This is a genomic window from Burkholderia pyrrocinia (assembly GCF_003330765.1).
Taxonomy (GTDB): domain Bacteria; phylum Pseudomonadota; class Gammaproteobacteria; order Burkholderiales; family Burkholderiaceae; genus Burkholderia; species Burkholderia pyrrocinia_B.
The window spans coordinates 285,621-516,306 of sequence record NZ_CP024903.1 but is presented as its reverse complement, the minus strand read 5'-3'; the positions used below and the strand labels follow the sequence as shown (position 1 = coordinate 516,306).

Genomic DNA, 230,686 nt, shown 5'->3' with positions numbered 1-230,686 from the left:
GGGCCGGTTCAACAGCGTGATCGTTCCCGCCGGATCACCGGTGCACAAGGCCAGCTCGCGTTCCCGCATCCCGGACAGATCGCCCTGCGTGCAGGAAAGCCGGATCGCCAGTTTGCGCTGCCCGGGATCGGCAGGCCGGCCGTCGCGGTCGATCAGTTCCAGTTCAACGCCGTGAAGCAGGTCTGCGGTCTCGTCCGGGGCCGGCACCTGTCCGGCCGGCGTATCGACGGGTGTCTTCGGTGCCCGTCGGGCGTCATCGCGCAACACCGTCCAGTACAGCCCCGGAAGGGTGCCCATGCCATGCTGCAGCGACCGGAACGGCGTCAGGATCGACGCCCCCGCGCCGGAAGTCTGACGAACGGTGTCGATCGACCAGATGCTCACCTGCGTCGCGTTCTTCTGCGCAAGCGGCTTCACCGGGTAAGACGAGCGACCGGCTTGCGTCTCGATCGGCTCGGCGTCGTCCGGGAAAAGGTTGATCGCGGGCGTACAAAACAACCGTACATGTTCGGCTGTCGCGGCGGCCAGACGTTGGGCACGATGAGAGTCCGGATGCACCCCCGCAATCGCCAGGTGCAGCGCGACGCGACGACTGCCGCCGGCGCACCGCTTGAGGAGCCGCATGTCGAGGTCGACAAAGTCGAAGCGTTCCGGAACGGCGCAGTACGCCATCAGCAGGTGAAACGGCACAAGGGCCTCGTTCGGCGGCATATCGAGCAGCGCGTCGCCCGGCTCGAGGCCGACGGCCGAGAATGCCATGTCCGGAAGACGCTTCCAGCGTCCGGAATCGTCTACCTCGGCGAAACCGCGTACGGCAAGAACCAATAGGGCGTCCGTAAGTGCCGCGACGATCTCGCGCGCGCCGGTGAAGTGCAGACGCAGCCTGTCCGGCACGATCGCGAACGTGGCTTCCGGCGCGGTCAGGTCAAACGTGACGGTCAGCAGCCCGGTCGTTTCGGCGGGTAACACCGCGTCGCGCGGTGCGATCGCCGACGTCGCGTAACGCACCGCCGAGACGGTCAGCGGCACAATCGTGACTTCATCCGTCATCCGAAATACTTCCCGACCGGCCGGTGCGATCAGTTGCTCGCCGCTGGCGATGACACGAGGCCCGGTCGGTTTGCCGGTCCGGTCGCCATGAAATTGCGCAATCGCGCAGGAAGGAAACGGGCGCAGGAACGCGCCGTGCAGCGTCTCGAGAAAGCTGTGCGTAAAAGCGGGCACATCATCCTCGAGGCGGATGTCGTGAGACGACGACATCAATGCGAACGACTGCAACAAACGTTCGACGTGCGGGTCTTCCGAATGCTCGCCGGTGATCGCCAGGCGAGCGGCGATTTTAGGAAAACGCTGCGCAAACGTCTGCATCGAACGGCGCAGCAGCGCCAGCTCGCGTTCGAAGTGCGGAAGCAGATCCTTGGGTTCGATGGCCATACACGTTCCGGTCGGCGCCGCGCTAGCCAAATGCCGACGCGACGTTCAAAAAAACTGACGGAACGATTTTACTCAGGCAAATGAAAGCCCCATCTCGAATTAATTGAGCGGCTTCCAATCGCAAATGACCGCTTCAGCCGATGATCCGTCCCGCACGCGGTGAACATGACGATCCGCTGCTTGTGTTGGGCAGACACCCAGTGTGTCTACGTGACGATGATGGCAAACGAGTGACAACCGAGCGCACCGAAACATTTCCGTATCCATATTTTCCGAGCGGACTGGCGGGCTTGCTTGTCGGCAAGTGACCACGCGCAACCGCTGCCGTGAATACGCGATTTACGTCTTCGCCCCTGCCCATCGCCCCTGAGTCCCTTCACCTCGGCGAAACCACAATCGCCGCCCGCCGATTCTGCGCACGTCCTGCCGGCGTCCGGTTATCCCCCACCGGATCGAGCTTCCCTCTCCCCTCGATCGCAATCCGCTTCGCATCCAGCCCTACGTCGACAAGCTCGATCGCCACGACCTCGGCCCGCCGCCTCGACAACTCGACGTCATAGTCATCCACCCCCTCATTATCCGAGTACCCATAGACCCGCACCCCATTAATCCCCGCCGACCTGAGCGTGCGACCAATCCGCTCGACGATCCGCCGCACATCCGGCTTGAGGTTATAGCGATCGAAGTCGAACAGGATCGGTCCGGCCGAGCCGAACTCGAAACCCTGCTGGGTCTCCTGGAACCCAGCCGACTTGAGCGCCGTGACCTGCGTCTGCGTCAGGCCTCGGTGAAGCGGCGGCGTCTTGCAGCCCCCCAGCAGCATGCACAGAAGCAGCGCGCCCCAGACGCACATCCTCCCAATGCTCACAGGAAACGAGTTTTCCATGATCGACCCCTTCGGTTGCGCCCGCGTTGCGCGCGCTTTTTTCAATCCGCTGCTGCGACCTCGCCCACTGCACGAAACGACAAACCTCAAGCCGACCCGACAACCCCTTCAGCCAACTGCCACGAGCCCGGCCGCGCGCGCTTGGCGCGATACATCGCGACATCCGCCGCGCGCAGCAAGCCGCGCGCGTTCGACGCGTGATCGGGATACAGCGCAACGCCGGCACTCATCATGGTGGCCACCATGAGGCCGTTGGACAGCTCGATCGACGGCGCCATGCCGGACAGTATCTCGTCGGCGATACGGCCAACGCTGTCCGCTTCGCGTACGCCCGCCAGCATCACCGCGAATTCGTCGCCGCCCAGGCGAGCGACCAGATCGCCTTCGCGCACTTGCGTGCGCAACCGTGTCGCGATGTCGATCAGCACCGCGTCTCCGGCGTCGTGGCCAAGGCAATCGTTGATCTCCTTGAAGCGGTCGCAGTCGAGATACAGGATCGCAACCCGCTGGCCCGTCACGTCGGCGTCGCAGAGAGCGAGCGCGAGGCGGGACTCGAACTGCACGCGGTTGGGCAGGCCCGTGAGCGCATCGTGCGTCGCCTTGTATTCGAGCGACGCGTTTTCGTCGCGCAGCGTGTTCTGCCAGTCTTCGAATTCGTCGAGCAACGCGTTGAAGTCGTCGCCGAGCTCGTTCAGTTCGGCAATCGCCACGGGCGCGACCCGCCGCGCGAACGCACGCTCGCGCCGCACGGCATGAGCAACGCCGGCCAGCGCGCGCAACGGCGAAACGATGTTGCGCAGCAGACGCTTCGAGCTGACATACGCACCGAACACGCTGACGGCCAGGCAGCCGAGAATGCCGCCGACGCCGCCAAGCAGGAAGCCGAAGAACTCGTGCCCGCGGCCGCGCACGACGACCTGACCGACGACGATGCCGTCATGCACGACGGGGACGGTCACGGGCCCGGGCAACGCAAGATCGGCGACGGCGCGCTCGAGCCGGGCGATGCCGTTCCCGGCAGGCAACTGCCACGTCGCGAATGGCTGGTCCTTGCTGTCCGTGACCACCACCTGCGCCACGTCCTCGTCGCTGGCGATCAGCGCGATCGCCTCGTTCGCAGCGACGCGGTCGCCGAACACGAGCGCCGCCTCGACCGTATAACCGAGCGAGCGGGCCAGCAGGTTCAGGTTGTTGCCGGCATACGCACGCAACGCGATCACGGCGACGACGATCAACGACACGGCGGCCATCGTGACGGCGACGAACGCCAGGCGCAGGTGCGCGCGGCGCAGCACGCTTTGCAGCGTCGGGCGCGGTATGCGCGGACGGGAAACGGGGAGCAAGGGCCGTGTCATGGCGCCCCCGGCCGTCGCGCGAGATTGAGCACATTCGGGTGCACGCGCACGCCGCTGCGCGCCACGGCGTCGAGATTGATGTCGAACGACACGCGTTCGCCGTCGACATTGAGACAGAACATACCGCCTGCGGTGCAGGACGGATCGTGTTCCGAGATCGTCAGGACCGAATGGCCGGCCACTGCGGCTCTCACCCGCGCTCTCTCATCCTCGCTCAGGGTGCCGAGATAGACGATGTCGCAGGCCATGCCGAGCGCGGGATCGTCGAAGCGGACGCGCTGCACGTCGAGCAGCGTCGAGCCGGCCTGCAGCGTGTCGGTCAGGCCGCGTGCGTAGTCGGGCCGGCCCGTCACGCACAGATGCAGGCGAACGGGCGTCGTCGGCCAGCGCGTGAAGCTGATGATGCCCAGCACGACCTGACGCACCGCCGAGTCGTGTGACGAAATGGCGGGATCGGCGGGGGGCGTGGCGGCGACGATGCGCACGGTGTCGGGTGGATCGTCGGCATCGGCGGGCGCCCCGGCGAGTATGGCGGGTGCGGCGCTCAGAACGCAAACGATTGCGAAAAACGCGTGGCGAAGCGAAGCGGTTCGGCCAAGGCGGCCGGACGCCGTCCGCGCGGCCATTGCCGCCGCGCCCGCTGGCGCCGCTGCAGTCGCAAGACTGGCAGCGGACACGCACACTTTCGCATCCATGATGGGAACATCCGCTGGCGTCGGTCCCGACGCTGCCTACTGCCTCCCTCCATGCGCGTGCAGGCACCGAATTACGCGCATGATTCCTTCATCTTAGGTAGAAAGTCGCGTGGGCAACCAGTGGGATACACCCGGGAGAAATGGCGGAAAGTATGGGGAATGGGTGCTGTTTGTGATGATTTGGGTGAGCGCGGTATCCGTCGTCGGTTCAGTACCGATGCCTCCGGATTGATCAGCGGATTGGATGCGCGGCTGTCTCAAACTTCATATGGTCTTACGTGGCGAGCAGATTGTTTTCCAGCTCATCGGGGCCGCCATGCGGATCAACTGTCGCAGAAAAGAGAGTCAAGCTTCGGGACTGAATAGATAAATTCCCACCGCGACGACCACGAAGATCAGAAAAATGACGAGAAATAGATTTCGCCACCCCTTGCGTGTACTTGGAAGATCACTTGCACTCGCGCCCGCTCCTCCGCTGAGAACTTCGAGAGCGATAACCGCTAGTAGCGCAAAAACCATCGTCGCTTTCGCAAGCGCACCGAAGAACAGTTCACTGAAGCGATAAGGCCACGCTGAACGACGAGGCCCGACCGTCGGACGGCGAAATTCTGGATTCTTTTTAGAAAACATATACTTTTACCCAGGTCCACTTGCATTTTTGTCCGCTGGCTCTTGAGCAACTAGCGTTGTCGACGCGCTAGACTCATGCACCCCGTCCATCCTTACATCCATGATGTACATTTGATCTTCGATCTGCTTCGCCGCATTTCCGCCATGCTGATCCGCCACGCAGCTTGCAAGCGTATTTTTTCCGGATGCAATGCAGGTTGAGTCGATCAGTTATCCGATGTCACAGTCGACGGATTGCTAATCGCCGCACGGCCTTTCCATATGGAGATTGCACCGGCTATGGAAAGACTTGCCACCAACACAGGATGCGGGCCAGGTTGCGCTGCTAGCGACAAGGCTGCGATACCTGCGTTGGCCAGGAATACAGCCAATGCGATTCGCCAAACCAGCGTGCTGCAGCGAGTCAGACAGCGAGCAAGCAGAACATATCCAATCACGAAGAACAGAATGTTGACGACTGCATTCGCGGTTACTGAAATTCGTTGTGCTGACGAGGCCTGTGGTGCCAAGCCCAGAGGTATAGCACCGCTCACAGCCATCAGCACGGCAACCACCTGGAGTATTGCGAAAATGTAAAGTGCAACCTGAGCAACCGCAAAATTATCCTTGGGCTCACTATTGTTCGACCATGCTTTGCTCACTTTTTCCTCCTTCATCATCGCTGCCCGATTCGTAGCTCTGACGCGCCTTCTTGTAGCTGTTGTCGAACGGTTTGATCTTCAACATATGCGCCCTACTTGCATATCCACCAACGGCCACGACCCCAAACCCGAACAGCAGTAGAAAACCTCCAAACGGCGCAGGTGGAACGTACTTGTACGCGACAAACATAATTAGAACGCCACCAGCAAGCAAGCAAGCAAGCAAGCAAGCCAGTCCGCATCCATTGTGAAAAGTTTCCATCCTCGATAAATCTTATTTTCATTTCTTACCAACCCGAAAATCAACTAAGCCAACCCATCGTTTATTCAGGGAAGTCCGCACCGTCTGACCTGCATTACGCTACCAAATATGTTCGCGGTCTCGCGTGTCGCCAGCGCCACCTCTAAAGCACGACCTGACAGATTTCCTGCAATCACACCGACAACACCAGATACAGCATACTTACCTACATCCGGCTAAACGATTTTTGCCAGGTGTCAGCTACGGATTGAGCAAACCGAATTCGTTCGCTATCGCTGCTTTCTCCTGAACCACGAAATTCCGACTATAGCTATTGCCGACAACGCCCCTTTATAAAGACACTTTCCACATCCACCGCACCAATAATAATATGAACATTTACTCGATCAAGGCACTCTGGAGTAAATACACAATATAGATACAAACCGAGTACCCAAATTGCGAAAAGTCCAGTAACGCAAATTAACCATACCCCGACGAATGCAATTATCCACTTCATAATCTCTCTTCATAGAGCCTCACCCACCACCATCGCTCTTCGCCCGCAATTCTTCACCATTGCGAAATGGTCAATTAAATCACCCCGCATTAAAATCAGACTGTCATTATTTTATTACTACCGGATTCGGGGCCACACGACCAACGTAAACGCGACAGCCAAAGAAATTCCCCTCACAAGAAGTCCTTTTACGCTCACAGTTTCAAAGACGCCAACCACACCAAGCTTGGCGTAACAGCCGTCTACAAAAGCACAACTCAGATATGCACCGACGAAGTAGATAACACCCATTCCCGGAATACAAATGAGAAGAAATAAACTCAGCGCACGCAATCCTTGACCGATCATGGCCTGCATCTTCCTCGTCATCTTGTCACTCTCGCGTAACTTCTCGTTAAAGCATCACACCCCGGATTCGATCACTACCATTGACTAATGGTCCGCCACGACACACCTTTCAACCTTAAAACGCCAGCGCTCCCCAAATGATGCAATTTCCATCTCCCGCGGACCTATCTCTACTACTTCCGCATATTTATCCAAGCAAGCGCAACGAATACCAAGGAAATAATCGCAGAAGCCCTAGCCACCTCCTTTACGTCATACCATCCCGGAAAATAATCAATCTCATTAAAAAATGAATACATATACGCCCCACCAACCCAGGCAACCGCACATGTAACCGACCATATAAATAACATACGAATTGCAAGCAAGGCTAATCGCCGGATCACTTCCCGCCCCTCCGATCCAACATATGATTGAACATATTTTGCACACCCTCCTGCATCGTTCCGCCCGAGAATGTTGCACCAATTGCGGCAGCATTATTGGGCACAAAGATGTTGTAGCCACTACCAGACCACACACCGCTACCAGCCCAGTTTGTCGAATTACTGATCGTAGGCTTCATTGCGGAATTGATGGCATCACCGGAGATCTTTCCTGCCCCATAGCCGAGTGAACTAAACAATCCACTGGTTATACCCGCACCGACTACACTGTCATTCTTCCCCTGCAAGATATTGTTAAGCGCCGTCGTCGTCGCCCCACCAATCGTATTCACGAATACGTTCCAACCCAACTTACCATACGAGCCAGCTACGCCCGTCGCAAATGCGCCGGCTACATCAACTGGGTTGACCTCGCCATCCTTGCGGTACTGCGCTCCCGCATTGATCCCCGCACTAATCGCTCCCGTCCCAACCGGCGAAGCCAACGATCCCGAACCCAGCAATCCGCCCGTACTAAAAATCGGCGTACCCGACAGCGCCGCGATCGGAGCACCTACCGCGATTCCCACCGCGCCCGCTGCTGCACCCAGCGTGAGCTTCTCGTATGTGCCTTGGATTCCCTTGTCCCGCCCCGCCGAGTTCGCGATCGCCTGACCATTCGGAATATTCATCCCCACGCCATTCGGGTAGTACTTCGCATACATCTCCACGTTCGCCCTCTGCTCCGGCGTCGTATAGAACATATAGCCTGTACCGCTACCTCCATCTGCCAGCAACAGGCCGCGATCTTCACGCAAAAACTTCGCGGCACGTTCGTTCCATTGTCCCGGCGAACCGTTCTGGACCATCATGTTTGCTTGCATCAACAACTCTTGTTCAGCTTGAGCAACGGTCAACCCGTTTTGCTTTGCATAGCTTTCTTTCCTTCGTTCAATCGATGCCCTTTCATCCGGATGCAGTTGGCGATTAAACCGATCCACGCTCGCCCCGGCCAATGCCCCCGTCCCACCCCCAACCACCGCCCCCGCACCACCAGCCAACACATTCGACGCCAGATTCCCCAACAGTTCGTCGACGTTCTTGTTACCAGTCGGCCCAGCATCCTTGATCGATTGAGCGATTTCATTCAATTGCGGCGCGAGCTTCGCCGACAGACCTGCACCCGCTGCCCCGCCAACCGCACCCAAGCCCCCCCCCGGTCAAGCCACCAGTCAATGCGCCACCAGCCATATGCAGTGCCGCCCGATTGTCGCCGCCCTCGGCCCAGTCCTTCGCTTCCTGCTGATACTGAGCCTTAAGCACCGGATCACTCGTGCTATCCGCATTCTTCTGCGCTTCACCGCGCTTCTTATCCGCATAGCTACCGATCTGCTTCGCAATCGTCTCCGCCGCCGCCTGCGTGGCATTGATCAGATCCGACTGATTGCTCAGCACCTGTTGCAGATCCGGCGTCTTGCTGACCGTGCCATTCAGATTCGACGTATCACGCTCCAGCGTCGCAACATCCTGCTTCTGGTTCGCCTGATCCGTGATCGTGATGCCGCCTGCACTGATCGCGCTCTTCGTGGTCGCATCGCTGCTATCGCTCTCGCTCACATAGAGCGGCAAAGCGCCACCCGTGTTCTTCCCGCTCGTCGGCCCATGCGTCGCGTAGTTGTTACCGCCATTACCAACACCACCACCCGCGCTGACTCCGAAACTGCTCGCGTCGTATTCCGAGTGATTCTGAATATCCGAAAACGACAGCGTCCCGGTCGTGAGCTGGTTCTTGTCCAGCGCAGCCGTACTCGCGATATACGCCCCCTTCAGGTCCGTATTGCCCTTGACCGTGACATCAAAGCCACCGTCTCCCGCCTGAATACCCGACTGCTCGTTCACGCCCGCATAGTTGCCGCTCGCGTGGCCGTTCTGCATGCTGACGCTGGCACTCGCGCCGCCCATGCTCGCACTGAACCCGCCACCCGAACTGCTTTGATGAGCAGCGCTCTTGCTCGTATCCTGCACCGACGCAAGATTCAGATTTCCACCAACATCCGCGACAACCTTGTTCGCATTGACGTTCGCCCCGACGATATTGGTGTCCCCGCCGCTGACGATCGTCGCGGTATTGCTCGCGTTGATATGCGTATTGTTCTGCGTCGCCGCATCCGAGTTCGCATCGCCATGCGCCCGCGACATCGACGCCGACACCCCAAACCCGCCCGTGCCATACGAAACACCCACGCTCGAACTCTTCGACTCGTTCGTGCTGCGCGTGCTGTCCGTATCCGTACTGTTGACCAGATTGACCTTGTTCGTCGCCTGCAGCAGCACGTCCTTCGCGGATACGTCCGATCCCTGAATCGTCACGTTGCCCTGTCCGGCGTTCTTGTCACCGGTCGCCACGAACGCGGCCGTGCCACCCGCCCTCACGGTGCTGCCGTTGTTCTGCGTGCTGTCCTCGGTAAACGTCGACTTGCTGTACGACGAACCGAAGCTTAGTTCCACCTTCGCATCGACCTTGCCATTCGGATCGTTCAGCGCCTTCGTCATGTTGCCTGTCGCGTCGACCAGATCGGCCATGCCGCCCGCCGCCGCGATCGCATGCAGCGCCGACGCACGTCCGTCCTTGCTGCCTCCCGCACCCTGCGCCTGCTGATTCACGTTCTGGATCGCATCGATCACCGGCGACTTCACCGCCAGCGTGAAGCCCGAGCTCTTCACTTCGTGGGTTTCTTCGTGATGACGATTCGTCTGCGACGCATCGATCGTCACTTCCTTCGCGATACCCGTCACATTCTTTGCCGCGACGATGTCCGAGCCCGTGACATGAAGCTTGTTGCCGGCCAGCATCGAAACATTGCCGTCTGTGCTGCCGATCAAACTCCCCTGCGAACCCTTGACCGTATCGCGACTGCTATCGATCGTCTGGTTCGTGCCATACGAGATCCCGGCGCCCGCGCTGCCGAGGCCGGACTTCTTCACATCCTTGTAGTGATATTCGTTCGAGACCGTGTCCGCGGTCGTGATCGTCAGATCACGGCCAGCCACGAGGCTCACGTCGTTGGTTCCCGCAATCGTCGCAGCCTTCGCCGTCAGGTCGTTTCCGGCCTGTACGGCGACGGTGTTGCCCGACAACGTCGTACCGATCGCATTGGTATAGCTGCTCGAATCGATCGTGTGCGTCGACTTCGACGACAGGAAGCCGCTCTCCTTCCGATAATGTTCTTCGTTCGCACTCGCGCTCTGTTCACCGGCTTTCAGGTTGACATCGCGCCCGGCACTCACGCCGAGCGCCCCGTGCGCGTTCGCGTAAGCAGCCGTCGCATTCACGTCGCGGCCGGCCACGATCGCCAGGTTACCGCCCGATGCAATCTGCGTACCCGTGTCGATCGACGCCGAGTGTTCCGCATGGTTGCGGTCATCCCACTTCACCGCATCCTGGCTGCTCTGGCGAACCGCATTCAGATTGACATCGTTGTTCGCTGCCAGCACCGCGCCTCCGGTCGTCGCAATCGCGGCCGCGTTGGCATTCAGATCGCGGCCGGCAACAGCCTGCAAGGCGCCCGCATTGATCACCGACACGCGATCGATGCCGGTTGCGCTGCCGCTCTTCGCCGTCGCCGAACTGGTGGTGCTCGTCAGATTGAGGTCGCGCCCGGCCGACAGCGCGACGGCATTGCCTTGAATCAACCCGCCAAGGTTGTTCAGATCCTGGTTCGCACTCGCGAGCACGGTTCCACCCGAAACCGTGCCACTGTTGTCGATCGAATCGGCGCGGATGACGGTCACGTTGCGGCTCGCGATTGTGCCCGAGTTCTTGTATGCACCAGCCGCATCGACCGTGACGTTCTTCCCGGAAACGATCGTGCCTTCGCCAGTCACATCCGCCGCGTTCGCATGCAGATACACCTGCGGCACCAGCACCGTCTGCTGGCTGCCATCCGGCAGCGTCACGGTCTGATTCACGAGCCAGACGATGTCGCTCGTCAGCACGGCCATTTGCGCACCGGTCAGCGCCGTGCCGACGTTCAGCCCGAACTGCTGCGACGCCTTCACCCCGTTCGCCATCAGCGCCTGGTACTGGCTCTGGTTGTCGGTGTAGTCGCCGACGAAACGCTGCCCGGTCGTCTGGATGATTTGTTGCTGAATCAGCTGCTGCTCGTAGAAGCCGTCGCCGATGCGCTTGAGAACAGTACTTGGATCGACCTTGAGCGCATTCAGCATCGTGTCGCTCGACAGCCATTTCCGGTAATCGGTAAAGCGCGGGTCCGTCTCGATCAGGAACTGGCTGCCCGGGTCGGTCGTCACCTGATACAACGCGTTGTTCGGCAAGCGCGTGTTCGGTGTCACCGTACGCACGACGACACCGCCAACATTGGCCTTCACTGCCGAGACGGCCTCGCCGCCGACGCCCGCAATGCCCGCGCCGGTCGACACCTGTGCGCCAACGTCCTTGCCTGCCACCGGCGTCACACCGGTGCCGCTCGCACCCTGCGCAGCCGACGTCTCGGCCGCCACGCTCTTGACCGGATTGGACGGCTTGTTCGGATCGGTGAGCACCACCGGAAGATCGATCGTTTGCGACGGGATGGCCGGCGAGTAATCAGTCGTCGACGATGCGCGTTCGTCACCGTGGAACGCGCCGCCCGACTGCACCCACGTATGAATCGCCTTGCCCGAGCCCGTGAACGTCTCGGTGCCGGTCGCGCCGATGTTCGGCACGTTGTTCGGATGGTTGCCGTCGCCGGCCACGATCTGGCTCTTGTCGTTGACACCGGAACGCGTGTTGATCGTGATATGGCGGCCTGCGGTGATCGTGCCGGGTTGAGACTCGGTGACAACGTCCCTGGTCGATTTGACGTCGACGGTATAGACGGTATAGGTCTGAACGAGCCGGCCCGACACGTCGCCGTTATACGCGGTGACCGCCTGATTGAGGTTCTGGTAGGCGACTACGGTGGCTTTGTACCACTGCTGGAACGGTGCACACGCGGCGTGGGTCGAGGTCAGGCATGATGGGCTCGGCGGCCCGAAGACTGGCGGCTTCTGACCGGTCACATCGGCTTCCGTGGGCGGCTTGATGGCGAACCAATCGCTGCCGACCCCGCGTCTGCCGGCAACCAGTCCAGCACCTGCAGTCATGGCGAATGGCCCCGACGTCATCCATGTCGGATTCGCGTCCGGCGGCGGCGCAACGCCGAGCGTCGCCCAAATGTCAGCCGGGACGGTCCGATACGCACCGGTTTGTGCGGCTGCGCCGTCCACACCAAAGTTGATTGCGGCATACGCCGTGTTATCGATCTTGCCCGCCACACCATTCATCGTGTACTTGGCATACTCGGCGAACGGATACTTGGTCGACGGCAACAGAATGAATTTCTGGTCGTCGTCCAGTGCCCACTGATAGTCGGTGCCCGGATGAATTTCCTGGCTGTTCTTTTGATACAGGTAGACGGTCGACGGATCGATCCTTTCGGTCGAGCCGGGCACCTGGTACCACAACTGGTTGCCGCTGTCGGTGGTGACCGTCGAGGTCTGGAAGTTCGAGTTCAGGTTCTCGAACCGGTTTGCACCGATCGTGATGTCGCGCCCCGCGTCGATCTGCGCACCGTTGTTCGTCACGGTCTGCGCGGCGCCGGTCACCTGACGGTTCACATCCAGTGCACCGCCGATACGAATGTCGTTGCCCGCGTAGAGCAACGCATTGTTCAGGTTCTTGAGCGTTTGCGCGCCGATGTCGAGATCGCCGCGCGACGCGATCACGCCACCCACGCCCTGATCGTTCTGGTCGTTGACGACCGTGTTCGCCCCCACCGCAACGGTGTCGCCGTAGATGCGGCCACCCTCATTCGTGATGGTGTCGCCGGCCGTCACCGTCGTTGCGCCGCCATCGATCAGACCTTCGTTCGTGATCGACTGGTTCGCGTGAACGTTGGTGGCGTGGCCACCGAAAATCTCGCCAGTCGCGCGGTTCCGGATGGAATGGGCAGTCACGTTGGCAACATTGCCCGCCGACAGCGTGCCGCTGTTGTCGAGCACACCGCCGGCCGCGGCCGTCAGATCGTGGCCCGCAACAATCTGGCCGCTGTTGGTCAGGTCGCCTTGCGTCGTCACGTCGACATCGCCGGCCGATTGGAGCTTGCCATCGTTGTCGAGCGTGCGTGTCGAGACCGTCAGCCGCTGACCGCCGTTGATGTCGCCCTGACTATTGACCAGCGTATTCGCCGCGACCAACGTGGCCGTGCCCTTCGACTGGATGCTGCCCGACGTGTTGTCGATGGTCGGTCCGGTCAGTGTCGCATCCTTGTCGGCACGAATCGAGCCGGCGGTATTGTCGATCGCCTGACGTGCATCAAGGACAACACTCGCGCCTTCCATCCCCGCAACCAGACCCGGCACCCCTGCCGTCATCGGCAACGTCGAATGGGCGGTCTGCGCATTGCGAATCGTATCGCCCGTCACCGACAGCGCGCCACTCACGTGCATCGCCCCGCGCGTGTTGTCGATCGTCGTACCGGACACGGTTACATCGCTGTTGCCGCCGATCTGGCCCGCCACGTTCGACACCGTGCCGGCGCTCCGCACCGTCAATGCGCCATCCGCCACGAGCGAGCCCGCATCATTGGTCACGGATGCCGCGTCGAGGGTCGCTGCGCCGCTCGACGAAATCGCGCCGCCCGCATTGCTCAGTGCCCCCGTGGTCAGCGTCACGCCGTGGCCGAGGACCTGGCCGCCGACGGATTGCCCCGCCAGTACGCTGTTGTCGAACGTCTGGCCGTGTGTGTCGATGTCGACCGCGCCCGTAGCCTGCACCAACCCGGACCGGTTATCGAATGCGCCCGAACGACTCGTCAGCGACTGGCTTGCCGCCACGTTGCCGAGCGTGTTGTCGATTGCGCCTTGTCCCGATGCAAGCGTGACGTTCGCGCCCGTGATCGTGCCACCCGAGTTCAGCAACCCGGTGTTGGTCAGCGTGGTATCGCCCGACGCCAGCAGCTTGCCGGCTGCGTTGTCCGTCGTACCGGATGTCGTGACGGACAACGCGCCCGAGACGGAGCCGACGGTGCCGCTGCGGTTCGAGACGGTCTGCGCGGTCGCGGTCATGTCGCGTGTCGTCGCAATCGTCCCGCTCGTATTCATCAACGCGCCCGCTACAGCGAGCTTCGCGGCATCTGCCGAAACCGTGCCTTGTGTGTTGTCGAAGGTACCGGCCTGCGTGTTCAGCGCGCCAGCAGCGACAATCTTGCCCTGCGTATTGTCGAGCGCCTGCGAGACAGTCAACGTCACGTTGCCGGCGGACGTGCCGATCTGGCCGGCATGGTTACTCAGCGTGGCCGCTGTTGCCGACAGACCAGTTGCCCCCACCAGCTTGCCGCCGGCGTTCGACGCCCGGCGGGTCGCGTTCAACGACAACGTATCCGACGACGAACCGATCTGGCCGCCCGCATTGACGAGATCCCCCGTCTGGATTAGCGCGCCGCGCACGGCCGTGATGCTGCCGTCCGAGTTGTCGAGGGTGTCGCTCGCAACGGTGAGCGCATTGGCCGAACTCACCGTCCCGCCGGTGTTCGTCACAGCTTGCGTCGCACGCAGCGTCGTGTCGCCGGCAGCCGATCCGATCGTGCCCGATGTGTTGTCGATACGGTTTGCTGTCAGCGACAAGCCATTGCCGCCGACAACAGCGCCGGACCGATTCGAGACGGCACCCGTCGTCTCGACGGTCAACATATCGGTCGTGCCGATCCGGCCGCCCGAATTCACGACATCGGTTGCGTTGATTCGCGCTGCGTGCGCGCCGATCGATCCGGCCGAGTTGTCGAGATGGGCGGTCTGGATAGACAGATCGTTACCGGACGCAAGCTTGCCGTTTTTGTTGTTCAGCGATTGCGTGACGTCGAGCGACGTATCACCCGCCACGGAACCGATCTGCCCTTGCGCGTTGGAAACCGTGTTCGCAGTCAGCGTGAAGCCGTTGCCACCCGCGATCTTCCCGTCGTCGTTCGACACGCCGCCGGTTGCCGTCAGCGCCAACATGCCCGTCGAGGTGCCGATCTCACCAGCCACGTTCGTGAGGTCGGTTGCAGCAATCAGGGCGGTGCGCGCAAACATCTGCCCCTGGGTGTTGTCGACTGCGCCCGCCGAGTTCAACGACAGTGCGTCCGCCACCAACGTGCCCGATCGGTTCGAAACCGATTGGGCGGTCACGTTCGCGAGATTGCGCGAGTTGATCGTGCCTGCGTCGTTGACCAGCTTGCCTGCGTTCAGCGTCAGGTTCTGGCCGCTCATCGTGCCGGCGACGTTCGACAGCGTGCCATTCGTCGTGACATTGATTGCGCTGGACGCATTCACCGTTCCGTGGTCCAGCGTGACATCGTTCGCGAACAGGTTCACGTTGTTGCCAGCCGCGAGCGTGCCGCTGCTCGTCACGGCCGCCGCGCGCGCGGTAACGGAGCCGCCGCCGACCAGATTGCCCTCGGCATTGGCACCGGCATAAATCCGGCCGCTGTTACCCAGCGAAGTCGCGGCTGTCAGATTCGCGTTGCCGCCCGATGAAATCGTTGCGGCGTTCGACAGTGCCCGGGACGCGTTCAGATCCGTGCCCTGCTTGCTGACAATCGTGCCTTGCTGAACGACGTCGGCGCCATCGATCCGGATGTTCGCCGCCGATTGCAGACGTGCGGTCGGCGCGATCGTCACGTCGCCGTTGTTCGAGACGTGAATATCGCCGGTCAGCGACGTGATGGAACCCGCGTCCCGCACCCCCACGCCGCCCTCGGTCCCGATCATGCGCACGCTATTGGCGAACATGCTGCCCAGCGCCTGCACGTCGATCGCGACGCCCGGCACTGCGCCGGTACCCGCTTGAGCCTGCGCGACGTTGTTCGCATAGTCGACCCGGTTCGCACCGGCCACCGCATTGATCGAATCCGCCCACACCCGACCGTTGATGGTCATCGCACGTGCAATCAGGTCGATCGGGCTGCCGTGGGCATCCAGCCCGGCGCCCGCGATGCCGATCTGCCCCTGCGTGACATTGAAGCCGGCCAACGTGCCGTCCGGATTGAAGGTCGGCACGCCGGTCGTCAGTGTCACGCGCGGAACATTCAGAAAACCGCAACCCGCGCACGTGATACCTGCCGGGTTGGCAATCACGAGATTCGCGCGACGACCCGCGATCTCGGTCGGGCCGAGGAGTTGGCTGGGATTGCCCGACGTGACCTGGTTGACGATCACACGTGCGGCGTTGTTGCCGAGGAACGGGTTGCCCTGCACCCAGCCGGCGAGCTGCGTCTGTGAATTCTGGCCGCTGTTGACCAGCACCGCCCCCTTCGTCCCGACGTTGTATTGCGTGAAGTTGTTCAGCGAGACGCCATTTTTCGGCGCGGTGATATTGACCAGCGGCACACCCGACGCCGAGACGCCGACGACCGGATGCGTCGGCCCGCTGCGGTCGGGCGTGATCGGCAGCGTGGCCCGGGCTTCGGCTACCAGCGGTTGCATGCCGAACGCGCAGAGCGCAGCAAAGGCAGTCGCACGTGCGGCAAACCAGATCGAGATTCCGGATGCCTCCGATGCGGGACGAGCCGGTCGTCGCACGCGAGCGCGTTCGCCGCCCCCGTGCGCCGATGCATGTTCGTCGACGGTCACCAGCATGCCGCGCACGGCATTGAACACCAAGCGAAAGATTCCGGAATTCATGATCGATTTCTTCTTGAAAATACGTCAGGCCGGCGACATCGTTGTTCCGTTGATGCCGCCGGCGGTGCTCACGCGTTACTTGCAGCTCAGCATCGCCAGGCCGTTGACACCACCCACCGTCGGTGCAGGAACGCCATACGACACGACGAGATATGGCGTCGACGCATTCGGTCCGGTGAACTGGGTGAACAGTGACGATCGCTTCGCCTTCGACGTCGACATCGAACCGACCTGCGTGTCACCGCTGAACGTCTGGTTCTTGTCCGCGCCGATCGAGTACTGCAGCGTCAAGGCCGCATGCGCGCCGATGTTGCCGAGAACGTCCTTCTGGCTGGTCACGACAGCGGTCGCACCGCCGAGCGAACCCGGTGCGGTATTGCCGTCCATCGACGTCGGACGCGTTGCGGCCACCAGCGAGCAGTTCAACTGCGTCTGATCGGTCACGCTGACCGTCACCGGGGCACCGACTGCCCAGGCTTGGCCCTGGTTGACGGTGTACGAGCGGCCGGCGGAATCGCTACCCGCTGTCCAGCGGCCGATCGCAAAATCGCCATTGCCGGCGATGTCGGTCACGGTGCCGGTCGACAGGCTGAGGACATCCTTGGTGCGGGGCAGCGTCGTATACGCGCCCGGAGCCTGCGACTTCAGTTGCGAAGCGTCCACGCCGCTCGCCGACAACGTGAGCGACCCGCTCGGGAACGAGCCATCCGCATTCCACGACACCGGCGGCGTAAACACGCTCACCGTCGTCAAGCTGCTCGACAGCGCTTGCGACTGACCTTCCACACGAATGGACGACGAAGACGGTCCGCCCGACGAATTACCGCCGGCCGATGCATCGGTCGATGTAGCGGTGCTTCCGCCATCACCGTCGTCACCACCACACGCGCTCAATCCAAGCCCTGCCATCAACGCAAACATTGCCGTCGCGGCGTGCAAAACGCGCCGCTTCTCATATACCTGCTGCATAGTTCTTTCCTCTTCAACTTGACGATCAACGAAACGCCGAATCGAGATCCGCGACCTCGTCCGGCCCACCCCAACTACGCTTAGAACAACGTACTGACCTGGAACAACAGCGTCGGCGAACTCGTGTTGAAACTTTGTGGCTTCGACAACGGAAAGCCGAGCGAGACGTCGTAGTTCAGCGCCGCACCGAGAACATTTTTCGGTGCGAGATTGCCGCGCACACCGACGACGGCACCCACGAGCGTCTCGCCAATCAGGTATTGCGCAGCCGGCCCGCGCACGCGCCCGGCATCGACGCCGGCATACAGCGCCTGCGTGCCGACAGGCGTCGGCACATACCAGTCGAGTTCGTTGGAAATGGCCCAGCCGCTTTCCGCGGCCAGCGTCAGTTGTTGATCGAATCCACGCACGGCATAACGCGTGCCGATCGTGAAATAGTCCGAAGGCGTCAGCGGCGTGCGTGCGTTCTGCATGTTCCAGCCGAACTGGTACGAGAACGCCTGGCCGCCGATTTTGAAGGGCACTTGTGCACTGAGGCTCGCCAGCTCGACCTGCGTCTTGCCGTCGAAGTCCGACGCACCCAACACCGTGCCGGCATTGCTCGACAAGCCCGGCAACGACGCGCGCCAGGCGAACGAACCGTCGAGCACGACGTTGCCGATGGTGTGCCGATGCGCGAGACCCATTTCGTAGCCGATGATGTCGCGATGCTGCACCGGAAGATCCATGCCATCGATCGCATTGCGGCTGATCTTGTGGAACAGGTTGCCGTGGATCTCCGTACGCGCGTGTGCATTTCGATGGATCACGCCGGACAGTCCGGCCTGTAGCTGGGACTGAACACCGCTGTATTCGATCGGCTCGCCAAACCCTGCGACGGTCTGCTTGTAGCGGGAGCGGCTCGCGTTCAGCGTCAGCATCGCGTAGCCGAGCGGCACGCTGTAGTTGGCGGACACCGACTGGTTGCCCTTGTCGGATGCGCCGAAGTTCGCGTTCGTCGTGCCGGCGATTTGCAGCTGGTCGTAGAGATGAAACGGCGAATCGAACGTGAACGAGCCGGACAATTCGTACTTGCCCGTCGAGTCGAGGCCGGCGTTGTCCGTACCGATGACGGCATGCCAGCGCTTGCCGGCGCCGGGATGCAGGACGAGTTCGGAGTCCCCCGGGTTGAGCCCGGGCGCGATGTCGAACGTGGTATCGGACTGGGATTGAAGACGGCGCAGGTTCTCCAGCCCTTGATCGATGTCGCGCTGGTTCAACAGCGCGCCGCCGGAAGTCGGCAGCGCCGCGCGCAGCCAGCCGATGGTGGACTTGTCCGCTCGCACGTCGCTGATGCGACCCGGGACGACACGCAACGTCAACGTTCCCGATTGCAACGATTGAGTCGGCACAAGAACGCGAGACGTCACGTAGCCGCGCTCGATCAGCGCGTTATTGGCCGCGTCCTGAATCTGCTTGAGTGCGGTCTTGCCGACGCATTGCCCCGCGATCGGCCGAAGAAAACGGGCGAGCCAGCCGAACGTATTGCCTTCCAGCGCGATTTCCTTGATCGGGAAACACGGGGTGTCGAGTGGCAAGCTCGCGAGGCCGGCATTCGACGATGCTTCCCCGGTCGGCGTCAGTACGTTCGGGCGCGGATTCAGCTCCTTGGCGGCTTCAAGTTGCTGCTGTTGCAAACGCTGGATTTGCGGGCCGGACGTAATTTCAGACGGCGGAACGCCTTGCGCTAACGCGGAAACACTCGCCAACGCCGAAATTAACGCTGCCGAAGTTTCTCGATTCTTCACTTGTTAGCGGCGTAATGATTGGTCTCCGCCGCATCGTAATTCAAAGAAAGATTTGTATGTGTTTTGTCATAATTACAAAGAGCCGCGTCCGCTGCTTATCCCGATTTAATCCCCTGCTTTGCCCTATGTTTTCGCGGTATCCATTTGTTCAATTTCCGTCGTCCAGCCTCTGGATTTGACGATTCGAAAACTTTTCGGAATGAATACATCTATTCCGTCCGTACTCTGCCCCAATGAAATACCAGTCTGTTCCGCACACGTCAACAATCGGACACGACAATTCAGATCCTAATCCTTCTGACAATTCTTTGCTAACAATCCCACGAGCAGATTTAGATTTAGGATAAGTTCGAATAGTCACAAACCGGCTTTTTACGCAAATCTCGATAAAGAACGGTCAACAATTAAATTTTATTTTATTGACATGTAAAAAATAGATTTATCCGATGTCTCGATGTGTCGAGCACGATCGGTCCGCATTTTGTCATGTCGCTCATTTACAACGGATATCCGGAGCAGCACATCCGGTACCGACTCGCCGATATCGCTCGCGGTCGGCTCAACGAACTGCACAGTCGATTGACGAATCACGGCATCACAATCTGATGTTCGACTGCCGATAATCGTTGCCACACGACCTGCTCACGCACCGGACGCGAATGCCTTCTCGCGTCCGGTCGCGCGAACAACCGCGATGCCTCCGCGCTACCCCACCGCCGACAAATCGAACGACGTCTCCCTCAACCGCTTCCCCGTCAACCTGAACACCGCATTCGCGATCGTCGGCGTCACCGCCGGGCTCGCCCCGCGATTTCGACGACAATGACCGCTTGATCGCGGCGCGTCGTTCCGTGCCGTCGCATCGGACACGGAGCGCCCAGCGTCATGAAAGTCGAAAACTCGGAACTCGAAGCGTTCGTCGCCGTCGCGGAGCTCGGCACGTTCCATCGCGCCGCGGAGAAGCTGCACTTGACTCAGCCGGGGCTGTCGCGCCGCATCCAGAAGCTTGAACAGGCGCTCGGCGTCGAATTGTTCCATCGCACCACGCGCAGCGTGACGCTGACGGGCGTCGGCCGCCAGTTCCTGCCGATGGCGCGCGAGCAGATCGCGCAGCTCGGGATGATGCTGTCGTCGATCCAGGAGATCGCCGAGAAGCGCTACGGCAAGGTGCGGCTCGCGTGCATCCCCACCGTCGTCGCGCGGGCGCTGCCCGACGTGCTGCGCCAGTACGCGGCCAGGTATCCGCATGTCGCCGTGCAGATCCTCGACGGCAATCACGATTTCGTGCTGTCGCAGGTGCGCGCGGGCATCGCCGAATTCGGCGTGAGCCTGCACCCGGGCGACGACGGCGATCTCGCGTTCGAGCCGCTCTTCACCGACCGCTACGTGCTCGCGGCCCACGAGGACGACCCGCTCGCGCGCGCCGACGCCGTCACGCTCGGCGAATTGCGGCACGCGAAGCTGATCATCGGCGGGCGCGACAGCGGCAACCGCCTGCTGCTCGAAATGCTGATGGGCCAGGAAGCCGTGCGGACCCGCTGGTTCTACGAGGTCGAGCACATCTCGTGCGTCGCGGCGCTCGTGGCGGCCGGCGTCGGCTGCGCGATCCTGCCAGAGAGCGCGCTGCGCGCGTACGGTTCACCCGCCGTGCGCGCGGTGCCGATCGCGAGCCCGACGATCGAGCGCACGGTCGGCATCGTGCGGCACCGCACCATCTCGATGTCCAGCTTCGCGAGCGACCTCCAGGCCCTGGTGAAGGCGTCGCTCGCCTGACGCCCGCGAACCGCCCGCGGGCGCGGCGCCACCCGCATTGATGCCGGTTTCGCATGAATCGTGAGCCGAACGGCATTGGACGCCCGAAAAATGGCCGGGGACGATGGTGGCCGATACGAACGACGGAAACGGGCGACGCTCCGGGTCCGGACGGATTCTGGAGGAGCCACCATGCATTTCGATGTGATCCTGCGGCGCGGCGAGCTGATCGACGGCACGGGCGCCGCGCGCTTCGACGCCGATCTCGGCGTGACCGGCACGCGCATCGCCGCGATCGGCGACCTGAGCGGCGCGACGGCCGCGCACACGCTCGACGCGAGCGGCCTGGTCGTCGCGCCGGGCTTCATCGACAGCCACACGCACGACGACGCGTTCGTGCTGACCGATCCCGACGTCGAACCCAAGGTCGCGCAAGGCGTCACCACGGTGATCGCGGGCAACTGCGGGATCAGCCTCGCACCGCTGCTCGCCGAACGCGACGTGCCGCAGCCGCTCGACCTGCTCGGCGCATGGCAGGCGTTCCGCTTCCCGTCCTTTCGCGCGTATCTCGACGCGCTCGATGCCACGCCCGCCGCCGTCAACACGGCGGCCCTCGTCGGCCATTCGACGCTGCGCGTACGACACATGGCCGATCTCGAACGCGCGGCCGACGCAGCGGAAATCGCGGAGATGGCGGCCGACGTGCGCGAAGCGATGGCGGCCGGCGCGTTCGGCGTATCGTCGGGCACCTTCTATCCGCCCGCCGCCGCCGCGACCACCGACGAGCTGATCGACGTGTGCGCGCCGCTGCGCGACACGGGCGGCGTGTTCGCGACGCACCTGCGCGACGAGACCGACGCGATCATCGCGTCGCTCGACGAGGCATTCTCGATCGGCCGCGCGCTCGACGTGCGCGTCGTGCTGTCGCATCACAAGGTGGCCGGCAAGGCCAACCACGGCCGCTCGATCGAGACGCTCGCGCACATCGACGCGCAGCGGGCGCGGCAAGCGCTGTGCGTCGACTGCCATCCGTATCCGGCCACGTCGACGATGCTGCGCGCGGACCGCATCCGCCAGTCGTCGCGTGTGATCCTCGCGTGGTCGAAGCCGCATCCCGAGCTCGCGGGCCGCGACTTCCACGACCTGCTGCCGCTGTTCGGCGATTCCGTCGACGCGGCGATCGACGCGCTGCGCCCGGCCGGCGCGATCTACTTCGTGATGGACGAAGCGGATGTCGAACGCATCATGGGCCACGAACTGACGATGGTCGGCTCAGACGGCCTGCCGAACGACACGCGCCCGCATCCGCGGCTGTGGGGCACCTTCCCGCGCGTGCTCGGCGAATTCTCGCGCGAGCGCGGCCTGTTCCCGCTGGAGACGGCCGTGCGCAAGATGACGGGCCTCACCGCCGAGCAGTTCGGGATCGCGGAGCGCGGCCGGCTCGCGGTCGGCAACTACGCCGATCTCGTCGTGTTCGATCCCGCACGCGTGATCGACCGCGCGACCTTCGCGAGCCCGACGCTGCGCCCCGACGGCATCGAGCACGTATTCGTCAACGGGCAGGCCGTACTCGCGAACGGGCGCCACACCGGCGCGCGTCCCGGGCGCGCGCTGCGCCGCCCCCTCTCCAGCCGGGAATCGTCATGACCCATTCGAACGGCGCGGCCTCGCCGCGCGGCATGCCGTCCGCCGCCGATGCGCGCGCGGGCGCCGCTACACCCGATGTCGATGCGCTGTATGCGCGGTTGAGCCGGCGCATCATTCCGCTGATCCTCGTGTGCTACTTCTTCGGCTATCTCGACCGCGTGAACGTCGGTTTCGCGAAGCTGCAGATGGTGACGGACCTCCACCTGTCGGAAGCGGCGTACGGCGTCGGCGCGGGACTGTTCTTCGTCGGCTACCTGCTGCTGCAGGTGCCGGCCGGCTGGCTCGTGCAGCGCGTCGGCGTGAAGCGCTGCCTCGCCGGGTCGATGCTGACCTGGGGCGTGGTGTCGATCGCCACGCTCGCCACCCGCGACACGGTCAGCTTCTACGCGCTGCGCTTCCTGCTCGGCGTGACCGAAGCCAGCTTCTTCCCGGCCGTGATCGCGTATTTCAGCGTGTGGTTTCCGTCGCATCGGCTGTCGAAGGTGATGGCGCTGCTGTTTCTCGCAATGCCGCTCGGCGTGATCGTCGGCGGCCCGCTGTCCGGCTGGATCATGGACGCGACGCACGGCGGGCTCGGGCTGCGCGGCTGGCAATGGATGTTCCTGCTCGAAGGGCTGCCGGCCGTCGCGCTCGGGCTGGTCCTGCTCGTGCGCGTGACCGAACGGATCGACGACGCGACATGGCTGACCGACGCCGAGAAGCGGACGGTCCACGCGGAAATGGCGCAGGAGGCGGCCGGCAAGCGCACGCAACTCGGCGCCGCGCTGCGCGAGCCGACGCTGTGGATCCTGTTCGCGACGTCGTTTCTCTATAACGTCGGCAACTACGGGCTCGTGTTCTGGATGCCGACGATGATCAAGTCACTCGGCGATCTCAGCAATCTCGCGGTCGGCCTCGTCAGCGCGATCCCGTATCTCGCCGCCTCGGTCGCGATGGTCGCGAACGCGCAGCATTCGGTGCGCACCGGCGAGCGGCGCTGGCATACGGCGCTGCCGGTCGCGATCGGCGGCGTCGCGCTGCTCGCGAGTCTCGGGATGCACACGCACCCCGTGCTCGCGGTCGCGTGCCTGACCGTCGGCGTGGCCGGCATCATGAGCACGCTCGCGATGTTCTGGAGTTTGCCGTCGCGGATCCTCGCCGGCGAGGCGGCCGCCGGCGGCGCGGGGCTCGTCAACATCGGCGCGGCCGTCGCCGGATTCGTCGGCCCGACGCTGATGGGCTATGCGAAGGGTTTGACGGGCAGCACGGAATTCGGTGTCGCGCTGCTCGCGTTCACGCTGTTCGCAGCGGCGGCGCTGATCTTGTCGATTCCGCGCCGGTTGATGGGGCGGTCATGAGGCGGCGTGCATGAGCACGGCGCCGTCGATGCGCAGCGCGCTCGCGCTGGCAGCCGAGGTTCGCGCGGGGCGTATCGGCGCTGAGTCGCTCGTGCAGGCCGCGCTCGCCGACATCGCCGCGCGCGACGGCGCGATCCACGCGTGCGCGCAGACGTTCGACGAACGGGCGCTGCGCGACGCGCGGCGAATCGACCGGTGCGTACGGGACGGGCTCGACCCGGGCCCGCTCGCCGGCGTGCCGTTTCTCGTGAAGTGGAACTTCGACGTGGCCGGCTACACGACGGTCGCGGGATCGCCCGCGCGCGCCGCGTTGCCGGCCGCCGCTGCCGATGCGGCGATGGTCGCCCGGCTGTGCGCGGCCGGCGCGGTGCCGGTCGGCGCGACCCACATGGACGAACTCGCGTGCGGCGCCACCGGTGTGAATCCGCACTACGGTTCCGTGCGCCTGCCTGCGGACCCGACGCGCATGACCGGTGGCTCGTCGAGCGGCTCGGCCGCCGCGGTCGCGGCCGGTTATGTGCCGCTCGCGCTCGGCAGCGACACCAACGGCTCGATCCGCGCGCCGGCCGCGCTGTGCGGCGTATGGGGCTTTCGGCCGAGCGACGGGCGGCTGTCGCGGGACGGTTGCCTGCCTTATGCCGATTCGCTCGATACCGTCGGCGGGTTCGCGAACGATATCGACGATCTTGCGGCGTTGTACGACGCGATGCTCAGCGATGCGGTGACGTTGCATGCGCAACGAATTGGCGCACCGGGCGCGCCGCTGCGCGTCGCCGTGCTGGCCGGCGATTTCGAACGGCATGCCGATGCGGACGCGCAACGCGCCGTGCGGCGCGCGGCGGCTTGCCTGCGCGCCAGCGATTCGATACCGGTCGGCCGTGACGAAGTCGCGCGGGTGCGCGACGCGGCGGTCGTGATCTCGAACGTGGAACTGGCTCGCGCCCATCGCGGGTTGCTCGACGCGCCGGCCCCGCTCGTCTCCGAGCGCCTGCGGTCGCGCATTGCGGCTGGCCTCGCGACGCCCGAGACCATCCATCTGGAAGCGATCGCCTGTCGAGCCGCCTGGCGCGCGCGCCTCGAAGCGCTGTTCGCACACCACGACGTGCTGATCGCGGCCGCGACGCCCTATGCCGCGCCGCGCTTCGCCGACGCGACCGTCGACGTCAACGGCGAAGCGCTCGAACCCGCGAAGACGCTCGGCCTGCTCACGCAGCCGATCTCGTTCGCGGGTTTGCCGGTCGTCAGTGCGCCGTGCTTCCTGCCGGGTGAGTTGCCGGTCGGCGTGCAGTTGATCGGCGCGCCGGGGAGCGAGGCCGTTTGCTTCGACGCCGCGCGGAAGTTCTCGGCCGCGTGGCGGAACATGCGTCGTTAGCGACGCGCACCCCTTGGTGCCCCGCGCCGCCGCGAGTATGCTTGCAGTTCGAACGCCCCCCAACCTGGGCGCGCACACCGCATCGCGGGCAAGCGCACCGCCAACCGTCTTTCATCACCCATGGATTTCGACGTCATCGTTCTCGGCGCAGGCATCGTCGGCGTCTCCGCCGCGCTGCACCTGCAGGACCGCGGCCGCAAGGTCGCCCTCGTCGATCGCGGCGCGCCCGGCGAAGGCACGAGCTTCGGCAACGCGGGGCTGATCGAGCGCTCGTCGGTCGAACCGTATCCGTTCCCGCGCAGCCCGTTCACGCTGATGCGCTATGCGCTGAACCGCTCGACCGATCTCTACTGGCACAGCGCGTCGCTGCCCGCGTTCGCGCCGTGGCTCGCGCGTTTCTGGTGGGAATCGGCGCCGCTGCGTCACGCGGCGGCGTCGCGCGACATGCTGCCGCTGATCGAGCGCTGCCTCGTCGAGCACGACGCGCTGATCGCGCGGGCCGGCGCCGGCGAACTCGTCCGCGCAAGCGGCTGGCTCGAAGCGTTCCGCACGCCGGCCGCCTTCGAACGCGGCGTGGCCGAGGCCGGGCTCACCGCGCGCCGCCACGGGCTCGGCATCACGCCGCTCGATGCCGCAGCGCTGCTCGCGCACGAACCGAGCCTCGCGCCGGGCTTCTGCGGCGCGCTGCACTGGCTCGATCCGAAAAGCGTCGTCGATCCGTCCGCGCTCGTCAAAGCGTACGCACAACTCTTCGTGCAGGGCGGCGGCACGCTGCTGACCGGCGACGCCGCGAGCCTCACCGCGCTGTCGCCCGGCTGGCAGGTCACAACGCAGGACGGCCCGGCCGCCGCGCCGGCCGTCGTCGTCGCGCTCGGCCCGTGGTCCGACACGGTGTTCGGCAAGTTCGGCTACAAGATTCCGCTGCGCGAGAAGCGCGGCTATCACATGCACTACGCGCCGTCCGCGCGCGGCGTGCCGTCGGCGCCGATCGTCGATCGCGAATACGGTTACGTGATCGCGCCGATGCGGCGCGGGCTGCGGCTCACCACCGGCGTCGAGATCGCGCGGCGCCGCGTACCGCCGACCGGCGTGCAGCTAGAACGCGCGGAACGCGTCGCGCGGCCCGTGTTCGGTTTCGGCGAGCGGCTCGACCCGCAGCCGTGGCTCGGTTTCCGGCCGTGCACGCCCGACATGCGCCCGGTGATCGGCCCCGCGCCCGCGCATCGCGGCCTGTGGTTCGCGTTCGGGCACAACCATCACGGGCTGACGCTCGGCCCCGTCACCGGCCGCCTGCTGGCCGAGATGATGACGGGCGAGGCGCCCTTCACCGATCCGGCGCCCTATCGCGCCGACCGCTTCTGAACGCGTAGGGAAGCAACGCGCGCGCTCAGTCGAGCGCGCGACCGAAGATGCGGATCACTTCGTCGAGATGCTCGGCCATCGCGCGACGCGCGGCGTCCGGGTCGCGCGCGCGAATCGCATCGAGGATCGCGCGGTGCTCCAGTTCCGACCGGTGCGGCATGTCGTTCGGCATGTACAGCGACTGCAGCCGCTGGAACATCAGGTCGTACTTGTGCGCGAGCAACTGCTTGATCATCAGCGCATACGCGGGGTTGTCGCTCGCTTCGGCAATGCGGATATGGAACAGCCGGTCGCCCGGGTGCGTGAGCGAGCCGCTGCGGTTGTCTTCCTCGTTGCGCAGGAATGCGGCGTGAATCCCGTCGATCTGCGCGTCCGAGCCGTGCTTCGCGGCCAGCGCGGCGGCTTCCGGCTCGATCAGCCGGCGCGCCTGCAACAGCGCGAACGGCGGGATTTCGGTGTCGAGGTCGAGTGCGATGCCGAGCTCGGGATCGATCTCGACAATCGTGAAAGGCGCGCCTTTCGCATCGGGTTCGGGCTCGGGTGCGGCGGCCGTTTCGGGATGGCGCACCTTCACGCCGTCACCGACGCGCACGCTGACGAGCCCGCTCACTTCGAGCGCGATCAGCGCTTCGCGCACCGACGTGCGCGACACGCCGAACTGTTCGGCCAGCTCACGCTCCGGCGGCAAATAGCTGCCCGGCGGAAAATCGCCGGACTCGATCATCGCACTGAGCTTGTCGGCGATCTGCTGGTAGAGGCGGCGGTTCTGAATCGGCTGGATGGACATACGTTGATGCTGGTAATCGGTTTCGTTCCGGACGGTCTGACGAATCGAGCAGGCCGTTCGCGCCTATTTTATATGCCGGGCCCCGTATCGCCCGGCACCGCGTAACAACGCGCGGCGGTGCCGCCCCACAGTGCGTTGCACTCGGCCGCCGACAGCCGCGCTTCGGCCCAGCGCTCGACCAGCAACGCCACTTCGTCATACGACGCGGCGAGCAGGCACACGGGCCAGTCCGACCCGAACATCAGCCGCTGCGGGCCGAACGCGTCGAGCGCCGCATCGAGGCACTGCTCGATATACCGGATGTCCTGCGCGCGCAGGCCGTGCCGCCAGTCGGCCTCGGTCACGAGCCCCGACAGCTTGCACGCGACATGCGGCAGCGCGCCCAGCTCGCGCAACGCGGCGCGCCAGCGTGCGAACGCCGTTTCGTCGCGATCGAACTCGGCCAGCGCGGGCTTGCCGAGATGGTCGAGCACGAGCCAGTGCGCATCGTGCCGGGCGCAGAATGCGTGCACGTCCGGCAACTGACGCTCGAATACGAGCACGTCGTACACGTAGCCGTGCGCCTGCAACCAGGCAATGCCGCGATTGAAACCGGGATCGGCAACGAACGCGCGGGCATCGGCTTCGTCCTGCACCTGATGACGAAAGCCGCGCAGCTTCGGGCTGCGCCATTCGGCGACGCGCTCCGCGAGTTGCGGCGCGCCGAGATCCTCCCAGCCGACCACCGCCGCGATGCGCGCGTCGTCGCGGGCGAGCTCGAGCAGGAACGCCGTCTCGTCGCGCCCGGCGCGCGCCTGCACCGCGATCGACGCGCCGAACGCCTGCGCATGCATCAGCGGCCACAGCGCGTCGGGCAAGTAGTCGTGCGCGAGCACGTCCATCCCGGGGCCGATCCACGGATAGTCGGCCGCGCGATAACGCCAGAAGTGCTGATGGGAATCGATACGCACTGCGCCCATGATGCCCTCGTGTTCGGTCGTTGCGGCGGCGCGCGCCGCCGCAACGCAACGTTCAGTCGTACAACACCGCCGCAATCTTCGGGTCGTCGATATTGGTCTTGTCGTACCAGTAGAAACCGGTATCGATGACCTTCGGCAGCTTCTCGCCCTTGATCGCCTTCACGGCCGCTTCGACCGTCTTGTAGCCGATCCCGATCGGGTTCTGCGTGATCGCGCCGGCCATCAGCCCGCTGCGGATCGCGTCCCTCTGCTGCTTGCCTGAATCGTAGCCGACGATCACGACCTTGCGCTTCATCTCGCGCACGCCGTTGACCACGCCGATCGCCGAGCCTTCGTTGGTACCGAACAGCCCCTTGAGCTTCGGATACGCCTGCAGGATCGACTTCGTCACCTCGGTCGACTTCAGCTGGTCGCCTTCGCCGTACTGCACGGTCACGACCTGCACCTTCGGGTGCGCCGACTTCATCCGGTCGAGAAAGCCATCGCGGCGGTCGATGCCCGTGCGGCTCGTCTGGTCGTGCGCGACCACCGCCACCTGGCCTTCGTCGCCGATCAGCGCGGCGAGCTTGTCGGCGGCGAGCGACGCGGCCGCCTTGTTGTTGGTCGCGGCCGTCGTCACCGGGATGTCGCTGTCGACGCCCGAGTCGAACGCGATCACCGGGATCTTCTCGGCCTGCGCCTTCTTCAGCAGCGGCAGCGCGGCCTTGCTGTCTAGCGCCGCGAAGCCGAGCGCGGCCGGCTTCTTCGCGATCGCGGCCGACAGCATGTCGATCTGCTTGTCGACCATCGCCTCGGTCTCGGGCCCTTCGAACGTCACCTTCACCTTGTAGTCCTTCGCGGCCTGCATCGCGCCCGATTTCACGGCCTGCCAGAACTGATGCTGGAAGCCCTTCGAGATCAGCGGGATGTAGGTTTCCTGCGCCTGTGCGCCGGCCGTGACGCCGACGGCGAACGTCAGCCCGACGATCGCGTTCAACACCTTGCTCCTGATCACTTCGCGTCTCCTTTTTTCGTATCGAATGGAACGCCGGCCGAAACCGGCGGTGAAGCGCACGCCTGCCCGCGTCAACGGCGCCGCCGGCGCAGGATGTCGACGTAGACGGCGAGGATGATGATCACGCCCGTCACGACGGTTTGCCATTCCTGCGCGACCGACATGATGCGCAGGCCGTTGGTCAGCACGCTCATGATGAACGCGCCGATGATGGTGCCGACGATGCTGCCCGCGCCGCCCGACAGCGACGTGCCGCCGATCACGACGGCCGCGATCGCATCGAGCTCGTAGCCCTGCCCGAGCGCGGGCTGCGCGGAATTCAGCCGCGACGCGATCAGCAGCCCGGCGATCCCGCACACCGCGCCGCTGAACGTGTAGACGGCGATCTTCCACGCGTCGACGTTCACGCCCGACAGCCGCAGCGCCTCCTCGTTGCTGCCGAGCGCGAACGTGTAGCGGCCGAAGATCGTCCGGTTCAGCACGATCGACGCGCCGATCGCGACGAGGAACAGGATCAGCACCGCGTTCGGAATCGGCAGCGCGGGAATCAGGTTGCCGATCAGCGAATCCTGCGCGATCGCGGTGAAGCCCGGCGTGTCGTTGAAGTAGATCGGCCGCGTGCCCGAGATCACGAGCGACAGCCCCTTGAGCAGCATCATCATGCCGAGCGTCGCGATGAACGGCGGCACCTTCATCTTCGCGATCACGAAGCCCGACACGCTGCCCGACAGCGCGCCGAAGAGCAGCGCGGCCAGGATCCCGAGCGGCAGCGGCATCCCCCATTTCGTGAGCACGACGCCGGCCATCACCGCGCAAAACGTCATCAGCGTGCCGACCGACAGGTCGATGCCCGACGTGATGATCACGTAGGTACACGCGACGGCCAGCACGCCGTTCACGGCGGTGGCCTGCAGGATCGTGACGAGGTTGTCGACTTCGAGGAAGTTCGGCGACGCGATGCTGAAGAACGCGATCAGCAGCACGAGGCTCGCGAACGCGAGCAGCTTCTGGCGCGCGGCCGGGTTGAAGAAGCGGGCGCGGAAGCCGGATGCGCCGGCCGGCGTGTCGCCGGAAGCGAGGGGCGGGACAGGATGCGTATCGTTGGACATGATCGGATCGGCTTGTGAATCAGGACAATACGGTCGACTCGCGCTGCGTCGCGAGCTGCATGATCTTTTCCTGCGTGGCGTCGGCCGCGCTGAGTTCGCCCGTGACGCGGCCTTCGCACATCACGAGAATGCGGTGGCTCATGCGCAGCACCTCGGGCAGTTCCGACGAGATCATCACGATCGCCTTGCCGTCGGCGGCGAGCGCGTCGAGCAGCTTGTAGACCTCGCTTTTCGCGCCGACGTCGATGCCGCGCGTCGGCTCGTCGAAGAACAGGATGTCGCAGTCGCGCAGCAGCCACTTCGCGATCACGATCTTCTGCTGGTTGCCGCCCGACAGCAGCCGCGCGGGCTGCGCGACCGACGGCGTGCGGATCGCGAGCTGCCGCACGTATGCCTGCGCGGTGTCGCGCATCGCGCGCGCGTCGAGAAACACGCCGCGGCGCACGAAGCGGCGCATGCTCGACAGCGCGATGTTGTTCTGCACGTCCATCCCGACCGCGAGCCCGAAATGCTTGCGATCCTCGGACAGGTAGCCGATCCCGTGCGCGACCGCGTCGGCCGGCGTGCGGATCGTCACGGTCTTGCCGTGCACGCGAATCTCGCCCGCGTCGACCTGGTCCGCGCCGAACACCGCGCGCGCGACCTCGGTGCGGCCCGCGCCCATCAGCCCCGCGAAGCCGAGGATCTCGCCGCGCCGCAGCGTGAAGCCGACGTCGCGGATCGCGCGGCCGCGCGACAGCCCCCGCACTTCGAGCGCGACGTCGTTCGCGGATGTATCGGGCGGCGTGCGCGATTCCGCTTCGAGCTGGCGGCCGACCATCATCGCGATGATCGCGTCCATCGAGGTGTCCGCCATCGGCACGGTCGCGACGTACTTGCCGTCGCGCATCACGGTCACGCGATCGGCGATCTGGCGCAGCTCGTCCATCTTGTGCGAGATGTAGACGATGCCGACGCCGTGCGCGCGCAGGTCGCCGATGATGCGAAACAACTCGGCGATCTCCGCGTTGTTGAGCGCGGCGGTCGGCTCGTCCATGATCAGCACGCGCGAGTCGAACGACAGCGCCTTCGCGATCTCGACCATCTGCTGCTTCGCGACCGTCAGCCGGCCGACCAGCGTGCGCGGATCGAGATCGAGCCGCATCCGCGCAAAGATCGCGGCCGCGTCGCGGTTGAGCCGGTCTTCGTCGACGAACACGCCGAAGCGGCCGCGCGGCTCGCGGCCGATGAAGATGTTCTGCGCGACGCTCAGGTGGTTCATCAGGTTCAGTTCCTGATGGATGATGCCGATCCCGAGCGCCTGCGCGGCGCGCGGATCGGCGATCTCCACCGCGCGGCCGTCCATCCGGATCTCGCCGTCGTCGCGCTGGTAGACGCCCGCGAGGATCTTCATCAGCGTCGACTTGCCGGCGCCGTTCTCGCCCATCAACGCATGCACTTCGCCGGCACGCAGGTCGAAACGGCAGTCGTCGAGCGCCAGCACGCCCGGAAAGCGCTTGCTGATGCCGCTCAAGGCAATCAGCGGCGGCGCGGCGCTCAGGTTCGGGTCGGTTGGCATGGGGTCGGGGTTCCGCTGCATTCAGCCGATCGCACGATCGAGATGCGTATAGCCGCCGTCGACGAACAGCCACTGGCCCGTCGTGTGCGATGCGCGTGCCGACAGCAGGAACACGGCCGTGTCGGCAATTTCCTCGGCCGTCGTGAAGCGCTTGCCGAGCGGCACCTTGCCCGCGATGCCGGCGAGCTTCGCATCGGGGTCGTCGAAGCCGGCGAGCCAGTTCCGGTAGAGCGGCGTCATCACCTCGGCCGGGATCACCGCGTTCACGCGCACGCCGTCGTCGCGCAACGCGACCGCCCATTCGCGCGTCAACGCGAGCTGCGCGCCCTTCGACGCGCAATAGCCGCTCGTATTGCCCTGCCCGGTCACGGCCGTCTTCGACGAGATGTTGACGATCGCGCCGCGCGTCGCTTTCAGGTGCGGCACGCAATAGTGGGCCATCACGTAGTAGTGGATCAGGTTGCGCTCGAGCGAGGCGACGAACGCGTCGCGCCCGGCATCGAGCCCGATGCTGTCGTTGATGCCCGCGTTGTTGACGAGGCCGTCGATCCGGCCGAATTGCGCGACGGTCTGCGCGACCGCGTCGCGGCACTGCGCGTCGTCCTGCAGCTCGACGGACACGCACGCGGCGCGCTGCTGCTGCTGCGCGAGTTCGCGCCAGAACGCGTCGTCGGGCGCGTGGCGCGCGAACACCACCGGAATCGCGCCTTCGCCGGCGAGCCGCATCGAGATCGCGGCGCCGATGCCCGACGCGCCGCCGGTCACGATCACGACCTTGTCTTGCAGGTTCAAATCCACTTCGCGTCTCCGTCGTTCATGTTGTCGCCGTGCGTCAGCCGCGGAACCGATATTGCTCCAGCGATTCGGGCTTCATCTCGATCGAGAAGCCGGGCGCCGTCGGCGGCATGTACGCCGCGCCGCGCACCACGCACGGTTCGACGAAATGCTCGTGCAGGTGATCGACGTATTCGGTCACGCGCCCTTCCTTCGTGCCGGAAATGCATATGTAGTCGATCATCGACAGGTGCTGCACGTATTCGCACAGCCCGACGCCGCCCGCGTGCGGGCACACGGGCAGCCCGTACTTCGCGGCCATCAGCATCACCGCGAGAATCTCGTTCACGCCGCCGAGCCGGCACGCGTCGATCTGCACGACGTCGATCGCGCCGCGCGCGATGAACTGCTTGAACAACACGCGGTTCTGGCACATCTCGCCGGTCGCGACCTGCACGGGTGCGATCGCCTCGCGGATCTTGCGATGCCCTTCGACGTCGTCGGGGCTCGTCGGCTCCTCGATGAACCACGGCCGCGCAAAAGCCAGCTCGCGGACCCAGTCGATCGCCTCGTCGACTTCCCACACCTGGTTCGCGTCGATCATCAGCTTGCGCTCGGGGCCGATCACCTCGCGCGCGATCGTCACGCGGCGGATATCGTCCTCGAGGTTCGCGCCGACCTTCAGCTTCACGTAGTCGAAGCCGGCCTTGACCGCCTCGCCGCACAGCCGGCGCAGCTTGTCGTCGCTGTAGCCGAGCCAGCCCGCCGACGTCGTGTAGCACGGGTAGCCGTCGCGCTCCAGCGTCGCGATCCGCGCGACCTTGCCGGGCGCCTGCCGGCGCAGCAGGTCGAGCGCTTCCTCCGGCGTCAGGCAATCGGTCAGGTAGCGGAAGTCGATTGCGCGCACCAGTTCCTCGGGGCTCAGGTCGGCAACGAGCCGCCACAGCGGCTTGCCCACGGCTTTCGCCCACAGATCCCACACCGCGTTGACGACGGCGCCGGTCGCGAGGTGGATCGCGCCCTTGTCGGGGCCGATCCAGCGCAACTGGCTGTCCGACGTGACGTGCCGCCAGAAGCGGCCCATGTCCTCGCGGATCCAGTCGAGGTCGAGGCCGACGACGAGGTGACGCATCGCGTCGATCGCCGCGCAGCAGATTTCGTTGCCGCGCCCGATGGTGAACGTGAGCCCGTGACCTTCGAGCCCGTCGCGGTCGGTTTCGAGCACGACGTAGGCGGCCGAATAATCGGGGTCCGGATTCATCGCATCGGAGCCGTCGAGCTGGCGAGAAGTCGGGAAGCGCACGTCGAGGACGCGCATCGATCGAATGATAGGCATGACGAACCGTCCGGGAAAGGGAATCAGGCCTGCACGGTGCGCTGACGCTGCTCGCCGAGCCCGTCGATGCCGAGCGTGATTACCTGCCCGGCGCGCAGATAGACGGGTGGCTTCTGCCCGAGACCGACGCCCGGCGGCGTGCCGGTCGAGATCACGTCGCCCGGCTGCAGGCTCATGAAACGGCTCAGGTAGCTGATCAGGTGCGGCACGCGGAACACCATCGTCGCGGTCGTGCCGTTCTGGTAGCGATGGCCGTCGACGTCGAGCCACAGCCGCAGCGCATGCGGATCGGGCACTTCGTCGGCCGTCACGAGCCACGGGCCGAGCGGGCCGAACGTGTCGTTGCCCTTGCCCTTGTCCCACGTGCCGCCGCGTTCGAGCTGGTATTCGCGCTCCGACACGTCGTTCACGACGCAGTAGCCCGCGACGTGCGACAGCGCGTCGGCTTCCGCGATATAGCGGCCGCCCTGGCCGATCACCACGCCGAGTTCGACTTCCCAGTCGGTCTTCTCCGAGCCGCGCGGAATCTCGACGTCGTCGTTCGGCCCCGAGATCGCGCTCGTCCACTTGCCGAACACGACCGGCTCCTTCGGCACTTCCATTCCCGATTCGGCCGCGTGATCGGAATAGTTGAGCCCGATGCAGATGAACTTGCCGACGCGGCCGACGCACGCGCCGAGCCGCGGCGTGCCTTCGACGAGCGGCAGCGACGACGGCGGAATATCGCGCAGCCGCGCGAGCGCGGCGGGCGTCAGCGCGTCGCCGGCGATGTCGTCGATCACGCCGGACAGGTCGCGAATGTGGCCCTGCGCATCGAGCAGGCCCGGTTTTTCATGGTGTTTGTCGCCGAATCTCAGCAGTTTCATGGGGTCGTCCGAACGGAAACGGAAAGTGAATGGGAACGCACGGTCAGTTCGACCAGCCGCCGTCGATCAGGTGGATCGCACCGGTCGTAAACGACGCTTCGTCGGAGGCCAGGTACAGCGCGAGCGCGGCCACTTCGTCCGCGCTGCCGATGCGCCCCATCGGCTGGCGCGCGACGAATGCCTGACGCACGGTATCGGTCGATACCTGGCGCGTGCGCGCCTGCTCGGCGATCCGGTCTTCCAGCGACGGCGATTCGATCGTGCCCGGGCAGATCGCGTTGCAGCGGATGCGCTGCTCGACGAAATCGGCGGCCACCGCCTTGGTCAGGCCGATCACGGCCGCCTTGGTCGTGCCGTACACGAAGCGGTTCGGCACGCCCTTCACGCTCGACGCGGCCGATGCCATGTTGATGATCGACGCGCCGCCGGCTTCGAGCATCGCCGGCAGCAGCGCGCGGATCAGCCGGTACATCGACGTGACGTTCAGGTTCAGCGAGAACATCCACGCGTCATCGTCGCAGTCGAGAATCGAGCCGTGATGCACATAGCCCGCGCAGTTGAACAGCACGTCGAACGCGCGTTCGTTCGCGGCGAGCGCCGCGACCTCGTGTGCGTCGGTGACGTCGAGCCGCCGCGTGGTGAGCCGGCCGCCCGCGCGTTCTGCGTCGGCCGCGAGCCGCGCGAGCGCGGCTTCGTTGATGTCGGTCGCCAGCACGTCCGCGCCCTCGCTTGCGAACCGCAGCGCGGTCGCGCGGCCAATGCCCTGCCCGGCCGCCGTGACCAGCGCACGCTTGCCCTGCAATCTCATGAGCACCTCTTCCGTAAAAGCCGGCCGCCAGCCGGTCGATTGGCACAAAGGACTAAAGGTCCAACCAATCATAGGAAGTGATCGCGCGTTTGTCACGAAATCGCGATTCAGTATTTACCCGGGCAGGTGAATCCGGCAGGCGGATAGAAATCCGGCAGTCCACCAGCCCCGGCGGCACCCCCGCGCATTCGCGCAAACCCAGTGCCGGCGGGCCTTTCGGCGATTTTTCCGCGCGCGCTCGGCGCGACGGCCGCGCCAAACTGACAAAAAAGTCATGTTCGCGTCAGGGTCTCAACGGGATGCGCGCGCCATCATGGCGTTGCCGGACCGCGCTTCCGGTACATCGCCTCCCCGCCCGCGTTCGATCCCTGCGGGCACCTCCGTCCCCCGGCGATGTACCCCGTGACTGGGCGAGCAGACACGGCCGCGCGGGCCGATTTCCGCCCCGGACTTCGCGTCCGGGGCGCTTTTGTCTGTGGTTTCCAAGAAAATAAGCGTGGATTGTTTCTAAATCGGCAAAAGGTAATTTGAGCCAGACAGGATGTTTTTTCCGGTCACAGACGCTTACATTTAGCGCACCACTCATGGAAACCGCTACGGATTCGCCATCGGGTAGTGACATCCACTGCCACGGACGAAACCGCACGAGCTTTAGGAAACGGCAAAATGAAGGCCTCCAAATCCCTGCCTGCGCTCGATCCCGCCGACGTCCACGTCGAAATTCTCGAACGTTCCGATACGCTGCTCGTCGTCCGCTGGGTTGAACCCGGCCGCTGTCACTACGGCGAACAGCGCTGGCGCCGCCGCTTCGCGCAGCGCACCGGCACCTGCGCGCTGTCGCGCCAGGTCATCCATCGCGGCGACGAAGTCTTTCGCCCGGCCGAACGCCCGGCGCCCGCGAACGCGGCCGCAATGATCTCCGCCGCCGAAGTGCTGGCGCTGGCCGGGGGCAGGTAACGCCTGCCGACCGCGCGCCGGGGCGCGCGGCGCCACGCAACGCGCCAGCCCTAGAATCGCCGGTCTAATTCCCCCGCTTGTCTGCCACGCCCGCACGCACTATCGTTACGCCACTCAATGTAACGATTACGTGCCGCGGCCGATCGGCCGCGCCGATGGAGGCAGACATGCATGCATGGAGCGCGCGCCACGTCCCGGCGCAGGGCGGCAAGGTCGCGGTCGTGACCGGCGCCAACAGCGGCCTCGGCTGGCAGCTCGCGGAAACGCTGGCCGCGAAAGGCGCGACGGTCGTGATGGGCTGCCGCGACGCCGCGCGCGCCACGCAGGCGGCCGATGCGATCCGCCGGCTTCATCCCGATGCACGCGTCGAAGTCGATGCGCTCGACCTCGCCGATCTCGCGTCGATCGAACGCTTCGCGGCCGATGTAGCTGAACGCCATGGCCGCGTCGACATCCTCTGCAACAACGCCGGCGTGATGTTCCTGCCGTTGCGGCACACGCACGACGGCTTCGAGATGCAGTTCGGCACCAACCACCTCGGCCATTTCGCGCTGACCGGCCATCTGCTGCCCGCATTGCGCGCCGCCCGTCGGGCGCGCGTCGTGACGATGTCGAGCGGCCTGAACCGCGGCGGCCGGATTCGCGTCGACGACCTGCGCGCCGAGCATCGCTACAACCGTTATCTGGCCTATTGCGACAGCAAGCTCGCGAACCTCGTGTTCGCGATCGAGCTGCAGCGCCGCTTCGAGCGTGCGGCGTTCGCCGGGATCAGCGTGGCCGCGCATCCTGGCTATGCGGCGACCAACCTGCAGTTCGCCGGCCCCGCGATGGACAGTTCGCCCGCCCGCGCTGCGCTGATGCGCGCCGCGAACCGTTATCTCGCGCAGCCGGCCGACCAGGGCGCGCTGCCCGCGATTCATGCGGCGACGTCGCCCGATATCGCGGGCGGCGCGTATATCGGGCCGTCCGGCTGGTTCGAATCGCGCGGGCTGCCGGCGCCCGCGCGCGTTCCGCGTGCAGCACGCGACGTGGCCTCGGCGGCGCTACTGTGGGAAGCGTCGGAAGCCGCGACGGGCGTGCGATTCCTCAGTTCGGGCGCGCCGGCCGGGCGCTCGCCGGGCCGGCCGTTCGACACGGCGGCCGAGGCGCGCTGAACCGCGCGCCGCCATCCGACATATTCTTCATACTTATTACATCAACCTAAAAGAAAGCCGGTTGAAAGACTGATTCGGCTCACCACTGTTACCGCACAGGAAACAATCTATCGTCAAAACCAGCGTTTACCCTGAACCTTCCGATGACTAAGATTTGATCAATCGCTTAAGACATGGTGTCGAGAGCGAACTCAATAAAACACCGGAGGTCATCATGAAATCGCTCGTTTCCGCAGTCGTTGCCGCTGTCGCCCTGTCCGCTTCGTTTGGCGCATTCGCCCAAAGCACCGTGACCCGCGCACAAGTGAAGAACGAACTGGTCCAGCTCGAACAAGCCGGCTACAAGCCGGGCGTGTCGAGCCCGTACTACCCGAACGACATCCAGAGCGCCGAAGCGCGTGTACATGGTGCCGACACCAGCGGCTACGGCGCGCAACCGGCTCCGGCCGTCCACTCGGGCGCCCCGGTTGCCGCAGCGTCGTCGAACGCACGCGACTCGGTCTTCTTCGGCCAGTAAGCCGATGCGCCCTCGGCGGGCGCCGCGCGTCGCGCGATGAAGCAAAGTCCGGACGAGCCCCTGTGCGGGGCTCGTCTTTTTTTATGAAACGCATACCTCCGCCGCCCGGCAGCGGGTGGCTTCGCCCGGGCGCTTTGCGTCCGGGCGCTTTTTCGTCTGCGAGGTGTGCGTGCGGGCGCGATGCAGCCGGGCGCGCCGCTCAGCGCGGCACGGTCGCGACGGGCGCCGAACGCGACAGCACACGCCACCGCGACAGTACTTCGTCACGATCGACGTAGCAGCCCTGCAGGTGCCGACGGCCGGTCGACGGATCGAACTCGGTGCGCGCATGCAGCACGCGCCGGTTGTCGAACGCCCACATGTCGCCCGCCCGCAGCCGTCGCTGCACGCGAAAGCGCGGCTCGCGCGCGAGCGCAAGAAACCGCCGATACGCGCGATAGACCGCCGCGACCGATCCGGCCGGCGCATCGAGCGGGCCGCGCAGGAAGTTCGCGACGCGCACCTCGGTCACGTTGCCGCGCGCATCGAGCCCGATCACCGGCGCCGAACAGCGATAGTCGCTGTTCGCACTCTTGTTCCAGAACTCGAACGGCGTCGACGCAAGGTGCTCGAAATCGCCCGGATGCTCGCGCCGCAGCGCATCCGCGAGCGCGAAGCCGTCGAGGAACACGCTGTCGCCGCCCGTCGCATCGTTCGCGAGGCAATGCAGGAACTGCACGCCGGGCTGCAACTCGCGGGTCGGCAAATCGGTATGCGGCGGCAGGTTGAGCGACGTATACGCATTGCTGTCCGGACGCGGCTTCGATTCGACGTCGAACAGCACGCCGAAATTGCTTTCGCGGATCAGGCCGATGCGGCGCGCGATCTCGTCGACGCGGCCGCGCTCGGCCGGCACGCCCTCGACGAGCGTCAGCCCCGTGCGCTGCAACGCACCGAGCCAGGCGAGCAACGCGCCGTCGTCCTGCATCAGGTCGCGCCACGCGAACACGCCGATCGCCGTCGCATCGTCGCCGGCCCATACGTGCCGCGCGTGCGCGGCCTCGCGCTCCGCGCGCGACGCGTCGTCATACGCATGCGCGCGTAACCAGCCCGGCGACCACGCGCTGCGATGCCCGTCGTTCCACTCGACATGCAGTGCGCCGTCGGCTTCGACATGCACCGTGCGTGCGGCAAGATCCTCTCGTGCATCGGTAATCTCGAACACCTGTTCGCGCGTGATCGCATGCACGCACGCGGAACACGCGCAGTTGTCGCGCAGCCAGTCGAAATGAAACGGCGATCGTCGCGTGTCGCTCCACTCGACGTCCACCGCTCCGTCGCCGATCGCTACCGCTGCAATGGCCGTGTCGGCCGAAAACGTTCGCCAGTCCTCGATACGGTGTTGCGCTGCCTGCATCGTTGCCTCCCGGAAACGCTCGCTACGCGTGTGGTGCGAGCAAAAACCCGCCGATCATCCGGTGCATCCGTGCCGCCTGCGGACTCGTTCCGAGCGCGCGCCAGCAGCCGTGCACCAGCCCCTTTCCCATCCAGTAGTGCGCAACACCGCCAGCCGCGCGAATCCGTTCGACGTACGCGCGCGCATCGTCGCGCAGCGGATCGTGTTCCGCGCCGATCGCGAGCACGGGCGGCAAACCGTCGAAACGCGACGCCGCGAGCGGCACCGACGCGCGCAACAGCGGGTTGCCATCCCGCAGCACATCGGACAAGTCGCCTTCCCAGTACAGCGCGCGATAGCGATGGACATCGTCGAGCGTCAGCATCGGCGCGTGCGCTTCCGTTTCGCGCGCGGGCGATTGCGGTTCGAACCCGAGCATCGGATAGACGAGCGCGATGCCGTCGATGCCGCCTTCGCCCGCATCGCGCAGCGCGGTGGCGACGGCCGCCGCGAGCATGCCGCCTGCGCTGTCGCCCGCAAGCGTCAGCGGATGCGCGCACGGCCCGAACGGCCCGCGCGCATCGCGCGCCGCGCGCGTAACGGCCAGGCAATCTTCAAGCGCGGCCGGCGCGCGGTGCTCGGGCGCCAGCCGATAGTCGACCGCGATCACGTCGAGCCCCGTATCGGCCGCCAGTTGCGCGGTAATGAGCGCATGACTGTCGAGCGAGCCGACGACGAACCCGCCGCCATGAAAAAACAGCACCGTTCCGCGCGGTACGCCGTGCGCGGCCGCGTAGCGCCGCAGTGCGATCGCTCGTCCGTCGGGCGCGTGCCACACGGCGTCCTGCTGCACGATGCCGGCCGGCAGCGCGGCCGGGGTCCATTCGGCCGCGAAGCGGTCGTAGAGACGGCGCTGCTCGCCGGGCGAGCGCGCCGCCGCATCGGCCGGATACCACGCGTCGACGGCCGCAACGAACGCCGCGATTTCCGGTTCGAGCATCGTGTGCGCTCCGCGGTTGAAGGTTGCCGCTAGCGGCGCGGCGGCAGGCCGATCACGCGGCCCGCATACGCGGGCGCCGCGCAATCGCGCTGCAAGGCATGCAGCCCGGCCACCCGCACGGCAACGTCTTCGTCGAACGGCGCCGATTTCGCACCGTCGCGCGTATCGACGTGCAGCAGCATCTGCTCGCTCGCCGATACCGCGTCGTCATGCCCATCCGCGAACAGTTCGAGATACAGGTGCAGCCGCTTCGCGTCGTGCGCGAGCACACGCGCATCGACGCGCACGTGCGTGCCCTCCTTGATCTCGTGCAGGTAGTTCACGTGCGCTTCGAGCGTATAGACCGAGCGGCCCCGCTCGCGACGCGCGGCGTCGTCGAGGCCGATGCGATCCAGCAACGCATCGGTCGCGAAGCTGAAGATCAGCAGGTAGAACGCGTCGCGCAGGTGGCCGTTGTAATCGACCCATTCGGGCCGCACCACGTCGCGGTATATCGTCAGCGGGGTATCGCCCGTCATCGTGCAGTCCTCTAGTCTTCGAATCGCATGCCGTGTCGCGCCTTCACCGCGGCGATCGACTTCAGCACCTCGGTGATGCACTCGTCGCGATAGCGTTCGAGTTCCTTGATGCTGCGCGTGCCCTGCTGTTCGGTCGTGCCTTCGACGACGCTGTCGATCAGCGCGTCGGTCAGCGTCGGCGCGACCAGCTTCGTCCACGGCAGTTCGAGCGCGGGGCCGAACTGCTGCATGAAGTGTCGCATGCCCGCGTCGCCGCCGGCCAGCGTGTAGGTCAGGAACGTACCCATGAACGACCAGCGGATGCCCGCGCCGAAGCGGATCGCGTCGTCGATCTCGCCGGTCGTCGCGACGCCTTCGTTCACCAGATGCAGCGCCTCGCGCCACAACGCTTCGAGCAAGCGATCCGCGATGAAGCCCGGCACTTCCTTGCGCACGTGCAGCGGCCGCATGCCGAGCTTGCGATAGATCGCCATCGCCGCTTCGACCGCTTCCGGCGACGTGCGCGCGCCGCCGAGCACTTCGACGAGCGGCAGCAGGTAGACCGGATTGAACGGATGGCCGACCACGCAGCGCTCCGGATGCGTCGCCCGCGCGTAGAAATCCGTCGGCAGCAGCCCCGACGTCGACGACGCGATGATCGCGTCGGGTTTCGCCGCGCGGCTGATCTGCTCGTGCAGTTCGAGCTTCAGCGCCTCGCGCTCGGGCGCGCTTTCCTGGATGAAATCCGCATCGGCGACGCACGCTTCGATCGTCGACACGAAACGCAGCCGCGCGGGATCGGCGCCCGGCGCGAGGCCGACGCGTTCGAGCGCGGGCCACGCATTCGCGACGTTCGCGCGCAGCCGCTCTTCCGCGCCCGGCGCGGGGTCCCATACGACCACGTCGAGACCGTGCGCGAGCGCGCGGGCGATCCACCCGCTGCCGATCACGCCGGTGCCGATGGCGGCGAACGTCTTGATGTCGGTCTTCACTGCCATGTCAACGCATCCTTCAAATCAGGGGAAATCGGTGGGCGGCCACGCCCGTGCGTGCCGCCGTGTCTGTCGGTAAAAAACTCAGGCGAACTCGGCGATCGCGCGGCGTTCGAGTGCGCGCTCGCCACGCGCCGGCAGGCCGAGCTTGCGACGGCCTTCGGCCGGCGTCAGCACGCGGCCACCGAGCCGTTCGACGATCTCGCGGGCGCGCTCGACGAGCGTGCCGTTGGTCGCATGCACGCCGCGGTCGAGCCAGATGTTGTCTTCGAGGCCAACCCGCACGTGGCCGCCGAGCAGCATCGCCTGCGCGACCATCGGCATCTGCATGCGGCCGATCCCGAAGCCGGCCCAGTGCGCGCCCGGCGGCATGTTGTCGACCATCGCCTTCATCGTGCCCGTATCGGCCGGCGCGCCCCACGGGATGCCGAGGCAGAGCTGGAACAACGGCGGATCGTCGAGCAGCCCTTCCTTCAGCATCTGCTTCGCGAACCACAGATGGCCCGTGTCGAAGATTTCCAGTTCCGGCTTCACGCCGAGCTCCTGGATACGCTTCGCGCCGGCGCGCAACTGCGCGGGCGTCGACACGTAGATGTAGTCGCCGTCGCCGAAATTCAGCGTGCCGCAGTCGAGCGTGCAGATCTCGGGCAACAGTTCCTCGACGTGCGCGAGGCGCGTGAGGCCGCCGACCAGATCGGTGCCCTTGCCGAAGCGCATCGGGTCTTCGCCGGCGCCGATCTCGAGATCGCCGCCCATGCCGGCCGTCAGGTTGATGATCACGTCGACGTCGGCCGAGCGGATGCGGTCGACCACTTCACGGTACAGGTTCGGGTCGCGGCTGCCGCGCCCCGTCTGCGGATCTCGCACGTGGCAGTGCGCAACCGTCGCGCCGGCCTTCGCGGCCTCGATCGCGGCGGCCGCGATCTCCTTCGGCGTAACCGGAATCGCCGGGTGCTTGCCGACCGTATCGCCCGCGCCGGTGACGGCGCAGGTGATGATGACTTCATGGTTCATGCTGATTGCCTCGCTTGAATCGGGTTGTGTCGCACTGCAGATGTTTCGTCGGTGCGCGCGTGGTGCGGCGCGCGGGCCGTCACAGACCGAGATAGGCCTTCACGGCAGGCAGGCCGTCCTTGCCGTCGAACGTCTTGACGCCCGCCAGCCACGGATCGAGCACCTGCGGGTTCTTCTTCAGGTAGGCCTTCGCGGCGTCGGCCGGCTTCGTCTTGTTCATCACCGACTGCATCAGCTGGTTCTCGAGCTGCGTCGAGAAGCGCAGGTTCGCGACGAGCTTGCCCGCGTTCGGGCAGCGCGCGATGAAGTCGGGCGCCGTCAGCGTGTACACGCGTGCTTCGCCGTAGTTCGGCCCGAACGATGCGTCGCCGCCGGCCAGGTAGTTCATGGGAATCTGGATATTCATCGGGTGCGGTTCCCAGCCCAGGAATACGACCCACTTCTTCTCGCGGATCGCGCGCTCGACCGTCACCAGCATCCCGGCCTCGCTCGATTCGACGAGCTTGAAGCCGCCGAGCCCGTACTGGTTCGTGTCGATCATCTTCTGGATCGTCGCGTTCGCGCTGCTGCCCGGCTCGATCCCGTAGATCTTGCCGTCGAGTTCCGCGCGGTGTTTCGCGATGTCCTCAAAGGTCTTCAGGCCGGCCTGGTATTCGTAGCTCGGCACCGCGAGCGTCGCCTTCGCGCCCGACAGGTTCGGCGGTTCGACGACGTTGATCGACTTGCTGTCGATGAACGGCTGCAGCTGTTTCTGCTGCACGGGCCACCAGTAGCCGAGCGACACGTCGAGCTGCTTGCTCTTCAGGCCGGCGAACGAGATCGGCACCGACGCGATCGTCGTGGTCGGCTTGTAGCCGAGCGCTTCGAACACGGTCGACGCGAGCGCGGTGGTCGACGTGATGTCGGTCCAGCCGATATCCGCGAAACGCACGGTGCGGCAGGTCGCGGCATCCGTTTCGGCAAGCGCGGCGTTCGTGAACGCGCCGGTTGCCAGCACGGCCGCGACAAGCGCGGCGATCTTCGTCGACTTCATGGTTCGATTCCTCCCGGTGGGACGCGTGGCAGCCGGTGCGCGGGGTGTGCGCCGGCCTGCATCGTGGGAGTAAAAGTAACGAGCCATATTCGCCGCGAGAAGACCGGCGGCGACCTGTTCTTGACTATTTGCGACTATGAGTGGAAACCACTAGAGTTGTTGAGAGGCTTGTTGGACGGGGTTTTGGCGCGTGTTTTGGGTGGCAATGGTTTGTCTACATGCGGCGCGAGGCTTTCGATTCTGTCGGGACGGGACGGGATGCCGATGCGGCTCCGGGCTCGGCGCGCCGGAGCCGCACGGATGAATTGACCCGGTCAGCCGGGTGGCTTCCACAGCGCGTTTGATCGCGCGTTGGAACGTCGTGGGTTCGTCGAAACCGGCGTCTACACAATCATCCCGCCAGCAATCGTTGCTCGAGCCATCCGCGCTTGTCCTGCCTCCAGCAGCCGAAAGAACATTTCACATTGCGGAATTCGCCGCAAATTCCCGCGGCATCCCTTTTTCGCCGCTTGAAAACTTGTTTTGCATCGCAAAAACCGCTGCGTATCCCCTTGAAAAACAAGAGAAATTTATGTCTTATGTCTTATATAAGACATCGACAAAAGCGCATCAGACGGCGTTACTATTCAGTCATGCAGTTCGCTTCGGCAACCGTGGCGGCACGCTCAGCCCTTTACCTCAAACGCGCTTTGCTCCCAGGAGATTGACATGGCCCAGTATCAAGACGACATCAAGGCAGTTGCCGGTTTGAAAGAAAACCACGGCAGCGCGTGGAATGCGATCAGCCCCGAATACGCCGCCCGCATGCGCGCCCAGAACAAGTTCAAGACGGGCCTGGACATCGCCAAGTACACCGCGAAGATCATGCGCGCCGACATGGCCGCCTACGATGCCGACCCGGCCAAGTACACGCAGTCGCTGGGCTGCTGGCACGGCTTCATCGGCCAGCAGAAGATGATCTCGATCAAGAAGCACTTCAACAGTACCGAGCGCCGCTACCTTTACCTGTCCGGCTGGATGGTGGCTGCGCTGCGCTCCGAGTTCGGCCCGCTGCCCGACCAGTCGATGCACGAAAAAACCTCCGTCAGCGCGCTGATCCGCGAGCTGTACACCTTCCTGCGCCAGGCCGACGCCCGTGAACTGGGCGGCCTGTTCCGCCAGCTGGATGCCGCCGAAGGCGCTGCGAAGGCCGCCATCCAGGAAAAAATCGACAACCACGTCACCCACGTCGTGCCGATCATCGCCGACATCGACGCAGGTTTCGGCAACGCCGAAGCAACCTACCTGCTGGCCAAGCAGTTCATCGAAGCGGGCGCATGCTGCATCCAGATCGAAAACCAGGTGTCCGACGAGAAGCAGTGCGGCCACCAGGATGGCAAGGTCACCGTGCCGCACGAGGACTTCCTGGCCAAGATCCGCGCCATCCGCTACGCGTTCCTGGAACTGGGCGTGGACGACGGCATCATCGTGGCCCGTACCGACTCGCTGGGCGCCGGCCTGACCAAGCAGATCGCCGTGACCAGCACGCCGGGCGACCTGGGCGACCAATACAACGCGTTCCTCGATTGCGAAGAATTGTCGGCCGACGCACTGGGCAACGGTGACGTCATCATCAAGCGCGACGGCAAGCTGCTGCGTCCGAAGCGCCTGCCCAGCAACCTGTTCCAGTTCCGCGCCGGCACGGGCGAAGCACGCTGCGTACTGGATTGCGTCACCGCACTGCAAAACGGCGCCGACCTGCTGTGGATCGAAACCGAAAAACCGCATATCGCGCAGATCGGCGGCATGGTCAGCGAGATTCGCAAGGTCATCCCGAACGCCAAGCTGGTGTACAACAACAGCCCGTCGTTCAACTGGACCCTGAATTTCCGCCAGCAGGTGTATGACGCGATGAAGGCCGCGGGCAAGGATGTGTCGGCATACGACCGCGCGCAGTTGATGAGCGTGGAATACGACGAGACCGAACTGGCCGCGCTCGCCGACGAAAAAATCCGCACCTTCCAGGCCGACGCGTCGCGCGAAGCAGGTATCTTCCATCACCTGATTACGCTGCCGACGTACCACACCGCCGCGCTGTCGACCGACAACCTGGCCAAGGAATACTTCGGCGACCAGGGCATGCTGGGTTATGTGGCGGGCGTGCAGCGCAAGGAAATCCGTCAGGGCATCGCCTGCGTCAAGCACCAGAACATGTCCGGCTCGGACATCGGCGACGACCACAAGGAGTATTTCAGCGGCGAAGCCGCGCTGAAAGCGGCGGGGAAAGACAACACGATGAACCAGTTCTGATACCGGTCTTATGCTGTGCAAAACGCCAACCCATTTGGGTTGGCGTTTTTTTTTGGCTCAGCGAGGGTTTCCGGAGAGCGCGATGCCGTTTGTCGGCCTCCGGCCATATCCGGTCATTGAGCTAATCGGACGCTCGGCCACTCCGATGTCTCCTTCGCTTCGACATCGGTCTGCCGTTCCTCCTGACCCTTGATCCGAGAGCATTTAAGTCACCGAAAAGCCTGAACGGTACGAACGTGCGACCGGCCGCGACGGCGATCACTCCGGCGTCTTCTATCAAAAGTCTTGATGCACCCCATCACCCGAATTCGTTTGAGCGCGCAAATTCGCCCGCGTACATTAAGTCATCCCTGTCACATCTCCGGAGGAGATTCAAATGAAGGTTGGCTTTATTGGCTTGGGCACGATGGGCGGGCCGGCAGCTCGCAATATCCAACGGCGTGGATTCCCGCTGGTGGTTCACGACATCCGAAGTGATGCAGGAAAGCCGTTCGTCGAAAACGGCGCTGAATGGGCGGACACTCCGCGCGAGCTGATGGAGAAGGTCGATGTGGTCGTGACGATGGTGTTCGGGCCGGTGCAAATCGAGGCAGTGACCCAAGGCGAACAGGGATTGTTTGCTGCTGACTGCTCGGGCAAATACTGGATCGATCTGACTACCAGCAACCCGACCCTGATGCGCGAACTGGGGCAGGCATTCGCGAATCGTGGCGGCCATGCCGTCGATGCGCCAGTGACCGGGTCTGTCGATGCTGCGATTCGAGGCGACATGATTATGTTCGTCGGTGGAGAGGAGCAAGACATTCAGGCCGTTCGCCCTGTAATCGAGGCGATGGGCGAAATCCGTCGGGTGGGACAGCACGGCAACGGGTACGTGGCGAAGCTCGTTAACAACCTTCTGTGGAAAATCCATGCCGCGGCGATCGGCGAGGCGATGGTCGCCGCGAAGAAAGCGGGACTCGAACCCGATGTCTGGTGGGAGGCCATGAAAGGAGGCGCGGCCGACAGTTTCGTGCTCACTCACGACGTACCTTCAATCTTCGCAGGACACTACGACCCGTCGTTCCCGCTGGCGCTCTGTCTCAAGGACCTCGGGCTCATCGATAATCTGCTTCGCGAAACGGGCGTGCGAGCCGAACTTGCGCAGGCAACGTATGACAGGTTCCGCGAGGCGGAGCGTAGGTACGGCGCGAGTGCTGGCGAAATGACTGTCTGTCGCGTTATCGAAGATGATGCAGGTGTCGAACTGCGCGTGAAGGGAGACTGGACACCTCCTTGGGAAGTCAAGCACACCGAAGACGCATAGTGCGCCAGATGTTGAAACGCGTGCGTCTGCCGTAAAAAAGCGTCTCCGCGGCAACGTAATAAGCGCTCGCTGATGCGCGATCAACGAGCGCAACAGTCCATTTTCGCGCCGGTCAACCTTGATTGAGGGGGCTCCAAATGTCAAAAATCATGTCTCGATGGCTCGTCGCCTGGACGATGGCTGCAACTGGCACGTTCGCACACGCAGCCGCTCCTGAGCGGCCCATACAACTTACGTATTTCGCAGAGCCCGATTCGGAGGTCGTAATCAAAATTGCACGCGCCGTTCTTGAACAGCGGCTCGGCTACAAGGTCAATCTGGTCTCCGCGTCGCTGGGCCTTCAGTATGAAGCTCTTGCAGAAAGCAAGAACGACGCGATGATGATGGCCTGGTTGCCTGGCACTCAGGCGGCTTACTGGCAAAAATACAGCACCAAACTGGACGATCTAGGCACTATCTATAGCGGCAAGATCGGGTGGGTCGTCCCCGATTACGTCCCGGCGAGCGAGGTTCGGAGCATCAGTGACCTCAACAAGCCTAGCGTCAAGGACAAGTTCAATGGGACCATACAAGGGATCGATCCAGGTGCAGGGCTCATGCGCGCATCGACCAAAGCGATCCAGGATTACTCATTGAATGGATACAACCTTCGCCCAGCCAGTGCTGTCGCAATGGTTGCTGCCTTGTCTCGGGCCGAAAACCAGAAGAGCTGGATCGTCGTGACGGGCTGGAGCCCGCACACCATGTTTGCTAAATGGAAACTACGATATCTGGAGGACCCCAAAGGAGTGATGGGCGGTTCCGAAGGCGTCCATGTGCTCACCAGAAAAGGCTTCAGCCAGGAGTTTCCCCGTGCAGCCGCTTTCTTCCGACATTATAAAATTTCCAGCGAGGACCTCGAGAAGGCGATGGCGAAGGCCGAAGCGTCGAAGGATTATGATGGTGCTGTCGCGGACTACGTCGCGAGTCATTCTGCCGAGATCGGTGATTGGGTTAAAGACGCGCAGGCTCAACCCCTGCAAGCTCAATAGCAAAGGCCCTTTCCGAAAGCTTGCGACATTTTTGGCGATAAGCTGTTAAAGAGGTTGTCGTCCAGATCCAGCGGGAGCGGTCAAAAATGTCTGAGCACTTGGAAATCGCATTGCTTCACGCGTTCGTGACGGTCGCGGATAATCGCAGTTTTACGAGTGCCGGACATTTTCTTTTCCGCACCCAATCAGCTGTCAGTATGCAGATCAAGCGCCTGGAGGCGCTTGTCGGGAAGCGCCTGCTCGACCGAACCGGGCGCGACATCCGACTGACGGAAGAAGGTGAGGTCTTACTTTCCTTCGCGCGAGAAATGCTGAGACTGAATCGAGCGGCTCTCGCTTCGCTTGCAGCACTCCCTATCGAAGGTACCGTTCGTGTCGGAATGCCCGACGACTATGCGCAAGCTTACTTGCCGGGCGTGCTGAGCCAGTTTGCATCCTTGTACCCGGGCATCACGCTCGAGATTGTGGGCGAATTGAGCGGCGCGCTGCTGGAGATGACGGAGCGCGGTGAGCTCGACCTTGCGTTGATGACAAGGCAACCTCATCAAGATTCCGGAGACGTGGTGGCTTCGATTCCATTGGTCTGGGTCTGTGTGAGGGACCGATTTGCCTACCTGCAGGACCCGTTACCGCTTGCGCTCTTCCCGGTTGGTTGCGTCTTTCGCGAACTCGCGCTCCGCGCACTCTCGGGCATCGGCAAACAGTGGCGCGTGGCCTATTGCGGACCCAGCTATGCGGGTGGAGAAATCGCAGTATCGTCCGGTCTCGCGGTCACGGTCGTAGCCGAGAATATGGTTCCTCCTGGTTGGAGAATTCTCAAGGAGGAAGAGGGATTTCCACGCTTGCCCAAGACGGACCTCGTCCTTCTGAAGGGTCGTACCGAGTTCCCTGCCGCAGCGGACGCCCTCTATAACTACCTCAAGGCGTCCGTTTGCGACTCAAGCAGCGTGCCAAACGACTGAGACGACGAGTATGTGTCGTCGTTGAGATCGCCTGAGCAGTGCAACTGACGGTCTGCGTGCTGCGCTCTCCTCTAAGCATATAAGTCTGTGGCACTTCGAAAGCGGCCGTTGATATCGCACCAGCGCGAGTGGCTGATGCGGGTTGCGGATTCAACCCGTCGACTTCGCGCGGAAGCGCATCGTTCGACGCCCGTCATGGACGGGACCGCACCGATAGACGCAAGAGTAGAATTCCGGTCTCGGTCGAAACAGCGGCCGTCTAATCGTGGAGTAGTATTCCCCCATGTCCAGGTTATTGCTCGGCCTCTATGGCGCACTGCCAACCCGTTCATGACGAGGGCGGCAAGCTCGTTAAAGGGTTTGGAAGCTGCTTCAACGATACGTGTGGTGGCGTCGGCCGTGACGACGGCATGGATGGAAATGCATCATGTCAACCGAGTGGAAGCACCGCGTCAGACTGTTTATCCAGCGCTTCTGGCAGCCGACCAGCGCTTGCATGACCTGCATGCCGGGGAGCTGGGGCAATATCCTGAGCCTTGCCCATTGGAGTATTGCATTTCATACAGGTCTGCTTACCGGACTCCTGGCTGTACTTTTGACTTTCACACCTGCGGCGAAACTCTACGCGCATCGATACGGCAATGCGCTGGTCGTTGGCGTCCTGACAACGCTGGGCGACGCCTACTCGCACACGAGTCACTACCGTATCCCCTATGTCGAGCACATCGTGACGGGTGCAATTTCAGGTCTCTTGACGCCGGCGGCCTCATATCTCTTCGAAGATCGCGCGCGACGCCTTCGGGCAGTATGGGCTCGGGTTTTCGGATAGCTTATCCGTTGAGTTTCCGAATCCGCCGGGCCAAACGGAAAGAGGCTCCCCGGTGTGGCTACGCTTCATGATCGGGAGGCTGCGCATATGGACAACGGGAGCTCGCGACCGTTACATGCCCCGGCGTCAGGGCGCGGCCATCAGACGCCATGCGCCTGCGCGGGAAGTCGGACATCTGAGCGACCGCATCATCCGAAATCCCGCCCTTTGCGCAAGAGGATAAATTCAGGAACCGGTCGAATTGAGCCTTTGAGCAGTTTCGCAGCGATACCGCCAATCGGGGTATTGAAAGCAAACAACTTGCCTCTCAAAACTAAATGAAAACGTTCATATCGGCCGTTCTGTTGTGCCTCTCTGCGGCACTTGCACACGCCGCGGGAATAAAGTTTGCGCAGATTCCGGCTGATGCCGGCGGTCCGGCGTTAAAAGCGATAGTCTGGACACCGTGTGCAGAGCCTGCCCAAGAGGTGCCGATCGGGCCATTTGTCCTGAAGGGGCGGCGCGACTGTCCGACCGCTGGCGAAAAGCTTCCCCTCGTTGTCATTTCACACGGCTACGGCGGATCGTACCTTGCCCACCGAGACCTTGCGGAGACGCTTGCCGATGCGGGCTTTGTCGTGGCGGCAATCAATCATCCAGGCGATACATTCTTTGACATGACTCGCGCCGACGATATGTCGGTGTTCGTCGAGCGACCGACCGACATCAAGCGTCTTATCGATTACATGTTGAGCACCGCCCCCGACACAGCCAAAATCGACCCGCAACGGATAGGCTTTTTTGGCTTTTCGCGGGGCGGCTACACGGGCCTGGTATTGGCCGGCGGTAATCCGGATTTCCCGCACGCCGATATTACGTGCCCGGACCCGAGAGCCCCGATTTGCAAACAGGTCCGAAGTGGAGAGGTATCCACCGATCACCTGACTCATGACGCGCGGATCAAAACCTTTGTGCTGGCGGATCCGTTCAATGCATTCCCAACGGCGGAGAGCCTGAAGAACGTGCAAGCGCCTGTTCAGCTTTGGGCTTCCCAGTTCGGTGGCGACGGGGTGCTGCCGCACAACGCTGACGCACTCGCCAGGACGCTTCCTCACAGGCCTGAATATCACATTGTTTCCAACGCGGCGCATTTTGCCTTTCTTGCGCCATGTCCTGCGGCAATGAAGAACAGTGAACCCGGGCTCTGCGTCGATGCGAACGGCTTCGATCGGACAGTCTTTCACAAGCAGTTTAACGAAATGGCGCTTACGTTTTTTCAAGCGACTGTTCGGTAGATCCGAGCGTGGTCGGCCAGACCGCGCGTGCCCGACGAGTCGGCTCAGCGAGCGGCCATCGCACCTTGAACGCTACCGTTCGTGCGTCCTTGGGTCGAGGGTCCGCTCAGGGTCGCTAGCCGGCAGATATCCCCGGAAGTCTACGAAGATCTTTTTCCCGGCAGACATTCCTCCCCGGCCCCCCTTCACCACCCGCACGAACGCGTCCGCCGGCACCGTCGATCCCGAGACTGGCCATCCGCGCCGGCGACGCACACCCGCTCCGCTACGCCTATGCGTAGTTCATCATCACCGACTTGCTTTCCGTGTACTGGTCGATCACCGCGCGGCCCAGTTCCCTGCCGAAGCCCGATTGCTTCATCCCGCCGAACGGCATCGCATTGTCGAGCAGCGAATGGCAATTGACCCACACGGTGCCGGCTGCAATACGCGGAATCAGCTTGTGAATCGCCGAAAGGTCGTTCGACCAGATGCTCGCGCCGAGACCATAAGGCGTATCGTTCGCGAGTTGCACGGCCGTATCGATATCGTCGAACGGCATCGCGACGAGCACCGGCCCGAAGATCTCCTCGCGTACGACGCGCATCGCCTGCGTCGTATCGACCAGCACGGTCGGTTCGACGAAGAAGCCGGGGCCGTCGATCGCGCGGCCGCCTGCGGCAGCGCGCGCGCCCTCTTCGAGCCCCGAGCCGATATAGCCGCACACGCGCTCGCGCTGCTTCGCCGAGACGAGCGGGCCGATCTGCGTCGACGGGTCCATCCCCGGCCCGATCTTCAGGCTCGCGGCGATCTTCGCGACGCGCTCGATCACGCCGTCGAATACCTTCGCATGGATGTACGCGCGCGAACCGGCCGTGCACACCTGCCCCTGGTTGAAGAAGATCGCATTCGCGACACCCAGGGCGGCCTTGTCGAGATCGACATCGGGCAACACGATCACCGGCGACTTGCCGCCGAGCTCCAGCGACATCCGCGTCATGTTGTCGAGCGCCGCCTGGCCGATCGTCTTGCCCGTCTGCGTCGAACCCGTAAACGCGATCTTGTCGATGCGCGGATCGCGCGACAGCGCGGCGCCGGCCGTGTGGCCATAGCCGGTGACGATATTGACGACGCCGTCAGGGAAGCCGGCGGCCTGAATCAGCTCGCCAAGTCGCAATGCGCTCAGCGGTGTATCTTCCGCGGGCTTCAGCACGACCGTGCAACCGGTCGCGAGCGCCGGGGCAATCTTCCATGCCGCCATCAGCAGCGGGAAATTCCACGGAATGATCGCGCCGACCACGCCAACGGGTTCCTTGCGCGTATAGGTAAAGATCTCGCTGTCCGGCAGGTACGGCATGCCGGCATCGATCACGCTGCCTTCGATCTTGGTCGCCCAGCCGGCCATGTAGCGGAAGCACTGCGCGGCCATCGCGACATCGAGCCCCTGCGCAACCATCACCGGCTTGCCGTTGTCGATCGACTCGATTTCAGCCAGCTCGCGTGCATTGGCTTCGATCAGGTCGGCCAGCACGAGCAGCAGGCGCTCGCGGTCGGTGGTCTTCGCGGTGCGCCACGACCCGGCGTCGAATGCGTGTCGCGCGGCGGCGACGGCCTGCTGCACGTCGCGTTCGTCCGCTTCGGGCACGCGCGCGATCACGGTGCCGTCGGCCGGGTTCACGACATCGATCTGGCGCCCCGACGCGGCGTCGCTCCACTCGGCGCCGATCAGCATCTTCTTCGGCTTCGCGAGAAACGCGCGCGCTGCGTCGAGCAACGGGAATGTGTCGTTCGTCTCCATCTTCGTTCTTCCTTGATTGCTTGAATGAGTCGGTCAGTAGCGATCCGTGACGCCGTCGATCCCGCGCGCTTGCAACGCGCGGACGAGGCCGGCGCGCACGGTCGCGACATCGGAAAAGGCAGGACGGCGGTGCGCGGCGACTTCGGCGGCCGTATAGGGTTTGAAATCGCGCGGCAGCGCATCGCGGTTCATCGTCGTGAGCACCCAGTTGAGTACGTCGGCCAGATCCTGATCGGACAGCGCCGAGTTCGACGCGCCGGGCACGCGCATCACGTACTCGCGCCCGGCCGGCAGATGCGTGAAATAGCCGAGCGAATTCGCCAGCGGCGGCACCTTGCCGGGAATGCCGCCGCCCGTCGCCGTATGGCAGCCCATGCAGTTGAGCACCCAGTGCTGCCGCGAGAGCGCCGCGTCGGCCGCACCGTCCGCATGCGCGGGCGCAGCGGCCAGCGATGCGACCGCCCCGGCAAGCAGCAGCGACGACGCGCGACACGACAAACCGCCGATCCACGACGTCACCGCGCACCGGGCACCTTGCGCGGACTCGCACATGCGGGACGCGCGGGCGGCGTTCACAGGCCAAGCCCCTTGATCACCCCGTCGCGTTGCGCATGAACGGCCGTGCCGTCCATCTGCTTCGCCCGCGCCGCGCGGATATCGGCCGCCGTGAACGGCTTCGCGTCGCCATGCTGCGCGTTGAGATCGAACACGACGTAGTTGAGCACGTGCGCGATATCGTCATCGCTCGCGCTCGCAAACGACGGCATCTTGAAGTTGTAGGACTTGTCGTGCACCTTGATCTCGCCGAACATCCCGTGCAGCAGCGTCGCGACCAGTTGCGCACGCCCCGGCTCGGCCGTCGCGTACTTGCCCGGATACTCGGTCAGCGGCGGCGCGAGGCCGTCCTGCCCCTTGCCGCCCGCCTGGTGACACACCGCGCACTGCGCGTCGAACAGGCTCTTGCCGGCCGGGTAATGCGCGGTTTCCTGCGCGCCGGCAGCGCCCGGCAACGCGAAGGCCGCGACGGCCGTCATGCATGCGACGGCGATCTTTCCAGCTTGCTTCCCTTTCATTGCTTCGCCGCTCCCAGCAGAACCGAAACCGAACAGTGGTAATTCGAATTACCGTTCGCCATGCACCAGTTGATGTCGTTGTTCAATGACAGCTTGTACAGCGGTTTCTCGCGCTCGTTGCGGTTGCAGAAGCACTTGCCGCACGACGTCTTGCCGCAGCAATCGTTGTACGACACGATGTAGTCCGAACCGTCGTGCGGATTACGGCAGGTGCCGATCCACGTGATCGGCGAAGGCGTCGTGCCCGGCGGGCAACTGCTCGACGTGCCGCCGCAGCAGCTGCAAAGCCAGCCGTCGATCGCGCAGTATTTCCAGTAGTCGCAGCTCATCGGGTCGTCGCTCGCCCCCGATGCGGCGGCGCCGCCGGAAGCCGCCGATGCGCCCGACGCCGCATCGGCCGCATACGCGGTGCGATCGACGGGCAGCAGCGGCAGCATCGCCGATCCCACCAGCACCTTGCCGAGCTTCGCCATCGCGCTGCGCCGCGAACTGTGCTGCGCGACGCCGCGCGCCGACCGCTCGAACCATGAATCAAACAGCCCCATGTCGTTGTTCTCCAATGACGTTGAAAGAGGTTCGGCCGATCATGCGTGCTGCGCGTGGGCGTCGTGGCTGTGATCGCCGTGCACGAACTGCTGCAGCGATGCGACGCCGCGCTCCTTCGCCTCGAACAGGCTCTCGAGATGCTCGCGCGTGTTGACGAGCCCCTTCGCGCGCACGGTGCCGGTTTCGTCGAGCAGCACCGCGTACGGCAGCTTGCCGATCTGGTACGCCAGGCCCAGTTCCTGCGACAGCACGTACGGGAAGCGCCCGAGGTCGTGCTTCCGCGCGAAGCGCGCGTGTTCGTCGAGATCGCCGTCGCTCGCGAGCACGATGTTCACCGGCGTCGATTCGCTCGCCTGCAGCGACGGCAGCAGCGGCAACAGCTTCTTGCACACGGGGCACGTCGGCGACAGGAAGAACAGCAGCGTCGCCTTGCCCGCCGCGTCGATGCCGCCGACCTTCACCTGCGAGCCGCGAATGTCGGTCAGTTCGAACGTCGGCGCGATCGCACCGACCGCCGGCCCCTTGTCGATCATCAGCGCGCCGGCCGGCATGATGCGTTCGTACAGGATGCCGATCTGGCGCACCAGCGCGAGACAGATCGCGCCGAGCGCGAGGACGGCCACCCACAGCAGGGCGGTGGAAACGGTGAGAGCGGTTTGCATCATGAATTCCTCAGGTGGGAAAGGCGCGGTACGTTGGCGAGCAGCACGTCGACGGTGAGCAGCGCGCAGACGATCAGCAGCACGGAGAAGAACAGCGTCAGGTAGTCGAACCACACGACCGCGCGCGCGCCCGGCTCGACGAGCGCGGTCGCGGCCAGCGCGACGAGCAGCAGCACGCGTCCGACGTGCAGCCAGCCGATGCCGCGCGGGGCGTCCGCGCGCGACGCCGCAAAGCCGGCACAACCGCAGTCGATGTCGGTGTGGCCGCGCAGGAGGTTGATCGCCATCCCGGCGGCAAAGGCCAGCAGCAACGCGATCAGGCCGATCGCGCCGGCCGTGCGCGTATCGGGAAACAGCAGCGCCGCGGCGCCGACGACTTCCGCGAGCGGAATTGCGAATGCGGCGGGCGCGGTCAATGCGTCGGGCAACAGCCGGTAGCCGGCGAGCGCCTGGCGAAACGCGGCGGGCCGGCGCATCTTCGCGAAAGCGCCGAGCAGCACGACGACGGCCGCGCCGGCCTGCGCGCCGGTGGCGAGTACGGGATCGAGGGTCATCGCGGCCTCACGGGTTGACGAGCAGCGACGACGTATTGCCGATCTGCTTCTCGACGTGCTGCAGCTTGCCGGTGCGCGCGTCCATCACGACCAGGTCGGACGTCGCCGTCAGCCCGTAGAACAGCGGCTTGTCGTCCTCGCCGACCTGGATCGACACGAGCGGATCGACCTTCTGCTGCGCGAGATCCCAGCGCGCGACGCGCTGCTTCGACTTCAGGTCGACTACCCACACCTGCGTGCCAGGGTCCTTGTGCGAGCCGTCGCCGCCCTTGTGCATCAGCACGTAGTAGCGGTTCTGCTTCGCCTGCACGGCCGTCTGCTGCATGCCGCCCGGGCGCCAGCCTTCGGCGCGCTCGGCGTCGGTCAGCAGCGACCACGGCTTGCCGAACGCCGGCTTGTCGCCGCTGAAATCCGCGCTGCGCACGTTGCCGCCGTATGTCGTGAACAGATAGCTTCCCTTGTACGGCGACGCGTTCACGAACGCCGGATCCTTGTCGACGTCGATGAACGCATCCGACATCGTGCGCTTCGTTTCCTTGCCGTTCGCGTCGAGCGTGACGGTCAGCGCCTTGCCGCTTTCGCACAGCGCGGTGAAGCGGTCATGCCCCGACGGATACGCGAGCACGCACGCGGCCGTGTCGATCTCCGACAGCACCTTCTTCGATACGGCGTCGATCACCGTCACCGATGCGGCCGGCGTGATGTTCGCCACGTACAGCCGCTTGCCGTCGCTGCTGAACGCGGTGTTGTACGGCGACGGCACATGCTGCCCATGCTTTGGCGGAATCACGATTTCGCCTGCGTGATCGAGCGTGGTGTTGTCCGTCATCTCGACGACATCGGTGCGTGTGCCGTGCGAGCCGCGCGAGAAGTAGGTCGTCGCGACGAAGCTCGTCTTGTGGTCGGGCGAAATCGCGAAGCCGGGGGCGAAACCGCCGTCGATCTGGCCGAGCAGCTTCTTCGCGTCGGCGTCGTACACATAGATGCGCCCGTCGGTCATCGCCGGCATCGAGATGTCGACGATATAAACCTCGTGCGGATGCCACGGCGGCATCTTCTGCACGACCAGCTCCTCGGGCTTTTCCGTCGCGTACGCGCTGCCGATCCATGTCACCGCGAACGCCAGCGTCGCCGCGAGCGCCGCGGTTCGTCGCCTTGTCCTCATGTCGCCTCCAGTTGGGGAATCACGTAATGTGGGGCGACTGTAGTTCGACAATAAATCCAGTCAGCACCAGGACCGGCACCGCGTGCGTGCCGATTCGGGATATTGGAAATCCGCCTGAAAGGCGGATGGGCAGGCGGCTTCCGACCCTCTGAAGAATGCGCGCGGAATAGCGCTCCCCCTTATTGCGCCGACCGCCCGGTCGGTTTAATCTTGCGCGGTCCTGCTCGCCCCCTTGGAGACGCTGTGTTCGTGATTCACGAGAAGTTCGACGACACGGACCGGCATGCCGAGGCGCTGCGCGGCTGGAACCAGCGCTACGACCAGATCGGTCCGGGCTCGTATCGCAGTGCGGTAAAGCACGCCGTGCTCGACGGCATGCAACTGTTTCAGGAAGCCGCGAACGTTCGCATCATCCAGCGCGGCAGGCTGCCGCCCGGCCATACGGTATTCGGCATGCCGCTCACCGGCTCGGGCGCGTTCGCATTCGGGGGCGCACGCATCGAACGCGGCACGATGGTGATGGCGCGCGGCGGTGCGCCGTTCGAACTGCATTCGCCCGACGACATGTCGCTGATCGGCGTCGTCGTCGATGCCGAACTGATGCAGCAGGTCGAGGATGCGGCCGATGTGCGGCTCGACGAAGCCGCGCTGCGGCGCGGCGTCGTCGACATGCCGAGCGCCGTGCTGATGCGCGCGAGCCTGCAGGTCGCGACGCAGCTCGAACGCGTGCTGTCCGCGCCCGACACGTACGGCGACGCACGCGCGCAACGCGAACTGCGCGGCGATATCGGCAACGTGCTCGTCGATCTCCTCACGTACCGGATGCCCGAGCCGCCGAACCGGCTCACGCACGCGTGCCGTGCCGACATCGTGCGCCGCGTGCACGATTACGTGATCGACCATCCCGAAGCGCCCGTCGACGTGCTGAGCCTGTGCGCACAGTTGCGCGTGAGCCGGCGCACGATGCAGAACAGCTTCCAGTCGGTCGTGCAGACCAGCCCGCTGAACTACGTGCGCTCGCTGCGCCTGTCGCAGGTGCGGCGGATGCTGCTCGACACGCGACAGGCCGACCTGCCGATCAGCGATGCGGCCGCACGCTGGGGCTTCATCCATCTCGGGCATTTCGCGAACGCGTACAAGGCCCAGTTCGGCGAACTGCCGTCGACCACCGCGCGCCGATCCGTGCGCGGCGCAAAAACGCGCTGAAGCCCGTAAAACCCGCGATAATCTCCCGCTGACGTTCGGCGCCTGCGAGCCGGCCGCGGCGGGTGCCCGTCCGATCGCAGCCCCGTGCGATACGCGACGACCACCGGATTCCATCCCCTGCCCCGATGCCCGAGGATTTCCACTTCCTGTTGCTGCCCGGCTTCTCCGCGCTCGGCTTCATGTCCGCGGTCGAACCGCTGCGCGTCGCGAACCGCTTCCGCACCGAGCTCTACCGCTGGCACGTGATCAGCGCCGACGGCGCGCCGGTTGCCGCGAGCAACGGCATTCCGGTCGCCGCCGAAGCCGCGTGTGCGGACGTCGCGCAGGTCGATACGGTGTTCGTCGTCGCGGGCTTCGATCCGCTCGTGTGCTACACGCGTGCGCTCGGCGACTGGCTGCGCCGCCAGCACCGGCACGGCGCGACGCTCGGCGGCATCGATACGGGCAGCTTCGTGCTCGCGGAAGCCGGGCTGTTCGACGCGTCGCAGCCGCTCACGCTGCATTGGGAAGCGCTTGCCGCGTTCCGCGAACGCTATCCCGGCCTGAACGCGACGCAGGAGCTGTTCGAGATCGACGACCGGCGCATCACGTGCGCGGGCGGCACCGCGTCGATCGACATGATGCTCGACCTGATCGGGCGCCGGCACGGCGCCGATCTCGCGGCGGCGATCTCCGAGCAGTTCGTCGTCAGTCGCATCCGGCAGCGCTCGGACAGCCAGCGGCTCGAGATCGCCGCGCGCTATGGCGTGCACAACCGCAAGCTGATCCAGGTGATCGGCACGATGCAGCGGCACATGGAAAATCCGCTTGGCTCCGATGCGCTCGCGCAGGATGTGTCGATCACGCGGCGCCAGCTCGAACGGCTGTTCAGCGCGACGCTGAACGACACGCCGACGCATTTCTACCTGAACCTGCGCCTCGATCGCGCGCGCGAACTGCTGCAGCAAACCGACATGAGCATCACGTCGGTGTGTGTCGCATGCGGATTCGAATCGCCGTCGCATTTCTCGCGCACGTATCGCGCGCGGTTCGGCATGAGCCCGCGCAGCGACCGGCGCGCCACGCGCTGATCGTCGCGGGTTTTATCCACAATCCGGCGCGGTATTGCGCGCTCCGGCAGCGTTTCCTGCCGCTCGCTGAACAATGCCGGCGATTGATAGACGGACCGAAGCGGCCATCTAAAATAAATTGCAATGCCGCTGAAAATGTTCTGTAACATACCCCGAAATTAGATAGGCAGCCTAACGAGACGATCGCGTGGGTTCGACGCACGTCGAACCACGCAGGCTGCCAACCGATATCAATGCCGATCCGAGGGGTATGACATGACGATGCTCGATTCGCCGTCGCCGCACCTGCCTGCCGTTCGCTTCTCTGCCTGCTTCTCCCCCTCTTCGTCCGCCTGTTTCTTTTCGATCTGACATTTAGGTTTCCTTAGTCAGTCGATATTCCCAACACCGCTTCGCCGCACCGGTTCCATCAAGCCGGCGCGCGGGCCGTGTCGTGCCTGCGTGCCACAAGCGCGCGGGCGTGTCCCACCGTTGAGATGAGGATCACGTATGCAGACATCACGCAAAGCATTGCCGCTCGCCCTGGGTCTTGCGCTCGGTTTCGGCATCGTCGGCGGCGCCGCGGCCGATACCAAGGTTTCGAATCCGCAGGCGACGAGCCTGCGCGAAAGCCTGACGCGCGGCGTCGCGCCGCCGGCCGCGAAATCGGATACGGCCGCCGGGCAGTTCCGTGCCAACGGCGTCGCCGTCACGCTGTACAACCCCACGTATCACACGAAGAAGGCCGCCGCGACGCCCGCCGCCACCGCGCGCGACTTCGTCGCGTCGCAAGCGACGCAGCTCGGGCTCGACCCGGCCGCGCTCGCGAGCCTTTCCGTCACGTCGGAACGCAACGACGCCGACTTCACCGTCGTGCGCCTGCAGCAGCAGGCGGCCGGGCTGCCCGTGTACGGCAGCGACATCGCGGTCACGGTCGCGAAGGACGGCCGCATCCTGTACGTCGCGAGCAATACGATCAACGGCGTGATCGCGACGTCGCGCAAGTCGCAGGCCGTCGACCAGCAGCAGGCGCTCGACCGTGCGCGCGCGTATCTCGGCGTGAGCGGCTTCACGAATCCGGATGCTCAGCTCGTCGCCTTCGTCGACAAGGTCGGCACGCACACCGCGTGGAAGGTGCGCGGCCGCCCGCAGGACGGCCCGAAAGGCGACTGGGAACTGCTGATCGACTCGGGCAGCGGCGAAGTGCTGCGCGCCGAGGACAAGGCGTTCTACGCGACCGACGGCACGGGCTTCGTGTTCCGGCCCGACCCGCTGTCGCCGACGAAGAGCAGCTACGGCAGCGCGGGCTACAAGGACAACAACGACGCCGATTCGGCGCAGCTTACCGCCGCGCGCGTGCGCGTGACGTTGAAGGATCTCGCGCAGTCGGGCTCGCGCTACGCGCTGTCGGGCCCGTACGCCGCGTGCGTCGATTTCGATGCGCCGCGCGACAACGCGTGCCCCGTGCAGTCGACGCCCGCGTTCGAGTTCACGCGCGGCAACCTGTATTTCGAGGCCGTGAACGCGTACTTCCACATCGACACGTTCCTGCGCTACGTGAACCAGACGCTCGGCATCAAGGCTCTGCCGTACCAGTACACGGGCGGCGTGCAGTACGACCCGCACGGCGAATCGGGCGACGACAACTCGTCGTACTCGTCGAGCAGCGGCCGGCTGACCTTCGGGCAAGGTGGCGTCGACGACGCGGAAGATGCGGACGTCGTGATCCACGAGCTCGGCCACGGCATCCACGACTGGGTGACCAACGGCGGCCTGTCGCAGCAAGAGGGTTTGTCGGAAGGCACCGGCGACTATCTCGCCGCCGCGTACAGCCGCGACTTCAACCAGTGGAGCCCGTCGGACGCGCAGTACCACTGGGTCTACAACTGGGACGGCCACAACGAGTACTGGGACGGCCGCGTGACCAACTGGAACGTCGGGCGCACCTATGCGCAGGCACGCGGCGCGGAGATCCACACGGCCGGCCAGTACTGGGCCTCGTGCAACCTCGTCGCGCGCGACGCGATCGGCGCACAGGCGATGGACAAGGCGTTTCTGAAGGGGCTGTCGATGACGAACAGCTCGACCAACCAGAAGGCCGCCGCGCAGGCCGTGCTGACCGCTGCCTCCGCGCTCGGCTACAGCAACGCGCAGCTCACCGCGATCGGCAACGCGTACAACCAGAGTTGCACGTACGGCGTGACCGTGCCGCAGAAGTCGTAATTCCGCAGCAGGCGGGGGCGCGTCACACGACCTGCGGCGCGCCCTCTTCCTCGACATCGCTACCCTCACGAGATCGAACATGCCTACTCTGAAATTGACCCGCCTGAGCGCCGCTTTGGGCGGCATGCTGCTGACCGCCGCCGCGCACGCGACGCCCGTGTGGATCACGCTCGGCGACCCGGCGTTCCGCCAGCTCCAGCGCATCGATGCCAGCGCGACCGCGCAATACAGCACGACCGTCGACGCCGGCAAGACGGCCGACGGCGCCGCGCGCCGCGAAACCGTTCACGTCGTCGAGATCGACGATTCACGGCTCGGCGATCTTGCGCATGCCGTCCACCATGCGCGCGGCCACGGGCCCGGCTACGTCGTGCACGACTCGTTCGACGAAGCGCGCCAGGCGCTGCAGCCCTTGTCGCCGTCACTCGCGAAGCAGGCGGCAGCACCCGCGTACAAGGTGTCGAACGCGCCGCAGATCAACACCTGGATCCAGCAACTCCAGGCCAGCAACATCGTCAGTACGATCACGTCGCTGTCCGGCTTCACGAACCGCTACTACGCGACGACGCACGGCGTGGCCGCGTCGGACTGGCTCGCGCTGCAGTGGAAGCAACTGGCGGGCTCGCGCGCCGACATCGCCGTCGAGCAGTTCGCGCACACGGGTTTTCCGCAGAAATCCGTGATCCTGACGATCCGCGGCAGCGATCCGGCCGCGGGCACCCTCGTGCTGGGCGGTCACCTCGATTCGACCGTCGGCCGCACGACGGAGAACACGCGCTCGCCCGGCGCGGACGACGATGCGTCGGGCATCGCGAGCCTCACCGAAGCGCTGCGCGTGCTGCTGGCGAACAACTACCGGCCGAAGCGGACGATCAAGTTTGTCGGATATGCGGCCGAGGAAGCCGGCCTGCTCGGCTCGAAGGCGATCGCGAAGCAGTTCCGCACGCAGAACGCGAACGTGGTCGGCGTGCTGCAGCTCGACATGACGAACTACAAGGGCGATCCGAAGGATATCTACCTGATCACCGACTACACGAACGCCGCGCAGAACACCTATCTGACGAATCTGGCGAAGACCTACCTGCCGGAACTCGCGATCGGCACGTCGCAGTGCGGATATGCGTGCTCGGATCACGCGTCGTGGAATGCGCAAGGCTATCCGGCGTCGTTCCCGTTCGAGGCCGACCAGAACGATAGTCCATATATCCATACCGTGAACGACACGCTGGAGAACTCCGATCGCCAGGCGAATCATGCGCTGAAGTTCGGGAAGCTGGCGCTGGCCTATGCGGTCGATCTGGGCGGCGATGGCGGTGCGGCTGTGAAACCCTGATGGTGCGCGGTCGGGTCGTTCGTCGATCCGACCGGAAATGACGGAAGCGTGGGCTCATCCGGATAGAATCGTCATTCGACCACTCCGCTACACGCTTCCCGCCATGATCGACACCACCCGCTCCCTCGACGATCTGTCGCCCGCTCGCGTCACGACCACCTTCGACCTGCCCGGCCACACCACCGTCCGCTCGCTCGGCGTCGCACAGGGCATCGTCGTGCGTTCGCGCTCGATCGTCGGCTCGTTCGGTGCGTCGCTGCAGACGATCTTCGGCGGCAACATCACGCTCTATACGTCGCTGTGCGAGAAGGCGCGCCAGCACGCCTTCGACAAGATGCTCGCCGATGCGCGCAAGCTCGGCGCGAACGCGATCGTCGCGATGCGCTACGACTCGACCGAGATCGGCTCGGGCGTGACCGAAGTGATCTGTTACGGCACGGCCGTGAAGGTGACGCAGGACGCCTGACCGCGCCGACGCGCCATCGCGCACTTCCGCCGGCGGGCAACCTGCGTCAATGGTCGCGCTCGAGCGATTTCATGTTCGTGAGCTGCGGAAACAGCCGCATCCATGTGAGCGCGACCGCGATCGTTGCAGCGCCGCCGACGACGATCGCCGTCGGCGCACCCCACCACGCAGCCGTCACGCCTGATTCAAATTCGCCGAGCTGGTTCGACGTGCCGATGAACAGCGAATTGACCGCGCTCACCCGCCCGAGCATGTCGTCGGGCGTGCGAAGCTGCACGAGCGACAGACGCACGACGACGCTGACCACGTCCGACGCGCCGAGCGCCGCCAGCGCAACGAGGGACAGCGTGAAGTGCCGCGACAACCCGAACACGATCGTCGCGATGCCGAACGCGATCACGCCGCCGAACATCGCGCGACCCGGCCGGCCTTTCAACGGGAAACGCGTGAGCCACAGCGTGCCCGCGAGTGCGCCGACCGCAGGCGCCGCGCGCGATGCTCCGAGCCCCCACGGCCCGACCTGCAGGATATCGCGCGCATAGATCGGCAGCAGCGCGGTCGCGCCGCCGAACAGCACCGCGAACAGGTCGAGCGACAGCGCGCCGAGGATGGCCGGTTCGCGCCGGATGAATGCGATCCCCGAAAACACCGAGCGCAGCGTGACCGGCTCGCGTGCAGGCGGCGCGCTGCGCAGCGGAATCGTGCCGCTCAGCGCCGCCGCGATCGCGAATGCCACGACGCTCGTGCCGAACGCGACGGGCGCACCGACACCGTAGAGCAGACCGCCGAACGCGGGCCCAAGGATCTGCGCGGCCTGGTTCGCGGACGTCGACAGCGCGGTGGCTCGCGGCAGGTCGGTGCGCGGCACGACGGCCGGCAGCAGCGACGACACCGACGGCGATTCGAACGCGCGGGCCGTGCCGACGATCGCCGCGAGCGCATACACGGCCGGCGCGGTCAGCCACCCTTGCGCGGCGCCGAGCAGGAACACGCCGGCGGCCAGCGCCTCGACGCCCTGGCAGATCGTCGCGATGCGCCGGCGGTCATAGCGGTCGGCCACCTGCCCGACGACGAGCGTCAACGCGAACATCGGCACGAACTGTGCAAGACCGACGAGACCGAGCGCGAAGGCGCTGTGCGTGAGTGAGTAGACGTACCAGCCGATCGCGACCGACAGGATCTGGAAGGCCAGCGACGACATCACGCGCGTGCCCCAGAAGCGCTGGAACGGTGCGTGGCGGAACAGGTTCGCGGGTAACGGGGATGGAGGGATGGATTCGGGCAAGGGGGCGGTCATCGGGGTCTCGGCGGTCGGCGGTGCGTGACGCAACCGCTCAACGAGCGGCTACCTGCGCATGTGCGTGCTTGCGCAACGACTTGCCCACGCGACCCGATATCGGTCCCCGGTCGTGGAGACGGTCGGCTGGACAGCGCAGACGCGGCCAAATCGCGATGATATGTCAACCACGACAAACCGGCCGTTCGATCGGCCGAGGCAGGAGCGCACTACACCGGCGCATCCGCACCGCACCGCAAAAAAAGTTCGTCGTGGTTTTCCGGGGAACGCGGGGCAGACTGTCGGAGATCGGCCAATTTCTGCCGTTCGTCGAAACTGTGCAGAGGTCACCCGAACGGCTGGTCCACTCAAAAAACCGCCAGATGTGCGACGCGCGCTAATCGGCCTTTGCGGACATTCAGACGTTGCTGCTTGTACGACTGCTTCAGACCGATCTTCAGCCATTTGTGTCGCCGTGCTGACGAGGTCGGATCTCGCCGCTGTCGGGCGAGTACGCTTACGTGCTGTTGAACAGTTCGCCGCAGTTACCGCACTTGTTGCGGTCGCCGCTCAGCATCACGCCTAGCCGCACCTTGCGCGCTTCTTCCATCATGAGCATGACTGTCCTCCTACCCACCGATCGACGTCACCCAAAAAGAAAAAAGTCCGCTCCTCTCGCGAGGAAATCGGACTGGTTACTGCAGCAGACACACGACATCTACTCTGCGCAAAGAGTGAGCAATTTGTCCCAAGCACACCGCTGCCCATTCGAACGTACGACCCGTATCCTTACGAGCGGACGTCCGCAGTCGCATCGGCTATGCTTGACTCAACGCACTGACGCCCGCCGTGGTACGAGCGTATTCGTAGATCTCAGCGACGATCGCTGCCAAGTGATGGCTCGTATCGTACGCAATCCAGTTCGTGGAACTGCCACGCACTTTTTGCTCACTGCATTGTTTGATCATCGCATCACCCCAGCTGAAACCCTCTTTCAGATAGTGCGGAGACTTGACGATGTAGTCCGCAAGACTCCACATCTGCGCTCCCTGCGGAGGCAGCCGCATCGACTGGCCACGAACGATGAGGAATTCGTTCGCGACCGTGTAGCGGATCTTCCCATTTGTATCAGGAGACATCGCGTCGCTCGACCGCGGGCTGCGAACCCCGTAGTCGCCAAATACCACTCTCAGTCCCGGGGTTGATGGAAGCAGCGTCTTCCACATAATCATTTCGCCGCGCTGCAGGAAACCCGCCGAGTTGTGTTTTTTCACAGCCTCGTTGATGGTGGACGGCATCGAAGATCCGGCAATCACCACTTGACGGAAACCGCGCGTCCGGAGGAATTCGAGCGAAGCAGATACGGTTGGCAAAAGGTCGGCGATCGGTTGCGTCCGTATGTCGCCGAGATCGATAAGCACAGGCAAGTTCTTTGCGATCAGGCCGCATTCGCCCAGGATGTCGCCGAGATTATCGTCGAACATCTCAGGATCAGCCATATCTTCAAGATCTTCCGGCTCCAGCCGCAAAAGCGCCTTGCCTCCGTTCATTGCCAGAACGTGGCCGATGGCAGTCCGGTACGCGGCATTCGGCCAACGGTCTGCACCGATGACAGCATGGAAGTCCATCGCATGAGAATGCAGTTCACCACAGAAGTACGTGTACGTGTGTTCGCCATTCTCAACCGTGTCCGCAGGGCCGAAGGCAAACATGTCGATGAAGAACGGGCGATCCCCATGTGCATCTGCCAGTTTCGTCGCCACGTCGCTGAGGTAATCCTGCAAAAGCTTCGGAGGCTTCGGCGGCTTCGGTGCGGCGCCGGGCTTCGGCTTCACGGGTTTGGCCGATGGCTGCTTCTGGACCTCAAGCAAAGGCATTACGGCGCGACTGACGTGGGCGTCCATATGACGCAAAGCATCGAACTCTCCGTCCTTAGCTCGAAGAATAGGTACATAAGTAAGCATTCTTATACTCCCTGACCCAAACGATTCGCGAATAACCTTTTAACTTGGTCGTATCCAACCACGTCATTGAAAAGCTGAAAGTTGTTCAGCTCTCGGCGCAGCCGGCCCGCGATTACCGCCGGACTGATCTTTAATTCACGAGCAAGAGATTCGATATTTTCTTTGCTCGGTGCTATGAACGCATCACTTCTTTTCCAACTCACGCGCGGAATGAAAGCTTCGCGAGCGAGCCTGTTCGCTTCGACTTCCCGACGATCCTCGCTCGAAGCGTCAAGATCATCGAGGAACGTTTCGTCTTGACCTACGTGTTTCCATAGATGCGCGACTTCGTGAAGCAGCGTGAACCAGAAATTGTCCAGACGATCCTGCCGCAACGTTAAGGCGATGATAGGAGTGCCATCATTGTCTTTCAGCGCCGCACCGTCCAGAGATGTACCTTTGAGTTGGGTTTCAAATACAACGACAATTCCGTGCTTCTCAAGGAACTCGACCGCCAGCAGCGGGCCGTGCTCAAACCAGCTTAGCTGCGCGATCTCACGAAGGAACTCAGCCGACAGCACCTCAGGCGTGAACGCGCGCGCCGGATCCTTCGCAATACGCGCCTTCTGGATGACACGCGCGAGCCAAGCATGCAGCGCATATTTTGTCGTCGGCGAGTAAGCATGGCCGCCGATAGTTCGGCGAAAAGCCGTCGCCCCAAACTGCAATCCAACATCCGCGATGAAGTCTTTGACCAACTGGTCCGCGCCGCGAGCCGCTTTCGACGAGAGCTTGGTCAGCCATCCACGCGCAACCATTTCCTTCACAGGGAATTTGGACCAGTCGACCGATTCTGCCGGCTTCTCCTCTTCGACCGTGCTAAGTCCGATCAACGTTTCCGCCGATATACCAAGACCCACCGAGATTGCGCGAATCATCGGTACGGTAAGCGGACGCTTTCTTCCCAAAATTTCGGAGACCCGACTGCGCGTGCCGAAATACGGAATGAGATCGGACTGCTTCAGGCCGCGCTCTTCCATGCGGAACAAAATGGCATTAACGGGATCAGGCGCCTCAACAGGATAGCGGTTCGACTCGTACGCATCGATAAGGACAGACAGCAGTTCCAGCCGCTCGCCGCCTTCACTCCCGGGGGCAGGATGAAGTTGGATCAGGGCGTGCACCTGTTCCAGATAGTCTCGATACTGCTCGTCCGATTTAATTACCTTAAGGTCGATCATGATGCCGCTCGTTCTATGCCTACAATCAACGCAATCCCCTGAGGGAAGTGCACAACGAGCTCAATGACCCACACGGCCCCTCCTACTCGAAAAATGAAAGTATCTGGGCCCGCAACAGTAGCTCGCGGGAATTGCGTGAGCAGATCCGCCGCGCCCTTCCAGTGCGCAGCGCTCAACTCTGAAATCCAGCTGCACAGCCAAAGCCGCGCGTCATTGTCCAGAGGGATCTGGAGCTTGTCTTTGCCGAGTAGCCGCATGTTTGTTCCCAATTTGGGATCAATATACCGGATTCATCTGGGCTTGTAAAGTTCCCAATTTGGGAATTTTACATTTCGTTGGTTGCCGCGACTCATAGACCTAGCCTCGGGCAACACGGAGATTCCGCAACCAAGCCACCGGAATAGCGATTGAAAGCGTAAAGTAATATTTCTCGGCCGGTGCCTAGCTCCACGAGCCAGCGGCACGGCCCGTGTCCAATGTCCGGTGAGCGTCGTCGCTCGCACCTCACCACGGCTCCAGTACAATTCGTCCGACCTCGTAGGGAACTGAATGTCAAATCACAAACTGGACCTGCTCGACAATGCGATGGACAGCCTTGCCGAAGCGCTGACCAAGTTCGAGGAAGGCGACAACGGAAATCCGAAGGCTTACAAGTTTTGTGTGCTTCACATGGCTCATTTCATTGAGCTGATTTTCAAGCACTACATCACCGAAAAGCACCCGCTGTTGATCTACATGAATCCGTTCGAATCGAACCTCAAGCCTGAGAAGGCGCGCACAATCGGACTGTGGGAAGCGGTCAACTTCATCAACAATGAAGAAAAAGACACGGTTTCCGGCGACTTCCGCAAAGATCTAGAGTGGCTAAAGAAACTGCGAAACGACATCGAACACCACAAGTTCGAGATGGACGTGGCGACGGCGCGCACGACTATCGGTCGATTATTTCGCGCGGTTTTGGAGTTTCTTCACTACAACAGCGACGTTGACATCGAGCAGGCGATTCCTCAGAACGCAATGGATACGTTCAAGGTGCTGTCCGACGAGTATCAATTCAAACTGAAGGATGCGATCAGAGCGGCGGATACTGTCGAAAAGGAGAATCCGCAAGGCCCTTTCGATCCTGATGGTCCGCCGGCACGGATCGATTGTGACGGTTGTGGCAACTTTACGATGGTACTAAACGAAGCTTCAAAGACCGGCTATCGGTGCACGTTCTGCGACAACGAAGATGGCGATAACGTCCCTGCAAACTGCGACATCTGCGGTGTAGCCTGCGAGACCGGTGATCTTGACTTTTGGGAAAACGAAGCTGGTCAACGCGAGGGCCGCTGTTATTACTGTTCTGGCCGCTACGCCGCCGACCGCGACTCAGACTGACGCTGATCGCGGCCGCGCGTAAAGCGCTTCGCAAAGGCCTTCCGATCCAAAGGTTGTTCCAGGACGATAAGCGCCTGTTGCTCAAGTCCGTTCAGGATCTCAGCGAGATCGTGCGAATGGGCGCAGTTCGGCTAGGAGCGGCCTCACGAACGACAATGCTTGAATGTCTGCTTAGGCCGATAGCTTGCCGGAGAGTTCGCCCGCGAATGGACGCTGTACTCCGAAATGCGCCGTACGGGTCGCAGCATGCCGACCGGCGGCTTAGGGTCGGACAGCGACATCCCCTGAAATCCGCGAAGAAACAAAAAAAAAGCGCGAACCGCAGTTCGCGCCAAAGAGAGACCTCGCTGAAGACGTCAACTTCCACACCACCCCACTCAGAACGAATGCCGCATCCCGATCCGCACGTCGGCCTGCGTCTGCGTCGTCGACGGCGTGAAGCTGTAGCCGACCACCGCATCCACGCCTTGCGACGCGCGCAGGTAATCGCCGGAGATATACACGTCGGTGCGCTTCGACAGCAGGTAGTGCAGGCCCGCCGTGCCCTGGTTCCAGTGATGGCCTTCGAAGCGCGTGTGCTGGTAGCCCGCGATCAGGCTCAGCGCCGGCGTGAACTGGTACAGGCCGCCGCCTTCAAACACCTGCATGTGCGACGACTGGCCGAAACCCTTGATCGTCGTGTACGAGAAATTGGCGTCGAGCGTCAGCTTGCCGATCGTGTAGCTCGAACCGATGCCGAACGTGCCCTGGCTGTCGACGTCCATCGGCGTGTTCGCGAACAGGTCGGTGCGTGCGCCGGTCGCCGGATCGACGGTGACGGTCTGCTGGCCGAGGAACGTGTGCGTGCCGATCATCGCGTACGGGTCGAACGCGTAGATGCCGTTCGGGTTGTTCAGGCGCGTGTACGCGGCGCCGATCGAGAAGTCGCCCTTCGTGAAGCTCGCGCCCGCGCTCCATGCGCTGTTGCGATGGAAGTTGCCCGCGACGTTGCCGAACGAGTACATCGCGCCGAACTTGAAGCCGCTGAGGTCGTTCGACAGGAACTTCACCGAATTCGGCAGGCGGTCGCCGTTGAAGCGGTCGAAGTCGCCCTGGTGGATCGCATAGCCGCTGCCCCACGCCGAGATGTTGTAGATCGATACGAGCTCGTTCGTGATGTCGAGCTGGTTGCCGAACGACAGCGTGCCCCAGTCGTTCTGCAGGCCGACATACGCCTGCCGGCCGAACTCGGCGCCGCCGAAGCCGAGCTGCCCGTTGCCGAGGTGGAAGCCGCTCTCGAGCGTGAACACCGCCTTCAGGCCGCCGCCGAGATCTTCCGTGCCCTTGAGGCCGAAGCGGTTCCCGTACGCGACGCCGTCGTCGAACTTGACCACATGCGAGCCGCCCGTGTTGTTCACATACGTGATGCCCGCGTCGAGAATCCCGTACAGCGTCACGCTGCTCTGCGCATGCCCGATGGCGGGAATACAGGCCGCGCATGCAAGCGCGGCGGCTACGGCAACTTTCGTTTGCTTCATTATCGACCACCCTCCCTGAACCGTTCGATGGAAAGAACCTCTTCCCGGCGCGCGCCGCGATGCGCCGGTGGATTCGAATTCAGTACGTCCGATGGCTTCGGCATTTCGTTTTGCGCAATAGCGCAGCCATTGGCGAAAAATACAAACCCATATTTCCTGTCACCCGTCTGAAGGCGACACTAAATGGTCGCGATGCGACCCGGTCGGGAAAACACGTAGACAGGCGGCACGGCAAAACCGGCCGCCCGGAGGGTGGGTCAATGGCCGTCGAGGGCCGCGCGCACGGCCGGCAGGCCCGGTGCGCCGGCCGCCGTCGTCACGCCGTCCAGCCAGCCGGCAACCAGCGCCGGGTCGGCCTTCAATGCATGCTGGGCCGCGAGCGCGGGCGACGTCTTGTGGTCGAGCATGTCGGCGATCATCCGGTTCTCGACGTCGACGGAGAACGTCATCTGCCGGAACAGCCGAGCAAGGTTCGCGCACTGGCCCGCGAACCCCGAACGCGTGACCGTGTTGACCGTCGCGCCGCCATAGTTCGGGCCGAAATACGCATCGCCGCCCGACAGGTAGGTCAGGTGGAACTTCGTGTTCATCAGGTGCGGCTCCCACGCGAGAAACACGATCCAGCGCTTGTCGCGCACCGCGCGCTCGACCTGCGTGAGCATGCCCGTCTCGCTCGATTCGACGAGCGCCCAGTTCGCCGGGCCGAGCGCATGGTCGGACAGCATCCGCTTGATGTTCTGGTTCGCGGGCGCGCCGGGCTCGATCCCGTAGATCTTGCCGCCGAAGCGGTCCGCATAGCGCGCGAGGTCGGCGAACGTATGCACGCCGGCGGCCGCCACATAGTCGGGCACGGCGAGCGTGAACTTCGCGCCGCTCAGGTTCGCGTGCAGCACGTCGATCGATTTCTCGTCGACGAACGGCTTCACGAGCGGCGCCTGCGCGGGCATCCAGTTGCCGAGGAACACGTCGACCTGCCCTTTCTTGAGCCCCTGGTACGTGATCGGCACCGACAGGTTCGCCACGTCCTGCCGGTAGCCGAGCGCCTTCAGCACGACGCCCGCCATCGCGTTCGTCGCGTCGATGTCGGTCCAGCCGGGCGCCGCCATCTTCACGTCGCTGCACGTCTGCGGATCGGCCGCGTGCACGGCCTGCGTCGTCATCAAGCATGCGGCCGCGGCAAGCGCCGCGCCGATCCGGGTTGCTGCATTGCATTGCCGTTCCATCGCCAGCCTCCTCCGTCGTTCGTCAATGATCGCGATGCGGGACGCTCAGCGCCCGACGCGCGGAAAGCGCGCCATCGCCTCGAGCGTGTCGAGTTCGATGTGATTGCGCATGTAACGCTGGCTCGCGTCGGTGAACGGCTGCCAGTCCCACGCCTGGATGCGGCCCTGCGTCGTCGCCGCGTAATGGAAGCGCCGGCGCCGCTGGCTCGCGCGCACCTGCCGGTCCAGCTCGGGCAGGTTCCAGCGCTGCGCGGCTTGCGTTCGGAACGCCGCGAGCACGTCGGCGGCTTCCGGCGAGCCGGCCAGGTTCGTCAGCTCGCGCGGGTCGTCGGCGAGGTTGTAGAGCTGGTCGGGATCGGCCGGGCAATGCACGTACTTCCAGTCGCCGCGGCGGATCATCACGACCGGCGCGACCGCACCTTCCGCGAGGTATTCGCCGAGCGCGACGTCGTGCGCGGGCATGCCGTGCAGATGCGGCACGAGGCTCGCGCCATCGACCGGGTCCGGCCAGCCGCCGGCCGGTGCGGCACCGGCCAGGTCGACGAGCGTCGGCAGCAGGTCGACGTGCGACACGGGCCCGCGCACGCGTGCGGCGCCGAAGCGGCCCGGCGCATGGACGATCAGCGGCACGCGGCAGCCGCCTTCGAAGAACGTCATCTTGTACCAGAGCCCGCGCTCGCCGAGCATGTCGCCATGGTCGGACGTGACGATCACGATCGTGTCGTCGGCGAATCCGCATTGCTCGAGCGCGGCCAGCACGCTGCCGAACTGCGTATCGACGTAGGACGTCGCGCCGTAGTACGCGCGGCGCGCGGCGCGGACCTGCGCGTCGGTGGGCGGCGTGCGGTCGCTCTCGCAGACGAAGCGCAGCCGCTGCGAATGCGGGTCTCTGTCCGCTGCATCGACGCGCACGGCCGGCATGTCGATCTCTTCGTCGCGGTACAGGTCCCAGTATTCGCGCGTGATCGCGTACGGATCGTGCGGATGAGTCAACGACACGACCATGCAGAACGGCCGCGCATCGTGCCCGGCCGCGCGCTCGCGCGCGACGTCGTACAGCTTCTGTTTCGCGGCGAACGTGACTTCGTCGTCGAAATCGAGCTGGTTGGTGCGCACGCACGGGCCCGCCTCGAGCACCGAACTCATGTTGTGATACCAGCTCGGCCGCTCCGTCGGGCTGTCCCAGTCGGGCACCCAGCCGAAATCGGCCGGATAGATGTCGGTCGTGAGCCGCTCCTCGAAGCCGTGCAACTGGTCGGGCCCGCAGAAGTGCATCTTGCCGGACAGCATGGTCCGGTAGCCGCCCGCGCGCAGGTAGTGCGCGAACGTCAGTGTTTGCGCCGGCAATTCGGCGGCGTTATCGTAGGCGCCGATCCCCGACGGCAGCTTGCCGGTCAGCAGCGAGAAACGCGACGGCGCGCACAGCGGGCTCGCGCAGTACGCGGCGTCGAACACCACGCCTTGCGCGGCGAGCCGGTCGAGCGTCGGCGTGCGCGCGACGCGGTTGCCGTACGCCGGCAGCGCGAACGGCGTGAGCTGGTCGGCCATCAGGATCAGAATGTTGGGTGTCGGGTTCGTCATCGGCGGTCGTGAGGAAAGCGGTGTTCGAATGGAACGGCGCGCCGCTCGGGCAGCGAGACGTCCGGCATGACGGATGCGGCCCGAAGAAAGTGCCGCGCGTGCCTGCCGCGACTGACTAGAATCGTGGAAGGCCTTGCGCAGCGGCCGTGAAGCTTGCGTGCCATGCCGTCCGATGCACTATCGCCCGCCCGAATTCAGGCGGGAAGGCGTCCGGCCCTTATGGGGCCATTAGAGGGGCTTATGTCGAAACCCGAACCGTTACCGTCAATGCAGGCGCTGCGCGCGTTCGAATCGGCCGCCCGGCTCGCGAGCTTCACGGCCGCCGCGCGCGAGCTCGGCTCGACACAGCCGGCCGTGAGCCAGCAGGTGTTCCAGCTCGAGGCCGAACTCGGCGTGCCGCTGTTCGAGCGCAGCCCGCGCGGCGTCACGCTGACGAGCGACGGCCAGTGCCTGTACGAAGCCGTGCGCGTGAGCCTCGACACGCTGCGCGGCGCCACCGCGACGCTGCGCGCGCGCCGCGAGCACGGCGCGCTCACGATCGTCACCGACTTCGGCTTCGCGACCTACTGGCTGATGCCGCGCCTGGCCGGCCTGAAACGCGTGATGCCGGATGTCGACGTGCGCGTCGTCACGTCACAGGATTACGACGCCCAACGCGACCACGGCGACATCGCGATCCTGTTCGGCGACGGCCACTGGCCGTCGTGCACGGCCGCGCGGCTCTTTCCGGAATCCGTCACACCCGTGTGTTCGCCCGCGTTCCGCGATGCGCACCCGCACGTCGCGCGGGCCGACGATCTGCACGCACTGCCGCTGCTGCACGTGCAGCCGACGCGCCCCGAGCGCTGGCTGTCGTGGTCCGGCTGGTTCGACGCGCACGGCCTCGACGCGCCGGCTGCCGCGCGCGGCGTGACCTTCAACAGCTACGCGCTCGTGATCCACGCGGCGCTGCTCGGCGAAGGCGTCGCGCTCGGCTGGTCGCCGCTCGTCGACGAACTCGTCGCGTCCGGCCAGCTCGTGAAGCTCGTCGACGCGCCTGTCGTTACGTCGCGCGGCTACTTCCTGGTGCGGCCGCCGCAGCGGCCCGAGCCGGACGCGACCCACGTGTTCCGGCGCTGGCTGCTCGACGCGTGCGCGCAAGCGTGACCCACCGGCCCCGCCCATGCGCGCTGGCGTGCCGATACCAGCCACACGGCGCGTTGGTTCTATCCTCCCCGAAATCGTCCTGATTTACTTGAGCCTCCCGCTACCCGAGCGGCGCAGCGCTTTCGTGCGCCGCCGCACGGCCGTGCGCCCCATGCCAACCGAGGAGTCTCATGTCCGCCGAGCACCGCCCCGATCAATTCGTCCTGACACTGTCGTGCCCGAGCGCGGCCGGCCAGGTCGCCGCCGTCGTCGGCTTCCTCGATCGCCATCGCTGCTATGTCGATGCGCTGAACGTGTTCGACGACGATCTCAGCAACCGCTTCTTCGTTCGCTGCGTCTTTCATCCGACGGATGAGACGCTGCAGATCGACGCGCTGCGCCAGGAATTCGCGCCGATCGCGGCCGGCCTGGGCGGTGGCGACATGCAATGGGCGATCCACGACGTGAACGCGCGGCCGAAAGTGCTGATCATGGTGTCGAAGCTCGAGCACTGCCTCGCGGACCTGCTGTTCCGCTGGCGGATGGGCGAACTGAAGATGGATATCGTCGGCATCGTGTCGAACCACCCCGACTTCGAGCCGCTCGCCGCGCAGCACGGGTTGCCGTTCCGGCACTTCCCGATCACGGCCGACACCAAGGCGCAGCAGGAAGCGCAGTGGCTCGACTTCTTCGAGTCGAGCGGCGCCGAGCTTGTGATCCTCGCGCGCTACATGCAGGTGCTGTCGCAGGAGACGAGCGCGAAGCTCGCGCACCGCGCGATTAACATCCATCATTCGTTCCTGCCCGGCTTCAAGGGTGCGAAGCCGTATCACCAGGCGCACACGCGCGGCGTGAAACTGATCGGCGCGACCGCACACTTCGTCACCGACGATCTCGACGAAGGCCCGATCATCGAGCAGGTCGTCGAACGCGTCGATCATGCGCTGCGTCCCGAGCAACTGCTCGCGGTGGGACGTGACGTCGAATCGATCACGCTTGCGCGCGCCGTGAAGGCGTTCATCGAGCGGCGCGTGTTTCTGAACGGGGATCGGACGGTGGTGTTTTCGTAAGCACGCAGCGCGTTCGTTCAAACGCGAAGGCAACGAAAAAGGCCCGACCGGCAGGTAGATGCCGGTCGGGCCTTTTTCGTGTGACCGCGTTGCACATGCCGCTTCGTGCGACGGCCCCGTGTGCGGTTTCCGGGGCCGTCGCGTGCGGCAACGCAGGCGTTACATCGTCACTTCACCCACGCAAGGTAATACGACAACCAGATCGTCAGCCCTGCGCCGATCAGCGCCGCGTAAGGCATCAGACTCAGCCACATGGCGCGCTTCGGCACTTCGAGTTCCATGTCGCGCTGCATCTGCGCCGGGAAACGGCCGCGATCCTGCCAGTAGTGGCGGAACAGGAAGACCGGCACGATCAGCAGCATCGCGATCAGCCCGTTGCGCAGCGTGCCCTCGCCCTGCAGGTTCGCGCCGGCGCCGACATAGACGAGGTTCGCGTAGCCGCAGATCGAGCCGCCGACGAGCAGCCACGTCGGGCAGCGGAACGGCCGATCCCAGTTGCCGCGATCCATCCGGTGGATCCAGCCCGACTGAAGATTCAGGAATACGAACAGCATGTAGCAGACGTTCGAGATCGACAGCACCGTCATGTAGTCCGACATCATCAGCAACACGAGGTTGAAGCCGAGATCGGTCCACATCGCGCGCGTGGGCGAGCCGTGCTCGTTCACGTGCGACAGGTACTTCGGCAGCCAGCCGTCGACCGATGCCTGGTACAGCGTGCGCGACGAGCCCATCATCGACGTCATCACGATCAGCAGGATCGACAGCATCAGCATCACGACGACTGCATTCGCGACCCACGCGCCGCCGCCGACGATCTTCGCCATCGCAGCCGCCACACCGGTGCCGTCACCGATCGACGGATCGAGCATCGCCTGCGTGCCGAGCGCGCCCTGGAACGCGAGCGGCACCAGCGTCATTACGACGAGGCACAGCGCGCCCGACCAGAAAATCGCCTTCGCGGTGTCGCGCCGCGGATCGCGGAATTCGCGCGTGTAGCAGACGGCCGTCTCGAAGCCGTACGACGCCCAGCCGGCCATGAACATCGCGCCGAGCGCCATCGTGACGCCCTGCCCGTTCCACGAGCCGAAAGTCGCGGCCGTGAGGTTGCCGTGCGCGTCGCGACCGAGCGGCAGCAGCGGGAGCAGGTTCGACATCGGCACGTCGCCGGTGACGAACGGCACAATGCCGACGATCAGCAGCGGCGTGAGCGATGCGATGCCGAGAATGCGCTGCGTGCGCGCAGCCTTCGATGCACCGCTGTGCTGAAGTTTGAACGTGATGAGAAGCAGGATCGCCGCAATGATGAACGTCGCGTTGATCCGCAGGGACAGACCCGGCTTGATGAACCCGAGATCCGCAACCTTGAGCTGCCAGTGCAGCACCGCCGCGTTGGCGGGAAAGAGACTCGTGAGCGCGTAGCTCGCCGCGAGGCCGCAGCCGAGCGCAAGCATCGGCGACCACGCGAGCCAGTTGCACCACACGGAAACCGGGGCAATCAGCTTGCTGTAACGGACCCAGCCGATCGCGCCATATACCGACGCGCCGCCCGATTTATGGGGAAATAGCCCGGAGATTTCCGCATAAGTCGCGCTTTGAACCAGCCCCATCGTGATCGCGGCGATCCAGATCGCCCACGCGGGCTGGCCGATCGTCGCGCATACGCCGCCGATCGTGAACAGCACGCCTGCCGGCACGCCGCTCGTTACCCAAAATGCGTCTTTCCAAGTCAGGCCACGATGCAGCGTGTGGCCCGTCGAATCATGTGAGATGGTTGCCTCAACATCACTGGTGCGGTTCGCACGCAGTCCTGCCTGACTCATCCAATTCCTCCTGTCGATCAGTGTTAGCGCTTTATCGCTTACTCTGGTCCCATGCAAAGCTGTGACGCCTCCGCATAAGGGCCGTAGTGTAACAACTTACGCGATTTTTTGCAGAATCAGCAAAAGAATGCCGGGATATGGCCGCATTTCATCACGATTATTTCGGATTACTGCATGCCATTCCCGGCGCGTTTTTTATGATGCTTCGCAAGACGTATCGTTGGGTGCTTACTGTGCGCCTTCCGTCCACGAATTCACGCGGTCGGCATGCGCGGCGATCCACGCGTCGGCGGCCGCTTCCGGCTTCGAGCCGTTCTGGATCGCCAGCATCACGCTGTCGATTTCACCCGGCTTCCACTGGAATTTCTTCAGGAACGCGACGACCGGCTTGGCCTTCGTTTCGAGCGACGGATTCACGACGCTGTCGACATGCTCGGCGCCGCCGAACACCTTCTTCGGATCCTCGAGGAAGCGCAGCTTCCATTTCGCGAACATCCAGTGCGGCGCCCAGCCGGTCACGATGACCGGCTTGTTCGCATTGACCGAACGCGACAGCTCGGCCGTCATCGCACTGCCCGAGCTCGGCATCAGCGTGTAGCTCAGCCCGTAGCTCTTGATCGCTTCGTCGGTCTTGCGCATCACGCCGGCGCCCGCGTCGATACCGACGATCCGGCCGCCGAAACTGCTCTTCTCCGCGTTCAGGTCGTCGATGCTCTTTGCCTTCACGTACTCCGGCACGATCAGGCCGATCTTCGCATCCGGGAAATTCGCGCCGACATCGACGACCTTGGTCTTGTACTCATCCCAGTACGAGCCGTGCGTCACCGGCAGCCAGGCGGACAGCGTCGCGTCGAGATCGCCGCGCGCCACGCCTTGCCACATGATCCCGGCGGCGACCGGCACGAGCTTGACCTGGTAGCCGAGCTTCTTCTCGATGACGCGGGCCGCGACGTTCGACGTCGCGACGCTGTCGTCCCAGCCTTCGACGTAGCCGATCTTCAGCGTCGGCTTCGTATCGGCGAGCGCCGACGCGCTCAGTACCATCGCCGACAGTGCGCCGGCCCACAACAGTTTTCCGAAAAGTTTCATGGTCGATCTCCTTGATATGCGCCTGCGCGCGTGGTCTCTCTAGGTTCTTCAACCACAAATCCGCGGTATCGTTGTTTTCCGACGGATGCTTGTCCGGAGGCGACGCCCCCGGACAGCCGATGGCGTGTTCAGACTACTTGTCGATCACGAGATCGGACAGCGGCTTGCTGCAGCACAGCAATACCATCCCCTGGTCGATCTCGCGCTGGCGGATGCCGCCGTTGTGTTTCATGTCGACCTGCCCCGACACGAGCTTCACCTTGCAGGTGCCGCACATGCCCTGCGTGCACGACGCTGGCAGCCGCACGCCTGACTGGCGCGCCGCGTCGAGCACGTGCTGCGCCGAGCCGCACGCGATCTCGCGGTTGCTCTTCGCGAAGCTGACCGTGTATTGCTTCGTCGTTGCGTCGCCGCCTTCGGCCGGCGGCGCGAGATCGGCGAGCAATTCGTCGCTCGCGGTCTGCGCGAGCGTCTCGAACGAGAAGCTCTCCTCGTGATACTGCTTGCGGTCGAAACCGCCTTCGTCGAGCAGGTCGCGCACGGCCTTCATGTACGGCGCGGGGCCGCACGTGAAGATCTCGCGTTCCATGAAATCCGGCGCGATCAGCTTCAGCAGCGGCAGCGTCAGGAAGCCCGTGACGCCCGGCCAGTTCGTGCGTGCGCCCACGCGCTCGACGACGAACGACGTGCGGAAATTCGTATGATTCGACGCGATCAGGTCGAGCTCGCGCGCGAAGATGATGTCGTCGGGTGTGCGCGCGCTGTGCACGAACAGGATGTCGCGATCCTCGGCGAGATCATGGTGCGCGCGGCTCATCGACATCAGCGGCGTGACGCCCGAACCGGCCGACAGGAACAGGTACTTGCGCGCCGGATGCCGCGCGCACGTGAATTCGCCGGCCGGGCCGAGCACGCGCACCGGCGCGCCCGGTTGCAGGTTGTCGTGCAGCCAGTTCGACACCTTGCCGCCCGGCACGCGCTTGACCGTGATCGACACCGTATGCGGCCGTGCGGGCGACGACGAGATCGTGTAGCAACGGTTGATCGTCTCGCCGTCGATGTCGAGCTCGAGCGTAAGGAACTGCCCGGGCTCGAACGAGAACGCGCGGCCCTGCGGCGAACGAAAGAAGAAGCTCTTCACGTCGTGCGTTTCCTGCCGCACCTGGCAGCACACCAGCGTTTCCTCGACGTCGCTCGTCCAGCGCTCGGGAAGGGCGTTCCAGAACGCCGGGCGCGTCACCCGGCTGTCCGTCGGCTCGAAATTGGCCGCATCTCGCATCATGTCTTGCTCCGCTAATTCGCTGCTGGATACTATTCGCCGGTTTTTTCGGCGAGCCGGCCGATGTACCAGGACGAGAATTTTTCAACCAGACCTTCCGTGAACGGCGAATACGGGCCCGGCTCGTACGCGCTGCTGGTCGCACCGCGCTGCGAGAATTCGACGAGCGCGCGATCCTGGTCGTTGGTTGCGTTCCATACGGCCGTGAGGTTCTTCACGTCGTAGTCGATGCCTTCCTTCGCGTCCTTGTGCACGAGCCACTTCGTGCGCACGAGCGTCTTGCCGGCCGACAGCGGGATCACCGAGAACGTCACGATGTGATCGCTCATGAAGTGGTGCCACGAGTTCGGCTGCGTCCAGAACGACAGCCCGCCGAGGTCGGCCTGGTTGAACCCGCCGAGCAGCTTCTTCGATGCGACCTTCGCGTCGAGCGTCTGCGATTCGCCGCTGCGGTCGAGCGGCAGGCGCTGCGTGCGGAAACCGGTCACGTCGAGCAACTTCTCGATCTCGGCGGACGGCAGGCCCATCTCGGCCCACTCCTTCCCGCGCTTGACGCACGTCTCCGCAAACGCGTCCATGCCTTCGGCATTCGCATCGGAACGCTGGTAGCCGAAGCCGTATTCGTACAGCGAGATCGTCAGCTCCGGATGGTTCGCGACGCAGTGATAGCACTCGCGGTTGTTCTCCATCGTGAGCTTCCAGTTGCCTTCCTCGATGATGTCGATCTGTGCGGCGATCTTCGTGCTCGGCAGGTCGTGCGGCAACAGGTACGGCTCCATCTCGGCGCGCATCTTCGCGAAGTCGACCGGCGGCTCGTCGGCAAGGCAGACGAAGATCAGGCCCGCGAGATTCTCGACGTGCACCGACTTCAGGCTGTGCTTGCAGCGGTCGAACTTCTCGCCCATGTGCTCGGCGAACATCAGCTGGCCCGTCAGGTTGTACGTCCAGCTGTGGTACGGACACACGATGTTGCCGACCGAGCCTTTGTCCTCGTTGCACAGGCGCGCGCCGCGGTGACGACACACGTTGTGGAACGCGCGGATCGCCATGTCGTCGTCGCGCACGATCAGGATCGAATCGTTCCCCAGTTCCACGGTCACGTAGTCGCCCGGCTCCGGAATGTCCGGCTCGATCGCCACCTGGATCCAGTGCTGGCGGAAAATTGCCTCCATGTCGAGCGCGAAGATGTCCTCGCTCGTATAGAACGGCGCGTCGAGGCTGTGCCCTTCCTTGCGTCGTTCGATCAATGCGCGAATGTCTGCCGATACTTTCATCGTTTGCTCCGGATTCCTTGCATCCATGGGTTCTTGCCGACAGGCATCAAAGTCAGTAGTCGATGAGCTGATGCTCGCGCAAATACGCGAGGATCACTTGTGCTTTTTCGACTGAACTCCCTTCATTTACGACGTTGCCGCCACGGCTTTCGGTCGTCGTCGCGGACAGCATCCGGGCATGCCCGGAACGCTTCTCCGCGGCGACCAGCTTTACGGGTTTACGCTCGACCGGGCCGACCTGCCACGCGGCCGCGTCGGCATCCGCGCCGGCCGCCGCGAGTGACGGCCGGATCGCACCGGCACGCAGCCGCGCATACGCGTAGCGCGGCTCCACATTCGCGAGCGGATGGACGGCAACGACGGCCGGCAGCGCCGCGTCGACGCGCCGCCGCAAGCCTTTCGGCAAAAATTGCCTGACCGCCGCGCGGCCGCCGTCGATCGTCACGTCGACGGCCGAGCCGACGAGCGGATAGCCGAGCGTAGCGGCGACGCGATACGGCAGCATCCCGGTGTCGTACGCGCCCTCGGCGCGCGTGCCGGTCAGCACGAGGTCGTAGCCTTCGACGCGCGCGGCGAGCGCGCGCACGGCATCGTCGCCGTCGCGGCAGGCCAGCACCTCGACCTCCCGCGCGCCGAGCGCGAGATAGTCGGCAAGCGCCGCATTCGCGGGGTCGCCTGCATGGATCACGTCGAGCTGCGCGCGATGCCGTTCCGCGAGCTGACGGCCGGTTTCGAGCGCGGCAGCGTCGTTGCGGCTATAGCGCGCGACGCCGCTGACGGGGTGCCTGCCGACGGACACGAGCACCGCGATGCGTTGCAACTGGCGGGGGGCGTTCATGCGGCGACTCCTTCCGGTTCACGGTTGCCGACCGCGGTCGGCGATTCTCCGCGCGCGACACGCGCGGCCTGCACCTGTTCGATCAGCGCGGCGATCGTCGCCTGTGCGTCGCCCACCACCGTCAGGTTCGCGCGCTTCGCGATCGGCGCACTGCCGTCGAGGTTCACCGCGATCACATGGCGGCAGTCCTTGATCCCCTGCAGATGCTGCACCGCGCCCGAGATGCCGAACGCGATGTACACGCTCGCCTCGACCGTCTTGCCGGTTGCACCGACCTGCTTGTCGCGCGTGAAGTGGCCGTTGTCGACCGCGACGCGGCTCGCGCCGATCGCCGCGCCGAAGGCGCCGGCCAGCCGCTCGAACGCGCCGATGTCGGCCACGCCGTTGCCGGCCGACACGATGAAGTCGGCTTCCTCGAGTGCGACCTGGGCCGCATCGATTTCGTCGAGGCCGAGATCGCGGTACGGTTGCGCGGCTTCGCCAGCCGGGCGGATGAAGTCGGCGGCCAGGCGTTCGCCCGCGCCGACGAACGGCAGCTTCGCGTCGACCGCGTTCTGCGCGAGCAGGATCACGTCGGGCAGCCCGCGCGTCGCGAACGCGCGCCCGGCCTGCGCATACGCGCCGACATGCTTCGCGTCGATCTCGACCACGTTCGTCGCGACGCTCGCGCCGGCCGCCGCCGCGTAGCGCCGGCCGAGATCGCCGTCGCCCGTCGCGTTGTCGGGCACGAACACTCGCTTCGGCGCGAGTGCCGCGACACACGCCTGCAATACTTGCAGTTCGCTTTCGGGATCGAATGCGCGGCGATCGAAACCGGCGAGTTCAATCAGCTTGTCGACGCCGAGTTCGGCCACGTCGTCCTTCAGTTCGCCGAACGCGAGCAGCGCGACTTCGGTTTGGTCGTCGGCGAGCAGCGCGGCGGCGGCGATCGCCTGCCGCGCATGGTCGTCGAGCGCGCCGCGTTCGCCGTGCGCGACCACCAGCATCACGTGCTTCGGATCCTGCAGCGCGCGGCGCGGCTTCGCGGCCGCGGCCGCATGACCGTGCGCGGCCCCGTGCACGGCGCTCGCATCGGCGCTGCCTTCCTCGCCGAGCGTGATGCGCTTCAGGCCCGCGGCCGTGATGATGAACGGCCGGCGCGGATCGATTCGTTTGATCGTATTCATCGATTCACTCCAGCGAGGCGGCGACGAGTTCGGCCACGTCGAGCACGTCGGGGCGCGGGCCCACGACGCCTTCGAGCATTGCCGTGCAGTTCGGGCACGCAACCGCGACCACGTCCGCGCCGATCGTGCGTGCATCGGCGATGCGGATGTCGGGAATGCGCTGCTTGCCCGGGATGTCCGTCAGCGGCGCACCGCCGCCACCGCCGCAGCAGCGGCCGCGCATCCCGTTGCGTTCCATCTCGACCACCTGGATGCCAATCGCCTTCAGCAGCTTGCGCGGCGCTTCCGTCTCGCCGTTGTAGCGGCCGAGGTAGCACGGGTCGTGATACGTGGTGCGCTTCTCGCGCAGCGCGTCCACGGCCTTCGGCGCGATCTTGCCGCTCTCGGCCAGTTCGGCCAGATAGGTCGTATGGTGCTTGACCGTCACACGCAGCCCGAGCGCACGGTATTCGTTGCGCAGGCTGTGCATCACGTGCGGGTCAGCCGTCACGATCTGCTGGTACGACAGCGAGCCGAGCGTGCCGATCAGGCGTTTCGCCATCTGCTGAAAGGTCGCCTCGTCGCCGAGCCGGCGCGCGACGTCGCCCGTGTCGGTCTCGGTCGAGCCGAGCACCGCATAGTCGACGCCGGCCTTGTTCAGCACCTGGACGAACGCGCGCAGCGTACGCTGGTAGCGCATGTCGAACGCGCCTTCGCCCGCGACGAACAGCACGTCGACCGGCTTGCCCGGCTGCGCGACGGGCGCGCTCAGGTCGACCGACCAGTCGTAGCGCGCGGCCGTGTCGTAGCCGCCCATCGTGCCCGTCTCACGCAGGTTCGCGAGCACTTCCTGGCCTTTGCCGGGCACCGTGCCATGCACGAGGGTCTGGTTGCGGCGCATGTCGACGATCGCGTCCACATGCTCGATCAGCATCGGGCATTCCTGCACGCACGCGCGGCAGGTCGTGCACGACCACAGTGTCTGCGCTTCGATCAGGCCCGACACGATCGGGCCGTTCGGCTCGCCGCGATGCTGGCCGACCGCGATGCCCGGCGACGGGCTGCCCGCGTATGCCGCATCGGTGCCGCCGGCCATCCCGACGACGAGATCCTGGATCAGCTTCTTCGGGTTCAGCGGCTGGCCCGACGCGAACGCGGGGCACGCGGCTTCGCACTTGCCGCACTGCACGCATGCGTCGAAGCTCAGCAGCTGGTTCCAGCGGAATTCGACCGGCTTCGCGACGCCGTATTCCTGCTGCTCGATGTCCGGCAGCTTCAGCGCGGTCGGCGGCGTGGCCGTGCCGTTGCCGGTGAACGATTCGCGCGTGGCCGCGAAGCGCTCCTGGCGCGGGTGGAACGCGAGGTGCAGCAGGCCGGCGATCGCATGCTTCATCGGGCCGCCCTTCGCGGCGCCAACCGTCATCGTGAACGCGCCGACGCCGATCAGCAGCGCGCAGAGCACCGCGAACGCACCCGACATCGCGCCGGCAGGCACCAGCATGAACAGCACGAGGCCGAGCGCGAACGAACCGAGCAGCCAGGGCAGCGTGTTCCACGGGCCGCGCGACAGGCGGGCGGGCACGTCCTTCGCCGCGCGCCGGCGCCACACGAACACCACACCGACCAGCATCGCGAGCGCCGCGAGGAAAATCAGCTTGTCGAGCCACGGCGAGTAGATCGCGAGGCCGTAGTTGACGAACACCAGCGCGAGCGCGCCGATCGCGCCGCCGGCGGTCGCGACGTGCGTCTTCGCGATGTACGGATCGCGGGCGACCACGTGGTGCAGGTCGACGAAGTAACGCTTCGGAATCGCGAACAGGTTCGCGACGCCGAACGAGCCGGGCGCCGTGGCCCGGCCGAGACGCCAGTAGGACGAGCGCTTCGCGACCGCGAACGCGAGCCCCGCCACCGACAGCCACAGCAGCGCGGTAATGAGGAAGGACGGATTCATCTTTAGAAATCCTTCACGAGACGCAGCGAGTCGTAGATCGCGCCGTGGACGTTGTGCATCGAGATGCAGTCGCCGACACGGAACAGCAGGAAGCGGCCGTTGCCGAGCTCCTCCGACAGGCACGGCTGCGGCTCGGCCGCAAACAGCGTGTGCGGATCGATCTGGCCGCGGTTCAGCGATTCCGGCTTGAGCTTCCAGTACAGCTCGTCGTTCGGCGACGAACCGTTCTCGATCACCACCTGGTCGACCGCGCGCTCCTCCAGTTCTTCCGTGTACTCGTTGCGCAGCACGGCGATCGTCTTGCCGTCTTCTTCATAGACGCGGTCGAGCATGGTGTTCGGCGTCGGGATCACGCCAAACGCGTACAGGCGGCGATAGAAGATCGGGAACGTCGTGCCGCCGCAATCGTCGGCCACCTTCACGTCGGGCGTCACGACCTCGACCTTCGAGCCGCGGCTCGCCATGAAGTCGGCCACGCCCGCGCCCGCATGGGTGCTCACGCCGTCGAACAGCAGCACGTTCTGCTTCGGCTCGACCTTGCCGGTCAGGATGTCCCACGAGCTGACGGCCAGCCCATCGGCCACGCCCCAGCCCGGCACCTGCCACGTGAAGCTCGAGCCGCCCGTCGCGAGCACGACGATGTCCGGCTTCTCGGCCATGATCATCTTCTCGTCGGCGGCCACGCCGAGGCGGCGGTCGACGCCCAGGCGCTTGGTTTCCATGTCGAACCAGCGGATGATCCCCGACATCTGTTCGCGCTGCGGCGCCTTCGCGGCGATCATCACCTGCCCGCCCACTTCCGCGTTCTTCTCGAACAGCACCACGTCGTGGCCGCGCAGCTTCGCCACGCGTGCCGCCTCGAGGCCTGCCGGGCCGGCGCCCACCACCACCACCTTGCGCTTCGGGCCGCGCGACTTCTCGACGATGTGCGGCATGGTCGATTCGCGCGAGGTGGCCGCGTTCTGGATGCACAGCACATCGAGACCGTTGTACTGGCGGTCGATGCAGTAGTTCGCGCCGACGCACTGCTTGATTTCGTCCTCGCGGCCGTCGCGGATCTTGATCACCATGTGCGGATCGGCGATCTGCGCGCGCGTCATGCCGACCAGGTCAATCATGCCGGTGGCGAGCAAGCGCTCGGCCTGGCCCGCATCGCGGATGCTCTGCGCGTGCATCACGGGAATCTTCACCACCGACTTGATGCCGGCCGCGAGGTGCACGAACGGCTCCGGCGGCAACGCCATCGGCGGCATGCAGTTGGCGATCGTGTTGTGCGTATCGCCGCCCGACCCGACCACGCTCAGGTAGTCGATCAGGCCCGTCTCCGACATCGCCTGCGCGATTTCCTTCAGCGCTTCGTGATCGAGGCCGTCCTCGTGGAATTCGTCGCCGCACATGCGCAGGCCGACGCAGAAATCCTTGCCGACCGCCTCGCGCACCGCCGTCAGCACTTCGATGCCGAAGCGCAGGCGGTTCTCGAGACTGCCGCCCCATTCGTCGGTGCGATGGTTCGAACGCTGGCTCCAGAACTGATCGATCAGGTGCTGGTGGGCCGCCGAGATTTCGATGCCGTCCATGCCGGCGGCCTTCACGCGCTTCGCGGCCGCCGCGAAATCGCCGATGATGCGGCGGATTTCCTCGATCTCGATGATCTTCGCGTTGCCGCGGTGCACCGGTTCGCGCACGCCCGACGGCGACATCAGGTGCGGCCAGTGTTCGCCGTGGAACGACGAACGGCGGCCCATGTGCGTCGCCTGGATCATGATCTTGGCGCCGTGCTTGTGCATCGTGTCGGCCAGCCGCGTGAGCGGATCGATGATCTTGTCGGTCGACAGGTTCACCGATTTCCACCAGCCCTGCGGGCTGTCGATCGACACCGGGCTCGATCCGCCGCAAATGGCCAGGCCGACGCCACCCTTCGCCTTCTCTTCGTAGTAGCGGATATAGCGGTCGCCCGGCAGGCCGCCCGGCTCGGCATACACCTCGGCGTGCGCGGTGCTGACGATCCGGTTGCGCAGCGTCAGCTGGTTCAGCTGCATGGGTTTGAACAGGTGGGGATAACGCATCGCTGGCGACCTCTGGCGTTCGAATGTCTCGTGTTGCGGGTGTTGTTCTGTGTCAGTGCATCAGTGCGCGATCGGCGACACTTCGAAAACACAGTGATCGTGGTGCTCGGCCGCGCACTGCACTTCCTTCGATTGCGCGCGCGGCGCGCCCTTGCCTTCCGGCGTCGTGTCGTTGACCCAGTCCATCGCGCCGGCGAACCAGCCGGCAAACATGTAGCAGAGCTTGCCTTCCTTGCCGGGCTGCTGGAGCACGAACGACGAGTGGCGCAGCTCGATCTTTGCGCGCGCGCTGGCCGGATCGGCCTCGATGATCGAGAACAGGCCCCAGCCGCGCTGCGACAGGCGCTTCAGGTAGTGCTCGAACACGGCCATGCCGGTCAGGCCGTGCAGCTTCGCTTCCTTGTCGCACCAGTGGTAGGCGGACTTGTAGCCGGCCTTGTAGAGAATCTCGGCATACGCTTCGACGCCGAGCGCTTCCTCGACGGCGACGTGGTTGTTCGTGAAGAAGTGGCGCGGCACGTACAGCATCGGCAGTGCATCGGTGGTCCAGACGCCGGTATCGGGATCGACGTTGATCGGCAGTTGCGGTTGCATCGTGGTGACTCCGTGAGGAAAAGTGGCTGCGCGACTCGGGCGCAGGCACGACATCGTCCGCGCGCCCGCGCAGCTTGCGCGGGCACGTCCCGATTTTTTCTAGTGTTGAATCGTTAGGGTTCGGTGTGCCGCGACGCTTACGCGCCCCACACGTCCTTGAACACCCGCACCCAGTTCTCGCCCATGATCTTGCGGATACGCGAGTCCTTCCAGCCGGCGCGTTCCATCGCCGCGGTCAGGTTCGGGAATTCGCCGATCGTGCGGATGCCGTCCGGGTTGATCACCTTGCCGAAGTTCGTGAGCTGGCGATAGCGGCCCTTGTCATGCGTCAGCATGTCGAAGAATTCCTTCGCGAAATCCTGCGTGAAATCCGTGCCGATGCCGACCGCGTCTTCGCCGATCAGGTTCACGACGTAGTCGATCGCCTCGATGTAGTCGTCGATCGTCGCTTCGATCCCGCGCTTGAGGAACGGCGCGAACATCGTCACGCCGACGAAGCCGCCCGCATCGGCGATCTCCTTCAGCTGCGCGTCGCTCTTGTTGCGCGGATGCTCCTTCAGGCCCGACGGCAGGCAGTGCGAATAGCACACCGGCTTCTTCGAGAAGGCGATCGCTTCCGACGACGTGTTGCCGCCCACATGCGACAGGTCGACCATGATGCCGACGCGGTTCATCTCGGTGATCACTTCGCGGCCGAAATCCGACAGGCCGCCGTCGCGCTCGTAGCAGCCGGTGCCGACCAGGTTCTGCGTGTTGTAGCAAAGCTGCACGACGCGCACGCCCATGTCGGCGAACGCTTCGATGTAGCCGAGGTTGTCCTCGAACGCGTGCGCGTTCTGGAAGCCCAGGATGACCCCGGTCTTGCCTTCCTTCTTCGCGCGGAAGATGTCGTCGGTCGTGCGCACCAGCGTCAGCAACTCGCCGTTGTCGCGGATCTTCTTCTTCATCACGCCGATGTTGTCGACGGTCTTGGCGAAGTTCTCCCACACCGACACCGTGCAGTTCGCGGCCGTGATACCGCCCTTGCGCATGTCTTCGAACACCGGCTTCTCGAACTTCGAGATGTTCAGTCCGTCGATGATGATGCTGTCCTGATGCAGCGTGCTCATGAGTTGCTCCAGTCTTGTCGGGTCGGTCGGATCAGTAGATCGGGAAACGTTCGCAGAGCGCGAAGATCTCGCGGCGCACGCGCTGTTCGGTCGCGTGGTCGCCTTCCGGGTTTGCGCGCAGCGCGTCGAACACTTCGAGGATCAGGCGGCCGACTTCGCGGAATTCCTCGACGCCGAAACCGCGCGTCGTGCCGGCCGGCGTGCCGAGACGGATGCCCGACGTGACGGTCGGCTTCTCGGTGTCGAACGGAATGCCGTTCTTGTTGCAGGTGATGCCCGCGCGCTCCAGCGCCTGCTCGACCGGCGCGCCCTTCAGGCCCTTCGGGCGCAGGTCGACCAGCAGCAGGTGGTTGTCGGTGCCGCCCGTGACGAGATCGACGCCGCCGGCCTTCAGCACTTCGCCGAGCGCCTGCGCGTTCGCGAGCACGTTGTCGATATAGGTCTTGAAGTCCGCGTGCAGCACTTCGCCGAACGCGACGGCCTTGCCAGCGATCACGTGCATCAGCGGGCCGCCCTGCAGGCCGGGGAACACGGCCGAGTTGATCTTCTTGGCGATGTCCTCGTCGTTGGTCAGCACGAAGCCGCCGCGCGGGCCGCGCAGCGTCTTGTGGGTGGTCGACGTGACGACGTGCGCGTGCTCGACTGGGTTCGCATGGCGGCCCGCGGCGATCACGCCAGCGATGTGCGCCATGTCGACCATCAGCTTCGCGCCAACGCTGTCGGCGATTGCGCGGAAACGCGCGAAGTCGAGCGCGCGCGGGTAGGCCGAGAAGCCGGCGATGATCAGGTTCGGCTTGTGCTCGTGTGCGAGTGCCTCGACCTGGTCGTAATCGATCAGCATCGTGTCGCGGTTCACGCCGTACTGAACGGCGTTGAACCACTTGCCCGACAGCGCCGGCTTCGCGCCGTGCGTCAGGTGGCCGCCCGCATCCAGCGACATGCCGAGCACCGTGTCGCCCGGCTTGGCCAGCGCGAGCATCACCGAGCCGTTCGCCTGCGCGCCCGAGTGCGGCTGCACGTTGGCATAGCCGGCGTTGAAGATCTGCTTCACGCGTTCGATCGCCAGCGCCTCGACTTCGTCCGCGAATTCGCAGCCGCCGTAGTAGCGCTTGCCGGGATAGCCTTCCGCGTACTTGTTGGTCAGCACCGAGCCCTGCGCCTCGAGCACGGCGCGCGACACGATGTTTTCCGACGCGATCAGCTCGACCTGCGACTGCTGACGCTCGAGTTCCTTCAGGATGGAGCTGCGCACCGGCGCGTCGCGCTCGGCAAGGGGCTGCGAGAAGAAAGGCTGGGTGTTCGACATAGTGCGTCCGTGACGAAGAATAAAGGGCTGCAACCGAAGCTCAGGGCCCGCCCTGCCTGGGTTTCCTGCTGCTCCCGTGCGAGGCTGCCAACGGCTCTATTCTTGTCGTTCGGATTTTCGGCGGATTGATGAATTTAGACGCGTTCTTTGCCTTTTCCGCCATGCGCGTCCGTTTTATACAAGTGTCCGGTCGTGCTTTTTGGGATGACCGACAAAAACGGCGCAGGCTATTCACCTATGGACACGCACTTCGGCGGTGCCTTTGTCGCCCGTTCGAAGTGCGGCGCGTCCCGGATACGGTGCAGTGCAGCATCGGCCTTACACCCAGACAACGTATGGAGCTAGGGTTTAGCCGTATGGCACGCTTGTTGCGCTCGCTCACACAATACCGTAGCCCGACCCGTGCCCCCCGGGCGAAAAGCTATTAGAGATTCAAGGAACGCTCCCCATGTCGCCCGACCGCACAGCGTCGCTGTCCCACTTCGCGTTCATGCCATTACCGAATTTCACGATGATCGCATTCACCAATGCGATCGAGGTGCTTCGGATGGCGAACTACCTGAGCGGCCAGCCGCTCTACCGCTGGTCGGTGATCAGCCCGGACGGCGGCCCGGTCACGGCGAGCAACGGCCTCACGGTCGACACGGGCCCGGCCGAATGCGTGGGGCAACCCGACATCGTGTTCGTGTGCGGCGGCGTCGACGTGCAGCGCGCGACCACGCCGGCCCATCTGTCGGCGCTGCGCCGCTTCGCACGCATGGGGCTCCCGCTCGGCAGCCTGTGCACGGGCACCTATGCGCTCGCGAAGTCGGGGCTGCTCGCGGGCTACGCGTGCGCGATCCACTGGGAGAACATGTCGGCGCTGAAGGAAGAGTTTCCGGACACGCGCTTCCTGAAGGAACTGTTCGTGATCGACCGCGACCGCATCACGTGCACGGGCGGCGTCGCGCCGCTCGACATGATGCTGAACCTGATCGCCGCGCGCGTGGGCACCGCGCGCGTCACGCAGATCGCCGAGCAATTCATCGTCGAACACGTGCGCGACACCAGCGCGCAGCAACGCATGCCGCTCGTCGCTCGGCTCGGCTCGGCGAACAAGTCGCTGTTCGAAGTGATCTCGCTGATGGAGAACAACATCGAGGAGCCGCTGTCGCGCGAGGAGCTCGCGCGGCTTGCGAACATGTCGCAGCGGCAACTGCAGCGCCTGTTCCGCGAGCATCTCGGGATGACGCCGACGCACTACTACCTGACGCTGCGACTGCGCCGCGCGCGCGAACTGCTGCTGCAGACCGACATGTCGATCATGCACATCACGATGGCATGCGGCTTCCAGTCGGCATGCCACTTCAGCAAGAGCTATCGCGACGCGTTCGGCGTCGCGCCCACACGCGAGCGCCGCAAGCAGGTCGCGCCGTTGGCGCAGGGCGCGGCCAGCGCCGGTCCGGCCTTTCCGGCGCATGTGCTGCATGCGTGAACCCCGCAGCGATTGACCCATAAAAAAGCGGCCTTGAAGGCCGCTTTTTTTTTGCGCTTACGAACCCCACACCTGTATTTCGTCGAGCGCGTAGCCCCACGGGGTCGCGCGCTTCGTGCCGAGCATCCGCACGTAGCGGCCGTGCCCGTTCAGGTTCGGCAGCGTGACATGCCCGTACGACACGCCGTTGCTCGTCGAATAGATCGTCGTCCAGTTCGCATTGTCGTTCGACGTCTGGATCTGGTAGACGAGCGCGCCCGCGTCCCAGTAGAGATCGATGCTGCTGATGGTCTTCGTCGCACCGAGATCCACGGAGATCCATTGCGGGTCGACGCCGGCGCCCTCCGGCGAATCCCAGCGCGTGCTCGTGGTGTTGCCGTCGAACGCCTTGTCGGGCGTGAGCGATGCGTTGTAGCTCGCCGACGCGGCGGCCGGACGCCCTTGCGACAGCAGCGTCGGCTGCGCGACGGACGGGCCGCCGTAGTAGCTCGACCCGAGCTTGGCCTTCGTCGTGTCGGCATTCACGCCGAACTGCGACAGGCTCCAGCGCTGGCCGGTCGTCACGTCGCCCACGTAGAGCTGATAGCCGCCCGCCGTCGTCGACGAGAAGAACAGGTAGTTCGTGCCGCTCACCGGCGCCGGGTCCGAGTTGTTGCTCACGCAATCGTTGATCGGCAACGCGTTCGGCGTCGAAGCCGGGTCCGCGGTCTTCGCATAGATCTGGTCGGCCGCGCCGCTGTCTTTCCAGCGCGCATAGAACACCATGCCGTCCCCGCGCACGATCGGGTAGTACGTCTGCAGCCCGGCCGGATGATCGAACACGGCGGTCGCGCCGGTCGCGATCGTGCGCTTCATCAGCCCCATGTTCGAGCCGGTGCCGGTCGCGTAGTACACGGCGCTCGCGTCCGGCGCGAGAAACGGCATCGAGTATTCGGCGCCGGCCGGCGCGTTCGTCAGGCTCACGACCGACGTGAACACCGGGCCCGCGCTCGTGTACGACAGCGTCGCCTGCTTGACGTCGCCGTTCTGCTTGAACACGAGGGTCTTGCCGTCCTTGCTGAATTTCGGGTCCTCGTTGCGCGTGGCGCCCGTGCTGTTCGTCATGTTGACGGGCGGCGTGCCGGCGCCGAGCTGCAGCATGAACACGTTCCATGCGCCGTTGCTGATGCCCATGAACGCGAGCCACTTGCCGTCGGGGCTGAACACGCCGTTCATCGGATCGGTGATGCCCCACGAACTCTTGCTCAGCTGCGTCAGCGTATGGGCCGAGAAGTCGTAGAGGAACAGCTGGCTCGTGCCGTCGCCGTACTTGACGTAGCTGTGATAGACGAGCTTGCCGGTCAGTGCGGCGGGAAACGACGCGTTCGACTGGGCTGCGGGATTGCTGATACAGGCGGCTTGTGCGGCGCCGCCGAACAGGTTGAGGGCGATGCCGGCCACCAGGCCCGCGACGAGGGTCTTCAATTTCACGCTGAATGCTTCCGGATAAGGTAAGGACGCCGTAGACAAGGCCACGCGCGGGATGCGCGGGAGCCACGGATCCTCCGCCGGACAGCGTGATTTCCGTATCGATCGGACATCGGGAACAAAACTTGCGGGAGGATGCCCGCTTGTCAGACGAAAGAAAAGGATCAGAGCGCGTAAAAAACATACGGATCAGGCGGGATTGCGCGCGACGGATGCCGTGCTACTCTTTTTTCAGCGAGGCCCCGATCGGCCGGAGGGCAGGCATGAAGCGACATGCGGCGCTGGCACAGACCATCGCCGATGCAATCCGGCGCGGCGACCTGGCAGCCGGTACGCGCATCCCCACCGTGCGCGCCGCCTGCCGCGCGTATGGCGTGAGCCCGTCCACCGTGTTTCGCGCGTACTACGCGCTCGAAAGCGAGGGTCTGATCATCGCGCGTGCGCGGTCCGGTTATTTTGTTGCGAACCTCGAAGACAAACGCGTGCGGTTCGGCCACGAACCGCCGCGCAAGCCGGCCGCCGCGCAAACCGGTGGCGGCGACGACGTGCTGTCCCGCCTGCTCGACTCGCTCAAGTGCGAGGACATCGTCCCGCTCGGCTCCGCATTCGCCAGCTATTCGCTGTTCCCGATGAGCAGCCTGTGGCGCTACGTCGCGTCGGCGGCCCGCAACATGGACCGCACGAAACTGCTGTCCGGCTTGCCGCCCGGCCACGACGCGCTGCGCCGGCAGATCGCGTTGCGCTACCTGAACGCGGGCACGGTGTTGCCGCTGGACGAGATCGTCATCACGACCGGCGCGCTCGAAGCGCTGACGCTCTGCCTGCAGGCGCTGACGCGCCCGGGCGACATCGTCGCGATCGAACGACCGGCATTCCACGCGGTGCTGCAGGCCGTGCAGCGCCTGCACCTGAAGGCCGTCGAGATTCCGGTCGACCCGCGCACGGGCCTCGACCTCGATGCGCTCGTCGAGGCACTCGACACGCATCCGGTGCGCGCCTGCTGGTTCATGACGTCCTTCCACAACCCGACCGGCGCGACGATGACCGACGAGCGCAAGCGCGCGCTGATCGACCTGCTCGCGTCGCGCGGCGTGCCGCTGATCGAGGACGACGTGTATGGCGAACTGCATTTCGGGACGACGCCCACGCGCCCCGCCAAACTGTATGACGACAGCGGGCTCGTCCTGCATTGCGGTTCGTTTTCGAAATGTCTCGCGCCGGGGTTCCGGATCGGCTGGGTCGCGGCCGGACGCTACGTGCGGCAGATCCGGCAGGCGAAGAGCGCGAGCGCGCCGTCGGCCGACGTGCCCGCGCAAATGGCGATTGCGAACTACCTGCGCGACGGCGCATACGACCGCTTCCTGCGGAAACTGCGACGCAATCTCGCCGCGCACCAGGCGCAGATGCTGGCGGCCGTGCGCGCGTATTTTCCGGCCGACACCGAAGTGTTCGCGCCGCTCGGCGGGTATTTCCTGTGGATCGAACTGCCGCCGCGCGTCGATGCGATGCACCTGTTCGGCGAAGCGATGGAAAACGGCGTCAGCATCGCGCCGGGGCCGATCTTTTCCGCGACCGGCGGATTCCGTCGTTACGTGCGGCTCAACTACGGCCGGCCGTGGACGCCCGCCGTCGAACACGCGATGCAGACCATCGGCGCGCTGGTGGCGCGGCAACGGCACACGCACTAGTACGGAAGATGCCGTCCGCACGCGCGCCGATCATACGCGGCATGCGCGTTGCGACTTGCGTTCTGACCGGCGCGCGACAAAGAATATAGATCGAAAGGCAGGCGTGGCGATGTGAAGCGGGCGGCGGAAAAAGCCGCACACCGGATAACGAGCAAAAAAAAACCGACCGGCACGAACGTGGTGCCGGATGGCGGTTTCAACGGAGGAATCACATGAGCACCGAGCGCGAACTCCAGGCGACCATCGAGGCCCTCGTACAGGACGGCAAAGGCTTGCTGGCTGCCGACGAAAGCGGACCGACCATCGCGAAACGCTTCAAGACGATTGCGGTCGAATCGACGGAAGAGAACCGCCGCGCATGGCGCAGCCTGTTGCTGTCGACGCCGGGCCTCGGCGAATTCATCAGCGGCGTGATCCTGTATGAAGAGACGCTCGGGCAATGTGCAGACGACGGCACGCCGTTGCCCGAACTCGCGGCGCGCCAGCAGATCGTGCCCGGCATCAAGGTCGACGCCGGCAAGATTGCGCTCGCCCTCGCGCCCGGCGACGAAATCACGCAAGGGCTGGACGGGCTCGCGGCGCGTCTCGACGGCTACAAGCGGCAAGGCGCGCGTTTCGCGAAATGGCGCGCGGTGTACAACGTCTCCGCCACGCTGCCGGGCCGCGCCGCAATCGAAGCGAATGCCGAAGCGCTGGCGCGCTACGCGGCGATCTGCCAGGAGGCCGGCGTCGTGCCGATCGTCGAACCGGAAGTGCTGATCGATGGCGACCACTCGATCGGGCGTTGCGCGGCAGTAACCGACGCGGTGCTGCATGCGGTGTTCGACGCGCTGCATCGGCATCGGGTCGTGCTGGCGCACATGCTGCTCAAGCCCAGCATGGTCGTTCCCGGCAACACGCACGCGGCGCAGCCGACGCCCGCTGTGGTCGCCGATGCGACGGTGCGCCTGTTGCGCAGCGTCGTGCCGGCCGAAGTGCCCGGCATCTTCTTCCTGTCCGGCGGACAGACGCCCGAGGAAGCGACCGTCAATCTCGACGCGATGAATCGCCTCTCCGGGCGGCCGTGGCTGTTGAGCTTTTCGTACGGACGCGCACTGCAGGAGCCGCCGCTTGCCGCGTGGAAGGGACAGGCGGCCAACGTACGCGCCGCGCAGGACACCTTGCTGCTGCGCGCGCGCCTGAACGGTGCGGCCTGCCGCGGTCGGTACGAGGCCGCGATGGAACGCGCCGCCTGAACGGAGGCGGGCGAAGTTCGCCCGATCAATCGATCACGACTGTCCTCATCGAACGATGCGCATCCTGCTCAACCGGAAAATCGTCGCACGCGACACGTTGACGGGCGTCCTGAACGCCCATGCGAGGTCGCGGCATACGGCCTGCTGCCGCTGCACGCAGTGCGGATTCGTCGCGTTCCGCGCGCTCGAGCACTGCCCTGCTTGCGGCCGGTGGAACTGGCCGTTCGAGCCGATCCGCCGCGCGCCGGACGACACGCGCGCCACGCATACGGTGCAGTCCTTCTTTACGTGGTCGTCACGCGTCGCGCGGACGCTTCGCAATGCGGCGTTCCGGCGGCCGCGCGCATCGAGCGCGCCGATCATGAGCATCCTGACGCTCGTGCTGCTGGTCGGCGGCTACGTGACGGTCGACCGCACGTGCAAGGCCGATCCCGTTTGTCGCGGTTCCAATACATCCGGCGCGGCAGCGATCGAATCCGTCGTGCATGCATCGAACGATCCGGTGCTGCCGGTCTTGCCGGCGCCCGTCTATCCGTTTCATTCGACTGACGGAACGCAACTGGCGGCCAATCAGCAACACGGCGGCCCGAGCGCCATTGAACCCGCCAGCCCGATGCCGGTTGCGCGGGCCGCGCCGTCGATGCGCGCGCGTGACCGGCTTCACTCTGGCGCGGTTCGCCAGGTCGACTGGCGTGGCAGCCGCGCACCCGCACATCGCACGCATGCGATCCGCCGCGTGAGCCTGCACACCGGCCATGTGCGACGCACCGCACCCAGCCACGCCGAAGTCGCGAAGCTCTATCGCGGCCGCTGAGTGCGTGGTCCGGCCGTTCGCGCCCGCCTCGTTGCCCCCGCAACCCGCAACGAAAACGGGCGGCCCGTTTCCGGAGCCGCCCGTTTCGCGTTGCGCGTGTCGAAAGCTAGCGCATCAGGCCGCCAGCAACCCGTGCGGGTCGATGACGAATTTGCGCGGCGCGCCGCCGTCGAACTTCTTATAGCCTTCCGGCGCCTGGTCGAGCGAAATCACTTCGACGTTGACGATCTTCGCGATCGGCAGCCGGTCGAACAGGATCGCCTGCATCAGGTTGCGGTTGTACTTCAGCACCGGCGTCTGGCCCGTGAAGAACGAATGCGACTTCGCCCAGCCGAGGCCGAGGCGGATGCTCAGGCTGCCGTGCTGCGCGGCCTTGTCCTTCGCGCCCGGATCGTCCGTCACGTACAGGCCCGGGATGCCGATCGCGCCGGCCGGCCGCGTGATTTCCATCAGCGAGTTCAGCACCGTCGCGGGCGCTTCCTCCGAGTGACCCGACGAACCGTGGCCGTGCGCCTCGAAGCCGACGCAGTCGACCGCGCAGTCGATCTCGGGCACGCCGAGAATCTGCTCGATCTGCTCGCCGAGCGATGCGTCCTTCGACAGGTCGACCGTCTCGAAGCCCATCGCCCTCGCGTGCGCGAGGCGCTCCGCGTTCATGTCGCCGACGATCGTCACGGCCGCGCCGAGCAGGCGCGCCGATGCGGCCGCCGCCATCCCGACCGGGCCCGCACCCGCGATATAGACCGTCGAGCCCGGCTTCACGCCCGCGCTCACCGCGCCGTGATAACCGGTCGGCAGAATGTCGGACAGGCAGGTGAGATCGCGGATCTTCGCCATCGCCTGGTCGCGGTCGGGGAATTTCAGCAGGTTGAAATCCGCGTACGGCACGAGCACGTACTCGGCCTGGCCGCCGATCCAGCCGCCCATGTCGACGTAGCCGTATGCGCCGCCGGCACGCGACGGGTTCACGTTCAGGCATACGCCCGTATGCGTGTCCTTGCACATCGCGCAGCGACCGCACGCGACGTTGAACGGCACCGACACGAGATCGCCGAGCTTCAGCGTCTCGACGTCGCGGCCCACTTCGACCACCTCGCCGGTGATCTCGTGACCGAGCACGAGGCCGACCGGTGCGGTCGTACGGCCGCGCACCATGTGCTGGTCGGAGCCGCAGATGTTCGTGCTGACCACCTTGAGAATCACGCCGTGCCCGATCGCACGGCCGCTCGGATCGACCATCTTCGGATAATCGATGTTCTGGACTTCGACCTGGCCCGGTCCAAGATAGACGACACCTCGATTGCTGCTCATCGTATTGTCTCCATGTCTCGTTGGATGGCGCGGCGGCGCGCCGGCCTATGCGGCGCACACGCAACGTGCTGTTCGAGAGTAGTCCCGGAGGCAGGGGCGCCGATGTCTCAAACGCGACACGTGTTTGAACGGCGCCGACATCGATGGCGGAAACGCGAAAGTCCGGCCGGGAAACGACGGGAAGGCGGGGAGCGCAGCGGGCCGGCCGATCCTGGCGGCCGGCCCGGCCCTTTTTTCAGCAGGCGTTACCCGCCCTGATTCTCGCGGACGATCGCGGCGGCCGCCGCTTCCGCGTCGCTCGCGACGCCGTCGTGCACGCGCGTGCTGACGGCCGGCGTCGGCGGCTCGCTGTCCAGCGCATGGCCGTTGCGGTCGCGCGTGTCGACCGTCGCGCGCATCGACAGCCCGACACGCAGCGGATGCGCGGCCAGGTCGCGCGGATCGATCGCGATCACGACCGGCACGCGCTGCACGACCTTGATCCAGTTGCCGGCCGCATTCTGCGACGGCAGCATCGAGAACGCACTGCCCGTGCCCGCCGAGAAGCCCTGCACGCGGCCGCGATAGGCGATGCGCGAGCCGTAGAGATCCGACACGATCTCGACCGGCTGCCCGACACGCATGTGGCGGATCTGCCCTTCCTTGAAATTCGCGTCGATCCACAGCCGGTTCAACTGCACGATCGACATCAGCGGCACGCCGGGCCCGACCTGCTGGCCGACCTGCACCGAGCGTTGCCCGATCGTGCCGTCGACGGGCGCGACGATCGTCGTGCGCTTCAGGTTCCGGTACGCGAGCTTGAACTGCGCGGCCGCCTGCACGACGGCCGGGCTCTCGTCGACCGGCAGCTTGCTGCCGAGCGCACGCGCCGCGTCGAGCTGCGCCTGCGCGGCCGCGAGATTCGCCTGCGCGCCGGCCACCGCCGCACGCGCACGCGCCAGCTCCTCGGGCGCGACGATCTCGACCGATGCGCCCGAGCGCGCCACGAACGCACGCTGCGCGAGCGACAGGTCGGCGCGCCGCGCATTCACGGCTTCGACGTACATCGTGTTCGAGATCTTCGCGTTCGCGACCTGCCGCACGGCCTGCGCGAGCTGCGCCTTCGCCTGCGCGAACGCGACGGACGCCTCGGTGTCGTCGAGCCGCACGAGCGTCTGCCCGGCGCGCACGGCCTGCGTATCGGCGACGACCACGTCGGTCACGGCGCCCGGGATCTGCGCGGCGACCTGCACGATGCTGCCCGCGACATACGCATCGTCGGTGTCTTCGTAATAACGGTCGCTCAACAGCCAGAACGCGATCCACGCGAGCGCGGCCAGCAGCACGACCGCGAAGAACACGGTGAAGCGCTTGCGGCGCGTCGCGCGACGCGCGTCGAGTGCCGGATCGTTCAGTGCGGCCGGCTGCGCGGCGGTATGAAGGTTGTCGTGGTGCATCAGTCGCTTTGCGTAACGATCAGACGATCGTGCTGGAAGACGGGTAGCGCCGGCATGACCGACGGGGCCGGCGCCGGCGCTTGGCTCGCCGATGCAGTGCGCGCGAGAACAGGGGTGCCGCGAGGCGTCGCGCCGGGATTCGTCGTACTAACAGTCGACGTACGCATCGCCTCGTCGCGCCGCGCGGGCCCGACACTCGACGTGCCGGCGGCCGGCGGCACGACGCCGCGCCCCTGACGCGCATCGGCCGCCGGTCCCGCCGCGGCCCGACTCGCGGCCGCAGCGGTCGCCGCACCGCGCCTCGCCGCCCCGCTGCGCGCCTGATGCACGGCCGGCGCCGACGCCACCGCCGCGCCCGCATCGAACCCGCCGCCCAGCGCGCCGATCAACCCGACGCGCAACGTCCGCTGCCGGCCGAACAACGCGATCATCTGCGCGCGCTCGTCGATCAGCGTGAGATCCGCGACATCGACATCCTTCTGCATCAGCACGCCGCGCCGGTGGCGGTCGGCCGCGATCTGCACGATCTTCTGCGCGGCCGCCACCGCGTCCTGCTGCTGCGTGACGAGCGTCTGCGCGGTCTGCAGCGACGTGACGATCTGCGCGACCTGCCCGAGCGCGTCGTCGACGGTCTTGTTGTACAGCCCGATCGCAACGTCGGCCTGCGCGACATCCGCGCCGAGCTTCGCCTTCAGCCGGCCACGGTCGAAGATCGGCAGCGAGATCGCGGGGCCGACCGATCCGGCAAGCGAGTCGCGCGAAAACAGCGACGCCGGTGTGAGCGCGAACACGCCGCCGAGCGCGACGAGGTTCACGTCCGGATAGAACTGCGCGCGCGTCGAATCGGCATTCGCAAACGCGGCTTCGACGCGCAGCCGCGCGGCGACGATGTCGGGCCGGCGGCCGAGCAGGTCGGCCGGCAGCCGCGCCGGCAGCGCGCCGCCGGCGAACGCGCCGACGCGCGGCCGCTGCAGCGCGAGCCCCCGCTCGGGGCCGCGGCCCGACAGCACGCCGAGCTGCAGTTGCGCGAGCTTGATCTGCTCGTCGTTCAGCGCGATCTGTTCGAGCAGGCGGCTGCGCTTGATCGACGCGTCGCTCGCGTCGTACGCGTTGTCGAGGCCGCGCGCGGTGCGCTCGCGCAGCACGGCCGTCACGCGCTGGCTGATCTTCAGCTTCTGCTGCAGCAGGTCGCGCGTCGCATACGCCTGGTCGAACTGACAATACACGGTGACGACGGCGACGGCCAGCGTGAGCCGCACCTGCTCGGCCTCGACACCGGCCGCGTCGCGCAGCGACATCAGGCTCTTCGTCGCGGCGCGGTTCTTCCCCCACAGGTCGAGCTGGTAATTCAGCCCGACGAACACCGACGACGGCGACACGACCGGATCGCCGAAGATCTCGACCGGCACGCGATAACCACCGGCCGTCACGTCGGCGATGTCGCCGGGCTTCGGCATCCGCGCACGGCTGACCGTCGCGCCGGCCGTGCCGGTCAGCCCCGTCAGCGAATCGAACTGCTGGAGTTGCGCCTGCGCGATCCGCAGCCGCGCCTGCGCGACCTGCAGATCGGGGTTGTTCTGCGCTGCCTCGGCAACCAGTTCGTCGAGCTGCGGATCCTGCAGCTGCTTCACCCAGTCGGGCGCCGGCCACGCGCCGTTCGCGCCGGGGCCGGCCGTGCGCGCGAGCGCATCGTCGGCCGGCGCGCGCAGCGACAGCGAAGGCAGGAAACCCGACGGCACGCATCCGCTCAACGCCAGCAGCATGGCCGCCGCCGCGATCGTCGCACCGCCCTTCACACCCCGCGCCGCATCGGCCGCTGTCGTCATACGCCGCATCGCGCCCCTCATCCTTGCTGCGCGCGCGCGGCCAGGCGCGGCCGCGTGCGTTCGAGCGGACCGAGCCGGCCGAACAGGCCGTCCGCGACGCCGAACAGGATGCCGGCGAGCTTCGCGCGCTTGTCGCGTTCGACCAGCGCGATCTGCACGACCTGCCACACGGTCAGCAGGTTCGGCACGATCGCCACCGGAAAGCGCAGCCCGTACTGCATCCCGAGCTGCACCGCGTTGCGCGCGCTGTAGTAGCGCCGTTGCCACGAATGATTCATCGACGTCATTTCAAAAGGGCCGACCGCGTGGCGCTGCTTCGCGCCGATCCGGTGCGGCAGCACCAGCGACGGCACGACATAGAGCGGCACGTTGCGCGACAGCGCGCGAAAACTGTATTCGGTGTCGACGTGATCGATGAACAGCGCCTCGTCGAACCGGCCGAGCACGTCGAACGCGTCGCGCGACACGATGCAGCCCGACGAGATCAGGAATGCGCAGCGCTGCATCGGCGCGCCCGGCTCGAGGCGCAGGCGGCGCAGCCCGATCCCGTTGGTCGCGAGTTCGGGCAGGAAGCTGCGCGCGTTCTCGTCGAAGATGCGCGGTCCGGCCAGGAACGCGCGCCCCGCGAGCCCCGCGCAGACATCGCGCATCGCCGGGAAATACGCGGCCGGCACCGACGAATCCTGGTCGAACAGCGCGACCGCATCGATGCGGTCGCGAAACAGCGCCGCGAGCCCCGCGTTATACGCCCCGGCGATCCCGCCGCGATTGCCGTGATGCAGCAGTGCGATGCCTTCGCGCGCGCACAGGTCGCGCGCCCGCGCATCGGGCTGCGGCGTGTTGTCGACGACGATCAACGCGTCGCACGCGTGCCGCCACGCACCGAGCGCGTCGAGCTGCGCGTCGCTCGGGTGATACAGGATCACGAGTGCCCCGAGTGTCGTCATGTTCCTCTCCTCAATGCCCGAAGGACGCCGCCGCGCCGCGCTTCGGCCGCGTCAGCCACATCATGGCCGCGAGCACGAGACACGTCATGCTCGCCATCCAGAACATGTCGTTCGTCGCCATCATGTACGCCTGTTGCATCACAACCTGGTGCAGCGTCGTCAGCTCGCGCACGCCGTCCACGCCCATCCCGTTCAGCGCGTGCACGAAGCGCTGCGTGTTCGCCGACGCATGCGTGACGGATTGCGATACGACGTCGTAGTGATAGGTCGCGCGGTTGTCCCACAGCGTCACGCTCATCGCGGTGCCGAACGCGGCCGACAGCGTGCGCAGGAAGTTCGACAGGCTCGACGCGGCCGCGAGCCGGTCGTCCGGAATGCGCGACAGCGTCGCGGCGGTCAGCGGAATGAAGAAGCACGGCAGCCCGATCCCCTGGATCAGCCCCGGCGCGGCGATCTGCGCGAACGTCATCTTCAGCGTGAAATGCGCGTCCCACGCCAGCACGGCCGCGAACACGAGGAAGCCGAAGGTCGCGAGCACGCGCGCGTCGAAGCGGTGCGCGTGCAGGCCGACGAGGATCGAAAACACGAGCGCGAGCACGCCGAGCGACGCCGTCGCGAGCCCCGCGTGAAACGCGTTGTAGCCCATCACGGCCTGCATCCACAGCGGGAACACGACGCCGACCACCGAGAAGCTCATCATCCCGAGCGAGATGATCAGCACGCAAAACGAGAACGTGCGGTCGCGAAACAGGCCGAGATCGACGACCGGGTGCGCCTCGCCCGCTTCCCAGATCAGCAGCGACACGATCGCGAGCCCCGCGACCACCGCGAGCGTGACGATCAGCGGCGAATCGAACCAGCCGCGGTCGTGGCCGAGATCGAGCATCGCCTGCAGCGAGCCGACGCCGATCACGAGCAGCACGATGCCCGGCACGTCGATCGGGCCGGCCGCGCCGCGCTGCGCGTCGGGGCGCAGCATCGCGGTGCAGACCGCGAACGCGAACAGCCCGATCGGCAGGTTGATCAGGAAGATCCACGGCCACGAGAAGTTGTCGACGATCCAGCCGCCGACCACCGGCCCGAAGATCGGCGCGAGCAGCACCGTCATCGCCCACAGCGCGAGCGCGATCGTGCGCTTGTCGGGCGGGAACGTGCGCAGCAGGATCGTCTGCGACAGCGGCACCATCGGCCCCGAGCACAGCCCCTGCAGCGCGCGGCAGATCACCAGCACATGCAGGTCGCGCGCGAGCCCGCACAGCAGCGACGTCAGCGTGAACAGCAGCACCGCGCCGACGAACAGCCGCAACTCGCCGACGCGGCGCGCGAGCCAGCCCGTCAGCGGCACCGCGATCGCGGCCGCGACCGAATACGAGCTGATCACCCACGTGCCCTGGCTGTTCGACACGCCGAGACTGCCGGAGATCGCCGGCACCGCGACGTTCGTCACGGTCGAGTCGAGCACCTCGATGAAGGTCGCGAGCGACAGCGCGAACGTCAGCAGCGCGAGCCGGATGCCACGCACCGGCTGCGCGGCCGGCATGGGGGCCGGCACGTCGAACGCGGACGGCGCGACGGGCGCATCGTGAAGCGGCGACGCCGTGCTCATGCGCCGGCCACCGCGACATCGGCCCGCGCGGTCGCCCGCCTGCGCTTCGGCGCGAACCGCTCGATGAAATCGGCGGCCGCGTGACAGCCGTCCGGCGCGGCCGCGAGCAGCGCGCGCGTGCGCGCCGCGTGCACCGCGAACGCGGGTTCGTCGAGCACGTGCGCGAGCGCCGCGCCGAGACGCGCGCCGTCGACGGGGCCGTCGACGCGCACGCCGCAGCCGTTTGCCACGACGCGTTGCGCGTTGTCGAACTGGTCGTGCGCGAACGGCGTCACGACCTGCACGATCCCGGCCTCGCACGCGAGCGCCGCGGTGCCGATCCCGCCGTGATGCACGAGCGCGCGGCAACCCGGCAACAGCGCGCGCATCGGCACGAAGCGGCGCACGAGCAGCCGGTTGCCGTCCGGTGCCGCATCGTGCGGCGTCAGCAGGATCCCGCGCGCGCCGGTCGCGCGCAACGCGTTTGCCACCGCGCGCGCATACGCCGCGTGATCGACCCGCGTCGAGCCGGCCGTGAACACGACCGGCGGCTCGCCGGCCGCGAGAAACGCGTCGAGTTCCGCATCGTCGTCAGGCGCCTCGATATCGTTGAACAGCGGAAAACCGCTTTGCAGATGATTCGACGGCCAGTCGGGCTGCGGCGGCGCGAACCAGCCGGGAAACAGGCACAGCACGCCGTCGGTCGAATGCAGCCAGCGGCCAAGCACGCGCCGCGCGGGCGCGAGCCCGAGGTCGCTGCGAACCGCGTTGAGCGCCGGGCCGCACACGCGGTCGAGCACCTGACGCTCGATCAGCGTCATCAACGCCGACTTCACGGGCAGCGGCCAGCGCGCGGGAATCGTCAGGCGCGGGTGCGTCGGCGGCGCATGCGCGGACAGCAGCGTCGACGGCGACACCTGCACCGACACGTACGGCGTGCCGTGCAGCTCCTGCATGAAGCGCGCGGAGAACGCCCACAGCGTGCCGACGAGGACCGTATCGTCGTCGGTCAGCGCACGCAGCGCGTCGTAATGCGGGCGCAGCATCGGCGCGATCACCTGCCACAGCGTGCGGAACGACGTGCGCGGATCCCACAGCGCGGGATTCGCCATCGCGGCCTCGTATTCGGCCGCGGTGCCGACCGGCACGAATGCGAAGCCGCACCGGCGCACGGCCGCCTCGAACGGCGCGTGCGTGCAGAACACGACGTCGTGACCGCGCGCCGCGAGCGTGCGCGCGACGCCGAGCAGCGGATGCACGTCGCCCGCCGAGCCGATCGCGGTCACGATCATCTTCGCCATCGCGCGCCTCGCAGGGTCAGTAGAAGCCGGGAATCAGCGCCGCGACCTCGCGGCGGTACTGCGCGTACGCCGGCCCGAAATACCCGGTCAGCCAGTTCTCCTCGACGCGCACCTTGTATGCGAGCGACGCGAACACCAGCAGCACGCCGAGCGCGCCGCGCCATTCGCCGCCGACCAGCGCGGCGCCGACGAGCGCGATCAGGCAGCCCGTGTAGATCGGATGACGCACGAGCGCGTACGGCCCCGTGCGGACGAGTTCGTGGTCTTCCTTCAGCGTGACCGACACGCTCCAGTTCGTGCCGAGGTGCAGCCGCGCCCACACCGAGAACAGCAGGCCGGCGACCAGCACCGCGAGCCCGCACTGCGCCTGCAGGCCGAAGCGCTGCCAGTCGGGCACGAACGCCTGCCACGACGGATCGGGCAGGATGATCAGCGCGCCGCCGACGATCAGCGGAATCGACTGCAGCGTGCGCGAGCGCGACGCTTCCTTGCGCACGGTCGTCTTCGCGCCCTGCGACGTGGCGATCCAGTAGGCGAGCCATGCGGCCCACGGTACGACGATGGCGATGGTCTGAACGATATTCACGGCTGGCCTGCCTCGTTGGGATGGGAATTCGGATGCGCCGGATCGGCCCGATGCACGATGCGCGGCGTCACGACGACAGCGCGTGCATCGGCGCGGACACGCACGCATGCGCGGCGCCGAGCGCGATGCCGGCCGCGACCGGCGACGCGCCGCAGAAGAAGTCGAGCAGCGCCGCACGGGTGGTTTCGCGCTGCGCGCGGCCTTCGATGTCGAGGAAATGGCCGGCGTCCGGCACCGTCGCGAACCGCGCGCGCGGCACGTGCGCGCCGAGCTGGCGCACATCGGCCGGCGTCGTGTATTCGTCGCGCTCGCCGTTCAGGAACAGCAGCTCGCAGCCGATGTTCGAGAACTCGCTGAAGTAGCGCTCGGGTTGCAGCGACAGGATCTGGTCGACGTGAAACGCGACCTGGTCCTGCTCGTCGCGCGGCAGGCGCGTGAGATACCGGTAGTTGTACAGCTTCATGATGCGCGGCAGGTAGCGGCCGACCGTGTCGTTCAGCAACTGCGCGGCCTTCAGGTTCTCGCCGGCCGCGATGTGGTCGCGGGCGCGCGTCACGTAGTCGACCATCGCGTCGTTCAGGAACGGCGAGAACGAGCAGATCGCCGCACGCCGCACGCTCGGGCAGCCGCGCGCGAGCGCGAACAGCGACGCGACGCCGCCCCACGACACCGACACGAGGTACGCGGGCGCGAAGCGCTCGACCAGATGCTGGAGGATCGCGGCTTCGTCGTCCTTCGTCAGGATGAAGCAGCCCGGGTTGTGCTGGCGCGACTGCCCCGCATACGGCAGGTCGAAGCAGATCGAGTTCATCCGCTCGCCGAGATACTGGACGGTCTGCCCGAACGATGCGGTCGTCGCGAGCGCGCCGTTGACGAGCATCGCCGTATCGAACGCCGGGTCGAACACGTTCCGTTCGACGTAGACCTTCAGACCATTCGGCAGCGGGACCAGGTGTTTTTCGGTCGGCATCGTCGTTCTCCGGTGGATGCGGCGTCTCGACGTCGCGGCATGCTGCAGGTGCGCAATGGCTGGCGCCGGCCCCGCGCGCGACCTGCGCCGCGCCCATTGCCGACGCGCCGCGGCAAATGCCGGCGGCGCCCATTCATTCTTCTTGGTGCGGCGCCATACTAATACGGGCAATATTACTTACTCAAGTCATTCCAACGATTCCCTCTACTCCACCGGGAAATACACCGGATTCAAATTTTTCCTGCATTTTTTATGGTAAGCGGAACCGATTGAAAGGCAATCGCAATCGTTTGCGAGCAGGTGACCAGATCTTGAACCAAAGATGCAAATTCTTTTATATTCAAACGTTTATGCCGTTTTATTCGCTCGATTAAAACGCTTTTTCATGAATGAACCATGGCAGCATTCCGAACGCAGACTTCTGCGATTCATCCAATATCACACCCCTCAACATTCTTTCGATATGTAATAGATTCGAGGCGCGTAACGATTAACCAGATTGATCGTTCGCATTGAAATCCGTTTTAAACAAACTCCAGTTTATTTAATCATCTTTCAATTATTTTTCCGCACCTGCACAACGCCCGGCTGCACACCGCGCGCCGCCGTCGAATAGCGCTGTCATCGTCAGACCCCGGTTTTTTATTGATTGAACGATCAATAAAAAACCGCTAAGCTCTCGACTTCCATGAACGGCCCGTCCGGGCGAAGGGAGTCGCGATGCCGAAAGTCGGAATGCGGGAGATTCGCCGCGCGCAGTTGATCGACGCCACGCTGCGTTCGATCGACGAAGCGGGCCTGCCCGGCACGACGCTCGCATCGGTCGCGCAACGCGCGAACATCTCGACGGGCATCGTCAGCCACTACTTCGGCGACAAGGACGGCCTGCTCGAAGCGACGATGCGGCACGTGCTGCGCGATCTGTGGGCTGCCACCACGGCCCGCCGCGTCGGCGCGCGCAAGGACCCGCGCGCCCGGCTGCGTGCGGTCGTCGCCGCAAACTTCGACGACACGCAGGTCAGCGCGCCGGTGATGAAGACGTGGCTCGCATTCTGGTCGCAGAGCATGCACGACCCGATGCTCAAGCGCCTGCAGCACGTCAACACGCGGCGCCTCCATTCGAACCTGTGCGCCGAATTTGCAAAGGCATTGCCGCGCACGAAAGCGCGGGAAGCCGCCAGCGGCCTCGCCGCGCTGATCGACGGCCTGTGGCTGCGCGGCGCGCTCGCCGGCGGCCCGATCGACACCCGGGCGGCACTGAAGCTCGCCCACGATTACATCGACCTGCTGCTCGCGTCCGACTGACGCGTCACGCAGTCGCCCTCAAGGAGATCCTCATGTCCGTATTCGGTTTGCAGCGCCTCTACATCGGCGGCGGTTACGTCGACGCCACGAGCGGCAAGACTTTCGACACCTTCGATCCCGCCACCGGCGAATTGCTCGCGCAGGTGCAGCAGGCCAGCGCGGCCGACGTCGACCGCGCGGTCGCCTCCGCGCAGGAAGGCCAGCGCGAATGGGCCGCGATGACCGCGATGCAGCGCTCGCGCATCCTGCGCCGCGCGGTCGACCTGCTGCGCGAGCGCAACGACGAACTCGCGGCGCTGGAAACGCGCGATACCGGCAAGCCGATCGGCGAGACGCTTGCAGTCGACATCGTCACCGGCGCGGACGTGATCGAGTACTACGCGGGCCTCGCGACCGCGATCGAAGGGCTGCAGGTGCCGCTGCGCGCCGATTCGTTCGTCTACACGCGCCGCGAACCGCTCGGCGTGTGCGCGGGCATCGGCGCATGGAACTACCCGATCCAGATCGCATGCTGGAAGACGGCGCCCGCGCTCGCGGCCGGCAACGCGATGGTGTTCAAGCCGAGCGAAGTCACGCCGCTGACGGCGCTGAAGCTCGCGGAAATCTATACGGAAGCCGGCGTGCCGGCCGGCGTGTTCAACGTCGTGCAGGGCGACGGTTCCGTCGGCGCACTGCTCACAGGCCACCCGGACATCGCGAAGGTGTCGTTCACCGGCGGCGTCGAGACGGGCAAGAAGGTGATGTCGCTGGCCGGCGCATCGTCGCTGAAGGAAGTGACGATGGAACTCGGCGGCAAGTCGCCGCTGATCGTGTTCGACGATGCCGACCTCGACCGCGCGGCCGACATCGCGGTGACCGCCAACTTCTTCAGCTCGGGCCAGGTCTGCACGAACGGTACGCGCGTGTTCGTGCACCGCTCGATCAAGGACGCGTTCACGCAGCGTGTGCTCGAACGCGTGAAGCGCATTCGCGTCGGCAAGCCGACCGATGCCGACACCAACTTCGGCCCGCTCGTGTCGGCCGCGCAACTCGACAAGGTGCTCGGCTTCATCGAGAGCGGCAAGAGCGAAGGTGCGAAGCTGCTCGCGGGCGGCACGCGCCTGACCGACGGCCACTTCGGCAGCGGCCAGTACGTCGCGCCGACCGTGTTCGGCGATTGCCGCGACGACATGAAGATCGTCCGCGAGGAAATCTTCGGGCCGGTGATGAGCATCCTCGATTTCGAATCGGAGGACGAAGTAATCGCCCGCGCGAACGACACGCACTACGGCCTCGCGGCCGGCGTCGTGACCGAGAACCTGTCGCGCGCGCACCGCACGATCCATCGCCTCGAAGCCGGCATCTGCTGGATCAACACGTGGGGCGAATCGCCGGCCGAAATGCCGGTTGGCGGATACAAGCAATCCGGTGTCGGACGCGAGAACGGCATCACGACGCTCGAGCACTACACTCGGATCAAGTCGGTGCAGGTCGAACTCGGCCGCTACAACCCGGTGTTTTAAGAAAGGAGTTGCCGTCATGACGACACGCGAATACGACTACATCATCTGCGGCGCAGGTTCCGCGGGCAACGTGCTCGCAACGCGCCTGACGGAAGATCCGGACGTGAAGGTGCTGCTGCTCGAAGCCGGCGGCCCCGACTACCGCTTCGACTTCCGCACGCAGATGCCGGCGGCCCTCGCCTATCCGCTGCAAGGCCGCCGCTACAACTGGGCATACGAGACCGACCCCGAGCCGCACATGGACAACCGCCGGATGGAATGCGGGCGCGGCAAGGGGCTCGGCGGCTCGTCGCTGATCAACGGGATGTGCTACATCCGCGGCAACGCGCTCGACTACGACAACTGGTCGACGCACAAGGGCCTCGAGAACTGGACGTATCTCGACTGCCTGCCGTACTTCAAGAAAGCCGAGACGCGCGACGTCGGCCCGAACGATTACCACGGCGGCAACGGCCCCGTGTCGGTCACGACCAGCAAGCCGGGCGTGAACCCGCTGTTCGAGGCGATGGTCGACGCCGGCGTGCAGGCCGGCTATCCGCGCACCGACGACCTGAACGGCTATCAGCAGGAAGGCTTCGGCCCGATGGACCGCACCGTCACGCCGCGCGGCCGCCGCGCGAGCACCGCGCGCGGCTACCTCGACCAAGCGAAGGTGCGGCCGAACCTCGAGATCGTCACGCACGCGCTCGCCGACCGCATCCTGTTCGACGGCAAGCGCGCATCGGGCGTCACGTACCTGCGCGGCAGCGAACGCGCGACCGCGCATGCGCGCCGCGAAGTGCTCGTGTGCAGCGGCGCGATCGCGTCGCCGCAACTGCTGCAGCGCTCGGGCGTCGGCCCCGGCGCGTGGCTGAAGGAACTCGACATTCCCGTGGTGCTCGACCTGCCCGGTGTCGGCCAGAACCTGCAGGATCACCTGGAGATGTACATCCAGTACGAGTGCAAGGAGCCCGTATCGCTGTACCCGGCGCTCAAGTGGTGGAACCAGCCGAAGATCGGCCTCGAATGGATGCTGAACGGCACCGGCCTCGGCGCGAGCAACCACTTCGAGGCGGGCGGTTTCATCCGCACGCGCGACGACGACCTGTGGCCGAACATCCAGTATCACTTCCTGCCGGTGGCGATCAACTACAACGGCTCGAATGCGATCGAGATGCACGGCTTCCAGGCGCACGTCGGCTCGATGCGTTCGCCGAGCCGCGGCCGCGTGAAGCTGAACTCGCGCGACCCGAACCAGCATCCGAGCATCCTGTTCAACTACATGGCCGAAGCGCTCGACTGGCGCGAGTTCCGCGATGCGATCCGCGCGACGCGCGAGATCATGCGGCAGCCCGCGCTCGACCGCTATCGCGGCCAGGAACTGAATCCGGGTGCCGATTGCAAGTCCGACAAGGAACTCGACGCGTTCGTGCGGGCCCGCGCGGAGACCGCGTTCCATCCGTCGTGCTCGTGCAAGATGGGTTACGACGACATGGCCGTGGTCGACGAAGAGGGTCGCGTGCACGGGCTGGAAGGCCTGCGCGTCGTCGATGCGTCGATCATGCCGATCATCACGACCGGCAACCTGAACGCGCCGACGATCATGATCGCCGAGAAGATCGCGGACAAGATTCGCGGCAGGCAGCCGCTCGCGCGTGTGGACGTGCCGTACTTCGTCGCGAACGGCGCGCCGGCGCGCAACGCGAAGGCCATGCGGGCGCCCGAGACGGTCTGACGACGGCGGGGACGCCCAAGAAAAACGCCGCTGACGGTTACCGTCAGCGGCGTTTTTCTCTACGATCATTTGCGTGGAGGTGGATTCCGGCCTTGTAGGCGCGCAATCGCATCGACCGGATGCACCTGCGGCCTTACGCGTTTCGAACTGATCCGCCACGGCGAGCCCTGCCGCCGATACCATTTCCAGCCGTTCGCCGATGTGATCTGCATGCCGCGGTCGGGACATACGCCATCGGCTATATCCTCGTAGTAGAGTCGCGCCGCGACGTGATGCTGCCATTCATTGAAGACATCCGAAACAATCCAGCCGAACGTCGCACCCCACATCACAAGTGCCCACTGCAGCGGAATGGGACTATTGAGGTCCAGCGCGGCATACCAGCCGACGACACTCGTGTAGACCGCGCACGCCACTGCACCACCCCAGATGTAGACGAGTGGCAAATAGAGCGAAAGCATGCGACGACGTCGAGCGCGTTCGTCGGGTGCGCTGCCGGAGCCGCTCCGGTGCCGACGATGTCCGCTCATACTTGCTCCGGCGAACGCCTTAGCTTCCGGTGGAAGTCTTCTTCCACCTCGCGACAAGTCAGCATCGCGCCACCGATCTGGAGCGGGAACAACAGCACGAACGCAGCAAGGCAGCCCCAGAACCATCCGGCAGACGCACTCGCCATATCGAGCAAAAACACGAAGAAGACGATGCAGCATGTCACGCCGATGGTAGTGGACAGACGGAGCATGCGAGCGTGTCCCGAACCGACATGAGGAACGGGCGTCACTTGCGTCCCGAGCAGATTCAACATCACGCGTTGGCTGTCCGGCGAAGCGATCAGTTGCACGCCCTGCCCGTGCTCCACCATTTGCGCCGCCAGCGCCTGAAGCAACAATCCGTTCACCGGCCCCGGCTTGCCGATCGCGCCGTCGACGTCGTGCTCGGCAAGATTGAGGCGGGCATCCTTGATTGCACCACTGGTTGCGTGACGGCCCTGTCGAGACAAACCGCTCGACCACATATGCCGAATGCGTCCACGCGTCGTTTGTTCGGCCGCCAATAGCACATCGACTGCGTCCGTGACGGAATCGGGCGGCACCGAAATCGGTCGGAACAGACGAGCCTGGGGTTTGAGCTTGCGCTCGAATGTGTCGAGGACCGCAGGCGAGGCGAGCAGAATCGCAACAGCCGCCTCCGAACAAACCGGCTCCTTGCCCTCCCGATGCAGCTGACAACCCAGCACCAAACGGAAACCGGAATGCAGGTCAGCGTCGAACCACTGCTCTATCCTCGCCGTCTTTGCGTCGAGCGGCGCCCATCGGAGCTTCGCAAGATCGGACAGGGCGAGTTTCCGCCAGACCGCCTGGAGCTCGTTGATGTCGCTCTCGTCTTCGGAATGCAGCATCACTTCGAAGGTATGGACAGGCGCAAGACGCATGACGCGCGCTGCGAATGGCGCGATCAGTCGTTCGATAACCTGACCGATCCGCGATACACCCGCCGAAGCTTCCGTTTCCGGCAACGCCATGATCTTGCCCGGATTCATTGGCGCTCGGCCTTCAAGACCGACCAGACGTTCCGCCAACTCCGGCTCCGGGGTCAATGCAACGCTGCCCAGAATCGCCACGTGGGACCGCGCCCATCTTTTCCATCTCGCGCACTTGCACCGACAGAGGTAATTCCACCTGTCGACCCGCGCGATCCATTCCTCGTAATTGGTATAAATCACAGCGGTAACCGCTCCCCATATGAACAGCGGCAACAACAATGCGCGCACGAAGAAGGTGCCGGAAATTACGGACTTCCCTTGCTCCCAGGTGAGGATCGTGATGACGATGCCGGCAATCTGGACGACAACGAAGGCGATCACGCACCACCAGATCGACGGTGGCTTGCCGTATTCGCATTCGGCGATGTCGGGTTCGGTCCATGTCACGCTCATAGGATTTTCATTCCGGTGCTGCTGGCGATGACTTCGCTGCCGCACGCCGTTCGGCAGCGGTGAACGACCCAGTTTCGATTTCCTTCGCGATAGCCTTCGCCGGATTCAATGATGCGGTTGTCGCCGTGCTCAGGGCAGGACACGATGTCGTGGTGCAAAGCCACCTTTCGGCCGTCGAGGGTGAATGTGGACGATGCGGTTTTGACGATGCCGCCGTGCGTGGTGGTATCGCCGAGGCATACGGGGATTTTCATGATTGGCGAATCCGAAGAAGAACTGCATGCGTGCGTTCGGCCGCAGATCTTCCGCGGCACGAAATTAATGTTCAATAGCAGTGCGCTACGATCTTTCTTGCAGCGTTCACGGATAGACTCCAAGTGGAATTGCACAACCGGTCATGAACACCAAGACACTCACCGAAGACAATATCTGCAGTACTTTTCGCATCGCTTCTTGCTCTCTATAAATTAAAAATAAGCTTGAACCTTACGGTACTAATGGGGCATCCGGATTCGTCGGCTTGATCGACGGATCGCATACGACCCTATCCTGCCCGGATGGCGTCGAAACTCCTTGAAGATATTTCGGTCGTTTCGATGCAGCAAAACTGGATCCTCTCACCCCTGGCGGATAGGGCTTTCCAAGATCGATCCCTTTTATCAATGGATACTCTCTCACATAAGCGTCGGCCCCTTCAACGGCATAGTCCGCCTTCGCAACAAAAAGCTTGTCCCCGACGACTGCAAACGTATATCTTTTTGAATCTCTAAATGGATCGAAACTGTGTTTCGCATAGATCGTAGCGCGAAACGTCTGCCCCCCGTCGGTCGAGTACCAAAATGGCATTACGCAACCTTTCTCACCGTTTCCGCAAATAAGATTCGGTGGATATGCCAACGGAAGAACAATGTTCATACCGGTCGGATCGGCATTAATCACACGCCCTTGGAAATTCTCGAAAAGACCTCGCCCCAAATGCTTTCGGATACCTGCATGCGTATCGTTGTAGTAAGTTTCCCCATGATTGCAGTCCCGATAACGCTCCAGCGTGACAAACCGGTGATCGTCAATCCGGTAGATGATCTGCGACGGCGAATCGTACGGCAATTCCTTCAGTTTCGAACTCATGAATTCGCCAAGCCCGAAGACCGGACGCTGCGGAGGCTGCGCCGTGCATCCCTGCATCAAAGCGAGCAGCACAAGCACAATCGCGGGATGTCTCATGACGACCCTCCGTACTGCTGTTGAGCAAGGCGCTTGCCTTCCGCCCTGCTTTGCTCCTCATCCACCGTGTTCCAATCGATGATTGATGGCTTGGTGACAATGTCCAACTTACCGGTCGAAAAGTACGCGTCGCCACCCAACGTCCAGTCAGCCTGCTTCATCAACGACGTCCACAGCGACTTCCTCTCGTAAGCATCGCAAAAGCCAATCGGGAGATCGTAAGCCACTACACGGCGCATGAATTCCCGATTCTTAGGTAAAGTACTGTGGTTGGTCGGCTCGGCATTGTAGGTATCAAGCCGTTCAAGCATTTCGTCTTGGTTTTCGCGTCGAATCGTACGCCCAGACGTGTATATGTTCTCCGTGACGATATCGCGCGTCGGTTGATAAACCGAACGCATGAAGCGATAGTCCTCATCTGCATAACTCCCCGTGTCCGGATCGTTCGGATCGGGAACCCACTTACCCATCGCATCGGCACCTTTGCGTGAATTTTCGAAAGCCTCCATCTCTTCCGCAGTGATTGGCATCGGTACCTGTTCGGCGTTGACACTGACCGTTTTATCAGGATGAGGAACGGCCCAAAGTGTCAAAATCGGGGTAAAGATATTCCGGTTGCCATTCCAGAAATCCGTCGGCTTGGCACCGAAAACGAGCTTACTTCCAGGTATCGGGGGCAGTGTCCCGAATTTCTTCATGCCCGGCTCATCGCCGACTGGTGTGCCGCGCGCCAGCATGCGCTGCTTGACCGTATCGCCTAACTCGGCAAGCAGTTTGTCGTCTATCCCCTGCCAGCCGATGCTTTTCAGCGGTGTAGCGCCCATCACCCGGTCATGCGGCGTAAAGTACACGTATAGCCGCCCGTGATTGTCACGCTCGTGTACGCCAGATCGGCTTTTGTTGTCCGGCCGCCAGAAATCCATATCCTCGGACGCACCGCACTGAAGCTGTCGTATCTGTGTCTCGTTCATGACACGTTTGTCCCGCTTGATCCGCAGCGCAAGATTCCGGAATGTGTTGACGCGAGCCTCCGCAGTCTGACGATCGGCGCCGCAGGCCAGTGCATCGGTTATCTTGTCGTCAAGCGCGTACGGCGAATTCATCACGAACAGCGCGTCGGGTGCGCGCGTCGTACATAGCGCGGTAGCCGCCATCGCAATCATGGTGCCCTGGCTGTGCGACATGACTGTCACCGTGTCTCGCGGGCACTTTTCGCGAATCGTGTCGATCAGTTTCGCCAACCTTTGGGCCGCGTGCGCATAGTAGGTACGCGGCGGCGAATCCTGAAGCTGACGATCCGCCTCGGTATTCAATCTCTCCATATCGAAACCGCGGATATGCCGCTCGAAGCCAACCTTGCTCCACAATTGCAGAAGGTTATTGGTGCCGTTCTGGAACGGGCCACCACCCCAGAACCAAGGTCCAGCCGGAACATCATTGCTTAACCACGGACCGTTGTCATTGGCGCAGTGGGAGGCCCAGAAATCGGAATCGTCCCGATTACGCAATGGAATGCGCCAACTGCGTTCGGTGCCAGGAACCGCGCTGTAGCCCCAGAAAAAGCGGATGACCGGTGAATGCCCAGGCTGAGTTGAATCAATCTGGCGAGGAACTCCACGACCTGTAGCAGGATCTGAAGATATGTATACGTTAGCTTTCAGCTTGCTACTTTCTGATCGACGTAGGCGCTCGTTCAAACCTTCACACAGCGCCTCTTCCGCCTCGTCATACCACTCCCCCGTCGAATTGACGCCGTGCACGAAAATGATGACGCCCGGCATATGCGGCGGAATACGGCATTCAGCACGTACCTCGAAGCTGGTCGGGGTGTGATACGACTCCCAATAAGGCTGCCCCAGGTGATCACGCTGCATCGGCACGATCCGCGTCGCGGTGGGAAGCCGATAAGGCGTCGGCGCACCCGTGTCGTCGGTCATGTCCTCCTCGGACGATGAATTGATCTGGTCGTCCATGTATCAGGCCTCCTTGTGTTTCTGGAGTAGCAGCTTCATGCCCCGCGCAACATCCTGCCGGCTTAGCGAAGTCTCGCCCTGCTCGTTGGTCACCCCGTCCACCGTCTGCCCGTCGGCAAGCTGGATTCGATACGGTCGGTTCGAAATCGGGCGACCCGTGATGCTGTCAGTCAGAATGAAGTGCTCGTCGTTCGGGACTTCCACCTGACCGAATTTCGGCAACGGCAGCGACAGCGCCCCCGGCCCCTCCTTCTGAATCTCGATGATCTTCAGGATCAAGCCACCTGCGCCGCCAATCTCTACGTTGTCGCCTTGCACCTTGACGTAGGCCGACCCGCCGCCGCTCAGAACGACGCCGTTGGCTGCATTGAGCGTCGCGGTACCGTCAGCGCTGGTGATTCGTACGTCCTTCTGCGCAACGATCTCCATCGCATCCGACTGCGCCTGAATCTGAACCTTGCCACGTGCCGCGTACAGCTTGATGCCGAGCTTGTGCGCAAACAGCGACAACACTTCACCCGCCGCAATCGCGACATTCTTCACCGCATTCACGTTGAATCTGGCCGACGTAGCAATGCTTACGTCCTTGCCGGCCGACACCATCACCCGGTCTGGCGTGGCCATGCCGATGCCGTTCGGTGCCGACAGCGCGATGACCGCCTTCTTCAGCCCAGACAGTTCATCCTTCAACCACGCGCTCTCCGCTCGCAGATCCGCGATCTCCGCCTTCGCCACCGCAGCAGCGTCCGCCAGCCCCCTGGCTTGCGCCTGCGTGATCTGCAGCTGATTCGTTGCTGGCCGCATGTCGCCCTGTTCCCCGCGCGCCTTCTCCTGCATGTCCGCCGACACCAGCACGCCCCCGCCCGCACGCACGTGGCCCTGCCTGTCCGTACGGAGTTCGAACCCTTCGCCGCGCTTCTTGCTGTCGCGATCAACGGCATAGCCGAGGTTGAGCTGCGTCTTGCCGCGCTCGGTCGAGACCTTGATATGCTCCTTGCCCTCCCGGTCGTCCATTTGCAGCGTATTGTTCGATCGAGTCCGGATCGTATTGCGCGTCCCCCACGGTTGGCCCGCAACGATCGGGTCGGCGTCTTCAGCCGTGTGCAGCACCTGGCTGATGTACGGCAAATCGGGATTGCCCCACAGAAACCCCACCGTCACGACCGTCCCCTCGACCAGCCCGAAGTGAAACCCGGCCTGCCCCGCGCCCGCGAACGGCTTCGCCAACCGCATCGGACAGCTTTCGAGCCCCGCCGTGCGTTTGTCCTTGTCGGCATGGATATGGACGACGTAGCGGCCTTCAGCATCCAGATATGGATCTCGCCAGCCTCCGGACGAGGCCACCGTCCCAGTGATGACACCCTCGACTCGCGGCCACGTCTCTTCCTTGAGTGCGAGCCGGTAGAGACGATCGGACGGAATCGCGTCAAAATCGACCTGATACCCGTTCTTGCGCGATGCCCGGCACGTCACCCGCACGGCCAGCAACCCATGCTTCGCGTCCGGCAGCGCGCGATTGGTCAGCTTCAGCACCGTGCCCGGAGCGAGATCAAGCAGGTCGCATGTGCCGCGATACGCGACCTGCTCCGCCAGCGCGGCTTCGTGCCGCAGCAGCGCCTCCCGCTTTGCGTCGTCTTCGGTCAGGTATGACGTACCCCACACGTAGTCTTCGCCATAGGCAGTCCGGTCTTCGTGGATGTCGTTCGACGCCTCCACCGGCCCGGCCGGTCGCCGCTCCGTGTGATAGCTGCGCACGGTGTGGCGCTTCGGCACGGTTGCCGCGCGCATCTCCAGCGAATGGACCGATTCGCGGCCATCGGCCAGCAGCCCGCTGTGCTCGCGATATGGAACCGTCAGTGCCGCGTCATGACGGTAATGCGTGAAGTCGTCGGCGAACCGCAGGTGTTCGAATTTCTCGCCGGCGTCGCATACGAACCAGATCCCCGTCCGACGACAAAGCCGGGTGACGAACGCAAGATCGTCCTCACCCCATTGCATCACGAACGCATGCTTGCGGTACGCGCGATACAGCGTGAACTCGAAGCTCGCGAAGATCCGGTTGAACTCGTGTTCCTTCAGGATCTGCCGAATGATCTCCGGCTCGCTCATGTCCAGGAAGAACCGGCAGCGACGCGTACCGCGCAGCAGCGCAAGACGCGACTCCAGCACGACTTCATAGGTGGACTGGTCGCAGTTGCTACCCGACTGTGAAAACCGCGTCACGATGCCATGGACCCGCCGCGGCGATTCCGGCGCGCTCCAGCGATCGCGAGGCGGCGGCTGGATGACGAACGTGCACGGCCTGTTCAGGTACTCGCTGCGCGACAGATCGTGTACGGGATGGGTGAACCGAATCGTGTACTTCGTCGGTTCGCCCATCCCGCGCGAACCCTCGAAGGCAAAGATATCCGCTAGCGCGGCGCTCTTCGCCTGAGGCATGTCAAGGCGGTAGAACTGATGGATGTCGATACCCGCACGTGCGGATGCATCGACAAGGACGCTGCTCGGGGCCAAGGATCTCCTCCCTGTCAAACGTTTGCGAAATAGTCCCGAAGCGACCTTAATCTGCAAGTCTTAAGAATGAAATAGAACGAGTTCGAAAATGCGAATGGAATGAAAAAAGTGTGTCAGCCCGTGAGTCGCCGATCACGACCGTCAACGAGGTCCGCAGCCACATGCGGCTCGCACACAAGCACGCACCGTACTTCGTCGCGAACGGCGCGCCGGCGCACAACGCGAAGGCCATGCGGGCGCCCGAGACGGTCTGACGACGGCGGACGCCCCGCCCGATCCTCGACGCCCGGACGAAACGCCGCCGACAACGATTGTCGGCGGCGTTTTGCATTTCCGGCTCAGCCGTTGTTGACCGCTTGCCTCAAACGCTCGACGTCAACGTGCTTCAGGTAATTCGTGATGTTCTGCCAGATCGGATGGAACCCGTAGCCGCCGTGCTGCAACTCGTCGAGCGCCTGCTCGCGCGTCCAGCCCTGGTACACCATCCGGTACAGCGCGGAGACCAGGCCGGTGCGATCGGCGCCGTGCTGGCAGTGGATCAGCACCGGGCCGTCCTGGTCGGCGGTCCGCAGCGCCTTCAGCGCGGTGACCATGTCTTCGTCGCGGATGTACCAGGTGTTGATCCGGATGCGCTGCATCGTGATCTGCGTGCCGGCCAGGATGCTGTCGTCCGCGTGAAACGCGCGAAAGCTGATGACCTTGCGGATGCCGAGCTTCTGCAATTCCGGCAGGTCTTCGCGCGAGAGCTGCGCACTGCGGTACAACGTCGGCGTGATGCGATGCAGGTTGTTCACGCGCGCATCGGCAATGCTTTGCGCCCATTGGATCGGGCGGGCGGAAACACCGGCGACCGGGTCCGCATGGGCCGGCTGCACGAGCCCGGCGAGCGTGACGGCGATCGCGGCAATGAAGGCGATTTTCATGTCGGTCAGTGGAATGCGCGCTTGCGCTCGCGGGACAGGATGAACAGGACGATCGCGGCGGCGCTCATGGTCCAGTAGTCGGTCGGGGCAACGCCCAGCCAGTGGATATGCCACGGTACATTGGCCGGGTTGAAGCGGGCAAGACCATAGGCCGGATTCAACACGAACCACAGAAAATCCTCGGTCAGCCAGAACAGCATGATGCACGCGATGATGCGCGCTTCGATGCGCCACGACCACCGCCCGTTGAAAACGGGCGGCAGGTGGAAGAACAACGCGACGAACGGGAACACCCACGCGTGGTATCCGGTCATCGGGCGCCCGCCCCAGAAGATATCGAGCAGCCAGTGATGCTCGATGCGCCAGGTCGGCAGGTTGGCGGCCCAGCCCGCGCTGCCTTCGATCTGGATCTCGACGTTCGCGAAAAAGAACGCGAGCAACACGACCCACGCGACGACGAACAGCGTATGGCGCGTCGGCACAAAACGCGCGACGCTCATGCGGCAGGCTCCATACCCAGCACGCGGTCCAGCACGAAGCGTCCGGCCAGCGGCCGCCCGAGCGGAGCCAGGCGGCGGCGCATGTCGGCCAGGCGCTCCGGCGTCTGCAGCAACGCGCGGATCCGGTAGACGAGCGCATCGTCGTCGATGGCCTTCAGCGCCACGCCCTGTTCGAGCAGGAAATCCGCATTGCGCTCTTCCTGGCCCGGAATCGGCGAGTTGACGATCATCGGCAACTGCATCGCGAGACATTCGGAAGTCGTCAGGCCGCCCGGCTTCGTGATGACGAGGTCGGCGCAGGCCATCAGGCGTTCGACCTGTTGCGTGAAGCCCTGCGGAAAGAGCCGGCCGGGATGCCGCGCGGCAAGCGCCTGCAACGACGCCAGCATCGCCTGGTTCTTGCCGGCCAGCGCGATCAGCTGGAAATCGGCATCCATCTCCAGCAGACGCGTCGCCAGCACATCGAGCCCGCCGAGGCCGGCGCCGCCGGACATCATCAGGAACGTCGGTCGCGCGGGATCGAGGCCGAATTCGGCCGCGCAGGCCACGCGATCGAGGGGCTGGCCGAACGCCGGCATGATCGGGATGCCGCTGACGTGCACCGTTTCGGGCGCCATGCCGCGCGCGTGCATGCGCCACGCGATCTCGTCGTTGGCCGCGAAGTAGCCGCGCATGTTGGGCACGACCCACATGCTGTGCAGGTCGAAATCGGTGACCTGCACCCACACCGGCGTGTCGACGCGCCCCTTGCGAATCTCGCGTGACAGCAGTTCGGCGGGCAGGAAGTGCGTGCAGATGATCGCGTCGGGGCGCTGCCGTTCGATTTCCGCGAGCAACTGCCGGCAATTGAGCCGCTCGATCGCGCGCCGGATCTTCTGCGACGGCGCGCCGGGATCGACCTCGTCGGTCTTCTGGTACAGGTAGCCCCAAAGCGCCGGCTGGCTGCTGACGAGCTTGATGTAGAAATCGGTGTACAGCTTGCGGAAGCCGGTGGAAACGAAATCCATCACGTCCAGGTGCGTGGCTTCGATGCCGGCCGGATGGCTGTCTGCGAATGCGCGGATCGCTTCGGCCGCGCGGGTATGACCGGCGCCTGCGCTGACGCTAAGAAGAAGGATTTTCTTGCTTTGCTTTGACATCTGACTGACCGTTTCGATGGAGGTGATCCGGACGCGGGTTCGGCAGCGGCGATCTGCGCGATGGCCTTTGGCGTCCGGCTTTCAACTGGCTTGGCAGATCTTCGGCGGCGCCGGCGGGCGGTCGGTTACACCGAATCGATCGCCGGCATCGTCTGCGGAATCATACTGCGTCAGGTCGATGCGGCTCGAATCTGTTGCTGCCGCTCGCGGCGCCAGTTTGGCATGGCGCGAGACGGCGGTGGATGCCGACGACATGACGCCCCGCTCGCGTGTGCGAATGGGGCGCAGTATTTCGACGCGAACAGGGTGCTCGCGCGCGTGTCGTTTCCTATCGTTTCGGCAAAAGGCCGTGGGTCAGCCGGCCTTCTCCTCGCTATCGCCGAACCGGGCCGTCGCCACGGCTTGCGTGCGCATCCGCTTGGCGCGGACGATCGGGTTCCATCGCGACGTCAGGCTCATCGCGTCGCGCAGGCGTTCGAACGCGACATCCTCTTTCGGCCCGAAACGGCTGACTGCCGGCCACGCGAGCATTTCATCGAGCCACGCCTGCCATGTGTCGCCGTGAAAGCGGTGGCCGATTTCCCGCACTGCTTCGGGCGCCGCGATCACAATGCCTGCCAACAGGTAGTACGCCCAGAAGCTGCCCGCGCCGACGAGCCGGTCGAGCCGGCACACGGACAGCGCAGCAAGCAGCCCGTCCATCGACGCGAGATCGGCGCGATGCGTGCGAATCGCCCGCGCAACGAGGTTGTGCTGCCCGCCATACGCGGCAGCGGAAACCCCGTTGCCGGCGGCGAGTGCTGCCGAGAACATCGCGAGCGCAGCCATCTCGTCGATGCGCGATGCGTCGTCGCGCGGGCCGCACATGCGCAGCACGATTGCGTCGATGACGGCGCCGGGCCGCGCCGACGTTTCCGCACTCGCCACCACGACGACGGCCAGCCTTTCTCTCAGGTTCTTTGCAGGCGACGTCTCGCCCTGCCTGTCTTTTTCATGTGCGGCGCGTTCGCCGGCATCATCGCCACTGCATTCGACACCGCCGGCAATCCGCTCGAGCGCGGCCCAGCCGACATCGGGATCGTCGAATGCGCACGCATCGATCACGCCGTGTGCGGCTTCGAACACGGCGCGCGAGCCAGGGCAGCAGCGTTCGGCTTCGGCGAGCTGCTGCGCGGAAGGCACATGCGAGCATGCGCCGCGCGGGACGGTCGAGTCGCATGCGCAGCCGCCGCCGTGCGCCGCGATCCACGGTGCAAGCCCGTGAAGCACGGCCGCTGCGTCTCGAGACAGGCTCGCGCCTGCCCGCATGCGTATCGCGTGTGACGCGGCGACTGTCGTGTCGCCGGCGTCGCCCGCCGCCGTCGCGCAGGCGGCAGCGTCGAGATGTTCGATCAGGTACTGCAGCCACGCGGCCGTGCGCAGCCGGTCAGGCGTCGCGCCGCGGGCATCGCCATACTTCGCTGGGTCGGTGAGCATGGGTCGTCCGGGAGTGTTCTGGCCAATCGGAATGTTGTTGTTTCAGCCGAATCGGGTCGCGCGGTACGCCGCGCCAGCCCTGTATGGCCACCCGCATCGGATCGCGACACGGGCGGCCAGCCGGCCGTCGCGCCGATACGCGCGACGACACGAATGCCACGGAGGAAGCAGAAGCCCGCCGTGCATGCTGCACGGCCCTCCCGCGCGGCGGACGCCCCCGCTTCGATCCGCGATCGCTTACTGCACGTGGAACTTCGGCGACGTCACGACCGTGCCGGCCACCGTGCAGTCAGGCGTCAGCACCGTATTGTTAAACGTCAGCGACGAGTTCGGGTCGCTCCACGCCGTCACGACCTTGCTCGGCCCGCAGGTGCCGAGCAGCGTGACATTCACCTTCACGTTGTTGATCGACAGCTGCGTCGTGCTGTCGGCCTGCCCGGTCCACGGCGACGCGCTGCTCGCACTGCCGCTGATCAGGCCGCACGTTGCGCCGCCCGTGAACGTCGTCGACGTGATGTTGACGATACCCGTCGCGGAGATCGTGCCGTTGAACGTCGCGTTGCAGCTCGCGTTGATCGCCCCCTTGGCCAGGACCGTGAGCCCCGTCGCGGAGAACGGCTCCCCGTTCGGATTCATGGCTTGCCCGTCGGCACGCGATACGGTAACGGCAAACGCGGGCGCGGCCGAAACCGCGGTGAAAGCCACTGCAGCAACAAGCGATACGATTTTGCGAATGCTCATCTGAACTGCCCCCTCTCTTCACAAATGGCGGCACGCCGCCAGGAACGCGACCTTCCGGCCGGAATGGCCCGGTCGGCCGGTCGCAGGAAGCCGCCGGCGCGCGTCATGCGCGCCGAACGGCTCAAAACTTGTAGGAAATCCCGACGAACGTGATCAGCGGATCGGCCTTCAGCCGCGTGCGCGTGGTCGCGAGCGTCGAACCGTCGGCCGCCTTGATCACCAGCGACGAGTAGGTCTTCAGCGGCATGTATGTCAGCGTCGCCGTCAGCCCCCAGTGCTTGTCGATCGCGTAGCTCGCGCCGACGTTGTAGACCGGCGTGAACGACGACGACGCCTTGCCCTCCACCGACGTCGGCCCCGGCTTGCCGGCGCCGGCCGCGAGCACGCTGCCGAGGTTCTCGTTGATGTCCTTCGCGAAGTTGCCGTTCAGCTCGATGTTGCTGAACCAGCTATAGGCCACGCCGATCCCGACGAACGGGCGGAACTTCGCCGTCGGTGCATTGAAGTAGTACTGCAGGATGATCGTGGGGCTCCACTGCCGCGCGTTCTTCACGGCCGGCTGGTTCGACGACTTGTCCATGTCGACGGTGCCGAGCGCGCCGGCCGGGCCCGGCGGCCGGATCACGCCGTGCCCGGTCAGCGTGAACTCGGGCGGCACGCCGAGCACCGACGTCACCGCGATGTGGTCCGTGAAGAAGTGCGTGAGCGTGAGGCCGACCGTATCGGCGTTGTTGACCGTCAGGCTCGTGCCCGGCGACGTGAACGACCCGGGCAGGCGCAGCGGCCCGTTGATCGGCATGCTCGCGAGATTCGTCGTCAGCCCGTTGGTCGAATCCTGCGGCATGATGTGCAGCCACCCGAGCGTCGCGACGTTGTCGCCCGCCTGCTGGGCCGATGCGAGCGTCGACATGCCTGCGACGACACCCGCGACAATCAGCTTCTTCATGAAGTCTCCCCCTCATTCTGTCCGGGCGCCGCGCATCCACGCGCGACGCCGCCGTGTCTCCGTCCGGATGTGGTCACTGCACGAACGCGCCGACCGTGAAGTACGGATTGCTCGTATCGTTCATGTCGAGGAACCCGAACACGCCGCCGCTGAACACGAACTTGCCGGTCGCCGGCCCCGACGCCGCATCCGCGTGCACGGTCGTCACGACGCCCGGCACCTTCTGCGTGTAGTCGAGGTTCAGGGCACGCGTAAGCGCGGCCTGCGACGCATTGAACGGATCGAGCAGCGTGGCCTGCGCGCCGACGAGCGCGGTCGCGCGATAGTTGAACGCGCTGTCGACCCCTGTGTACTCGCCGTTCTGTGAGCCTTGCGCGATCGCCGTCTGCGGGCTCAGGAACGAGATGCCCGATTCGTCGTCCGCGCTCGGCGGGCCTTGCGTGAGGTCCGCGTTCGCCGCGCCGGTGCGGATGAAGATCGGCACGAGCTGGTTGCGCAGCTTGCCGACGATCAGCATCCCCTTGCCGGCCTTCGCCGGATCGAGCGCGGCGAGCGTGGGCGGAATCTGCGGCTGGTAGTTGAGCGACTGGAACGCCGGCGCATCGGGGCGCAGCGTGAACGGCTGGTTCACGGTCGCGCTCGACGCGAGCGGCTGGCCGCCGTTCTTCTTGCCGAAGTTGTCGGTCTCGACGTAGCTTCCATCCGCGTTGATCGTCACCTTCTGGTCGAGCGCCACCGGCTGGAAGCTCTGCGACGGCACCTGGTGATAGCCGAGCTGGTTGTACGTGCCGGCGATCTTCGTCAGGTCGGTTTCCAGCGACGAGAAGCTGATGAACGGGTAGTACGGGAACGTCGTCTTCGGGATCTTGCCGACGCCGATCACGCCGTCGAACTGGATCGTCGCGCCGGGAATCGCGCCGCCCAGCACGCCTTCGCCGAGGAACAGCCGCGCGGGCCGGCTCGGGTCGAGACTCGCGTTCTGCATCCGGAACGTGCACTGGTTCAGCTTCACCGTCGGCAGGCCCGTTTCATCGGCCAGCGTACCGTCGACCACATTGGCGGGCGCCGTGTCGCGCGTCGGCTGCACAGTGCCCGTGGTGGTCGGCACCGGCGACGCGAGGTAGGTCATCCGGTACGTCATCTTCGTCGTGTCGAGCTGCACTTTCACGAGCTCGCCCGACCCCGACCCGCCGATGAACACCGTGTTGTAGTCGATCGTCTGCGGGCACAGCCGGACCACCGGTGCGGGCGGCGGGTCGCCGTCGCCGCCGCACGCGGCCAGCACGGGCACGAGCGAGGCCGCGGCCATCCATTGCTTCACATTCATAGGAATCCTCTCGAAATTCGTTTCGCCGGCGGCGACGCATGCGCCGCCGGTATTACGTGTTCAGTACGCCGTTACTGGACGAACGCGCCGACCGTGAAGAACGGGTTGACCTTGCTGTTGTTGACGACCATCGCGTAGACATTGCCGGCCGTCGCGATCCAGCCCGTATCGCCCTTGCTGAAGATCGCCACATTGCCGTTCGCCCCCTTCGCGTTGAAATCTTGCGTGGCCGTGACCTTGATCTTGCCGGGCGTGGCCTGCGTGTAGTCGAGCGCGAACTGCGAGGTCACCGACGACGTCTGCGGATCGATGAACGCTGCAGTGCCGCCCTGGAACAGCGTCGACGTGTAGTTCGCGGCGATCGTCGATACCGCGGTGCCGTCGTTGCAACTGCCCGCCTGCGCCAGGAAGAAGGTGCCGTCGAAGCTGCCGGGCAGATCCGGATGCGGCACGTTGTTGTTGAAGCTCGGGCCCGAAGTCGCGATCGCGAACGTTGCGGTGCTGGGTGCCACGACACCGCACGCGGATGCGCTCGTTGCGCCGATGAAGCCGCCTTTCAGCGAATTTGCCGCGATGGCGGTGGTCCGCGAAAGCATCGAGATCCCCACTTCGGCATCGGCGACCGACGCGAGAAGGTTGCTCGCATCGATATGCGTATAGCCCACGCGAATCACGATCGGTACCAGCACGCCGTTCAGCTTGCCGACAATCATGATGCCCTTCGCCTGGCTGGGCGCCGCAATCACGATCGCCGAGCCCTGCCCCGCGAACGGATACACGACCGTGCCGAACTGATTCGCCACCGCGTTGCTCACGAACACGTTGTCGGCCGATCCATCCGCGTTCTTGCGCAACGTCCACGGCGCCCCGGTGGTCTGGCACGAGTAGTCGCTGCCTGCCGTGATGGTGCACGAGCCGTCGGCGTTGAACGTCTGGTTCCAGTTGACGACATCGGGTTGCCAGCCAACCGGCCCCGTGCTGCTCTGTGCGTTGCCGCCGACGGGCGACAGGTGGATGCCGAGTTCGTTGTAGTTGCCCGCGACCTTCGTGAAGTCGGTTTCCGTGTCGGTGAAGCCGATGAACGGATAGAAATCGAAGGTACGCGACGGCACCACGCCGAGCACGACGCCCGGGAACGGCTCGAGGCCGGCGAACGCGATCGTCGCCCCCGGAATCCCGCCACCCACCACACCGTTGCCGACGAACAGCATCGGCGGATCGGTACGCTTGATGGTCACCGAATACGCGCCGTCGCTCGTCGCGCCGCTGTCGAGCACGAACGCGCAGCGATTCTGCTCGGCGGTCGGAAGATTGGTCGGATGGTGGAATGCGCCGCTGATCGTCAGGCCCGCGCGCGTATTGTTGACCTGCCCTGCCGACGTCGGCACCGACGAATCGATGAACTGCATCTGGTAGGTCAGCCTGGTGGTGTCGAACTTCACCTTCACATATTCGCCGCTGCCGGCGCCGCCCGTGTAGGTCGTCGTGTAATCGAGCGCGTCCGGGCACAGCTTCGTCACCACCGGCGGCGTCGTGATCGCGCCGCTCGGCCCGCATGCGCTGCCCGAACACTGCGGCACGTTGATCGGCCCCGGATCATCACCGCCGCCGCAACCGGCAACGAACGGCAGCGCCAGCACCGCGCATGACAGGATCGCTTTCCGCCATTCAGGAATGCAAATCATCAACCCCTCCTTTTCAGGTACGACAAGTCTCGTCCGGACGGGCTGCATGGCCCGCCGGTTGGTATCGCGCCGTCGCAAAAGTGCGCGGCGCATGACAGTGCGCGCTCATGCGGCCGCCATGCAGCAAATCAGATGCGGCACACGCCGCGGCGGCAGACAAGCGCTATCCCGCGGCGCCGTCATGCGGCACGGCGCCGTCGGAACGATCGAAACGGAAAGTGGTTCGCCGCTACACGGCGATGCGACAACGCAGGCAGGCGACCTGCGTCGCGCCTGCATTCAGCGAAAAACTGGGAAACGGCAGTCCGGTTGGCCCCGCGGATTGGCGTCGCATGAATTGGTCTCCGTACGTACGCTTGATTCGTTATCGTGATGCGTCGTTTGTCGAGACTATGATCGGACGATACGCACAAGTAAATGGATGCAGAGTTCCAAACGGCCGGAACCGCGCAATCCTAGTGCGTGCCGGGGATTTGACAGATTTTCAAACAGCCTTCAATTTCTTTGCTCAGACAAATAGATGACCCACATGGCGGCCCGGTGCGGCAGGCCGTCTCCCGCGCCGGGCGGGCGAGCCGGCTCGCAGGCAGCCTCGCCAACGCGGCCGCGCACCTTACACGTCGATGATGGCGAGCGTGCCGTGGCTGCCGGGCAGCACCGCGTGGCGCTTGCCGGCGAGCGCGAGATACATCTGCCCGGCCTCGACCACGACCGTTTCCGTTTCGACTTCGAGCATCAGCTTGCCGTCGAGCACCAGCAGCCCCTCGTTGTAGTCGTGCACTTCCGCTTCGTACGGCTGCGCATCCATGCGCAACACCTTGATCCTGGCCGGCCCGACTTCGCCGACGATCGTGGATTTCCATGCAACGGCCTGCGCGGCCGCAACGGATTTGAAATCGATCAAAGACATTCGCGCCGCCCCTTGAACCATGAAAGGAACGCATTATCGCGAGCGCGGCGCATGCCGTCCCGGTACGGCGCGACGGCGTTCGGGCAGCACAGTCGGCGCGGCCGGCGGCCCTGCTGCCGCGCCAAAACGCGAGCGGCACCCGATTCGTCGAAAATCGCGCAGATTGTTCGCACAATTCAAATAAAGGGCCGCTCTATCAAACGACATGCATGAATTTCACGCAAATTCGGCACCGGCAACGCACGGCCATTCCATCAGAATGCATTTCCATCTACCGATTGCTAATATGGCGGTCCAGCGATCCCGCACCACAACGCCGTTCGACATGACGCCCGTTCGCCATGCCGTCCCCGATCCCGGCCGCTTCGCAGCGGCGACGACGCCGGGCACGCGCGGCGCACGCCGTCGCACCGGCCGGCCGTACCATCCGTGAGCATGCAACCGATCCTCTCCGTCTCCGACCTCTCCAAAACTTACGCGTCCGGCTTCCAGGCGCTGAAGCACGTAAACCTCGACATCCGCCCCGGCGAGATCTTCGCGCTGCTCGGGCCGAACGGCGCCGGCAAGACCACGCTGATCGGCTCGATCTGCGGCATCGTCACGCCGACCGAAGGCCGCGTGACGGTCGGCGGCCACGACATTCGCGACGCGTATCGCGCGGCCCGCGAAATGATCGGCCTCGTGCCGCAGGAGCTGACGACCGACGCGTTCGAAACCGTCTGGGCGACCGTGTCGTTCAGCCGCGGCCTGTTCGGCAAGGCGCCCGATCCCGCGCATATCGAGAAGACGCTGAAGGCGCTGTCGCTGTGGGACAAGCGCGACAACAAGCTGATGACGCTGTCGGGCGGGATGAAGCGCCGTGTGATGATCGCGAAGGCGCTGTCGCACGAGCCGCGCATCCTGTTCCTCGACGAACCGACGGCCGGCGTCGACGTCGAGCTGCGCCGCGACATGTGGAAACTGGTCGATTCGCTGCGCGAAAGCGGCGTGACGATCCTGCTGACCACGCACTATATCGAGGAAGCCGAAGAGATGGCCGACCGGATCGGCATCATCCTCGGCGGCGAACTCGTGCTCGTCGAGGAAAAGCGCGAGCTGATGCGCAAGCTCGGCAAGAAGCAGCTGACCGTGCAGCTCGAGCACCCGCTCGCGGACATGCCGCCCGCGCTCGCGCCGTTCGGGCTCGAACGCGCGGACGACGGCGCCGCGCTGGTCTACACGTACGACTCGCAGCGCGACGACGCGAGCATCGCGAAACTGATCAACGCGCTCGGCTCGGCCGGCATCGGGTTTCGCGACCTGCACACGACGCAGAGCTCGCTCGAGGATATTTTCGTCAGCCTGATCGACAACCGCCGCAACGGCGCACAAGGAGCCTGACGCGCATGAATCTGCAAGGAATCCGCGCGATCTACCGCGCAGAAATGGCCCGCACGCGCCGCACGCTGATGCAGAGCATCATCGCGCCGGTGATCTCGACGTCGCTGTATTTCGTCGTGTTCGGCTCCGCGATCGGCTCGCGCATCAGCGACGTGAACGGCATCGGCTACGGGTCGTTCATCGTGCCGGGCCTCGTGATGCTGTCGCTGCTGTCGCAAAGCATCTCGAACGCGTCGTTCGGCATCTACTTCCCGCGCTTCACGGGCACGATCTACGAGATCCTGTCCGCGCCCGTGTCGTACTGGGAGATCGTGATCGCGTATGTCGGCGCGGCCGCGTCGAAATCGTTGCTGCTCGGCCTGATCATCCTCGCCACGGCCGGCCTGTTCGTGCCGCTGCATATCCTGCATCCGTTCTGGATGGTGCTGTTCCTCGTGCTGACGTCGATCACGTTCAGCCTGTTCGGCTTCGTGATCGGCATCTGGGCCGACAGCTTCGAGAAGCTGCAGCTCGTGCCGCTCCTGATCATCACGCCGCTCACGTTCCTCGGCGGCAGCTTCTACTCGGTCGACATGCTGCCGCCCGCGTGGCGCATCATCACGCTGTTCAACCCGATCGTCTACCTGATCAGCGGCTTTCGCTGGTCGTTCTACGGGATCGCCGACGTGCACGTGTGGATCAGCCTCGCCGCGACCGGGCTGTTCCTCGTGATCCTGCTCGCGATCGTCGCGTGGATGTTCCGCACCGGATACAAGCTGAAGAACTGACGCATCGCGCGCCGCCCGCCGATGACGCATTTGGGCAAGCAGGCGGCGCTTTTCCTCTGATGCGGCATTTTGTGGTCGCGTCTACTGAAGCATCGGGGCCTTGAAGCAAGCGCGCTTCGAGGCCCCGTTTCATTTCAGAGGACGCCATGCCCGCCGCCACCACTCCCGCTTCCGCTGCCGCCCGGCTCGAACGCCTGCCGTTCTCCGGCTATCACAAGCGGATCTTCTTCATCATCGCGATCGCGTTCTTCTTCGACTCGGTCGACCTCGGCACGATGACGTTCGTGCTCGGCTCGATCCGCAAGGAGTTCGGGTTGTCGACCGCGGCCGCCGGCCTCGTCGCGAGCGCGAGCTTCTTCGGGATGGTGCTCGGCGCGGCCGTCGCCGGCCTGCTCGCCGACCGCTTCGGCCGCCGGCCCGTGTTCCAGTGGAGCATGGTGCTGTGGGGCGCCGCGTCGTACCTGTGCTCGACCGCGCAGAGCGTCGATGCGCTGATCGTCTACCGCGTGCTGCTCGGCATCGGGATGGGGATGGAATTCCCGGTCGCGCAGACGCTGCTGTCCGAATTCGTGCCGGCCGAGAAGCGCGGCCGCCTGATCGCGCTGATGGACGGCTTCTGGCCGCTCGGCTTCATCACGGCCGGCGTCGTCGCGTACTTCGTGCTGCCGCAGTTCGGCTGGCGCACGGTGTTCGCGCTGCTCGCGATTCCCGCCGTGTTCGTGCTCGTCGTGCGCCGCATCGTGCCCGAATCGCCGCGCTGGCTCGAACATGCGGGCCGGCACGCGGAAGCCGACACGGTGATGCACACGATCGAGGCGAAGGTAATGCGCTCGGCCGGCGTCACGACGCTGCCGCCGCCGTCGCGGCTCGCCGAGCCGGTGGCCGCGCGCAGCCAAGGCGCGCTGCGCGAGATCTGGAGCGGCGTGTACCGCCGCCGCACGGTGATGGTGTGGCTGCTGTGGTTCTTCGCGCTGCTCGGCTTCTACGGCCTCACGTCGTGGCTCGGCGCGCTGCTGCAGCAGGCCGGCTTCGAAGTCACGAAATCGGTGTTCTACACGGTGCTGATCTCGCTCGGCGGCGTGCCGGGCTTCCTGTGCGCCGCGTGGCTCGTCGAACGCTGGGGGCGCAAGCCGACCTGCATCGCGTCGCTGATCGGCGGCGGCGCGATGGCCTACGCGTACGGCCAGAGCGCGCTGTACGGCGGCAGCATGACGCTGCTGATCGGCACGGGCCTCGCGATGCAGTTCTTCCTGTTCGGGATGTGGGCCGCGCTGTACACGTACACGCCCGAGCTGTACGGCACCGGCGCGCGCGCGACGGGGTCGGGCTTCGCGTCGGCGATCGGGCGCGTCGGGTCGCTGATCGGGCCTTACGCGGTCGGCGTCGTGCTGCCCGTGTTCGGCCAGGGCGGCGTGTTCACGCTCGGCGCGCTGTCGTTCATCGCGGCCGCGGTCGCCGTGTGGACGCTCGGGATCGAGACGAAGGGCCTCGCGCTGGAACAACTGGCGGCGGGCGACGAAGCCGGTGGCAGCGGCCGGTATCCGGCGGCGGCAGCGGACAAGGCGTCCTGATACCCGAATCGGATGGCGGGTTTCCTTGAGGCCGGGACGGTGTTCAGCGCCGTTTCCGATCGCTGCGTGAACTGACAGGCTTCATGCTCGAATCGACGCTGCTAGACTGCATCGAGGCACCGGTTCGCGCAGCCAGGCGTGCGTCGCGACGCGCGCGACAATGCCGTGCCGCCCCCACTGCCCGCGCGAGGATCGCATCGATGGACAACGCTCGTATCGAAGAAATCCGCAGCGGCCTGTTCCGCGCGACGACCTACATCGACAAGCTGAAGCTCGGCTTCAGCCAGTTCTTCGTCCGTTCGCCGGACGGCGACGTCGTCTGCATCGAAACGGGTACGCGTTCCAATTTTCCGCAACTGAGCGCGAGCCTCGCGACCGTCGGCATCACGCCGTCGATGGTGAGCAGCGTGATCGTCCCGCATTTCGAGGTCGACGAGATGGGTGCGCTGCCCGACTTTCTCGCGGCCAATCCAGCGCTCGTCGCGTACGGCCATCCGATGTGCACGCACGGGCTGGCCGACATCTTCGGTGTGCGCGCAAAGCCGCTGAAGGACGGCGAGCCGACGACGCTCTCCGGCGTCGACATCGTGCCGATCTTCACGAAGCATGTACATCAATGGGATGCGCTGGTGGTCTATCTGCCCGCCTACAAGACGCTGCTGTCGTCGGACATCCTCATGCGCTTCGGCGACGAGGAAACGGACGACCCGCTGCCGGCCATCGTCGAGTCGATCCGGCGCTCGGACTACCTGCCGTCGCTCGCGCACATGGCGAGTGCGCTGCGCCGCATCGAGGCGCTCGATCTCGACCTCATCCTGCCGATGCACGGGCCGGCCATCACACACGACATTCCGCGCGTTTTGGCCGGCGCGATCGCGCATTGCGAGGCCGCCGCCGCGTAGCAAGCGAAAGCGGCCGCGCGGGCCGGTTCGCCCGCGCGGCATGCATGCGATTTCGACAGGAAAGGTTGTTTGCGCGGCCGGCTGCGGCTACGCGCCGGCGACGACGAATTCTTCCGCCGCCTTGCGCTGGACCGCGGCCATCAGCGCCAGCTCGCGCTTGCTGCGCGGCTCGTCGGACACGACGCCCGTCGCGTGCTTCGCCTTCGCGCCCAGCGGAAAGAACACGAATGACGCGTCGACCGGGGCATTCGGCTCGGCGCGCAGGCGCTTGTTCAGAATCTTCAGGTACTTTTTCTTCGAGACTTCCTTGGCGACCATGGCACCCTCCCGCATGAATGTGGTGCTGATCAGGATACCAGTTTTGGCGGCGCGCTCCGGGCGACCGCTCGCCTGCGCGCCGACAATAGATGATCCGCCATCGCTGAACCGGCGCATCGCCTGTCCGCCTTGGTCGGTCGCGGCGCCGGACGCAGCAGCGTTGGCACGCCGGATCGCCAGCCTCGATTCCACGTCGATCGCCCAAACGACACTTTATCCAGGCACGGTGTCGATTTCCGGCCTCCTCGCCCGTCGTACCATCGCAAGCACCTGTCAGCCGCTCATCCGGTCGACAGACCACTCGAATTTTCCCTTCAAGGAGAAACAACTATGCGCGTCATGGTGATCGTCAAGGCAACCGCCCTTTCCGAATCGGGCACGATGCCCGATACCGAACTGCTGGCCGCGATGGGCCAGTACAACGAAGAACTCGTGAAGGCCGGCGTGATGCTCGCCGGCGAAGGGCTGCATCCGAGTTCGCGCGGCAAGCGCGTGCACTTCGCCGGCAAGGACCGGACGGTGATCGACGGCCCGTTCGCCGAAACCAAGGAACTCATCGCCGGGTATTGGCTGTGGGAAGTGAAATCGATGGACGAAGCCGTCGAATGGGTGAAGCGCTGCCCGAACCCCATGCCTGTCGATTCGGACATCGAGATCCGGCAGATATTTTCGCCCGAGGACTTCGGCGCCGAATTCACACCCGAGCTGCAGGAGCAGGAAGCGCGGCTGCGCGCGGACATCGAAGGCCGGAAAAACGCATAAGGCGTGCGCAACCGGCGTCGCGCTGTCATCGGCGCGCCGGTCGACCGAATCCTTAGAACAACCGGATTGACGCAGCCCCATCGAGTAACGTATCGTCTTGATACGTTACTCGATGGGGCCCGTTCGTCATGCATTCCCGTTTCGACCGTTTCCGCACCACCGCGCTCGGCGCCCAACTCGAAGCGCTGATCGCGCAACCCGAGCGTTATCCGGAATTCGCGGCGCTGTCGCGGGTGGGCGTCGCCGCGATCGGCGCGATCCAGGACGAGATCGCGCGCACCTTCCCCGAACTCGAAGCCGACACGACGGCCCGCCAGTTCTGCGGCGCGATGGTCGCGGACGTGATGCGCCAGCGTGGCCACGACGTCGTGCAGGCACGCGGGCGGCTCGGCGGCGTGCTGTTCAGCTATGGCGCGGTGTTCAGCCCGTATCCGCAACGGCTGCCGTTCGCCGACGTCGTCGCCGCGCTGGCCCGCCTGCCCGACCGGCTCGCCGCATATGCCGCGCACGTGCCGGCCGCGCTGTGGACGCGCCGCCCGGCCGGCACGGGCTTCTCGTTCGTCGAACATGCGTGCCACCTGCGCGACCTCGACGCGGTGTTCGCCGAGCGCATCGACGCCGTGCGCACGGTCGAACTGCCGGTGATCGCGTCGGTCGACGGCACCGTGCTCGCCGCGCAACGCGACTATCTCGCCCAGCCGCTCGACCGTGCAGTCGCGGCATTCCGCACCGGCCGTGCGGCGCTGTGCGCAACCGTCGCCGCGCTGGAACCCCCGCAGCTCGCGCGTTGCGGGCTGCGCGACGGCATCCGCCGCATGTCGCTCGACGAACTCGTGCGCGAACTGCTCGATCACGACCGCACCCACGTACTCGAACTCGACGAACTGCTCGCCGAACTCGAATTGCCGCCCCTCCCTTCATCGCCCGCCGAATGACCCAGCCCGCCCCCGTCGTCTTCATTCATGGTTTCATCGGCACGTTCGACGTGCGCGGATGGGACGGCCCGCACCTCGCCCCCGACCTGCTCGGCTACGGTGCGCATCGCGCGGCGCCGTCCGACGCGATCACGCTCGCCGCGCAGGTCGAGCATGTCCGGCAAGCCGTCGACGCGCACTTCGGCCCGCAGCCGGTCGATGTCGTCGGCCACTCGGTCGGCGGCGCGATCGCGATGCTGTTCGCGCATGCACACCCCGAGCGCGTGCGGCGGATCGTCAACGTCGAAGGCAACTTCACGCTCGACGATGCGTTCTGGTCGGCGTCGGTCGGCCGCATGACGCCTGCGCAAGCCGACGCGATGCTCGACGGCCTGCGCGCCGATCCGCTCGCCTGGCTGCGCGGCGCGATCGACGAACCGTCGCCGCGCATGGTCGACGACGCACGCCGCTGGCTCGCGCATCAGCCGGCGTCGACGCTGCGCGCGATGGGCCGCTCGGTGGTCGAGACGACCGGCGAACCCGGCTACCCGCTGGCGCTCGCGCAGGTGTTCGAGCGCCATCCGGTCTGGCTGGTCGAGGGCGAACGCTCGCGCGCGGGCTGGCATGTGCCGGACTGGGCGCTCGCGCGCTGTGCCGGCTTCGACACGATCGAACGCTGCGGGCACCTGATGCCGGCCGAGCGGCCCGACGCGTTTCGCGAGGCAGTCGAGCGCATCGTGTGCGCGCCGCTCGCCTGACAACAGGTAGGGTTCGCCGAAATATGGTTGAAAGGCGCGGTTGCTAGAGTCGCTCGAACAGGGTTTTCCCGGCGCCCGCCGCCGGACGGGATCGACACATGCGAGGATCGATGAACCTGGCACGCGCCTTCTGGCTGCTTCTGCTGCTCGCCGTCTCGGGCCCGGCTCTCGCGTTTCATGCGCGGGTCGTCGCGATTCCCAGCGCCGCGATGAGCGAGACGCTCAGGGCAACCGTCGTGCTGCCTGACGATTACGCACGCGGCAACCGCGGCGTCGAACGCTATCCGGTCGTCTATCTGCTGCACGGCTCGGGCGGCGACCATACCGACTGGACGTCGAACACGCACATCGCCGCGCTGGCCGACCTCTATCACGTGATCCTCGTGATGCCCGACGGCGGACACGAAAGCTGGTACATCGACAGCCCGTTCGATTCGGGCAGCCGCTACGAAACCTTCATCGGCGACGAAGTCGTGTCGTATGTCGACTTGCACTTCCGCACGATCGCGACGCAGCGCGCCCGCGCGATCACCGGGCTCAGCATGGGCGGCTTCGGCGCGCTGCGCATCGCGCTCGACCGGCCCGACACGTTCGGCGCGGTCGGCAGCATCAGCGGCGCGGTCGATCCGCGCTGCTGCGAGGACGAACCGGGCATCGACCACGTGTTCGGCGACCCCGGCCGCCATCCGTCATTCTGGAACCGCAACGTGATCGTCGAAAGCGCGCGCGCGTTCGTGCGCGCGCATCTCGACCTGACGATCGATTGCGGCCGCGACGATGCGTTCGTCGGCTCGAACCGCACGCTGCACGAACGGCTCGTCGCGCTTGGCGTACCGCACGACTACGCGGAGCGGCCGGGCGGCCACACCTGGGATTACTGGGCGAATGCGATCCGCTACCAGATGCGGTTCTTCGCGACATCGTTCCAGCGTGGCGGCTACGCGTCCCATCCCGCGCCCCATGCGCCGGGCATGACGCGCGCGGGGTGACGCGCGCGCCGCGCCGCCACGCGGCCCGGCGAACCCGGTGGTACGATGCGCTGGCACCGACCACCCGACACCCTCCATGCCGCGCGACAACTTTGCGGATCTGCTCGCTTTCATCGCCGTCGCGCGCGAGCGCAGTTTCACGCGTGCGGCCGCCCAGCTCGGCGTCTCGCAATCCGCGCTCAGCCATACGATCCGTTCACTCGAAACGCGCCTCGGCGTGCGGCTGCTCACGCGCACGACGCGCAGCGTCGCACCGACCGAAGCCGGCGATCGCCTGCTGCGCAACCTCGCACCGCGCTTCGACGAAATCGAGGCCGAGCTGTCGGCGCTCGCGGAACTGCGCGACAAGCCGGCCGGCACCGTGCGCATCAACGCGACCGACTACGTGATCCGCACGCTGCTGTGGCCGAAGCTCGCGCCGATGCTGCGCGACTATCGCGACCTGAAGGTCGAGTTCGTGACCGACTACGGGCTGTCCGACATCGTCGCGGAGCGCTTCGATATCGGCGTCCGGCTCGGCGACCAGGTCGCGAAGGACATGATCGCCGTGCGCATCTCGCCCGACCTGAAAATGGCGATCGTCGGCGCGCCCGCGTATTTCGCGGAACGCGCGCGTCCCGCGTCGCCGCAGGATCTCGTCGCGCACGACTGCATCAACCTGCGCCTGCCGACGCACGGTGCGCTGTACGCGTGGGAGCTCGCGCGCGGCGACGACACGCTGCAGGTGCGCGTCGACGGGCAGGTCACGTTCAACGGCACATACGAAATGCTCGACGCGGCGCTCGCGGGCTACGGGCTCGCATACGTGCCCGCCGAACTCGCCGCGCCGCATGTCGCCGCCGGTCGCCTCGACAGCGTGCTCGACGACTGGTGCCCGACGTTCCCCGGCCATCACCTGTACTACGCGAGCCGGCGGCAGTCGTCACGCGCGCTCGCCGTGATCGTCGACGCGCTGCGCTACCGCGCATGAGCCGCGATTCATGAATCAACTCGATAAGTGCATGCGAATGATTGGGGATTATCGATAAGCGCATCGGTGGCTACCATCGTCGGTGTCCCCCAATTCCCCCGGAGCCATCGATGTCCGAACCGACTTCCGCCGCGCGCACAGCGTTCGGCGCCATCGCACCCGCCCTCGCCGACTACACCGACAACGTGCTGTTCGGCGACGTCTGGCAGCGCGCCGGCCTGTCGCCGCGCGATCGCAGCCTGGTCACGGTCGCGAGCCTCGTGTCGCTGTATCGCGTCAACGAACTGCCGTTCCACCTGAAGAAAGCGCTCGACAACGGCCTCACGCGCGACGAGCTGATCGAAGCGATCACGCACCTCGCGTTCTACTCGGGCTGGCCGACTGCGAGTTCGGCGCTGCCGATCGCGCAACGCGTGTTCGACGAAGCCGGCGTCTAAGCGCCGCACCCCTTTCATTCAACCGGCGGGCCCGCGCCCGCATGGAGCCTCCTGATGGATTACCGCTATCTCGGGCGCAGCGCGCTCAAGGTGTCGCCGCTGTGTCTCGGCGCAATGATGTTCGGCGGCGAGACCGACGAAGCGACGTCGGCACGCATCGTCGACAAGGCGTTCGACCAGGGCGTCAATTTCATCGACACAGCCGACGTCTATCACGCCGGACGCTCGGAAGAAATCGTCGGCCGCGCGATCGCGCCGCGTCGCGACAGCTGGGTCGTCGCGACGAAGTTCGGCTATCCGGCCGGACCGGACGCCGGGCCGAACCGGCAGGGCCAGTCGCGCAAATGGATCTTCGAATCGGTCGACGCGAGCCTCAAGCGGCTCGGCACCGATTACATCGACATCCTCTATTTCCATCGTGCGCTGACCGACGCGCCGCTCGACGAAGCCATGCGCGCGGTGGCCGACCTGATCCGGCAAGGCAAGGTGCGCTACTTCGGGCTGTCGAACTTCAAAGGCTGGCGCATCGCCGAGATCGTGCGGCTCGCCGACCAGCTCGGCATCGATCGTCCGGTCGCGAGCGAACCGCTGTACAACCTCGTCGATCGTACGGCCGAGGTCGAACAGCTTCCGGCCGCCGCGCATTACGGGATCGGTGTCGTGCCGTACAGCCCGCTCGCGCGCGGCGTGCTGACCGGCAAATACGCGGTGGATGCGCAGCCGCCCGCCGATTCGCGCGCGGGCCGCGGCGACCGGCGCATCCAGCAGACGGAATGGCGACCCGAATCGCTGCACATCGCGCAACAGGTGGCCGCGCATGCAGCCGCGCGCGGCACGACCTCGGTTGCATTCGCGCTCGCGTGGGTCATGAAGAACCGCATCGTCAGCTCGACGATCGCAGGGCCGCGCACCGAAGCGCACTGGGACAGCTACATCGATGCGCTGACGCTCGAACTCGGCCCCGACGACGAGCGGTTCGTCGATTCGCTCGTGCCGCCCGGGCATGCGTCGACGCACGGCTATACCGATCCCGGCTATCCGGTCGAAGGCCGCAAGGTCTGAAGTCTGGGCGGGGTGAACGAATGACAGGCCGGGCGGCATGCCCGGCAAGAAGATGAACGCGCGTCGCCCGACGCGCGAAACAGCGGAAGCGGCGGAATCAGTTGCCGCGCGCCGCGTCGGCGCTTACCACGCGGTCGAAGAATTCCTGTGCACGCGCCAGCTCGTCGAGCGCGCGATCGAGGCGCGACATCGCGCGTGCGTATTCGGCCGACGAACCATCGTCGTCGCTTTCGCCGCGCACGGCGCGAAAGGCTTGATCGACGTTGCGCGTCGCTTCGACGAAGCGTTGCGCGGCCCGGGCTTCCCGCGAACAGATGTGGGTCGACATCGACACTTCTCCCTCAGGGTTAGGGCCTGTTCCCGCTAATAACGGGCTTGCGCCAGCCCCACAAACGATTTTTTCCAATCAGGGGAACGCGCCTTGCCGGCCGTATTGCGGCGTCGATCGTCGCTTGTCCCCCAAGGGGACTTCCTTCGGGGCGTTTGGCTCGGCCAAACGGCGCTCCTCACTCCTTGCACTACGACCGGCAAGGCACGTTCGCAAGCCCGTTATTAGCGGGAACAGGCCCTAGTGTGAAGCAAGCCGACGCTCAGTGTGCGTGGTGCGCATGTCGGCGGCGTGAACCACGACCCATCGATTGTCGACACATCGGCCGCCGCGCAGCGCGCTTCGTGCCGATTGTCCCTCTGCGCTCGCCGATCCGCTATGGCGAGATTGCAACAAATTCTTGCGCGACCTTTTCCCACGTTTTCATCACGCGCCGCGCATCCGCCGCGCGAATGTCATACGTCACGCTCGCCCGACACGCGGATGCGCCAGACCGCCGAACGCGGTCGCCTCGCCCGGCGACAGGTCGAACAGATCGCCCGTAACGTCACGCGGATGCTCGACCGCCGGCCGGCTGCGCAATCGCGCCCCATGCGCGGGCGCGACATACGCGGCCGCGGTTTCGATCGGCGGCACGTCGAACAGATCGCGCGTGACGCCGCGCACGGCATCCGTCGGCGAACGCCCGCGCAAGCGCGCGACGAGTTCGACGAAGCGATCGAAATCGCCCGCGCGCGTGGCCTTGTTCACTTCGGCGAGATCGCGCGCCTTCAGCACGCACGGCTGCGCGAGCCGCACGAAATACGGTGCTTCGAGCTCGACCGACAGCGCGAGCGGATAGCTCTTGCCCGTCTGCTCCCTCGCGCGCCCGACGCAATCGACCACGGCCGCGCCCTGTGCAGCGCCAAGCGGCTTGCCCGTACTCACGCTGCGCAGGTGATCGGGAAACACGCGCAACTGCGTGCCGACCGTCAGCGCGGTGGATGACACGCACACGAGCGCGTAGTGCTGTTCGCGACGCTGGCCCGACGGCAGCGTCGAACGGCTCGCGATGAACGTGTGCGGCGGAAGCGGCCGCACCTGCCCGCTCGCATCGACCCACGCATTCCACAGCAGCGCGTCCTTGCGCTCGCCCGCGCGCGGGCGCGACGCGACCGGCGAAAACAGCGCGAGCAGCGAACCCGTGCGATGCGCAGCGACTTGCGCGCTGCTGCCGAGCGGCTGATTGATGCCCCACAGAAAACGCCCGCCCCCGAGCCGGCGCTCCCATTCCTTGCGGAGCACGACGGTCGGCAGTTCCTCGCCGGACTCGCTACCGATCTTGGTCCAGCAGAACGTGGGTGGAAGGTGTTTCAGTGTCATCAACTTTCTCGGGATACAGCCTCGCTGGTGACAGCAAGCCCATTCAACAGCCCTAACTGTATAGGTATAATGCATCGCATGGAAGCCCCGGACCAAGATTTTCCCGTTCAAGACCTGTTGCGCCGCTTGATGGCAGATACACGCTCGTCCAGCGAAATCGCGCGACTTTCCGGGGTCAGCCAGCCAACCGTTTCGCGCCTTCGGCTGTCGAACGGGCATCGGCTACGCCGCAGCGTTCCATTCAATAAGCTATGCAGTTTCTATGGTGTCGATACGGAGCCATCGCGCCGCCGGTATAACGACCTGCTGCGCGACGCGATCGTCGACGCGTGGGACGGCTCCGACGAGCACGGGCGCGCGCTGCTGGTCGTGATTCAGGGGTTGAAGGGTTTGCAGGCGAAGGCCGACGACGGGTGATGGCCGCACGCGGCGCGTTGCCTGCGCGCCGACACGACTGGAATCGGGTCGGAGAGGAAGAAAGAAAGGTCCTTCGCGGATTTCCGTGGATGGCGCTTACCGATCCAAAGCGGTAGTTCGCGATGAGCCGATCAAATGACGGCTTTCGTGTGAGAAGCGGACACATTCGCCAGGGACGACCTCGATCGGACGCTCGCTACGCACGATTTCAACGCCCGTTCGGCCCCGAAGTTGGCATGGCTCCTGGATTCGGTGCGCCGTTACCCGCCGACCTGATGCACGCCGAAGCCGCGCCGCTGCCTGCCAGCGGGCCGCAAACCGCCAGCCTGTTCCAGGGCTGGCGTGACTCATCCCAACGGATCAGGGTTGGCGTTTGCCACGGCCACCAGCGGGTTTGCCGGCCGGCTTACGTGAACCCGCAGCTGGCTTGCTGGCGGGTTTGCTGCGTGGCTTTGGCACGCTGAATGGGTTACCGCTGGACAAGCTTGTGCCTTTACCCGCGGCCACAGCGCGCGGCGCCGCAGGCTTGCGTTTGTTTTCGCCACTTTGCGGGCGCGGCTTTTTGCCGGGCACCTGCATGGCGCCCGACGCAGCTTGCGGCGCCTTGGGCTTCTTGGGCTTTTTGGGTTTCTTGATGATCTGGCCCGTCGCGCTGGTTTCCGGCACGCGGTGTTCGGCTTCAAAACCCGGCTCTTCTTCACGGCGCAGCGTTTGCCGGATCTGCGCTTCAATCGCGGCCAGTTGCGGCGCTTCATCGGCACACACAAGGGACACCGCCACGCCGCTGGCGCCCGCGCGGCCGGTGCGGCCAATACGGTGCACATAGTCTTGCGCCACGATCGGCAGATCAACGTTGATCACCAGCGGCAGGTCGTCGATATCCAGCCCGCGCGCAGCCACATCGGTGGCGACCAGCATCTGTACTTCGCGCGTCTTGAAGCGCTCCAGCGCACGCAGGCGCGCGGGTTGCGGTTTGTCGCCGTGGATGGTATCGACCGCATAGCCCGCTTCATCCAGCATGGCCGCCAGGTAATCCACGCCATTGCGGGTTTTGACGAACACCAGCGCGTGCTCCCAGCGGTTCTCGGCCACAAGGTGCATGAAGAGGTCAGGCTTGTTCCTTTTATCCACCGGCACCACCCACTGCTTGATCTTGCTGGCCGTGGCATTGGGCGGGCTGACGCTGATATTGACCGGGCCGCGCAGAATGCCCGCCGCCATGGCGCGGATATCGTCGGTAAACGTGGCGGAGAACAGCAGGGTCTGGCGCTGAACGGGCAACGCAGCAAAGACGGCGTCGAGTTCGCGCGCAAAGCCCAGATCCAGCATGCGGTCGGCTTCATCCAGCACCAGCGTTTGTACTTGATCAAACTGCACTGCGTTCTGGCGATTGAGATCCAGCAAACGGCCCGGCGTGGCAACGAGCACATCCACGCCTTTGCGCAACTTCATCATCTGCGGGTTGATACTCACACCGCCGTAGGCGGCCAGAAATCGTAAGTCGAGGCCCTTGCCGTATTCGATAAAGCTTTGCAGCACTTGTTCGGCCAGCTCACGCGTGGGCACCAGCACCAGAACACGCGCGCGGTTGCTGGACACCGCCGGGCCGTGTTGCACCAGCCGTTGCAACAGCGGCAGCGCAAAACCCGCCGTTTTGCCCGTGCCGGTCTGTGCAGCAGCCATGACGTCCTTGCCACTGAGCACAGCAGGAATCGCCTTGGCCTGCACCGGCGTAGGTGTCTGGTAATTGAGGTCCTGCACATTACGCAGCAAGGGATCGATCAGGCCAAGCGAGGCAAAAGACATTGGCGTATTCCGGGCTAAAGCCGCAATTCTAGCGGTTACCGCCTGGTTGCGCCGCGCAGATCAATGGTCAAGAAGATCGACGTCGATCGCCACTGAAAAACGTAGCGGTGCGGGGTGCCGCGCCGGCCAGCTGTACTACGAGACACCGATGCGCGGCACTGCCGCCGGCGCCTGCCCCGATTGCATCAACTGCAAACGCGCCAGTGGCCGCGCAACCAGCCCAGCACGCACCTGCATCGCCACCCACTGCCCGAAACAAGGCCGGAGTCCTGCCAGGTCATCCACGATCGGATCGGTCGCGGCAACGAAAATCAGGAAAAATCGAGACGGCACGAATAGGAATGCTTATTTCGAAAGATCGTAGAACTGCCAGGCGGCTGAACCATGCCGACTACCTCAATCTGCCATTTCGCTATCATGTGCATGAGTTCGACACCGCCTGCCCGGCAGTTCAGTGTCGAACCTCGGTGGTTGAGACGTGTGTCCCCTCGAATTTCCGGTGCCTGCCCCGCTACTGAGGTTGCAACCTTCCGACTGGCGCATGCGGATCCACACAGAGGCTGAACAGGCGCTGCTAGCTACGCAGTGCCTGGTTGCGCTCTTTCCCCCGCGACGCAAAAAAACATGAGAGCCGCGCTAACGCCTTGTTCGCGCGGTCCAATACGCATGATCACCACAACAACCCGGCTCGAAAACCAGGCGAACGCGATGTCGATTTTCCGCGAGACGCAAATGTCACGGAAGGCGCAAGTGCGTGTAGATTAGGATCTTGTTGCGACCCGCCCCTGTGTCTTCGAATCGGTCGCCATCCGAGTCATTCCTGAAGTTGCACAGGAGCCGGCATGAACACGAAGCACAGCAAGAAAAGCCATCTCGAAGCCGCAGCGTCACACCACGAGCAGGCCGCGCGACATCACCGCGAGGCGTCGCGGCATTTCGAGGACGGTCAAGACTTTGCCCACGCCGCACATCAGGCGATGATGGCCCATGGCCACACGTTGCATGCGATCGATCAGGCACACGACTCTGGTGCGCACAGCGCCAATACGCCAGCGATAACGCCTCCATCGGCCGGCTCGAGCGCAAGTGCCGCGGACGTGGCAAAACATCATGCGGCGGCCGTGGAGCTTCACACGCAGGCAGCGCAGCATATGCGCCATGCCGTCAAGCTCTTCGATCAGGATCGCAGCGCAGCCTCCCACGACGCACAGCTGGCGCTCTCCCTTGCACTGCGCGCTTTGTCCCATGGCAACGAAGCAGCCAGACTATTTGTCAAGCTCGCTGCCAGTGGTGCTGCGTGAGTCAAGGCTGGTTGAATTCAAGCCAGTCGCATCTTGTTTGGTAGGGTATTCGGACTGGTGCGGCACTCGTTTATAGCGCGTATCGAACGCGCCGTATCGCACCAGGTTGTCGCGCGGATCTACGGCCGTGTGCCTGCCGTACCGATCCGCGCATTGCCAGGTATTGCACAATCCAGCGTGCCACTCGCGACTAGGCCGTTCGTTCCAGCAGGTCTGTTGCGAAAGACTTCGCATGCGCTACGGCCTCTTGCGCATCGAGGAATACACCGAGTTGCTCCCAGTGCTCTTCGGCCGCGTACGTTCCTTTCACACCGAGTGCCCTCTGAACGCGCAGTTGCGCTGCGTATCTGCCGTCCTCCAATGGTCGAGCAGTCGCGATTACCTTGTGCGGAAGATCGGATCTTTTTGGCTGAACCAACTCGACAGGGCCGCCAGGTACGCCGATATCTTTCAACTCATTCCTGACTTTGCAGTCCGGGCAGTAGAAACACCACCCCTCGTCCTCGTGACTGGATCTGACCTGCCCACGAGCCAGCACGGCACGACATTCAACGTTTTCGCAGATGAACGGCATTGCAGTCTCCGGAGTTGTTTGAGAGAAATCCTAGCATGTCCGCCGACGGCCAACCATCGGCATCGTTGCCGCTCCTGAGGCTAACGAAACCCTCAAGCGCGAGCCGGCATGGTTGCGTTGCGCGGCCGCAGCGTCGCCATGATCAGGTATAGACCGCCGCCGGTCGCCACAGTGGGTGATCCGGGACGAGCCAAAACGGTCATCAGTGCCCAGAACGGGCCCCGCTCGCCGTCTGACGCCGGCCACCCTGGTTTTGTCGAGCACCTGCTCGTCGGAATGCCGTGGTTGAACGAGCAGCCGTCGGACCGGCTGATCGACCCTGGGCGGCCTGACAGCCTTGCGCTTGCACGACGGCGGCTTCCAGGTTGGTGGGGGCGTTCGAGCGTCCCTTTCAATGTGATGACGAACGTCCGTGCTCTTACGCCAACCGAACGGCTGGCCATGCGGCGACACGTGTCGCACGGGCGGGAAGATGGTAACGGGGCGGGATCGCAAGCCTGCTCTGAACGACGTGAAACCTGGCTAACCGAGCAGTATGAAAAGGGGTATCGTGAAGAAGTCGTCGAACGCCAGGCTCATCCGCACCGCGCTGCACTGCACTGCGCCTGGGCGTGTAACGTCTCCCTAGTCAGGCGGTCCTACCATGATCCAGTATCACACCGAGCCCGATTCCCCTGTCATCGAAATATCCGTCGAAGGCAAGATCACCGACCACGATCTGCGCGAAGCCATCGAGCGCATGCGTGGCGATCTCGAACTGAACGGCAAGACCCGCGTGCTCGAACGCATCGAGCATTTCACCGGCATCGAGCCGAAGGCGCTGTGGACCGATGTCACGCTTGGCGTTTCCGTGGCCCGCAAGATCACGCGCGCCGCCGTCGTGGCCGATGAGGGCTGGATCCGTGCCTCGACGCATCTCGCGCGGTTCTTTACGAAGGCCGAAGTCAAGGCGTTCCACGTCAACGAACTGGAGCAGGCGCGCGTCTGGGTCAAATCCTGAGCGCCGCCTTGCGAATTTCGAAGCAGTCCGGCTGCACGTCGGCGCGCGATTGATCGCGCGATCAGGATGCCATTGGCATTCGCGCGCTTGCTTGACTACTGCTCCAGCCCCACCGCCAGCGGTCGCTGATCACTGCGCCCGTGATCGTCGACCACCCGCACCGTATAGCTGCCGGCCGTCCGCGGCTGCCAGAACAGCGCGTCGCCCGGCGCGCTGCGGCCGGCATACGCATCGTTGACGAACCAGTACAGCGCATGCGCACTCGCGTCGGCCGTCGCGTTGAACGCGATGCGCGTATCGTCCGCGCTCTTTACGCGCATCGCATACGTGCTGCCGCGCAGCGGCGACGTGATGCGCGGCGGGTCGCCTTCGACCTGCCCCGCGTCGCGGCACTCCGCGTTCTGCGGCGGCCGCCGGCGCGGAATGCCGGCCTGCGCGAACACCTGCTGCAGATCCGACGGCCAGAACTCGAAGATCTCCGTATGCGTGCGCTTGCCGTCGTACGGCGGGCACGCAGCCTTCCCCGTCGCGTCGTCGATTACGACGGGCCGGTGCACGGTGCTCACGCGGATCGGCGACGTGCCCGGCATGAACCACGTCCAGCCCTGCTGCGGGCACCACTCGTTCGGCAGGTCGCCGCTCGCGAGGCAGATCCGCACGCGCTTCAGGTGCGGCGGCACCGCGCGCGGCGGCTCGACGAGCGTGCGTTCGGCGTTCAGTGCATCGACGACCTGGAAGAACAGCGGCGCCGCCGCGTCGACGCCGACGAAAGCCGTGTTGGTCGAATTGTCGAAGTTGCCGACCCACACGACCAGCACATAGGGGCCGAACACGCCAGCCGTCCACGCATCGCGGAACGACCATGACGTACCGGTCTTCCAGTAGACGGGCACGCTCGACGGCTGCGCGCCGCTCGTTTCGTCGGGGCGCAGGTGCTGGCGCAGCATGTCCATCGTCATGTAGCTCGCCTCCGCGCTCAGCAGGCGCCGGCCGGGCGCGGCCGGCTCGTCCGCGCGCAGCCGCAGCGGCCGGAACTCGCCGCGATTCGCGAGCATCGCGTAGAGCGCCGCGAGATCCTGCATCGTCACTTCGCCGCCGCCGAGCACGAGCGCGAGCCCGTAGTGCTGCGCGCTCGCGAGCCGGCGCACGCCGGCTTCCTGCAGGAACCGGTAGAGGTCGGGCGACTTGAGCTGCGACGCAACCCACACGGCCGGCACGTTGCGGCTGCGGTTCAGCGCGTCGGTCGCGGTAATCGGCCCGAGGAAATGGCCATCGAAATTCTCCGGCGCATACGGGCCGAACGCGGTCGGCACGTCGCGCAGCACGGTCTGCGGATGCAGCACGCCCTGGTCGAAGCCGAGCGCATAGATGAACGGCTTGAGCGTCGAGCCCGGCGAGCGCCGCGCGAGCGTGCCGTTCACCTGCCCGTCGATCGAGCGGTCGAAGAAGTTCGCGGAGCCGACGAGCGCCTTCACGCCCATGTCGCGCGTATCGACGAGCAGCGCGGCCGCGTTGCGCACGCCGCGCGTATCGTTGCGCGCGACATAGCGCGCGATCTGCCGTTCGAGCGTGCGCTGCAGGTCGAGATCGAGTGTCGTCACGAGCCGCGCGCCGGCGTCGCTCGCGTCATCGGCTTCGCCCGATGTGGTGTGCCATGCGCTGCGCGCGGCGAGCGCCTGGTCGACCGCATGCGGCGCGTCGAACGGCAGCGCGGACAGCGGCCGCATCGAGAGCGGCAACGCGAACAACGGCTTGAACGACGCATCGCCCGGATGGTGCGTCAGCCAGCGCGCGTACAACCGGTTGCGCGACGCGGCCAGCGCGCGGTTGATCTCGTCCTGACCGCCGCGCACGCGTCGCGCCGGGTCCTGCGGAATCACCGCGAGCGCGAGCGCCTCGGGCAGCGTCAACGCATCGGGCATCCGGTCGAAATAGACGACGCTCGCGGTGCCCGCGCCTTCGACGTTGCGGCCGTATGGCGCGTCGTTCAGATAGGCTTCGAGAATCTGCCGCTTCGAGTAGAAGAGTTCGAGCTGCACCGCACGTGCGACCTGCTCGAGCTTGCCGGCCGGCGTGCGCGTATTCAGCCGCCACAGCGAACGCGCAAGCTGCATCGTCAGCGTCGAACCGCCCTGCGGATTGCCGCCGCGCACATACGTGATCCACGCGCCGCGCGCGAGCCCGTACGGGTTGAAGCCCGGATGCCACCAGAACCAGCGGTCCTCGTGCAGCATCACGGCTTCGACGAGTTGCGGCGACATCCGGTCGAGCGGCACCCACAGCCGGTAGCGATCGTCCTTCGCGAGCGTGAGCCGCAGCAGCCGGCCCTGCGCGTCGACCACCGCGACCGACGACGGCTTCCAGTCGCGCAGCGGCGGATGCGGCCACTGCCGGCACGCGGCCAGCGCGCCGAACACGAGCAGCGCGCCGGCGATCCAGTTCTGCCAGCGATGCAGCCAGCGGCCGGCGCCATGCAGCGCGCGCCGGAGCACGGATGCGTCAGCCACGCGCGCGAGCCCCGGTTGCGCGGCGCGGCCTGTACGGCAAAGTCGGCCGCACCGTCATCGCACCCGCTCCACCGTCAGCGTCGTGCCACCGGGCGCCTGCGCCTGCACGCGTCGGTCGTACATCGACTCGCCATACGCGGGCGGCGCGACGAAGCGGCCCGCGTTGCTCGCCTTGATCCGGTAGACGAACTCGCGCACATCGGTCGTCGCGGTGCCGTAGATCACCACGCGATCCTCGCGCACGTCCGCGAACTGCGGTTGCCACGTCGATCCCGTCACGCCGATCGGCGAACGCCACGGCGCATCGGCCGCCGGCGCCGACGCGCCGCCGTCGCCACTGCCGCCGTTGCTGTCGCCGTTGCTGTCGCCGTCCTGCGCGTCAGTCGCGGGCGGCGGCGCGATCACCGGGTCGAAGCCGCCGGGCAGCAGGTCGACGATCGCGATGTTGCCGACGCTCGCCGAGCCCGTCGCGCGGATCTTCAGGTGCACGTCGATCTCCTGGCCGAGCGTGATCTTGTCGAACGGCTTGCCGTTGGTGTCGGTGTAGTCGCGCACGATCTCCAGCCCGTTTTTGATCGCCTTCGTCGACGTGCCGCGGTCGTAGCCCGACTGGCTCGCGACCCACCACGCGGGCAGCGCGCTGCCGTTCACGAAGTCGACGCGCGACGCGCCGGCCGCCCACGTACCCGAGCGCACGAGGTTCGCCTGGATCGCCGACACGTCCTTCGGCGCGACGCCCGCGCGCACCTCGTCGATCGCGAGCTGGTCGAGCTGGCCCGCGTTCGACGCCGCATACGCATCGAGCGCGAGGATCGTCATCGCCGACGACAACGTGTTGTAGCGATTGTCGACGAGCGGCGCGGCGAGGTTGTCCATCGCGCGCGGCGACAGCTTGCGCACGCGCTCGGGGAAGTGCTTCGCGAGCAGGTACAGCACGCTCGCGTCGCGCGTCAGCGGATCGATGTAGTAGCCCGTCGTGTAATCGTCGTCGGACGCGCGCTTGCGTTCGAGCAGCGCCTGCGGGCCCGCGATCAGCGCGGCCGCCTCCTTGTCCTGCTTCAGCAGCTGGTACGACGCGGCGAGCCACGCGGCCGCGAGATCGTTCTTCCAGTCGTTCGGATAGGCCTCCTGCAGCCGCTTCTGCACGGCCGCGAGGCTGTTGGTCGTCACGTTGCCCTGGCGCGTCAGCAGATACACCGCGTATGCGCGCTGCCGCAGCAGGTCGAGCGAGCCGAGCGAATCGTTGGCCGCGAGCTTCTGCAGATACGCGTTGCCCGCATCGAACATGTCCTTCGGCACGGCGATGCCGCGCTCGCGCGCGTCGAGCAGCACGTGCATCGCGTACGCGGACACGAACGGATCGGCGTCGGGCGTCGCGCTCCACAGGCCGAAGCCGCCCTGCGCGTTCTGCCGGCTGCGCAGCACGCCGAGGAACTGCGCGATCGCGCTCGCGTTCGCCGCATCGGCGCCGGCTTCGGGCGCATGCATCGCGCTCGTCAGCGCGCGCACCGACAGCCACTTCGACGCGAACACGCGCGGCACGGACGCGCTCACCATCTGCTCGCTGCAGTAGTGGTCGAAGTTGACCAGATACGACGACAGCCCTTCGGACAGCACGAGCGGCGCGGTCGAGATGCTCGCGTCGCGCGACGCATACGCGTCGTACATCGGCCGCAGGTTCGGCACGCTCGCCTTCTTGCCCGGATCGAGCCGCGCGATGTCGAGCTGCGTGCGGAACGCGGCTGCCGGCCGCACCGACACGTCGACGCGCTGCTGCGCGCCCTTCGCGCCGTAGCGCGCGCCGAACGACAGCATGCCCGAGCCCAGCGTGTCGGTCGCCTTCACGCGAAACAGCGCGACGCCCTCGTGTTGCGGCGCGAGCGCGACGTTCTGCGTCGCCGGCCCGATCACCTGCAACTGCGGGCCGGTCTTCAGCGTGACTGCAACTGGCACCGGCTGGTTGCCGACGCCCGTCAGGTTGTTCGCGACGCCCACGCTGACGTCGGCTTCGTCGCCGGGCGCAAGTGTCGTCGGCACGTTCGGCGACAGCACGAAGTCGCCGCGCACCGTCGTCGCGCCTTCGAACGTGCCGACCAGGTCCGGCGACACCGACACGGCCATCACGCGCAGCTTCCCGTTGAAATAGTCGGGCACGGTGTAGCTCAGGCGCGTGTCGCCGTTCACGTCGACGATCCCCGACCAGTAGACGACCGGCTTGTCGCGCTTGCGCTTGAACGGGTTCAACTGGCGGCCGATCGCGTCGTCGGCGTCGCCGCCGGGCGCGGCCATCGCCATCAGCTTCTCGAAGTCCGGCAGGATCAGGTCGAGAATCTGCGACGTGCCGACTTCCAGCATCCGCTTGCGGAAGAAGAACTTCAGCGGATCGCCGAGCTTGTAGCGCGCGACCTGCAGGATGCCCTCGTCGACCGCGAACACGACGACCTTCGCGGGCTTCGCCGAATGCACGGTGAAGGTGGCGGTGTCGCCCGGCTTCACGAGCGCGGGCGCATCGACTGTCAGCGCGTTGCGGCGCGCGTCGAGGTTCACCGAGAACGGCACGACGCCGTAGCTCAGCGGGCTCATGAAGATTTCGTCCGACGACGGATCGCGGATGTATTGCACGTTGATGTAGCCGTTGCCTTCGAAACCGGCCGGCACCGTGATGTGCTGGATCGAGCTGGTCGTGTCCGCATGGAACCATGCGTGCGCATACACCTTGTCGCGCTCGATCGTGATCAGGCCGCTGCCCGCGTAAGGCGCGCGGATCGCGATCTCGACCTGCTCGCCCGGCTTGTAGTCGTGCTTCGCGAGGCTCACCTGCAGCTCGGCGTTGCGGTCGAGCGAGCGCGTGACGTTCGCGTCGCCCGCGACCGAATACTCGATCCGGTTCACCGCGGTGCCGTCCGCGCGGCGGATCACGAGCGCATAGCTGCCCGGCTTGTCGGTGCGCAGCGTGAAGTCGAGCCCGGCCGCCGGAATCGTCAGCGGCTTCTCGTCGACGGGCACTTCCTTCAGCCGCGAATCGTATTTGTATGCGCCGGAATCCTGCTTGGTCAGCACCGACACGTAGCGTTCCTCGACGAGCTGTGCGCGCAGGTCCTTCACGTCGATCGCCTTCGCGCCCGGATCGATCGCGACGAGCCGCACCGTGCGCGGGCTGCCGCGCTTCACATAGCCGAGATCGTCGACCGACTTGTAGCCGACGAGCCAGTCGTTGTTCGACACGAGCGTCTGCGCGTTCGCGGCGACGTTGCGCCCGCCTTCCGCTTCATACGCCTTCGCCTGGAAGTAGAGCTGGTAGGTCGCGTCCGCGTACTTGTCGAGATCGAGGTCGAACTCGGCGTGCCCCTTGTCGTCGGTCGTGCCGTCCTGCAGCGTCGTCGTATAACCTTCCTTCGCGCGCCGTGCGTCGAAGAAGCGATAGCCCTGCCAGCTGCGGAACGACGGCCATACGGGGCGCAGCGTCAGCGTTGCCGCCACGCGGCGCTTCTCGGCCGGTGTGCCGAACAGGTTCTGCGCATCGACGATGCCCTTCAGCCCCTTCGGCTTCACCCACCCTTCGACGACCTGCTGCGACAGCTTCGCGTCGACCTTCATCCGGTCGGGCAGGAACTCCTTCACCTGCACCGTCGTGCTGCCGATCGGCTCGGCGCCGGGCTGGCCGTCCTTGACGATGTAGAGGTTGACCGTCCACGTGCCGGTCGGCGCCGTTTCGGCCGTCGTATAGCCGAGCTCGGTGAAGCCCGTCGCGTCGACGGTCACCGGCTTGCGCTCGACGGTGATCCCGCGCGGGTCGACGATCTCCGCCTGTAGCGGCACGCCGGCCGGGCTGCGCGCCCAGCTCGCCGCGCGCACGATCAGGCCGATGTGGAACGGGTCGCCCGGCCGGTACAGGCCGCGATCCGAGAACAGGTACGCGGACAGCTGCCCCTGGCCCGTCGCATTGCGTTCGCCGTCGACGTCGAAGCGCGAGAAGTCGAGTTGACGATCGCGGCCGGCCACCGGCAGGAACGACAGGTCGGTGTCCTTCTTCACGACATACAGCTGCGGACGCTTCTCGCGGTCGAGCCCCTTGAACGCGGGGAAATGCACGATGCCGTCGGCGCTGGTCGTCTGCGTGAACAGCGCCTGGCCGTTCACCGCGAGCACCGACACGGTTGCGCCCGCAACCGGGCGGCCGGTGCGGATCGACTGGATGAATACGTCCTGGCTGCCGTCCAGCGCGCGCTTGACCAGCATCCCGAGATCGGTCACGACGATCAGGCGCGTGTCGCCGAGCGCATTGTCGCTGTCGTCGCCGTTGCCGTTGTTGTCGCCCGAATCGGCGTTGTCGGACTGATCCTGGCTGCCGCCGTCGGACGATGCATCGCCGTCCTTCGCGTCGTCGGCTTTCTTCTTCTCGGCGGCAGGATCGTACTTCGACAGGTGCAGCAGGAACACGCCGCGCTTGCCGTCCTTCAGATACTGGCCGAGATCGATGCCTTCATAGTGCGCCTTGCCGGGGTCGCCGGCCGGGAACGCGCGCGTCTGCACAAAGCGCTCGACGATGTGATCCTCGCTGAACGAATACGACAGCTCGGGGCGCGCGTACGTGCCGTTGTTGAAGCTGACGAGATGCTGGAGCTGGTCGGGCCGCACGCGGCCGATCTCGACCTTCATCCCCGGCAGGTTGCGCGACACGACCGACAGCCGCTTGCTGCCGCTCATCGACAGCAGCGAGCCGTCGGCCATGAAGCGCAGCAGCTTCGGATAATCGGGCACCGTGAACGCGGTCGTGACGGCCTTGCCGAGCAAGTACCCGCCGACCGATTTCAGCCCGTCGTCGAAACGCACGACAACGCGCTCGCCCGGCGTCGCGTGATACTTGAAGCTCTGCAGCGTCGCGAAATCGTCCTCGGTCGGGATCGCTTGGAGCGGCAGCGGCTTCGACTGCTTCAGCACCGCATCGCTGATGTCGGCCACGTTCCATTCGTACGGCGGATCGTCGTCCGACTGATCGACGCCCGGCTTGCGCTTCGGCAGCACCCACGCCTTCGCGCGCGCGGCGAGATCGGCGCTGCGTACGCCGTCGGACGTTTCCGCGACGAGCACCTGCTCGGGCTCGTAGCGCGCGTTGTCGACGAGCGTCGGCGCGACGTTGTCGATCGACAGGCTGTACAGGCCCGGCACGGCGACCGACGCGTGCAGCACGTCCTTCGTGCCGTCGCCGCCGCGCGAACTGCGCACGCCCTTGTCGACGTCGAGCCGCACCGACAGCGGATCCTTCGGAATCTCGAGCGGCTGCGAGTAGACCCACGCGCTCAGTTTCGTCTTGTCGTAGTTGACCGTGTAGCGCAGCGGCGACACGGTCTTGCCGTCGCGGCCGACCAGCACGAGGCCGATGCGCTTCTCGAACTCGGCCGGATCGACCGGATAGTTGAAGCGGAGCTGCAGCAGCGCCTGCTTCTCCGCCGGATTGTCGGGGTTCTGATAGAACTCGTTGCTGCCCGACTGCGCGGTGAACGCCGGCACGTCGAACGCGAGATGATCGTCGGCCATCACCACCTGCGGCGCGAACGCCTGGTGCACGGCGAAGTGCACCTCGACGTGCGCGCCGACCGGCCAGTCGGCCGCCGGCGTGAAGCGCAGCGTCTTGTCGTCGGCCCACTGCCACGCGCCCTTCAGCGCGGGCGTCATCTCGATGCCCTTCTCGGCGGGCTTGCCGACGAGTTCGATCGGCGCGGCCGAGCGCGAGAACGCCAGTTCGAGCGGATGCACGGTGATCTTCGGCTTGCCGCTGTCGTCGACCTCGTAGGTCGTGACGGCGGGCGCCTTCACGGTGAAGCTGACGGTCTCGGGCTCCGGCGGCTTCGGCCGGTGCTTGTACCAGTGCCAGCCGTACCCGAGCGCGGCCGCGAGCAGCACGATGCCGCCGGCATGCCACGGGCGGCGGCGCACCGCCGCTGTGGTGACGCCCGCCCACGCGGGCGCCGTCCACGACACGTCGCCGACCAGCGGCCGCAGCACGCGGCCGAGCAGGCGCCAGACGAAGCCCGCCGCGCGAATCGGCAGGAGCAGCAGGAAGCGCAGCAAATCCATTTGTTATTTCCTTGTCAAGGACATGCTGCCCGATGCGGCAACGCTCCCCGAATTGTTATGGGTCTGTGACGGCGCGGCCCGGTTGCGCCGTGAATGCTTGGTATGTTCGACCGGATGCTGGGCGCCATTATCAGCCAGAGCCGAAACGATGGAAATATCGGTGTGCGGGCGCGCAACGCTGGCCGATGACCGGCCGGTCGGGCGGCGTTCCGCCCGCCGCCCGACCTCCGCACGCGGTCCCGCCGGAATCGCTAGAATGCGCGGCTCGACGTGGTTCGTATCGAATTGAAAGGAAATCGCTTGAAACTCCCGTTCGAATGGCAGATCGGGCTGCGCTACGCGCGCGGCGGCCGGCGCTCGGCCGGCGACGGCTTCGTGTCGTTCATTGCCGGCGCCGCGATGGCCGGCATCGCGCTCGGCGTCGCCGCGCTGATCGTCGTGCTGTCGGTGATGAACGGTTTTCGCACCGAGGTGCGCGACCGGATGCTGTCGGTGCTCGCGCATGTGGAAATCTTCTCGCCGTCCGGCGCGATGCCCGACTGGCGGCTCACCGCGCACGAATCGCTGCAGAACCCGGCGGTGCGCGCCGTCGCGCCCTATGTCGATGCGCAGGCGCTGCTGACGAACGCGGGCAGCGTGACGGGCGTCGCGCTGCGCGGCATCGATCCCGTGCTCGAGCCGCGCGTGTCCGAGATCGCGCGCAAGCTGAAGACCGGGCGCCTCGACGCGCTAGTGCCGGGCGAGATGGGCATCGTGCTCGGCGCCGCGCTGGCCGACGCGCTGCACGTGAAGATCGGCGACCGCATCACGTTCTTCGCGCCCGGCAACACCGCGCGCATCGGCAGCGCGCTGCCGCAATTCCGTCAGTTCAACGTGGTCGGCACGTTCGAGTCGGGCCACTATCAGTACGACAGCGCGCTCGCGTACATCCACATCCGCGACGCGCAGAAGCTGTTCAACGTGCCCGCGCCGACCGGCATCCGGCTGCGCCTCGACGATCTGCAGCGCGCGCCGGAAATCGCGCTGGCGCTGTCCCGCTCGCTGTCGGGCAACCTCTATATCCGCGACTGGACGCGGCAGAACCGCACCTGGTTCGAAGCCGAGCGGCTGCAAAAACGCATGCTGTCGCTGATCCTGATGCTGATCGTCGCGGTCGCCGCGTTCAATCTGGTGTCGTCGCTCGTGATGACCGTCACGCAGAAGCAAGGCGACATCGCGATCCTGCGCACGCTCGGCGCGCCGCCCGGGTCGATCACGAAGATCTTCGCGATCCAGGGGATGACGATCGGCCTCGCCGGCACGGTGGCGGGCGTCGCGCTCGGCTGCGCGATCGCGGTGAGCATCCCGTGGGTGCTGCCGGCCATCGAGCAGTTGCTCGGCATCCGCTTCCTGACGCCGTCCGTGTATTTCCTCAGTTCGCTGCCGTCGAAGCTCGCGGCGATCGACGTGATCGAGATCGCCACGGCCGCGTTCCTGATGTCGTGCGTCGCGACGCTCTACCCGAGCTGGCGCGCCGCGCGAGTGCGGCCGGCCGAAGCGCTGCGCGACGAATAGGCGCAGCGTCTGGCGCCGGCGTTGCCGAGTTCCGCGCGCGTGCCGACGGTCTTCTGCCCTCACGGATTGGCGGCCGCATGCCGCGCGCACGTCGAAACTTTGTTTGACCAAAACTAAAAAAGTTTGACACGGAGATTTCACTGAGATAAGTTTTGCGCAAGCTTCCGGAAAGAAATCCGGCAAGCCATGCCGACACGCGTCGCGCTTTCCTGCCGTTGCAGCACCGCCGTTCGCAACATCCCCGCCTCATCGCATCGTGCCGTTCCGTTTCATCCGAAACTTGAAGGAAGGTCGGGCATACCCGCATTTGATTCGCACTCCTGCATTCGAAGCGTACCGTTGGTGTCGCGTCCACCGCACAACCCGAACCGGCCGCTGCGTTGACGATTTTCGAGCGGGGCGATGCCATCGCCCCGCTCGCCGGGTTGCGCGCCGCGTGACGCGCGTCAACACCGGCCGTGACACCCGGGCGGTTCGCCCGGCGCTTTCGAAGGTGCAGTTCCGCTTCATCCGATGCAGCACCCGGCCGGGCCGCAGGGGGCATATCGCGGATCGGCCGGTTCCGGACAATCACAACAAGAGGTCTGCAATGAACATTCATCGAACCGGATCGCGGCGCGCATGGCTTCCCGCGCTCGTTGCGGCCACGACGCTCGCCGCCTGCGGCGGCGACGACGGCGGCAGCGTGGCCGGCGCATCTGCGCTCGCGCAGGGCCAACAGGAGGGGGCCGCCGCATCGGCGGCCGGTACGCAGTCGCTGGCGTCACGCTTTTCGCCGTCCGGCGTCCCGTACGCCAATCCGGCCAGCGGCGGGCGCTACCGGCCCGTGATCGCGAACGGCCAGGTGCAGCCGTCGCTGTCGGGCGGCACGATCGAGGAAAACGCGTGGGTCGACACGCCGGTCGATTCCGACGGCGACGGCACACGCGACCGCATCCACGTGCGCATCGTGCGCCCGGCCGAAACCGCGAACGGCGCGCGCACGCCCGTCATCGTGCTCGCGAGCCCGTACTACGCGGGGCTCGCCGACAGCCCCGACCACAACGTCGACGTCGAGCTCGACGGCACGCCGCATCCGGCCGCCAACGCATCCGCATCCGCGGCCGCATCGACGTCAGCGCGCATCATGGCCGCCGCACCGCAGACGCGGATGCTGCAACAGGTCGAAGCGGCCGCCGCCGGCCGCTCGTGGATCGAAAGCTACTTCGTGCCGCGCGGCTTCACGATCGTCTATGCGGATTCGCTCGGCACCGCCGGCTCGGACGGCTGCCCGACGATCCTGACGCGCGACGAATCGGTCGCGATGGCGTCGGTGATCCGCTGGCTCGGCCGCGACGCGACCGCGAAGGACGCGAACGGCAAGACGGTCGTCGCGAACTGGTCGACGGGCCACGTCGGCATGTACGGCGTGTCGTACGACGGCACGCTGCCGAAGATGGTGGCAAGCCTGCGCACGCGCGGGCTCGACGCGATCGTGCCGGTCGCCGGGCTGTCGAACATGTACGGCTACTACCGCTCCGGCGGGCTGGTGCGCGCGCCGGAAGGCTATCAGGGCGAGGACGTCGACGTGTACATCAAGGCGCTGCTGACGAACGCGCGCCCGGAGCGCTGCACGCACCTGATCGACGAAGCGCTGCAGCAGGAGGATCGCAAGACTGGCGACTATTCGCCGTTCTGGGCCGCGCGCAACATCCCGACCGCGTTCGCGGTCGCGCCGGCGCTCGTCGCGCAGGGGCTGACCGACGACAACGTGCGCGTCGACCAGTCGACGTCGTGGTATCTCGCGATGCGGCGCCAGGGCGTGCCGACCCAGCTGTGGCTGCACCGCCTGAAGCACACCGACCCGACCCGCGTGCCGGCGATGGCCGATGCGTGGACCGCGGAGGTGAACCGCTGGTTCACGCGCTACCTGATCGGCTTCGACAACGGCGTCGAGCGCGATCCGCGCGCGGTGATCGAGCAGGCGGACGGCACGCTGCTGAAGGAAGCCGACTGGGCCGCACGCCACACCGCAGCGGTCACGTATTTCGCGGGCGGCGACGGCGCGGGCACCGGCACGCTGCTGCGGATGCCGACCGGCGGCCCGCTCGCCCGCTTCACCGACGATGCGCGCATTACCGCGCTCACGCTGGCGAACGCGCCGACCGGCGAAAATCGCAGCCGTTTCGAAACCGCGCCGCTCACGGCCGCGACGCGCCTGTCCGGCGCCGCGACCGCACGCGTCAGGCTGACCTTCACGGCGGTGGCCAACGTGACAGCGTTGCTCGTCGATCGCGCGCCGGACGGCACGGCCACGATCGTCACGCGCGCGTGGACCGACCCGCGCAACCGGTTGTCGGACTGGCTGACGGAACCCGTGCTGCCCGGGATGCCGTACGACCTGAAGCTGACGTTCATGCCGCGCGACTACAAGCTGGAAGCCGGCCACCGGCTGAGCCTCGTCGTTCTGTCGAGCGACAACGAGGCAACCTTGCGGCCGACGCCCGGCACCGGGCTGACGCTCGATCCGGCCGGCACGTCGGTCACGGTGCCGCTGGTTTCGTCGTGAGCGCAAGCGTGTGAATCAAAGCGGACGGCGACCGATGTCTCCTTGACGTCGGTCGCCGTCCGCACCGCTTGATCGCCGCGAAACCTGATTCAAACGTGCGTTAAACAGGCGTCAGCACCGGTTGCCCCGCGAAATGCCGCGCCGCGTTGTCGAGAAACTGCTGCACCGAGCGATCGAGCGCCTCCGGCGACCAGCCGCCCATGTGCGGCGTCAGCACGACGCTGTCGAGATCCGTCAGCGCGCGCGGCGGCTCCGGTTCGCCTTCATACACATCGAGCCCCGCGCCCGCGATGCGCCCTTCGCGCAACGCGTCCGCCAAAGCAGCGGTATCGACAACGCTGCCGCGCGATACGTTGACGAGAAAACCGCCGGGGCCGAGCGCATCGAGCACCGCCTGGTCGATCAGGTGCCGCGTGCCCGCGCCGCCCGGCGTCGCGACGATCAGGAAATCGGCCCACTGCGCAAGCGCGTCGAGCCGGTCGAAATAGCGATAGGGAACCGGCTTCGGCGACCGGTTGTGATAACCGATCTCGATGTCGAAGCCGGCCGCGCGGCGCGCGCACTTCTCGCCGATCTTGCCGAGCCCGACGATGCCGAGCTTCTTGCCCGACACGTTCGGCGGCATCGGCAGCCCGTCGCGCCACACGCCCGCGCGGGTTTTCGCATCGAGCCGCACGACGCCGCGCACCGCCGCGAGCAGCAGCGCAAACGCGTGGTCGGCGACGCAATCGTCGTTGGTGCCCGCACCCGTGACGACCGTGATGCCGCGTGCCTTTGCATGCGCGACATCGATATGCTCGTAGCCGGCGCCGAGCGCGCTGACGAACGCGAGTTGCGGAAGCCGGTCGATCTCGGCGGCGGCGAGACCCATGCTGCCGTTGGTCAGCACCGCGCGAATCGCGCCGCCGTATTCGGCGATCGCGCGTTCGCGCTCTTCGGGAGTCGGGGCATAGCGCACGTCGAACGACGCGGCGATCTTGCGATGCGCGTCGCCGCGCAATGCGATGAGGACCAGCAGCTCGGGCTTCATGTCAGCAATTGTCCGCAGGCGGGAATGGATTTCAGTGTAGCAAGCCCGCATGACGGATGCGGGTTATCCCCACACGGGCTGTGGACACGCCGCCGCACGCGGTTTGCCAAAGCCGGCTCAGTCAAGTAACTTTCGGCGTACGCCCCCGTCCTGGAGATTGGCCCGATGAAGTTCGCCCTGCCCGCCCGGATCCTGGGCCTCGCGTTCGCCGCCGCCATTGTTGCGCCCGGCGCGCACGCCGACACACCCGTCGTGGTGTCGTCGAAAATCGACACCGAAGGCAACCTGCTCGGCAACCTCATCGCGCAGGTGCTGAAGGCCCACGGCATCCCCGTCACCGAAAAGATCGCGCTCGGCACGACGCCGATCGTGCGCAAGGCGCTCACGAGCGGCGAGATCGACATCTACCCCGAATACACGGGCAACGCCGCGTTCTTCTTCAACAAGGCCGACGATCCCGTGTGGAAGAACGCGAGCCAGGGCTACGACACCGCGAAGAAGCTCGACTACGCGGCGAACCATCTCGTGTGGCTCGCGCCGGCGCCCGCGAACAACACGTGGGGCGTCGCCGTGCTCGCGCCCGTCGCGCAGTCGCAGCACCTGAAGACCTTCTCCGATTTCGGCAAGTGGGTCGCGGGCGGCGGCAAGCTGAAGCTCGCGGCGTCGGCCGAATTCGTGAACAGCGCGTCCGCGCTGCCGTCGTTCGAGAAAGCGTACGGCTTCAAGCTGAAGCCCGACCAGCTCGTCGTGCTGTCCGGCGGCGACACGGCCGCGACGATCAAGGCCGCCGCGAACCAGACCGACGGCGTGAACGCCGCGATGGTCTACGGCACCGATGGCGGGATTGCATCGAGCGGCCTCGCGGTGCTCGACGACGACAAGCACGTGCAGCCCGTCTACGCACCGACGCCCGTGATCCGCGAAGCCGTGCTGAAAGCGCATCCGCAGATCGCCGACTACCTGAAACCCGTATTTGCGAGCCTCGACCTGAAGACGCTGCAGACGCTGAACGCACGCATCCAGATCAACGGCGAGCCGGCAGCCGGCGTCGCGAAAAGCTATCTGAAATCGAAGGGTTTCGTTAAATGACGGATCGCGCGGCAGCGTCCGCGCGGCGCGTGACCGCCGACAAGGTCGGCATCCTGATCGGTGTCCTGACGATCGTCGCCGTGCTCGGCCTGCCGTTCGCGGTGCTGCGGCCGAACCGGATCGCGGCCGGCACGGGGCTGTCGGTGTTCGCCGCTCTGCCGGCGATGCAGGGTGCCGCGCTCGCCGCACTGTGGATCGTCGGCGCGCTGTGGGCGATGACGGCAAGCCGCCCCGCGTGGCGGCTCGCGGCCGGCTGTGCGTGGCTCGCGACGCTCGCGTATGCGGTCGGCGCGGCCGCGACGCATGTCGTCGCGCCCGACGACATGCTTGCGCGCGTATCGCCCGCCGCGGGTGTCTGGCTGCTGCTGTTCGCATGGGCCGTGCTGGTCGCCGATGCGCTCGCGCGGCTCGCATTCGGCCCGTGGCGGCGCCTCGTCGCGCTCGTCGTCGCGATTGCAGCGATATCGGTGCCGCTCGCGAGCGGCTGGTGGGACGGCCTCTCCGTGATGCGCGAATACGCGGTGCGCAGCGACGATTTCTGGCGCGAAGCGAGCCGGCACGTGTCGCTCGCGGGCGGCTCGGTGGCCGCCGCGCTCGTCGCGGGCCTGCCGCTCGGCATCGCGTGCGCACGCGTGGCGGCGGTGCGCACTGTCGCGATGCCCGTGCTCAATATCGTGCAGACGATCCCGAGCATCGCGATGTACGGGCTGATGATGGCGCCACTCGGCCTGCTCGCCGCGCACGTGCCGCTCGCGGCCGCGCTCGGCATCCGCGGGATCGGCGTCGCGCCGGCGGTGCTCGCGCTGTTCCTGTATTCGCTGCTGCCGATCGCATCGAGCGTCGTGGTCGGGCTCGCGCAGGTGCCGCCGCACGTGACCGAAGCGGCACGCGCGATGGGCATGACGCGCGCGCAGCGTTTGTTGCACGTCGATCTCGTGCTCGCGCTGCCGGTGATCCTGAGCGGCGTGCGCATCGTGCTCGTGCAGAACATCGGCCTGACCGCGGTCGCCGCGCTGATCGGCGGCGGCGGGTTCGGCACCTTCATCTTCCAGGGGATCGGGCAATCGGCCGCCGATCTCGTGCTGCTCGGCGCGATCCCGACGATCGCGCTCGCGCTGGCGGCCGCCGTCGTGTTCGAAGCCGCGACCTCGCTCGCGAAGGGGCGTGCAGGATGATCGAGATCGAACGTGTCGGCAAACGCTTCGGCGACGTCCCCGCCGTCGACGACGTATCGCTGACGATGAAGCGCGGCACGATCACCGCGCTCGTCGGCGCATCGGGCAGCGGCAAGTCGACACTGCTGCGCATGATCAACCGGCTGATCGCGCCGACCAGCGGCACGATCCGCATCGACGGCGTCGATACGGCCACCGTCGCGCCCGAGCAGCTTCGGCGCGGGATCGGCTATGCGATCCAGGGGCATGGCCTGTTTCCGCACTGGAGCGTCGCGCGCAACATCTCGACCGTGCCGCGCCTGCTCGGCTGGCCGTCCGATCGCATCGACGCGCGCGTGAACGAACTGCTCGACCTGTTCCATCTCGCGCCGGCCGAGTTCGCGGGCAAGCTGCCGCACGAACTGTCGGGCGGCCAGCAGCAGCGCGTCGGCGTCGCGCGCGCGCTCGCGGCCGAGCCTGCGATGCTGCTGATGGACGAACCGTTCGGCGCGCTCGATCCGATCATTCGCGGCAAGGCGCAGGACGACCTGTTCGCGTTGCAGCGCCGCCTCGGCATCACGGTCGTGATCGTCACGCACGATATCGAGGAAGCGCTGAAGCTCGGCGACACGATCGCGGTAATGGACGGCGGCCGGCTGCTGCAGGTCGCGCCGCCGGCCGAGATTCTCGGCAAGCCGGCGGCCGGCGTCGTCGAGCAACTCGTCGCAGGCGTCGATCGGCCGCTGCGCCTGCTCGCGCTGACGCCGATCGACGCGGTGGCCGAACCCGGTCATGCCGACGGCGAACCGATCGCCGCGACGCGCACGCTGCGCGACGCGGTCTCCGAGCTACTGTGGCGCGGTGTCGATGCACTGCCCATCGATGATGGCAACGGGCGCGACGGACACGGTGCGCGCCGCATCACGCTCGATGCGATCCGCGCGCACGCGAGGAAGCCCGCATGACGGCGCACCGCGCGCGGCCCGCGCGTTCGGCATTTCCCGCCCATGCGGCCCGCGCGGCCGCGCTCGCGCTGCTGCTCGTGCTGCTGTTGCGCCCGATGTGGCTGCAGGGGGTGTTCGCGCCGTTCGCGGACAACGGTGCGCCGGTGATCTACGACCGCGCGAGCCTGCTCGACCTCACGCTCGCGCATCTCGGCACGGTTGCGCTGTCGAGCCTGATCGGCACGCTGGTCGCCGTCGCGGCCGGCATTGCGGTCACGCGGCCGTCCGGCGCGGATTTCCTGCCGGTCGCGCGCAGCGTCGTCGATATCGGCCAGACCTTCCCGCCGGTCGCGGTGCTCGCGCTCGCGGTGCCGGCCGTCGGTTTCGGGCTGAAACCCGTGCTGATCGCGCTCGTTCTGTACGGGCTCCTGCCGATTTTCGAAAGTACGATCGCGGGGCTCGAAGACGTGCCGCGCGATGTTGTCGACGCCGCGCGCGGGATGGGGATGAGCGGCTGGCAGCAGTTGATCTCGATCGAGCTGCCGCTTGCGTTCCCGGTGATCGTCAACGGAATCCGGCTCGCGGTCGTGATCAACCTCGGCACCGCGACGATCGGCTCGACGGTCGCCGCGCGCGGGCTCGGCGACGTGATCATCGCGGGCCTGCAGACATCGAACACTGCGTTCGTGCTGCAGGGCGGCGTAATCGTCGGGCTGCTCGCGGTACTCGTCAGCGACGCGATCGGCGCGCTTGCACGGGTGGCGACCGCGCGGCGCGCGTAGGCGGATCGCCCCCGCCCCCGCATGCGCATGCGGGAAAATGGGGACGCAATCCGGTACAAGCAACGATATTCGTCCGGACTCCGATGCGTGTCCGCGCAACGATACAAGCCTACACGACGCTTTCATTCGAGCCCGTGATCGAACATCCGCCGCGATTGGCCGATATACTATGCGCCTCTCATTTCCCCGCACTCGACCATGCGACGGTTTCTCTGGCTGATCGTGCTTTCGCTCGGCATCGCGCAACAGGCATCGGCGCAGCAGGCGCCTGCACTGCCTGCTTCCGCGCCCGAAGCGGCCGCATCGGCACCGTCCGCGGCATCCGCGCCGCTCGCCAACGCCAACGATCAGCCGAACGAAGCAAACCGCCGCATCACGTCCTACCTGACGAAGAAATTCGGCGTCGCGAAGGAAAGGGCCGCGAAGCTCGCCGATATCGTGAGCGTCACTGCGACGAAATATTCGCTGCCGCCTGCACTCGTTTACGCCATTATCTCGATCGAATCGCGCTTCCAGGAAAAGGCGCGCGGCCAGCGTGGCGCGACCGGGCTGATGCAGGTCGTGCCGACCGCGCACCGCGGCCTGCTGCGCAACGTGAAGGATCTGACGGAGCCGAACGCGAATGTCGAAGCCGGGTCCGCGATCCTGTCGGGCTACGTGAGAGCCGCCGGCGGCAACGTGCAGGCCGGACTGAAGAGCTATGGCGGTTCCAACGCGTATGCGGCGAAGGTGATGCAACGGGTCGATTCGTTCCGGTTCGTGCTCGAACCCGACGATGAAGCGAAAGCCGCGAACGATACGAAGGCGCGGATGGTGCCGGTCAGCGAATCGTCGACGTCGACATCCACTCCGGCCGCGAACCGCAACACCCGATAAGCGCACTCCGCGCGTACGCCCGACACTTTCAATCTGCCACGTACATGCGTTACGCGATCCAGCACGCTGCCCGCCTCCTCGCCGTCGCTGCTCTCGCGGCTGCCGGCCCGGCATCCGCATTCGCATTCGCCGCCGTCGATTGCGAACAGCAGGGGCCGACGATGGAAACGGTGCGGCGCTGCATGCTCGACAACAACAACCGGGAAGTCGACAGCGCGTACCGGTCGCTCGAACGCAAGCTCAAGCAACGCAATCCCGACGCCGCAGGCCTGCTCGCGAAATCGCAGGCGAGCTGGACGCGCTTCGCCAGCGACACCTGCAACTACGTGAAAACCGCCAATCCGCAGCAGATGATTCCGAACGACGCGTGGATGAACTGCTGGGTCGATTTCAGCCAGGCGCGCGTGCGCATCCTGAAGAAATGGGAAGCACAAGCGGACGCGCCGCAACCGGCGCAAAAGTGACCGACGGACGGCCGCCGCGTCATGCCTGCGCGAAATGCGCGCGCAGAAACTCGATGAAATGCTGCGTTTTCGCAGGCAGCAGGCGCGTTTCGGTCATCGCGTAGACGGGAACGGGCGCCCCCTCCCATTCAGGCAGTATGCGGCGCAACCGGCCGGCGGCCACGTCGTCGGCCACCACTTCCTCCGGCATCTGGATGATCCCCGCGTCGTGCACAGCCAGTTGCCGGTTCATGCCGACGCTGTTCACGACAAACCGCCCGCTCACCGGCACCTCGACGGCCCGCGCGCTGTCGTGCAGCGCCCACGCATCGACCCGCTGCACGCTCAGGCACTGATGCCGCGTCAGGTCGTCCGGTTCGAGCGGCTCGCCCGCGCGCTCGAGATAGCGCGGCGACGCATACAGGTAATTGCGGAACGTGGCGAGCCGCCGCGCGACGAGTTGCGAATCCGCGGATTCGCCGATGCGGATCGCGACATCGAACGGCTCGCTCACCAGATCGACGCGTCGTGACGTCAGCTCGAAATCGAAGGTCAGCTTCGGGTAACGGTTCGCGAATTCGACGATCAGCGGCGTGAGGTAGATCACCGCGAAATCGACCGGAAACGACGCGCGCAGCACGCCCGCGGGTTCGGCCAGCAACCCGCCGAGCTGCTCGTGCGCGAGCCGCGCCTCGTCGACGATGCGCTTGCAGCGCTCGAAGTACAGTTGCCCGGCCTCCGTGAGCTCGATCCGGCGCGTCGTGCGATGCAGCAGCCGCAATCCGATCGCCTTTTCCAGCGCGCCGATCCGCCGCGACAGCGTCGAATTCGGCATCCCCAGCGCCTGCGCGGCGCTGCGAAAGCCGCGCGCCTTCACGACCTCCACGAACAGCGCCATGTCGTTCAGCAGTTCCATGCCCACTGCTCCATCAATGGATCAATCTTATCCAAAATACCCTATTTATCTCGAAAAGGAAGCAATAGATGATGCAGGCGTGGAGGCGAGGTCGGCGCAACATGCGCGACCGTCGCCCGATGCGGCATCGCCCCGATGCCGCATCCCGAACTTCAAGGAGTCACGCATCATGGACGCACTGTTCACCCCGGCCCGTGTCGGCCGTTACACGCTGCAGAACCGCCTGGTCATGGCGCCGATGACGCGCAGCCGCGCCGCCTTCGACGGCACGCCCGGCGAACTGGCCGCCGAATACTATGCGCAGCGCGCGGGCCTCGGCCTGATCGTCACCGAAGGCACGCAACCGTCGGACGACGGGCAAGGCTACCTGACGACGCCCGGCATCTATACCGACGCGCACGTCGCCGGCTGGAAGGCGGTCAGCGACCGCGTGCACGCACGCGGCAGCCGCCTGTTCATCCAGCTGATGCACGCGGGGCGCATGTCGCACCCCGACAACACGCCGCATCATCGCCAGGGCGTCGCGCCGTCGGCGATCGCGCCGGGTACGGGAATGTTCACGATGAAGGGCATGCAGGACATCCCGGTGCCGCGTGCGCTGACGACCGCCGAAGTGCGCGACACCGTGAACGACTTCCGCTTCGCCGCGCGCCGCGCGATCGAGGCCGGCGCCGACGGCGTCGAGATCCACGGCGCGAACGCGTACCTGGTCCAGCAGTTCTTCGCGCCGAGCGCGAACACCCGCACCGACGAATACGGCGGGTCGATCAAAAACCGCGCGCGCTTCGCGATCGAGGTCGCCACGGCGATCGCCGACGAAATCGGCGCGGATCGCACGGCGATCCGCCTGTCGCCCGGCAACACGATGGGGGGGATCGACGAAGGTGCGGAAGGGCCGGACCTGTACCGTTATCTGGCCGAGCAACTCGACCCGCTCGGCCTCGCCTACGTGCACGTGATGCATCATGGCGACGAAGCGCTGCTGGCCGACCTGCGCACGCGCTGGAACGGCACGCTGATCCTGAACCGGCCGGGCCGCGCCCGCGACGCGATCGGCACGGACGTGACTGCGGGGCTGGCCGATCTCGAAGCCTACGGCCAGATGGTGCTCGCCAATCCGGATTTCGTGACGCGGTTGAAGACGGGTGCGCCGATGAACGATGTGCAACATGCGACGTTCTTCGGCGGCGATGCGCGCGGGTATGTCGACTATCCGGCGTTGGGTGGCGTGGCTGCGGCGTAACGCATTCGTGTGGACGCAATAGTCGCGACACGCCGGAACGGGTGTCGCGGCATCGGCCTGCGCGATGAAGGAGTATCGATCGGTTCAACAGGCACCGGCCACAGCAGCCGGTGCACCGCGAGTACGGCAAAAGCAAAACGACCTGTTGTTCCGATATTTCAGGAACAAAGCCGCCCGCCTCCGCCGCACGCCGATTGTTCTCATATTTCAGGAACAATGCTCGACGGCAAGCCCCGACACGGGCCCGCCGTCGAGCAGCATCAAAACTGCCCCGCTGCCCCCGTCCACCGCAAATAATCGCCGCGCGTCCAGTCGAGCGACACGCCGACGCGCTTCGTCCCCGGCCGGATCTTCGGCTTGTGCACCGACAGCGTCAGCGACTCCAGCGCCGGCCATTCGCGGAACGACAGCACCGCGATATCGGCGACGAGCGTCTCCAGCAGCCGCGTATGCGGCTTGTGCGACAGAAACGACGCGACGCGCGCGCAATAGCCGTCGTAATCGATCCACTCGCCCTGCTCGCTCGGCTCGCAGCGATACCCGAGCCGCGCGTCGATCACGATCGGCTGCGGCGCTTCATGCTCGTGCGGGTGAATGCCGATCCGCACGGGCACCTTCAGTTCGTCGACGAACACGCTCCAGCCGCGCCCGCGCAGGCGCGGCGCGTCGATCGCCACGAACGGTTCGTCGAACGGCTTCATGATGCGAGCGGCGCGGCTGCGTCGAGCATGATGCGCACGAAATAGTCGGCGAAGCTGCGGCGCAGGACGATCTCGAACGCATCGTCGCCGGTCGGGATCAGCACGATCGACGACTTGAAGTAGTGCGACTGCGCGCACTGGCCCGGCTTGAACGCACGCGGATGGAGATCGAGCGGGCAGCCGCGCGCGAGCACGTCGCGCACGCGTTCGCCGCTGATCTCGACGATCGTGTAGCCGCTGCCGACGTCGACGGCCGCCGCATACGAACCCTGCACGGCCTCCGCCAGCTTGGCCTCGAGCACACCGGCCGGCACGGGCCCGTTCGAGCGCACGAGCCACTCGTCGGGGCCGAGCCACAGCACGTCGTACTCGGCGCCGCGCACGATCGTGTTCGGCTCCGCGGGCGGCCGGCAGCCGACCACGCGCTCGAACGCGCTCACGAACGCCGGATCGCTCGACTCGCCGCGCACGTTGACGAGATCGAGGAACGGCCGCTCGCGCAGCGTGAACTTCTTCGATGCGCGCGCCTGGTGCGTCTTCAGCACGTCGGTCGCGCCGACGAACGGCGATTCAAGCGTCACGCCGCCCGCGCCCGCCACCTGCGTCTGGTTTCTGGTTTCATTCCACATGCTGGCGCACCCCTTCGGTATCGTAGAAAACCGGGCTCGAGATCTTCGCGGTGATGCGCTTGCCGTTGGCCAGCGGAATCACGACGCTCTCGCCCATCTTGTTCAGGCCGCCCTTCACCACCGCGAGCGCGATCGAGCGCTTCAGGATCGGGCTGTAGTAGCTCGACGTCACGTGGCCGATCATCGGCGTCGGATCGACCGCCGACACCTGCGTGTCCTTCGCGACGATCTGCGCGCCTTCCGGCAGCACGACCTGCTCGTCCTCGGTCAGCAGGCCGACGAACTGCTTGCGGCCTTCCTTCGCGGTGTCCGAGCGCGCCAGCGAGCGCTTGCCGAGGAAGTCCTTCGACTTCGCGATGAGCCCGCCCATCCCGAGGTCGTACGGCGTGACCGAGCCGTCGGTATCCTGGCCGACGATGATGTAGCCCTTCTCCGCGCGCAGCACGTGCATCGTCTCGGTGCCGTACGGCGTGATGTCGAACTCGGCGCCCGCGGCCATCAGCGCTTCCCACACCGCGCGCCCCGCATTCGCCGGCACGTTCACTTCGTAGGCCAGCTCGCCCGAGAAGCTGATCCGCATCACGCGCGCCTTCGCGCCCGCGACGGTGCCGTTCCGGTAGCTCATGAAAGGGAACGCTTCGTTGCCGAAGTCGATGTCCTGGCACACCTTCTGCACGACCTTGCGGCTCTTCGGGCCGACCACCGCGAACGTCGCCCAGTGATCGGTGACGGACGACAGCCGGACCTTCATGTCGGGCCATTCGGTCTGCAGCCAGCGTTCGAGCCACGTGAGCACGCGCGCCGCGCCGCCCGTCGTGGTCGTCATCATGAAATGCTGGTCGGCGAGGCGCACCGTCACGCCGTCGTCGAACACCATCCCGTTCTCGTCGAGCATCAGCCCGTAGCGGCACTTGCCGATCTCGAGCTTGTTCCACGGGTTCGTGTACATCCAGTTCAGCAGCTTCACCGCGTCGGGGCCCTGGATGTCGATCTTGCCGAGCGTCGATGCATCGAGGATGCCGACGCTGTTGCGCACTGCGAGGCATTCGCGCTTCACGGCCGCATGCAGGTCCTCGCCGTTCTTCGGGAAATACCACGGCCGCTTCCAGTTGCCGACGTCCTCGAACAGCGCGCCGTGCTCGACGTGCCACTCATGGACGCAGGTCTTGCGGATCGGGTCGAGGAAATCGCCGAGCTCGCGGCCTGCGATCGTGCCGAACGTCACGGGCGTGTAGTTCGGGCGGAACGTCGTGGTGCCCGTTTCCGGAATCGTCTTGCCGAGCGCCTGCGCGAGAATCGCCATCCCGTTGATATTGCCGAGCTTGCCCTGGTCGGTGCCGAAGCCCATCGCCGTATAGCGCTTCACGTGCTCGACCGACTCGAAGCCTTCGCGCGCGGCGAGCAGGATGTCGGCGGCCGACACGTCGTTCTGGAAATCGACGAACTGCTTCGGCCCACGCGCCGCGGCCTCGCGGCTGCCGACGAGCCACAGCGGCTGCAGTGCGCCTTCGACGGCTTCCGCGACCTGCGGCGCGACGGAGCGCTGCGCGGCCGTGAAGCCCGCTGCCTTCGCCGCTTCCGCACCCGCATCGACCGCGAGCCGCAGCGCGCGCGCCAGGCCGAATTCGCCGGCCGCCGCACCGATGCTCGCTTCCGCCTGCACGGGCTTGCCCGGCAGGAAGCACGCCTTTTCGTCGTTCCAGCAGGCCTTGCCGCCCGATTGCGCGAACAGGTGCAGCACCGGGCTGAAGCCGCCCGACATCGCGACGAGATCGCACGGCAGCGTCTGCAGCTTGCCGCCCACCTGGCCGTTCGTGCTGGACGCGACGTCGACCGACGATACGCGCCACTTGCCCGAAGCGACCGTCACGACCGCACCGCTCATTACCGTCACGCCCTGCCGCTTCGCGGCGGCCGGCAGCGCGCCGTTCGACGACGCGCGCGAATCGACGACCGTCACCTTCGCGCCGCACGCCTTCAGGTCGAGGGCAGTCTGGTACGCGCGGTCGTTGTTCGTGAACACGACCGCGTTGCGGCCCGGCAGCACGCCGAAGCGATGCACGTACGTGGACACGGCCGACGCCAGCATCACGCCCGGCAGGTCGTTGTTGCCGAACACGATCGGGCGCTCGTGCGCACCGGTCGCGAGGATCACGCGCTTCGCGCGGACCTTCCACAGCAGTTCGCGCGTGCCCTTGCGCATCGACACGGGCAAGTGATCGGTCAGGCGCTGCGTGACCGTCACGAGGTTGTGGTCCTGGTAGCCGAACGCGGTGCTGCGCGACAGGATCGTCACGTCGGGCAACTTGCGCAACTCGGCCTCGATTTTCTCGACCCACTGCAGCGCGGGCTTCGCGTCGAACTCGGCGCGGCACGACAGCAGGCTGCCGCCGAGCTCGCGCTGGTCGTCGACGAGGATCACGCGCGCGCCGGCCGTGGCCGCCGCGTGTGCCGCCGCGAGGCCCGACGGCCCACCGCCGACGACGAGCACGTCGCAGTGCGCGTAGCACTTGTCGTAGCGATCGGCGTCGAGCGCCTCGGGCGCCTTGCCGAGGCCGGCCGCCTCGCGGATCTTCTCTTCGTACTTCGGCCACATCTTGCGCGGCCACATGAAGGTCTTGTAGTAGAAGCCGGCCGGCAGGAAGCGCGAGAACTTCTGGTTGATCGCGTAGCGATCGTTCTCGAGCGTCGGCTCGGCGTTCACGCTCGTCGCGACGAGGCCCTGGTACAGCTCGATTTCGGTCGCGCGCGCGTTCGGCACGGTGTACGGGCCCGATTCGAGCTGCACGACGGCATTCGGTTCCGCGACGTCCGCCGTCACGATCCCGCGCGGACGGTGGTACTTGAAGCTGCGCGCGACGAAGTGCACGCCGTTCGCGAGCAGTGCGGACGCGAGCGTGTCGCCCTGGAAGCCCTGATACGTGCGGCCGTTGAACGTGAACGTCAACGGAATCGCGCGATTGATGCGGCCACCGGTGCCGAGACGGTCTTTCTGGCTCATTTGCTCGTGCCCTCTTCGTGTGCGTTGCCGGCGGCTGCGCCGCTGAACTTTTCGTAGCCCTTGATATCGTAGGTCACCGTGTCGCGCGTGGCCTTGAACCAGCGGCGGCAGCCCTGCGTGTGCAGCCATTGCTCCTTGTGCAGCCCGCGCTTGTTCTCGCGCATGAACACGTATTCGCCCCATTCGCGGTCGGTCATGTTCTCGTTGGCTACCGGGCGCACGATGTCGGCTTCGCCGCCGCATGAGAACTCGGATTCGGCGCGCGGCCCGCACCACGGACATTCGATCAGCAACATGTTTCTTTCTCCAGTGTGTCGACCAGAGTTGGCGCTTCAGCGCCTTACTCCGGTCCCATGCACTTCAGTGCGGGGGGGTCAGTGCGCGACGGCGGCAGCGCCGTGCTCGTCGATCAGGTGGCCCGTGTAGAAGCGGTCGAGCGCGAACGGCGCGTTCAGCGGATGCGGTTCGTCGCGGGCGATCGTGTGCGCGAACACCCAGCCCGAGCCGGGCGTCGCCTTGAAGCCGCCGGTGCCCCAGCCGCAGTTGAAATAGAGGCCCTTCACGTCGGTCTTGGTGATGATCGGGCACGCGTCCGGTGACACGTCGACGATGCCGCCCCACTGGCGGTTCATCCGCACGCGCGAGAACACCGGGAACATCTCGACGATCGCCTGCAGTGTGCTTTCGATGATGTGGAAGCTGCCGCGCTGGCCGAAACCCGTGTACTGGTCGATGCCCGCGCCGATCACGAGGTCGCCCTTGTCGGACTGGCTGATATACGCGTGCACCGCGTTCGACATGATCACCGAGTTGACGACCGGCTTGATCGGCTCGGATACCAGCGCCTGCAACGGGTGGCTTTCGATCGGCAGGCGTACGCCGGCCATGTCGGCGAGCGTCGTCGTGTTGCCGGCCGCGACCACCGCGACCTTCTTCGCCTTGATGAAGCCCTTCACCGTATCGACGCCGACCACCGCGCCGCCTTCGCGGCGAATGCCCGTCACCTGGCAGTTCTGGATGATGTCGACACCGGCGCGGTCCGCGCCGCGTGCGAAGCCCCAGGCCACCGCGTCGTGACGCGCGACGCCCGCACGGCGCTGGATCGATGCGCCGAGCACCGGGTAGCGGCTGTTCAGGTTGATCGTCGGCTCGATTTCCTTGATCTGCGCGGGCGTCAGGAATTCGGCATCGACGCCGTTCAGCCGGTTCGCGTTCACGCGGCGCTCGGTGTCACGCACGTCCTGCAGCGTGTGCGCGAGGTTCATCACGCCGCGCTGGCTGAACATCACGTTGTAGTTGAGGTCCTGCGACAGCCCTTCCCACAGCTTCATCGCCTTCTCGTACAGCGCGGCCGATTCGTCCCACAGATAGTTCGAGCGCACGATCGTCGTGTTGCGCGCGGTGTTGCCGCCGCCGATCCAGCCCTTCTCGAGGATCGCGACGTTCGTGATCCCGTGCTCCTTCGCGAGGTAGTACGCGGTCGCGAGGCCGTGGCCGCCGCCGCCGACGATCACGACGTCGTATTCCTTCTTCGGTTCCGGGCTCTTCCACTGCTTTTCCCAGTTCTCGTGATACGAGAGGCCGTTGCGGAACAGGCTGAATATCGAGTAGCGGCTCATGTTGATTGACCCTTCGTTAGCATTCGATGACGTTCACGGCAAGACCGCCGCGCGACGTTTCCTTGTATTTCGTCTTCATGTCGGCACCGGTCTCGCGCATCGTCTTGATCACGGAATCGAGCGACACGTAGTGCTGGCCGTTGCCCTTGAGCGCCATGCGCGACGCGTTCAGCGCCTTGATCGCGCCCATCGCGTTGCGCTCGATGCACGGGATCTGCACGAGCCCGCCTACGGGATCGCAGGTCATCCCGAGGTTGTGCTCCATGCCGATCTCGGCCGCGTTCTCGACCTGGTCGGGCGTGCCGCCCATCACGGCGGCGAGCGCCGCGGCGGCCATCGAGCACGCGACGCCCACTTCGCCCTGGCAACCGACTTCCGCACCGGAGATCGACGCGGTTTCCTTGTAGATGATCCCGATCGCCGCGGCCGTCAGCAGGAATTCGACGATGCCGGCTTCGTTCGAACCCGGCACGAATTTCACGTAGTAGTGCAGCACCGCGGGAATCACGCCGGCCGCGCCGTTGGTCGGCGCGGTGACGACGCGCCCGCCCGCCGCGTTCTCCTCGTTGACGGCCATCGCGTACAGGTTGACCCAGTCGAGCATCGACAGCGGGTCGCGCAGCGATTCCTCCGAGCGTGCACGCAGGCCCGCGTTCAGTTCAGCCGCGCGGCGCTTCACGCGCATCGGGCCCGGCAGGTCGCCCTCGACCTTGCAGCCGCGCTCGACGCACGCGGCCATCGTGCGCCAGATCGCGAGCAGCCCGACGCGCACCTCGTCGGCGGGGCGCAGCGCGGATTCGTTGCGCAGCATCAGCTCGGCGATCGACAGCCCGTGTTCGCGGCACTGCCGCATCAGGTCGTCGCCGGTGCGGAACGGATAGGGCACCTCGACCGCCGCGCGCACGCCGTTCACGCGATCGCCGTCGCGGTTCACGACGAAGCCGCCGCCGACCGAGTAATACTCTTTCTCGACGAGCAGCTGGCCGTGTTCGTCGAATGCCTGGAAGCGCATCCCGTTCGGGTGCACGATGCTCGTGCCGCTCATCAGCTTGCGATAGAAGCCGATGTGCTCCTTTTCCTCGAAGCGGACCGTCTGCTTGCCGAGCAGCGACAGCGACTTCTCCGCACGGATCGCGGCGAGCCGCGGCTCGATCAGGTCGGGATCGATCGTGTCGGGCAGGTGGCCCTCGAGGCCGAGCAGCACGGCCTTGTCCGTGCCGTGGCCCTTGCCGGTCGCGCCGAGCGAGCCGTACAGCTCGATCCGCACGCGGCGCACGAAGCCGAGCAGGTTCGCGTCCTCGACGTGCGACGCGAAGCGGCACGCGGCGATCATCGGGCCGACCGTATGCGAACTGGACGGGCCGATGCCGATCTTGAACAGGTCGAACGCGCTGACGTTCATTGGCTTCCTCTGGGTGGCATTACATTGAATGACGTTGGGCATCAGTACATCAAAGCGTAAAATTGGCCGATAGAACAAAAACGGCATCGGCGTGGGATACCGCCGCCAAGCACCGTGCCGGTGGGCCCGAAAGTGCGTTTTGGCGATGGTTCCCGACGGAAAACCACAAGTCCGGCCGGAGCCGATCGGCGACGCTGGCTTCATCCGCGCCGCCCCGGCAGCCGTACCCGCAAACAGAGTGAAACGAGTGAGACCGCCTGCCCGGCGTGACGAGATTGGCCGCGATGACACCCGACGTACCCGCTTCCCCCCTCGCAGAACCCGCGCCGCGGCGCATCCGCTTCGGCATCGTGCTGCTGCCGAACTTCACGCTGACGGCCTTCTCGGGTTTCGTCGACATGCTGCGGCTGTCGGCCGACGACGGCGACTACAGCAAGCCCGTGCGCTGCGCGTGGAGCGTGATCGGCGAAACCCTCGCACCGGTGCGCGCGAGTTGCGGGATCCAGATCACGCCGTGGGAGACGTTCGACGCGGCCGAGCCGTTCGACTATGTGGTCGTGGTCGGCGGGCTGCTGCATTCGGGCCCGCAGGCCGGGCCACAGACGCTCGACGTCATTCGCCGCGCGGCGGCCGGCGGCGCGACCGTCGTCGGAATCTGCACCGGCGTGTTCACGCTGATGCGCGCCGGCGTGCTCGACGGCTACCGCACCTGCGTGAGCTGGTTCCACTACTGGGATTTCATCGAACGCTTCCCGGCCGCCGATCCCGACCTGCTGATCGCCGACCGGCTGTTCGTGATCGATCGCCGCCGGATCACGTGTTCGGGCGGCCGCGCGTCGATCGACGTCGCCGCCGCGATCCTGCTGCGCCATTTCGACCATGCCACCGTGCAGAAGGCGCTGCGCATCCTGCTGGTCGGCGAGATGCAGAAAGGCAATGCGCCGCAGCCGCATCCGCCGGGCCTCGAGCCGGCGACGCACCCGAAGGTCAAGCGCGCGATTCTCCTGATGGAACAGCATGTCGGGCGCGCGCTGCCGCTCGAGGAGCTCGCGTGCAAGCTCGACATGTCGACGCGGCAGCTCGAACGGCTGTTCAAGGCCGAGACGGGCAAGAGCCCGCAGGCCTTCGCCAAACAGGTGCGGCTGCGCACCGCGGCGTGGCTGCTGACGAGCTCCGACCGGACAGTCGCCGATATCGCGTCGAGCTGCGGATTCGCCGATGCGTCGCACCTCGGGCGCGAGTTCCGCAAGCAGTTCGGCATGCCGCCAGCGACGTATCGCGAGCGCGGCGGCGAAGCGGTGGAAGCCGATGCGGCGATAGAGGCCGACCCCATCGAGGACATCGCCGACTGACGGCCACGGGCACCCGCTCCCCTTCCTGACCGACCGTAGAACGACACACGATCGCTTCGAGTTCAGCTCAATTGGAACCGGTTCCAGTTAAATTGACCGACGTTGCCCGCCGTTAACCGAGGGTTATTCCGGATGCTTGCCCATGCTCAAATTTGTATGATGACCACATCACCTTACAAACCAGAGCGCCATGTTCGAGAAAATTCCCGCCCGCGCGATGAGCGACCATGTCGCGCAGCAATTGCTCAAGCAGATCGAAGTCGGCAGCTTCTCGGCCAGCGGCAAGCTGCCGACGGAAGCCGTGCTCGCGCAGGAATTCGGCGTGAGCCGCACTGTGATCCGCGAGGCGATCTCGCGGCTGAAGAACGAAGGCGTGGTCGAGCCGCGCCAGGGCAGCGGCGTGTACGTGAACCAGCACGGCGCGATCCGGCCGCTGCGGATCGACTACGCGGAAGCGGTCGAGGCGAGCTCGCTGCCGCACCTGCTCGCGGTGCGCCGCGCGATCGAGGCTGAAGTCGCGGCCGAAGCCGCGCAGCGTCACACCGATGAAGACATGGCCGACATCGACGACGCGCTGCGCAAGATCGACGATGCGGTGGCCGTTGGGCGCGACGGCGTCGCGGAAGACGTCGCGTTCCACCGCACGATCGCGGCCGTCACCGGCAACCCGTATTTCCTGAAGACGCTGCAGTTCCTGAACCAGTACCTCGAAGCCGGCGTGAAGGTCACGCGTGGCAACGAAGCGACGCGCGACGATTTCTCGCGCCAGGTACGCGAGGAACACGCGGCGATCGCCGACGCGATCCGCGCGCGCGACCCGATGGCGGCCCGCAACGCGGCGCGCACGCACATGTACAACGCCGCCCGCCGTCTCGCGGAAGCCGGCATCTGCTGAAGCCGGCGGCATCTGTCAAACCAGGCGCCGCCGTTGTCCCGAACCTCCCCCCGAATCGATCAAGGTTGACCATGTCACGAAATATTGGAGTCATCGGCCTCGGCGCGATGGGCCTCGGCGTCGCCCGCTCGCTGCTGCGCGCCGGCTTGCGCGTGCACGCGTGCGACGTGCGCGAAAACGTGCTGGCCGCGTTCGCGGCCGAAGGCGGCATGGCCTGCGCGACGCCGGCCGAACTCGGCGCGCAATGCGACGTCGTCGTCACGCTCGTCGTCAATGCCGCGCAAACGGAAACGGTGCTGTTCGGCGAGCACGGCGCGGTCGCGGCGATGAAGCCGGGCGGCGTGGTGATCGCAAGCGCGACCGTCGCGCCCGAATTCGCGGTCGCGCTCGGCCAGCGCATCGAGGCCGCCGGCCTGCAGATGCTCGATGCGCCCGTGTCGGGCGGCGCCGCGCGCGCGGCATCCGGTGAAATGACGATGATGACGTCGGGCCCGGCCGCCGCGTACGCGGGCTGCGAGGACGTGCTCGCCGCGATCGCCGGCAAGGTCTATCGCCTCGGCGACGCGCACGGCATCGGCTCGAAGGTGAAGATCATCAACCAGTTGCTGGCCGGCGTGCACATCGCGGCAGCGGCCGAGGCCATGGCGCTGGGCCTGCGCGAAGGCGTCGATGCCGATGCGCTGTACGACGTGATCACGCACAGCGCCGGCAATTCGTGGATGTTCGAGAACCGCGTGCCGCACATCCTGAACGGCGACTACACGCCGCTGTCGGCCGTCGACATCTTCGTGAAGGATCTGGGCCTCGTGCTCGATACCGCACGCCGCAGCAAGTTCCCGCTGCCGCTGTCGGCCACCGCGCACCAGATGTTCATGAGCGCGTCGAGCGCCGGCCACGGCGGCGAAGACGATTCCGCCGTGATCAAGACCTTCCCCGGCATCACGCTGCCGCCCGCCCGCTGATTCGAACGACGTTCCTGCCATGACCGCTTCCGCTTCCCGTCCCCTGCTCGGCTGCATCGCCGACGATTTCACCGGCGCGACCGATCTCGCGAACATGCTCGTCAAGAGCGGCATGCGCACCGTGCAGACGATCGGCGTGCCCGCCGACGGCGCATCGCTCGACGCCGACGCGATCGTCGTCGCGCTGAAGTCGCGCACGATCCCCGCGGCCGACGCCGTCGCGCAATCGCTCGCCGCATACGAATGGCTGCGCGCGCAAGGCTGCCGCCAGTTTTTCTTCAAGTACTGCTCGACGTTCGACTCGACCGACGCGGGCAATATCGGGCCCGTGGCCGACGCGCTGCTCGATGCGGCCGGCGGCGGTTTCTCGATCGCGTGCCCGGCATTCCCGGAGAACGGCCGCACGATCTATCGCGGCCACCTGTTCGTCGGCGACGTGCTGCTGAACGAATCGGGGATGGAGAACCATCCGCTCACGCCGATGAAGGACGCGAACCTCGTGCGCGTGCTGCAGCGGCAGACGAAGTCGCCGGTCGGACTGATCCGCTACGACACGATCGCGCTGGGCGCGGCCGCCGTGCGCACGCGGATCGACCAGCTGCGCGCGGACGGCGCGCGCTTCGCGATCGCCGACGCGCTGTCGGACCGCGACCTCTACGTGCTCGGCGAAGCGTGCGCGGGCCTGCCGCTCGTCACCGGCGGCTCGGGCATCGCGCTCGGCCTGCCTGCGAATTTCCGCCGCGCGGAATTGCTGCCCGAGCGCGACAACGCGGCGTCGCTGCCGCGCATCGACGGGCTGTCGGCCGTGCTCGCCGGCAGCGCGTCGAAGGCTACCAACGCGCAGGTCGCCGCGTGGCGCGCCACGCGGCCGGGCTTCCGCATCGATCCGCTCGCGGCGGCACGCGGCGAGCCCGTCGTCGACCAGGCGCTCGCCTTCGCGCGCGCGCACCTGCCGCAGCCCGTGCTGATCTACGCGACCGCGACGCCCGACGAAGTGAAGGCCGTGCAGCAGGCGCTCGGCGTCGAGGCGGCCGGCCATCTCGTCGAAAACACGCTCGCGGCGATCGCGCGCGGCCTGCGCGAACTCGGTGTGCGCAAGTTCGTCGTCGCCGGCGGCGAAACGTCCGGCGCGGTCGTGCAGGCGCTCGACGTGAAGTCGCTGCAGATCGGCGCGCAGATCGATCCGGGCGTGCCGGCGACGGCCACCATCGACGCGCAGCCGCTCGGCCTCGCGCTGAAATCCGGCAACTTCGGCGCGACGGACTTTTTCGACAAGGCGCTGCGCGCGCTGGACGGAGCTGCATGATGCGCGACGAAGCGAAACTGCGTGAAGAGATCTGCGTCGTCGGCGCGAGCCTGTATGCGCGCGGCCATGCGGTCGGCAGCGCCGGCAACATCAGCGCACGCCTGCCCGACGGCTGGCTGATCACGCCGACCGATGCGTGCCTCGGCCGGCTCGACCCGAACGACATCGCAAAGGTGGGCGTCGACGGCCAGCCCGTATCGGGCGGCAAGCCGTCGAAGACGCTCGCGCTGCATCGCGGGATTTACGCGCGCAATGCCGAAGCGAATGGCGTCGTCCACACGCATTCGACGCACCTCGTCGCGCTGACGCTCGCGGGCGTGTGGCGTGATGCCGACGTGCTGCCACCGATCACGCCGTACTACGTGATGAAGGTCGGCCACATTCCGCTGATCCGCTATCGCCGCCCCGGCGACCCCGGCGTCGCGGCCGAAATCGCGGCGCTCGCCGACCAGGTGCGCGGCGTGCTGCTCGACCGCCTCGGCCCCGTGATGTGGGGGCCGTCGGTGTCGCACGCGTCGTATGCGCTCGAGGAGCTCGAGGAAACGGCACGGCTATGGCTGATGACGAACCCGAAACCCGAGCCGCTTTCCGACGCGGCGCTCGACGAGCTGCGCCAGACCTTCGGCGCGTGCTGGTAACGCCGCGCATCACGCACCGATTACGTACCGATTCCCAATGCCCGCCGTGTGCGCGGGCCCTTCCGTCAGCACACACACATGATCCGGCGGCGTACGCGCAGCCGGCACACACCATCCCTGGAGACGACGATGACTGCTCTCGACGCGGCCGCTGGCCGCTCGCCCGCCGCGCCCGCCCATTCGGTCGAACTGGACCGAACCTACAAGAAAGTGTTCTGGCGCATCGTGCCGTTCCTGATGCTCTGCTACGTGGTCGCGTATCTCGACCGCGTGAACGTCGGCTTCGCGAAGCTGCAGATGTCGCAGGATCTCGCGTTCAGCGAAACCGTGTTCGGGCTCGGCGCGGGCATCTTCTTCCTCGGCTATTTTCTGTTCGAACTGCCAAGCAACATGCTGATGCACCGCCTCGGCGCGCGCATCTGGATCGCGCGGATCATGATCACGTGGGGCCTGCTGTCCGCGCTGTTCGCGTTCGTGAAGACGCCGACGCAGTTCTACGTGCTGCGCTTCCTGCTCGGCCTCGCGGAAGCCGGTTTCTATCCCGGCGTGATCCTGTACCTCACGTACTGGTTCCCGTCGCACCGCCGCGCGAAGATCATCGCGGTGTTCATGTCCGCGATTCCGGTATCGGGCATCTTCGGCAACCCGCTGTCGGGCTGGATCATGGAACGCTTCCACGGCGGCTCGGGCTTCCACGGCTGGCAATGGATGTTCATGATCGAGGCCGTGCCGGCCGTGCTGGTCGGCATCGCGACGATCCTGTATCTCGACAACAGCATCCGCAGCGCGAAGTGGCTCGACGAGCGCGAGAAGCAACTGCTCGAGGACGAGATCGCCGCGCAGCCGCAGGAACAGCAGAAGCACGGCCATCCGCTGAAGGCCGTGTTCTCGGACCCGCGCATGTGGTGGATGTCGCTGATCTACTTCGCGTTCGTCACGGGCCAGTACGGCCTCACGTTCTGGATGCCGACGCTCGTGAAATCGACCGGCATCAGCGATACGTTCCAGATCGGCCTGCTGTCCGCGATCCCGTTCGTCGTCGCGATCGTCGTGATGAACCTGTTCGGCCACAGCGCGGACAAGCGCCGCGAACGCCGCTGGCACCTGATCGTGCCGGCGCTGATGGGCGCGGTCGGGTTTGCGGTCGCCGCGTCGTACTCGCACAATACGGTGGTGTCGATCGTGTTCCTGTCGCTCGCGGCGGGCGGCGTGCTGACCTGCGCCCCGCTGTTCTGGTCGCTGCCGACCGCGTTCCTCGCGGGCTCCGCGGCCGCTGCCGGGATCGCGATCATCAACTCGGTCGGCAACCTCGCCGGTTTCGCGAGCCCGTACGTGATCGGCTACCTGAAGGACGCCACGCACAGCACGTCGTCCGGCATGTACATGCTGGCGGCCATGCTCGTGATCGGCGCGATCGCCGTGTGGCTCACGCCCGCGAAACTCGTGAACCGCTGAGCCTGCCGCCATTCGACGCGGGGCGCGCTGCGCCCCGCCCCATTCATTCACAGGACCCGCTGCCATGCCACGCTTCGCCGCCAACCTCTCGATGATGTACAACGAGCACGCGTTCCTCGAACGCTTCGCCGCTGCCGCGTACGACGGCTTCAAGGCCGTCGAGTACCTGTTCCCGTATGACTTCGCCGCCGAGGACATTCGCGCGCGCCTCGACGCGCACAACCTCGAGCAGGCATTGTTCAACGCGCCGCCCGGCGACTGGGCCGCGGGCGAACGCGGCATCGCATCGCTGCCGGGCCGCGAGGACGAATTCCGCCGCGGCATCGACCAGGCGCTCGACTACGCGCGCGTGCTCCGCAACAAGAAACTGCACGTGATGGCCGGCATGGTCGCGCCGGGCGCCGACCGCGCGCGCCATCGCGACACCTACCTGTCGAACCTGCGGCATGCGGCGCAGGCCGCCGCCGCGCACGGCGTCACGATCCTGATCGAGCCGATCAACCAGCGCGACATGCCCGGTTATTTCCTGAGCCGCCAGGACGACGCGCAGGCAATCTGCGCGGAAGTCGGCGCGCCGAACCTGAAGGTGCAGTTCGACTGCTATCACTGCCAGATCGTCGAAGGCGATCTCGCGATGAAACTCAAGCGCGATTTCGCGGGCATCGGCCATATCCAGATCGCAGGCGTGCCCGAGCGCCACGAGCCGGATATCGGCGAACTCAACTACCCGTATCTGTTCGAGCTGATCGACGCGCTCGGCTACGACGGCTGGATCGGCTGCGAATACCGTCCGAAGGCCGGCACGTCGGACGGCCTCGGCTGGCTCAAGCCGTACCTGACATCCAAGCATTCCTGAGAGGGCAAAGAACATGAAAGTACTGATCACCGGCGGCGCCGGCTTTCTCGGCCAGCGTCTCGCGCGCAAGCTGCTCGAGCGCGGCGAACTGACCGGCCCCGACGGCCGGACGGAGAAGATCGACGAACTGGTGCTGCTCGACGTCGTCAAGGGCAGCGATTTCGGCGACGCACGCGTGACGTCGATCGTCGGCGACATCGCCGATCGCGCGGTGCTCGACAGCGCGATCGACACGCGCACGGGCGCGATCTTCCACCTCGCGGCGATCGTCAGCGGGCAGGCCGAAGCCGATTTCGATCTCGGCATGCGGATCAACCTCGACGCATCGCGCACGCTGCTCGACGTGTGCCGCGCGCGCGGGCACCAGCCGCGCGTCGTGTTCACGAGCTCCGTCGCGGTCTACGGCGGCACGCTGCCCGACGTCGTGCAGGACGACACCGCGCTGAACCCGCAATCGTCGTACGGCGCCGAGAAGGCGATCGCCGAACTGCTGCTGTGCGACTACGCGCGGCGCGGCTTCGTCGACGGCCGCGTGCTGCGGCTGCCGACGATCAGCGTGCGGCCCGGCCGCCCGAACGCGGCCGCGTCGTCGTTCGCGAGCGGCATCATCCGCGAGCCGCTGAACGGCGAGGAAAGCGTGTGCCCGGTGCCGGGTTCGACGCGACTGTGGCTGCTGTCGCCGCGCGGCGCGATCGAAGCGCTCGTCGCGGGCTGCGAGATCGACAGCGCGAAACTCGGCAACAAGCGCGTGATCAACCTGCCTGGCCTGTCGGTGTCGGTCGACGAGATGATCGCGGCGCTGCGCGAAGTCGCGGGCGACGACGTCGTGAAGCTGATCCGCCATGCGCCCGACGAGCGCGTCGAGAAGATCGTCGGCAGCTGGCCGGGCCGCTGGGACACGACGCGCGCGGAAGCGCTCGGGCTGAAGGGCGATACGTCGTTCGCGGACGTGATCCGCAGCCATATCGCCGACGAACGGCGCTGATTCGCGCGTCGCCGGGCCGCGTCAGTGCGGCCGGGCGGATTCCCCGATGTGCAGCGGCGCGCGTTTCGTGCCGCCCGGCCGGTTCGCCGAACCGGCCGCCCACTGCCACGCCAGCAAGCCCGGCAGATAGAACAGCAGATCGCGCACGCGGCGGGCGCCGGCCAGCGCGAGACACGTGGGCGGGTCGAACCCGAGCAGCCCGCCGATCAGCACGAACCCGCCCTCCTGCACGCCCAGCCCACCCGGCATCAAGAACGCGATGCTGCTCACGAGCTGGATCAGCGCCTCGATCGCGAGCGCCTGCGCGAAAGTCGGATCGGCGCCGAGGAAATACAGCGCGAGCCAGATTTCCAGCGCGTAGCCCGCGAACTGCAGCGTCTGCCAGATCCCCAGATAACGCACGACGATGCCGGTCTTTCTCCAGATCATCCGGATCGACTGATCGGTGCGCGCCGATTCGCCGACCAGCGCATAGACCTTGCCGCTCGTGATGCGGTTGAGCGCGCGCATCGCGCGTTCGAACGGCCGCGCATGCTGCACCAGCGCGAACAGCAGCAGCACCGGCACCAGCGCGGCCATGCCGATGGCGAGGTTCGCGGCCACCCGCGCGGCATCGGACGATACGCGCTCGAGCACATACCAGATCGCAATCAGCGCGAACACGAGCTGGCTGATCAGCGTGAGCTGCATGTCGGCGACGAGGCTGGCCACGACCGTCGCCGGCCGCACGCCCGCCTTCCGCAACAGGCCGAACGACACGATCTCGCCGCCGATCCGTGCCACCGGCAACAACCCGTTGATCGATTCGCGAATCCAGACCAGCTTCAGCATCGTCGCGAACGACGGGCGGCGCGGACCGCGGATCAGCATCCGCCAGTCCCACGCATTCGCGAGCATCGGCAGGATGTGGGCCAGCGCGGCGAGCAGCAGCCCGGCGCCGGCGATCTGCAGGCGGTGCAGGATCTCCAGCGGATGCTCGCGCCAGATCAGCCACACGGCGAGCGCCAGCCCGCCCAGCGCCGCCGCGCGCCCCGCATGCCGGAGCCGCGCCTCGTGACGCGCGGACAGCCGGTCCGCGTCGGCGGCAGCGGTGTTCGTCTCGGTCGTCATGATTCGCTCGCCGGCGACAGCAAGCCTTCCCGGTCGACGTGAAAGCGCGTGCCGCGCCAGACGACATGCGACGAGAAGAAGCTCGACACGAAGACCACGAACTGCAGGAGATCGACGAACGGCAGCCAGATTGCGCCGCGCAGGCCGGCGCCGGTCGCACGGCTCGTTTTCAACATCAGCAGCACCCGCGCGGCGAGCGCCGCGACCGTCAGCCCGCAAGCAACGGCCGAGCCGCCGGAGAACAGCAGCGCCAACAGCGCGAGCGGCACCGGGTGCATCAGTACCGAACCGGCATGACCGGCGCGGTCGGCCGCTCGGATCGTGCAACTCCAGCGCAATTCATGCGCGTACAGCGTGGCGAACGTCGCTTCGACACAGGCATGCCCGACGACGAACGGCGGGATCACGACCTGCGCGCCCACCTGCCGCACCGCTTCGCCCAGCGCGTGATCCTCGGCCAGGTGATGCGCGAAACGCGTGAGCCCGCCGATGCGTTCGAGCGTCGCGCGCGTAAACGCGATCGTCTGGCCAAAGCACGGCCGCGCGCGCCCGATGAAGAGCCCGGTGATCACGCCCGGCAGGAAATGGTAGTTCGTCATCGCGACGGCGACACCGGGCCAGAAGCCCGGCGACGGGACGCCGCGATACACGCTCGTCACGATGCCGACATCCGGCTGCTGTAGCGCGCCGACGACGGCGCGCAAATAACCGCGCTCGACCAGCACGTCGCTGTCGGCAAGACAGAGCACTGAATACTCAGCGTGTTCGAGCATGTTCACGAGATTGGCGATCTTGCGGTTCGGCCCGTACATCCGCGCATCGGCGACGACCTTGATGTTCGCGTCCGGGTAGCGCGCACGCAGCGTTTCGACAGCCGCGAGCGCCGCGTCGCCCGCATCGTGCACGCCGAACAGGTGCTGGACCGGCCCCGGATAATTCTGCACGAAGAAGCTTTCGAGATGCTGTACGAGATCCCATTCGTCGCCGTGCAGCGGCTTCGCGACGGTCACGCCCGGGTAATCGCGCGGCTCCGCCGCCGCCCGGGAAAAGAACCTGCCGACCAGCACGCTGGCCGTGACCGTGTAGGCAATGCCCAGCAACACGCCCAGCCCGCAGATGATCGACATTACCCCGCCCAGCGCGCGCAGCACATGCAGCAAAACCATGCTTCTCCCCAGTGGTGACCCGTATGACCGCGACGCCGGGAACCGGCGGCGCGCACGCGGGCTCACCCGTACACGCCGCCGTATTGGCTCCCGTTGAGCCGGATGTGAAGAACGACCAGCAGACGATACGCGCAATCAGATGACACGACTACCGTGCGGCGATCGATTCCGGTCACGCGCACGTATCCGCACGCGAGCGCGGCCCTGAACGCCGCACCGGCAAGCTTACGGGCCGAAAGGATGGCAGTTGCGACCGCGACGACGATCCAGACGCGAAACGTCATCGTGGTGAAAAACGCTTCGGGTACGCGCAATGCAAGCAACGAAACCAGCACGAAACACTGAATGAACATGCCGGCCAGCGCGGCGATCAGCAGGTGGGCTCGCCATCGCTCGATCGTCGAGGGTGCCATGAAGACTGAACCTCCCGTGCGGACGACTCGCTTCGATCCGGGATCGATCGGCAGGGTCGCGGATTGACGGGCAAGCACGTTCGGCGCGTGCCGGACGCACCCGACCCGATTCGGGATCAGGGGAAGCGGAGGAGAACAACCCGAGAAATGCAGTGGCCGATGGTAGCGGGATTGCCGGCGGCAAACCTTAAGCGTTCTTCAGAATCGGGCGGCATGCGAAGCGGCTCAATTACAATCCGTTGCACGGCGCGCGCAGTCCGGCTCATACAATCGCAGACGCCCGCACACGAATCGACCATGCGACTCCTCCTTGTTGAAGACGACGACCTGATCGGCAGCGGCCTCGAGATCAGCCTGAGTCAGGCCGGCTATCACGTCGACTGGTTGCGCGACGGTCACGCGGCCGCCGCGGCGCTCGCGACCACGCGCTTCGCGCTCGTCGTGCTCGATCTCGGCCTGCCCGGGAAATCGGGAACGGAACTGCTGCGTGCGTTGCGCGATGCGGGCGATACGGTCCCCGTGCTGGTGCTGACCGCGCGCGGCACCGTGGCCGACCGGGTCCGCGGCCTCGACGACGGCGCGGACGACTATCTCGCGAAACCGTTCGAGCTGACCGAGGTGCTCGCCCGCTGTCGCGCGCTCGTGCGACGCTCGCAGGGCCGCGCCGGCGACGAGATCGCGTGGCGCGACATCACGATCGACCTGGCCACCCACACAGTGACACGCGATGCAGCGCGCATCGCGCTCACGTCGCGCGAGTGGGCCATCCTGGTTCAGCTCGTCAGCCACCCGGGCGCGCCGCAGTCGCGAGCGCGCCTCGAGGACGGCCTGTACGGCTGGCAGGAAGGCATCGAAAGCAATGCGATCGAGGTCCATATTTCGAACCTGCGCAAGAAGCTCGGCGCGGATTTGATCCGCACCGTTCGTGGCATCGGCTACGTTGTCGACCTCCAATGATTTCCCGTTCGATACGACGCCGCGTTTCGCTGATGGCGCTCGGCTGCGTGACGCTCGTCTGGCTCGTCGCCGTGTTCGGCAGCTTCCGGCACGCGACGCGCGAGATCGGCGAATGGGAAGATGCACGCCTCGTCGAATACGCATCGCTGCTGGTCAATCTCGCACCGGCCGACCTCGGTCACCTTGCCCGCTTTCCGCCGGACGCACGGGTCGAACTGGCGTCCGGCAATTCGGGATCCGGCCCCGACAACGACGGCGATCGCCTGCCGCGCGACGTGCTGTTCGAGGTGCGCGACGCGCAGGGCAACGTGGTCGCGTCGAGCCTTCCGGCCGCCGCTGGCGGTTTGCCTGATGCACGCGACCCGCGCGGCGCGCCCCGGACGATTGTCATAGGCGACACGCAATGGCGCACGCACACGCTGCGCGACCATGCGTCGGGCCGCTGGGTGCGCGTGATGGAGACCGCCAATACGCGCAGCGATCTGGCGACCGGAATCGCGCGCGGCATCGTCTGGCCGCTGATCGTCGCGCTCCCGGTGCTGGCGCTCCTCCTCTGGTACCTGATCGGCCGCAGTCTCGCGCCGTTGAAGACGCTGTCGACGCTGATCGGCGCGCGCGATGCGCGATCGCTCGAACCGCTCGGCATCGCCACCGTGCCGGACGAAGTGCACACGCTGGTCGATGCGATCGACCGCCTGCTGGCCCGGCTGCGGCAATCGATCGTGCGCGAGCGCGCGTTCACGTCCGACGCGGCGCACGAACTCAAGACGCCGCTGGCCGCGATCAAGGTTCAGGCCCAGGTGGCGATCGCGACCGACGATCCGGCGCGCAAGCAGTTGGCGATGCAGCGCGTGGTACAAGGCGTCGACCGCAGCGCGCGGCTCGCCGAACAGTTGCTGCTGCTCGCGCGGCTCGACGAATACGAACGCATTCCGACGCGCGCCGTCGTCGTCCGCGAACTCGTCGACGCCGCCATCGATCGTCATCTCGCGAAGGCGTCGGACAAGGCCATCGACATCGTGGCCGGCGACGCATCCCGGCGGGCGATCGAGGCCGATCCGATCCTGATCGGCATCCTGCTCGACAATCTCGTCGACAACGCCGTCAAATACGGCCGCCGGGGCGGCCGCATCGAGCTCGGCGTGCACGACGACGGCGCACTGCAACGCATCGTCGTGCGCGACGACGGGCCGGGTGTCGCCCCCGGCGAGCACGAGCGGCTCGGCGACCGCTTCTATCGCGGCAGCGGCGCGCAGTCGCCCGGCAGCGGGCTCGGGCTGTCGATCGTCACACGCATCGCGCAATACTTCGGCGGCACCGTGCAGTTCGAGACCGGCATCGGCGGCCAGGGCCTCGGCGTCGCGATTACGCTGCCGTCGGCGGACGCGGGTGGAGCGATGCCGCGTGCTTAACGTTTCGTTAAGGATTCGGCCGTAGAATCCGCTCGACCGATACCGTCCCGGTCGCTCGTTCATCAGGAGTCTTCATGCCCACGCCCGCCCGATATGGCGCCGTTGCGCGCTTGCTTCACTGGCTGATCATGGCGCTGGTCGTCGCGCAATATGCGATCGGCTGGACAATGCCCGACGTGCATCGCGACACGCAGCCGATCGGCCTGATCGCCGCGCACCTGATCGTCGGCACCGCGTTGCTCGCGGCGATGGCGTGCCGCGTGCTGTGGCGCGCAACGCATCGCCCGCCCGCGAGCGATCTGTCGCCCGCGATGCGCGCGCTGTCGGGCGCGACGCATGTCGCGCTCTACGCGCTGCTGATCGCGGTGCCGCTGCTCGGCTGGATCAACGCATCGTCGCGCGCCTGGGCCGTGACGCTGTTCGGGATCGTTCCGTTGCCGGCGCTGTCGGCGGCCGGCTCCGGATTCGGTCACGCGATGGGCGACGTGCACGGCATCCTCGCGTGGGTGCTGTTCGGCGGCATCTGCCTGCACGTGGCAGCCGCGCTGGCGCACCGCTTCGTACTGCGCGATCACGTCGCGCAGCGCATGATGCCCTGGTAGTCGCCCGCCCATATTTCAGCGCACCATCGCGTGCATGAGCCGGGCTGCTTCGGTTCGCGATATCGTCTGCATTCCTGTTCATCGTGCGATCGACCTGCCCGCCACTCGGGATCGGTTGGCGAGATGATCGCGACGCCGCGCGAAGCGGCGTGCGATGACAGGCATGGCAGCCGGCGCCCTTCGGCGAGGTCGAGCGGCGCGAAGGGCATGCGTACTGCCGCACCGCGAACACGACGGCCTGAAGCCACACACGACCATGTCGACACCTAGTTGCTGGTCTGCGCCGGCATGCCGGAGGCCGGCGCATGCGCAGCGGAGGCCGCCATCCTGGCCCGATCCTGCTCGGCGAGCTTCGCCTCCGCGGCCTGGATGTCCGCCGGATACTCGCCTTCGTCGCCCTTCGCCGGGTCGTACCCGGCCGCTTCCAGCCGCATCAATTCGTCGCGAACCTGTGCGCGCGTCAGCGGCGCGGCCGATTGCGCGAATGCCGACTGACCGACGATCACCCCGATCATCGTCAGTACTGCGATATATGATTTCATCATGAACTCCTTCAATGTTCCGTATCGATCAACCTGTGTGAATGCCTGACCTGCAAACGCAGGCGACTGCGTCAGCTTCCGAAATAGATCGTGCAGAAGCTCGCAGGGCCGACGCATGCGGCGGCGCGTTGGCGCGGCGACATCGTCGCCCGCTTGCCCGCTTCGGATGAAACGGCCGGATCGCTGCCGACCGCCGTGCTGGCCTGACGCCGCGGCATCTGTTCGACCTGCCGCTGGAACAGCGGGCTCACGTCCGGATACGACGTATCGGTCACGAAGCGCAGCCCGTTGTTTTCGGCGTCGATCAGTTGCTGCCTGACCTGCGCGCGCGTCAGTTCCTGTGCCGACGCTTGCGCCGCGACACCCGCGAGAGATATCGCCGCCACGGTAGCGGCCACCAGCCAATGCGTGTTCATGCTCCACTCCTTCAGAAGTCAACGAGACGACGTGCTACATCCCGTATGACGACGGAGGGTGTGCGTTTATTCCCGCTTATCGCGGCTCGAACCACGCGATCTCCCGGTTTCCGGGGCCGCTCGTGTCGGCCGTTCAACGAACTGTCATTCTTTCGTCAGCCGGCGTAACCTGACGTAACGCAGCGCCCATTGCGCCTCGGGCAGACTGACGACACCCGTTACGGATCGCTCCTCGATCGACCATGTCCGTCGTTTACGACTATGCAGCCGGCCTGCTCCGCACGCTGTACGACCGCCATCTCGACGGCGGCGCGGTGCTCGACACGGCCGCATTCCCGGACGCCAAGCGTTTCGTGCACGCATGGCCCGCCATCCGGGCGGAAGCGCTCGCCGTGGCGCGCGACCTGCCGCACATCCCGCGCTTCCACGAGATCATGCGCGAGCAGTACGACATCTCGGCCAACGACGCACGCGACTGGCGGATGTTCATCATGCAGGCGTACGGTCAGCCGTTCCCGCGCAACCTGTCGCGCTGCCCGACCGTCGCATCGATCGTCGCGGCGTCACCGGACGTGCTGTCCGCATCGCTGTCGTTTCTCGCGCCCGGCAAGCACATTCCACCGCATCGCGGGCCGTTTCGCGGCATCCTGCGCGGCTATCTCGTGCTGTCGATGCCGAAGCGCGCGGACGGCACGCCGGCCGCCGTGCTGAAGGTCGACGGCCGCGAATACCGGCTCGACGAAGGCCGCTTCCTGCTGTGGGACGACACGTTCATGCACGAGGTGTGGAACGACAGCGATGAAGTGCGGATCGTGCTGCTGCTCGATATCCGCCGGCGCGGGATGCCGCGTTTGCTCACGTGGCTGTCGAATGCGGTGATCGGCGTCGTGCGGCTCGGGATCCGGATTCGGGGGCGGTCGATTCCGGTTTAGCGCACCACCGGCCCGCGCACGCCGGATCGCGCCGGGCCGCTCCGTCCCACCTTTCAGCCTTCGCCGGATCGCCTACACTAAAAACCGTCCCCTCCGCGCGGCTCCTGCCAGCCACTGCCATGGCGCACCTTTTCTTCGCCGCTTCGATCCAGCGGCATATCGAAACGCCCGAGCGCGAAATCGACGCGCGGACGCTCGGCGAAGCGTTCGAAACCGTCTTCGGCGAGCAGCCACGACTGCGCGGCTACATCCTCGACGACCAGGGCGCGCTGCGAAAACACCTGTCAGTATTCATCGACGGCCAGCGGATACACGACCGGCAGCACCTGTCCGATGCGCTCGGCGACGCCAGCCGGGTTTATGTCGTCCAGGCGCTGACGGGCGGATAAGGGGACTGATGCGTGGGCTTCGACCAGGCGCGAAAGCGCCCAATCGGATCATCAGGAGACACCCAACATGAACGATCGATTGCTCGTCGCCACCCGCAAGGGCCTGTTCGTTCTGCAGGCCGACGGCAACGGCGGCTGGACGCTCGGCGAGCCGCATTTCGCCGGCGAGCCGGTCAGCATGGCGCTGGCCGACCCGCGCGACGGCACGCTATATGCCGCGCTCAACCTCGGCCATTTCGGCGTGAAGCTGCACCGCAGGCCGGCCGGCGCCGCCGACTGGGAGGAATGCGCCGTCCCCGTTTATCCGCCGCAGCCTGCCGACGAACCGCCCGCCAGCACCAGCGCGCATGCCAGCACGAGCGATGCGGACGACGAGCCCCCCGCCCCGAAGCCGCCCTGGACGCTTCAGCAGATCTGGGCGCTCGAAGCCGGCGGCGCCGACGAGCCGGGCGTACTGTGGGCCGGCACGATTCCCGGCGGGCTGTTCCGCTCCGACGACGGCGGCGACTCGTGGGCGCTCAACCGCCCATTGTGGGATCGCCCTGAACGCACCGAGTGGGGCGGCGGCGGGTACGACGCGCCGGGCATCCATTCGGTGATGGTCGATCCGCGCGACAGCCGGCACGTGACGGTCGGCATCTCGTGCGGCGGCGTCTGGCAAACCGCCGACGGCGGCGCCACCTGGCGCGTGACCGCCGACGGCATGGAAGCCGACTACATGCCGCCCGAACGGCGCGGCGAGCCCAACATGCAGGACCCGCATCGCGTCGTGCAGTGCGCGGCCAACCCGGACGTGCTGTGGACGCAGCATCACTGCGCGATCTTCCGCTCGACCGACGGCGCCGAGCACTGGCGGCGGATCGAAGCGCAGCCTTCGAGCTTCGGCTTCGCCGTTGCCGTGCATCCGAACGAACCTGACACAGCGTGGTTCGTACCGGCCGTGAAGGATGCATGCCGGATTCCGGTGAACGGCCGGTTCGTCGTCACGCGCACGCGCGACGGCGGCCGCAGTTTCGAGAGTTTCTCGAACGGGTTGCCGGCCGCGCCCGCATATGACCTCGTGTATCGGCACGGGCTCGCGGTGGACGATTCCGGCACGCGTCTCGCGATGGCGTCGACGACCGGCGGGTTATGGACGTCCGGCGATGGCGGTGAAAACTGGCAGATGGTGTCGGCGCATTTGCCGCCGGTGTATTGCGTCCGGTTCGGGTGACGGCACCCGGCGCCATCCGCGCAACCGGCTCGTGCTCCCTCCCGGGCAAGACGGCCTGCAGCGCGTACTGCTCGTCGTCGTCATGCCGTAACACCGCGCGTTCGGGCGCCCAGAAGCGGCGCGGCCCGCCCGCACGATGCGGGAGGGCCGCGTTTCATCACACCGGTGCGCCGTCCTTTTCAGTCGGCGCGCCGATCGCGTCGACGCTCAATGCACGCCGAGATACGCTTTCACCGCCGGCAGCCCCGGCTTGCCGTCGAGCGTCGTCACGCCCGCGAGCCACTTGTCGAGCGCCTGCGGGTTCGCCTTCAGCCACTCCGTCGCTGCCTTGTTCGGATCTTCCTTGTTCATGATCGGCATCATCACGTGGTTCTCGATGGTCGTCGTGAACTGCAGGTTCGACACGAACTTCGCGACGTTCGGGCAGCGCTGCGAGTAATCGGGCGGCGTCGCCGTCAGCACCTTCGCTTCGCCGTAGTTCGGGCCGAACACGTCGTCGCCGCCGGTCAGGTAGTCGATCTTCATCTGCACGTTCATCGGGTGCGGTTCCCAGCCCAGGAACACGATCCACTGCTTGTCGCGGATCGCGCGGTTCACCTCGACCAGCATCCCGGCCTCGCTCGACTCGACCATCTTGAACTTGCCGAGCCCGAACTTGTTGCCGTCGATCATCTTCTTGATCAGCAGGTTGCCGTCGTTGCCCGGCTCGATCCCGTAGATCTTGCCGTTGAGCTTGTCGGCGTACTTCTGGATGTCCGCGAACGACTTCAGGCCGCCCTGGTACACGTAGTCGGGCACTGCGAGCGTGTATTTCGCGCCGGTCAGGTTAGGCGTCGCGAGTACCTTGATCGTGCCGGCCTTCGTGAACGGCTGGATGATCGGGTCCATCGTCGGCGACCAGTAGCCGAGGAACACGTCGATCTGCTTGCTCTTGATCCCCGCGAACGTGATCGGCACCGACGCGATCGTCTTCGTCGGGCTGTAGCCGAGCCCCTGCAGCATCGTCGATGCGAGGCCCGTGGTCGCCGCGATGTCGGACCAGCCGACATCCGCGAAGCGCACGTTCTTGCATACGGGCGGATCGGCCGCATAAACGGCCGACATCGGCGCGGTTACCCCGATCCCGCATACCGCTGCGATCAATAGGCGCTTCATCTTTCTTCTCCTCAACGTGATGTCGTTTGCTTGAATGCGGGATCGTTTGTTAAAGCCGCGCGCCGCGATCCCGGCGACGTTGCGGACCATCTGTAAGCAGGGTTCGCGCCGGTCAGCGCCCCGGCAACCGGCGCTCGTAGCTTGGCGCATGGCCGAACTGCGCGCGGTATGCCTTGCTGAAATGACACGGCGAATGAAAGCCGCAGACCGTCGTCACGCGCGCGATCGACGCATCGGTCGTGCGCAGCAGGTCACGCGCGCGTTTCAGGCGCATCGTCAGGTAATAGTGGGTCGGCGACACGTTCAGGTACACCTTGAACATCCGCTGCAGGTGCCGCTGCGACAGCCGCACGAGCCGCGCGAGTTCCTCGAGCGACAGCGGCTCCTCGATGTTCGCCTCCATCAGGCGCACGACCTCGATCAGCTCCGCGCGCGAGAAGCCGACGCGCGCATCGACCGGAATCGGCTGCGTGTCGGTCGAGCTGCGGATGCGCTCCAGGATGAATTGCTCCGATACTTGCGCGGCAAGCTGCTGGCCGAACCGCATGCCGACGAGGTTCAGCATCAGGTCGAGCGGCGCGGTGCCGCCCGTGCAGGTCAGCCGGTCGCGGTCGACGACGAACAACTCGTCGGCGAAGCCGACCTGCGGAAACTCGGCATGCAGCGCGGACAGGTTCTCCCAGTGCACGGTGCAGCGATAGCCGTCGAGCAGCCCGCTCGACATCAGCGCATACGCGCCCGTGCAGATGCCGCCGAGCGGCAGCCCGCGTTCGGCGAGCGCCGCGAGCGTATCGCGCGCGCCCTCGTCGACCACGTCGCGGATGCGGATGCCGCCGCACACGATCATCACGTCGGGCAGGTTCGTGTAGTCGAGCGCCTGCGTGGGCCGCACCGCGATGCCGTTGCTGGCATGCGCGGGGGCGCCGTCGAGCGAGTAGATCGACCACCGATAATGGTCGGCGCGCCCGACGTAGTTCGCCATCCGAAGCACTTCGACCGCACTCGAGAACGCGATCATCGAGAAGTTCGGCAGCGTCAGGAAGCCGAAATGGGCGAGGGACGAAACCGGTGAAACGCAGGCGGCGGGCGCGACAGCGACGGCGGACGTCACATCGGTCTCCTAGGGTCTGTTTCCAGATGGAACGCACATGCGTTGCCACGAGAACGGCCGCTCGCGAGGCGCGCGACGCCGCGAATACTGGACGTATTCGCAAGGAGCGCAACGCGGCGAGCGGCCGTTCTCGTGGCAACCCCAAATTTAAAAACCATTCCACGGGAATGCCCGAAATCGCCCGCATGGCGGCGTCGCTCGTCGCTTGTTTGGCGCGGCCAAACGGCGCTCCTCACTTCTTGCCCTCCGAGCGATTTCGGGCATTCGCATGTGCGTTCCATCTGGAAACAGACCCTCGGGAGGTTGCGGGTGGGCAGCCCCGCGACGAAAGCCGCGGAAGCCGTTATCGAATCAGGGAAGGCGGCCGGAGAGTATTCCGGCCGCCAGTCGGTCAGGCCTGCGCGGGCGAACCCTTCACGCGAAAGAGCTGCTTGAGGCCCGAGAACAGCGGCGCCTTCACGGTGCCCGGCGCGCGGCCGAAGCTTTCGGTGATGCGGTCGAGAATGATCGCGAGCAGCACGACCGACAAACCGCTTTCGAAACCGAGGCCGATGTCGAGGCGCTGGATACTGGCGAGCACGTCGTTGCCGAGGCCGCCCGCGCCGACCATCGACGCGATGATCACCATCGACAGCGCCATCATGATCGTCTGGTTCACGCCCTGCATGATCGACGGCAGCGCGTTCGGGAACTGCACCTTGTACAGCAACTGCCACGGCGTGCAGCCGAATGCCTGGCCGGCTTCGACGATCTCGCGGTTCACGTGGCGAATGCCGAGGCTCGTCAGGCGCACCGCGGGCGGCATCGCGAAGATCACCGTCGACAGGATCCCCGGCACGCGGCCGAGACCGAACAGCATCGCGGCCGGAATCAGGTAAACGAATGCCGGCATCGTCTGCATCAGGTCGAGGATCGGGCGCACGATCGCGGCGACCCACTTGCTCTTCGCGGCCCAGATGCCGAGCGGGATGCCGAGCACGAGGCTGATGATCGTCGACGACAGCGTGAGACCGAGCGTGATGACCGTCTGGTCCCAGAAGCCCGTCGCGAAGATCAGCAGCAGCGACGCGGTGGCGAACAGCGCGAAACGCCAGCCCACCCGCCACAGCCCGATGCCGATGAAGATCGCCATCAGCATCCACATCGGGATCGCCTGCAGGCCGTGTTCGACGAGCGCCGCGAGGCCCTCGATCGCCTGGCCGATCGCGTCGAATGTCTTGGCGTCGTGGTCGAGCAGGTAATGGACGCCTTGGTCGACCCAAGTACCGAGCGGAATCATTTCAGACATGGGAACCTCGCGAACGCGTGATGGCTTTCAGGATAAGTGCGCGGTCGACCGAGCCACAGTAGCAGCCGTCGTCGTCGACGACGGGCAGCGCGTTCGGGCTCGCCACCACGCGGGCGACAACGTGATCGAGCGTCGCGTCGCGCCGGATGCTTTCGATCGGGCGGAGGGCCGGCGATGCGTTGCCGATCGCGTCGCGCGTGACGAAGCCGCGGATCTTGCGTTGTGCGTCGAGCACGAATGCGTATTCGGCGCTGCCGTTCAGCGACGCGGCGACATTCGCGGCGTCGAGCTTCGACACGAGGGGCACCGCGCCCGTCTGCATCAGGTCGCCGGCGGTCAGGTAGCGGCTCGTGTCGATACCGTCGAAGAACGCGCGCACGTAGTCGTCGGCCGGGTTCGCGATGATGTCCTGCGGCGTGCCGACCTGCACGAGCCGGCCGCCCTCCATGATCGCGATGCGGTTGCCGATGCGCAGCGCTTCCTCGAGATCGTGCGACACGAACATGATCGTGCGGCGCTGCTCCTTCTGGAGCTGCAACAACACATCCTGCATTTCCCTGCGCTTCAGTGGATCGAGCGCGGAGAACGCCTCGTCCATGATCATCAGCGACGGATTCACGGCCAGCGCGCGCGCGAGGCCGACGCGCTGCTGCATGCCACCCGACAACTCGGACGGCACCTTGTGCGAAAACGGTGCAAGGCCAACCTGCTCGAGCACGTCCATCGCGCGCCGTTCGCGTTCCTTCTTGCCCACGCCCGCGACCTCGAGGCCGAACGCGGCGTTCGACAGCACGGTGCGATGCGGCATCAGCGCGAACGACTGGAACACCATGCTCATGTCCTTGCGGCGCAGCGCGGTCAGCGCCGAGCGGCGCGCCGACGCGACGTCGAGGCCATCGATCATCACCTTGCCCGCGCTCGGATCGACCAGCCGGTTCACGAGGCGGATCAGCGTGGATTTGCCGGAGCCGGACAGGCCCATCAGCACGAAAATTTCGCCTTCCTGCACATCGAAGGAGACGTTGTGCACGCCGACGACCTGACCGGTGCGCTTGAGCACCTCGTCCTTCGTCGAGCCTGCGGCGAGCATGTCGAGCGCCTGCTGCGGGTTGCTTCCAAACACCTTGCACAGACCTTCGACCACGACCTTGGGGGCATCCATCGAAACCTTCTCCTCGTGTAGCGGGGACTCACGTGAGTCGTAGCGTGCCTACATAGTTGCCAGAAAAAACCCCGACCTGCCGACGAATTACGACAAACGCTTGCGCAAATACGACACGGCCTCCAGCCCCGCCAGGCGGGCCGCGGCACGCGGCGACACCCGATTGCGGCGGCGCAATACGCGCACGGCCAGCAACGACGGGCATCGCACGCCGGACTTGTGCGCAGCAGCGCGATGCGTATCGCTTGGCGTTTTGCGCCAATCCGCATCGGGCGCACGTCGCTTTGCGACAATTTCACGTCCGATCAGACTGTGTCGCGATGTTGTCCGATCAATGCGCGCCAACCGGCCGTCCCGCCGTGCAGGTCGGCTGCCTGCAAAAAGCATGACCGTACAAAAAAAGCCGCGCCGCACGATCGTCATGAACGGAAATCAGCCACGCATCGCGGCCCGTGCGCAACCCAGAAAATCCCGCATGGCCGCTGTGATACATTGCCGGCAAACACGCCGATCGCGACGTTGCCGCGGGCTTTTCGCATGAAGGTTCGCCAGCGGCGCGCGCATGCCGGTTCGCCTGCCGGCCGTGCTGAAACCGCCTCGATCCGGTGCGATCCGCGATCGAAGGACGATAACGATACGAGAGAGGGAGCAAGGCGTTGAACTGGGCATTCGCCGTAATCGGCTTCATCGTGGGCGGCATCGCCGCATTGATCGGGGATTTCTCGGGCGCGAACGGCGCGCTGCTCGGCGCCGCCGTCGGGTTCTGCCTCGGTCACGCGCTGCAGCAACACAAGCTCAAGAACAAGCGCGCCACACCCGACGCGTTCGCGATGCCCGCGACGCCGCAGCAGCCGCCCGCGCCGCTGGCCGATCGCGTCGCGCGCCTCGAAGCGACCGTCGAAACGCTCACGCGCGAACTCGACTCGCTGCGCGGCCAGCTGGCCGGCGCGAAGGCCGGTGCGGCCGCAGCCGGCATCGCCACGCAAACGCCTTCGTCCAGCGCGGCCGGCACCCCATCCGCGCCGCTATCGCCACCCACCTCGGCAACGCCGCCGGCTCCGCCCACGCAACCCGCGGCCGCACGCGCGGGCATGCCGGCATCCACATCGGCGCCGGTTCCTGCCGCGGCGCCCACACCGGCAACCGCTGCGCCCGACGCCGTGCCCGCTACCGCCAACGCCACGGCGAACGCACCCGCCACCCCCATCCGCCCTGCCCCGCCCGTGCCGCGCGAGCCCGACTTCGTCGAGCGTGCGTTCCGCGCCGCGCGCGACTGGCTGCTCGGCGGCAACACGGTCGTGCGCGTCGGGATCATCGTGCTGTTCTTCGGCGTCGCGTTCCTGCTCAAGTACGCAGCCGACAACAACATGCTGCCGATCGAATTCCGCCTCGCGGGCACGGCGCTCGGCGCGGCCGCGCTGCTAGCGATCGGCTGGCGCGTGCGTGCGCGCCGCGCGGCGTACGGCCTCGTGCTGCAGGGCGGCGGCGTCGGCATCCTGTACCTGACGATCTTCGCCGCGACCAAGCTTTACGCGCTGCTGCCCGTCGGCGCCGCGTTTCCGCTGATGGTCGCGGTCTGCGCATTGAGCGCGTTCCTCGCGGTGAGGCAGAACGCGCTGCCGCTCGCGTTCATGGGCAGCGCGGGCGGCTTTCTCGCGCCGGTGCTGCTGTCGACCGGCCAGGGCAACCATGTCGCGCTGTTCAGCTACTACGCGCTGCTGAACGCAGGCATCTTCGCGATCGCGTGGTTCAAGGCATGGCGCCCGCTGAACCTGCTCGGCTTCGTGTTCACGTTCACGATCGGCTCGGCATGGGGCGTGACCGCCTATCGCCCCACGCTGTTCGCGAGCACCGAGCCGTTCCTCATCCTGTTCTTCCTGATGTATGTCGGCATCGCGCTGCTGTATGCGGTGAAACGCGAGCTGGCGCTGCGGCACTACGTGGACGGCACGCTCGTGTTCGGCACGCCGATCGTCGCGACCGCGCTGCAGGCGTCGCTCGTGAAGGACATGCCGTTCGGGCTCGCGTGGAGCGCCGTCGCGCTGTCGGCGTTCTATGTCGCGGTCGCCGCATGGCTCGCGCGGCGCCGCGACCGCCTCGCGCTGCTGTTCGAAGCCATGCTCGCGCTCGCGGTGATCTTCGCGACGCTGGCGGTGCCGCTCGCGTTCTCGGGCCCGACTACCAGCGCCGCCTGGGCGATCGAAGGCGCGGCCATCGTCTGGCTCGGCGTGCGCGAGAAGCGCCTGCTGCCGTTCGGTTTCGGCCTGCTGATGCAGGTCGCCGCGGCCGGCGCGTTCTTCACGAGCCTGCTCGGGCCGGCCGACGCAACCGCGCTGCCCGTGCTCAACAGCCCCTATATCGCGATGCTGCTGATCGCGCTCGCCGGCCTGTTCACCGGCTGGTGGCTGCACGGGCGCGGCGAAGCGCGCGCGTGGCACGCATGGATGCCCGAGATCGGCGCCGCGGCCGCGGCGTGGGGGCTGCTGTGGTGGGTCAGCGGCGGGCTGCACGAGATCCTCGTCTACGCGAGCCGTCACGTCGACCTGCATGCCGACCGCTTCGTCGTCGATGCGACCGCGCTGTTCGCGGCCGGCACCGCGTGGCTTGCGCACGTCGCGCGCCGCCGGCTTGCGTGGCCGCTCGCCGAATGGCCCGCGCTCGCGCTGACGCCGGTGCTTGCGCTGCTCGCGTTGCGCGCGTTCGATGCGCATGAAGCGCCGCTGTCGGGCATGGGCACGTTCGCATGGCCCGTCGCCGTCGGCGCAGGCCTTGCGCTGCTGTGGCGCCAGTCGCGCGGCGCGGCAAGCGCCGAACCCGCGCCGGGCGCGGTGCCCGGCATCGGGCAAGCCATCGCCGCAGGCGTGATCGCGCCGCTGCATACGCTGATGTTCTGGACCCTGTGCGGGCTGCTGTCTCTCGAAGGCTTCTGGCGCCTGCGCGCCTTCGTGCCCGAAGGCGCATGGAGCTGGAGCGCGTGGGCCTACGGCTTCGGCGCGCTGCTCCTGCTGGTGTCGGGCCCCGGCTCGCGCCTGCGCTGGCCCGTCGCGGCATTCCCGCGCGCGTACCAGGTGTGGGGCGCGGCGCCGCTCGCCGCGCTGCTGTGGCTGTGGAGCATCGCCAGCGTCACCAGCGACGGCGATGCATCGCCGCTCTTCTGGCTGCCGTTGCTCAATCCGCTCGACATCGCACAGTGCCTGGTCTTCGTCGCGTTCGCCGCATGGCTGCGTCGCCTGAGGACGCTCGGCATCGCATGGCATCCGCAAGTCGTCGACTACGCGGCGATCGCGACCGTGTTCCTGTGGTTCAACGCGCTGATGCTGCGCACGCTGCATCACCGCTTCCACATGGCCTATGACATCGACACCGTGCTGTCGTCGTTCGGCATCCAGCAGGTGTTCATGGTCGGCTGGAGCCTGTTCGCGTTCGCCGGGATGTGGCTGACGCGCCGCGACGGCATCGCCCGCGTGTGCGCGCTCGCGTCGCTGCCGCTGATCGTCGTGATGTGGGTGTGGACCTTCTACGCGAACTTCACGCAGGACGGCGGAAGCTGGGCGCGCGTGCCGCTCTTCAACCCGCTCGATCTCGTGCTGGTGGTCGTCTATGCGCTCGCCGCGTCGTGGTTCGTGCGCGCGCGCAAGCTCGGCTGGTCGTTCGGCAACTATCGCGTCGAACTGCTGAGTGCGGCCGGCGCGACCGTGTTCCTGTGGCTGAACGCGATCCTGCTGCGCACGCTGCATCACTGGGCCGGCGTGCCGTACGAATTCGGCGCGATGGCGGAATCGACGCTCGTGCAGGCTTCGGTGTCCGTGTACTGGACGGTCTGCGCGCTCGCGACGACGATCTGGGCCACGCGCCGAGGGCTGCGTCCGCTGTGGTTCGTCGGCGCCGCGCTGCTTGCGCTCACGGTCGTCAAGCTGTTCCTGTTCGACCTGTCGCACGTGACCGGCATCGAACGCATCGTGTCGTTCATCGGCATCGGCGTGCTGCTGCTGTTGATCGGCTATTTCTCGCCGCTGCCGCCGAAGGCCGCGGCCCCACGGGACGACGCGCCATGAAGCGACTCGCAGCCCTGCTCGGACTGAGCCTGCTCGCGTCGTTCGCGGCGGCCGACGGCACGCCGGGCGCCGAGCGCGTCGCCCAGCGTTTCTCGCTCGACCTCGACGGCAGCGCCGCGTATTACCAGCTCACCGTGCCGCAGCCGGTGTATGCGGCGAGCCGGCGCGACGATCTCGGCGACGTGCGCATCTTCAACGGCGCGGACGAGCCCGTTCCGTATTCGCTCGACGCGCCCGCGGCGGCCACGCCCGCCATGCCGCCATCGCGCACGCCGGTGCACTGGTTTCCGCTACCGCCTGCACGCGCCGATCACGGCAACGCGCCGCTCGGCGTGACGGTCAGCCCGGACGGCTCGCTGCGCGCGGCCGTCGCCGCGCCGCCGCGCGCGAAGCGCGACGCGGATCTCGTCGACCTGTCGCGTGCGGACGGCGACATCGACGCGCTGCTCGTGCACGTGGGCGACGACAGCTACCAGGGGCGTGTCGCCGTCGAAGCCAGCGACGACCTGCGCAGCTGGCGGTCGCTCGGCAGCACGCAACTGCTGAAGGTCGGCCACGGCGACGACATGCTGGTGCAGGAACGCATCGCGCTCGAAGGCGCCGCGCCGCGCTACCTGCGGCTGGACTGGCTCGACGGCGCGCCCGCGATCGCGTCGATCGACGTCGAGACGCATCCGCGCGACGCGCGCGGAACCGACACCGCGTCCGTGCCGCGCCAATGGCGCGACGCCGCGCGCGTGCGGGCCGGCGGCACGCCCGGCGAGTATCTGTTCGACACCGACGGCGCGTATCCGGTCGACCGCGTGCGCATCGACCTGCCGCAACCGAACACCGTCGCGCGTGCGACGCTGCAGAGCCGCGCCGACGCACAGGCGCCGTGGCGCGACGTTGTGAGCGCCGTGCTGTTCCGGCTGCAGGGCAAGGCCGGCGAGCAGCGCAATCCGCCGCTCGCGTTCGCTGCGAATACGGATCGCGCGTGGCGGATCGTCGTCGACATGCGCAACGGCGGATTCGGCGGCGGCCAGCCGGTCGTCGCGATCGGCTGGCATCCTGCCGCGCTGACCTTCGTCGCGCGCGGCGCGCCGCCGTTCACGCTCGGCGTCGGCGACGCGTTGCTCGTATCGTCGGCCGTGAGCCGCGACGCGCTGCTGGTCGGCATGGTGCCCGAAGTGCGGCCCGCGCGTGTCGGCGCGATGTTGCCGGTATCGGCTATCGCGCCGGCGGCGGCCGCCGATACGGACGCGACGCGCCGCTACGTGCTGTGGGGTGCGCTGGTCGTCGCGGTCGGCGTGCTCGGCACGATTGCGTGGCGCCTCGCGAAAGGCGGCGGCGATACGCGCGACCGCGACGAGTAACGCCACGCGTTCGCACCCGTGTTTACGCGGCGTTTATCGGGCGCGCCGGTTTCTTTCGACGGTCGCAACGCGTCACTGCGTACAGTCGTTGCATCGGAGATCGAACATCGAGATGCTGGCGACACGCCGCGGGCGCAGTGCGCGACTGGCCGCTTGCAGAGGATCGCGCTGTCGTAGCACTTGCCGGTGAAGCGCATCACGAAATGTCGCAGAAGTTCGGGGAGGTGCCTGCTGAAGAGACAGTGGCGACGGCGTGTGCCGCCGCTCCGCTCGCGTCGTTGCGAACGCAGGAAAGGACGCCAATCGTTGTGTGCGCAAGCAACGCATCCAGCGACGGCATCGAACGCCGGCGCGCGCTCCGTTGACACAGGCGGCGGCGCAATCCAGACTCGCTGCTCCCTCACCACATCGCGAGCGCTCATGGTCACCTGCTTCCTTCGCTACGTCATCGATCCGTACAAGCTCGACCAGTTCGAAACCTACGGCAAGATGTGGATTCCGCTCGTCGAGCAGTTCGGCGGCACGCATCACGGCTACTTCCTGCCGTCGGAAGGCGCGAACGACATCGCGCTCGCGATGTTCTCGTTCCCGAGCCTCGCGGAATACGAGCGCTATCGCGAACGCTCGATGGACGATCCGGCCTGCCAGGCCGCGTTCCGCTACGCCGAGGAAACGCGCTGCATCGTCAGCTACGAGCGCAGCTTCTTCCGGCCGGTGTTCGAGTAACGGGCAACGGCCCAGGGCATCGCCCCCTTTTCCTGACCGGGACGAAAAAAAGCCCCGCCTGCATCCGCGCGGCGGGGCTAACCCATGTCAGTAGAGACATCATGGAGGAGACGAGCCCATCTTATCGACCGCGGTGCACCGCCCCAACCAAGCATTTCTGCTATCGATCTGCGCCGCCGCGCACACGATTGCCCCCGCTGCGCGGTATATCGATAGAACGAAAAGTCGTTTTCAGAGTGGCGACGGGGTCGTTACCATCTGGTTTTAAGCCTGTGCTTAGCCGGGCAAGCCATTCCCCAGGAGCGCCCCTTGACTGCATTCGATCAACACCGCCGCCCGTTCGTCGTCGGCATCGGCGGCACCACCCGCGCAGCGTCGTCGACCGAACGCGCGCTGTCGTTCGCGCTGCGCGGCGCGCAGGCCGCCGGCGCGCGCACGCGCCTGTTCGACGGCCCGTTCTTGCATACGCTGCCGCACTACGCACCCGAACACAAAACGCTGACCGACGCGCAGCGCGAGCTGATCGACGCCGTGCGCCAGGCCGACGCGATCATCATCGCGACGCCCGGCTATCACGGCGGCGTCTCCGGTCTCGTGAAGAATGCGCTCGACACGCTCGAGGAACTGCGCGCGGACGATCGCCCCTATCTCGACGGCCGCGCAGTCGGCCTGATCGTCACCGCATACGGCTGGCAGGCGGCCGGCACCGTGCTGACCTCGCTGCGTTCGATCGTCCATGCGCTGCGCGGCTGGCCGACGCCGTTCGGCGCGACCGTGAACACACTCGAAACGCGTTTCGACAGCGCCGATAGCTGCTCGGATCCGAAGGTCGTCGCGCAACTCGAGACGGTCGGCGGGCAAGCGGCCGAGTTCGCGCTCGCGTTCGCATCGCATCGCGCGACCACGCATGCGGCATCGGTCGACGCGCTCGCGCCCGTGCTGAAGATCGCCAACCAGTAACACCCCCGCATTCCGCCGCCCACGCCCGGCCGACAAGGTTCGCCGCGCGGGCGGCGCGCTTTCGGACACGCGGCGATGTGCCGTGCGCGCCGTCGCTTCGTCACCGATGCCCCTCCCCTGCGTACCGCCCCGATAACGATTCGGCCCGCCGCGTGATTTGCATTGGCCGAAAGATTGGTTCACGCAGCCGGCAGGTTTTCGTACGCTGAAAGTCCGAACTTTCTCCGCGCACGCCATGAACCGTACGATCCGCTACAAGGGCTATGAAGTCGCCCCCGCTGCCGCCCGGTTGCCGAACGGGCTGTTCGCCGCCAACCTGACAATCGAGAAGGCGAGCAGCGGCCCGTCGCCGCGTTCCGTTTCGTTCGACGCGATCGATTTCTTCTTCGAGGAAGAGCACGCGCTCGCCTACGCGTCACGCTGGGGCCGCCTCTGGGTCGACACGCACGCGTGACGCACGCGTGGCCGGCGTGCGCATGGCCGCTCGAAAATACGCGTTTACGGAAGCTATGCAAAAATCTTTCGGCCCGTAAACGCATAACAACAGCCATGACTGACACGCTGCAGGAAGAGCACGCAGCCGCAGATCACGCCATGCGCAACTGGACCTTCTCGAGGCAAGGTCCGGTCAGGATCGGTTCCGATGCGCACAAGCAGATGTTCTGCCGCATGCTGCTCGACACACACAATCCGTACAAGCCGGCCGTGATCGACTGGCCGGCGCTCAAGCCCGACGAACTCAGGCGGCTCACGTCGCTGCCGATCTGGGACATCGCGGTGCAAACCGAAGGCCGCGCGTCGATCCGCGTTGCAACGTATGCAGAGACGATCGGCGATCCGCTGCTGCGCCGCGCACTCGAGATGGACGGCGGCGAGGAAGCACGCCACAAGGTCGTGCTGTCGAAGCTCGTCGCGGCGTACGGCATCCGGCTCGCGCCCGAGCCGGCCTACCCGGCGCCGAAGGACCCCGAGTGGTCGTGGATGATCACCGGTTTCAGCGAATGCATCGACAGCTTCTTCGCGTTCGGGCTGTTCCGCTCCGCGCAGCGCTCCGGCTATTTCCCGCCCAAACTCGTCGACACCTTCGAGCCCGTGATCCAGGAAGAAGGCCGCCACATCCTGTTCTTCGCGAACTGGTACGCGTGGTACTGGCGCACGATGCCGTGGTGGCGACGGCCGTGGTTCTTCGCGCGCGTCGCGACCGTGTGGGTGCACCTGGTGCGCGACCGCATCGGCATCGCGCGCGGCATCGATGCCGATGGCGCCGCGCGCGACGCGAACTTCCCGGCGACCAGCACCGCCGATATCGGCGACGCGCTGAACCCGCGCGAGCTGATCGAACTGTGTCTCGCGGAGAACGATCGGCGGATGGCCGGCTACGACAAGCGCCTGCTGCGCCCGATGTTCGTGCCGCGCATGGCGCGGTTCGCGTTGCGGTTTCTCAAGAAGTAAGGTCGGGCCCGCTGCCGCGAGATGCGCGAGCCGACGCGCGTTGCACGCTCGTCGATTCCGCTCGCGCCGTTGCGCGCCCCGTCGCCTTCGATGCGATGTGGGACCGCGCCGACCTGCATCCGCCGGCCGGATGTTGCGCGCCCGACACATTTACTCCCGCCCTCTTTCCTCAGACGCTTCGGCGCGCGCGCCGCGTGCCGGACACGTTGTCGCACCCGTGATCTGACCATTCGGGCGTGTCGCCGCCGACGCTTGCCAGCGTCCTTGACAACCCGTCGCCCCGGGGACGGGCGACCGCCGCAGGTACTCCCTCCCTGGGCGGTTCGACACGCGCCCGAATCCCGCCCGAATACCTACATCGCCGATATCGTCAATAGGACAAATCCGATAGTTGAGCGCTAACAACCTAATCGGCCGCTCTGTTGCACTTTTTTACAAATTCGGCGAACAAGCCAGCCTGGAACGCCCGTCACACGGGCAACCACGGCGGACGCGATGCGCAAATCAGCATAGTTCGATATTCTGAATTTCAAATTCAATTGATTTACAGATAATCCAATTAAACAAAACAAAATCCATCGTGAAATTAATAATTAACAAATTAATAAGACATTCAATATATTATCAATCAACGCACCCGGCAATATTACAATCTAGAAAGAATTGCTCGGCGCGCAAACGTTTGCTATTTCATTTGTCTTACTTTTGGACGGTCTGACTGTGTAACTCAACGCACAAAACACACGTAACACCCTGATTTCAATGAAATATCCCTGACAAGAAGGAGGGAAACAGAACCCTACACAACACATTCCAATATCTTTCACCATCATTCGACTTGAATACATCAAACCACGATGTATTAACCATCTTTTAACTTTAAAAACCCTTCATTTATCACTTTTTGTCAATCTATAAAATCCACCTCCAATAAACTCCGCCCATCAATTTTGAGATTCGCGCGAGCGCACGGAATATTCCTCTAACGAAAGAGACCGGTGTGTGGCGTGCACATTTGGAGGTAGCAGGACATGAACCGCACATACCGCTCGATCTGGAACGAAGCGCTTGGCGCCTGGGTTGCGGCATCCGAACACGACTCGGCACGGGGCAAGCCGAACAAGTCGGCCGTCGTGAAGGCCGTTGCAACCGCCGTCCTCGTAGCGGGGGCGACCGTCGGCAACGTCGCGCACGCGCAGTACTCCGCGGGCGGGATCGGCGGTTCCGTGGTTGCATCGGGCGGACAAGCGATCGCGATCGGCGGCAACAGCGGCAGCACGACGACCGCCAGCGGCGCTACGTCGATTGCGATCGGCGCTAACGCGACGGCATCGGGCAACTATTCCCAGGCATTCGGTCAGGCCACGACGGCTACCGGCGCAAGCGCGATCGGTATCGGCTCCGGCGCCAAGGCGCTCAACACGGGTGCAACCGCGGTCGGCAACGACACGACGGCCTCGGGCTCCAGCGCGATCGCAATCGGCGGTGGCAACAGTTCGGGCACGGGTGGCGCGGTGGCCGCAGGCACCAACGCGATTGCGGTGGGCCGCTTCTCGAACGTCAACTCCGCGACGACGTCGGCCATCGCGATCGGCGCGAACGCAACCGTCACGTCGGCAGGCACCAACGCTACGGCGCTCGGTTCGGCGGCCACGGCAGGCGGCGCAAGTGCAACCGCGCTCGGCAACGCGACGACGGCATCGGCCACTGGCGCGACAGCGGTCGGCCAGGGTGCGACGGCCTCGGGTGGCAACGCGTCATCATTCGGTACAAACGCGCAAGCCATTAATGCCAACGACACCGCCTTCGGTGCCAACGCGTACGCATCCGGCGGTGGCGCAACGGCGCCCGCGACCGCGTTCGGCAATCAGGCGACTGCAAGCGGCAGCGGCGCAACGGCGTTTGGCGTCTTGTCCAACGCGTCCGGTAACACTTCGATGGCGTCCGGGTATGCCTCGAGCGCTTCAGCGACGAATGCCGTGGCAGTGGGGACCGCTGCCACCGCGTCGGTCACCTCCGCGGCAGCGATTGGCAGCTTCGCGACCGCCAGCGGCCAAAGCGCCACGGCGCTTGGTTACGGTGCAACCGCCAGTTATACCAACGGCGTCGCAATCGGTGCAGGCAGCGTGGCAAGCGCCGCACCGACGGGCACGGGTTATCTGACGGGCACTGCTGCGCCGGGCTCGGCTGTTTCGGTCGGCAGTGCGACTGCTTTGCGCCGGATCAGCAACGTCGCGGACGGCTCGGCGCCGCAGGACGCCGTAACGGTCGCACAGTTGAGCACCGGCATGAGCACCACGGCGAGCAGCATCTCGAGTTTGTCGACCTCGGCTTCGACGGGCCTGTCGTCGGCGAATAGCTCGATCACGTCGTTGTCGACATCGACGTCGACGGGTCTGTCGTCGGCTAACAGCTCGATCACGTCGCTGTCCACCTCGACCTCGACCGGCATCTCGTCGCTGTCCTCGTCCACGTCGACCGGCCTGTCGTCAGCCAACAGCTCGATCACTTCGCTGTCGACCTCGACTTCGACCGGGCTCTCGTCGGCAAACAGCTCGATCACCTCGCTGTCTTCGTCGACGTCGACGGGCCTGTCGTCGGCTAACAGTTCGATCGGTTCCCTGTCGACTGGTTTGAGCTCGACCAACAGCTCGGTCCTGTCGCTGTCCACCTCGACCTCGACCGGCCTCTCGTCGGCCAACAGCTCGATCGGCTCGCTGTCGACCTCGACCTCGACTGGCATCTCGTCGCTGTCCTCGTCCACGTCGACCGGTCTGTCGTCAGCCAACAGCTCAATCACGTCGTTGTCCTCGTCGACCTCGACGGGTCTCTCGTCGGCTAACAGCTCGATCACGTCGCTGTCTTCGTCGACTTCGACCGGCCTGTCGTCGGCCAATAGCTCGATCACCTCGCTGTCCACCTCGACCTCGACTGGCATCTCGTCGCTGTCCTCGTCCACGTCGACCGGCCTCTCGTCGGCAAACAGTTCGATCACGTCGTTGTCGACCTCGACTTCGACCGGCATCTCGTCGCTGTCCTCGTCCACGTCGACCGGCCTGTCGTCAGCCAACAGCTCGATCACCTCGCTGTCCACCTCGACCTCGACCGGCATCTCGTCGCTGTCCTCGTCTACGTCGACTGGCCTCTCGTCGGCGAATAGCTCGATCAATTCGTTGTCGACTTCGACGTCGACCGGCCTCTCGTCGGCCAACAGCTCGATCACCTCGCTGTCCACCTCGACCTCGACGGGCCTCTCGTCGGCCAATAGCTCGATCACTTCGCTGTCGACCTCCACGTCGACGGGCCTTTCGTCGGCTAACAGCTCGATCACGTCGCTGTCCTCGTCGACCTCGACGGGTCTCTCGTCGGCTAATAGCTCGATCACGTCGTTGTCCACGTCGACATCGACGGGCCTGTCGTCGGCCAACAGCTCGATCGGTTCTCTGTCGACGGGCCTGAGCTCGACCAACAGTGCGGTCCTGTCGCTGTCCACCTCGACCTCGACCGGCCTGTCGTCGGCAAACAGCTCGATCGGCTCGCTGTCTACCGGCCTGAGCACGGTCACGACCAAGACGGACAACCTCGGCAACAGCACGGCATCGGCACTCGGCGGCGGCGCCAAGTACGACCCGACAACCGGGACGGTTTCCGCGCCGGCATACACGACCTATAACGCGAACGGCACGACGTCGACCGCCACCAGCGTCGGTTCGGCGATCGACAACATCAACAGCCAGGGCATCAAGTATTTCCACGCGAACTCGACCGGTGCCGACAGCGTCGCGACCGGCACCGACGCCGTCGCCATCGGCAGCGGCGCCACCGCCGGCACCAACAATTCCGTCGCGCTCGGCGCCAACTCGCTGACCGCCGCAGCCAATCCCACGAGCAGCGCGACCGTCAACGGCGTCACGTTCGGCGGATTCGAAGGAACGAATCCGGTCGGCACGGTCAGCGTCGGCAGCGCCGGCAATGAACGACAAATCACCAACGTCGCCGCCGGCCAGGTGACGCAGACCAGTACCGACGCGATCAACGGCAGCCAGCTTTATTCGGTCGCCCAACAGGTTGGTACCGCGACCAGCGCCATCTCGTCGCTGTCCACGTCGACGTCGACGGGTCTGTCGTCGGCGAACAGCTCGATCACGTCACTGTCCACGTCGACCTCGACCGGCATCAACTCGTTGTCCACGGGCCTCAGCTCAACCGACAGCTCGGTCGCATCGCTGTCGACCTCCACGTCGACCGGCCTGTCTTCAGCGAACAGCTCCATCACGTCGCTGTCGACGTCGACCTCGACCGGTATCAACTCGTTGTCCACGGGCCTCAGCTCGACCGACAGCTCGGTCGCATCGCTGTCGACTTCCACGTCGACCGGTCTGTCATCGGCTAACAGCTCAATCACCTCGTTGTCGACCTCGACCTCGACCGGCTTGTCGTCGGCAAACAGCTCGATCACCTCCCTGTCGACCTCCACGTCGACCGGCCTGTCGTCGGCAAACAGCTCGATTACGTCGCTGTCCACCTCGACCTCGACCGGTATCAACTCGTTGTCCACAGGTCTGAGTTCGACCGATAGCACGGTCACGTCGTTGTCGACCTCCACATCGACTGGGCTGTCTTCGGCGAATAGCTCGATCACCTCGCTGTCCACCTCGACCTCGACCGGTATCAACTCGCTGTCCACGGGACTGAGCTCGACCGACAGTTCAGTGACAAGCCTGTCGACGTCGACCTCCACCGGTATCAACTCGTTGTCCACAGGCCTCAGCTCGACCGACAGCTCGGTCACATCGCTGTCGACTTCCACGTCGACCGGTCTGTCCTCGGCGAACAGCTCCATCACCTCGCTGTCGACGTCGACCTCGACCGGTATCAACTCGTTGTCCACAGGCCTCAGCTCGACCGACAGCTCGGTCACATCGCTGTCGACTTCCACGTCGACCGGTCTGTCCTCGGCGAACAGCTCGATTACGTCGTTGTCGACTTCGACCTCGACGGGTCTTTCGTCGGCTAATAGTTCGATCACTTCACTTTCGACTTCGACGTCGACGGGCCTGTCGTCGACCAATAGCTCCATCACGTCGCTGTCCACCTCAACCTCGACCGGTATCAACTCGCTGTCCACGGGCCTCAGCTCGACCGACAGTTCAGTGACAAGCCTGTCGACTTCCACGTCGACCGGCCTGTCCTCGGCGAACAGCTCGATTACGTCGTTGTCGAGTTCGACCTCGACGGGTCTCTCGTCGGCTAATAGTTCGATCACTTCACTTTCGACTTCCACGTCGACGGGCCTGTCGTCGGCGAACAGCTCCATCACGTCGCTGTCCACCTCGACCTCGACCGGTATCAACTCGTTGTCCACGGGCCTCAGCTCGACCGACAGCTCGGTGGCATCGCTGTCGACCTCCACGTCGACCGGCCTGTCCTCGGCCAACAGCTCGATCACTTCGCTGTCGACCTCGACCTCGACTGGCCTGTCGTCGGCCAATAGCTCGATCACCTCGCTGTCGACCTCTACGTCGACCGGCCTTTCGTCGGCTAATAGCTCCATCACGTCGCTGTCGACCTCGACCTCGACCGGCATCAACTCGCTGTCCACCGGTCTGAGCTCGACCGACAGTTCGGTCGCATCGCTGTCGACTTCCACGTCGACCGGTCTGTCGTCCGCGAACAGCTCGATCACATCGTTGTCGACCTCCACGTCGACCGGCCTGTCCTCGGCGAACAGCTCGATCACCTCGCTGTCCACCTCGACCTCGACTGGTATCAACTCGCTGTCCACCGGTCTGAGTTCGACCGACAGCTCGGTCACGTCGCTGTCGACTTCCACATCGACTGGCCTGTCGTCGGCTAACAGCTCGATCACGTCCCTGTCCACATCGACTTCGACGGGTCTGTCGTCGGCGACCAGCTCTATCACCTCGCTGTCCACGTCGACCTCGACCGGTATCAATTCGTTGTCCACCGGTCTGAGTTCAACCGATAGCACGATCACGTCGTTGTCGACCTCGACCTCGACCGGTATCAACTCGCTGTCTACGGGCCTCAGCTCGACCGACAGCTCGGTCGCATCGCTGTCGACTTCCACGTCGACGGGCCTGTCGTCGGCGAACAGCTCCATCACGTCGCTGTCCACCTCGACCTCGACCGGTATCAACTCGTTGTCCACCGGTCTGAGTTCGACCGATAGCACGGTCACGTCGCTGTCGACTTCCACGTCGTCCGGCCTGTCTTCGGCTAACAGCTCGATCACCTCGCTGTCCACATCGACTTCGACGGGCCTGTCGTCGGCGACCAGCTCCATCACCTCGCTGTCCACGTCGACCTCGACCGGTATCAACTCGTTGTCGACCGGCCTCAGCTCGACCGATAGCTCGGTCACGTCGCTGTCGACCTCCACGTCCACTGGCCTGTCGTCGGCAAACAGCTCGATCACCTCGCTGTCCACCTCGACCTCGACCGGCATCAATTCGTTGTCCACCGGTCTGAGTTCAACCGATAGCACGATCACGTCGTTGTCGACCTCCACGTCGACGGGCCTGTCCTCGGCTAACAGCTCGATTACCTCGTTGTCGACCTCGACTTCGACCGGTATCAACTCGCTGTCCACGGGCCTCAGCTCGACCGACAGCTCGGTCGCATCGCTGTCGACTTCCACGTCGACGGGCCTGTCCTCGGCTAACAGCTCGATCACTTCCCTGTCCACATCGACTTCGACGGGTCTGTCGTCGGCGACCAGCTCCATCACCTCGCTGTCCACGTCGACTTCGACCGGTATCAACTCGCTGTCCACCGGTCTGAGTTCGACCGACAGCTCGGTCACGTCGCTGTCGACTTCCACATCGACTGGCCTGTCGTCGGCTAACAGCTCGATCACTTCCCTGTCCACATCGACTTCGACGGGTCTGTCGTCGGCGACCAGCTCTATCACCTCGCTGTCCACGTCGACCTCCACCGGTATCAACTCGTTGTCGACCGGCCTGAGCTCGACCGACAGCACGGTCACTTCGCTGTCGACTTCCACGTCGACCGGTCTTTCCTCGGCCAACAGCTCGATCACCTCGCTGTCCACCTCGACCTCGACCGGCATCAGCTCGCTGTCCACCGGCCTGAGCTCGACCGACAGCACGGTCACTTCGCTGTCGACTTCCACGTCGACCGGTCTGTCGACGGCCAACAGCTCGATCACCTCGCTGTCCACCTCGACCTCGACCGGTATCAACTCGTTGTCCACCGGTCTGAGCTCGACCGATAGCACGGTCACGTCGCTGTCGACGTCCACGTCGACCGGTCTGTCGACGGCTAACAGCTCGATCACGTCCCTGTCGACGTCGACCTCGACCGGCATCAGCTCGCTGTCCACGGGCCTGAGCTCGACCGATAGCACGGTCACGTCGCTGTCGACGTCCACGTCGACTGGCCTGTCGTCGGCGAATAGCTCGATCACGTCGCTGTCCACCTCGACTTCGACCGGCCTGTCGTCGGCCAACAGTTCGATCACGTCGTTGTCTACCTCCACGTCGACGGGTCTCTCGTCCGCGAACAGCTCAATCACGTCGCTGTCGACTTCCACGTCGACCGGCCTGTCGTCCGCGAACAGCTCGATCACGTCGTTGTCTACCTCCACGTCGACGGGTCTCTCGTCCGCGAACAGCTCAATCACGTCGCTGTCGACTTCCACGTCGACCGGCCTGTCGTCCGCGAACAGCTCGATCACGTCGTTGTCGACTTCGACTTCGACCGGCCTGTCCTCGGCCAACAGCTCCATCAGCTCGCTGTCCACCTCGACTTCGACCGGCCTCTCCTCGGCCAACAGCTCGATCACCTCGCTGTCCACCTCGACCTCGACCGGCATCAGCTCGCTGTCCACCGGCCTCTCGTCGACCGACAGCACGATCCTGTCGCTATCCACGTCGACCTCGACCGGCATCGGCTCGCTGTCCACCGGCCTGAGCACGACGAACAGCTCGGTGTCGTCGCTGTCCACGTCGACCTCGACCGCAATCAACGCCGCGAAGACGCACTACTACAGCGTCAACGACAACGGCGTGCAGCAAAGCAACTACGCCAACGACGGCGCGACGGGCACCAACGCCCTCGCGGCAGGCGTCAACGCCAGCGCGGCGGGCACGAGCAGCGTCGCGGTCGGCAACGGCTCGAACGCCCAGTCGAACGGCGCGGTCGCGATCGGCCAGAACGCATCGGCAACGGGCGGCAAGGCCGTGTCGATCGGCTCCGGCAACACCGCGAGCGGCGACGGCGCGGTAGCGATCGGCGATCCGAGCATCGCAACGGGCACCGGCGCGGTAGCGATGGGCGCGAACGACACGGCGACCGGCAACGGCGCAGTGGCGCTCGGCAACCAGAACACGGCAACCGGCGCCAGCGCGCTCGCCCTCGGCAGCTCGAACCAGGCTACCGCGGACAACACGATCGCGCTCGGCAACGGCTCGGTGGCCAGCGCGGCCGACGCACAGGCCCTCGGTTCGGGCGCAACGGCAAGCGGCGCCGGCTCGCTGGCCTTCGGCTCGGGCGCAACGGCCAACGTCGCAAACTCCGTCGCACTCGGCATGAAGTCGGTCACGGATCCGGCGGTCGGCACGTCGAGCGCCACGATCGGCGGCGTCACGTACTTCTTCGCGGGCAGCTCGCCGGTCGGCGTGGTGAGCGTCGGCGCGCCGGGCGCGGAACGCCAGATCACGAACGTCGCCGCCGGCCGGATCTCCGCCAGCAGCACGGACGCGATCAACGGCAGCCAGCTCAACGCGACGAACAACGCGGTCAACACGCTGTCGACGTCGACCGCATCGAACGTCGCGTCGCTGTCGACCGGCATCAACTCGCTGTCCACCGGCCTGAGCGCCACGAACAGCTCGGTGTCGTCGCTGTCCACCTCGACCTCCACCGCGATCAACTCGCTGTCGACGGGCCTCAGCTCGACGAACAGCAACGTGTCGTCGCTGTCCACCTCGACGTCGACCGGCATCGGTTCGCTGTCCACCGGCCTGAGCACGACGAACAGCAACGTGGCCTCGCTGTCGACCGGCGTGTCGAACATCAGCACCACCGTGAACCAGCTGTCGACGACGATCAACAACAACAACACGCGGTCGCTGAACAGCACGCCGGTCGCGGCCGACATGAACGGCACCGGCACCGACAGGCCGACGGTCACCGCCGGCTCGAACTCGGTGGCGATCGGCGCGAATTCGACGGACGGCGGCCGTTCGAACGTGGTGTCGGTCGGCAGCGACACGCAGCAGCGCCAGATCGTCAACGTCGCACCGGGTACGCAAGGCACCGACGCGGTGAACGTGAACCAGCTGACGCAGGTGCAAACGACGCTGTCGACGGCACTGTCGGGCCAGCAGTCGCAGATCAACTCGCTGGGTTCGCAACTGCAGCAGACCGACCAGATGGCGAAGCAGGGTATCGCGGCCGTCGGAGCGATGGCGTCGATCCCGCAGCTCGATCGCGACGCCAACTTCGGGATGGGTGTCGGCACCTCGACGTTCCTCGGCCAGAAGGCAATGGCGGTCAACATGCAGGCTCGCATCACGGAGAACCTGAAGGCGTCGATCAACGGCGGCTTCAGCGGCGGTCAGAAGGTGATCGGCGCCGGCATGCTGTACCAGTGGAAGTAACGCGTCGCGCCGCCAGGCCGCCCGGCTCGCCAGCCGGACGGCCCGCGGCGGCCCCGACGGCAGGACGAGCCGGCCGCACAGCCCGCGGCCGGCTTCTGTCAACCCAAGCATTGAGGACGTCACCGTGAACAAACTCGCTCTTGCGCTCGCGCTTTCCGCAATGGCCCTCGCCGCGTGCTCGACCGCATCCGGCCCGACCTTCAGCGCCTCCGAACTGCAGCCGCGCGACGGCGCGCGCACGTTCCAGGTGGACTGCCACGGCCTGCTGTCCGGCCCGCAGACCTGCATGAAGGCCGCCCGCAAGATCTGCGGCGACCAGCCGGTGCGCGCCGTCGACTCGGCCCGCGCGCTGCGCGACGGCGCCGACCCGGCCACACTCGTGTTCCAGTGCGGCGCCGCGCCAGCGGAACCGGCATCGGCCGCCGAGCCGGCGTCTGCCACCGTCGAACACGTGAACCTCTCGGGCGACGCGCTGTTCTCAACCGACCACGCGACGCTCGCGCCGACCGCGCGCGAATCGCTCGACCGGCTGCTGAGCGAGCGCGCAGACCGCACGTACTCGCAGGTGACGATCACCGGCTTTACGGATTCGGTGGGTAGCGACGACTACAACCTCGCGCTGTCGAAGCGCCGCGCCGAATCCGTCGCTGCCTATCTGAAAGCGCACGGGCTGAAGGCCGACACGCTGACGGTCACGGGCCGCGGCAAAGCCGATCCGGTCGCCTCCAACGCGACGGCCGAAGGCCGCGCCAGCAACCGCCGCGTCGAAATCACGCTGCAGCACTGAGCGGGCGGCCGCCACGCGCGGCGGCCCGATCCGGCGGGCCGCAAGCGCCGCGCCGGCATTCCGCCGGACAACCGGGCGCCGCTTCGCCGGCGCCCCGCCCCCGATGGCCGGCGGCCATGTCAAAGTTCGTCATGCCCCTCCACAAACCGGCGATTTCCGTGCCACAATCGCCGCACGCAGTCGCCGGGGCAGCCTGCCCGAATCGCGCGCCGTGCCAGGTTCGCCCGACGGCACGCCGGAATCCGGCTGCCACCCGCCGCGATCCACGTCGCATGATTCGCTTGCCGCGGAGCACCGGCGCGAATGCAACCATGACAATCCACGGCGCGCCGCTTCCGAACCAGGCGTTCGACGCCACGCCCGGACGCACGACGCCGCAGAGGAAACCAACCGGTGACGGACATCAATGAAGCCGCCTCGGGCGGCACCCGCAAGCAACGGCCGGCCGTCGGCATCTCGCTGTTTGCGCGGGACGGCCAGGCGATCTGGGAAAACGGCATTCACCAGAACATCGCGTTCCTCGCGATGATGCTCAAGCGCTCGGATCGCGTCGGCCCCGTCTATTTCCTGAACGGCGGCGACGCCAACGCGCTGCCGGCCGGCCTCGAACTCGACGGCCTCGACATCCCGCTCGTGAAACCCGCCGACGTCACGCACGAACTCGACGTCGTGATCGAAATGGGCGCGCAATTGCCCGTGGAATGGATGAAGCACATGAAGGCGCTCGGCAAGAAACTCGCCGCGTTCTTCTGCGGGCACGTGTATGCCGGCCTGTGCGAAACCCCGATCTTCGAAAAACCGTCCGGGCACGTCTTCAACGGCGCGCCGTTCGACGAAGTGTGGCTGCTGCCGCAATACGACAAGACCGCGGCGCCGATGCTGCAGACCATCCTGCGCGCGCCGGTGCACCTGATGCCGCACATCTGGTCGCCGTACTTCCTCGATCGCCGCGTCGCGGCGCTCGCGGCCGAAGGCGCAACCTTTGGCTACCAGGACGGCCAGCGTCCGTGGCGGCTCGCGACGCTCGAGCCGAACATCTCGGTCGTCAAGTCCTGTCACTACCCTATGCTCGCGTGCGACGCGTTCTACCGCGCGCGGCCGGACGCGGTTCAACACATGTTCGTCGTCAACTCGATGCACATGAAGGAGCATCCGACCTTCGTGCACTTCGCGAACAGCCTCGATCTCGTGCGCCAGCACAAGGCGACCTTCGAACCGCGCATCGACCTGCCGGGCTTCATGGCGCGCCACGCGGATGCCGTCGTATCGCACCACTGGGAAAACGGGCAGAACTACCTGTATTACGACGTGCTGCACGGCGGCTATCCGCTGATCCACAACTCGACGCTGCTCGGTGACGCCGGCTATTACTACCCGGACTTCGACTCTGCCGCAGGCGGCCGCGTGCTGCTCGAAGCATGGCTGCATCACGACGAACGCCTCGACGACTACCGTGCGAAGGCCGGCCGGCTGCTGCAGTCGGTCTCGATCGACAACCCTGCGAACCTCGACGCGTTCGTCTCGCGTCTGGTCGCCTGAACCGGAGCATACGCATGTCGGACTCCAATGCCCGTCAAGCACCCGGCGAGGGCAAGCGTCTCGTCGTCGGCGTGTCGCTGTTCGTGCGCGGCGCCGGCCAGTCGCTGTGGGAAAACGGCATTTTCCAGAACTGCCTGCTGCTGATCCTGCTGCTGCGCCAGTCGCCGCTCGTCGCGGAAGCCGTGATGGTGAACGGCGGCGAACAGATCGCCGATCCTCAGATGATGCTCGGCGAATGGGACGTGCCGCTCCTGACGATGGACGAAGCGCTGCAGCGCTGCGACGTGCTGATTGAAATGAGCGCGCAGTTCGGCGCGGACTACCTGCGCGCGTTCCGCGAGCGCGGCGGCAAGGTCGTCACGATGCGGGTCGGCAACGACTACGTGATCGACATCGAACGCGCGATGTTCAACAAGCCGTCGGGCTTCCTGTTCTCGGGCGCGCCGTACGATGCCGTGTGGACGATTCCCGAGTTCGAGCGCTCGTGCCTGCACTATTACCAGACAGGCCTGCGCGCTCCCGTCACGATCGTCCCGCACATCTGGCATCCGATGCTGTTCGACAAGGCGCGCGCGTCGCTCGGCGCCGGCTTGTCGTTCGGCTATCAGCCTGGCAAGCCGCGCTGGCGCGTGACGATGTTCGAGCCGAACATCTGCATGGTGAAGACCAGCATCATCCCGATGCTTGTGACCGAGGAAGCGTATCGCGCGAAGCCCGATTTCGTCGAAATGGTGCGCGTGTGCAACACGGTGCACCTGAAGGATCACACGACGTTCGTCCACTTCGCGAAGCGCCTCGACATCGTCGAACACGGCATCACGACGTTCGAAAGCCGTTATGCGGTGTACGAGTTCATGGCCGCGTACGGCGATGTGGTGGTGTCGCATACGTGGGAAAACGCGCAGAACTACCTGTACTACGAGTTGCTGTACGGCGACTATCCGCTGATCCACAACTCGCCGTTCCTCGGCAAGGCCGGGTATTTCTATCCGGACTTCGACTGCCAGGCCGGCGGCCGCGCGCTGCTGCAGGCGTTCGCCGAGCACGACGCGAAGCTCGACGCGTACCGCGAGCAGTCGAAGCACGTGCTCGACTCGGTCAGCATCTACAACCCCGAGAACGTCGCCGCTTATACCGGCGCGATCGCCACCCTCTATCGCGACGCGTGACGCGCCGCCCTCTCCGGACCTCGACATGAATGCACGCACGACGCTCACCCGCGCAAAATGGCTGATCGGCTGCGCCGTCGCTTCGATCGCGATCGGCGCGCACGCGCAATCCGCCGGCGAATCGGCCGACACGCTGCTCCGCGACTCGGACACCGTGTTCAAGCAGCTCGACGCCGGCCAGTACGGCGCGGTGTGGGGCAATGCCGCCGCGTTCGTGAAGACGCGCATCAAGCAGGATCAGTTCGCGGCCGACATGCAGCATGCGCGCCAGTCCGTCGGTACGGTCGGCCATCGCGGCTGGGCACAAATCACGCGCATCCGCTACGCGAATGCGTCGGCGATGCCCGACGGGCTCTACGCGAACGTCGACTACGCGACGACGCTGACGAGCGGCGCCACCGTGTTCGAGAAGCTGAGCTTCCGCCTCGACGACGACGGCCGCTGGCACCTGACGGGCTACGTGCCGCGCCAGTCGCAAGGCGTCGTGCAGTAAGCCACACACCGCCCGCTTCACCGGAGCCGATATGAAACTCAATGTCGCGATAACGATGAACGTGCAGCGCGACGCGACGCAGTCGATCTGGTACAACGGCGCGAACCAGCACTGCGTGTACCTGTACATGCTGCTGAAGCAGTCGCCGCTGGTCGGCGAGGTCTGGCTCGCGCACGACGACGGCATCGCCGACTATCCGCACGCGCTGATGATGGACGCGTTCGGCGACGCGCTGCGGCCGCTGTCGTCCGTCGTCCACCAGACCGACCTGCTGATCGAGATGAACGCGTTCATCGATCCGTCGCACACGGACGTGGTGCGGCAACGCGGCGGCAAGTGCGTGTCTTACCGCTTCGGCAACGACTACGTGATCGCGGTCGAGACGATCAACTTCGAGAAGAACGACTGGCGGCCTAACCCGCACCGCGTGCAGTTCGACGAGATCTGGACCAACCCGCAGCACATGCACACGTGCGCGGCTTATTTCCAGGCTGTCTATCGCGCGCCGGTGATCGAGCTGCCGCACATCTGGTCGCCGTATTTCATCGAGCGCAGCCTCGAGGCCGACCCTGAGCTGAAGACGCGCTTCGGCTACCGCAACCATGGCCCCGCGAAGCGCATCGCGTTCTTCGAACCGAACCTGAACGTCGTGAAGAGTTCGATCGTGCCGATGCTCGCCGCGAACGCGTGCTACGTCGAGCACCCGGAGCTCGTCGAGCACGTGTACATGACCAACACGTTCGACAAGAAGGAAAACGCCGCCTTCAAGCATCTCGCGCTCGGGCTCGAGATGGTGCGCGATGGCAAGGCGACCGCCGACGTGCGCGCGCCGTTCGTCGCGTGGGCCGCGCATCACACCGACATCGTCGTGTCGCACCATTGGGAAAACGGCCTCAACTACCTGCTGTACGACGCGCTGTACGGCAACTACCCGCTCGTGCACAACTCGCCGTTCCTGCGCGACGTCGGCTACTACTATCCGGACTTCGAGATCTTCGACGCGGCGCGCGCGATCGCGACCGCCGCGCAGACGCATGACGCGCGGCTCGACGACTACGCGGCAGCCGCCCGCCGCTGCCTGCACCAGGTCGACACGCTCGCCGAGCACAACGTCCGCGCGTATTCCGCGCAGATCCAGCACCTGTTCGCCGGCCGCGCACTCGGCTGATCTCCTCACCCTCGGTCCGCCCATGAACCAGACAGTCCGCAATTTCGTCGTGATCGATTCGATCCACGGCCCGTTCGTCATCAACCGGCACTGCGCACTCCAGGCCGAGGCGCTGATCAAGACCGGCCGACCGCATATCCAGGGCGAGCTCGATACGATCCTGCAGGTGATCGACCAGTTGCCCGACGGCGCGATCGCGGTGGACGGCGGCGCGAATGCGGGGCTCGTGTGCGTACCCATCGCGCACCGGCTGCGCGCGCGCGGCGGCCGCGTATACGCGTTCGAGCCGCAGCGCACGCTGTTTCATGCGCTCGGCGGCACCGTCGTGCTCAACGAACTCGACAACCTTCATCTGCTGAACATGGGGCTCGCGAGCTGCAACGGCACGATGAAGGTGCCCGACGTCGACTACGGACAGGACGCCGATTTCGGCACGGTGTCGCTCGTCGACGGTCAATCGTCGGGCGGCACGCCAACGCCGGTCGTCAGGCTCGATTCGCTCGGCCTGCCGCGGCTCGACTTCCTGAAGCTCGACATCGAAGGGATGGAGATCGACGCGCTGCGCGGCGCGCGCCAGCTGATCGAAACGCATCTGCCGTGGTGCTGGATCGAATACTGGAAGGTCGGCGAAGCGCCGATCATCGATACGTTCACCGGCCTCGACTACACGTTCTACCGGATCGACGGATTGAACATGCTTTGCGTGCCGAACCCGCACTGGGACCGGCAACGGCTGTTCATCTCGGGCGAGCCGCTCGCCGTCGCATCGGCGGCCGAAAACGGCGCGGATCGCGCGGCAGCCGCCCACGGCGACGCCGATTCGCCCGAAACGAACTGGAACCGCGCACTCGACCACGAGTCGCGCTGCGAGTGGGGGCACGCGATCGACCGCTGGCAACGCGCGCGCGGCCGCGGGCTCGACGACGATGCGATCGCGCTGCAGCTGGCGTCGTGCTACGGCTTCGCCGGCGCGCCCGAGGCCGGGCTTGCGGCGCTCGACCACTTCGGCGATCCGGCCGCACTGCCCGACGCGACGCGCGGGCGCATCGAACTGGCGCACTCGGCACTGCTACTGCGCGCCGGCCGACGCGACGAGGCCGCGCGCGCCACCGTCGCCAGCGAAAACGTATTGACGGCCGCGCAGTTCGGGCTGCCGACGGAGCAGCTCTACCAGGGCCAGCCGCTGCAAGGCAAGCGGCTGCTCGTGCTCAGCTACGGCGGCATCGGCGACCAGCTCCAGTACGCGCGCTACCTGCATGCGCTGGACGCGCTCGGCTGCGCGGGCGTGACCGTTGTCGTTCCCGACGCGCTGACGGGCCTGCTGCACCATACGTTCCCGCGCATCGACTTCGTCGGCGCGCACGGCGCGTGGGCCGACGCGTCGCAGATCGCGCACGACTACTGGTGTTCGTTCCTGATGCTCGCCGCGCAGTTCGGCTACGCACCGGCGCCGGAAGGCGCGCCGGCCGCGTACCTGTCGTGCCCGACCGCGCATGCGGCCGCGTGGCGCGAGCGCGTGTCGCGCGACGGCCACGCGGCCGGGACGCGCCGCATCGGGCTCAACTGGCGCGGGCGCGACGAAAGCGACGCGCGTTTCCATCGCGCGGCCAGCCTGCGCGACCTCGCGCCGCTTGCGCGGATACATGGCCACGCCGCGTACTGCATCAACCGCGACCTGTCCGCGCAGTCCGAGCAATCGGACCTGCCGGTGACGTTCCCGCATCACGCGATCGGCGATTTCAGCGATCTGGCGGCGCTGATGCTCGCGATGGACGCCGTGGTGACCACCTGCACCGCGCACATTCACGTCGCCGGCGCGCTCGGTGTGCCGGCCGTGCTGTTGCTCAGCCCGAAGGCCGACGCGCGCTGGGAGACCGGCCCGCGCACCGCGCTCTATCCAGGCATCCGGATCGTGCGCGCCGCGCATGTCGGGCAATGGGACGACGCGATCGACCGCGCGATGGCGTTCGTGCTCGGCGGTTTCGGGAAGGATTGAACGATGTGTCACGCGTGCGGACCGCTGCGCCCGGACGATGTCGACGCCGTGCGCTACACCAGCACCCGATCGCCGCTCTGCGCGGCGAACGCGCGGCCATGCCGCCGCCCCATGCATGCGAGCACGACGAAGCAACGGGCCGCCGGCCGGCTTGCGCTGGCGGATTGCTTGACCAGGCTGTCGGATACGCCGCGCGCGATCGCCGAATCGTCGCCGCACGCGCCCGCGATGACGCCCGCGTAATAGTGCCGCGCCGCAAGCTCGCGGCCGTTGGCGTCGAGCGGCTTCATCCGCTGAATGCGACGCGCGACGGCCGTCAGGCCGTCGAGATACGGCGTGACGTCGATCGGCACATCGGTCGATTCGGCGCTCAGTTGCCACAGCATGTCGGCCAGCTCGGCGATCGCGACCAGGTCGCGCGCATCTGTCACCTGCGTGCCCGTTCCGCCTCCGGCCTTCGTCCCCGCCATGCCCACGCCCCTTTGCGATTTGTCCCGGCCCCGCGCCGGCCCCGCCCGATACCGGCGTGCATCACGCACGCCGCCCCGCCTGTTCCCGCGCCGTCACGCGGCGGCCGGCGACCGCCATGAAAAGCGGATGCCCTGCGCCCAGGCGACGCCGGCATCCACGATGATCTGCCGGTCGATCTCGTTCTCCACGCCTTCGACGACGACGTGCCGCGCGCCTTCATGCGCGAACGCGATCAGCCTGCGGAACTGGTAGCGCCCGATCGCGTTGCGCTTGATCATCGACAGGATCGACCGGTCGAGCTTCACGATATCGGGATTGCCGACCACCAGATTGTTCAATGCGCTGAAGCCGACACCGAAATCGTCGATCGCGATGCGGCATCCTGCCTGCCGAAAGCGGTTCACGAACGACCGGCCCGCGACGGGATTCAGCGGCCCCGTCTCCGTGATCTCGATCACCAGCCGCGCCGCAACCGACGGCTCGCGCTCGAGCCGCCTGAAAATGGCCAGCCACGCGTCGTCGACGATCGCGCTCGCCGCCGCGACGTTGCAACCGTAGACGGCACCCGGATCGGCGCGCAGCCCGTCGATCGTCCGGCCGACCACGAGCCGGTCGAACCAGCGCATCAATCCGAGCGACTCGAGGCGCGGCAGGAACGAGGCCGGCGGCAGCGCATCGCGCTCGCCCCACCGCAACCGCGCCAGGCATTCCTGGTAAAGCACCCCACCCGACAGGTCGGCCCGGCATACGGGTTCGTGCGCGAACCCGAGCCGGCTCTCCACGAAACTGCGCACCGACGCGAGGTCGGGATGATCGTCGGGCGCGCCGAACACGAGATCGATTTCGTCACGATTCGCTTCCCGATTCGCCTCCAGGCGAGCTTCGACCGCATTCATCCGGCGCTCCGGCAAATGGCGAGCCGCCGATAACGGCTCGACCTCAAGAAACATGTGGAGCGAGCCGACTCCGACGCGCTCCGCCGCCTACCCGGCCCATCCTGTTATGTCGATTTTTTCCGGGAGCGTACTTTTCGCTTCGGCGCGCCGTCAAATTCGATATTTTCAACGCTATTCAGATACAGGAATACACCATGTGCGCGCCATGCCGACAGTGCGACAGGTTACACAACGCAAATTGCAGAATCCCAATCGGAACCGTTTATTTTTTCGTCTAAACAATTTTATCCGAATCGATTTTCCCGCGATATGCCGGTCTCGCAAATCGGAAAGCCGTCAATTGATCGGATAAATACTGCTCCGTGGGGCGCCACCCGCCTTCGATGCCCGGACTGACGTCCGCTGAAAACCTGCCGCCGCGCGCCATTCGATCATCGCAGCATTCAATTTTCATGTTTCAAACGATATTATTAAATTTAAAAACAGAATCAAACTGGCCTGAATCAATAATATCAAGTTAAATTATATGATGATTATAGATTGAAACATGTTTAACAATCTTTCTAACTAGTTAACCTCTAAAATGATTTTCGACGGACTTCCCTCGGAGCCGTCGAATTCGTGCCTTCAAAAACCGTCGAACCGATCGGGTTCGGCGGTTTCTTTTTTAACGGCATCAGTTCGTCAGACATTAGAGCGGGACAACCCCGATGGAACCCTGCGGCGCAACGGGTGCGCGCCGCGGAAAAACCGGCCTTATGCGGCCGTCGCGCCGACCAGGTTCGCGAGCAGCGCGTCGTATTCGGCGACGAGCGCGGGATTCGCCGACGTATAGCGGCCGAGGATCTCGCGCTGGCGCCGCGTGTACGCTTCCCAGTCGTCGTCGTGCGTATGCAGCGCGCGCAACAACGCGTCGGCGCCCTGCTGCACGTCGTTGTCCGGATAGTAGTAGCCGAGATCGGGCGCGAGGCTCGCGTTGTGCACGAGCGGATAGCCCTGCCAGCACACGTCGAAATAGAAGTAGTTGAGCGGGTTCGACCATTGGTGCGACACGACGATATCGGTCAGGTCGGCCAGGAACAGCGGCGTATCGAATCGCCCGACGAAGCTCGCCTTGCCCGCGCGCACGATGTCCAGGTAATTCATCAGCATCACGAACTCGGGGCTGTCGTGCGCGAGGCGATCGGCGTTCGTCACGTGCGCGAAGCTGATCGCCTCGGGATCGCGGCGATACGCTTCGTCGATGATCAGCATCGGATACACGCAGAACTTCACGACGTTGTGGTTCGGCTCCATCACCGTCAGCCGCTTGCCGGGCTCGCTGCGCGGCCGGTATTCGCCTTGCCCGGGCAGCGACTGCGCACGCGCGCTCAGGAACATCGGATCCCACACGAACGGCACGACGCGCCCCGGGCAGCGGCGCAGCGACTGCAGGAACGGCAGCGACGACGGCGCGATCTGCGGAATCGCCCACACCTCGTCGTAGCCGCGGTTGATGAACAGAGAATCCCACAGCCGGCGGCCGAACAGCATCGCCTCCATCGCGTTGATGTACTCGACGCCGCAGCAGTAGCTGACGAGCTTCGCGCCGCGCGCTTTCAGGTAGGCCGTCTGCTCGCCGTCGATCTGCCCGCCGAGCTCGATCACCACGTCGAGCGAATCCTTCATGTCGGCGAACGCGCGCGTGTCGTACACGCCGCGATCCCACGGCAACGCGTCGGTGAGCGGCACATCGGTCGTATTGACCAGCGTCACGCGGTAGCCATGCGGCGACGCCATCAGCAGCTTCGCGAGAAACAGCGCGTTCTGCTTGATGCCGTTGATCCACAGGCTTTCGTCGGGGGCACGCAGTCCGATCGTGATACCGATGCGCAGGCCGTTCAGGACAGGAGACGTCATCGTCGGCGGGATGGAAGGTTGGATGGGAGTGGAATGGTCGCAGTGTAGCGCGCGACGCGCCGCCCGCGTCAAGCGGCGGCGTACGCCGGCGTGCAACCCGGCATTCTAGCGGAGCGCTGGCTGGCACACTGTCATGGATGGTCAGCACCCGGCTTGCAGCGCTTTCCAATGGAACAGGAGCCCGGGCGGGGGGCTGCGCTGACTCTTGTGTAGTGCCGATGGCGCGTTTCCAATGGAAATGAGCCTGTTGTTGGCCCGACACGCGCGCGCTGATGATGGCGCACGTCGACGGGCTGCTGCCCTGAAGCCCCTGATTCGGAATCGAAACCGCGAATACCTGCGCCGGCCGGATTAAAACAGCCGGCGCATCCCGGTAGCTGCCGTCAGATCGCTGTCGTGGTCGGCGCCACGGCGGCGGGGTCGGTCATGCTGGCCTTGCCGGTTTCGACATGCCCCGCGATGCGGCGCGTCCAGCCCGCATTCCCCGCGACCGCGAACTGCAAGTCGTACCAGTGGCTGCTGCACGACAGATCCCAGTGCGCTTCGACGCGCTGCCCCGCCGGAATCGTCAGCGTGCGCGCCGGCCCGCCATACGCGACATCGGTCGCGGTGACCGTGAGCGCGCTACTGCCCGCATTGGCGAGCGTCACGTAGACGTCGCCGTTGGCGACGTCGTAGCACGCGGTGATTTCAGGCTTCGCGCCGGCGTCCGCGGCGGCTGATCCCGCGAAGCGCCGGAAATACCCATTCGGGCCCCAGACGCTCAGCAGGTAGTTGCCGTTCGCATCGAGCGCCCACGTATCGGTCAGCTGCTTGCCCGCTTCAACCGTGTAGCGGCGCGGCATCGCGGTGGGATCGCCCGTATAGACCCAGAAGTGCGCGCCTTGCGTGCCGGTATTCGCGAACGTCAACGCGTAGCCTTGCGCCTGGAGCTGGCCGGTGACGTGCAATTCGTACGGCAGCGCACGCGCCGGCCGCGTGCCGGGCTCCTGCGCCGTCACGACCTGCTGCGCGGTGCTGGCCGGCGCGGTTTGCGACGACGCGCGCGAGCATTGCAGGTCCGCTTGCGCGACATACGCCTGCGTGCTCGGCAAGGTCGGCAACGTGGCGTCCGATTTCGAGAAGTCGAGCGCCGACGTCAGGTCGCCGCAGATCGCGCGGCGCCACGGCGAGATGTTCGTTTCCATCACGCCGAAACGCTTCTCGATGAATTGCAGCACCGATGTGTGATCGAAGACCTGCGAGCAGACGAAGCCGCCCTTCGACCACGGCGAGACGACGAACATCGGCACGCGCGGGCCGAGACCGTACGGCAGGTTGTCCGCCGTATACGTGCCGGTCTGCGTCGCGGTCACGACGTTGTGCCGCTCGAGCGACACGTCCACGGTACTCATGCCGGATCCCGGCAGCGTCGGCGCCTGCGGCGGCACGACATGGTCGAAGAAGCCGTCGTTCTCGTCGTACATGATGAGCAGGACGGTCTTGCTCCACACCTCCGGATTGGACGTCAGCGCATCGAGGATGGTCGACAGGTAGTAGGCGCCGTAAAGCGGCGTGAACTTCGGATGTTCCGAATACGCGGCGGGCGGCAGCAGCCACGATACCTGCGGCAGCGCGTTCGCCTGCACGTCGGCTTTCAGTTGCGTGATCGGGCGCGTGCTCATCCCGCGTGTCTGCAGCGACGAACCGGCCGGCGCATTCACGAAGTTGTTGAAGCACGCCAGCATGTTCGTGCCGTAGTTGCCGGTGAAGTTGTCGAACCCGGTGCCCTGCTGGTAGACCTGCCACGAGATGCCGGCCTGCTCGAGCCGCTCCGGGTAGGTCTTCCAGCTGAAGGGCGGCAACTGGATCTTGTCGAACTGGTTGTCGATGTAGTCGGTATTGTCGAGCAGCGGGCCGCCGCCCGTGCCGAGCGGATCGACCATGCCCGTCATCAGGTACATGCGGTTCGGATGCGTGTTGCCCGGAATCGAGCAGAAGTAGTTGTCGCACACGGTGAACGCGTCCGCGAGCGCGTACTGGAACGGGATGTCGTCGCGGACGTGATAGCCCATCGTCATGTTGGTCTTCTGCACCGCCCATTGGTCCGCGCGGCCGTTGTCGATTGCGCCGTGCGTCGTCGCCCACGTATGCGGCAGGCCACCGATGCACTGCGCGTTGACGCCCGGATTGGTCGTGTCGTAGCGGAACGGCGCGATCACGCTCGTCTTGTCCTCCTGCCGCGGCTGGAACCAGACCGGCTTGCCATTCGGCAGCGTGATCGGGAAACGGTCGTTGTAGCCGCGCACGCCGCTCAGGTGACCGAGGTAGTGGTCGAACGAGCGGTTCTCCTGCATGAACACGACGATGTGCTGGACATCCTGGATCGTGCCCGTCACGGTATTCGGCTCGATCGCCAGCGCCTTGCGGATCGATTCGGGAAGCAGTGCGGTGGCGGCGGTCGCGCCGGCCAGGCCGGCGGAGAACTTCAGAAAATCGCGTCGCGAATGGGTGGCCATACTGGTTGCTCTTGATTGGATTTCTGGTGGGAACGGCCGGTATCAGGAAGCGGGCGAGGATGCGGGCGCGGTGAAACCCGGCGGGCAGCGCATCTGCGCCGTGGCGACGGCGGCGCCGCCGCATGCAGCCTTCTGCTGCGGGACGGGCGCGGGGTCAGCAGTCAGGTCGTCGCCGCATGCGCTGAGGAGTGCGATCAGCGTGAGCAGGCCAACGACCGCGAAAGGCCGTAGGGCCGACGTTCGCATAACGGTTCTCCGTGGATGTGATGACGTGGCACGGACACGAACCCGCGTCGGCCATATCGACGCCGAGATGCTAAGTTGGACTTGTTACACGATGGTGTCGCGTGAGGATGGAGGTCGACGTGCACGCGGGCGGAGACACGCGTTGATGCAGCGGGGGCGGCGGGATGGGTGTGGTGCCGCGGGTCATGAGCGCCAGCGGATGCGTAATGCAATCGAAAGATTTGCACTACTTCGGCTTGTCGATACGATCGAAGCGGTTCTGTCGCAGTAGCGGGCGGGCGGTGAATCGCGCAGCGGTTTCCATGGGCCGGCAGCCGCCGGCCCATGCACAGCGAAAGCCCCGATCAGCCTTCCGCCATCATCAGCAGCTGCGCGCCATCCGCGACCTGGTCGCCGACGCCGTACAGCACTTCCGCGACGACGCCCGCGCTCGGCGCGCCGATCGTGTGCTCCATCTTCATCGCTTCCATCACGATCAGCGGCGTACCGGCTTCGACTTTCTGGCCGGGCTCGACCAGCACTGCGATCACCTTGCCGGGCATCGGCGCGGTCAGGCGGCCGCCGCCCTGCTCGGCGTCGCCCGCATGCGCGATCAGGTTGCGCCATTCGAACGTCTCGGCCGCGCCCTGCGTGAATACATGGAACGTATCGCCGTCCGCATACACGCGGCCGCTGCTGCGCACGCCGTCGAGCGTCACGTCGAAATCGAGCGGCGTTGCGCCGCGCGTCCACGAGAACGGCTGCGCGGCTGCGTCGCCGGTCGCGATGCGCGCACCGGCGCCGTCGTCCTCGTACGCGACCGTCACGTCCGCTTCGCGATCAATCGCATGCCATTCGAGCGTGCGGCGATAGCCGCCGTTCAGCCGCCAGTCCGGCAGCGCGCCCCACGGCGATGCGCGGTGCGCGGCCGCCCCGCGTTCGCGCGCGAGGAGCGCCGCGCACGCGAGCGCGAGCGTCGCGCGCGGCGGCTGTTGCGGCGCGAACAGCGCGTCGTGGTTGCGCTCGATCAGGCCCGTGTCGAGGTCGGCCGTCGCGAACGGTTCGCACGCAACGATCCGCTGCAGGAATGCGGCAT

183 protein-coding genes and 1 pseudogene (2 of these 184 only partly in view) are annotated in these 230,686 nt (G+C 65.7%); 81 read left to right on the top strand and 103 right to left on the bottom strand.

The genetic code is table 11. From position 1 onward, the window contains the following. The 11 genes from tssF to CUJ89_RS19760 form a co-directional block, all read right to left on the bottom strand. Nucleotides 1–1,434, bottom strand: partial view of a type VI secretion system baseplate subunit TssF gene (tssF, locus tag CUJ89_RS19795; protein ID WP_114179186.1) — the 5' portion only. Its footprint begins 432 nt before the window's first position; the window shows 1,434 of its 1,866 coding nt (coding positions 1–1,434); the start codon lies at nucleotides 1,432–1,434; its stop codon lies off the left edge, out of view. Nucleotides 1,435–1,810: 376 nt separating this feature from the next. Next, nucleotides 1,811–2,320, bottom strand: a complete 510-nt coding sequence (locus CUJ89_RS19790) for an OmpA family protein (RefSeq protein ID WP_114181458.1) — start codon at nucleotides 2,318–2,320, stop codon at nucleotides 1,811–1,813. An 86-nt stretch (nucleotides 2,321–2,406) separates the two neighbouring features. Next, the gene (locus CUJ89_RS19785) at nucleotides 2,407–3,675 is read right to left on the bottom strand and encodes a diguanylate cyclase domain-containing protein (RefSeq protein ID WP_114179185.1); all 1,269 of its coding nucleotides are present in this window, start codon (nucleotides 3,673–3,675) and stop codon (nucleotides 2,407–2,409) included. Continuing rightward, nucleotides 3,672–4,370, bottom strand: a complete 699-nt coding sequence (locus tag CUJ89_RS19780) for a YfiR family protein (protein WP_114179184.1) — start codon at nucleotides 4,368–4,370, stop codon at nucleotides 3,672–3,674. The genes CUJ89_RS19785 and CUJ89_RS19780 overlap by 4 nt, the downstream gene beginning before the upstream one ends. A 345-nt stretch (nucleotides 4,371–4,715) precedes the next feature. Further along, nucleotides 4,716–5,000, bottom strand: coding sequence for a hypothetical protein (locus tag CUJ89_RS37745; RefSeq protein ID WP_152036635.1), 285 nt, complete (start codon nucleotides 4,998–5,000; stop codon nucleotides 4,716–4,718). 206 nt (nucleotides 5,001–5,206) lie between these two features. After that, nucleotides 5,207–5,659: a hypothetical protein gene (locus CUJ89_RS37740; RefSeq protein WP_152036634.1), complete on the bottom strand. Its 453-nt coding sequence runs from the start codon at nucleotides 5,657–5,659 to the stop codon at nucleotides 5,207–5,209. Further along, complete coding sequence (locus CUJ89_RS19775) at nucleotides 5,616–5,903, bottom strand: hypothetical protein (protein WP_152036633.1); 288 nt, start codon at nucleotides 5,901–5,903, stop codon at nucleotides 5,616–5,618. The genes CUJ89_RS37740 and CUJ89_RS19775 overlap by 44 nt, the downstream gene beginning before the upstream one ends. Nucleotides 5,904–7,132: 1,229 nt before the next feature. Further along, on the bottom strand, nucleotides 7,133–8,266 hold the full coding sequence (locus CUJ89_RS38555) for a hypothetical protein (RefSeq protein WP_236655033.1): 1,134 nt from the start codon (nucleotides 8,264–8,266) through the stop codon (nucleotides 7,133–7,135). Continuing rightward, nucleotides 8,259–16,619, bottom strand: a complete 8,361-nt coding sequence (locus tag CUJ89_RS19770; protein ID WP_236655080.1) for a hemagglutinin repeat-containing protein — start codon at nucleotides 16,617–16,619, stop codon at nucleotides 8,259–8,261. Before CUJ89_RS19770 ends, CUJ89_RS38555 begins: the two co-directional genes overlap by 8 nt. A 273-nt stretch (nucleotides 16,620–16,892) precedes the next feature. Beyond that, nucleotides 16,893–17,756: a hypothetical protein gene (locus tag CUJ89_RS19765; protein WP_236655032.1), complete on the bottom strand. Its 864-nt coding sequence runs from the start codon at nucleotides 17,754–17,756 to the stop codon at nucleotides 16,893–16,895. A 110-nt stretch (nucleotides 17,757–17,866) separates the two neighbouring features. Next, nucleotides 17,867–19,573 (bottom strand): ShlB/FhaC/HecB family hemolysin secretion/activation protein, encoded by a 1,707-nt coding sequence (locus CUJ89_RS19760; RefSeq protein ID WP_201752373.1) that lies wholly within the window; start codon nucleotides 19,571–19,573, stop codon nucleotides 17,867–17,869. A gap of 694 nt (nucleotides 19,574–20,267) precedes the next feature. Between CUJ89_RS19760 and CUJ89_RS38865 the strand changes: the two genes are divergently transcribed. The 6 genes from CUJ89_RS38865 to CUJ89_RS19735 all read left to right on the top strand — a co-directional run bounded on the left by CUJ89_RS38865 (nucleotide 20,268) and on the right by CUJ89_RS19735 (nucleotide 27,043). Beyond that, on the top strand, nucleotides 20,268–20,399 hold the full coding sequence (locus tag CUJ89_RS38865) for a hypothetical protein (protein ID WP_265341769.1): 132 nt from the start codon (nucleotides 20,268–20,270) through the stop codon (nucleotides 20,397–20,399). 59 nt (nucleotides 20,400–20,458) lie between these two features. Beyond that, entirely contained in the window at nucleotides 20,459–21,346 is an 888-nt protein-coding gene (locus tag CUJ89_RS19755) for a LysR family transcriptional regulator (protein WP_114179181.1), read from the top strand. A gap of 171 nt (nucleotides 21,347–21,517) precedes the next feature. Continuing rightward, nucleotides 21,518–22,972, top strand: coding sequence for an N-acyl-D-amino-acid deacylase family protein (locus CUJ89_RS19750; protein ID WP_114179180.1), 1,455 nt, complete (start codon nucleotides 21,518–21,520; stop codon nucleotides 22,970–22,972). After that, on the top strand, nucleotides 22,969–24,309 hold the full coding sequence (locus CUJ89_RS19745; RefSeq protein WP_114179179.1) for an MFS transporter: 1,341 nt from the start codon (nucleotides 22,969–22,971) through the stop codon (nucleotides 24,307–24,309). The genes CUJ89_RS19750 and CUJ89_RS19745 overlap by 4 nt, the downstream gene beginning before the upstream one ends. A 28-nt stretch (nucleotides 24,310–24,337) precedes the next feature. Continuing rightward, nucleotides 24,338–25,681 carry an amidase family protein gene (locus CUJ89_RS19740; RefSeq protein WP_114181456.1) on the top strand — a complete coding sequence of 448 codons (1,344 nt, stop codon included), beginning with the start codon at nucleotides 24,338–24,340 and terminating at the stop codon, nucleotides 25,679–25,681. A 120-nt stretch (nucleotides 25,682–25,801) separates the two neighbouring features. Further along, on the top strand, nucleotides 25,802–27,043 hold the full coding sequence (locus CUJ89_RS19735) for an NAD(P)/FAD-dependent oxidoreductase (RefSeq protein ID WP_114179178.1): 1,242 nt from the start codon (nucleotides 25,802–25,804) through the stop codon (nucleotides 27,041–27,043). 25 nt (nucleotides 27,044–27,068) lie between these two features. Here CUJ89_RS19735 and CUJ89_RS19730 read toward each other — a convergent pair whose 3' ends face one another. From CUJ89_RS19730 to CUJ89_RS19690, 9 genes are all read right to left on the bottom strand, one after another. Then, on the bottom strand, nucleotides 27,069–27,830 hold the full coding sequence (locus CUJ89_RS19730) for a FadR/GntR family transcriptional regulator (RefSeq protein WP_114179177.1): 762 nt from the start codon (nucleotides 27,828–27,830) through the stop codon (nucleotides 27,069–27,071). Between the two features lie 68 nt (nucleotides 27,831–27,898). After that, nucleotides 27,899–28,789: an amidohydrolase family protein gene (locus CUJ89_RS19725; RefSeq protein ID WP_114179176.1), complete on the bottom strand. Its 891-nt coding sequence runs from the start codon at nucleotides 28,787–28,789 to the stop codon at nucleotides 27,899–27,901. 52 nt (nucleotides 28,790–28,841) lie between these two features. Next, nucleotides 28,842–29,783 carry an ABC transporter substrate-binding protein gene (locus CUJ89_RS19720; RefSeq protein WP_114179175.1) on the bottom strand — a complete coding sequence of 314 codons (942 nt, stop codon included), beginning with the start codon at nucleotides 29,781–29,783 and terminating at the stop codon, nucleotides 28,842–28,844. 71 nt (nucleotides 29,784–29,854) lie between these two features. After that, nucleotides 29,855–30,892 carry an ABC transporter permease gene (locus tag CUJ89_RS19715; RefSeq protein ID WP_114179174.1) on the bottom strand — a complete coding sequence of 346 codons (1,038 nt, stop codon included), beginning with the start codon at nucleotides 30,890–30,892 and terminating at the stop codon, nucleotides 29,855–29,857. A 19-nt stretch (nucleotides 30,893–30,911) separates the two neighbouring features. Further along, complete coding sequence (locus CUJ89_RS19710; RefSeq protein ID WP_114181455.1) at nucleotides 30,912–32,450, bottom strand: sugar ABC transporter ATP-binding protein; 1,539 nt, start codon at nucleotides 32,448–32,450, stop codon at nucleotides 30,912–30,914. Nucleotides 32,451–32,471: 21 nt separating this feature from the next. Next, the gene (locus CUJ89_RS19705) at nucleotides 32,472–33,248 is read right to left on the bottom strand and encodes an SDR family oxidoreductase (protein WP_114179173.1); all 777 of its coding nucleotides are present in this window, start codon (nucleotides 33,246–33,248) and stop codon (nucleotides 32,472–32,474) included. A gap of 34 nt (nucleotides 33,249–33,282) precedes the next feature. Further along, entirely contained in the window at nucleotides 33,283–34,560 is a 1,278-nt protein-coding gene (locus CUJ89_RS19700) for an L-fuconate dehydratase (protein WP_114179172.1), read from the bottom strand. A 23-nt stretch (nucleotides 34,561–34,583) separates the two neighbouring features. Next, nucleotides 34,584–35,426: an ureidoglycolate lyase gene (locus CUJ89_RS19695; protein ID WP_114179171.1), complete on the bottom strand. Its 843-nt coding sequence runs from the start codon at nucleotides 35,424–35,426 to the stop codon at nucleotides 34,584–34,586. A 43-nt stretch (nucleotides 35,427–35,469) separates the two neighbouring features. Continuing rightward, complete coding sequence (locus CUJ89_RS19690; RefSeq protein ID WP_114179170.1) at nucleotides 35,470–36,234, bottom strand: SDR family oxidoreductase; 765 nt, start codon at nucleotides 36,232–36,234, stop codon at nucleotides 35,470–35,472. A gap of 666 nt (nucleotides 36,235–36,900) precedes the next feature. Here CUJ89_RS19690 and CUJ89_RS19685 point away from each other — a divergent pair. From CUJ89_RS19685 to CUJ89_RS19675, 3 genes are all read left to right on the top strand, one after another. Continuing rightward, entirely contained in the window at nucleotides 36,901–37,191 is a 291-nt protein-coding gene (locus CUJ89_RS19685; protein WP_039366241.1) for a DUF3331 domain-containing protein, read from the top strand. A 167-nt stretch (nucleotides 37,192–37,358) separates the two neighbouring features. Then, complete coding sequence (locus CUJ89_RS19680; RefSeq protein WP_114181454.1) at nucleotides 37,359–38,345, top strand: oxidoreductase; 987 nt, start codon at nucleotides 37,359–37,361, stop codon at nucleotides 38,343–38,345. Between the two features lie 214 nt (nucleotides 38,346–38,559). After that, on the top strand, nucleotides 38,560–38,862 hold the full coding sequence (locus CUJ89_RS19675; protein ID WP_114179169.1) for a DUF4148 domain-containing protein: 303 nt from the start codon (nucleotides 38,560–38,562) through the stop codon (nucleotides 38,860–38,862). Nucleotides 38,863–39,061: 199 nt separating this feature from the next. Here CUJ89_RS19675 and CUJ89_RS19670 read toward each other — a convergent pair whose 3' ends face one another. The 6 genes from CUJ89_RS19670 to CUJ89_RS19645 all read right to left on the bottom strand — a co-directional run bounded on the left by CUJ89_RS19670 (nucleotide 39,062) and on the right by CUJ89_RS19645 (nucleotide 44,773). After that, on the bottom strand, nucleotides 39,062–40,258 hold the full coding sequence (locus CUJ89_RS19670; protein ID WP_114179168.1) for a TauD/TfdA family dioxygenase: 1,197 nt from the start codon (nucleotides 40,256–40,258) through the stop codon (nucleotides 39,062–39,064). Between the two features lie 22 nt (nucleotides 40,259–40,280). After that, nucleotides 40,281–41,237 (bottom strand): alpha/beta hydrolase, encoded by a 957-nt coding sequence (locus CUJ89_RS19665; protein ID WP_114179167.1) that lies wholly within the window; start codon nucleotides 41,235–41,237, stop codon nucleotides 40,281–40,283. A 29-nt stretch (nucleotides 41,238–41,266) separates the two neighbouring features. Then, nucleotides 41,267–41,755, bottom strand: a complete 489-nt coding sequence (locus CUJ89_RS19660) for a thioesterase family protein (RefSeq protein WP_114179166.1) — start codon at nucleotides 41,753–41,755, stop codon at nucleotides 41,267–41,269. Between the two features lie 11 nt (nucleotides 41,756–41,766). Beyond that, on the bottom strand, nucleotides 41,767–42,732 hold the full coding sequence (locus tag CUJ89_RS19655; protein WP_114179165.1) for an L-carnitine dehydrogenase: 966 nt from the start codon (nucleotides 42,730–42,732) through the stop codon (nucleotides 41,767–41,769). 78 nt (nucleotides 42,733–42,810) lie between these two features. Then, on the bottom strand, nucleotides 42,811–43,740 hold the full coding sequence (locus tag CUJ89_RS19650; RefSeq protein ID WP_114179164.1) for a 3-keto-5-aminohexanoate cleavage protein: 930 nt from the start codon (nucleotides 43,738–43,740) through the stop codon (nucleotides 42,811–42,813). 79 nt (nucleotides 43,741–43,819) lie between these two features. Then, on the bottom strand, nucleotides 43,820–44,773 hold the full coding sequence (locus CUJ89_RS19645; protein WP_114179163.1) for a choline ABC transporter substrate-binding protein: 954 nt from the start codon (nucleotides 44,771–44,773) through the stop codon (nucleotides 43,820–43,822). Nucleotides 44,774–45,481: 708 nt separating this feature from the next. On the opposite strand from CUJ89_RS19645, the gene CUJ89_RS19640 reads away from it, so the two are divergent. The 6 genes from CUJ89_RS19640 (at nucleotide 45,482) to CUJ89_RS19615 (ending at nucleotide 52,464) form a co-directional block, all read left to right on the top strand. Beyond that, the gene (locus CUJ89_RS19640) at nucleotides 45,482–47,062 is read left to right on the top strand and encodes an isocitrate lyase (RefSeq protein WP_114179162.1); all 1,581 of its coding nucleotides are present in this window, start codon (nucleotides 45,482–45,484) and stop codon (nucleotides 47,060–47,062) included. A gap of 376 nt (nucleotides 47,063–47,438) precedes the next feature. Next, complete coding sequence (locus CUJ89_RS19635) at nucleotides 47,439–48,368, top strand: NAD(P)-dependent oxidoreductase (protein WP_114179161.1); 930 nt, start codon at nucleotides 47,439–47,441, stop codon at nucleotides 48,366–48,368. A gap of 137 nt (nucleotides 48,369–48,505) precedes the next feature. After that, entirely contained in the window at nucleotides 48,506–49,399 is an 894-nt protein-coding gene (locus tag CUJ89_RS19630; RefSeq protein WP_201752372.1) for a glycine betaine ABC transporter substrate-binding protein, read from the top strand. Between the two features lie 86 nt (nucleotides 49,400–49,485). Continuing rightward, a complete protein-coding gene (locus CUJ89_RS19625; protein ID WP_114179160.1) occupies nucleotides 49,486–50,361 on the top strand; it encodes a LysR substrate-binding domain-containing protein in 876 nt (291 codons plus the stop codon). 427 nt (nucleotides 50,362–50,788) lie between these two features. Continuing rightward, on the top strand, nucleotides 50,789–51,190 hold the full coding sequence (locus CUJ89_RS19620) for a hypothetical protein (RefSeq protein WP_114179159.1): 402 nt from the start codon (nucleotides 50,789–50,791) through the stop codon (nucleotides 51,188–51,190). A gap of 317 nt (nucleotides 51,191–51,507) precedes the next feature. Continuing rightward, nucleotides 51,508–52,464: an alpha/beta hydrolase family protein gene (locus CUJ89_RS19615; RefSeq protein WP_114179158.1), complete on the top strand. Its 957-nt coding sequence runs from the start codon at nucleotides 51,508–51,510 to the stop codon at nucleotides 52,462–52,464. Between the two features lie 271 nt (nucleotides 52,465–52,735). Here the strand turns inward: CUJ89_RS19615 and CUJ89_RS19610 are convergent, their stop codons facing one another. From CUJ89_RS19610 to CUJ89_RS19580, 7 genes are read right to left on the bottom strand one after another with little or no spacing between them, the layout of a single operon-like run. Beyond that, the gene (locus CUJ89_RS19610) at nucleotides 52,736–54,241 is read right to left on the bottom strand and encodes an aldehyde dehydrogenase family protein (RefSeq protein WP_114179157.1); all 1,506 of its coding nucleotides are present in this window, start codon (nucleotides 54,239–54,241) and stop codon (nucleotides 52,736–52,738) included. Nucleotides 54,242–54,274: 33 nt separating this feature from the next. Beyond that, entirely contained in the window at nucleotides 54,275–54,793 is a 519-nt protein-coding gene (locus tag CUJ89_RS19605; protein ID WP_114181452.1) for a c-type cytochrome, read from the bottom strand. Between the two features lie 20 nt (nucleotides 54,794–54,813). After that, entirely contained in the window at nucleotides 54,814–55,314 is a 501-nt protein-coding gene (locus CUJ89_RS19600) for a c-type cytochrome (RefSeq protein ID WP_114179156.1), read from the bottom strand. Beyond that, nucleotides 55,311–55,859 carry a methylamine dehydrogenase light chain gene (locus CUJ89_RS19595; RefSeq protein ID WP_034181018.1) on the bottom strand — a complete coding sequence of 183 codons (549 nt, stop codon included), beginning with the start codon at nucleotides 55,857–55,859 and terminating at the stop codon, nucleotides 55,311–55,313. Before CUJ89_RS19595 ends, CUJ89_RS19600 begins: the two co-directional genes overlap by 4 nt. A 39-nt stretch (nucleotides 55,860–55,898) precedes the next feature. Next, on the bottom strand, nucleotides 55,899–56,525 hold the full coding sequence (gene mauD / locus CUJ89_RS19590) for a methylamine dehydrogenase accessory protein MauD (RefSeq protein ID WP_114179155.1): 627 nt from the start codon (nucleotides 56,523–56,525) through the stop codon (nucleotides 55,899–55,901). After that, nucleotides 56,522–57,076, bottom strand: a complete 555-nt coding sequence (locus CUJ89_RS19585; RefSeq protein WP_114179154.1) for a MauE/DoxX family redox-associated membrane protein — start codon at nucleotides 57,074–57,076, stop codon at nucleotides 56,522–56,524. The genes mauD and CUJ89_RS19585 overlap by 4 nt, the downstream gene beginning before the upstream one ends. Before the next feature lie 7 nt (nucleotides 57,077–57,083). Beyond that, nucleotides 57,084–58,241, bottom strand: coding sequence for an amine dehydrogenase large subunit (locus tag CUJ89_RS19580; RefSeq protein WP_114179153.1), 1,158 nt, complete (start codon nucleotides 58,239–58,241; stop codon nucleotides 57,084–57,086). 249 nt (nucleotides 58,242–58,490) lie between these two features. Here CUJ89_RS19580 and CUJ89_RS19575 point away from each other — a divergent pair, with 249 nt between their 5' ends. The 5 genes from CUJ89_RS19575 to CUJ89_RS19555 all read left to right on the top strand — a co-directional run bounded on the left by CUJ89_RS19575 (nucleotide 58,491) and on the right by CUJ89_RS19555 (nucleotide 64,518). Next, nucleotides 58,491–59,447 (top strand): helix-turn-helix domain-containing protein, encoded by a 957-nt coding sequence (locus tag CUJ89_RS19575; RefSeq protein WP_415859059.1) that lies wholly within the window; start codon nucleotides 58,491–58,493, stop codon nucleotides 59,445–59,447. Between the two features lie 125 nt (nucleotides 59,448–59,572). Beyond that, on the top strand, nucleotides 59,573–60,517 hold the full coding sequence (locus tag CUJ89_RS19570; RefSeq protein WP_114179151.1) for a GlxA family transcriptional regulator: 945 nt from the start codon (nucleotides 59,573–59,575) through the stop codon (nucleotides 60,515–60,517). A gap of 489 nt (nucleotides 60,518–61,006) precedes the next feature. Continuing rightward, the gene (locus CUJ89_RS19565; protein ID WP_114179150.1) at nucleotides 61,007–62,719 is read left to right on the top strand and encodes a M36 family metallopeptidase; all 1,713 of its coding nucleotides are present in this window, start codon (nucleotides 61,007–61,009) and stop codon (nucleotides 62,717–62,719) included. Between the two features lie 79 nt (nucleotides 62,720–62,798). Continuing rightward, nucleotides 62,799–64,052, top strand: coding sequence for a M20/M25/M40 family metallo-hydrolase (locus tag CUJ89_RS19560; RefSeq protein ID WP_114179149.1), 1,254 nt, complete (start codon nucleotides 62,799–62,801; stop codon nucleotides 64,050–64,052). Nucleotides 64,053–64,155: 103 nt separating this feature from the next. Beyond that, nucleotides 64,156–64,518 (top strand): YbjQ family protein, encoded by a 363-nt coding sequence (locus CUJ89_RS19555; RefSeq protein WP_114179148.1) that lies wholly within the window; start codon nucleotides 64,156–64,158, stop codon nucleotides 64,516–64,518. A 46-nt stretch (nucleotides 64,519–64,564) separates the two neighbouring features. Here CUJ89_RS19555 and CUJ89_RS19550 read toward each other — a convergent pair whose 3' ends face one another. From CUJ89_RS19550 to CUJ89_RS19540, 3 genes are all read right to left on the bottom strand, one after another. After that, entirely contained in the window at nucleotides 64,565–65,815 is a 1,251-nt protein-coding gene (locus CUJ89_RS19550; protein WP_114179147.1) for an MFS transporter, read from the bottom strand. Between the two features lie 797 nt (nucleotides 65,816–66,612). Next, nucleotides 66,613–67,758, bottom strand: coding sequence for a beta family protein (locus CUJ89_RS19545; protein ID WP_114179146.1), 1,146 nt, complete (start codon nucleotides 67,756–67,758; stop codon nucleotides 66,613–66,615). A 2-nt stretch (nucleotides 67,759–67,760) separates the two neighbouring features. Beyond that, entirely contained in the window at nucleotides 67,761–68,978 is a 1,218-nt protein-coding gene (locus tag CUJ89_RS19540; protein ID WP_236655031.1) for an ImmA/IrrE family metallo-endopeptidase, read from the bottom strand. A 549-nt stretch (nucleotides 68,979–69,527) separates the two neighbouring features. Here CUJ89_RS19540 and CUJ89_RS19530 point away from each other — a divergent pair. Beyond that, nucleotides 69,528–70,358 carry a hypothetical protein gene (locus CUJ89_RS19530; protein WP_114179144.1) on the top strand — a complete coding sequence of 277 codons (831 nt, stop codon included), beginning with the start codon at nucleotides 69,528–69,530 and terminating at the stop codon, nucleotides 70,356–70,358. A gap of 377 nt (nucleotides 70,359–70,735) precedes the next feature. Here the strand turns inward: CUJ89_RS19530 and CUJ89_RS19525 are convergent, their stop codons facing one another. From CUJ89_RS19525 to betC, 3 genes are all read right to left on the bottom strand, one after another. After that, the gene (locus tag CUJ89_RS19525; RefSeq protein ID WP_114179143.1) at nucleotides 70,736–71,875 is read right to left on the bottom strand and encodes a porin; all 1,140 of its coding nucleotides are present in this window, start codon (nucleotides 71,873–71,875) and stop codon (nucleotides 70,736–70,738) included. A 257-nt stretch (nucleotides 71,876–72,132) separates the two neighbouring features. Beyond that, entirely contained in the window at nucleotides 72,133–73,098 is a 966-nt protein-coding gene (gene choX / locus CUJ89_RS19520; RefSeq protein ID WP_114179142.1) for a choline ABC transporter substrate-binding protein, read from the bottom strand. 45 nt (nucleotides 73,099–73,143) lie between these two features. After that, complete coding sequence (gene betC / locus CUJ89_RS19515) at nucleotides 73,144–74,679, bottom strand: choline-sulfatase (protein WP_114179141.1); 1,536 nt, start codon at nucleotides 74,677–74,679, stop codon at nucleotides 73,144–73,146. 240 nt (nucleotides 74,680–74,919) lie between these two features. Here betC and CUJ89_RS19505 point away from each other — a divergent pair, with 240 nt between their 5' ends. Both CUJ89_RS19505 and purU read left to right on the top strand, forming a co-directional pair. Next, the gene (locus CUJ89_RS19505; RefSeq protein ID WP_114179140.1) at nucleotides 74,920–75,825 is read left to right on the top strand and encodes a choline sulfate utilization transcriptional regulator; all 906 of its coding nucleotides are present in this window, start codon (nucleotides 74,920–74,922) and stop codon (nucleotides 75,823–75,825) included. A 170-nt stretch (nucleotides 75,826–75,995) separates the two neighbouring features. After that, nucleotides 75,996–76,874, top strand: coding sequence for a formyltetrahydrofolate deformylase (gene purU, locus CUJ89_RS19500; RefSeq protein ID WP_114179139.1), 879 nt, complete (start codon nucleotides 75,996–75,998; stop codon nucleotides 76,872–76,874). 167 nt (nucleotides 76,875–77,041) lie between these two features. Here the strand turns inward: purU and CUJ89_RS19495 are convergent, their stop codons facing one another. From CUJ89_RS19495 to CUJ89_RS19445, 11 genes are all read right to left on the bottom strand, one after another. Next, nucleotides 77,042–78,697, bottom strand: a complete 1,656-nt coding sequence (locus CUJ89_RS19495) for an APC family permease (protein ID WP_114179138.1) — start codon at nucleotides 78,695–78,697, stop codon at nucleotides 77,042–77,044. Between the two features lie 228 nt (nucleotides 78,698–78,925). Beyond that, a complete protein-coding gene (locus CUJ89_RS19490; protein WP_114179137.1) occupies nucleotides 78,926–79,786 on the bottom strand; it encodes a glycine betaine ABC transporter substrate-binding protein in 861 nt (286 codons plus the stop codon). Between the two features lie 133 nt (nucleotides 79,787–79,919). Further along, nucleotides 79,920–81,068 carry a hybrid-cluster NAD(P)-dependent oxidoreductase gene (locus tag CUJ89_RS19485; protein ID WP_114179136.1) on the bottom strand — a complete coding sequence of 383 codons (1,149 nt, stop codon included), beginning with the start codon at nucleotides 81,066–81,068 and terminating at the stop codon, nucleotides 79,920–79,922. Between the two features lie 29 nt (nucleotides 81,069–81,097). After that, nucleotides 81,098–82,339 carry an aromatic ring-hydroxylating oxygenase subunit alpha gene (locus tag CUJ89_RS19480; RefSeq protein WP_201752370.1) on the bottom strand — a complete coding sequence of 414 codons (1,242 nt, stop codon included), beginning with the start codon at nucleotides 82,337–82,339 and terminating at the stop codon, nucleotides 81,098–81,100. Nucleotides 82,340–82,391: 52 nt separating this feature from the next. Then, nucleotides 82,392–83,177, bottom strand: coding sequence for an electron transfer flavoprotein subunit beta/FixA family protein (locus CUJ89_RS19475; RefSeq protein ID WP_114179134.1), 786 nt, complete (start codon nucleotides 83,175–83,177; stop codon nucleotides 82,392–82,394). Continuing rightward, on the bottom strand, nucleotides 83,174–84,343 hold the full coding sequence (locus tag CUJ89_RS19470; protein ID WP_114179133.1) for an electron transfer flavoprotein subunit alpha/FixB family protein: 1,170 nt from the start codon (nucleotides 84,341–84,343) through the stop codon (nucleotides 83,174–83,176). Before CUJ89_RS19470 ends, CUJ89_RS19475 begins: the two co-directional genes overlap by 4 nt. Before the next feature lie 4 nt (nucleotides 84,344–84,347). Continuing rightward, nucleotides 84,348–86,273 carry a (Fe-S)-binding protein gene (locus tag CUJ89_RS19465; protein WP_114179132.1) on the bottom strand — a complete coding sequence of 642 codons (1,926 nt, stop codon included), beginning with the start codon at nucleotides 86,271–86,273 and terminating at the stop codon, nucleotides 84,348–84,350. A 2-nt stretch (nucleotides 86,274–86,275) separates the two neighbouring features. Further along, nucleotides 86,276–88,339: an NADH:flavin oxidoreductase gene (locus CUJ89_RS19460; RefSeq protein WP_114179131.1), complete on the bottom strand. Its 2,064-nt coding sequence runs from the start codon at nucleotides 88,337–88,339 to the stop codon at nucleotides 86,276–86,278. A gap of 60 nt (nucleotides 88,340–88,399) precedes the next feature. Further along, entirely contained in the window at nucleotides 88,400–88,933 is a 534-nt protein-coding gene (locus CUJ89_RS19455; RefSeq protein ID WP_006488993.1) for a DUF5943 domain-containing protein, read from the bottom strand. A 137-nt stretch (nucleotides 88,934–89,070) separates the two neighbouring features. Next, nucleotides 89,071–90,042 (bottom strand): dipeptidase, encoded by a 972-nt coding sequence (locus CUJ89_RS19450; protein ID WP_114179130.1) that lies wholly within the window; start codon nucleotides 90,040–90,042, stop codon nucleotides 89,071–89,073. A 31-nt stretch (nucleotides 90,043–90,073) separates the two neighbouring features. Then, entirely contained in the window at nucleotides 90,074–91,348 is a 1,275-nt protein-coding gene (locus CUJ89_RS19445) for a serine hydroxymethyltransferase (protein ID WP_114179129.1), read from the bottom strand. A 448-nt stretch (nucleotides 91,349–91,796) separates the two neighbouring features. Between CUJ89_RS19445 and CUJ89_RS19435 the strand changes: the two genes are divergently transcribed. Next, a complete protein-coding gene (locus tag CUJ89_RS19435) occupies nucleotides 91,797–92,822 on the top strand; it encodes a GlxA family transcriptional regulator (protein ID WP_114179127.1) in 1,026 nt (341 codons plus the stop codon). A 57-nt stretch (nucleotides 92,823–92,879) separates the two neighbouring features. Here CUJ89_RS19435 and CUJ89_RS19430 read toward each other — a convergent pair whose 3' ends face one another. Continuing rightward, on the bottom strand, nucleotides 92,880–94,292 hold the full coding sequence (locus tag CUJ89_RS19430) for a discoidin domain-containing protein (protein ID WP_114179126.1): 1,413 nt from the start codon (nucleotides 94,290–94,292) through the stop codon (nucleotides 92,880–92,882). A 260-nt stretch (nucleotides 94,293–94,552) separates the two neighbouring features. On the opposite strand from CUJ89_RS19430, the gene CUJ89_RS19425 reads away from it, so the two are divergent. The 3 genes from CUJ89_RS19425 to CUJ89_RS19415 all read left to right on the top strand — a co-directional run bounded on the left by CUJ89_RS19425 (nucleotide 94,553) and on the right by CUJ89_RS19415 (nucleotide 98,026). Continuing rightward, complete coding sequence (locus tag CUJ89_RS19425) at nucleotides 94,553–95,977, top strand: PLP-dependent aminotransferase family protein (protein WP_114179125.1); 1,425 nt, start codon at nucleotides 94,553–94,555, stop codon at nucleotides 95,975–95,977. 212 nt (nucleotides 95,978–96,189) lie between these two features. Continuing rightward, a complete protein-coding gene (locus CUJ89_RS19420) occupies nucleotides 96,190–97,212 on the top strand; it encodes a class I fructose-bisphosphate aldolase (RefSeq protein WP_114179124.1) in 1,023 nt (340 codons plus the stop codon). A gap of 55 nt (nucleotides 97,213–97,267) precedes the next feature. Then, a complete protein-coding gene (locus CUJ89_RS19415) occupies nucleotides 97,268–98,026 on the top strand; it encodes a hypothetical protein (RefSeq protein WP_114179123.1) in 759 nt (252 codons plus the stop codon). A 114-nt stretch (nucleotides 98,027–98,140) separates the two neighbouring features. Here CUJ89_RS19415 and fdhA read toward each other — a convergent pair whose 3' ends face one another. The 8 genes from fdhA to CUJ89_RS19370 all read right to left on the bottom strand — a co-directional run bounded on the left by fdhA (nucleotide 98,141) and on the right by CUJ89_RS19370 (nucleotide 107,988). Continuing rightward, nucleotides 98,141–99,337 carry a formaldehyde dehydrogenase, glutathione-independent gene (gene fdhA, locus CUJ89_RS19410; RefSeq protein ID WP_114179122.1) on the bottom strand — a complete coding sequence of 399 codons (1,197 nt, stop codon included), beginning with the start codon at nucleotides 99,335–99,337 and terminating at the stop codon, nucleotides 98,141–98,143. Between the two features lie 245 nt (nucleotides 99,338–99,582). Then, on the bottom strand, nucleotides 99,583–100,773 hold the full coding sequence (locus CUJ89_RS19400; protein ID WP_114179120.1) for an efflux RND transporter periplasmic adaptor subunit: 1,191 nt from the start codon (nucleotides 100,771–100,773) through the stop codon (nucleotides 99,583–99,585). Then, nucleotides 100,773–102,608: an efflux transporter outer membrane subunit gene (locus CUJ89_RS19395; protein WP_415859053.1), complete on the bottom strand. Its 1,836-nt coding sequence runs from the start codon at nucleotides 102,606–102,608 to the stop codon at nucleotides 100,773–100,775. Before CUJ89_RS19395 ends, CUJ89_RS19400 begins: the two co-directional genes overlap by 1 nt. A gap of 8 nt (nucleotides 102,609–102,616) precedes the next feature. Continuing rightward, nucleotides 102,617–103,546 (bottom strand): glycosyltransferase family 2 protein, encoded by a 930-nt coding sequence (locus CUJ89_RS19390; RefSeq protein WP_114179118.1) that lies wholly within the window; start codon nucleotides 103,544–103,546, stop codon nucleotides 102,617–102,619. Nucleotides 103,547–103,556: 10 nt separating this feature from the next. Further along, nucleotides 103,557–105,152 (bottom strand): DHA2 family efflux MFS transporter permease subunit, encoded by a 1,596-nt coding sequence (locus CUJ89_RS19385; protein ID WP_114179117.1) that lies wholly within the window; start codon nucleotides 105,150–105,152, stop codon nucleotides 103,557–103,559. After that, complete coding sequence (locus tag CUJ89_RS19380; RefSeq protein WP_114179116.1) at nucleotides 105,149–106,432, bottom strand: glycosyltransferase; 1,284 nt, start codon at nucleotides 106,430–106,432, stop codon at nucleotides 105,149–105,151. The genes CUJ89_RS19385 and CUJ89_RS19380 overlap by 4 nt, the downstream gene beginning before the upstream one ends. 16 nt (nucleotides 106,433–106,448) lie before the next feature. After that, nucleotides 106,449–107,018 carry a methyltransferase family protein gene (locus CUJ89_RS19375; protein WP_114179115.1) on the bottom strand — a complete coding sequence of 190 codons (570 nt, stop codon included), beginning with the start codon at nucleotides 107,016–107,018 and terminating at the stop codon, nucleotides 106,449–106,451. Nucleotides 107,019–107,085: 67 nt separating this feature from the next. Next, nucleotides 107,086–107,988, bottom strand: coding sequence for an alpha/beta fold hydrolase (locus tag CUJ89_RS19370; RefSeq protein WP_114179114.1), 903 nt, complete (start codon nucleotides 107,986–107,988; stop codon nucleotides 107,086–107,088). Between the two features lie 720 nt (nucleotides 107,989–108,708). Between CUJ89_RS19370 and betI the strand changes: the two genes are divergently transcribed. The 3 genes from betI to betA are packed head-to-tail and all read left to right on the top strand — an operon-like array spanning nucleotide 108,709 to nucleotide 112,509. After that, nucleotides 108,709–109,293, top strand: a complete 585-nt coding sequence (gene betI, locus CUJ89_RS19365; RefSeq protein WP_114179113.1) for a transcriptional regulator BetI — start codon at nucleotides 108,709–108,711, stop codon at nucleotides 109,291–109,293. Between the two features lie 32 nt (nucleotides 109,294–109,325). Next, nucleotides 109,326–110,795, top strand: a complete 1,470-nt coding sequence (betB, locus tag CUJ89_RS19360; RefSeq protein ID WP_114179112.1) for a betaine-aldehyde dehydrogenase — start codon at nucleotides 109,326–109,328, stop codon at nucleotides 110,793–110,795. Nucleotides 110,796–110,811: 16 nt separating this feature from the next. After that, complete coding sequence (gene betA / locus CUJ89_RS19355; RefSeq protein ID WP_114179111.1) at nucleotides 110,812–112,509, top strand: choline dehydrogenase; 1,698 nt, start codon at nucleotides 110,812–110,814, stop codon at nucleotides 112,507–112,509. Nucleotides 112,510–112,574: 65 nt separating this feature from the next. Here betA and CUJ89_RS19350 read toward each other — a convergent pair whose 3' ends face one another. From CUJ89_RS19350 to CUJ89_RS19325, 6 genes are all read right to left on the bottom strand, one after another. Next, a complete protein-coding gene (locus tag CUJ89_RS19350) occupies nucleotides 112,575–112,970 on the bottom strand; it encodes a hypothetical protein (protein ID WP_152036632.1) in 396 nt (131 codons plus the stop codon). A 65-nt stretch (nucleotides 112,971–113,035) separates the two neighbouring features. Then, nucleotides 113,036–114,445 carry a hypothetical protein gene (locus CUJ89_RS19345; RefSeq protein ID WP_114179109.1) on the bottom strand — a complete coding sequence of 470 codons (1,410 nt, stop codon included), beginning with the start codon at nucleotides 114,443–114,445 and terminating at the stop codon, nucleotides 113,036–113,038. Further along, nucleotides 114,442–114,699, bottom strand: a complete 258-nt coding sequence (locus CUJ89_RS19340) for a PAAR domain-containing protein (RefSeq protein ID WP_114179108.1) — start codon at nucleotides 114,697–114,699, stop codon at nucleotides 114,442–114,444. The genes CUJ89_RS19345 and CUJ89_RS19340 overlap by 4 nt, the downstream gene beginning before the upstream one ends. A gap of 232 nt (nucleotides 114,700–114,931) precedes the next feature. Next, on the bottom strand, nucleotides 114,932–115,669 hold the full coding sequence (locus CUJ89_RS19335; protein WP_114179107.1) for a hypothetical protein: 738 nt from the start codon (nucleotides 115,667–115,669) through the stop codon (nucleotides 114,932–114,934). Further along, entirely contained in the window at nucleotides 115,666–117,642 is a 1,977-nt protein-coding gene (locus CUJ89_RS19330) for an effector protein Tle3 domain-containing protein (protein WP_114179106.1), read from the bottom strand. Before CUJ89_RS19330 ends, CUJ89_RS19335 begins: the two co-directional genes overlap by 4 nt. Before the next feature lie 3 nt (nucleotides 117,643–117,645). After that, complete coding sequence (locus CUJ89_RS19325; protein ID WP_114179105.1) at nucleotides 117,646–120,156, bottom strand: type VI secretion system Vgr family protein; 2,511 nt, start codon at nucleotides 120,154–120,156, stop codon at nucleotides 117,646–117,648. 110 nt (nucleotides 120,157–120,266) lie between these two features. On the opposite strand from CUJ89_RS19325, the gene CUJ89_RS38025 reads away from it, so the two are divergent. Further along, entirely contained in the window at nucleotides 120,267–120,410 is a 144-nt protein-coding gene (locus CUJ89_RS38025) for a hypothetical protein (protein WP_161556548.1), read from the top strand. Between the two features lie 84 nt (nucleotides 120,411–120,494). Here the strand turns inward: CUJ89_RS38025 and CUJ89_RS19320 are convergent, their stop codons facing one another. The 9 genes from CUJ89_RS19320 to CUJ89_RS19280 all read right to left on the bottom strand — a co-directional run bounded on the left by CUJ89_RS19320 (nucleotide 120,495) and on the right by CUJ89_RS19280 (nucleotide 129,803). Next, nucleotides 120,495–121,079: a dual specificity protein phosphatase family protein gene (locus tag CUJ89_RS19320; protein ID WP_114179104.1), complete on the bottom strand. Its 585-nt coding sequence runs from the start codon at nucleotides 121,077–121,079 to the stop codon at nucleotides 120,495–120,497. A 5-nt stretch (nucleotides 121,080–121,084) separates the two neighbouring features. After that, nucleotides 121,085–121,579, bottom strand: coding sequence for a hypothetical protein (locus CUJ89_RS19315; protein ID WP_114179103.1), 495 nt, complete (start codon nucleotides 121,577–121,579; stop codon nucleotides 121,085–121,087). Beyond that, nucleotides 121,576–122,718: an MGDG synthase family glycosyltransferase gene (locus CUJ89_RS19310; protein WP_114179102.1), complete on the bottom strand. Its 1,143-nt coding sequence runs from the start codon at nucleotides 122,716–122,718 to the stop codon at nucleotides 121,576–121,578. Before CUJ89_RS19310 ends, CUJ89_RS19315 begins: the two co-directional genes overlap by 4 nt. Before the next feature lie 354 nt (nucleotides 122,719–123,072). Further along, nucleotides 123,073–124,194, bottom strand: a complete 1,122-nt coding sequence (locus CUJ89_RS19305) for a hypothetical protein (RefSeq protein ID WP_114179101.1) — start codon at nucleotides 124,192–124,194, stop codon at nucleotides 123,073–123,075. Nucleotides 124,195–124,431: 237 nt separating this feature from the next. Beyond that, nucleotides 124,432–124,935 (bottom strand): activator protein, encoded by a 504-nt coding sequence (locus CUJ89_RS19300; protein ID WP_114179100.1) that lies wholly within the window; start codon nucleotides 124,933–124,935, stop codon nucleotides 124,432–124,434. 121 nt (nucleotides 124,936–125,056) lie between these two features. Continuing rightward, nucleotides 125,057–125,881 (bottom strand): OmpW/AlkL family protein, encoded by an 825-nt coding sequence (locus tag CUJ89_RS19295; protein WP_114179099.1) that lies wholly within the window; start codon nucleotides 125,879–125,881, stop codon nucleotides 125,057–125,059. A 73-nt stretch (nucleotides 125,882–125,954) separates the two neighbouring features. Next, nucleotides 125,955–127,208, bottom strand: a complete 1,254-nt coding sequence (locus tag CUJ89_RS19290) for a DUF2957 domain-containing protein (protein ID WP_114179098.1) — start codon at nucleotides 127,206–127,208, stop codon at nucleotides 125,955–125,957. Nucleotides 127,209–127,279: 71 nt separating this feature from the next. Further along, nucleotides 127,280–128,893: a DUF2957 domain-containing protein gene (locus CUJ89_RS19285; protein ID WP_114179097.1), complete on the bottom strand. Its 1,614-nt coding sequence runs from the start codon at nucleotides 128,891–128,893 to the stop codon at nucleotides 127,280–127,282. Between the two features lie 613 nt (nucleotides 128,894–129,506). Continuing rightward, nucleotides 129,507–129,803: a cupin domain-containing protein gene (locus tag CUJ89_RS19280; RefSeq protein ID WP_114179096.1), complete on the bottom strand. Its 297-nt coding sequence runs from the start codon at nucleotides 129,801–129,803 to the stop codon at nucleotides 129,507–129,509. Between the two features lie 435 nt (nucleotides 129,804–130,238). Here CUJ89_RS19280 and CUJ89_RS19270 point away from each other — a divergent pair, with 435 nt between their 5' ends. The 4 genes from CUJ89_RS19270 to CUJ89_RS19255 all read left to right on the top strand — a co-directional run bounded on the left by CUJ89_RS19270 (nucleotide 130,239) and on the right by CUJ89_RS19255 (nucleotide 134,423). Beyond that, nucleotides 130,239–131,183 carry an ABC transporter ATP-binding protein gene (locus tag CUJ89_RS19270; RefSeq protein ID WP_114179095.1) on the top strand — a complete coding sequence of 315 codons (945 nt, stop codon included), beginning with the start codon at nucleotides 130,239–130,241 and terminating at the stop codon, nucleotides 131,181–131,183. A gap of 5 nt (nucleotides 131,184–131,188) precedes the next feature. Further along, nucleotides 131,189–131,950 (top strand): ABC transporter permease, encoded by a 762-nt coding sequence (locus CUJ89_RS19265; RefSeq protein WP_114179094.1) that lies wholly within the window; start codon nucleotides 131,189–131,191, stop codon nucleotides 131,948–131,950. 146 nt (nucleotides 131,951–132,096) lie between these two features. Continuing rightward, a complete protein-coding gene (locus tag CUJ89_RS19260) occupies nucleotides 132,097–133,521 on the top strand; it encodes an MFS transporter (protein ID WP_114179093.1) in 1,425 nt (474 codons plus the stop codon). Nucleotides 133,522–133,721: 200 nt separating this feature from the next. Then, the gene (locus CUJ89_RS19255; RefSeq protein WP_114179092.1) at nucleotides 133,722–134,423 is read left to right on the top strand and encodes an MBL fold metallo-hydrolase; all 702 of its coding nucleotides are present in this window, start codon (nucleotides 133,722–133,724) and stop codon (nucleotides 134,421–134,423) included. Nucleotides 134,424–134,510: 87 nt separating this feature from the next. Here CUJ89_RS19255 and CUJ89_RS19250 read toward each other — a convergent pair whose 3' ends face one another. Continuing rightward, complete coding sequence (locus CUJ89_RS19250) at nucleotides 134,511–134,741, bottom strand: hypothetical protein (RefSeq protein WP_114179091.1); 231 nt, start codon at nucleotides 134,739–134,741, stop codon at nucleotides 134,511–134,513. A gap of 330 nt (nucleotides 134,742–135,071) precedes the next feature. Here CUJ89_RS19250 and CUJ89_RS19245 point away from each other — a divergent pair, with 330 nt between their 5' ends. The 7 genes from CUJ89_RS19245 (at nucleotide 135,072) to CUJ89_RS19215 (ending at nucleotide 140,633) form a co-directional block, all read left to right on the top strand. Further along, the gene (locus tag CUJ89_RS19245) at nucleotides 135,072–135,503 is read left to right on the top strand and encodes a YciI family protein (protein ID WP_114179090.1); all 432 of its coding nucleotides are present in this window, start codon (nucleotides 135,072–135,074) and stop codon (nucleotides 135,501–135,503) included. A gap of 128 nt (nucleotides 135,504–135,631) precedes the next feature. Next, nucleotides 135,632–136,438 (top strand): DinB family protein, encoded by an 807-nt coding sequence (locus CUJ89_RS19240; protein ID WP_114179089.1) that lies wholly within the window; start codon nucleotides 135,632–135,634, stop codon nucleotides 136,436–136,438. Continuing rightward, nucleotides 136,435–137,175: an alpha/beta fold hydrolase gene (locus tag CUJ89_RS19235; RefSeq protein WP_114179088.1), complete on the top strand. Its 741-nt coding sequence runs from the start codon at nucleotides 136,435–136,437 to the stop codon at nucleotides 137,173–137,175. Before CUJ89_RS19240 ends, CUJ89_RS19235 begins: the two co-directional genes overlap by 4 nt. A 110-nt stretch (nucleotides 137,176–137,285) precedes the next feature. Then, the gene (locus CUJ89_RS19230; protein WP_201752369.1) at nucleotides 137,286–138,164 is read left to right on the top strand and encodes an alpha/beta hydrolase; all 879 of its coding nucleotides are present in this window, start codon (nucleotides 137,286–137,288) and stop codon (nucleotides 138,162–138,164) included. A 76-nt stretch (nucleotides 138,165–138,240) separates the two neighbouring features. Further along, on the top strand, nucleotides 138,241–139,134 hold the full coding sequence (locus CUJ89_RS19225) for a LysR family transcriptional regulator (RefSeq protein WP_114179086.1): 894 nt from the start codon (nucleotides 138,241–138,243) through the stop codon (nucleotides 139,132–139,134). A 110-nt stretch (nucleotides 139,135–139,244) separates the two neighbouring features. Next, entirely contained in the window at nucleotides 139,245–139,571 is a 327-nt protein-coding gene (locus CUJ89_RS19220) for a carboxymuconolactone decarboxylase family protein (RefSeq protein ID WP_114179085.1), read from the top strand. 54 nt (nucleotides 139,572–139,625) lie between these two features. Further along, nucleotides 139,626–140,633 carry an aldo/keto reductase gene (locus tag CUJ89_RS19215; RefSeq protein WP_114179084.1) on the top strand — a complete coding sequence of 336 codons (1,008 nt, stop codon included), beginning with the start codon at nucleotides 139,626–139,628 and terminating at the stop codon, nucleotides 140,631–140,633. A 97-nt stretch (nucleotides 140,634–140,730) separates the two neighbouring features. Here CUJ89_RS19215 and CUJ89_RS19210 read toward each other — a convergent pair whose 3' ends face one another. Both CUJ89_RS19210 and CUJ89_RS19200 read right to left on the bottom strand, forming a co-directional pair. Next, a complete protein-coding gene (locus CUJ89_RS19210; RefSeq protein ID WP_114181450.1) occupies nucleotides 140,731–140,961 on the bottom strand; it encodes a hypothetical protein in 231 nt (76 codons plus the stop codon). Nucleotides 140,962–141,423: 462 nt separating this feature from the next. Continuing rightward, nucleotides 141,424–142,323: a hypothetical protein gene (locus tag CUJ89_RS19200; RefSeq protein ID WP_114179082.1), complete on the bottom strand. Its 900-nt coding sequence runs from the start codon at nucleotides 142,321–142,323 to the stop codon at nucleotides 141,424–141,426. Between the two features lie 78 nt (nucleotides 142,324–142,401). On the opposite strand from CUJ89_RS19200, the gene CUJ89_RS19195 reads away from it, so the two are divergent. Further along, complete coding sequence (locus CUJ89_RS19195) at nucleotides 142,402–142,740, top strand: helix-turn-helix domain-containing protein (RefSeq protein WP_114181449.1); 339 nt, start codon at nucleotides 142,402–142,404, stop codon at nucleotides 142,738–142,740. A 360-nt stretch (nucleotides 142,741–143,100) separates the two neighbouring features. On the opposite strand, the gene CUJ89_RS19190 is transcribed toward CUJ89_RS19195, so the two are convergent. After that, on the bottom strand, nucleotides 143,101–144,546 hold the full coding sequence (locus CUJ89_RS19190) for a DEAD/DEAH box helicase (protein ID WP_114179081.1): 1,446 nt from the start codon (nucleotides 144,544–144,546) through the stop codon (nucleotides 143,101–143,103). A gap of 842 nt (nucleotides 144,547–145,388) precedes the next feature. Here CUJ89_RS19190 and CUJ89_RS38300 point away from each other — a divergent pair. Next, nucleotides 145,389–145,847 (top strand): hypothetical protein, encoded by a 459-nt coding sequence (locus CUJ89_RS38300; protein WP_201752368.1) that lies wholly within the window; start codon nucleotides 145,389–145,391, stop codon nucleotides 145,845–145,847. 190 nt (nucleotides 145,848–146,037) lie between these two features. Here CUJ89_RS38300 and CUJ89_RS19180 read toward each other — a convergent pair whose 3' ends face one another. Beyond that, complete coding sequence (locus CUJ89_RS19180; protein ID WP_114179079.1) at nucleotides 146,038–146,421, bottom strand: hypothetical protein; 384 nt, start codon at nucleotides 146,419–146,421, stop codon at nucleotides 146,038–146,040. Nucleotides 146,422–147,064: 643 nt separating this feature from the next. Here CUJ89_RS19180 and CUJ89_RS19175 point away from each other — a divergent pair. Beyond that, the gene (locus tag CUJ89_RS19175) at nucleotides 147,065–147,421 is read left to right on the top strand and encodes an STAS/SEC14 domain-containing protein (RefSeq protein WP_114179078.1); all 357 of its coding nucleotides are present in this window, start codon (nucleotides 147,065–147,067) and stop codon (nucleotides 147,419–147,421) included. 95 nt (nucleotides 147,422–147,516) lie between these two features. On the opposite strand, the gene pbpC is transcribed toward CUJ89_RS19175, so the two are convergent. Both pbpC and CUJ89_RS19165 read right to left on the bottom strand, forming a co-directional pair. Further along, nucleotides 147,517–149,928, bottom strand: a complete 2,412-nt coding sequence (pbpC, locus tag CUJ89_RS19170; RefSeq protein WP_114179077.1) for a penicillin-binding protein 1C — start codon at nucleotides 149,926–149,928, stop codon at nucleotides 147,517–147,519. Between the two features lie 54 nt (nucleotides 149,929–149,982). Further along, nucleotides 149,983–156,006: an MG2 domain-containing protein gene (locus tag CUJ89_RS19165; protein WP_114179076.1), complete on the bottom strand. Its 6,024-nt coding sequence runs from the start codon at nucleotides 156,004–156,006 to the stop codon at nucleotides 149,983–149,985. A 300-nt stretch (nucleotides 156,007–156,306) separates the two neighbouring features. Here CUJ89_RS19165 and CUJ89_RS19160 point away from each other — a divergent pair, with 300 nt between their 5' ends. Together CUJ89_RS19160 and CUJ89_RS19155 are read left to right on the top strand one after the other, a co-directional pair. After that, nucleotides 156,307–157,560, top strand: coding sequence for a lipoprotein-releasing ABC transporter permease subunit (locus CUJ89_RS19160; protein ID WP_201752367.1), 1,254 nt, complete (start codon nucleotides 156,307–156,309; stop codon nucleotides 157,558–157,560). A 589-nt stretch (nucleotides 157,561–158,149) separates the two neighbouring features. Beyond that, nucleotides 158,150–160,108: a Xaa-Pro dipeptidyl-peptidase gene (locus tag CUJ89_RS19155; protein ID WP_114179075.1), complete on the top strand. Its 1,959-nt coding sequence runs from the start codon at nucleotides 158,150–158,152 to the stop codon at nucleotides 160,106–160,108. A gap of 100 nt (nucleotides 160,109–160,208) precedes the next feature. On the opposite strand, the gene CUJ89_RS19150 is transcribed toward CUJ89_RS19155, so the two are convergent. Further along, nucleotides 160,209–161,138, bottom strand: a complete 930-nt coding sequence (locus CUJ89_RS19150; protein ID WP_114179074.1) for a 2-hydroxyacid dehydrogenase — start codon at nucleotides 161,136–161,138, stop codon at nucleotides 160,209–160,211. 165 nt (nucleotides 161,139–161,303) lie between these two features. Between CUJ89_RS19150 and CUJ89_RS19145 the strand changes: the two genes are divergently transcribed. The 6 genes from CUJ89_RS19145 to CUJ89_RS19120 all read left to right on the top strand — a co-directional run bounded on the left by CUJ89_RS19145 (nucleotide 161,304) and on the right by CUJ89_RS19120 (nucleotide 166,447). Beyond that, nucleotides 161,304–162,227 (top strand): ABC transporter substrate-binding protein, encoded by a 924-nt coding sequence (locus CUJ89_RS19145; RefSeq protein ID WP_114179073.1) that lies wholly within the window; start codon nucleotides 161,304–161,306, stop codon nucleotides 162,225–162,227. Next, nucleotides 162,224–163,402: an ABC transporter permease gene (locus CUJ89_RS19140; protein ID WP_114179072.1), complete on the top strand. Its 1,179-nt coding sequence runs from the start codon at nucleotides 162,224–162,226 to the stop codon at nucleotides 163,400–163,402. Before CUJ89_RS19145 ends, CUJ89_RS19140 begins: the two co-directional genes overlap by 4 nt. Further along, nucleotides 163,399–164,346, top strand: coding sequence for an ABC transporter ATP-binding protein (locus CUJ89_RS19135; protein ID WP_114179071.1), 948 nt, complete (start codon nucleotides 163,399–163,401; stop codon nucleotides 164,344–164,346). Before CUJ89_RS19140 ends, CUJ89_RS19135 begins: the two co-directional genes overlap by 4 nt. Further along, nucleotides 164,343–165,107: an ABC transporter permease gene (locus tag CUJ89_RS19130; RefSeq protein ID WP_114179070.1), complete on the top strand. Its 765-nt coding sequence runs from the start codon at nucleotides 164,343–164,345 to the stop codon at nucleotides 165,105–165,107. The genes CUJ89_RS19135 and CUJ89_RS19130 overlap by 4 nt, the downstream gene beginning before the upstream one ends. Nucleotides 165,108–165,305: 198 nt before the next feature. Continuing rightward, nucleotides 165,306–165,983 (top strand): lytic transglycosylase domain-containing protein, encoded by a 678-nt coding sequence (locus tag CUJ89_RS19125; protein WP_114179069.1) that lies wholly within the window; start codon nucleotides 165,306–165,308, stop codon nucleotides 165,981–165,983. A 44-nt stretch (nucleotides 165,984–166,027) separates the two neighbouring features. Next, a complete protein-coding gene (locus tag CUJ89_RS19120; RefSeq protein WP_114179068.1) occupies nucleotides 166,028–166,447 on the top strand; it encodes a lysozyme inhibitor LprI family protein in 420 nt (139 codons plus the stop codon). A 19-nt stretch (nucleotides 166,448–166,466) separates the two neighbouring features. Here the strand turns inward: CUJ89_RS19120 and CUJ89_RS19115 are convergent, their stop codons facing one another. Then, complete coding sequence (locus CUJ89_RS19115; protein ID WP_114179067.1) at nucleotides 166,467–167,342, bottom strand: LysR family transcriptional regulator; 876 nt, start codon at nucleotides 167,340–167,342, stop codon at nucleotides 166,467–166,469. Between the two features lie 169 nt (nucleotides 167,343–167,511). Between CUJ89_RS19115 and CUJ89_RS19110 the strand changes: the two genes are divergently transcribed. Then, nucleotides 167,512–168,585, top strand: a complete 1,074-nt coding sequence (locus tag CUJ89_RS19110) for an alkene reductase (protein ID WP_114179066.1) — start codon at nucleotides 167,512–167,514, stop codon at nucleotides 168,583–168,585. Between the two features lie 260 nt (nucleotides 168,586–168,845). Here CUJ89_RS19110 and CUJ89_RS19105 read toward each other — a convergent pair whose 3' ends face one another. The 6 genes from CUJ89_RS19105 to CUJ89_RS19080 form a co-directional block, all read right to left on the bottom strand. After that, nucleotides 168,846–169,286, bottom strand: a complete 441-nt coding sequence (locus CUJ89_RS19105; protein ID WP_114179065.1) for a dihydroneopterin aldolase — start codon at nucleotides 169,284–169,286, stop codon at nucleotides 168,846–168,848. After that, nucleotides 169,283–169,915 (bottom strand): sarcosine oxidase subunit gamma, encoded by a 633-nt coding sequence (locus CUJ89_RS19100; RefSeq protein WP_114179064.1) that lies wholly within the window; start codon nucleotides 169,913–169,915, stop codon nucleotides 169,283–169,285. The genes CUJ89_RS19105 and CUJ89_RS19100 overlap by 4 nt, the downstream gene beginning before the upstream one ends. Next, complete coding sequence (locus CUJ89_RS19095) at nucleotides 169,905–172,916, bottom strand: sarcosine oxidase subunit alpha family protein (RefSeq protein WP_114179063.1); 3,012 nt, start codon at nucleotides 172,914–172,916, stop codon at nucleotides 169,905–169,907. Before CUJ89_RS19095 ends, CUJ89_RS19100 begins: the two co-directional genes overlap by 11 nt. Continuing rightward, entirely contained in the window at nucleotides 172,913–173,212 is a 300-nt protein-coding gene (locus CUJ89_RS19090; protein WP_114179062.1) for a sarcosine oxidase subunit delta, read from the bottom strand. The genes CUJ89_RS19095 and CUJ89_RS19090 overlap by 4 nt, the downstream gene beginning before the upstream one ends. 78 nt (nucleotides 173,213–173,290) lie before the next feature. After that, nucleotides 173,291–174,535, bottom strand: coding sequence for a sarcosine oxidase subunit beta family protein (locus CUJ89_RS19085; protein ID WP_006480591.1), 1,245 nt, complete (start codon nucleotides 174,533–174,535; stop codon nucleotides 173,291–173,293). A 16-nt stretch (nucleotides 174,536–174,551) separates the two neighbouring features. Beyond that, on the bottom strand, nucleotides 174,552–175,937 hold the full coding sequence (locus CUJ89_RS19080; protein WP_114179061.1) for an L-serine ammonia-lyase: 1,386 nt from the start codon (nucleotides 175,935–175,937) through the stop codon (nucleotides 174,552–174,554). A 284-nt stretch (nucleotides 175,938–176,221) separates the two neighbouring features. Here CUJ89_RS19080 and CUJ89_RS19075 point away from each other — a divergent pair, with 284 nt between their 5' ends. The 8 genes from CUJ89_RS19075 to denD all read left to right on the top strand — a co-directional run bounded on the left by CUJ89_RS19075 (nucleotide 176,222) and on the right by denD (nucleotide 184,386). Then, nucleotides 176,222–177,289 (top strand): GlxA family transcriptional regulator, encoded by a 1,068-nt coding sequence (locus CUJ89_RS19075; protein ID WP_114179060.1) that lies wholly within the window; start codon nucleotides 176,222–176,224, stop codon nucleotides 177,287–177,289. A 190-nt stretch (nucleotides 177,290–177,479) separates the two neighbouring features. Next, a complete protein-coding gene (locus tag CUJ89_RS19070) occupies nucleotides 177,480–178,184 on the top strand; it encodes a FadR/GntR family transcriptional regulator (protein WP_114179059.1) in 705 nt (234 codons plus the stop codon). A 71-nt stretch (nucleotides 178,185–178,255) separates the two neighbouring features. Continuing rightward, the gene (gene ltnD, locus CUJ89_RS19065) at nucleotides 178,256–179,146 is read left to right on the top strand and encodes an L-threonate dehydrogenase (RefSeq protein WP_114179058.1); all 891 of its coding nucleotides are present in this window, start codon (nucleotides 178,256–178,258) and stop codon (nucleotides 179,144–179,146) included. A 19-nt stretch (nucleotides 179,147–179,165) separates the two neighbouring features. Beyond that, a complete protein-coding gene (otnK, locus tag CUJ89_RS19060) occupies nucleotides 179,166–180,452 on the top strand; it encodes a 3-oxo-tetronate kinase (RefSeq protein ID WP_114179057.1) in 1,287 nt (428 codons plus the stop codon). Then, entirely contained in the window at nucleotides 180,452–181,090 is a 639-nt protein-coding gene (locus tag CUJ89_RS19055) for an aldolase (protein ID WP_114181447.1), read from the top strand. Before otnK ends, CUJ89_RS19055 begins: the two co-directional genes overlap by 1 nt. A 129-nt stretch (nucleotides 181,091–181,219) precedes the next feature. Beyond that, on the top strand, nucleotides 181,220–182,545 hold the full coding sequence (locus tag CUJ89_RS19050; protein ID WP_114179056.1) for an MFS transporter: 1,326 nt from the start codon (nucleotides 181,220–181,222) through the stop codon (nucleotides 182,543–182,545). A gap of 64 nt (nucleotides 182,546–182,609) precedes the next feature. Further along, complete coding sequence (gene otnI, locus CUJ89_RS19045) at nucleotides 182,610–183,401, top strand: 2-oxo-tetronate isomerase (RefSeq protein WP_114179055.1); 792 nt, start codon at nucleotides 182,610–182,612, stop codon at nucleotides 183,399–183,401. Between the two features lie 13 nt (nucleotides 183,402–183,414). Further along, nucleotides 183,415–184,386 (top strand): D-erythronate dehydrogenase, encoded by a 972-nt coding sequence (denD, locus tag CUJ89_RS19040; protein WP_114179054.1) that lies wholly within the window; start codon nucleotides 183,415–183,417, stop codon nucleotides 184,384–184,386. A 21-nt stretch (nucleotides 184,387–184,407) separates the two neighbouring features. Here the strand turns inward: denD and CUJ89_RS19035 are convergent, their stop codons facing one another. From CUJ89_RS19035 to CUJ89_RS19025, 3 genes are all read right to left on the bottom strand, one after another. Then, entirely contained in the window at nucleotides 184,408–185,496 is a 1,089-nt protein-coding gene (locus CUJ89_RS19035) for a lysylphosphatidylglycerol synthase domain-containing protein (RefSeq protein WP_114179053.1), read from the bottom strand. Further along, on the bottom strand, nucleotides 185,493–186,662 hold the full coding sequence (gene hpnI, locus CUJ89_RS19030) for a bacteriohopanetetrol glucosamine biosynthesis glycosyltransferase HpnI (RefSeq protein WP_114179052.1): 1,170 nt from the start codon (nucleotides 186,660–186,662) through the stop codon (nucleotides 185,493–185,495). The genes CUJ89_RS19035 and hpnI overlap by 4 nt, the downstream gene beginning before the upstream one ends. A gap of 62 nt (nucleotides 186,663–186,724) precedes the next feature. Beyond that, complete coding sequence (locus CUJ89_RS19025) at nucleotides 186,725–187,075, bottom strand: hypothetical protein (protein ID WP_114179051.1); 351 nt, start codon at nucleotides 187,073–187,075, stop codon at nucleotides 186,725–186,727. 297 nt (nucleotides 187,076–187,372) lie between these two features. Between CUJ89_RS19025 and CUJ89_RS19020 the strand changes: the two genes are divergently transcribed. From CUJ89_RS19020 to CUJ89_RS19010, 3 genes are all read left to right on the top strand, one after another. Next, nucleotides 187,373–188,032, top strand: a complete 660-nt coding sequence (locus CUJ89_RS19020; RefSeq protein ID WP_114179050.1) for a response regulator — start codon at nucleotides 187,373–187,375, stop codon at nucleotides 188,030–188,032. Then, complete coding sequence (locus CUJ89_RS19015) at nucleotides 188,029–189,444, top strand: ATP-binding protein (protein WP_114179049.1); 1,416 nt, start codon at nucleotides 188,029–188,031, stop codon at nucleotides 189,442–189,444. Before CUJ89_RS19020 ends, CUJ89_RS19015 begins: the two co-directional genes overlap by 4 nt. A gap of 74 nt (nucleotides 189,445–189,518) precedes the next feature. Continuing rightward, nucleotides 189,519–190,046 (top strand): cytochrome b, encoded by a 528-nt coding sequence (locus CUJ89_RS19010; RefSeq protein ID WP_114179048.1) that lies wholly within the window; start codon nucleotides 189,519–189,521, stop codon nucleotides 190,044–190,046. A gap of 266 nt (nucleotides 190,047–190,312) precedes the next feature. On the opposite strand, the gene CUJ89_RS19005 is transcribed toward CUJ89_RS19010, so the two are convergent. Both CUJ89_RS19005 and CUJ89_RS19000 read right to left on the bottom strand, forming a co-directional pair. After that, nucleotides 190,313–190,588 (bottom strand): DUF4148 domain-containing protein, encoded by a 276-nt coding sequence (locus CUJ89_RS19005; RefSeq protein ID WP_114181446.1) that lies wholly within the window; start codon nucleotides 190,586–190,588, stop codon nucleotides 190,313–190,315. A gap of 71 nt (nucleotides 190,589–190,659) precedes the next feature. Further along, entirely contained in the window at nucleotides 190,660–191,004 is a 345-nt protein-coding gene (locus CUJ89_RS19000) for a DUF4148 domain-containing protein (RefSeq protein ID WP_114179047.1), read from the bottom strand. Between the two features lie 242 nt (nucleotides 191,005–191,246). Here CUJ89_RS19000 and CUJ89_RS18995 point away from each other — a divergent pair, with 242 nt between their 5' ends. From CUJ89_RS18995 to CUJ89_RS18985, 3 genes are all read left to right on the top strand, one after another. Next, on the top strand, nucleotides 191,247–191,936 hold the full coding sequence (locus tag CUJ89_RS18995; RefSeq protein WP_114179046.1) for an aspartyl/asparaginyl beta-hydroxylase domain-containing protein: 690 nt from the start codon (nucleotides 191,247–191,249) through the stop codon (nucleotides 191,934–191,936). Nucleotides 191,937–192,055: 119 nt separating this feature from the next. After that, on the top strand, nucleotides 192,056–192,325 hold the full coding sequence (locus CUJ89_RS18990) for a MoaD/ThiS family protein (RefSeq protein ID WP_114179045.1): 270 nt from the start codon (nucleotides 192,056–192,058) through the stop codon (nucleotides 192,323–192,325). A 67-nt stretch (nucleotides 192,326–192,392) separates the two neighbouring features. Beyond that, on the top strand, nucleotides 192,393–193,538 hold the full coding sequence (locus tag CUJ89_RS18985; protein WP_114179044.1) for a WD40/YVTN/BNR-like repeat-containing protein: 1,146 nt from the start codon (nucleotides 192,393–192,395) through the stop codon (nucleotides 193,536–193,538). A 207-nt stretch (nucleotides 193,539–193,745) separates the two neighbouring features. On the opposite strand, the gene CUJ89_RS18980 is transcribed toward CUJ89_RS18985, so the two are convergent. The 4 genes and pseudogenes from CUJ89_RS18980 to CUJ89_RS18965 form a co-directional block, all read right to left on the bottom strand. Next, nucleotides 193,746–194,693, bottom strand: a complete 948-nt coding sequence (locus tag CUJ89_RS18980) for a choline ABC transporter substrate-binding protein (RefSeq protein WP_114179043.1) — start codon at nucleotides 194,691–194,693, stop codon at nucleotides 193,746–193,748. 112 nt (nucleotides 194,694–194,805) lie between these two features. Beyond that, nucleotides 194,806–195,804 (bottom strand): GlxA family transcriptional regulator, encoded by a 999-nt coding sequence (locus CUJ89_RS18975; RefSeq protein ID WP_114179042.1) that lies wholly within the window; start codon nucleotides 195,802–195,804, stop codon nucleotides 194,806–194,808. A gap of 391 nt (nucleotides 195,805–196,195) precedes the next feature. Beyond that, on the bottom strand, nucleotides 196,196–197,092 hold the full coding sequence (choW, locus tag CUJ89_RS18970; RefSeq protein WP_114179041.1) for a choline ABC transporter permease subunit: 897 nt from the start codon (nucleotides 197,090–197,092) through the stop codon (nucleotides 196,196–196,198). Beyond that, a pseudogene (locus tag CUJ89_RS18965) lies at nucleotides 197,085–198,542 on the bottom strand (quaternary amine ABC transporter ATP-binding protein); the annotation flags it as partial. The gene choW and the pseudogene CUJ89_RS18965, both read right to left, overlap by 8 nt. 368 nt (nucleotides 198,543–198,910) lie before the next feature. Between CUJ89_RS18965 and CUJ89_RS18955 the strand changes: the two are divergent. The 13 genes from CUJ89_RS18955 to CUJ89_RS18885 all read left to right on the top strand — a co-directional run bounded on the left by CUJ89_RS18955 (nucleotide 198,911) and on the right by CUJ89_RS18885 (nucleotide 223,601). Further along, entirely contained in the window at nucleotides 198,911–202,309 is a 3,399-nt protein-coding gene (locus CUJ89_RS18955) for a DUF2339 domain-containing protein (RefSeq protein WP_114179039.1), read from the top strand. Next, nucleotides 202,306–203,664 carry a DUF3999 domain-containing protein gene (locus CUJ89_RS18950; RefSeq protein ID WP_114179038.1) on the top strand — a complete coding sequence of 453 codons (1,359 nt, stop codon included), beginning with the start codon at nucleotides 202,306–202,308 and terminating at the stop codon, nucleotides 203,662–203,664. Before CUJ89_RS18955 ends, CUJ89_RS18950 begins: the two co-directional genes overlap by 4 nt. A gap of 420 nt (nucleotides 203,665–204,084) precedes the next feature. Further along, a complete protein-coding gene (locus tag CUJ89_RS18940; RefSeq protein ID WP_114179037.1) occupies nucleotides 204,085–204,390 on the top strand; it encodes an NIPSNAP family protein in 306 nt (101 codons plus the stop codon). Nucleotides 204,391–204,699: 309 nt separating this feature from the next. Continuing rightward, entirely contained in the window at nucleotides 204,700–205,350 is a 651-nt protein-coding gene (locus CUJ89_RS18935; protein ID WP_114179036.1) for an NADPH-dependent FMN reductase, read from the top strand. A 235-nt stretch (nucleotides 205,351–205,585) separates the two neighbouring features. Further along, a complete protein-coding gene (locus tag CUJ89_RS18930; RefSeq protein WP_069261235.1) occupies nucleotides 205,586–205,804 on the top strand; it encodes a transcriptional regulator in 219 nt (72 codons plus the stop codon). Between the two features lie 95 nt (nucleotides 205,805–205,899). Further along, complete coding sequence (locus tag CUJ89_RS18925) at nucleotides 205,900–206,802, top strand: ferritin-like domain-containing protein (RefSeq protein ID WP_114179035.1); 903 nt, start codon at nucleotides 205,900–205,902, stop codon at nucleotides 206,800–206,802. A 1,031-nt stretch (nucleotides 206,803–207,833) separates the two neighbouring features. Continuing rightward, complete coding sequence (locus CUJ89_RS18920; protein ID WP_114181445.1) at nucleotides 207,834–216,449, top strand: YadA-like family protein; 8,616 nt, start codon at nucleotides 207,834–207,836, stop codon at nucleotides 216,447–216,449. Nucleotides 216,450–216,573: 124 nt separating this feature from the next. Then, nucleotides 216,574–217,236: an OmpA family protein gene (locus CUJ89_RS18915; protein WP_114179034.1), complete on the top strand. Its 663-nt coding sequence runs from the start codon at nucleotides 216,574–216,576 to the stop codon at nucleotides 217,234–217,236. A gap of 393 nt (nucleotides 217,237–217,629) precedes the next feature. Further along, nucleotides 217,630–218,775, top strand: coding sequence for a DUF2827 domain-containing protein (locus CUJ89_RS18905; protein WP_114179032.1), 1,146 nt, complete (start codon nucleotides 217,630–217,632; stop codon nucleotides 218,773–218,775). A 14-nt stretch (nucleotides 218,776–218,789) separates the two neighbouring features. Further along, on the top strand, nucleotides 218,790–219,944 hold the full coding sequence (locus CUJ89_RS18900; protein WP_114179031.1) for a DUF2827 domain-containing protein: 1,155 nt from the start codon (nucleotides 218,790–218,792) through the stop codon (nucleotides 219,942–219,944). Nucleotides 219,945–219,969: 25 nt separating this feature from the next. Next, nucleotides 219,970–220,437 carry a DUF4019 domain-containing protein gene (locus tag CUJ89_RS18895; RefSeq protein ID WP_114179030.1) on the top strand — a complete coding sequence of 156 codons (468 nt, stop codon included), beginning with the start codon at nucleotides 219,970–219,972 and terminating at the stop codon, nucleotides 220,435–220,437. 31 nt (nucleotides 220,438–220,468) lie between these two features. Further along, nucleotides 220,469–221,605 carry a DUF2827 family protein gene (locus tag CUJ89_RS18890; RefSeq protein ID WP_114179029.1) on the top strand — a complete coding sequence of 379 codons (1,137 nt, stop codon included), beginning with the start codon at nucleotides 220,469–220,471 and terminating at the stop codon, nucleotides 221,603–221,605. Nucleotides 221,606–221,627: 22 nt separating this feature from the next. Further along, nucleotides 221,628–223,601, top strand: coding sequence for an FkbM family methyltransferase (locus tag CUJ89_RS18885; RefSeq protein ID WP_114179028.1), 1,974 nt, complete (start codon nucleotides 221,628–221,630; stop codon nucleotides 223,599–223,601). A gap of 53 nt (nucleotides 223,602–223,654) precedes the next feature. Here the strand turns inward: CUJ89_RS18885 and CUJ89_RS18880 are convergent, their stop codons facing one another. The 5 genes from CUJ89_RS18880 to CUJ89_RS18850 form a co-directional block, all read right to left on the bottom strand. Continuing rightward, nucleotides 223,655–224,071, bottom strand: coding sequence for a hypothetical protein (locus tag CUJ89_RS18880; protein WP_114179027.1), 417 nt, complete (start codon nucleotides 224,069–224,071; stop codon nucleotides 223,655–223,657). Nucleotides 224,072–224,164: 93 nt separating this feature from the next. Further along, nucleotides 224,165–224,968, bottom strand: a complete 804-nt coding sequence (locus tag CUJ89_RS18875) for an EAL domain-containing protein (protein WP_114179026.1) — start codon at nucleotides 224,966–224,968, stop codon at nucleotides 224,165–224,167. Nucleotides 224,969–225,724: 756 nt separating this feature from the next. Then, on the bottom strand, nucleotides 225,725–226,867 hold the full coding sequence (locus tag CUJ89_RS18865; RefSeq protein WP_114179025.1) for a DUF2827 domain-containing protein: 1,143 nt from the start codon (nucleotides 226,865–226,867) through the stop codon (nucleotides 225,725–225,727). Nucleotides 226,868–227,250: 383 nt separating this feature from the next. After that, a complete protein-coding gene (locus tag CUJ89_RS18860; RefSeq protein WP_114179024.1) occupies nucleotides 227,251–229,365 on the bottom strand; it encodes a phosphocholine-specific phospholipase C in 2,115 nt (704 codons plus the stop codon). 590 nt (nucleotides 229,366–229,955) lie between these two features. Then, nucleotides 229,956–230,686: the 3' end of an acetyl/propionyl/methylcrotonyl-CoA carboxylase subunit alpha gene (locus CUJ89_RS18850; protein WP_114179022.1), read on the bottom strand. Its footprint extends 1,267 nt past the window's final position; the window shows 731 of its 1,998 coding nt (coding positions 1,268–1,998); its start codon lies off the right edge, out of view; the stop codon is at nucleotides 229,956–229,958.

Coding starts and splice junctions, on each gene's coding strand:
- betI (WP_114179113.1), top strand. CDS start 108,709: ATGCCGAAAGTCGGAATGCGGGAGATTCGCCGCGCGCAGTTGATCGAC.
- CUJ89_RS19120 (WP_114179068.1), top strand. CDS start 166,028: ATGCGTTACGCGATCCAGCACGCTGCCCGCCTCCTCGCCGTCGCTGCT.
- CUJ89_RS19080 (WP_114179061.1), bottom strand. CDS start 175,937: ATGAACGTCAGCGCGTTCGACCTGTTCAAGATCGGCATCGGCCCGTCC.
- CUJ89_RS19420 (WP_114179124.1), top strand. CDS start 96,190: ATGAGCACCGAGCGCGAACTCCAGGCGACCATCGAGGCCCTCGTACAG.
- otnI (WP_114179055.1), top strand. CDS start 182,610: ATGCCACGCTTCGCCGCCAACCTCTCGATGATGTACAACGAGCACGCG.
- CUJ89_RS19310 (WP_114179102.1), bottom strand. CDS start 122,718: ATGTCAAAGCAAAGCAAGAAAATCCTTCTTCTTAGCGTCAGCGCAGGC.
- CUJ89_RS19035 (WP_114179053.1), bottom strand. CDS start 185,496: ATGACGACCGAGACGAACACCGCTGCCGCCGACGCGGACCGGCTGTCC.
- CUJ89_RS19105 (WP_114179065.1), bottom strand. CDS start 169,286: ATGAAGCCGTTCGACGAACCGTTCGTGGCGATCGACGCGCCGCGCCTG.
- CUJ89_RS19490 (WP_114179137.1), bottom strand. CDS start 79,786: ATGAAACTTTTCGGAAAACTGTTGTGGGCCGGCGCACTGTCGGCGATG.
- CUJ89_RS19250 (WP_114179091.1), bottom strand. CDS start 134,741: ATGGTCGCCAAGGAAGTCTCGAAGAAAAAGTACCTGAAGATTCTGAAC.
- CUJ89_RS19775 (WP_152036633.1), bottom strand. CDS start 5,903: ATGGAAACTTTTCACAATGGATGCGGACTGGCTTGCTTGCTTGCTTGC.
- betB (WP_114179112.1), top strand. CDS start 109,326: ATGTCCGTATTCGGTTTGCAGCGCCTCTACATCGGCGGCGGTTACGTC.
- CUJ89_RS18985 (WP_114179044.1), top strand. CDS start 192,393: ATGAACGATCGATTGCTCGTCGCCACCCGCAAGGGCCTGTTCGTTCTG.
- CUJ89_RS19650 (WP_114179164.1), bottom strand. CDS start 43,740: ATGAACCATGAAGTCATCATCACCTGCGCCGTCACCGGCGCGGGCGAT.
- CUJ89_RS19755 (WP_114179181.1), top strand. CDS start 20,459: ATGAAAGTCGAAAACTCGGAACTCGAAGCGTTCGTCGCCGTCGCGGAG.
- CUJ89_RS19545 (WP_114179146.1), bottom strand. CDS start 67,758: ATGCTTACTTATGTACCTATTCTTCGAGCTAAGGACGGAGAGTTCGAT.
- CUJ89_RS19610 (WP_114179157.1), bottom strand. CDS start 54,241: ATGGAGACGAACGACACATTCCCGTTGCTCGACGCAGCGCGCGCGTTT.
- fdhA (WP_114179122.1), bottom strand. CDS start 99,337: ATGAGCAGCAATCGAGGTGTCGTCTATCTTGGACCGGGCCAGGTCGAA.
- CUJ89_RS19505 (WP_114179140.1), top strand. CDS start 74,920: ATGTCGAAACCCGAACCGTTACCGTCAATGCAGGCGCTGCGCGCGTTC.
- hpnI (WP_114179052.1), bottom strand. CDS start 186,662: ATGGTTTTGCTGCATGTGCTGCGCGCGCTGGGCGGGGTAATGTCGATC.
- CUJ89_RS19565 (WP_114179150.1), top strand. CDS start 61,007: ATGCAGACATCACGCAAAGCATTGCCGCTCGCCCTGGGTCTTGCGCTC.
- CUJ89_RS19785 (WP_114179185.1), bottom strand. CDS start 3,675: ATGACACGGCCCTTGCTCCCCGTTTCCCGTCCGCGCATACCGCGCCCG.
- CUJ89_RS19085 (WP_006480591.1), bottom strand. CDS start 174,535: ATGAGCCGCTACTCGATATTCAGCCTGTTCCGCAACGGCCTCTCGTAT.
- CUJ89_RS19190 (WP_114179081.1), bottom strand. CDS start 144,546: ATGTCTTTTGCCTCGCTTGGCCTGATCGATCCCTTGCTGCGTAATGTG.
- CUJ89_RS19330 (WP_114179106.1), bottom strand. CDS start 117,642: ATGGACGACCAGATCAATTCATCGTCCGAGGAGGACATGACCGACGAC.
- CUJ89_RS37740 (WP_152036634.1), bottom strand. CDS start 5,659: ATGATGAAGGAGGAAAAAGTGAGCAAAGCATGGTCGAACAATAGTGAG.
- CUJ89_RS19350 (WP_152036632.1), bottom strand. CDS start 112,970: ATGCTTTCGCTCTATTTGCCACTCGTCTACATCTGGGGTGGTGCAGTG.
- CUJ89_RS19395 (WP_415859053.1), bottom strand. CDS start 102,608: ATGCGGCGTATGACGACAGCGGCCGATGCGGCGCGGGGTGTGAAGGGC.
- CUJ89_RS19680 (WP_114181454.1), top strand. CDS start 37,359: ATGCATGCATGGAGCGCGCGCCACGTCCCGGCGCAGGGCGGCAAGGTC.
- CUJ89_RS19175 (WP_114179078.1), top strand. CDS start 147,065: ATGATCCAGTATCACACCGAGCCCGATTCCCCTGTCATCGAAATATCC.
- CUJ89_RS19525 (WP_114179143.1), bottom strand. CDS start 71,875: ATGAAGCAAACGAAAGTTGCCGTAGCCGCCGCGCTTGCATGCGCGGCC.
- CUJ89_RS19285 (WP_114179097.1), bottom strand. CDS start 128,893: ATGATTTGCATTCCTGAATGGCGGAAAGCGATCCTGTCATGCGCGGTG.
- CUJ89_RS19270 (WP_114179095.1), top strand. CDS start 130,239: ATGCAACCGATCCTCTCCGTCTCCGACCTCTCCAAAACTTACGCGTCC.
- CUJ89_RS19090 (WP_114179062.1), bottom strand. CDS start 173,212: ATGTTGCTGATCGAATGTCCGTGGTGCGGGCCGCGCGCCGAATCCGAG.
- CUJ89_RS19125 (WP_114179069.1), top strand. CDS start 165,306: ATGCGACGGTTTCTCTGGCTGATCGTGCTTTCGCTCGGCATCGCGCAA.
- CUJ89_RS19260 (WP_114179093.1), top strand. CDS start 132,097: ATGCCCGCCGCCACCACTCCCGCTTCCGCTGCCGCCCGGCTCGAACGC.
- CUJ89_RS19225 (WP_114179086.1), top strand. CDS start 138,241: ATGCCGCGCGACAACTTTGCGGATCTGCTCGCTTTCATCGCCGTCGCG.
- CUJ89_RS19130 (WP_114179070.1), top strand. CDS start 164,343: ATGACGGCGCACCGCGCGCGGCCCGCGCGTTCGGCATTTCCCGCCCAT.
- CUJ89_RS19425 (WP_114179125.1), top strand. CDS start 94,553: ATGAAGCGACATGCGGCGCTGGCACAGACCATCGCCGATGCAATCCGG.
- CUJ89_RS19735 (WP_114179178.1), top strand. CDS start 25,802: ATGGATTTCGACGTCATCGTTCTCGGCGCAGGCATCGTCGGCGTCTCC.
- CUJ89_RS19320 (WP_114179104.1), bottom strand. CDS start 121,079: ATGAAAATCGCCTTCATTGCCGCGATCGCCGTCACGCTCGCCGGGCTC.
- CUJ89_RS19685 (WP_039366241.1), top strand. CDS start 36,901: ATGAAGGCCTCCAAATCCCTGCCTGCGCTCGATCCCGCCGACGTCCAC.
- CUJ89_RS19450 (WP_114179130.1), bottom strand. CDS start 90,042: ATGAGCACGCTGCATCAGGACAGCATCATCATCGACGGACTGAACATC.
- CUJ89_RS19710 (WP_114181455.1), bottom strand. CDS start 32,450: ATGCCAACCGACCCGAACCTGAGCGCCGCGCCGCCGCTGATTGCCTTG.
- CUJ89_RS19470 (WP_114179133.1), bottom strand. CDS start 84,343: ATGAATACGATCAAACGAATCGATCCGCGCCGGCCGTTCATCATCACG.
- CUJ89_RS19145 (WP_114179073.1), top strand. CDS start 161,304: ATGAAGTTCGCCCTGCCCGCCCGGATCCTGGGCCTCGCGTTCGCCGCC.
- CUJ89_RS19010 (WP_114179048.1), top strand. CDS start 189,519: ATGCCCACGCCCGCCCGATATGGCGCCGTTGCGCGCTTGCTTCACTGG.
- CUJ89_RS19595 (WP_034181018.1), bottom strand. CDS start 55,859: ATGGGGCTGTTTGATTCATGGTTCGAGCGGTCGGCGCGCGGCGTCGCG.
- CUJ89_RS19400 (WP_114179120.1), bottom strand. CDS start 100,773: ATGCACCACGACAACCTTCATACCGCCGCGCAGCCGGCCGCACTGAAC.
- CUJ89_RS19670 (WP_114179168.1), bottom strand. CDS start 40,258: ATGCAGGCAGCGCAACACCGTATCGAGGACTGGCGAACGTTTTCGGCC.
- CUJ89_RS19340 (WP_114179108.1), bottom strand. CDS start 114,699: ATGAAAATCCCCGTATGCCTCGGCGATACCACCACGCACGGCGGCATC.
- CUJ89_RS19435 (WP_114179127.1), top strand. CDS start 91,797: ATGTCGCCCGACCGCACAGCGTCGCTGTCCCACTTCGCGTTCATGCCA.
- CUJ89_RS19625 (WP_114179160.1), top strand. CDS start 49,486: ATGTCTGAGCACTTGGAAATCGCATTGCTTCACGCGTTCGTGACGGTC.
- CUJ89_RS19485 (WP_114179136.1), bottom strand. CDS start 81,068: ATGATGCGAGATGCGGCCAATTTCGAGCCGACGGACAGCCGGGTGACG.
- CUJ89_RS19345 (WP_114179109.1), bottom strand. CDS start 114,445: ATGAGCGTGACATGGACCGAACCCGACATCGCCGAATGCGAATACGGC.
- CUJ89_RS18865 (WP_114179025.1), bottom strand. CDS start 226,867: ATGACGTCTCCTGTCCTGAACGGCCTGCGCATCGGTATCACGATCGGA.
- CUJ89_RS18940 (WP_114179037.1), top strand. CDS start 204,085: ATGGTCACCTGCTTCCTTCGCTACGTCATCGATCCGTACAAGCTCGAC.
- CUJ89_RS18880 (WP_114179027.1), bottom strand. CDS start 224,071: ATGGCGGGGACGAAGGCCGGAGGCGGAACGGGCACGCAGGTGACAGAT.
- CUJ89_RS19725 (WP_114179176.1), bottom strand. CDS start 28,789: ATGGGCGCAGTGCGTATCGATTCCCATCAGCACTTCTGGCGTTATCGC.
- CUJ89_RS19180 (WP_114179079.1), bottom strand. CDS start 146,421: ATGCCGTTCATCTGCGAAAACGTTGAATGTCGTGCCGTGCTGGCTCGT.
- CUJ89_RS19025 (WP_114179051.1), bottom strand. CDS start 187,075: ATGGCACCCTCGACGATCGAGCGATGGCGAGCCCACCTGCTGATCGCC.
- CUJ89_RS19220 (WP_114179085.1), top strand. CDS start 139,245: ATGTCCGAACCGACTTCCGCCGCGCGCACAGCGTTCGGCGCCATCGCA.
- CUJ89_RS19195 (WP_114181449.1), top strand. CDS start 142,402: ATGGAAGCCCCGGACCAAGATTTTCCCGTTCAAGACCTGTTGCGCCGC.
- ltnD (WP_114179058.1), top strand. CDS start 178,256: ATGTCACGAAATATTGGAGTCATCGGCCTCGGCGCGATGGGCCTCGGC.
- CUJ89_RS19415 (WP_114179123.1), top strand. CDS start 97,268: ATGCGCATCCTGCTCAACCGGAAAATCGTCGCACGCGACACGTTGACG.
- CUJ89_RS18895 (WP_114179030.1), top strand. CDS start 219,970: ATGAATGCACGCACGACGCTCACCCGCGCAAAATGGCTGATCGGCTGC.
- CUJ89_RS19005 (WP_114181446.1), bottom strand. CDS start 190,588: ATGAAATCATATATCGCAGTACTGACGATGATCGGGGTGATCGTCGGT.
- CUJ89_RS18890 (WP_114179029.1), top strand. CDS start 220,469: ATGAAACTCAATGTCGCGATAACGATGAACGTGCAGCGCGACGCGACG.
- CUJ89_RS19150 (WP_114179074.1), bottom strand. CDS start 161,138: ATGAAGCCCGAGCTGCTGGTCCTCATCGCATTGCGCGGCGACGCGCAT.
- CUJ89_RS19605 (WP_114181452.1), bottom strand. CDS start 54,793: ATGTGCGAGTCCGCGCAAGGTGCCCGGTGCGCGGTGACGTCGTGGATC.
- CUJ89_RS18885 (WP_114179028.1), top strand. CDS start 221,628: ATGAACCAGACAGTCCGCAATTTCGTCGTGATCGATTCGATCCACGGC.
- CUJ89_RS19635 (WP_114179161.1), top strand. CDS start 47,439: ATGAAGGTTGGCTTTATTGGCTTGGGCACGATGGGCGGGCCGGCAGCT.
- CUJ89_RS19315 (WP_114179103.1), bottom strand. CDS start 121,579: ATGAGCGTCGCGCGTTTTGTGCCGACGCGCCATACGCTGTTCGTCGTC.
- CUJ89_RS18930 (WP_069261235.1), top strand. CDS start 205,586: ATGAACCGTACGATCCGCTACAAGGGCTATGAAGTCGCCCCCGCTGCC.
- CUJ89_RS19690 (WP_114179170.1), bottom strand. CDS start 36,234: ATGAGATTGCAGGGCAAGCGTGCGCTGGTCACGGCGGCCGGGCAGGGC.
- CUJ89_RS18980 (WP_114179043.1), bottom strand. CDS start 194,693: ATGAAGCGCCTATTGATCGCAGCGGTATGCGGGATCGGGGTAACCGCG.
- CUJ89_RS19730 (WP_114179177.1), bottom strand. CDS start 27,830: ATGTCCATCCAGCCGATTCAGAACCGCCGCCTCTACCAGCAGATCGCC.
- CUJ89_RS37745 (WP_152036635.1), bottom strand. CDS start 5,000: ATGTTTTCTAAAAAGAATCCAGAATTTCGCCGTCCGACGGTCGGGCCT.
- CUJ89_RS19640 (WP_114179162.1), top strand. CDS start 45,482: ATGGCCCAGTATCAAGACGACATCAAGGCAGTTGCCGGTTTGAAAGAA.
- CUJ89_RS18860 (WP_114179024.1), bottom strand. CDS start 229,365: ATGGCCACCCATTCGCGACGCGATTTTCTGAAGTTCTCCGCCGGCCTG.
- CUJ89_RS19445 (WP_114179129.1), bottom strand. CDS start 91,348: ATGTCGAACACCCAGCCTTTCTTCTCGCAGCCCCTTGCCGAGCGCGAC.
- CUJ89_RS18995 (WP_114179046.1), top strand. CDS start 191,247: ATGTCCGTCGTTTACGACTATGCAGCCGGCCTGCTCCGCACGCTGTAC.
- CUJ89_RS19660 (WP_114179166.1), bottom strand. CDS start 41,755: ATGACGGGCGATACCCCGCTGACGATATACCGCGACGTGGTGCGGCCC.
- CUJ89_RS19200 (WP_114179082.1), bottom strand. CDS start 142,323: ATGACACTGAAACACCTTCCACCCACGTTCTGCTGGACCAAGATCGGT.
- CUJ89_RS19290 (WP_114179098.1), bottom strand. CDS start 127,208: ATGAATGTGAAGCAATGGATGGCCGCGGCCTCGCTCGTGCCCGTGCTG.
- CUJ89_RS19230 (WP_201752369.1), top strand. CDS start 137,286: ATGAACCTGGCACGCGCCTTCTGGCTGCTTCTGCTGCTCGCCGTCTCG.
- CUJ89_RS19715 (WP_114179174.1), bottom strand. CDS start 30,892: ATGTCCAACGATACGCATCCTGTCCCGCCCCTCGCTTCCGGCGACACG.
- CUJ89_RS19050 (WP_114179056.1), top strand. CDS start 181,220: ATGACTGCTCTCGACGCGGCCGCTGGCCGCTCGCCCGCCGCGCCCGCC.
- CUJ89_RS19645 (WP_114179163.1), bottom strand. CDS start 44,773: ATGAAGTCGACGAAGATCGCCGCGCTTGTCGCGGCCGTGCTGGCAACC.
- CUJ89_RS19455 (WP_006488993.1), bottom strand. CDS start 88,933: ATGCAACCGCAACTGCCGATCAACGTCGATCCCGATACCGGCGTCTGG.
- CUJ89_RS19465 (WP_114179132.1), bottom strand. CDS start 86,273: ATGAATCCGTCCTTCCTCATTACCGCGCTGCTGTGGCTGTCGGTGGCG.
- CUJ89_RS18920 (WP_114181445.1), top strand. CDS start 207,834: ATGAACCGCACATACCGCTCGATCTGGAACGAAGCGCTTGGCGCCTGG.
- betA (WP_114179111.1), top strand. CDS start 110,812: ATGACGACACGCGAATACGACTACATCATCTGCGGCGCAGGTTCCGCG.
- CUJ89_RS18900 (WP_114179031.1), top strand. CDS start 218,790: ATGTCGGACTCCAATGCCCGTCAAGCACCCGGCGAGGGCAAGCGTCTC.
- CUJ89_RS19700 (WP_114179172.1), bottom strand. CDS start 34,560: ATGCCTATCATTCGATCGATGCGCGTCCTCGACGTGCGCTTCCCGACT.
- purU (WP_114179139.1), top strand. CDS start 75,996: ATGTCCGCCGAGCACCGCCCCGATCAATTCGTCCTGACACTGTCGTGC.
- CUJ89_RS19740 (WP_114181456.1), top strand. CDS start 24,338: ATGCGCAGCGCGCTCGCGCTGGCAGCCGAGGTTCGCGCGGGGCGTATC.
- CUJ89_RS19070 (WP_114179059.1), top strand. CDS start 177,480: ATGTTCGAGAAAATTCCCGCCCGCGCGATGAGCGACCATGTCGCGCAG.
- CUJ89_RS19665 (WP_114179167.1), bottom strand. CDS start 41,237: ATGCTCGAACCGGAAATCGCGGCGTTCGTTGCGGCCGTCGACGCGTGG.
- CUJ89_RS18990 (WP_114179045.1), top strand. CDS start 192,056: ATGGCGCACCTTTTCTTCGCCGCTTCGATCCAGCGGCATATCGAAACG.
- CUJ89_RS19015 (WP_114179049.1), top strand. CDS start 188,029: ATGATTTCCCGTTCGATACGACGCCGCGTTTCGCTGATGGCGCTCGGC.
- CUJ89_RS19745 (WP_114179179.1), top strand. CDS start 22,969: ATGACCCATTCGAACGGCGCGGCCTCGCCGCGCGGCATGCCGTCCGCC.
- CUJ89_RS19385 (WP_114179117.1), bottom strand. CDS start 105,152: ATGAGCACGGCGTCGCCGCTTCACGATGCGCCCGTCGCGCCGTCCGCG.
- CUJ89_RS19495 (WP_114179138.1), bottom strand. CDS start 78,697: ATGAGTCAGGCAGGACTGCGTGCGAACCGCACCAGTGATGTTGAGGCA.
- CUJ89_RS19695 (WP_114179171.1), bottom strand. CDS start 35,426: ATGAAACTGCTGAGATTCGGCGACAAACACCATGAAAAACCGGGCCTG.
- CUJ89_RS19055 (WP_114181447.1), top strand. CDS start 180,452: ATGCGCGACGAAGCGAAACTGCGTGAAGAGATCTGCGTCGTCGGCGCG.
- CUJ89_RS19790 (WP_114181458.1), bottom strand. CDS start 2,320: ATGGAAAACTCGTTTCCTGTGAGCATTGGGAGGATGTGCGTCTGGGGC.
- CUJ89_RS18950 (WP_114179038.1), top strand. CDS start 202,306: ATGAAGCGACTCGCAGCCCTGCTCGGACTGAGCCTGCTCGCGTCGTTC.
- CUJ89_RS19000 (WP_114179047.1), bottom strand. CDS start 191,004: ATGAACACGCATTGGCTGGTGGCCGCTACCGTGGCGGCGATATCTCTC.
- betC (WP_114179141.1), bottom strand. CDS start 74,679: ATGACGAACCCGACACCCAACATTCTGATCCTGATGGCCGACCAGCTC.
- CUJ89_RS19600 (WP_114179156.1), bottom strand. CDS start 55,314: ATGAAAGGGAAGCAAGCTGGAAAGATCGCCGTCGCATGCATGACGGCC.
- CUJ89_RS19570 (WP_114179151.1), top strand. CDS start 59,573: ATGCCCGAGGATTTCCACTTCCTGTTGCTGCCCGGCTTCTCCGCGCTC.
- CUJ89_RS19155 (WP_114179075.1), top strand. CDS start 158,150: ATGAACATTCATCGAACCGGATCGCGGCGCGCATGGCTTCCCGCGCTC.
- CUJ89_RS19540 (WP_236655031.1), bottom strand. CDS start 68,978: ATGATCGACCTTAAGGTAATTAAATCGGACGAGCAGTATCGAGACTAT.
- CUJ89_RS19280 (WP_114179096.1), bottom strand. CDS start 129,803: ATGTCTTTGATCGATTTCAAATCCGTTGCGGCCGCGCAGGCCGTTGCA.
- CUJ89_RS19560 (WP_114179149.1), top strand. CDS start 62,799: ATGCCTACTCTGAAATTGACCCGCCTGAGCGCCGCTTTGGGCGGCATG.
- otnK (WP_114179057.1), top strand. CDS start 179,166: ATGACCGCTTCCGCTTCCCGTCCCCTGCTCGGCTGCATCGCCGACGAT.
- CUJ89_RS19460 (WP_114179131.1), bottom strand. CDS start 88,339: ATGCGTTATCCCCACCTGTTCAAACCCATGCAGCTGAACCAGCTGACG.
- CUJ89_RS19115 (WP_114179067.1), bottom strand. CDS start 167,342: ATGGAACTGCTGAACGACATGGCGCTGTTCGTGGAGGTCGTGAAGGCG.
- CUJ89_RS19580 (WP_114179153.1), bottom strand. CDS start 58,241: ATGAGGACAAGGCGACGAACCGCGGCGCTCGCGGCGACGCTGGCGTTC.
- CUJ89_RS19780 (WP_114179184.1), bottom strand. CDS start 4,370: ATGGATGCGAAAGTGTGCGTGTCCGCTGCCAGTCTTGCGACTGCAGCG.
- CUJ89_RS19240 (WP_114179089.1), top strand. CDS start 135,632: ATGCATTCCCGTTTCGACCGTTTCCGCACCACCGCGCTCGGCGCCCAA.
- CUJ89_RS38300 (WP_201752368.1), top strand. CDS start 145,389: ATGAACACGAAGCACAGCAAGAAAAGCCATCTCGAAGCCGCAGCGTCA.
- CUJ89_RS19750 (WP_114179180.1), top strand. CDS start 21,518: ATGCATTTCGATGTGATCCTGCGGCGCGGCGAGCTGATCGACGGCACG.
- CUJ89_RS19370 (WP_114179114.1), bottom strand. CDS start 107,988: ATGCCGACCGAAAAACACCTGGTCCCGCTGCCGAATGGTCTGAAGGTC.
- CUJ89_RS19390 (WP_114179118.1), bottom strand. CDS start 103,546: ATGACGACACTCGGGGCACTCGTGATCCTGTATCACCCGAGCGACGCG.
- CUJ89_RS19475 (WP_114179134.1), bottom strand. CDS start 83,177: ATGAACGCCCCCCGCCAGTTGCAACGCATCGCGGTGCTCGTGTCCGTC.
- choX (WP_114179142.1), bottom strand. CDS start 73,098: ATGGAACGGCAATGCAATGCAGCAACCCGGATCGGCGCGGCGCTTGCC.
- denD (WP_114179054.1), top strand. CDS start 183,415: ATGAAAGTACTGATCACCGGCGGCGCCGGCTTTCTCGGCCAGCGTCTC.
- choW (WP_114179041.1), bottom strand. CDS start 197,092: ATGTCTGAAATGATTCCGCTCGGTACTTGGGTCGACCAAGGCGTCCAT.
- CUJ89_RS19480 (WP_201752370.1), bottom strand. CDS start 82,339: ATGAAAGTATCGGCAGACATTCGCGCATTGATCGAACGACGCAAGGAA.
- CUJ89_RS19335 (WP_114179107.1), bottom strand. CDS start 115,669: ATGAGACATCCCGCGATTGTGCTTGTGCTGCTCGCTTTGATGCAGGGA.
- CUJ89_RS19555 (WP_114179148.1), top strand. CDS start 64,156: ATGATCGACACCACCCGCTCCCTCGACGATCTGTCGCCCGCTCGCGTC.
- CUJ89_RS19380 (WP_114179116.1), bottom strand. CDS start 106,432: ATGGCGAAGATGATCGTGACCGCGATCGGCTCGGCGGGCGACGTGCAT.
- CUJ89_RS19165 (WP_114179076.1), bottom strand. CDS start 156,006: ATGGATTTGCTGCGCTTCCTGCTGCTCCTGCCGATTCGCGCGGCGGGC.
- CUJ89_RS19615 (WP_114179158.1), top strand. CDS start 51,508: ATGAAAACGTTCATATCGGCCGTTCTGTTGTGCCTCTCTGCGGCACTT.
- CUJ89_RS19020 (WP_114179050.1), top strand. CDS start 187,373: ATGCGACTCCTCCTTGTTGAAGACGACGACCTGATCGGCAGCGGCCTC.
- CUJ89_RS19265 (WP_114179094.1), top strand. CDS start 131,189: ATGAATCTGCAAGGAATCCGCGCGATCTACCGCGCAGAAATGGCCCGC.
- CUJ89_RS19295 (WP_114179099.1), bottom strand. CDS start 125,881: ATGAAGAAGCTGATTGTCGCGGGTGTCGTCGCAGGCATGTCGACGCTC.
- CUJ89_RS19620 (WP_114179159.1), top strand. CDS start 50,789: ATGTCAACCGAGTGGAAGCACCGCGTCAGACTGTTTATCCAGCGCTTC.
- CUJ89_RS19770 (WP_236655080.1), bottom strand. CDS start 16,619: ATGCAACCGCTGGTAGCCGAAGCCCGGGCCACGCTGCCGATCACGCCC.
- CUJ89_RS19100 (WP_114179064.1), bottom strand. CDS start 169,915: ATGTGGAATGAAACCAGAAACCAGACGCAGGTGGCGGGCGCGGGCGGC.
- CUJ89_RS19245 (WP_114179090.1), top strand. CDS start 135,072: ATGCGCGTCATGGTGATCGTCAAGGCAACCGCCCTTTCCGAATCGGGC.
- CUJ89_RS19550 (WP_114179147.1), bottom strand. CDS start 65,815: ATGACCGCCCCCTTGCCCGAATCCATCCCTCCATCCCCGTTACCCGCG.
- CUJ89_RS19530 (WP_114179144.1), top strand. CDS start 69,528: ATGTCAAATCACAAACTGGACCTGCTCGACAATGCGATGGACAGCCTT.
- CUJ89_RS19305 (WP_114179101.1), bottom strand. CDS start 124,194: ATGCTCACCGACCCAGCGAAGTATGGCGATGCCCGCGGCGCGACGCCT.
- CUJ89_RS19630 (WP_201752372.1), top strand. CDS start 48,506: ATGTCAAAAATCATGTCTCGATGGCTCGTCGCCTGGACGATGGCTGCA.
- CUJ89_RS19585 (WP_114179154.1), bottom strand. CDS start 57,076: ATGACCCTCGATCCCGTACTCGCCACCGGCGCGCAGGCCGGCGCGGCC.
- CUJ89_RS18925 (WP_114179035.1), top strand. CDS start 205,900: ATGACTGACACGCTGCAGGAAGAGCACGCAGCCGCAGATCACGCCATG.
- CUJ89_RS19110 (WP_114179066.1), top strand. CDS start 167,512: ATGGACGCACTGTTCACCCCGGCCCGTGTCGGCCGTTACACGCTGCAG.
- CUJ89_RS19215 (WP_114179084.1), top strand. CDS start 139,626: ATGGATTACCGCTATCTCGGGCGCAGCGCGCTCAAGGTGTCGCCGCTG.
- CUJ89_RS19075 (WP_114179060.1), top strand. CDS start 176,222: ATGACACCCGACGTACCCGCTTCCCCCCTCGCAGAACCCGCGCCGCGG.
- mauD (WP_114179155.1), bottom strand. CDS start 56,525: ATGATGCAAACCGCTCTCACCGTTTCCACCGCCCTGCTGTGGGTGGCC.
- CUJ89_RS19210 (WP_114181450.1), bottom strand. CDS start 140,961: ATGTCGACCCACATCTGTTCGCGGGAAGCCCGGGCCGCGCAACGCTTC.
- CUJ89_RS19255 (WP_114179092.1), top strand. CDS start 133,722: ATGGACAACGCTCGTATCGAAGAAATCCGCAGCGGCCTGTTCCGCGCG.
- CUJ89_RS19095 (WP_114179063.1), bottom strand. CDS start 172,916: ATGAGCCAGAAAGACCGTCTCGGCACCGGTGGCCGCATCAATCGCGCG.
- CUJ89_RS19655 (WP_114179165.1), bottom strand. CDS start 42,732: ATGGCAGTGAAGACCGACATCAAGACGTTCGCCGCCATCGGCACCGGC.
- CUJ89_RS19235 (WP_114179088.1), top strand. CDS start 136,435: ATGACCCAGCCCGCCCCCGTCGTCTTCATTCATGGTTTCATCGGCACG.
- CUJ89_RS18875 (WP_114179026.1), bottom strand. CDS start 224,968: ATGAATGCGGTCGAAGCTCGCCTGGAGGCGAATCGGGAAGCGAATCGT.
- CUJ89_RS19675 (WP_114179169.1), top strand. CDS start 38,560: ATGAAATCGCTCGTTTCCGCAGTCGTTGCCGCTGTCGCCCTGTCCGCT.
- CUJ89_RS19300 (WP_114179100.1), bottom strand. CDS start 124,935: ATGAGCATTCGCAAAATCGTATCGCTTGTTGCTGCAGTGGCTTTCACC.
- CUJ89_RS19135 (WP_114179071.1), top strand. CDS start 163,399: ATGATCGAGATCGAACGTGTCGGCAAACGCTTCGGCGACGTCCCCGCC.
- CUJ89_RS38865 (WP_265341769.1), top strand. CDS start 20,268: ATGCCTCCGCGCTACCCCACCGCCGACAAATCGAACGACGTCTCCCTC.
- CUJ89_RS19140 (WP_114179072.1), top strand. CDS start 162,224: ATGACGGATCGCGCGGCAGCGTCCGCGCGGCGCGTGACCGCCGACAAG.